Raw genomic sequence first — 180,473 nt, forward strand, 5'->3', positions numbered from 1 at the left:
CACACCAGCCTTGTGCTGCCGGGACCGGGAAACTTTGCGGGTTTTAGAGGACTGTTTCTGAGGGGATGAGTTTGCAGGATCACGGTATCCTGGCCATGGGGGAATGAAGCATGCGGGGCATCACAGGCAACCAGGCAGCGGTCAATGCAAAGCCGCGCTGCAGGACGGCCAGCCGGCATGAAACGCCGGGAGTGAAATCCGGGAAATACCAGGACACCATGCGCGCCTGGCCACGTCTCGCCCCCCTGCATTTTGTCAAGTATCTTGCCCTGCTCGTCAGCCTTGTGGTCACGGCCACATTCTTGACTGCCCCCCAGGCAGAGGCAGCTGCATCTCAAGCCTGTCAGGATCTCAATGCTGATTGGTCCGGAGGGCAGACCTACTCAGTCTCCGATATGGCCGGGGGCACGCTCAACGACTTTCTCTTCCAAGATTATCCGGTTCTAACTGGCGAGACAATTTCGTGGCACGCAACGGCAACAGCCGATGGCTCAGGAAATACATCTGCCAAGTTTGAAGTTGGCGCGCTCAGCGGATTATTCTCTGAAACAGCAATAACTTCCACCGATGGTTCCTTTTCAAGGGTCGGGTCACATACATTTCCTGACGATGACGGAGCATACATCCAGCTGGACGCATTCCGGAGTAACACAGGCATAACCACCGGTGCTTCAGTCACCTTGCGTGTGTCTTGCACGGCAAATCCGCCAATTACCCTCTCCCCCGCTGCAGGCGCACTTCCGGCCGGACAAGAAGGCGCGATCTACAACCAGACCATCACCGCGTCCGGCGGTGCGGGTGCCTATACTTATGCCGTCACCGGCGGCAGTCTCCCTGCAGGTGTCAACCTCAACGCCAGCAACGGCGAACTGACCGGCACTCCCACAACCGCAGGCACCGCGAACTTCACAATCACAGCAACGGATACCGATGGCGCCTTCGGCAGCGCCGCTTACTCCCTGCAGATCAATGCACCAGCCTCGACCGTCGCCACCCTGTCGAACCTCGTCCTGTCGCAGGGTACGCTGACGCCCGGCTTTGCCAGCGGCACCACCAGCTACACCGCTTCCGTCGGTAATGCCGTCACATCGCTGACCGTCACGCCGACCGTTACCGACGCAAATGCGACCGTCACCGTGAACACTGTTCCGGTCACCTCCGGCAACGCCTCGGGTGCAATCAATCTCAACGTCGGCAGCAACATCATCACCGTGGTGGTCACCGCCGAAGACGGCACCACGACAGAGACCTATACGGTGGACGTCACCCGCGCCGCTGCAACCGTCGCCACCCTGTCGGGCCTCGTCCTGTCGCAGGGCACGCTCGACCCGGTCTTTGCCAGCGGCACCACCAGCTACACCGCCTCCGTCGGCAATGCCGTCACATCGCTCACCGTCACGCCCACCGTCACCGACGCAAATGCCACCGTCACCGTGAACACTGTTCCGGTTCTCTCCGGCAACGCTTCGGGCGCCATCAACCTCACGGTCGGCAGCAACATCATCACCGTGGTGGTCACCGCCGAAGACGGCACGACGACGGAGACCTATACGGTGGACGTCACCCGCGCCGCTGCAACCGTCGCCACCCTGTCGGGCCTCGTCCTGTCGCAGGGCACGCTCGACCCGGTCTTTGCCAGCGGCACCACCAGCTACACCGCTTCCGTCGGCAATGCCGTCACATCGCTCACCGTCACGCCGACCGTTACCGACGCAAATGCGACCGTCACCGTGAACACTGTTCCGGTCACCTCCGGCAACGCTTCAGGCGCCATCAACCTCACGGTCGGCAGCAACATCATCACCGTGGTGGTCACCGCCGAAGACGGCACCACGACAGAGACCTATACGGTGGACGTCACCCGCGCCGGCGCAACCGACGCCACCCTGTCGAACCTCGTCCTGTCGCAGGGCACGCTCGATCCGGTCTTTGCCAGCGGCACCACCAGCTACACCGCCTCCGTCGGCAATGCCGTTACGTCGCTCACCGTCACGCCCACAGTCACGGACGCAAATGCCACCGTCACCGTGAACACTGTTCCGGTCACCTCAGGCAATGCTTCGGGCGCCATCAACCTCAACGTCGGCAGCAACATCATCACCGTGGTGGTCACCGCCGAAGACGGCACCACGACGGAGACCTATACGGTGGACGTCACCCGGGCCACCCCGGCCTCCACCGATGCCACCCTGGCGAACCTTGTCCTGTCACAGGGCACGCTTGATCCGGTCTTCGCCAGCGGCACCACCAGCTACACCGCCTCCGTCGGCAATGCCGTCACCTCGCTGACCGTCACGCCCACTGTCACGGACGCAAATGCCACCATCACCGTGAACACTGTTCCGGTCACCTCCGGCAACGCTTCGGGTGCCATCAACCTCACGGTCGGAAGCAACGTCATCACCGTGGTGGTCACCGCCGAAGACGGCACCACGACGGAGACCTATACGGTGGACGTCACCCGGGCCGCTGCAACCGACGCCACCCTGTCGAACCTTGTCCTGTCGCAGGGTACGCTCGACCCGGTCTTCGCCAGCGGCACCACCAGTTACACCGCCTCCGTCGGTAATGCCGTCACGTCGCTGACCGTCACGCCCACCGTTACCGAGGCAAACGCCACCGTTACCGTGAACGGCAACACTGTCACCTCCGGCAACGCCTCGGGTGCCATCAACCTCACGGTCGGTGACAACACACTCACCATCATTGTCACCGCCCAGAACGGCACGACGACCGAGACCTATACGGTCACCGTTAACCGTGCCGCCCCGGCCGCAACCGACGCCTCCCTGGCGAACCTTGTCCTGTCGCAAGGCACGCTCGACCCGGTCTTTGCCAGCGGCACCACCAGCTACACCGCCTCCGTCGGCAATGCCGTCACATCGCTGACCGTCACGCCGACCGTTACCGACGCAAATGCCACCGTCACCGTGAACACTGTTCCGGTCACCTCCGGCAACGCTTCGGGCGCCATCAACCTCAACGTCGGCAGCAACGTCATCACCGTGGTGGTCACCGCCGAAGACGGCACCACGACGGAGACCTATACGGTGGACGTCACCCGTGCCGCCCCGGCCTCCACCGATGCCACCCTGTCGAACCTTGTCCTGTCACAGGGCACGCTGACGCCCGGCTTTGCCAGCGGCACCACCAGCTACACCGCATCGGTCGGCAATGCCGTCACGTCGCTGACCGTCACGCCCACCGTTACTGACGCAAATGCCACCCTCACCGTGAACGGCACATCCGTCACGTCCGGCAGCGCCTCGGGCGCCATCAATCTCAACGTCGGCAGCAACATCATCACCGTTGTGGTCACCGCCGAAGACGGCACCACGACGGAGACCTATACGGTGGACGTCACCCGGGCCGCCCCGGCCTCGGCCGATGCAACCCTGTCGAACCTCGTCTTGTCGCAGGGCACGCTGACGCCCGGCTTTGCCAGCGGCACCACCAGCTACACCGCCTCCGTCGGTAATGCCGTCACGTCGCTCACAGTCACGCCCACAGTCACGGACGCAAACGCGACCATCACCGTGAACGGCACATCCGTGACGTCCGGCAGCGCCTCGGGTGCCATCAACCTCACGGTCGGTGACAACACCCTTACCATCATTGTCACCGCCCAGAACGGCACCACGACCGAGACCTATACGGTCACCGTCAACCGTGCCGCGCCGCCGGCAACCATCACCCTGTCGCCCGCAGGCGGTGCCCTCACCGCCGGTCAGGTGGGCACCGCCTACAGCCAGACCTTCACCGCATCCGGCGGCACGGGCCCCTATTCCTATGCCGTCACCAGCGGCGCCCTGCCCGGTGGCCTCAGCCTCAACACCAGCACCGGCGAGGTGACCGGCACGCCAACGGCGGCAGGCACTGCGAACTTCACCATCACCGCAACGGATGCCAACACCGATACGGGCAGCGCCGTCTATTCCCTGCAGATCAACGCCGCCCCCGCATCAATCAGCTTCTCGCCCGCAGGCGGCGCCCTGCCCGAGGCCATGGCCGGGGAGGATTACACCACCGCCATCACGGTGAGTGGTGGCACAAGCCCCTATCTCTTCAGCGTCAGCGCCGGGGCACTGCCTCCCGGCATGGTTCTGAACGTTTCGACCGGTGTGCTGAGCGGTCCACTCGATCCGGACACGGAAGGCAGCTACAGTTTCACCATTCAGGTGAGCGATGCCAACAACGCGACCGCTTCGGCCGCCTATACGCTGGAAGTCCAGACGCGCGCCGTGACCGTGACGGACAAGGTGGTGACCGTTCCCGCCGGAGAAACGCCCGGCAACGTCAATCTCGCCACAGGTGCCACCGGCGGTCCCTTCATTGAAGCAAACATTGTGTCCGTTGAGCCCTCCAATGCGGGCACCGCACGCATTGTGAACAGCCAGTTCGCCCAGGCTGGCGGCGGTGGTTCGGCAGGCTTTTATCTGAAGTTCACGCCGGACCCGGCCTATTCCGGCCAGGTCACCGTGCGCTTCTCGCTGACCAGTTCTCTCGGCATTTCAAACACCGGCAGCGTGATCTACAACCTCGGATACAATCCGCAAAAGGTCGCTGCGGAAATCGACAGCCTTGTGCGGGGCTTTGTCCGCACCCGGCAAGGCCTCATTGCGAACGCAGTGAAGGTGCCGGGCCTGCGCGACAGGCGGCGGATGCAGACGGCAAACGAGATCGTCAGCATGCGGTTCACGCCCTCGGAGCGCGGCATGTCCCTTGGATTTGCCACGAGCCTGGAGCAGATGAATGCGGCCAGCAATGCCCTGACACCGGGCCTCAAGGCAGAGGCGCTGGCGTTCAACGTCTGGATCCAGGGCACTGCTTCTGCCCATACACGCAAGCAGAATGACGGCCGCTGGGGCAACTTTGCCATGCTCTCCGCCGGTGCGGATTATCTGCTGGCCGATTGGGCACTTGTTGGTGTGTCGTTCCACTATGACCATATGAGCGATCCCACCCCGGGCGGCGCAAGACTGAGCGGCAACGGCTGGCTGGCGGGCCCTTACGCGTCGATCGAGGTCTACCGGAATGTCTTCTGGGATACGCGCCTCTTCCTTGGCGGATCGACCAACGACATCGACACCCAGTTCTGGGACGGCGGTTTCGACACCACCCGCTGGATGGCCGATACGGCCCTGTCCGGCGAATGGCAGCTGGATTCGGCCACCACCCTTTCCCCCACCCTGCGGGCGGTCTATCTGTCGGAGAAGATCAAGGACTATGGCGTCCGCAATGGAGCCGGGGACGAAATCCTCATGGATGGCTTCATCGAGGAGCAGTTCCGGGTCAGCGGTGCCCTTGAACTGGCACGGCTGTTCATTCTGGACAATGGCATGCTGCTGACGCCCGCCCTTGAACTCACGGGCGGCTATGCCGGGCTTGGCGGCCGGGGTGCCTTTGGCGCCGCCGAGGGCAGCCTGACCCTGACCGATGGCTCCAGGTGGCGGCTCAATGCCGGTGTGAAAGTCAATGTGGAAGGAGACGGCAGCACGTCCCTCACCGCAAAGGCCGGTGCGGGCATCCGCTTCTGATACCAAGGCGCTGAGATCCTCAGGCGCGAAACGGACCTAACCCTTTCCCGGTGCGTCAAGACCACCGGGAAAGGATATTACAGGAAGCGGAGGGGGGACAGCGGCGCAGGGTCGATGACCGGTGGCACGCCGGTGATGAGATCGGCCAGAATATGCCCGGTGACCGGTCCCAGCGTAAAACCGCAATGGCCATGGCCGAAGTTGAGCCACAGGCCGCTCTCGCCGGGGGCAGCGCCCAGCACCGGCAGACTGTCCGGGAAACAGGGGCGTGAGCCCATCCAGGCACCCGGTTCGGCAGGAACCGTCAGCGGAAAGATCTCGCGGGCCTTGCGGAAGGCCCGCTCCACCTGCACAGGCGTCGGCGCCGCATCCCGTTCGGCCAGTTCAATGCCCGTCGTCAGGCGGATGCCCTTTTCCATCGGCGCCAGAACATATCCCATTTCCGCATCCACCACGGGCCGCGACAGCCCCGCCCCTGCCCTCGCCTTGTAGTGCTGGTGGTAACCGCGCTTGACGGCGAGCGGGAAGCGGTAACCGAAGCCTTTCAGGATATCCATGGACCATGGCCCCAGACACAAGGCAACGGCGCGCCCGCGCACCGGCCCCTTGTCCGTGGCAATGGCCCAGCCCCCGTGCGAGCGCGTCAGGCGCCTTGCATCCCCGGTCAGGATCTCGCCGCCCTTCTCCGCCAGCGACCGGGCAAAGGCCTTGGTGACGGCGCCGGGATTGGACACCGATTCGCTCTCGGGCCAGAAGATGCCGCGGCACCCTTCGGCTGTGAGATAGGGCTCCAGTTCGTTGAGGTCGAGCTCGTCCATCTCGTGATAATCGACGCCGAAGATCCGGGCATAATGGCGCTCGGCCGCCGTCGCCTCGAACCCTGCCTCCGTGCGGTAGACGTAAATGGTGCCCGTCTGCCGGTAATATTTCAGCGCCTCCGCGGCTTCCGCCAGCACCCTGTGCTCGCCGATGGCATAGGCCTCCAGCGCATTCATCGCATGGGCAAGGCGCTGCACGCCCGTGCGGCTGCCATGGCGGCGGAACGCCATCAGCCAGGGCAGCAGACGCAGCACCGTGGCAAGGCTGTAATTGGCGCCGGGCCAGCGCCCCAGCGCGATGTTGAGCAGGAATTTCGCATCTCCGGGAAAACCGGGCGGCAGGAATCCGTTGCGCTCTATGATCCCGGCATTACCATGGGACGTCTCTTCGCCGGGCTGGCGGCGGTCGACAAGGGCAACGTCAAGCCCCCGTCGCTGCAACTGCAGGGCGGTCGAGGTTCCGACCATGCCGGCGCCAAGCACGATGACGTCAACTGTGCGCACCTGCCACCCTTCCAGCCCTGCCTTCACCCGCCCGAGTTGCTTAACATTCTGACGCTTATAGCCTCTTTCGCCAACACCTAAAGGAGAGAATTACCGTATGGCCCTTTCCCTCACAGGCGCGCTCGGCTGGCTGGGCCGCCGGGGCACGGGGGCGGTGGCCCTGAGCGCCTTCGCCGGCATGGTGCTGCCGGGCCTCTCCTCCCTGGCGCGGCCCTTTGTGTCCGAAGCCATTTTCGCGCTGCTGGTGCTGGCCTTCCTGAAAGTGGACCAGACCGCCGTTCTGGCCCGGCTGCGCCGCCCCGGGCTGGTGCTGGCGGCCAGCTTCTGGATGATGCTTCTGCTGCCCACGGGCGCCGCCCTCCTCGCCGCGGCGGCGGGCTTGCGGGAGGCCGCGCCCGATCTTGCCATGGCGCTGTTCATCGTCACGGCAGCCCCGGCCATCATGTCCTCGCCTGCCTTCATGTATTTCCTGAAGCTGGACGGCGCGCTCAGCCTCACGGTTCTGGCCCTGTCGATGCTGCTGGTGCCGCTCACCGCCCCTTTCACCGCCTATCTCATTCTGGGCGAGACGCTGCCGCTCGACAGCCTGACACTGGGCCTCAAGCTCTTCGGCCTCTTGGCCGGGTCCATGGCCGTGGCCGCGCTGCTGCGGCGGCTGGCAGGCGAGGCAAGGATCGCCGCCGCGCAGGATGTGATCAGCGGCGGCAACGTGCTGCTGCTGTTCTTCTTCGCCGTCGCCGTCATGGATGGTGTGGCGGCAAGCTTTGCCAGCCGTCCGATGGTGTCGCTCGGCATCGTGGCCCTCACCTATGCGGTGTCGCTGACACAGGCCGGCCTGACGCTGCTGGTCTTTGCCCCGGCCCTGCGCAGCGATGCCTTCGTCATCGCCTATTCGGCCGGAAACCGGAACATGGGGCTGATGGTGGCCGCCCTCGGCGGCACCCTGCCGGACCTTGCCTGGCTCTATTTCGGCCTGGGCCAGTTGCCGATCTACACCCTGCCCTACCTGCTGCGCCCGCTGGCCCGCAGGCTGACGGCATCAGCCCCTGCAAAACAAGCCTAGCAACGCTGTTGCTTGCAGGGGAATGACGGCTCACCCGGCGGAGGACATATCCAGGTCAGGTGTTACCCCTCAGGAACTGCTTGCCCTTGCCGGAACGAGGGAGGCCATGCGCAGGGCAGTCTCATGGTCGGCGGGCAGGAAGGCTTCAATCGCAAGCTCAGACAGGGTCACATCGAGCGCTGTCCCGAAGATCGTGGTCGTGCTGATAAAGGAGAGCAGGCCTTCTTCAGTCTGCAGCCGCAGGGGAACGGCGATACCCTCAGCACCGGATCGGCCGCTTACCCCCGCCATCTCGCGGCTTGTCGCGGCCGGATAGCCCCGCAGCTCTGCTTCAAGGGCCTTTAGAGAAACATCAGCAGAGGCTTCGATCTGCGCGGCAAGCCGGGCCAGAACATGGCGGCGCCATTCGCCAAAGTTCACAATCCGCGGCGCCAGCCCTTGCGGATGCAGGCTGACACGGAGGGCGTTCACCGGCGGCTCCAGCAGCCTTGGATCCACACCGGCGAGCAGGATGGCAAGCGCACAGTTGGCGTCGACCATGTTCCAGTGGCGGTCAACGGCCAAGGCGGGGTGCGGCTCAAACCCCTTGAGGATGGTTCCGACGGCCTCACGGGCCGCCGCCATTCCCGGATCTTCCAAGGCGCGTCCAGCAAACATGGGGGCATAACCGGCAGCCATCAGCAAGGGGTTCCGGTCTCTGAGCGGCACATTCAGCTGCTCCGCAAGGCGTAAAACCACGTCCTTGCCCGGCACCGACCGGCCCGATTCGATAAAGGAGAGATGCCGTTGCGAGATACCGGCCTCCAGCGCCAGTTCAAGCTGGCTGAGCCTCCGGCGCTGCCGCCAGACGCGCAGCATCGCGCCGATTGAACCGGGATCTGTGACATTGGCGGAGGCTGTCATGGTTGTCATGCACGCAAAATAGCGGGAGCCGGAGCTTCGAGGCTATTACCTTGGAGGTAATCGCCTTCAGAAGCAATCCGGTGAAGTCTGGGCATGGCAGAAGCGGGATGGTCCTGCTTCCAGCACTCGACAGGACAGTCCAATGCCTTTTCTTTCCCTGAAAACCATCCTTCTCGCAGATGCTGCAGCCTGCCTTGCCATGGGCGCGCTGCTGATTGCCGGGGCCTCGCCCCTGGCAGCCGTCACGGAGATACCTGCGGCACTCTCCACCTGGGCTGGCGTGCTTCTTCTGCCCGTCGCCGCCTTCATTGCCGCCGCCGCGTTCCGCTTCAGCCACATGACCGCAATGGCAGGGATCATCATCCTGGGAAACATCGCGTGGATCGTGGCCAGCATGGCACTGCTCGTCATGGACCTGATTGCGCCCAACGCTTTTGGAACGGCGTTTATCATCGCCCAGGCTCTGGCCGTTGCCGTCCTCACCTGGCTTGAAACCACAGCAGTGACCCGGCGTTCCCATGCTCACTCCGCTTGAGCCGGAATGTCTGCATCAGGAAGGACTGAGACATGACAGCCTATGCCATCGCCCGGATCTGCAAGGTCGAAATGGGTCCCGAAATCGTGACCTAACTGGAAAAGATCGACGAAACCCTCGCGCCCTTTGGCGGCCGGTTCATCATCCACGGCGGCGGAAAAACCGTGCTGGAAGGTGACTGGACTGAAGACCTCGTCATCATCGCCTTTCCGTCGATGCCAGATGCGCAAGCATGGTATGCATCTGCGGCCTATCAGGCGATCCTGCCGCTGCGAACGGAAAACGCCGCTTCGGATGTCATCCTCATGCAAGGGGTGGATGCAGATCACCGGGCAACCGATATTCTTGCCAATTGAGCAAATGCGCTTGCTGCGCGCCTCTGCCGGTCCTGACGGCAGGCGCGCAGCGGCTTCCTGCTGGTGCGGCCTGAAACAGCCAAGCCATGCCGATACGCCGGAGCGGGCTCGGGCTGTAGTTTGGCCAAATCTTCGCTTTCGCTCAGTTTCGTGCCCCTTCACCGCCGCATGGCATTGAGCCTCTGGCCGGTCTCTGATAGACCCCAGCCAGTTTTCCCAGAATGAGGACCCGCGATGATCCCGCGCTATTCCCGCCCTGACATGGTTGCCATCTGGTCTCCCGAGACGAAATTCCGCATCTGGTTTGAGATCGAGGCCCATGCCTGCGACGCGCTGGCGGATCTTGGCGTGATCCCGAAGGAGGCGGCGCAGACCATCTGGGAAAAGGGCGGCGCGGCCACCTTCGATATCGAGCGCATCGATGAGATCGAGCGCGAGACGAAGCATGACGTCATCGCCTTCCTCACCCATCTGGCCGAGATCGTCGGCCCGGATGCCCGTTTCGTTCACCAGGGCATGACGTCCTCAGACGTGCTGGACACCTGCTTCAACGTGCAGCTGGTGCGCGCCACCGATCTTCTGCTGAAGGACATGGATGCGCTGCTGGCCGCCATCAAGCGCCGCGCCTTCGAGCACAAGGACACGGTCTGCATCGGCCGCTCGCATGGCATCCATGCCGAGCCCGTCACCTTCGGCCTGAAGATGGCCGAGGCCTATGCCGAGTTCGACCGCTGCCGCAAGCGCCTGATGAATGCGCGCGAGGAAATCGCCACCTGCGCCATTTCCGGCGCCGTCGGCACCTTCGCCAACATCGACCCGCGCGTGGAAGAGCATGTGGCGCAGGCCATGGGCCTGAAGGCGGAGCCTGTGTCCACGCAGGTGATCCCGCGTGACCGTCACGCCATGTACTTCGCCACGCTCGGCGTCATCGCCTCGTCCATCGAGCGCGTGGCCACGGAAATCCGCCACCTGCAGCGCACGGAAGTTCTGGAAGCGGAGGAGTATTTCTCCCCCGGCCAGAAGGGCTCTTCAGCCATGCCGCACAAGCGCAACCCGGTGCTGACCGAAAACCTGACGGGCCTTGCCCGCCTCGTGCGCGGCTTCTCCATCCCGGCGATGGAAAACGTCGCCCTGTGGCACGAGCGGGATATCTCCCACTCCTCCGTCGAGCGCATGATCGGTCCGGACGCCACCGTCACCCTCGACTTTGCGCTGGCCCGCCTCACAGGCGTCATCGACAAGCTGCTGGTCTATCCGGAGCGCATGATGGGCAACATGGACCGTCTCGGCGGCCTCGTGCATTCCCAGCGCATCCTGCTCGCCCTCACCCAGGCCGGTTCCTCGCGTGAGGATGCCTACCGTCTGGTGCAGCGCAATGCCATGAAGGTCTGGGAAAGCTATCAGGTGTCAGGTTCGGCCGGTGTGGACTTCCTGAGCGAACTGCTGAACGATGCAGATGTGCGCCAGTATCTGTCGGAAGACCAGATCCGCGACCGGTTCGACCTCGGCTATCACACCAAGAACGTGGACGTGATCTTCCAGCGCGTCTTCGGGGAAAGCTGACCCATGAAGATCGCCGACGCCGACATCCTGCTCATTCCCGGCTATGCCAACAGTGACCCCGGTCACTGGATGCGCCGCTGGGAAGAGAAGATGGCCAACGCACGGGTGGTGGAACAGGACAACTGGTTCACGCCCTCCAGGAAGGTCTGGATGGAGACGCTGCTGGCCGCCATCAAGGCGGCGGAGCGCCCGGTGGTGCTGGTCGCCCATTCCCTCGGCTGCATTCTGGTTGCCCATGGCGCCCATGTGCTGCCAAAGGACAAGGTGAAGGGCGCCTTCCTCGTCGCCCCGTCCGACTGGGACCGGCCCGGCCTCGTGCCCGCCTTTGACGGCGGCGATTTCGTGCCGGTGCCGCGCATGCCCCTGCCCTTCCGCACCCATCTGGTCGCAAGTCAGAACGACGCTTACTGCGACTTCGAGGTGGCCAAGGGCTTTGCCCACAGCTGGGGCGCCACGTTCCAGGATGCGGGCCATGTCGGCCACATCAACCTTGAAAGCGGCCATGGCCCCTGGCCCGAAGGCATGATGTCCTTCGCCCATTTCATGGCGCGCATGTAATACCACGCACTCGATGAGATTGACTCATCGAGTGCCGGTTAAGCCCTTGCGGCGCTTGAGCATTTTCAAGGCGTGATGCGTCAGCAACTCAGAGCCTTGGTATAAGTGCAGACCTTGCGGCGGCGGGAAGGCCCATCATCAGCCTTCCTGAGCCAGCTTTCAGGACATAGCGCTCACGCAACCCGGTCGCGGGGCTGAATCATGTCGCGGATGTGCTTGCCGACCAGGATGCTGGCCGGAATGGCCAGAACCAGGCCGCAGGCCGCGGCCCCTGCCAGCATCAGCGGATTGAAGTGGTCGAGACCATAGACCGACAGCGGCACAAGAGCGCCGATGCCGGCCATTGTCGGTCCGATGATGATGAAGAGAATCGCGGCAAGCTTCCACATGACACAGGCTCCGGTTACGGATGCCCGGCGCGCAGGAGCACGCCGCAGCATCCCGATCACCGCGCCTGCCGTCCGGGCGCCACTGCCCCATGCCGGTGATCTTCCCCGTCAAGTTGCGCTGGCCGGAGCGGATGGTCCTTGATCCGGATCAAGCAAGCCGTGCCAGAACGTCGCGGAAGGCGCCTTGAATGACCGGCAGATCCATGCCATGGGCGAGCAGACGGTAGCCCATGGCCTCAGCCGCCTTCACATCCTCCGGCGTCATGCAGAAATAGCCAGCAAAGCGCCCGGCGGCGCGGGTCTTGCGGATGATCCGTTCTGCAGCCTCCCGAACGGCCTCGCTGTGGGGGTTGAGCGCGGCGCCATTGGACAGGGTCAGCGACAGGTCGCCCGGCCCGACGAACACCCCGTCAATGCCCGGCACAGCCAGAATTTCATCCAGCGCTGCGACGGCCTCGGGCGTTTCGATCATGGCAAAGGCCAGAACCTCGCTGTTGGCGCCAGCGAGATAGTCCGGCATGGTCTGCCCGGCCAGCATCGAGGCGCGCACAGGGCCCCAGCTGCGGCTGCCCAGCGGCGGATATTTCATCGCGGCGGCAAAGGCTCTGGCGTCTTCCGCAGAATTGATCATCGGCGCGATCACCGCCTCGGCCCCCGCATCGGCGGCACGGCTGGCCATGGCATTGCCGCCCACGGGAATGCGGACGATCCGATGCGCTCCGCCCAGCGCCACGGCGGCCAGACAATCGCGGATGCTGCCCGCATCATGAATGCCGTGCTGCATGTCCAGCGTCACCGCGCCAAAGCCCGCCCGCGCCATGGCCTCGGCCACCACGGGCGCCGGCAGCACGGACCAGGCCGTCACCACCGTTTCATCCGCCTTGAACCGCGCTGCGAGTGTCTTCCTGTGTGCCATCCGGGCCTCCCTTTTTCTGCCCCCATCAGACAGGATGTCAGACAACCCGGCAAGGCAGAATCAGGCTGCATTCGTTCGCCGTCCCCATACCCGGCAAAAAACCTCCGCGCCGGTGGCACGGAGGTTTTTCGTCATGCGCCGTACGGATGAAAGGTCAGATGCCCTTCTGGATCTGGTCGATCGCGGTGTGCATCAGCTCGTCCATGGTGCGGCGAATCTGGTGATCGGACTGTTCCACATGGCCCTTGTCGAAATCGGCGCGGATCTTGCGGAAAACGTCCTCATCGCCAGCTTCCTCGAAGTCGGCGCGCACCACTTCCTTTGCATAGTCATCTGCCGCTGCAGCAGAAAGCCCAAGCTTTTCCGCAGCCCACAGGCCCAGAAGCTTGTTGCGCCGGGCGTTCGCCTTGAAGCGCAGCTCCTCGTCATGAGCGAACTTGTTTTCGAAACTCTCCCCACGACCGTCAAACGTGCTCATGAAATGCCTCCTCTTGTGCAGACAGCAAACCTTCAACCACCTGCGTGGCCCCATACATATGGTATCTGTTCCGCGCTCTGCATATCCCCCGCAATGATGCAAATCAACGCACTAGCGCAGAGATTGCCGCGACGTGAGCCGCATCCGCAAATGATTACCCCGGCTCCATTGTACTTTTGCAAAGGATCGTTTAAGTTCCGCGCCGCTAATGCGGGGCTAATTGTCGATGTTGAAGGAAATGGCCAGCACTTGCGCCACTTCAAAATCGCATGCACAGGAGTTTCCCGCATCGATGGATTTTCTCAAGCAAACACGGTACGTGCCCATGAATCGCCGCCGGCGTATCTATGAAGGCAAGGGCAAGATCCTCTATGAGGGCCCTGAGCCTGGAACCTTGATCCAGCATTTCAAGGACGATGCAACCGCCTTCAACGCCAAAAAGCACGAGATCGTGGACGGCAAGGGCGTGCTTAACAACCGCATCTCCGAATACATCTTCAACCAGCTGAATGGCATGGGCATCCCGACCCATTTCATCCGCCGGATGAACATGCGCGAGCAGCTGATCCGCGAAGTCGAGATCATCCCGCTCGAAGTCGTGGTGCGCAATGTTGCAGCCGGTTCGCTCGCCACGCGCCTCGGCATCGAGGAAGGCGTGCAGCTGCCGCGCTCCATCATCGAGTTCTATTACAAGAACGACGCCCTCAACGACCCGATGGTCGCTGAAGAGCACATCACCGCCTTTGGCTGGGCCACCCCGCAGGAACTCGACGACATCATGGCGCTCGCCATCCGCGTCAACGACTTCCTGTCCGGCCTGTTCCTCGGCGTCGGCATCCGCCTTGTCGATTTCAAGATCGAATGCGGCCGCCTGTTCGAAGGTGACATGATGCGCATTGTCGTTGCGGACGAAATCTCGCCGGACAGCTGCCGTCTGTGGGATATCGCCACCAACGACAAGATGGACAAGGACCGCTTCCGCCGCGACATGGGCGGGATGCTGGAAGCCTATCAGGAAGTCGCGCGCCGTCTCGGCATCCTGAACGACAACGAGCGCCCCAACGGCTCCGGCCCGACGCTCGTCCAGTAAGGCTCAACACCCTCAAGGCCCCGTCCGGCAGCTGCCGGACGGGGCCTTTTGTGTTAGTAAGCCTACGGCAAGACCTCCATACCCTGTTTGCGCCAGGCCCCCTCCTCCACAAACGCATCCCGCGTGGTTGCCGCGAGCATGCGTTCCAGCTCTGCCCTGTTCAGCCACATGCAGTATGCCGGCCGGGCACGCTCAAAACGCCAGCCTTCACTCAACGGCCCGGCATCCGCCACATCGAAACCGAACTCTTCATAAAGACGGGCGACAAGAGCCTTCGCATCCGCATCATCCCCGGCAATCGGAAGCGCGCGCCGGTCAGTTGCGCCGGATGGCCTTCCATCCTTCGAAAGATCAGCCATGACGATGGCATTGAACGCCTTGACCACACGCGATTGCCGCAAATGCGCCGCCAGCAATTCGCTCGTTGTCGTTTGCTGCCGGTCCAGCTCTTCAATCGTGCCATCCCGCTCCGGATAGTAGTTGTTCGTGTCGATCACGATCTTGCCTGCGAGCGGCAGGACAGGGATTGACCTGTAGGCCTTCAGCGGCACGGCAACAACGGCAAGATCACCGAATACGGCCGCTTCTTCCGCCGTTCCGGCAGCGCAGCCGAGCGCACCGCGCACGCTGAACAGCGTGTCTGGTCCGCGGGAGTTGCTGATCATCACCTCATGGCCATTGGCGGCGGCAAGCTTCGCAATGGCCTGACCAACAAAGCCTGCACCGATAATTCCTATTCTCATGACTCACTCCCTTTTCAGGTGTTGCAGCCATGATCTAAATTAACAACCAATCAGGAATAAATTTCACATATTGCTCAACACTAACAACATCAGGTAGGCAATTGATGGACAGGCTCACCAGCATGGCTGTCTTCGTGAAGGCTGCGGATCTTGGCTCCTTCGCCAAGGCGGCGGCTGCGTTGAACCTGTCGCCGCAAATGGTCGCCAAGCATGTGCTCTCCCTCGAAGACCGGCTCGGCATGACCTTGCTCAACCGGACGACACGGCGGCAAAGCCTGACCGATATCGGCCGGGCCTATTACGACCGCTGCAAACTTGTGCTGGCCGAAGCAGAGGCGGCGGACGGTCTTGCCAATGAAATGCGCAAGACCCCGCGCGGCATCCTGCGCATCGGCGCGGGCAAGACATTCGGAGCTTTTGCACTGGCTCCGTTCCTCAAGAACTGGCTGTCAGAACATCCGGGCGTGGAGGCCGACCTGGTACTGGAGGACCGCTACACCGACCCGCTGGACGAAGGACTTGATGTGATCATCCGCATTGGAGAGCTGGCGGACACGAATCTGATTGCTCATCCGCTGGCGCCCTACCGCCTGATCACCTGCGCTTCACCGGCCTATCTTGCCGAACACGGCACGCCCGTTCATCCCTCAGACCTCGAAAGCCATCAATGTCTGGGCTTTGCCAGCTGGTCACGCACCTTCGGCTGCGAGTGGACATTTGCAAAGGATGGCAGAACTCAGACAATCAATGTGCAGGGGCGGCTGCGCAGCAACGACTGGGCGGCACTGCTGAATGCAGCTGTTGCAGGAATGGGGATTACACTCGGCCCGGAACGTGTCCTGTCGGCGGAACTGACGTCAGGACGGCTTGTCCGGGTGCTGCCGGATTATGATGGCCCGGCCAAACCGGTGCATCTTCTTTATCCGGCATCCCGCCGTCCGGCGGCAGCCTTGCGGGCCTTCATCGAGGCTGCCGTGAGAGAATTCGGCGATCCCCGATCAACACGGCAAAAACCATCGCGCACCGGCACCTGATCCACCGGAACAGGGAGGAAACGGTGCTGCCCAAGTGCAGCGCATCAATATGTCCTTAAGTTTGTGCCTATGGGGCGAAGCCCCTTCCGTCACGGGGCTGGTTGGTGTAAGCAGCGCGGCAGAAAAGGGCCGCATTGGCCATGGCGATTAACGGAAAGACGAGAGCGATGAAGGCACGTGTCACCGTCACCCTGAAGAACGGCGTTCTGGACCCCCAGGGCAAGGCCATCGAAGGGGCGCTCGGCGCTCTCGGTTTTGACGGCATCAATGGCGTGCGCCAGGGCAAGGTCTTCGACGTGGAGCTGAGCGACCGCGACGCGGCCAAGGCCCGCGAAGAGCTGACCGCCATGTGCGAGAAGCTGCTCGCCAACACCGTCATCGAGAACTACGCCATCGAAATCCTCTGAGGCAGACTGAGGCTGCGGCCATGGATCCGGATGCACAAAAGGCGATCCGCTTTCTCCTGATCAAGGCCGCCATCTTCATCCTGCTGCCGGCAGCGCTCAGTCTTCTGGCTGTTCTCCTGCTGCTCTAGAGTTTGCAAGGGCCGCCGAGGCCCATCCGATCCGCCGCAGTCCGCCAGGACGACACACGGGAAGCCTGCCATGAAGTCCGCCGTCATCCTCTGCCCCGGCCTCAACCGCGACCGTGACATGCTCTACGCACTGGAGCAGATCACCGGCCAGAAGCCTGCCACGGTCTGGCACACGGATACGGACATTCCGGATGTGGACCTGATCGTCATCCCCGGCGGCTTCTCCTATGGCGACTATCTGCGCGCCGGTGCCATTGCCGCCCGCTCGCCGGTGCTGCAGGAGGTGATCGCCCGTGCCGCCAGGGGCGTGCATGTGCTGGGCGTGTGCAACGGCTTCCAGATCCTCACCGAGGCTGGCCTGCTGCCGGGCGCGCTGATGCGCAATGCCGGGCTGAAGTTCATCTGCAAGGAAATCGAGCTGGAAACGGTCAACGCGAAGTCGGCCTTCTCCAGCGCCTTCCGGCAGGGTGAAGTCTGGCGCTGCCCGATCGCCCATCACGACGGCAACTACTTCGCCGATGCCGAAACGCTGAAGGCCATCGAGGACAACGGCCAGGTGGTGTTCCGCTATGCCAACGGCTGCAACCCGAACGGCTCGATCAACGATATCGCCGGTGTGATGAACAAGGCCGGCAACGTGCTCGGCATGATGCCGCACCCGGAAAATCTGATCGAAGACCTGCAGGGCGGCACCGATGGCCGCAAGATCTTCGAAAGCCTGCTCGGCCAGCTGGTGGCCTGAAACGGGCGCGGCCGGCTGCTCACTTAAGGGTGAATGCGGCAACCGGCACAGTTTCTCAGCCCTCCTCCTCGTGGGGTGGTGCTTAGACTAGACAGCCAGTCAGGCTCCAGCTCCTCTCCCCCCTTGAGGGGGAGATGCCCCCGGCAGGGGGCAGAGGGGGGTAGCTGACTATCCGATTGTGAGAGAGGCCCTGCTTTATTGAAGCGCTGATACCCCCCTCTGTCTGCTCTCGCAGACATCTCCCCCTCAAGGGGGGCTACCAGATTCACACATCAGATCTGGAAACCGCCCGCAATGAGGCGTTTGCTTTTCGGGGGGGCGCCTGCCGCCCCCCTCCCCCTGGTGGGGAGGGGTGAGGGGTGGGGGGCTCTGAGCCGAAAAATATATGAAAGACAAATAGATACCTGAAAATGCCTCACGAGGAGCAGCTGTCTGATATCAATGGACACCCTGCCAGCCGGAAAGCCCCCCACCCCTCACCCCTCCCCACCAGGGGGAGGGGGGCTGAAACACCGCGCCAGAGTAACCAGACTGCTGGCTGTCCCCAAGCCGTCTTTGGCTTCAGACACGATGTGTGCATGCAGTAGCTCAAGGGGGGAGAGGGGCGCTGCGGCTAAAGGAGAGTACCTCCGGCGCGCCCTTCCTGCAGCCTGTCTGAAGAGAAATCCAACCAAAGGGATGATCTCCATGAAAAAGCTGGAACTCCCCCGCGACCTGCAGACCCGGATTGCCAGCCGTCTTTCGGATTTCTGCCGGAACGAGCTGGACGTGGATCTGGGCAACATGGACGCGCTGCGGCTGCTGGACTTTCTGGCACAGGAAGCCGGCAGCGCCTTCTACACCCTCGGCGTCCGTGATGCCGCCGCACAGGCGGCAAAGCGCTTCGAAGATCTTTCCGACGATCTGTCCGGCCTTGAGCGTCAGGACTGGCGCTGAAACCCTCTTGTCCTTCCCTGCCCCCACCGGGCATGCTGGGAAAAACGGGCAAGGGGCACAGCATGGACGACACATTCTTTCAGCCGGTATCCGGGTTCGAGCTGCCGCGTTTTGCCGGCATTCCCACCTTCATGCGCCTGCCGCATGTGAACATTGCCTCACCGGAGGCTGAGCGCGTTGATATCGGCCTGATCGGCGTGCCCTGGGATGGCGGCACCACCAACCGGGCGGGTGCCCGCCACGGGCCGCGCCAGCTGCGCGATCTCTCCACCATGATCCGGCAGGTGCATCCGCACACGCGGATCAATCCCTTCGGTCTCGCCAATTGCGCCGATCTGGGCGATGCACCGGTCAATCCCGCCGATGTGCAGGACGCATTGGCGCGGATTACCGGTTTCTATGACCAGATCGTCGATCTCGGCATCACGCCGCTGACGGCGGGCGGCGATCATCTGGTTTCGCTGCCGGTCCTCAGGGCACTGGCCCGCAGCGGCCCGCTGGGCATGATCCATTTCGATGCCCATACCGATCTCTTCGACAGCTATTTCGGCGGCTTCCGCTACACCCACGGCACGCCCTTCCGCCGCGCCATCGAGGAGGAGCTGCTGGACCCGGAGCGCGTCGTGCAGATTGGCATTCGCGGCACGATGTATGATGGCGAGGATATCGAGTGGGGCGAAGCGCAGGGCGTGCGCATCATCATGATCGAAGAGCTGATGGAGCGCGGGATCGATCACGTGATGGCTGAGGCCCGCGAACGGGTGGGGAGAACACCGGCCTATGTCAGCTTCGATATCGATGTGATCGACCCCGCCTTTGCCCCCGGCACCGGCACACCGGAAATCGGGGGCATAACCTCGTTTCAGGCGCAGCGGCTGATCCGGCGGCTGGCGGGCGTCAATGTGGTGGGCGCCGATCTTGTGGAGGTGTCACCCCCGTTTGATCCTTCGGGCGGCACCGCATGGCTCGGTGCCTCGCTGATGTTCGAACTGCTTTGCATTCTGGCTACGGCAAGAGCGCAGCAGGACTGACCGCCAGCACCGCACGAAACAGGCATCAGTCGCGCGGACGCTCCCGGTAGATCCAGAAAGGCCGCGCGGCTTCCTTCGCTGCCTGCTCCCGGGTGATGCCGATATCGGCCAGCTCATCATCCGTCAGTTCAGACAATTGCGCCCGTGTCCTGCCGACAGTCAGCCACATGGCCAGCGTCGCGATCACGGCCTTGAGCAGACCGGAAAAGCGGCGTGCCGGACGCGCTTCACGCAAGACAATTTCTGGCTCTTCGCACTGATGAACGTGGGACATGTCACTCTCCAAGCGGTACAATTGATACAATTTCGTTTCATTGACCCCGTAACCGCTGTATGAATTGACTCACTTCCCGGCGCAAGCTATAGAATTGTCACCATGACAAATTGGCTCCCTGATCTCCCCTCGGGCAAAGGCCCGCTCTATGTCCGCCTTGCCCAGCGCATTGCCGATGACATCGTCTCCGGCGCCCTGCCTGCTGGAGCAAAGCTGCCGCCGCAGCGGGACCTCGCCTATGACCTGGGCGTCACCGTTGGCACCGTGGGCCGCGCCTATGGCATCGTGCGCGAGCGCGGGCTGGTCAGTGGCGAGGTGGGCCGGGGCACCTATGTGCTCGCAGGCGGCGCAGCACCGGAAGCCGCCAGCCCGGTGAACGGGTCCGCCTCCCCTGCCTTGTCTTATACCCTTGAAGAGAAGCCGGTTGCGGCACCCGCCAGCACGCCCGCCTGGACGCATCTGGCGATGGCCAATCCCGACGCCAGCTTCGGCGGCACCCGTCACGCCGTCGCCCCAGCCGGTGCCTTGCGGCTGGACAGCACCTCCGCGCCGGAAGTCGGGCAGGCACAGGCGATCGAGCAGATCATATCCGGGATAGCCCGGGAAATGCCTTACGAGATTGCCAGCTACACCCGGATGGTGCCGGACAGCTGGCGGCTGGCCGGCCAGCAGTGGCTTGCCCGCTGCGGCTGGACGCCCGCATCAGAAACGATTGTTCCCACCACGGGCGCACGCGGCGGACTGATGGCCATCATCAACGCCACCACAATGCCGGGCGACCGGGTGATCTTCGAGGAACTGACCTACAGTTCCATCGTAAGAGGCATCACGCTGACCGGCCGCCAGGCGGTGGCCGTGGCGCGGGATGACGAAGGTCCAATTCCGGAGGATCTGGCCCGCCTTTGCGCCCAGCAGCATCCGCGCGCCATCTTCCTGATGCCGACCGTACACAATCCGACGCTGGGCCAGATGAGCACGGCACGTCAGGCAGAGATCATCGCCATCGCCCGCGAGCACAATCTCTGGATCATCGAGGATGAGGTCTACGGCTCCCTGCATGCAGGCGGCATCCTGCCCTTCGCAGAGCTTGCCCCGGAGCGGACCTTCCATGTGGGATCGCTGTCCAAATCCGTCTCGGCAGGCATTCGCGGCGGCTGGATCGCCTCTCCGCCCAGTCACGCACAGCGGCTGTTCACGGCTCACAACATGCTGACGGGAGGCCTGTGCTTCCTGATGGCGGAACTCGCCGCCCGGCTCGTGCTTTCCGGCACTGCGGATGACTTGCGGCAGCGTATCTTGCAGGAACTGGCCGCCCGGCACGAGATCACGCAGGGCCTTCTCGCCGGACAGACCTTCAACGCCTCTCCGCAGACGCCCTTCATCTGGCTGAAGCTGCCGGAGCCCTGGATGTCCGGAACCTTCAAGACCGCCGCCGCCGCGCAAGGGGTGCTCGTGGATGACGAGGACGAGTTCAAGACCGGCCGCAGCGCCCGCGTCTATCACCGGGTCCGGCTCGGCACCAGCAACACCCACACGCGGGAAGAACTGATCAAGGGCCTCGGCATCATCCGCGATCTTCTGCGCAATGCCAGCACCGGTTACGACAGTTTCGAGTGAGACAGCGGCAGGCTTCATCAGCATAGGCAGTGGCATATGACGCCGGCGAAAACACTGGCCGCAAAATAGCCGCAGGAAACTGCGCAACAGTCTCCCATTCCCGCCGACGATCTGTTAAACCGGCCCCGAACATCATCCCCGGCACGACCCTGCCAGACGACTGCGGACGCCCATGATCCCCAACGACATCAAAATCACGCCAGATCTCGTCGCGGCCCACGGCCTGAAGCCCGACGAATACCAGCGCATTCTGGATCTGATCGGCCGCGAGCCGACCTTCACCGAACTCGGCATCTTCTCGGCCATGTGGAACGAGCATTGTTCCTACAAGTCCTCGAAGAAGTGGCTGAAGACCCTGCCCGTCACCGGCGAGCGCGTGGTGCAGGGCCCGGGCGAGAATGCCGGCGTCGTGGACATTGGCGATGACGATGTGATCGTCTTCAAGATGGAAAGCCACAACCACCCCTCCTACATCGAGCCCTATCAGGGCGCGGCGACGGGCGTTGGCGGCATCCTGCGTGACGTCTTCACCATGGGCGCGCGCCCGGTGGCGGCCATGAACGCCCTGCGCTTCGGCGCGCCGGACCATCCGCGCACCCGCCACCTCGTCTCCGGCATCGTTGCCGGTGTCGGCGGCTATGGCAATTCCTTCGGCGTGCCGACGGTGGGCGGCGAAGTGGAATTCCACCCGCGCTACAACGGCAACTGCCTCGTCAACGCCTTTGCCGCAGGGCTTGCCAAGAAGGACGGCATTTTCCTGTCCAAGGCCGAAGGCGTCGGCCTGCCGGTCGTCTACCTCGGCGCCAAGACCGGCCGCGATGGCGTCGGTGGTGCGACCATGGCCTCGGCCGAGTTCGACGACACCATCGAGGAAAAGCGCCCGACCGTGCAGGTGGGTGACCCTTTCACCGAAAAGTGCCTGCTGGAAGCTTGCCTTGAGCTGATGGCCACCGGTGCCGTCATCGCCATTCAGGACATGGGCGCGGCTGGCCTCACCTGTTCCGCCGTCGAGATGGGCGCCAAGGGCGACCTCGGCATCGAGCTGGACCTCGACAAGGTGCCGGTGCGCGAAGAGCGCATGACTGCCTACGAGATGATGCTGTCGGAAAGCCAGGAGCGCATGCTCATGGTGCTGCGCCCCGAGAAGGAGCAGGAAGCCGCTGCCATCTTCCGCAAGTGGGGTCTGGACTTTGCCATCGTCGGCATGACCACGGACACGCTGCGCTTCATCGTCAAGCACCAGGGCGAGGTCGTGGCCGACCTGCCGATCAAGGAGCTGGGCGACGAGGCCCCCGAATATGACCGCCCGTGGGTGGAGCCGGTGAAGCGCCCGCTGCTGGATGCAGCCAGCATTCCCGCCCCTGCCGATTACGCCGCTGCCCTGCTGCAGCTGGTGGGCGGCGCCAATGGCTCGTCCCGCCGCTGGGTCTACGAGCAGTATGACACGCTGATCCAGGGCAACAGCGCAGCCCGCCCGGGCGGCGATGCCGGTGTCATCCGCGTCAACGCCGCAGGCAAGGGCCTTGCCTTCTCCGCCGACGTGACGCCGCGCTACTGCGAGGCCGATCCCTTCGAGGGCGGCAAGCAGGCGGTGGCCGAAGTCTGGCGCAACCTGACCGCCACCGGCGCCGAGCCGCTGGCCGTGACCGACAACCTGAATTTCGGCAACCCCGAGAAGCCGGACATCATGGGCCAGTTCGTCTTCTGCATCAAAGGCATCGGCGAGGCCTGCCGCGCGCTGGACTTCCCGATCGTCTCGGGCAACGTCTCGCTCTACAACGAGACTCATGGCCAGGCGATCCTGCCCACCCCGGCCATTGCCGGTGTCGGCCTGCTGCCGGATGTGAATGTGCGCGCCTCTGCCGCCTTTGCGCAGGACGGTGACGTGATCTTCCTCATCGGCGGCACCGGCACGCATCTGGGCGCCTCGCAGTATCTCTACGAGGTGCTGGGCCGTGAGGAAGGCGCACCGCCGCCGGTGGATCTGGCCGCCGAGCGCCGCAATGGCGAGCTGGTGCGCGGCTGGATCCGCGAGACCCGCGCCACCGCCGTGCATGACATCTCATCCGGCGGCCTGGCCGTGGCCCTCGCTGAAATGGCCATGTCCGGCAACCTCGGCGCAACGGTGAAGGTCAATGGCGAGGCTCATGCCGCCCTCTTCGGCGAGGATCAGGCCCGCTATGTGGTCACCGTCAAGGCGGACGAGGCTGATGGCATCGAGGAAGACGCGCTGGACGCTGGCGTTTCCGTGGAGCGCCTCGGTGTGGTGGGTGGCAGTGAATTGACTGTCGAGGGTACCCTCACCATATCCGTTGCAAAGCTCAAGGAAGCACATGAGAATTGGTTCCCCAGCTTCATGGCGGCCAGCTGACGGCTGCCATGACCCGCGATACGCGGATTGAACTTCAGAGGGAAGAGGACTGACCACATGCCGATGGACGCAAACGAGATCATCACCCTGATCAAGGCCGCCCTGCCCGACGCAACCGTCGAGGTGCGCGATCTGGCGGGCGACGGCGACCACTACGCCGCCAACGTGGTCTCGGAATCCTTCCGCGGCAAGAGCCGCGTCCAGCAGCATCAGATGGTCTATCAGGCGCTGAAGGGCAACATGGGCGGCACGCTGCACGCCCTCGCCCTGCAGACCAGCGCCCCCGATTGAGCAATGGACTGAGACTGAACCGGAGCGGGCCAGCCGGAGCCGCAAGGCACAGGCCCGCAGCTGATTTGTAAAACGCACAGGCCGGCCCACGCCCGGCCCCATCAGGGACAAGGCTCCCGGAAGGACATGGCAATGAGCATCCAGGACTGGATCAAGAACGAAGTCGAGACGAACGATGTCGTGCTGTTCATGAAGGGCACGCCGAACTTCCCGCAGTGCGGCTTCTCCGGCCAGGTCGTTCAGATCCTCGACTACATCGGCGTGCCCTACAAGGGCATCAACGTGCTGGAAGATGCTGATCTGCGCCAGGGCATCAAGGACTTCACCAACTGGCCGACGATCCCGCAGCTCTACGTCAAGGGCGAATTCCTCGGCGGCTGCGACATCGTGCGCGAGATGTTCCAGAACCAGGAACTCCAGGCCGTCTTCACCGAAAAAGGCATCCCCACGACAGCTGCCTGATGCCGTTGAAGTGAGCGTTTGAAAAAGGCCGGAGCGGCAACCGCTCCGGCCTTTTTTTGTTTTTGTGGTGCCTCCCTCCGCGCCCCGGTGAGGGGGCGACCGGGTACCTGCATGGCAGTCTGGAACGTGCATCAGGTTTCGATCCGCGCCCCTGTGAGGGGGCGACTCCCGGTACTGCGAGCGGTCGACTGGGAGCCCTTGGTTTCGATCCGCGCCCCTGTGAGGGGGCGACCCGGGCCTGTTTGGTTCGTCGGCGTCTAGCCAGATGTTTCGATCCGCGCCCCTGTGAGGGGGCGACCCGACAACGCCCGGCAGATTATATCACCTGAAACGTTTCGATCCGCGCCCCTGTGAGGGGGCGACGGCCGTCACACGCTGATCATGGTCGATGAGGCGCAGTTTCGATCCGCGCCCCTGTGAGGGGGCGACATCGGGCCAGCCCCTCTCGTCTGCATCTGCCTCAGTTTCGATCCGCGCCCCTGTGAGGGGGCGACCGGGTAACGGGCCTGCTGGTCCCGGTCTGTGTAGAGTGTTTCGATCCGCGCCCCTGTGAGGGGGCGACCCGATCTCGCCACGCGCATCAGGCCGATACCGTGGTTTCGATCCGCGCCCCTGTGAGGGGGCGACCAACGGACGGCGGCAGCTTGACGGAAAGCGTGGTGTTTCGATCCGCGCCCCTGTGAGGGGGCGACCGTCGAGGCTTCTGACAACTACGAAAAGGTACTCGCTGTTTCGATCCGCGCCCCTGTGAGGGGGCGACCTGCCGATGGCCGTGACCACCGTCATATCGGAATGTTTCGATCCGCGCCCCTGTGAGGGGGCGACCGACCGGGACAGCTGGTGCCACCCTGACTGCCGGGTTTCGATCCGCGCCCCTGTGAGGGGGCGACCCAGCCAGCTTTCAATGTTCACGGACGCATCATCCAGGTTTCGATCCGCGCCCCTGTGAGGGGGCGACCTCGGAGAGGCGGACCATTCGTCAACGCCCATGATGTTTCGATCCGCGCCCCTGTGAGGGGGCGACCATGTTCGACAGGCTCACAGTGATGCCGTCCGCCTGTTTCGATCCGCGCCCCTGTGAGGGGGCGACCGGAGGGTGCGAATGTCCGCTTTGCCGGTGGCACGTTTCGATCCGCGCCCCTGTGAGGGGGCGACCTCTGGATCCGCGCGGGCTGGTCCGAATCTCCACTGTTTCGATCCGCGCCCCTGTGAGGGGGCGCCCCCCTGATACGAGCGGTTGAGATCGTCCATGCCCTGTTTCGATCCGCGCCCCTGTGAGGGGGCGACCCATCCGCGTCCACAAATCGCGGATTAGGTTGCAGCGTTTCGATCCGCGCCCCTGTGAGGGGGCGACCTCTGTCTGTCGCGCAAACTGAGATTTGACTGGCCGTTTCGATCCGCGCCCCTGTGAGGGGGCGACCCAGCGAGCGCGGGCGCGCCACCCTCATCCATCACGTTTCGATCCGCGCCCCTGTGAGGGGGCGACCAATTGACACCCATTCGCCCCACTGCTTGAAGAAGTTTCGATCCGCGCCCCTGTGAGGGGGCGACCGCGGTTGCGCGCATCAACTGGATGCGGCATTCCATGTTTCGATCCGCGCCCCTGTGAGGGGGCGACCTCTGCTCGATGGGCACGGCAAGTTGATTGGCTGACGTTTCGATCCGCGCCCCTGTGAGGGGGCGACCTTCCAGCGCAGCGGATCGGCGAGCCACTGTTCATTGTTTCGATCCGCGCCCCTGTGAGGGGGCGACCGAGCCGCCTCCTTTGGCTTTTGCCTGGACTGTCAGTTTCGATCCGCGCCCCTGTGAGGGGGCGACCGCGCGGCGGACTTTTGGGTTGGTTCGGTGCTGGTGTTTCGATCCGCGCCCCTGTGAGGGGGCGACCAGGGCGCTATGGCGCAGCGCAGATCGTCTATCGGGTTTCGATCCGCGCCCCTGTGAGGGGGCGACCGTCTCTCGGCAGCTATCCCGATATGTCTCTGGCGGTTTCGATCCGCGCCCCTGTGAGGGGGCGACCCGCCGCATCCGCTTCGTCCGCTTGGTCAGTACCTGGTTTCGATCCGCGCCCCTGTGAGGGGGCGACCGCATGATCCGCGAATTCTTTGTGCTGGTGCCGAAGTTTCGATCCGCGCCCCTGTGAGGGGGCGACCGGGACAGTGCTGCAACCATCGAACGGTTGTACTGGTTTCGATCCGCGCCCCTGTGAGGGGGCGACCGCCGCCACCGCAGCCAGGCGCCGGTAGCAGTCCGTGTTTCGATCCGCGCCCCTGTGAGGGGGCGACCTGTCCGGCCGTCCGCCAGGCGCGCATCAACGCCTGGTTTCGATCCGCGCCCCTGTGAGGGGGCGACCTGTTTAGTCCTAACAGTTTGGCCGCAAAATGCAATTCCGCCCCGCAGCGCGATCCTGCGGGCAAAGGGTGGACAAGGATCGAAGGCGAAGGCAGCGCGGCACAGAGCGCGGCAGAAAAGACAGCAATGTCAAAGAGCGGGGCGGAGCGCGAACCTGCCGGGGAAACGGGTCACACTTCAGGTTCGCGCCCGGCGCAAAAGCCTGCTGCGCCGCACCGGGCCACGTGCGCAGGTGCAACGAACTACCCTAGATGATCAGCGGGCCGTTGAGGTCAGCGGCGGGCTTGGCGCCCACGTGTTCCACCCGGCGCTGCCAGTTCGCCCCCAGATAGTAATAGCGCAGGCTGTCCGTTTCCAGATCGACGATGCCTTCCAGCCGGGCTTTCAGCATGGTCCATTGTGCCGGGTCCACCTCGATCTCGAAAACCGAATATTGCACCCGCTGGCCATAGTCGCGGCAGGCCTTGGCAACGCGGCGCAGGCGCCCTGCCCCGCCGGGACCGGACGTGTTCACATCATAAGTGACGAGCACGAGCATGAGGCCGCCTCACTTCCAAAACCAGGGGGGATAGGCGTCAAGATCGCCGCGCAGATGGCGGGAGAGAAGCTGCGCCTGAAGATAGGGCACGAGGCCGAGGGGCGCCTTTTCCTCCAGAAACGGGTGCTGGCGCTCCTCGCGCTTGCGCTCCTGCCAGGCGGTGAGCACAAGCTTGCGCGCCTCATCGCCCAGAAAGACGGCGCCGCCATCGCGCAGCTCGAAATCTCTTGCCCGGAGCTGACGGCGGTTGAAGAGAGACAGGGCCAGCCGGTCCGCCAGCACGGGCCGCAGTTCCTCCATGAGATCCAGCGCAAGGCTAGGCCGTCCCGGCCTGTCCCGGTGGAGGAAGCCGACCGCCGGATCAAGGCCGACGCTTTCCGCCGCGCTGCGGCAGTCATGGGTGAGAAGGGTGTAGAGGAAGGACAGCAGCGCGTTGACCGGGTCCAGCGGCGGCCGGCGGGAACGGCCGCGAAAATGGATCTCCGCATCCGGCGAGCGGATCAGATGGTTGAAAACACCGAAGTAAAGCTGTGCCGCCTCCCCTTCTGCGCCGCGCAGCAGGTCCAGCCCCTGCAGCACCTCCAGCTTTTGCAGCAGTCGGGCCATGCGGCCCGTGGCATGGTCCAGCGCCTGCCGTGCCTCCTCCGGCGTGTCAGCGCCATGGTCGCGGAGGTGCCGCAGGAGCACGCTGCGCTGATTGGCGATCTTGCCCATGATGAAGCCGCGCACGATGCTGTCCGGATCTTCCGAGGCGGTGTATTGCGCCCGCCGCAGAAGCACATTGCCGCTGACCGGCCCTTCCACGCGGGCCTGAAACCGGCCGTTCCGCTCCAGCAGAACGATGGTGATGCCACCGGCGGCACAGGCCCCCATCAGGGCCGGAGACAGAAGAATGGGGCCGAAGGCAACAAGGCCGCCCAGCATGTGCAGCGGCACGCGGGCGCGTTCCACGCCTTCCACCTCGACCACGAGGTTTTCGCCGTCCTTGCGCAGGGCAGCCCCCTCGGTGGTGACATAGACCGTATTCAGAAGCTTCTTCATGCGCCTTCCTCAGATTCCAGCAGATCCCGGATCTGCCGCGCACGCCAGGCGAGGACGGGCCGTGCCACCTGCTTCGGGCGGCAAAGCTCTGCCAGCGAGCAGGCCCGGCACCGGTCAGCGCGGTAGACGGGTGGCGGTGTGCGCCGGGTGGCAAAGATGGCCGCAAGCTCTGCAATAGTGGCCAGCGTCAGCGCCCGCAGTTCCGCATCAAATGGCACCTCCAGCCGCCGTTTCGGCTCGGCATAGTAAAGCGCACCTGCGGGCACGGGCTGCCCGGTCATCTCCTCAAGGCACAGAGCCTGCGCACAGAGCTGCACCTCATCGGCCCGGTGCAGCTTGGCCTTGCCGCGCTTGAACTCCACCGGATAGGGCACCTCCCCGCCAGCCCCCTCACCGGACGGAGCCTTGTGGAACTCCACCAGATCGGCCACGCCTGCGATGTTGAGGCTGCGGCTTGCGAGCGGCAGGGCCGAAACCCGCCGCACGCCGCGCCCGTGCCGGGTGCCCGGCTTGTCCGCCACCGCATGCAGCACATGCCCTTCGGCGGTGAAGCGGTTGTCCGCCCACAGCCGCTCCAGATGGATGAGGGCGGCCTGCCGCAGGCAGTAAACGGCGTGCTGAAGGGCGGAGAGAGGTATTGCCTCCCCCTCGTCCAGCCCCGGTTCTGCGCTGCCGGTCAGGTCCGCCCCCTCGCCCATGGCTTACAGCCGCTCGATGATCTCCACCCCGGCCGGCAGGTTGTCCCGGTCGATGGTGACGATGTAGTCGGAGAACTTGCGGGCCGGCGGCAGGTTGCCAAGGCCCCGGTCATCGATGGCGCGGAACTCGCCATCCACATTGCGGCCCACCTGCACCCGGTCGAAAAGGACATGGGCAGGCGCCTTGCCGAGGGCGCAGTCATGCCGGAACACGATCAGTTTGCGGCTGGCCATCTCGCCGCGCGCGGCGGAACGGTCATGCTCGAACATGTTCTCAAGCGCCTCGAACAAGAGGTCCTTGTCCGCTTCCGAAAAGCCGGTTCGCTCCGCCAGCTTCGCCGAGATGAAGCCATGGGCGCGGTAAAGGCCATAAGGCACGATGTGCTTGCGGCCCATGGTGCGGTTTTCGGTGCGCTCGTTGCCATCCGATCCGGCCTGCTGAGCGGATTTCTCCTTCTCGCTGGTGGCCGCCATGCGGGTGATGGAAACTTCCAGCGGCTGGATCGGCTCGATCGAATGGGAGAAGGTCACCTGCACCGGCCCCCGCACCTGACCGCAATTGATGCCCGTGCTCATGACGGCGCCAAAGGTGCGCACATCGAAGAAGTTGCGGCACATGAAATCGCGCAGCTTCAGCGCCTCCTCGTCGTTGGCGGGGTTGAGCGACTTCTCCTTCGCCACCTTTTCCGCATCCGGACGCAGGGCCTTGTAGGCTTCCCGGTGCTTTTCGTTGAGGATGGCGCCTTCCTGCACATAGATGCCGAAGCCAGGCTCGCCGCTTCGGGCAAACTCCATGTAGTTGCGCACCTTGCGCTTCAGGCTCACGTCGGTGACGAGGCCATGGTTCGTCTCCGGGTCCATGCGCGGCAGGTTGCCTGCGTCCGGATCGCCGTTCGGATTGCCGTTGGTCACTTCAAACAGCAGGACGAATTCGTAACGGTTGGCGAGCGTGGTCATTCTGCAGTTTCCTCCTGCGGAGCGGCATCCTTGGCCGGTTTGAAGAATTCATTGCGCTGATGGTAGTAGCCGAGGCCGAAGAGCGCCTGTTCCTGCGGAGCCAGGGCCACGGGGAACGGATCGCCGTCCGGCGACATCTTCTCCATGATGGAGAAGACCAGCTTTTCCAGATTGACCTTCTGGTCCGGCCGCGTCTTGCCCAGCTTGGACAGATGCGGGGCCGAGCCCCTGTCGAGCATGGCAAAAACCTTTTGCGGCTGCGCCGGGGCCGAGCCGTAGAACTTGTCCTTGATGCTGGTGTTGACACCGCCCAGCGCGGCAGACTGGATCTGCTCGTAGACGGCAAACAGCCGCCCCAGCAGATAGCCCTTGTTCTCGTTGTCCGGGTCAAAAGCCACGGGAGCCTCCTTCTCAGGGTGAAGTTTGAAATTGCGGATCAGGACAGCGCGCAGCATCGCCACGCGCAGGGCATTGACATCGCCATCCGCCCGCAGGCGCATCAGCACCGAGGACAGCAGCGTCAGCGGATAGTCCGTGCCGGTCAGGATCGAGCGCAGCCACTCCCCGGCAAGGTTCGGCGGCACGTTCTCGCTCTTGCCCAGAACGGCTGTCTCGCGGAGGTAGCGCCACAAGGGCGGATTGCCCGAGCGGGGCGGCGGCGCAATCGCCATTTCGGCGGAGAAGCGGCGGTAATTGTCCGCCAGCACGCCGAAATCATCCTGCCAGTAGAAGCGGACCGACAGGCGCGCCGCATTGGGGGCAAGGCCCAGCACATGAAAGCGCACGCCTTCCGCCAGTTCCGGCTTCAGGCTTTCCAGCCTTTCGCCCGCCCTTATGCGCAAGAGGATGGCCTGCACCTGCTGCGCCTGCGCTCCCATATCCGCCGGTGGCGGCTCGTCAAAGAAGCCGATGGCAACCGATTCAGCCAGCTCCAGCAGCCCGGCATCAAGCCCATCCTCCTTGGGTTCCGCCCAGAAGATGGTCGAGGCATCTCCGAGTTGCAGAAAATGGCCGCTGCCGCGCTTGAGGCATTCGTTCAGCGCGCCGGTGTAACGCGCTGCCACTGCGGCGGAAACGGGCGCATTGTCGCCCTGTTCATGGCCATAGGAGGTGAAGGCATCCAGATTGAAAGAGACAAGCGAGGCACCGGAGGACTGCGCGCCCCAGACGCCCTTGACCGCCGGATGCAGCCGGGCGACAGGTGCGGCCTCGCCCGTGACAAGACAGACCGCGAGCCCGCCAGCACCTTCGGCATTGAGGCGGTCCCACAGCGCCCGCGCGGCGGGCCGCTCGTGCAGGAAACGTTTGCGGTGATCTGCCGCCAGTTCAAAGACGACATTCTGGTCCCGCATCTCCTCCGGCCAGAGCGGCGGTGTGAAATTCTCCGGGTTCCAGGACTGGAGAAACAGGCGCAGCGCCTTCAGCCCCACATCCTCGCTGCCGTCCAGTTCCTTCAGGTGACGCTCCACGAAAGCGGCATGCTCCTCCGCCAGCCGCTTGCCCTCGCCCGCCGTCACGCCCAGCACATAGGCCGTCTTGTCCCAGAGGAAATTCGGCGCCACGCCGGACGTGCGCTTCACCGGCTGGGGAACAGCCATCTGCTTCGGCGGCAGTTTCTTACTGGTCACATCGCGCAGGTCGATGACCTCGGCGCAGGCGCCATCTTCCCGCAGCGAGATAGCGAAGCTGATCTTTTCGCTCGAGAAGCCCAGCGGGGGAAGCCTGCCTTCGGCCTCCATCCGCTCGCCCAGGCGGTTCAGGGCCTGAAGTATCGTCATTTGCGGATCTCCGGTGAGCCGGGCTGCGGCACGTGGAGGACGCCGTCCACCAGTTCCGCCCGGAAGAACATGGACGGACGGTCCGGCCGCGTGTGGTCGATGTCCCACAGCATGAAGCCGAGATCACGGCTGCCAACTTCGGATGCCGGAATGGGCTCGCCTTCGCCGATCAGGCGGAAATCAGCGGCAAACTCCCGCGTGCCGAGGCAGGGCTGGTGGAAGCACTGGCCGCGCGCGGCCCTGCGGTTGAAGATGTCGAGGTGCTTGCCCTCGTTGTCGGAGGCATCGGCCCGTGTCGTCAGCTCGAAATGCGCCTCGATGACATAGGCCACATCGACAAGCACGGTGGAGGCCCGCTGCTGCCGGTCCTCGTCCACCAGCAGCGCCAGCCCCTCAAGGCTCTCCCGGTTCATCGCCGTGCGGATTTTCCCGGCCGGCGCCTTGTGGCCCACCTCGTTGCGCCGGATGGACTGGAAGCGAATGGGCTTCAGCACGTGGATACGGTCGATTACCCAGCGGATCGCCGGTTTCCAGTGCACCGCCTCCAGAATGCCCCGGGCGGCAGAGGGCGTCATCACGTCATAAGAGACGCGCTCGACCTTCATTTCAGGTCTGGTGAAACAGGCGTAGGGGCCTGAGACATATAGTTTTATGCCATAAGGCATTGCACACTTGCCTCCCTAGAAAATTGAACCTTCGATATTCAGAAACCCGGCATCATCCCAGAGCAGCCCCAGATCCGGCTTGTACAGGCCGCTCGCCTTTCCCAGCACGGCGAACTGGTCAGCGCGCAGGTGCGGGGCACGGAAGGAGACGTGGCGAGCGTTGATGAGCAGATCCCGCGCCGGTTTGGGCACCTGCACCACATGGCGTTGCAGCTTGCGGGCAAGGGTGCCGGAGGAGATGGTTTCGACAGACAGCTTATCGATCCACTCCTGCGCCTCATCGTCATAAGGGATGATCACTGGCACCATGGCGGTCTCGATCATGCGGAACCGCTCCGCGATGCTGCGGTAGGACATCTGCGTGCCCGTCACATCCCAGCGGACGAGATCAAGGATGTTTTCCCGGTCAAGGCCTGCGCCACGCCGCCAATAGAGTTCCTGGAAATAGGCCTTCACCGCCAGCGGCGAAAACAGGTCGCCATGCTCGCCGGAGATGCTGCGGAACACCTCGGCGAGCTGACGCATTTCCCGGGGCGCGGTGTGGTCTGCCGGGATGAAGACCGTCACCAAGCTTTCCTCCGGCCCTTTGCGCCCCTCGCGGTTGCAGCGGCCCGCCGCCTGCAGAACCTGATCCAGCCCGGCCTCCGCCCGCCAGACGCGGGGAAAATCTACATCGACGCCTGCCTCGATCAGCGAGGTGGCAATGACACGGCAGGGAGCCTCCCCTTTCAGGCGCTGGCGTACATCGTCCAGAATGAGCTTGCGGTGCGCGGCGCACTGGCGGGTGGTGAGATGCACCAGCCCCTCCAGCCCTTCGGCCTGCGCCGCCCTGTAGAGATCCAGCGCATGCTTGCGGCTGTTGACAATGACGAGCGCCTGCGGCGTCTCCTCCAGAGCCCGGACAAGATCATCATCGGCCAGAGTACCCCCGTGACGGATGGTGGCACGTCTCAGCTGCCGTGCAAGGCCAGCCGGGTCCGGTGCCAGTTCCCGCCCCTCCAGCGCCAGCCCCAGCAGCGGGTCATCCTCGTAGTCCCTGCGGTCCAGTGCAGGCTGGGTGGCGGTGCACAGCAGGATCGTACAGCCGTAATTGCGCGCCAGTTCGTCCAGCGCCATCACCGCCGGCTTCAGCAGATGCAGCGGCAAGGTCTGCGCCTCGTCCAGTATGATGACGCTGCGGGCAATGTTGTGCAGCTTGCGGCAGCGGCCGGGCCGGTTGGCGAAGAGGCTTTCGAAAAGTTGGACGTTGGTGGTGACGATGACGGGCGCCGCCCAATCCTCCATCGCCAGCTTCAGCTTGTCGCGCTGGCCACGCTCTTCAATCTTATCCTCCTCAATGGCCGAATGATGCTCCAGCACCATTCCGCTGCCCAGCACCTCCTGAAAGATCTGCGCCGTCTGATCGATGATGGAGGTGAAGGGACAGGCATAGATGATGCGCCGGTGCCCGTGGATCGCCGCATGGTCCAGCGCAAAGCCGAGAGAAGCCAGCGTCTTGCCGCCGCCGGTCGGCACGTTGAGTGAGAAAAGGCCCGGAGTATCGCCGGCACGGGCGCGGACATGGGACAGGATCGTGCCCCGCAAACTGTTGAGCGGACCTGCCTTCGCCGTCTGCGCCTTGGCTGCCATATAGGCGTCAAAGCCTGCCCTCAGGCGCTCCACCTCGCTGCGCAGATCCGGCCACTCACGGTCCGGCGTCTCCTGCGCAATACCGCTGTAGAAGATCTCCGTGTCCTTGAAGTCCGCATCCACAAGGCAGGAGAAAACCATGCGTCCCAGAAACGCCAGCTGAAACGCCCTGGCGGTATCCGGCGACCTGCCGCGCGTGCGCCCGTCCACCCGGAACGCCGGCGGGAAAAGCGGCCCCGCCACTCCGGTCAGGATCGCCTCAAGCTCCTGCCCCAGTTCTTCCTGCCAGCCAGTATCGAGCGTTGCTTCGTCAAAGGCTTCCAGCCGCTGTGCAAGACTGCGCCCCGAAGCCTCCGGCAGCAGCAACCTGTCCGGCATGCCGCCGTGGTGACCGGCAATGGCATGGGCCAGCAGTTCCAGCACAGCCTTGAGCCCGGGACCAGCGGTCTCCGCCCTCTGCATGAGAACTGCCGCCCCCGCAGTGGCATGATCCACGGACGAGCCCTTGCCGGCGATGTAGCGCTGAAAGGCCGGATTGTACTTGCCGAGGTCATGCAGAAGACCGGCAAGCCGGGACATTGCAGCCACCCCAAAGGGCTCTGCAAAGTTGGCCGCCAAGCTGCCAACGTCGCCCAGATGTTCCCTCAGCCCCTGCCACACCTCAAACGGCGCGCCTTCGACCGAATGCGCGAAAAACCTCTCCATCCCTGCCCCCAGCCGTTCCGATGGTTAACGGCATCAGCATCAGAGCGGCGCGGAAAGATAAATGCAAGCAGAAGATGCATAAGTACACATGCTTATTCTTGCGTGCTGTTCTCCCCCGCCCTTCCTCCCTGAACCGCAGATGAACCGCGGGTTCCGGTGCGGTACAGGCGGGTTTTGGCAGTCTTCGGGACATGAGGCGGGCGCAGGGCCGGCCGGAGTGGAGCGGGGATGGCACCATGGGGATGAAAGCGCTGAGACTGGCAGCACGGCAGGCACGGAGACAGATCCGCAGGACCGCCCGTACACTCACAGGGGCACTGAAAACAGCACTGGCCAGGACACAGGCCAGAACGCAGGCCCTGCCGCAGGCAGGTAAGGCAGGAAGGCGCGGCAAGGCGGTTCAGGCGCTGCCTGCGGCGGCCGTGGTGCTGCCGTTGGCGCTCGCAGCCACTCTGGCGGCCGTGGTGCTGATGGGCAGCGGTTCCGGGCAGAAGGATGTGGAACTGGCCCGCATTGATTGCGCCCGGCTGGTCATCTTTGCCCCCGCAGGCAGGATCGATGCCCAGCAGGCCTGCAAGGCCCATGGCGGGCTCGCCGTGCAGGCCGGGGAACAGCCGGATGCCGGGCTCACCATCCTCATCCGCAACCAGCCGGCCGGCGGCTTTGAAGGGCGCGATGCTGTGCCCGGCCCGGACAGGAGCGAGTTTTCGGGCGCAGGTCAGGCCCGTGCAGAGCTGTCAGCTTTCCGGGCCTGAGGCAAACTGCCGGGCCGCACGTCTTGCCGGGAACTGCGACTACTCTGCCGCGAAGAGATTGCGCGTCATGGCAAGGCCTGCGCCGCAGGGTTCTTCGGCGTCGCGCGCTTCACCGCCGTTGTTCTCGCCGGGGCGCAGGGAGGCGAAGTCGAAGAGGCTGCGGTCGAGGAGATGCGAAGGCCGCGTGTGGGCCAGCGCCCGCGCCATGACGCCGAGACGGCCCGGAGAGGCACGCTCCCAGTCCATCAGCATGCGCTTCACTTCCTCGCGCTGCAACCCATCCTGCGAGCCGCAGAGATTGCAAGGGATGATCGGGAACTGCATGCCTGCGGCAAACTTCGCCACATCGCTTTCGGCGCAATAGGCGAGCGGGCGCAGCACCATCAGGTCGCCCTCGTCATTGACCAGCTTCGGCGGCATGGAGGCAAGGCGCCCGCCGTGGAAGAGGTTCATGAAGAAGGTTTCCAGAATGTCCTCGCGGTGGTGGCCCAGCACGATGGCCTCGCAGCCCTGCTCCCGCGCGATGCGGTAGAGAATGCCGCGGCGCAGGCGCGAGCACAGCGAGCAATAGGTCTTGTGCGCCGGGATCTTCGCCGTGACGATGGAGAACGTATCCTCGCGCACGATGATGTTCTCGATGCCGTTCTTTTCAAAGAAGGCGGGCAGGATCTCCGGCGGAAAGCCCGGCTGGGCCTGATCGAGATTGCAGGCCAGAAGATCCACCGGCAGCAGCCCGCGCCACTTCAGGTCCATCAGCACCGCCAGCAGCGTGTAGCTGTCCTTGCCGCCGGACAGGCAGACCAGCCACTTCGGCCGTTTCACCGCGGCATCCGCAGGCACCATGCCGTAATCGTCAATGGCCTGACGCACCTCACGCAGGAGGCGCTTGCGCAGCTTCTTGAACTCCACCGTCGAAGGCGCGTTGCGCAGCATCACCGGGCAGCCGCTGTCATCCTCCGGCAGGTCCATCAGGGCTGCGGATGCGGCAGCATCGGCGGAGAGGCCCGCCTCGGGGCCGCTGGTCAGGTCGGTGGCACTCATCGTGATGGTCCGGATTGCGAAAACTGGGCGAAAACTCGCGGGCCCTTGCGCATGCGGACTGCCGCCGCGCGCCCGGCCCTTTCCCTTAGACGTCAGAATGGCTGCTTGTAAAGGCCCGCAAGGCCACGGGGCGGGGAAACCCTGCCGGGGCAGCGTTGGGGGAGGCAGCATTTGGGCATGGGGCGCAAATGGGTTAGACAGGGAAAATGACAATCACTCGCGCGAGTCGGCCCCCGCATGACCTATTGCCTCGGCATCCTGCTTCGCACCGGCCTGATCCTTGCGTCAGACTCCCGCACCAATGCAGGCGTCGACCAGATCGCCACCGTCTCCAAGATGTCCACCTTCGAGACACCGGGTGAGCGCATCATCACCGTGCTGTCGGCAGGCAATCTCGCCACCACGCAGGCCGTGATCTCGCAGCTGAAGCAGAGCTATGGCAGCGGCGACTTCCACCGGGACATGACCCAGTCGCTGACCCTGTTCGATGCGGCCCAGAAGGTGGGTGACACCCTGCGCGAGGTGCTGAACCGGGATGCCTCCTTCGTGAAGCCCTATGGCGATCCGGCCGCCTCCTTCCTTGTCGGCGGCCAGATCCGCGACGAGGAGCCGCGCCTGTTCCAGGTCTATTCCGCCGGCAACTTCATGGAAGCCTCCGAGCGCACGCCCTTCCTGCAGATCGGCGAGACCAAATACGGCAAGCCGATCCTCGACCGGCTGCTGACGCTGGAAACGGACCCGGCAGAGGCCGCGAAGCTGGCCCTGCTCTCCTTCGACGCCACCATCCGCTCCAATCTGTCGGTCGGCCCGCCGATCGACCTGATGGTCTATGGCAAGGACAGCCTGACGGCAGAGCACCTGCACACCTTTGACGAGGATGACGCCTATCTCCTCACCCTGCGCCAGGGCTATTCCCAGGGCCTGCGCGACCTCGTGCGCGGATTGCCCGTACCGGAGGTGTGAGGCAAGAACGCCGCCTCACTCCCGGCGTAATGCACAGCCCGGCATCAGGCACCGGGTCACCCCGGCCAAGCGCAGCGCGAGCCGGGGGGACACGGAATGTGCGGCAGGCCCCGGTGCAGCGCCAGCGCCGTGAACGGCGATAGCCCCAAATGCAAAAGGGACGGCACGCGGGTGAAGGTGACGGTCAGCGCCTCACCACCATCTGCGCCAGCTCCTGGGCGCGCGTGAGGCAGGCGGGCTGCTGGTCGCGGAAGCGCTCAGCGCCGATCTCCATGATCAGCGCCGTATCCGGCAGGAAGCTCAGCTCTGAAAAGATGTCATCCCAGGGAATGTCCCCCCAGCCGATCGGCAGGTGCAGGTCGCCAATGCCAAGGGCTGTGGCTTCGGCAGGGTGGAAGAACTTTTCCATCGTATAGGGCCGCCCAAAACTGTCATGGACGTGCAGGTGGCCGGTGACCGGTGCCATGGCGCGCAGTTCGTCGCGGAAATCGAGGCCCTTGAAGGTGGATTCGATATAGGCATGGCTGAAGTCGATGAGGGCGACGACATTGTCATGACCGATGGCTCTGACCGTCTCAGCCACCTGGCTCGGCGTCTGGCGGTACTGGCCGCTTTCGGTGGTAAAGATGTTTTCAAGCGCGATGCGCACGCCGTAACCTTTGGCCACATCGGCCATTGCGGACAGGGCCTCGCGTTCCATCTGGTCAAGATCGGCGCCATTCTCGCCAGCGCCAAGCTGGGCGGCGCCTGAATGATGAACGAGAATGCCGGCGCCCAGGCGGTTGCACATCTCCAGCATGGCCCGCACCACCTGCTTCTGCAGGACCAGATGCTCGCGGTCCATGAAATTGGAGCTGATCTGACCGTGCAGCGACAGCCTCTTGAACGGGTACTGGCCAGCGATGCTGGCAACGCGCTGCAAGCGATCCTCGATGATGCGGCCGCCCGAGACGATTTCCTCGCCATAGATGCCGATCTCGCAGGCGTCTGCGCCAGTGTCTGCGATCTCCCGCAGCGATGCGTCAAGCGTGGTGAGGTCGCCCTTGCCTGTACGGTTGCAGAAACCGACGGCGGAAATGATCTGGGTCATGCAAGAACTCCGGTATGGTGGGTCATGGTTGCGCTGCTGCGGACAGCGGCGATATCTGTGGCCGGGAGGGAATATTCGATGCGGCGGCCGGTCTCGCTGTCGAAAAAGTGGAGATGTTCGGGAGGAAGCGACAAGGCGATGGTGTCACCGGCGGAAACGTCTGCGTCTTCGCCAACAGCTGCGGCAAAGATCTCACCGGCGATCTCGCAATGCAGGACACGGCCCACACCAAGCTCCTCAATAAAATCGATGCGCGCCGGAAGGCCTTGCCTCCCCTTGACGAGGCGGCAGTGCTCCGGGCGAATGCCGATGGTGACGTCACGGCCGCCAAGCGCGCGGGCGGCCAGCGGGCCGATAGGAACCGGTTCGCCGTCGAGCCGCGCGATTGCAGTATCCGCCTCGATACGCGCCGGGAACAGGTTCATCGCGGGGGATCCGATGAACGATGCAACGAAGGTACTCGCCGGGCGGTGGTAGATGTCGAGCGGCCGGCCGGCCTGCTCGACATGGCCGCGGTTCATCACCACGAGCTGGTCGGCCAGCGTCATCGCCTCCACCTGATCATGGGTAACAAACACCGATGTGGCCGCAAGCCTCTGGTGCAGCTTGCGGATTTCGGCGCGCATGGTGACGCGCAGCTTGGCGTCGAGGTTCGACAGCGGTTCGTCGAACAGAAAAACCTTCGGCTCGCGGATGATGGCGCGGCCCATTGCCACGCGCTGGCGCTGGCCACCGGAAAGCGCGGCCGGCCGGCGGTCGAGAAAATCCTGAAGGCCAACGATTTTTGCCGTCTCGGCGATCCGCCTTTCACGTTCCGCCTTTGGCACGCCTGCCACCTTCAGCGCATAGCCGATGTTCCCGGCGACCGACATGTGCGGATAAAGCGCGTAGTTCTGGAACACCATCGCACACCCCCGCTCACGCGGTTCCAACCGGTTGACGACGCGTCCGCCGATGGCAATCTCGCCGGAGGTAATGTCTTCAAGGCCTGCGATCATGCGCAGAAGCGTGGACTTGCCGCAGCCGGACGGGCCCAGGATGACCACAAATTCACCCGAGGAGAAGAACAGATCGATCCCGTGCAGCGTCGGGGTCTTGCCGTAAGTCTTGCGCACCGCGCGGATCTGGATATCAGCCATGATTGTATCCTCGTATCTTCGGAAAGACGGCTCGCGGCGGTCACTTTTCGGTGGAGACAAGGCCACGCACGAACCAGCGCTGCAGAACGGCGACGACAAGCACCGGAGGCGCCATGATGATCAGCGAGCCTGCAAGCGTGACGTTCCAGTCCGGAATGCCGTTGTCGGAAGGCAGAAGCGCCCGCAGCGACATCATCACCGTCTTGTAGGAGGGATCCGTCGTCATCAGGATGGGCCAGAGATACTGGTTCCAGCCATAGACGAACATGATGGTGGTGAGTGCCAGCATGTTGGTGCGCGACAGCGGCAGCAGCATGTCGAAGAAGAAGCGCACGGGGCCTGAGCCGTCCATGCGGGCGGCTTCGGCCAGCTCGTCCGGCAGGGTCATAAAGAACTGCCGGTAAAGGAAGGTTCCGGTGGCCGTTGCAATCAGCGGCAGTGTCAGGCCGGCATAGGAGTTCAGAAGGTTCCACTCGATTGCGATGTCAATGCCGGAAAGCCCGAGGAAGAACTTCACCGGCTGGAACAGATCGGCCGCCACCGCATAGGTCGGCACCACGCGGACCTCGAGCGGCAGCATCAGCGTGATGAAAACGCTCCAGAAAAAGACATGCTTCAGCGGCGTGCGGAAGAACACGATGGCAAATGCGGTGCAGGCCGAGAGCGCCACCTTACCGGCCGTCACCAATGCGGCCATGATCAGGCTGTTTGTCATTGCCGTGCCAAGGTTTGCCCGCGTCCAGGCTGCACTGACATTGGCGAGGAACTCCCCCTGCGGCACGAAGCTGAACGGGACAGCATTCACCTGCGGCATGGTCTGACTGGCGCCAGCCAGCACCACGATGAAAGGTCCAAGCAGGACGAGGAAGCCGGCAGCCATGATGGTGTAGGTCAAGGCGTCGGCATAGGGGGTGCGCTGGATCATGGCAGCCTCACTTGTAATGCACCCGCTTCTCGATGAAGCGGAACTGGATGAAGGTGAAGACCATGATCAAGCCGATCAGGATGATGCTTTGCGCCGACGCGCCGGAATAATTGAGCCCCTGGAAGGCCTCGTCGACGATACGGTAGACCATCACCTCGGTGCCGCGGTTCGGGCCTCCGCCGGTGACGGAATGCACGATGCCGAAGGTATCTGCCCCGACAAACCCCTCGGTCATCATGGTGACGAGCAGGAAGAACAGTGTGGGCGCCAGAAGCGGCACCTGCACGTCGATGGCGCGGCGAAAGGGACCGGCGCCATCCATGGCGGCGGCTTCGCCGAGCGCCCGCGGCACCGATTGCAGGCCGGCGAGCAGGAAGATGAACGTATAGCCCGACCACTTCCAGATGAAGATGATGATGACCAGTGCCAGTGCATGGCTGCCGTATTTCGCCGGGTTCCAGAGATCGGGCGACAGCGCGTTGATCGACGCAGCAAGTCCCCGCTCGGGCGACAGGATGAAGCGGAAGGCCATGCCGGCAGCTGGTCCTGCAATGGCGAAAGGCAGGATGTAGAAGAACCGGAAGAAGCCGGAGCCGGGCAGTTGCCGGTCTACCGCCAGCGCCAGCGTAAGGCCGATCAGAATGCAGAAGAACGGGCCAACCGTTGCAAAGATCAGGCTGACGATCACCGAATTCCAGTAGAAGGGATCGGCCAGCACCTCTCTGAAATTGGCAAAGCCGACAAATTCGGCCACCCCGCCAAACGGTGGCTCAAGCGTGAAGGCCCAGTTCACGACGGCTGTTACCGGCCAGTAGAAGAACAGAAGGATCAGAATGAGTTGTGGCAGTGCAAACAGCACGGGCAACCACCAGCTCTTGAAAACGGCGCGTTTTTCCATGAGTTGACCAATGGCACGGGGATCAGCAGGAGACTGAGCCTGCCGGCAGTTGCGGCAGGCTCAGTCGATGGTGTCAGTCAACAGATGGGATCAGTTCAGCTTCTGACCGGCATAGGTCTTTTCGAAGCGGCGCAGGACGGCGTTGCTGCGCTCGGCAGCCTGGTCCAGTTCCTTCTGAACATCGGCATCCTGCATGAAAATGGCTTCCAGCGCGGTTGACACTTCCTTGCGGATCTGCGTGAAGCCACCCAGCCGGATGCCACGCGTGTTTTCCGAGGTGGGCGTGTAGGTCAGGCTGGCAATGGCCAGTTCGCGGCCCTTGTAAGGCGCGTTGTCGTAGAAGCCGTTGGCCTTCATGGCATCAAAGCCGGTCTTGGTAACCGGGATGTAACCGGTGACCGTGGACCACCATTGCGCCATTTCCGGCGTAGCGATGAAGTTGAGGAAGGCAGCCGCACCCTTGTATTCCGCGTCCGGACGGCCGGCCATGACCCACAGCGAAGCACCGCCCACGAGCGAGTTCTGGCGCTCGGTGCCGGCCCAGACGGGCAGCATGACCACATCCCATTTGACACCTTCCGGCAGGGTCTTCCCGACGGTGCCATGATCGGCAATCGAGGTCTGGATCATCTGGCAGGTCTGCGAGGTGAAGGACGGCACGATATCCATGCCGAGCTGCTTGGTCTTGACGACGAACAGCTGCTCGTCCTGCATCTTCTTGAAGAACTTCACATGGTCAACGAACTTCGTCTTGTTGAACACGACTTCGGCGTCGAGCCCCTGATAGCCATTGGCCTTGGTGGCGATCGGCTGATTGTGGATGGCGGAAAACTGCTCCAGCATCGGCCATGTGTCGAAGTTGAAGCCGAGCGGGCAGTCAAAGCCTGCGGCCTTCAGCTTGCGGGCAGCTTCTTCCACCTGTTCCCAGGTGTCCGGCTTGAAGGTGATGCCCGCCTTTTCAAAGGCGCTGGCATTGTAATAGAGCATCGCCGTGGATGAGTTGAACGGGAAGGACTGCAATTCGCCGGAAGCGGTTGCATAATAGTTGGCGATGCCGCCGAAATAATTGCCCCAGTCGATCGTGTAGCCATTATCGGCCATCAATTGCTTCGCCGGAAGGAAAGCACCGGACAGCATCAGGTCGAGTGTGCCGGCGTCGTAGATCTGGGTGATGGCGGGCTGTTTCTTGGCGCGGTAAGCGGCAATGGTGTTTTGCAGCGTGGTGTCATAGCCGTTCTGCGAGGTGCAGACGATCTCGTAATCAGCCTGCGTTTCGTTAAACATGCGGCACGCATCCTGCACGCGTTCGCCCAGATCGCCGGAAAGACCGTACCAGAATTCAAACTTGGTCTTTTCTGCAAGAGCCGGTGCAGGGGCCAGTGCCGAAGCAGCCAACAACCCGGTAAAGATGGTCTTCAGAACGGAAATTTTCATAGCACGCACCTCGCTTTCGGAAAGACTTCCAGCCCCACCCCTCCGGAAATCCATGACTTCCTAGCGAGAATTTGTGAACCACCGCGTTCAATTACGTGAATAATCAATGAATTTAAGATTACATAGATGGCGAAAAGAAAGATCCATCGGAAAAATCATGAAATATGTAGAGATGTCTATTCAATTACTCAAAACCAAAAAGATATCGAAACTTTTATCTGATTGACAACCGAACACCCGCATGGAGCGTATTTGAGAAAGCAGACTGCACCGGGACTGCATCCCCTCCCCATCCCTGACGAGACAGCGGCAACGGCCGGGCTATGCGGGGATACGCCCCGGATCGGGTCACCAGATAGTGAGCCGAAGCCTTTGACCAGGCCGGACCGCTTGATGAAGCCCGGCACCCGCCTGAGCGGTCACCATTTTTCGGCTTCGCCTTGAACTCCGGCCCCTGATGGCCGCCACGGCCCAGCATGCTGACAGCAAGAACGGGGCGCAGCCCCTCGGGGATCGCCTGCCTCCGGCAGCGCATACATCCGCCCCAGAATGCAAAAAGGCCGCCCCTGGGGGCGGCCTTTTCTCCAGCGGGGCTGGAAACCTTAGCGCGAATAGAATTCGACGATGAGGTTCGGTTCCATCTGCACCGGGTACGGCACTTCCGAGAAGGACGGCACGCGGGTGAAGGTGACGGTCATCTTGCTGTGGTCAGCGGCCAGGTATTCCGGCACGTCACGCTCGCTCGACTGGGAAGCCTCGAGAACCAGAGCGAGCTGCTTGGAGCGGTCGCGGACCTCGATGACGTCGCCCGGGCGGCAACGGTAGCTGGCGATGGTGACGCGCTTGCCGTTGACCTTGACGTGGCCGTGGTTGACGAACTGACGGGCAGCGAACACGGTCGGGACGAACTTGGCGCGGTAGACGATCGCGTCCAGGCGGCGCTCCAGCAGGCCGATCAGGTTCTCGGAGCTGTCGCCCTTCATGCGCGAAGCTTCGGTGTAAACCTTCTGGAACTGCTTTTCGGAGATGTTGCCGTAGTAGCCCTTGAGCTTCTGCTTGGCGCGCAGCTGCACGCCGAAGTCGGAGAGCTTGCCCTTGCGGCGCTGGCCGTGCTGGCCGGGGCCGTATTCACGCTTGTTGACCGGGCTCTTGGAGCGGCCCCAGATGTTCTCGCCCATGCGGCGATCAATCTTGTACTTTACGCTGTGGCGCTTCGACATCGCTGTTTCCTTGTGTCGGTTGGCTCATTTTATAAGGAAACGCGCCCTCCTTTACCCCGTTCGCAAGGAACAGGATCGACAGGGGTCCAGCTGAACGGCGCCGGCCGGAAAACCCCACGGGTGCGTAGACCGGCGAGGCAAAGCCCCGCACGGATCGCGGGTGCATAGACGAGGCAGGGGCGAATGTCAAATGCAGGCAGGCATCTCAGCCGCTTTTGCGCGCAATCCTGCGGTTTTTCCTAAACCAGCAAGGAGAGGCCAAAGCCCTGCATCAGGCGGCGGGTGGCGAAATCCGGCGAGTCTGACGTGAAAACCACACGGTCAGGCCGGGAATCGGCGCGCAGTACGTCCATCACCGGCACGATGCGCCGCGCCTGCCGGGCGATGGCCTCGGCCGGATCGATCCAGTCCACCGGCCAGGGGGCGAGGCGGCGGAAGACATTGGCAAGGAAGGGGTAATGGGTGCAGGCCAGCACGACGATATCCGTGCGCGCGCCTTCTTTTTCATAGAAGCACTCGCGGATCTCCGCCGTCAGCGCCTCGTCATCAACGCCCTCGCCCCGGATATAGGCCTCGGCCATGCTGGCAAGATTGACCGAGCCGACAAGCCGCACATGGCACTGGCTGGCAAAAGACTGGATGAGATCGCGCGTGTAGGCGCGCTTCACCGTGCCGGGTGTGGCCAGCACGGAAACAAGACCCGAGCGGGTGCGTTCCGCTGCCGGTTTGATGGCCGGCACCGTGCCAACGAATTTCATGTGCGGGAAGGCGGCGCGCAGGTCCGCCCCGGCAAGGGTGAAGGCCGTGTTGCAGGCCACCACCGCCACTTCCGGGTCAAACCGGTGCAGGAGATCGCGGAACAGGGAGATGAGCCGCGCCTTCAGCGCCTCCTCCTCCCAGCCGCCATAGGGAAAGCCTGCATCATCGGCCACATAGACAAAGCTGCGCTCGGGCATCAGCACCCGTGCCTCGCGCAGCACCGTAAGCCCGCCTATGCCTGAGTCAAAGACGAGCACCGGTTTTGTCATTCGTGGTCATCCTCTCGCGCAGCCTCTTCGCCCGCGCCGTCCTCACTGACACGGCGGGCGCCATCCGGCTGATCCTTGCGCGGCCGTGTGGGCCGGCCTTCCAGTGCCGCGATGATGCCGCGAAGCGTCTTCACTTCGTGGTCGGTCAGCGTGGCCTTCTGGAAGATATTGCGGATATTGCGGACAATGTGTGGCCGCCGCTCGACGGGACGGAAAAAGGACACCCGGTCCAGCGCCCCTTCCAGATGCTCGAACAGGCGCAGGATGTCATCCTTGGCCGCAGGCGGGTTGGCATCCACATCAAGCCCGAAGGGCAGCGCACCGGCGGTGGCCGTCTTGCGCCACTCATAGGCGCAGACCAGCACCGCCTGGGCGATGTTGAGCGAGGCGAAGTTTGGATCGACCGGCAGGGTCAGGATTTCGTCCGCCAGCGCCACTTCCTCATTGTTGAGGCCCCAGCGCTCGCGCCCGAAGAGATAGCCCGTGGCCATGCCCTTGGCGCCCAGCGGCACCACGGTGGCGGCTGCCTCGTCCGGCCCGCGCACGGGCTTGGCGACTTCGCGCGAGCGGGCGGTGGTGGCGTAAACAAAGGTGAGATCGGCAATCGCCGCCTCCACACTGTCGAACACCTGCACCTTGTCGATCACGTGGTCGGCACGGGAGGCGGCCGCGCGGGCCTTCTCGCTCGGCCAGCCGTCACGCGGGTTGACGATGCGCAGGTCGGTGAGGCCGAAGTTGGCCATGGCACGGGCCGCCGTGCCGATGTTCTCGCCAAGCTGCGGTTCGCACAGGATGACGGCCGGCGGGCGCACGTCCACGCTCAGGGCTTCATCGCGGATATTTGCGTTTCTGGTCATGGGCCGGGGATTTAGCGGAAAGCGGCGGCAAATTCCAGCGCCAGCAGCAGCGCAGCTGCACCTTGCGGCCAAATTGTCCAACTGATTGCGGCGGATCGTCCATTCATGCCGCAGGCCGGCGCAGCCATCATGGTCCCAAGAGGACGGGCAAGGCCGTTTCCCTCACCGGGGAAGCGCGGGAGATCCCGTCCGCATGAGGAATGAGGAGGAACTCCATGCGCACCCAGGTCGTCATCATTGGCGCGGGCCCATCCGGCCTGCTGCTGTCCCAGCTTCTGCATCTGTCCGGCATCGATTGCCTCGTGCTGGAGCGCAAGAGCCCGGATTACGTGCTCTCGCGCATCCGCGCCGGGGTGCTGGAACAGGGCATGGTTCACATGCTGGAAAAGGCAGGCGTGGCAGCGCGCATGCACAAGGAAGGCCTGCCGCATGACGGCTTCACGCTCTCGGTCGGCGAAACGCGCCTGCGCATGGACCTCAAGGGCCTGACCGGCACACCGGTGATGGTCTATGGCCAGACGGAAGTCACCCGCGACCTGATGGAGGCGCATACGGCACGGGGCGCGCAGGTGATCTATGACGCCGAAGACGTGACGCCGCTGGATTTCGATACGGATCATCCCCGCGTGACCTGGAAGAAGGACGGGGTGGCCCACGAGATCGCCTGCGACTTCATCTGCGGCTGCGATGGCTATCATGGTGTGGCGCGGGCGAGTGTTCCGGAAAAAGCCATCACAACATATGAAAAGATCTATCCCTTTGGCTGGCTTGGCATTCTCTCGCATGTGCCGCCTTGCGACCATGAGCTGATCTATTCAAATCACCCGCGCGGCTTCGCCCTCGCCTCCATGCGCTCGCACACGCTCAGCCGCTACTACGTGCAGGTGCCGCTGGACACGCCGCTGGAGGAATGGCCGGACGAGCGCATCTGGGACGAGCTGAAGCTGCGCCTTGGCGAGGAAGCCGCCGCCAACATGAAGACCGGCCCCTCCATCGAGAAGAGCATCGCACCGCTGCGCAGCTTCGTCGCCGAGCCGCTGCGCTTCGGCCGGCTGTTCCTGGCCGGTGACGCCGGACACATCGTGCCGCCGACCGGCGCCAAGGGGTTGAACCTTGCCGCTTCGGACATCCACTACCTGTCGTCCGGCCTTATCGAATATTACGGCGAGAAGTCCAGCGCAGGGATCGACGCCTATTCGGCCAAGGCGCTGGCACGCATCTGGAAGGCGGAACGCTTCTCCTGGTGGATGACCACCCTGCTGCACCAGTTCCCGGAACTGGGCACCTTCAACGCCCGCATCCAGCAGGCCGACATGGACTATCTGGCCAGCTCCAAAGCCGCCCAGACCAGCCTTGCCGAAAACTACGTGGGGCTGCCTTACTGAGGCGGATCCTGCCGGGCAGTATCGGAAAGGGTGCTGTCCGGCGCGCCGCCGCCCGTGTGGCGGGCGCGGAAGTCGGCGGGGGCTTCGCCGGTTTCCTTGCGGAAAACGCGGGAGAAATAGGCCGGATCCTCGAAACCGAGGTCATAGGCCACCTGCGAGACGGAAAGCCCCGAGAAGGCCAGCAGGCGCTTGGCTTCCAGAATGAGCCGGTCACGCACGTTCTGTGCCACGGTGCGGCCGGTAAACAGGCGGCAATAGCGGTTGAGCCGCTGCACCGTCAGGCCCATTTCAGCCGCATAGGCCTCCGCCCCCTGCCCGCCGCGGAACATGTCTTCCACCAGCTGGCGGAAGCGGAACAGCGAGAACCCGGGCGTCCTGTCGGCAGAGCCTGCCACCTCTCCGGGAAAGACGATCAGCAGGCTGAGCGCCACCAGCGGCCGGAAGAAGGCCCGCCGCCGCGCGCCCTCGTCAAACTCCCGCGCCATCTCGCCGAAATAGAACGATAGCTGTGCCTCATGCCCTTGCGGATGCAGGAGCGTGTTTCCAGCCGAGGTCAGCGCCGCCCGCTCCGCGTCGCTGCGGCTCTCCCCGCCCGCCACCAGATAGTCGGGCGTGAAGGAAACCACATAGCCTTCCGTTTCCGGTGAAAAGCTCCAGCCATGCAGCACGCCGGGCGGGGTGAAGGCAATGCCGCCCGCCCGGATCTCCCGCTCGCCATCCGCCTCGATCAGCCGCCCGCCGCCTTTCGAGATATGGAGGATCTGCGCCAGATGCTGATGGGCATGCAGCTCCAGCTGCCAGCCCAGCGCCAGCGACCGCGCCCGGATCGTTTCAATGTGAAAGAAATCAAATTCGGATGCCCCTTCCGTCTCACCATAGAGGTGATAACGCGGCAGGGATGCGGCGGCGCTCATGGGGTGAGTCCTGACTGGAAACACAGCAACAGCCGCTTTTCACGGCAGGCCTCTCCGCCCCCCTCCCCCTGGTGGGGAGGGGTGAGGGGTGGGGGGCACAGCTCCGGCATCCTTTGAAAGCTCTCCTGGAGGGGCACAGCGAGATGGGACGAGGGCCACTTTGAAGCTTGAACCGCTTCAACGTTCGGCTGGCTCAGAGCCCCCCACCCCTTACTCCTCCCCACGAGGGGGAGGGGAGCTGAAACGCCGCACCATGCGAACGAGCCGGCATTCTCCCAACCGCTCAATCCGCCGCTCATCCTGTCCTGCCCGTTCCCCATCACATCCCCCTCCCCCGCTGCCATTCAACCTGCCGCGTGGTGGGCGTGCCAGTGCCAGGCGATGTCGATGCGCCGGGCGAGCCAAACCTTTTCATGTGATGCGACATAATCGAGGAAGCGCGCCAGAGCCGCAGCCCGGCCAGGGCGGCCCACGAGACGGCAGTGCAGGCCGATGTTCATCATCTTCGGGCTGCCCGCCTCGCCTTCGGCGTAGAGAGTATCGAAACTGTCCTTCAGATAGGCAAAGAACTGATCGCCGGAGTTGAAGCCCTGAGGCGTGGCAAAACGCATGTCGTTGGCGTCCAGCGTGTAGGGGATCACCAGATGCGGGCCGGAGGGGCCTTCCACCCAATAGGGCAGATCATCGGCGTAACTGTCGCTGTCATAGAGGAAGCCGCCCTCCTCCATCACCAGCTTGCGGGTGTTCATGGAGCAGCGGCCGGTGTACCAGCCGAGCGGACGGGAGCCGGTGACCTCTTCATGCAGGCGGATGGCCTCCTGCATGTGCGCCCGCTCTTCCTCTTCGGCCATGTTGGCATATTCGATCCACTTGAGCCCGTGGGAGGCGATTTCCCAGTCGGCCTCCTTCATGGCCGCAACCACATCCGGATTGCGGGCGAGCGCGGTGGCAACACCATAAACGGTGACGGGGATGTTGCGGCTGGTGAACAGGCGCCACAGGCGCCAGAAGCCGGCACGCGAGCCATATTCGTAGATGGATTCCATGTTCCAGTGGCGCTGGCCGGGCCAGGCCTGCGCCCCGACGATTTCCGACAGGAAGGCTTCGGAGGCGGCATCCCCGTGCAGGATGTTGTTCTCCCCGCCTTCCTCATAATTGATCACGAACTGAACAGCCACATTGGCCTCGCCGGGCCATTGCGGATCGGGGATCTGGCGGCCATAGCCAACGAGATCACGCGGGTAGGATGCGTCCATGCGCCTTCAAATCCTTTTGCAAATCAACTCGCAAACAGGATCCATGGAAGCCGGAACGGACCGCTTTGGCAAGCCGTGTTCTGACAGCAGGCGCTGCAAAGAAATTAATCAGCCGCGCCGCGCCGTCCTCTGCGGGCTGGCGCGGACCGGGACAGGGATCAGCACCGGCTCGCCCGGCATGGCGTGGAAAGCCTGCTCGCGGCGGCCACGGCCGCGGTCATTCCCGCCATCGCGCGGCAGCATCATGACGGCCGTTCCCATTGCGGCTGAGCCCAGCGTGATGATGAAGCCGAAGGCGAGCAGGATAACCGGCACCGCCGGATCACTGGCATTGGCGACCAGATCATAGAGCCCGCCCGCATTGGAGGCAAAAAGACCGCCCACCACCACCAGCGCCACGGCAGAACCGGACAGGGCATTGACCGCCAGAAGCCGCAGCAGCGGATTTTCAGGCAGAAGCTTGCCCGGACGAAGTCTCAGACGCAGACGGGACAAAACGGGCATGAACGGAGCCTCCTCATGCGGCGAAGCAATTTCGCCATATTGAAACAATGCCCCTCCCAGCCCTGGCAATCAATCCTCCAAAAGGCGGCAAAACGTCTCTTTGAATTTTATGTTTCCGCCCCCTTAAAGATCGTTCCGTAAACACTATATACCCAACCGATATATATCGATATGATACGTCGAAAGCTCCGTGTGCGGGCTTTTTGCGAAGGAACCATCCATATGAGTGTACGCCGCCTCTGCCTTGCCATGCTCTCGGAGGGAGATGCCACAGGATACGAGATCCGCAAGGAGGCGACTTCAGGCTGTTTCAGCTACTTCGAGGATGCGAGCTATGGGTCGATTTATCCGGCACTGGCAAAGCTGGAGAAGGAAGGTCTCGTCACCATGCGGGAAGAGAAGCAGCCCGGCAAGCCGGCCCGCAAGGTCTACAGCATCACCCAGACCGGGCGCGACGCCCTGCTGGACATGCTGAGGGAGGACTTGCCGCCGGACATCTACCGCTCGCCCTTCCTTCTGGTGGCCATGAGCGCGGAGCAGGTGGGCGGTAAGGCCATCCGCAGGGCGATTGACCTGCAGATCGAACAAACCCGCCACAAACTGCAGCAGTTGAGCGAGCTGAAGTCCAGGATCACGGACAAGCCGCTCAACAGGGGCATACTTTGGGGCATCAACTACGGCATCGACTGCATGATCCAGAAAATCGGCTACCTGGAAGCCAATCGCGCCGAGCTGGAGGCGATTGCCGACGGTGACGGCAATGGATCACAGCCTCAGGCGGCTGCACCTGTCCAGACACCGCAAGCCGCCGAATAAGCAGATCCTGACCAACGGAGCGAATTTCATGCGTGTTAATTTCTCTGTGCTGCTGGCCGCAGGCATTGCCGGTGGCGTTGGCCTGTGGATGTGGAGCGGCACCCTGGTGGTCGGTGGACTGGGGGACGAGGCCCATGCCGCCCCGCCCATTGCCGAACGGCAGAATGCTGCGGATGTGAAGCCCTTCCGTGTCCAGGTGGCCCGGCTTGTGGCCGAACCGCGCTCGGCCATGCTGGAGGTGCGCGGCAGCACCGAAGCCTTCGCCAAGGTTTCCGTGCGCGCCGAAACGGCGGGGCGGATTGTTGAACGCCCGGCCCGCGAAGGCGGCACGGTGAGCGCTGGCGATGTGCTTTGCGTGATCGACAAGGGCACCCGCGAGGCCCGCGTGCTGGAGGCAAAGGCCGTCCTTGCACAGGCCCGCGCCGATTATGACGCCGCAACGCAGCTCAGCTCGAAAGGCTTTGCCACGGAAAACCGCGTGGCTGCGCTGAAGGCATCGCTAGATGCCGCCGATGCGCGCCTGCAGGAAGCCGAGCTGGAGCTGGACCGCACCGTCATCCGCTCGCCCATTGCCGGCGTGGTGGAAAGCCCGATGGCGCGTGTCGGCGATCATCTTTCCGTGGGCGCGGCCTGTGGCACGGTGGTGAATTCCGATCCGATGATCGCCGTCGGTCAGGTGTCCGAGTTGAATATTTCAGGCCTCAGCCTCAACATGCCGGCCACCGTCGAGCTGGTCGGCGGCACGAGGATGGAAGGCCATGTGCGCTACATCGCACCGGCCGCCAATCCCGACACCCGCACCTTCCGCGTGGAAGTGGAACTGCCCAACCCGGACGGCCTTGCCCGCGACGGTGTGACCGCCGTTACCCGGCTGGAGCTGTCGCAAGGCCTGGCCCACCGCGTCAGCCCGGCGATCCTGACGCTGGATGATGATGGACGCGTCGGGGTGCGCAGCGTCGATGCGGACAACCGGGTGCGCTTCCTGCCGGCCGCCATAGCCGGCGGTGAGGCCGATGGCATCTGGATCACCGGTCTTCCGGACACGGTTGACGTCATCATCGTCGGACAGGACTTCGTCGGGGAAGGACAGCTGATCGAGCCGGTGATGAACACGGGAGCAAACGGATGACCAGTGCGCTTGAAGCCATTCTGCGCCGTCCCAAAACGGTGCTCATGCTCCTGCTGGCGCTCGTCTTTGGCGGGACGCTCAGCTACATAACCATCCCCAAGGAAGAGAACCCGGATATCGACGTTCCGGTCTTCTACGTCTCCATATCCCAGCAGGGCATCTCGCCGGAAGACGCAGAGCGCCTGCTGGTGCGTCCCATGGAAACGGAGCTGCGCGGCCTTGACGGCCTGAAGGAACTGACGGCCATCGCCTCGGAAGGCCATGCCGGCATCGTGCTGGAATTCGACATCTCCTTTGACAAGGACAAGGCGATGTCGGATGTGCGCGACAAGGTGGATCAGGCCAAGTCCAAGCTGCCCGCCGATGCCGACGAGCCCACCATTTCCGAAACCAACTTCGCGCTCGCCCCGACCCTGACCGTTGCCCTGTCGGGCAGTGTCCCCGAGCGCACCCTCTACACCTATGCCCGGCGCCTGAAGGACCAGATCGAGGCCGTGGACACCGTCCGCTCCGCTGATCTGGCAGGTCACCGGGAAGAGCTGCTGGAAGTGCTGATCAACAGCCGCAAGCTGGAATCCTACGCGATCACCCAGCAGGAGCTGATCACCTCCCTGACGCAGAACAACCAGCTGGTGCCCGCCGGCTTCCTCGACAGCGGATCGGGACGCTTCAACGTCAAGGTTCCAGGGCTTCTGGAAACGGCGGAAGATGTCTATGCCCTGCCGCTGAAACAGGCGGGCGAAGGCGTCGTCACACTGGGCAACGTGGCTGAAATCCGCCGCACCTTCAAGGATGCCACCTCCTTCATCCGCGTCAATGGCGAACCGGCGATTGCGCTCAATGTCACCAAGCGCATCGGCACCAATGTGATCGAGAACAATGCCGCTGTCCGTGCCGTCATTGCCGAGGCAACGAAGGACTGGCCGCAGACAATCCGCGTCAGCGTCATGCTGGACATGTCGGAGAACATTTTCGAGGTTCTCGGCTCGCTGCAGTCCTCGATCCTGACAGCCATCTTCCTCGTCATGGTGCTGATCGTCGGCTCGCTGGGCCTGCGCTCCGCGCTTCTGGTTGGCCTTGCAATTCCAACATCCTTCATGGTCGGCTTCCTGATCCTGGCCGGGCTTGGCTATACCGTGAACATCATGGTCATGTTCGGCCTCGTGCTGACCGTGGGCATGCTGGTGGATGGTGCCATCGTCATGGTGGAATATGCCGACCGCAAGATCGCCGAGGGCATGGAGGACCGGGAGGCCTATATCCGCGCGGCCAAGCTGATGTTCTGGCCGATCTTCTCCTCCACGGCGACGACCCTTGCCGCCTTCCTGCCCATGCTGATGTGGCCGGGTGTGGCCGGCGAGTTCATGAGCTATCTGCCCATCATGGTGATCATCGTGCTGGCCGCCTCGCTGCTGACGGCAACGGTCTTCATCCCGGTCACCGGCGGCCTCTTCGCCACCGTGTTCCACTGGATGGCACGCCATGCGGCGGTGGTTCTGGCCCTGGTCTTTGCGGCCCTGGCCGCCACGACGGTTCTCACGGCTCCGGCCCTTGCCGCGCTGCCCGCACTTGCCGTGAATGGCCTTGCCATCGCAGCCTTCATTCTGGCCGGTTTTGTTAGCCACCGGCTGCTCGTCCCCGCCGTCGCCATCCTGAAACGGCGCGCGGCCCTGCGCGCCGAAGAGGCACGGCAGGAGGCGGAGGTCCTCTCCGGCAACCATGCTTTCGACGTGCGCGAGGTTACCGGCCTCACCGGCCTCTATGTGCGCGGGCTGAAACTGCTGGCGGGGAATCCCATCGGCAATCTCGTAGCCCTTGCCGCCATGGCCGGGCTCTGCGTCTTCATCACCATCGGCTTCATGACCCACAGCACGGGCGTCGAATTCTTCGTCGATGAAGAGCCGAAGCAGGCGGTGGTGCTGGTCTCGGCCCGCGGCAACCTGTCTGCAGCCGAGGCCCGCGACATCGTCATGGGCGTTGAACGGGAAGTGCTGCAGACCGCCGGCGTGATGAATGTGGTCACCTCCGCCTTCCCCCCCGGCGGCAGCGGCGGCGGCCCGTCACTCGATGGCCCGCGTGACAAGCCTGCCGACGTGATCGGCGAACTGCAGCTTGAGTTCGAGGATTATTGCTGCCGCCGCAAGGCCGTGGAAATCTTCCGGGAAATCCGTGAGCGCACGGCCCCTCTGCCCGGCATCAAGGTGGAAACCCGCAAGATCGAGGGCGGCCCGCCGACCGGCAAGGACATCCAGCTTGAAGTAAAGTCCACCGACTACAAGACGCTGACTGAAACCATTGCCCGCATCCGCGAGCATGTAAACACCATGCCCGACCTGATCGATCAGGAGGATGACCGCCCCCTGCCCGGCATCGAATGGCAGATCACCATCGACCGGGCTCATGCCGGGCGCTATCAGGCCAGCATCGTGCCGGTGGGCAGCATGGTGCAGCTTGTCACCAACGGCGTGCTGATCGGCAAGTACCGCCCGGCAGACAGCGAGGACGAGGTGGACATCCGCGTGCGCCTGCCGCGCGATGAACGCACGCTCGACCGGTTTGACGAGCTGCGCCTGCAGACGCCGCTTGGTCTGGTGCCGCTTGCCAACTTCATCAAGCGCGAGGCGGCACCGAAGGTCTCCTCCATCACCCGGCGTGACGGCCTTTATTCGATGATGGTGAAGGCCACCGTCGATCCGGCCTCCGGTTTCACACCGGACGACAAGGTGAAGGAGCTGGACAGCTGGCTGAAGACGCAGGACTGGCCCTCGAATGTCCTCCTGGCCTTCCGCGGCGCCGACAAGGACCAGAAGGAGTCCGGCGAGTTCCTGATGAAGGCGATGATTGCATCGCTCTTTCTGATGTTCCTGATCCTGCTGACCCAGTACAACTCGTTCTACCAGACCTTCCTGACCCTCACGACCGTGGTCCTGTCGGTCTTTGGCGTGCTGCTGGGCATGTGGGTGACGGGGCAGAAGTTCTCGATCATCATGACCGGCACCGGCATTGTCGCGCTGGCGGGTATCGTGGTGAACAACGCCATCATCCTGCTGGACACGTTCAACCGCTTCCGGGAAGACGGCCTGCCCACGCTGGACGCCATCCTGAAGACCTCGGCCCAGCGCCTCAGACCGATCATGCTGACCACGATCACCACGATTGCAGGGCTCATTCCGATGGCCGCCCAGATCAATCTGGACTTCCTCAACCGGGAAATCGCCCTCGGCGGCGTCACCTCCGGCTGGTGGGTGCAATTGTCGACGGCGGTGATCTTTGGCCTCGGCTTCTCCACCCTGCTGACCCTGCTGCTGATCCCGGTGATGATCGCCATGCCCGGTGTCTGGGCAGGCCTTGCCGTGAGGCTCTGGCAACGGATGACCGGCAAAAGGCCGGGCTCCGGCTCGGGATCAGACGAGGGCGCAGGCCAGCAGGCCGCCAACAGCCCCGGAACCCCGATGACCAGCGCTGCGGAATAGACCCAAGGCCCAAAAAGCAAAAGCCCCCGTCCGATGGATGGGGGCTTTGTTCATTGAGAAGATCTTACCAGGCCGTCAGGGCGTATCACTGCCCGCCTTTTCGCCGGGATGATCAAGGTCCGGCCCGCTCTCATCCCCGCCGCTTTCGTCCCCCCCACTTTCATCCCCCTTGTCACCGGCCTTTGCCTGCGTCTTGTCCACGCGCACATGCGCCCGGTAGCTGCGCAGGGCAAAGGGGATCGACGCGAGATAGGCCAGCGTGCCCACGGTCAGCATCTGGAACGGATAGCTGACGGTCAGCGCTACCACCAGCACAGCCAGCACGAAGAGTGGTAGCACCAGATCGCGCCGGACGCGCATGCCCACCTTCTTGCCGGAATAGGTCGGCAGGCGGCTGATCATCAGGAAGCCGATTGAGACCGTGTAAAGCGCAACGACCGGAGCAAATGCGGGCCAGTGCGGCAGCACACCCAGAAACTCCAGATAGATGGGCAAAAGCACCGTCAGCGCACCGGCCGGAGCCGGAACGCCTGTGAAGAAATTCACCGCCCAGGCAGGCTTGTCCGGATCATCCAGCGCCGCATTGAACCGCGCCAGGCGCAGGGCCGCACAGATGGCAAAGGCGAGCGCGGCAATCCAGCCCAGAGATTTCACTTCCTGGAGCAGCCAGATGTAGAGCATCAGCGCCGGAGTGACGCCGAAATTGACGAAATCGGCCAGCGAATCCAGCTCTGCCCCGAACCGCGACGTGCCCTTGAGCATCCGCGCCACACGCCCGTCCACCGCATCCAGCACAGCCGCTATCAGCACCGCACCCACCGCAAAATCCCACCGGCCCTCGAAGGCCATGCGGATGCCGGTCAGGCCGGAGCAGAGCGCCAGAAGCGTAACGAGATTCGGCAGGATGAGACGCAAGGGCACCTGGCGGAAACGCCCTGACCGGCGCGGCTTGCCGTCTTCGTGGCCGGGTTCATAGCTGGCGAAAGGCGTCTCCAAAGGGCTTCTCCTCAGCTGACGCGGGTGATGTGCTGGACCGCCTGCGGGCCTTCGCGCAGATCCGCCAGCACGGTTTCACCGGCAATCATGATCTGGCCCATGGCAACTTTCGGCACGGTGCCCGCCGGCATGTAGATGTCGAGGCGCGAGCCGAAGCGGATCAGGCCGAAACGCTCGCCTGCGCCGATGCTCTCCCCTTCGCGCACGAAGCAGACGATGCGGCGGGCCACAAGACCTGCGATCTGAACGACGCCGATCTTCGTGCCGCCATTCTCGATGACGAGGCCATTGCGCTCGTTGAACTCGCTTGCCTTGTCCAGTTCCGCGTTGAGGAACTTGCCCGGCTTGTAGGCCACCCGGGCAATGCGGCCGCCGACAGGGGCGCGGTTCACGTGGCAGTTGAACACGTTCATGAACACGGAAATCCGCATCATCGGCTCGGTACCAAGGTCTGCCGCCAGTTCGGCTGGCGGCACGCAGAGGCCGAGCTGGTTGACGACGCCGTCAGCGGGCGAGATCACCAGCCCATCGGTCACCGGCGTGACGCGGGCAGGATCGCGGAAGAAGTAGCAGACCCAGCCCGTGAGAAAGAGCCCGATATAAAACAGCGGGGTCAGGAACCAGCCAAGGATCAGCGTCGCCACCAAAGCGATGGCAATGAAAGGCCAGCCCTCCCGGTGAATGGGAACGAAGGTCTTGGTGATGGTATCGGCAAGCGACATGGGTTTTCCCGTTGATCTTGGGTCCGGAGCCGGAGATTGAAGTGGTCTGCCTCTCTCTTAGTGCCTTTGCCGCCGCAACTGAACCCCGAAAGTGCCTCAGCCCACCAATGCTCCGGCCTGCCGGTAGTCCGTTTCCCAGTAGGCAGGACTGCCATATTTTCCGGTCAGGAAGTCAGCCAGCACGCGGGCCTTTGGCATCATTGCGCGCCCCGGCGGCGCGACGGCCCAGATGGCTCCGGTTCTCGTCACCGGAAAATCCGTCATGACCGCCACCAGCCGGCCATCGCGCAGATCCTCCCACACATGGGCAAGCGATTTCACCGCAAGCCCCAGCCCCAGCAGGGCGGCATCATAGGCAAAGTCCCCATTGTCGCCGCTGATCGCGGCATCGATGGGACAGGCTATCTCCCCCTGAGGCCCCTCGAAATACCAGACCGGCATGGACCGGAAGCTCAGGCAGTCATGCCGGGCAAGGTCTGAGGGCGTCTCCGGCATGCCCTTGCGCGCGAGATAAGCAGGCGAGGCACAGAGCGCGCGGGGATTTCCGGCAAGGCGGCGCGCCCGCAGCGTGGAATCGGCGAGCGGCGCCCCCCGGATGGCAAGATCATAGCCCTCCGCCAGCAGATCGACGATACGGTCCGAGAAATCGAGCTGCAGCCGCAGCTCCGGATAGAGGTCGCGGAACTCGGCCAGATACGGCAGCACATGCTTGCGGCCAAAGAACATGTTGAGAGAGACACGCAGCGTGCCGCGCGGCCGGGCCGCCTCATCCTCCAGTTCGCGCAAGGTGCCGTCGAGCAGATCCAGCGCCTCGCCCGCCCGGCGCAGGAGCAGCTCCCCCGCATCGGTCAGCTGAAGACGGCGCGTTGTGCGGCTGACCAGCTGCACCCCGGCATCACGCTCCAGTGACGCCAGGCGGGAGCTGGCGGCCGAAGGCGACAGACCGGTCTCGCGCCCTGCGGCGGAGAGATTTCCGAGCGCTGCAGCCCGGACAAAAAAACGGAGATCCTCCAGCCGCATTATCCGAATCCTTGGGAAGGTTTATGCGATACTGGCCAGATTATCAGAAATCGACGGAGATGCGAAGGTGGCTGCAGATCCACTCCAACGGAGAAACAGCCATGATGCACACAGGCGGCTATTACGAATACCGGGCCAGACAGGAACGTGCCCTGGCCTTGCGGCAGGCCTGGCACGGGTTACGGCACTTGCTCCGCAAGCTCGTCCATCGCCCGCGCCCGGCAAACCACCGGCATGCGGAAACCGGGCGCCAGTTCAGCGCTGGATGCGCGTCGACAGGATGATGGACGAAAGCGTGCGGTCCACGCCGTCAAGTTCGCCGATCCGGTCGATCAGATGGTCGAGTTCGGCAACGGAGGCAGCCTCGACGATGGCGATGAGATCGTGGCTGCCGCTGACCGAATGCAGCTGGCGCACCTCGCGGATGCCGGACAGTTCCGCGCTCACCCGCGCCAGCGCCTTGGGCACCAGCGTGATCAGAACATGCGCCTTCACCTGCGCCGCCTCATAGGCTTGCGACAGGCGCAGGCCATAGCCGGTGATCACCCCCGCCTGCTCCAGCCGCTCGATGCGGGCCTGAACCGTGGTGCGCGACAGGCCAAGGCGGCGTGCCAGCTCGGCAACCGGCATGCGGGCGTCCTCAGACAGAAGGCCGATCAGGGCCCGGTCAGCTTCAGTGATGGTCAGAGTGTTCATCAGTTTCGTCAGTTTGATCAAATCAGCACTTCATTATGCCATATCTGCAGCTGTGAATCGACATGTCCTTCAGTCATTCTGAACCTCATAATGCCCGGAAAGGGCCAGAGGGGTTCGACACATGAAGACGATTGCCATCATTGGTGCCGGCAAGATCGGCGCCACCATCGCCCGCCTCCTCACCGGCTCCGGCGACTACCGTGTCACCGTCATTGACCGCTCGCCCGCAGAACTGGCAGCCCTTGCAGGTGAACCTGCCGTCGAAACGCTGGCGCTGGACATCAGCGACAACGCGGCCTTGACGGCAGCCCTCACCGGCAAATACGCCGTGCTGAGCGCCGCGCCCTTCCACCTGACGATCGCCATCGCGGAAGCCGCTGCCAAGGCCGGCGTGCATTATCTTGATCTGACGGAAGATGTGGCCGCCACCCGCCGGGTGAAGGAAATCGCTGCGACGGCGCGCACCGCCTTCATTCCCCAATGCGGCCTTGCACCGGGCTTCATCTCCATCGTCGCCAATGATCTCGCCCGCCGCTTCGACAGCCTCGACACCTTGCGCATGCGCGTCGGCGCGCTGCCGCAATATCCCTCCAACGCGCTCAACTACAATCTAACCTGGAGCACGGACGGGGTGATCAACGAATATATCGAGCCCTGCGAGGCCATTGTGGACGGCCACATGGCCGAGGTGCCTGCACTGGAAGAGCGCGAAGAGTTCGCCCTTGACGGCGTCACCTACGAGGCCTTCAACACCTCCGGCGGGCTCGGCACCCTGTGCGAGACGCTGAAGGGCAAGGTGCGGACGCTCAACTACAAGACCATCCGCTATCCCGGCCATGCCGCCATCATGAAGGCGCTGCTGAACGACCTTGGCCTGCGTCACCGGCGCGAGGTGCTGAAGGACATTCTGGAAAACGCCCTGCCCGCCACCCTGCAGGATGTGGTGATCATCTTCGTCACCGCCAGCGGACGCCAGAACGGCCGCCTCGTGCAGGAGACCTATGCCAGCAAGGTCTACAGCGGGCTCATCGGCGGGCGGCTCTACAGCGCCATCCAGATCACCACCGCCAGCGCCATCGCCGCCGTGCTGGACATGCTCGCGGCCGGCCAGCTGCCGCAGCAGGGCTTCCTCCGCCAGGAAGACATCCCCCTCCCCGCCTTCCTCGCCAACCGCTTCGGCCACGCCTATGCCCAGGACGCAGGGCACCGCATGGCGGGGTGAGGCGCCGGCTGGAGCTTGCTTCCCGTTGTCACTCTACCACTGCCTTGCATCGGTAAGAGCCCGGCACGTGCTTCATTCATTCTGGCATGTTGAGGTTCGTTGGAAGTGCTGCGAGAAACGTGATAGACTAAAACGTGAAGTAGAGTGCGGTGGGTTTCAGCTTGCTCAGGCGGTCACCCCGGCCTTCGAGCCGGGGTCTACTCGTTTCCAGAGACGATATGACTGATTTCCAATGGCAAGGTTCACTCAGATTACTTGGCGCACGGCCTGAGAGAACGGTATCTCTCTGCAAACGAGTGGGCCCCGGCTCGCGCTGCGCTTGGCCGGGGTGACTCGGAGCAGATTAAATAGCGCCGGGCCATGTGAAAACGCCAGCATTGCCGCCCTCTGTCAGAAGTGGAGTGAAGTCCATGGATCTTACTGAGAAGGTGCTTGAAGAGGCCAACAGCCGGGGCGGAGAGGCACGCAGCGGCGGGTATGCAGTGAGTGCCAGCTATGATGCGGCACAAAGCCGTCTTGTGGTTGAACTCGACAGCGGTGTGATCTTACTGGTCCCGGTACACTTGGTGGAAGGGATCGCCGGGGCAAATCCGGAAACTCTGCGGGATATTGAGCTCAGCCCCTCCGGGCTTGGCCTGCACTGGCCGAAGCTGGACGCCGATGTCTATGTGCCCGCACTTCTGCAAGGCATCTTCGGCACAAGGCGCTGGATGGCCGCACAGCTTGGCGCCTCGGGAGGCAAGGCCTCCAGCCCTGCAAAAGCCTCCGCTGCCCGCAGCAACGGCGCCAAAGGCGGCCGGCCTCGCAAGCAGGCGTGAGCGGGACATTGGATGATGCAGATACGTCCCTGACGGATCCCGGCACGGAGGCCGGGACGGCGTAGCGGGGAGGCTTTGGGCGGCATGGAGCGAAACCATATCTTCCAGCCGTCAGGCTGCCCCTAGCTCATCACTCCAACGGCGGTCACCCCGGGCCGAACGCAGTGAGGACCCGGGGACTACTCGCTTGCAGAGCGGTGAGAGGGACTGCGCAAGGCACCGCCAGCATACAGCCCGCCGACAAATACGCGCATCAATTCAACATGTTGCGGCATCGCTCTGCAAGCGAGTAGGCCCCGGATCTCCGCTTCGCTGCGTCCGGGGTGACTCTGAAGCTATGTGACAGGCCTTCCGAGCCTTCACACCCCTTGCAACTCCCCTGCCTTATGGCCACGCACGACGACGCCGAGTTCGTCCGCTTCCCTTGCAGCGCGCAGGCGTTCTTCGGCTTCGTCGGCCTCGCGCTGGCGGCTCCACATGGAGGCGTAGAGGCCGCCCTTGGCGAGCAGCTCCGCATGGGTGCCGCGCTCGGCGATGACACCGGCCTGCAGCACGAGGATCTGGTCCGCATTGACCACGGTGGACAGGCGGTGGGCGATGACCACCGTGGTGCGGTTGCGGGAAACCTGATCCAGCGCCGACTGGATTTCCCGTTCCGTATGGGTGTCGAGGGCCGAGGTTGCCTCGTCCAGAATGAGAATGGGCGGCGCCTTCAGGATGGTGCGGGCAATGGCGACGCGCTGCTTCTCGCCGCCGGAGAGCTTCAGTCCGCGCTCGCCCACCTCGCTGGCATAGCCCTTGGGCAGCGTCTCGATGAAACTGTCGATCTGTGCCATCCGGGCGGCAGCGCGCACATCTTCATCCGCGGCATCCGGACGGCCATAGCGGATGTTGTAGGCGATGGTGTCGTTGAACAGCACCGTATCCTGCGGCACCATGCCGATGGCCTGGCGCAGGCTTTCCTGCGTCACGTCGCGCACATCCTGCCCGTCGATGGTCACCCGCCCGCCGGTCACGTCATAGAAGCGGAACAGCAGCCGGGAAATGGTGGACTTGCCCGCCCCCGAAGGCCCGACGATGGCAACCGTGTTTCCGGCCGGGACCTCGAAGCTGATGCCCTTGAGGATCGGACGGTCCGGATCATAGTGGAACACCACATCCTCGAAGCGGATGGCGCCGGAGCCGATGGCCAGCGCCGGGGCGCCCGGCTTGTCCTCGATCTCCGCCGGAACGGCGAGGACGGCGAACATCGCCTCGATATCGGCAAGCCCCTGCCGGATCTCGCGGTAGATGAAGCCGACAAAATTGAGCGGAATGGCGATCTGCAGCAGCAGCGCATTGATCAGCACGAAATCGCCGATGGTCTGCTCCCCCGCCATCACCGAGCGGGCGGAGAGGACCATGCAGGCTGCCGTGCCGATGCCCAGAATGAAGGACTGGCCGAAGTTGAGCCAGGCAAGCGAGGTCCAGGTGCGGGTCGCGGCGCGCTCATAGACCGCCATGGAGGCATCAAAGCGGGCGGCCTCCATCTTCTCGTTGCCGAAATATTTCACCGTCTCGAAGTTGAGCAGGCTGTCGATGGCCTTGGAATTGGCTTCCGTATCGCTCTCGTTCATCTCGCGGCGGATGGAAATGCGCCAGTTGGACGTCTGCACCGTGAACCAGACATAGGCAGCAATCATCAACGCAACGATGATCACATAGGCAAAGCCGAACTGGTACCAGATGATGCCCGCCATGATGGCGAATTCCAGCAGGGTCGGAATGCCGTTGAGGATGGTGAAGCGGACGATCGCCTCGATGCCCTTGACCCCGCGTTCGATCACCCGGCTGAGCCCGCCCGTGCGGCGGGACAGGTGAAAGCGCAGCGACAGGCGGTGCAGATGCGAGAAGGTGATGAAGGCAAGCTGGCGCACCGCGTGCTGGCCGACACGGGCAAACAGCGCATCGCGGAATTGGTTGAAAGCCACCGCCAGGACGCGGGCGGCATTATAGGCGATGACCAGCATCATCGGCGCCACCAGAAAGCCCGGCAGGCCCATGGTTTCGCCGGTCAGCGCGTCGGAGGCCCAGGCAAAGAAATAGGGAGAGACGACCGTGACGAGCTTGGCCACCACCAGCGCCAGTACCGCCCAAATGACCCTGAGCTTCAGATCTGCCCGTCCTTCCGGCCAGATATAGGGCCACAGGTTGGCCAGCGTGGTCATGGTCGAACCATCGTCGGCACTCACCTTTGCCGAAGCGGGGCCAGAATTGGGGCCAGAATTGGGGCTAGAACTGGGGCTATGGGGATTTGCACGTCTTGTCATTCTTGTCTCTCCCGCGCCCTTGAAGAGGTTTGAGCGGCAGCTGTGATGTCATTGAAAAAGCTGGCAGCATTCGCCAGAAGCCGCAGACCGGCAGCGTCCCCGCCAGCCAGAAAGGCCTCGTTGATCCGGTAGGAACAGGTGCGCCCGCGGATGTCGCAGGTCAGAAGCCCGGCTTCCTTCAGCACCTGCAGGTGCTGGGAAACGGTGGACTGGGCCAGCGGCAGGCAGCCGACGATCTCGCCGCAGCAGGCCTCCTGACGCTGGATGATTTCCTTGAGAATGCCGATACGGACCGGATGGCCCAGCGCCCGGAACAGGTCAGCCAGTGCCGCAGTATCCGCGTTCCGGCAGACTTTCTCCTTCGGGGCACAACAAGCCCCTCCGCCGCTGCCGTGATCCGGCCGCTCAGCGCCATGACTGGACATGATCTCTCCCTCTGCCTGCCAGCCTCACCGCTGCCCGCAGGTCAATTCATCGCCTAAATACGATGAATATACCGCCCCGCCAAGCCCGGGACGGAATTTTGTGCGGGAGAAGCCTCCATTTCCGGCGCCCGCCTGCCCGGCATCCCGGATGAGGGCGCCGCCAGGCCGCCCTCAGGGTTTTCGCTTGATTGCCTTTTCCCCCGCGTTTGTTAGAACTCCTTGCGGATTTCCGGGCGGGGCAGGCGTCCGGAAATTGCGCACAACTGTATACGTGTCTATGGTGGCGCTCTCCGGAGCTGCCCCGGCACCTCCGCCTGACCGTTTCAAACTGTGGGAATGATTGAACATGGCCGACACCGGACGTCCCGACATCATCTACACCAAGGTCGACGAAGCGCCTGAACTGGCGAGCGCGTCCTTCCTGCCGATCATCAAGGCTTTTGCCAAACCGGCCGGGATCTCCATCGGCACCAGGGACATTTCGCTGGCAGGCCGCATCCTCGCCGCCTTCCCGCAGTATCTGACGGACGCACAGAAGCAGTCCGACGATCTGGCCGAGCTTGGCCGTCTGGTGATCGAGCCGGATGCAAACGTCATCAAGCTGCCGAACATCTCCGCCTCGCAGCCGCAGCTCAATGCCGCGATCAAGGAACTGCAGGCACAGGGCTATGCCATCCCCTCCTACCCGGACAATCCGGCAACGGACGAGGACAAGGCCGTAAAGGCCGCCTATGACGCGATCAAGGGTTCGGCCGTGAACCCGGTTCTGCGCGAAGGCAACTCCGACCGCCGCGCTCCGAATGCGGTGAAGGAATACGCCAAGAAGAACCCGCATTCGATGGGCGCCTGGCTGCCGACCTCCAAGACCCATGTCGCCACCATGGGCAAGGACGACTTTGCCGCCAACGAAAAGTCCGTGACGGTTGCCGCAGCTTCCGCCGGCACCGCACGCATCGAGTTCGTGGCCAAGGATGGTGCCGTCACCGTTCTGAAGAACAACCTGAAGCTCACCGAAGGCGATGTGCTGGACGCCACCTTCATGAGCGCTAAGGCCCTGACCGCCTTCCTTGAGAAGGAAATACAGGACGCCAAGGACAAGGGCGTGCTCTTCTCCGTGCACCTCAAGGCCACGATGATGAAGGTCTCCGACCCGATCATCTTCGGCCATGTGGTCAAGACCTTCCTGAAGGACCTCTTCGCCAAGCACGCCGCCACCTTCGCTGAGATCGGCGTCAACCCTGACCTCGGCATCGGCGATCTGGAAGCCAAGATTGCCACCCTGCCCGCTGACAAGGCCGCTGAGATCAAGGCTGACCTCAAGGCTGCGCTCGACAATGGCCCGGCCATGTACATGGTGAACTCCGACAAGGGCATCACCAACCTGCATGTCTCGTCCGACGTCATCATCGACGCCTCCATGCCTGCCCTCATCCGCGCCGGCGGCAAGGGCTGGGGCCCGGATGGCAAGGAAAACGACGCCAAGTGCGTGATCCCGGACTCGTCCTATGCCGGCGTCTATGATGCGGTGATCGAGTTCTGCAAGAAGAACGGCGCGCTTGACCCGTCCAAGATGGGCACCGTGCCGAACGTCGGCCTGATGGCCCAGAAGGCCGAGGAATACGGCTCGCATCCCCAGACCTTCAAGGCGCAGGCCGATGGCGCTATCCGTATCGTTGATGCCGCTGGCACCACGCTGCTGGAGCATGCGGTTGAAGGCGGCGACATCTGGCGCGCCTGCCTCACCAAGGACGCCCCGATCCGTGACTGGGTAAAGCTCGGCGTCAGCCGCGCCCGCCTCTCCGGCATGCCGGGCGTGTTCTGGCTGGACAAGAACCGCGCCCATGATGCCGAGCTGATCAAGAAGGTGGAAGCCTATCTGCCGGAGCATGACACTTCGGGCCTCGACCTGCAGATCATGTCGCCGAGCGATGCCGCCCGCTACTCGACGGAGCGGATTGCCAAGGGCCTCGACACCATCTCCATCACCGGCAACGTGCTGCGCGACTACCTGACGGACCTCTATCCGATCCTGGAAGTCGGCACCTCGGCCAAGATGCTGTCCATCGTGCCGCTGATGAACGGCGGCGGCCTGTTTGAAACGGGCGCTGGCGGCTCTGCCCCCAAGCACGTGCAGCAGCTGGTGGAAGAAAACTACCTGCGCTGGGATTCTCTGGGTGAATTCTGCGCCCTCGGAGCCTCGCTGGAGCATCTGGCGCAGGTCAAGTCCAACGCCAAGGCTCAGGTTCTGGCGGACGCACTGGACAAGGCCATCGAGAAGCTGCTGGACAACGACAAGTCCCCGCAGCGCAAGGTCGGCCAGCTCGACAACCGCGGCAGCCACTTCTACATCGCCCTCTACTGGGCACAGGGCCTTGCCGCACAGGACAAGGACGCGGAGCTGAAGGCGTATTTCGCCCCGGTCGCCGAAGCCCTGACGGCCAATGAAGCGAAGATCGTGGCGGAACTCAACAGTGTGCAGGGCAAGGCTGCCGACCTCGGCGGCTACTACCACGCCCCGGCCGACAAGGTTGCCGCCGTCATGCGCCCGAGCGCCACGCTGAACGCCATCATCGGCTAAGGCTGATCAGCGCTTTGAATGCAGAAGGGGCGGTCCACCGGGCCGCCCTTTTTTTCGTTTGTTGGACAGTTCCTTCCTGGGACATCCTTGGTGTAATTCATGGAGACTTGGGCCTGCTCATTTGCAGAAAGGTGCCGCAACCCACTGCAGATGAGACACGTAGGGTCTCATACGCCAGTCTCTCGGCTTCCCACTCCCCATAAACGCTCTGCAAGCGAGTGGTCCCCGGGTCTACGCTTCGCTCCGCCCGGGGTGACGCTGAGGAGGCCCGCAAGAGCTTATCCCTCCACCTCAGGAAAGTTTCAGCCGCGCAGGCACAGCCCTGCACAAATGGCACGGTGTCACCCCGGCCAAGCGGAGCGCGAGCCGGGGCCTACTCGCTCGCAGAGGGATGCCGTTGTCTCAAGCCTCGCCGTGGCAGGAATTTACGAAAACCTCTGCCACCTGCGCCACTCTGACCGCTCTGAAAACGAATTCCCCCAGGATCTCCGCTTTGCTTCATCCCGGGCGCCGCCGTCCACCTTCACCGGCTCAAAGCCGCTTCTCGAAGAAGAAATCCGGATAGGGGTCGTCATTGAAGCGGTCGATTTCGGTCCAGCCTTCCTTGCGGTAGAAATTGACCGCTTCGGGAAGCGCCTTGTTGGTGTCGAGGCGCAGCAGGCCGATGCCGAGTTCGCGTGCTGCCTCTTCGGTCTTTGCCATCAGCTTGCTGGCAAGGCCAAGACCACGGGCGGCGGGCGACACCCACAGGCGCTTGATTTCCGCATAGCCCTTGTCCGTGCCCTTGAGCCCGGCACAGCCCAAAGGCATGCCGTCCGAGAGCGTGACGAAGAACGCCCCCTTCGGCCGCATCATGCTTTGCGCGTCCGGATCGGCAGACAGGGACACCTGAAAGCCGCCCTCGAACCGCCGGTCCAGCTCGGCGTAATAGTGTTCAAGGCAGTAGCGCGCGGTTTCAGAGCGCGGGTCCACTTCCTCGAAGCTCCAGCGCTCACGTCCCAGCGCCGAGGCAATCAGATCCATCGCCTCCAGCAGCGCCTGAGGGTGAGCATGGCTTTGCAGCAGCCGTTCGGCGCGCTCATCGGACAGGTTCTCGTAGATCTCGAATTCCCCCTGCCCTGCGGCAGTCAGGTGAGCGCGGCGCTTGCGGGCATCCACCGGATCGGGGACCACCTCGATCATGCCCTCCTCCTCTAGGGAGCGGAGAAGACGGCTCATCAGCCCAGAGTCGAGCCCGAGATAGGAGCGGATGGCCGCCACATCCGTGCGGCCATGCCCGATGGCGTTGAGAACACGGGCAGCCCCCAGCGGGCGGCCACGGCCAAGAAACGACGTATCCAGCGCGCCCACCTCGGTGGTGACGGCACGGCTGAAACGGCGGAAACGGGAGATATCGTTCAACATGATTTATCTGACTTAAGTCAGATAAAATACTTTGTCAAACAGCAAGCAAGAGCGCCCCCCTGCGGCGGGAGGCGCTTGACCGCATGCCCATGGATCATCATTATAGGCTTGCCGAAAAAGGAATGGCTGGTCCGGTTATCCCAGCCCTCGTTTGCACGAGAATTAGTCGGTGCCTGTGCACCGAACCCGCGGCATCCCCATGGAACAAAGGGGGTGCTGTGCGCATGTGAAAGCCAGCTCCCTCTCTTGAAAGACGAGCAGGCATGCAAACACAATTCCGGCTGATCATCATTGCCCAGATTTTCATTTCCGGCATCATGGCTTTCCTGATGAGCGGCATTTTCACGCATCTGGAATTCGGCCCTACGGTGCAATGGCTCCAGATATGGGCGAAAGGCTTTGCGATGGCCTGGCCGGTCGCCTTCGTGCTGTCGATGGCCGTGGGCCCGGCGGGTTTCCGGATCGCCCGCTTCCTTCTGCGCCAGTTCGAGAGGGAGTAAGAGCGCAGGCGCAGGCCTCAATAGTGATAGCGCAACTGCGCGATTTCGAGGCTCTGCGCCCCGGCTTTGCCGGACACACGATAGACGAAGCGATGGTCATCGGCGATCCGGCGGGACCACCATCCTGTCAGGTCGCCCTTGAGTGGCTCAGGCTTGCCTATTCCGCCAAAGGGCTGCCGCCTGGCTTCCTTGATCAGTGAATTGACGCGCTCAAGCCCCTTTTCCCGGCCCGGCTGCTGCCACCAGAGATAATCCTCCCAGGCGTGATCCGAGAATACGAGCTTCACAGATCGACCTCACGCTCCTCGCCTTCGCCCGCCGTCAGCTGCGCAATCGAGGCCTGCAGCCGCCGGGCATTTTCCGGGCTCTTCTGCAGATGCAGCGTCTCCTGAATGGAATTGAACTCCTCCAAAGACATGATCACGACGGCTTCCCGCTTCTTGCGGGTCACGATCACCTCCACCCGGTCATGGATCACCCGGTCCATCACGTCTTTGAGGGACGAACGCGCATCGGTATAGGTCATCACGTCCATGGAAATGCTCCTTGCTTACGCCGTACATACGCACAGAATCCTGTACAATACAATGAGCATCACTCCCAGACCGCCACCTGCTCCCGCACCCATTCCATATAGGCCGCGCTGCCCTTCACCACCTCGAAGGCATAGACCGCAGGCAGATCGTAAGTGTGGAGGCGCTGGATGAGGGCTTTGAGAGCGGGATAGGCCTCCGCTGCCGTCTTCATCGTCAGGCGCACCTCCCCGCCCTCATGGACCTTGCCGTCCCACATGTAGAGGCTGGTGATCTCCTCCATGTGCACACAGGCTGCCAGCCCCGCCTCCACGGCGGTACGGGCGATTGTCTGCGCTTCCTCTTTCGTCTCCGTTGTCGTGCAAACAGCAAGAAGCATGGCTATGGTTCCTTCAGATATCCGCTGGCAAGTGGCAGGATCAGCGGGAAATCGCCGCTTGCCTGACCGGCGCCAAAATCGTATACACGCGAACACAATCCAGTTTCCGCAACCCAGACGAGGCCCAGAACCCATGGCAAAGATCAAGGTAGCGAACCCGGTCGTCGATATCGACGGCGACGAGATGACCCGCATCATCTGGCAGTTCATCAAGGACAAGCTCATCTTCCCCTATCTGGATATCGATCTCGACTATTACGACCTGTCGATCCAGAAGCGCGATGAAACCGGTGACCAGATCACCATCGATGCGGCCAATGCCATCAAGAAGCACGGCGTTGGCGTCAAATGCGCGACGATCACCCCCGATGAAGCCCGCGTCGAGGAATTCAGCCTGAAGAAGATGTGGAAGTCGCCGAACGGCACCATCCGCAACATTCTGGGCGGCGTCATCTTCCGCGAGCCGATTATCATCCGCAACGTGCCGCGTCTGGTGCCGGGCTGGACCCAGCCGATCATCGTCGGCCGTCACGCCTTCGGCGACCAGTACCGCGCCACCGACTTCCGCTTCCCCGGCAAGGGCAAGCTGACAATCACCTTCAAGGGCGAGGACGGCAGCGTCATCGAGCACGAGGTCTATGACGCCCCCTCCGCCGGTGTCGCCATGGCCATGTACAATCTCGATGAAAGCATCATCGATTTTGCCCGCGCCTCCTTCAACTACGCCCTGCAGCGCGGCGTGCCCTGCTATCTCTCCACCAAGAACACGATCCTGAAGGCCTATGACGGCCGCTTCAAGGACCTGTTCCAGGAGGTCTTCGACAAGGAGTTCAAGGACGCCTATGCCGAAAAGAAAATCTGGTACGAGCACCGCCTGATCGATGACATGGTGGCTTCGGCGCTGAAGTGGTCGGGCGGCTATGTCTGGGCCTGCAAGAACTATGATGGCGACGTGCAGTCGGACATCGTGGCACAGGGCTTCGGCTCGCTGGGCCTGATGACCTCCGTGCTGATGACGCCGGATGGCAAGACGGTGGAAGCGGAAGCCGCCCACGGCACCGTTACCCGCCACTTCCGCCAGCACCAGCGCGGCGAGCAGACCTCGACCAATCCGATCGCCTCGATCTTCGCCTGGACCCGCGGCCTCGCCCACCGGGCCAAGCTGGACGGCAATGCGGATCTGGCCAGGTTTGCGCAGACGCTGGAGAAGGTCTGCATCGAGACGGTGGAAGCCGGCTTCATGACCAAGGACCTCGCCCTGCTGGTCGGTCCGGACCAGAACTGGCTGACCACCACCGGCTTCCTCGACAAGATCGAGAGCAACCTGCAGAAGGCCATGGCGGCCTGAACGCCTCCCTGTCAGGACAAGATGAGGAACGGCCCGGAGCGTGATCCGGGCCGTTTGCGTTTGAGCAGAAGCAACAGCAACACAGCTCTGCACCGGGCACTGGAAATTTCCGTGCCGATCGGGCACGGATACTGTCGGCCCTGCCAGAGTGGTGGGGTCATGCACTCCGTTTGCAGAGAGTTTTTTCGATGCGATCCTTTCAGAGCCCCGGCGCGAAGCTGCGGCACCTTCTGGCAGCCACCCTGTTTCAGGCGGTCCTGCCCCTTTGCCTCGCCACCGGCGCCATGCTTCCCGCCATGATGACGGCCCCCGCCATGGCGGAAAAGGCCTATGAACCCGGGCGCGGCAGCGAGGAGCGCACGGCCATTCTGGACTCGGCCCGCCCGATCATGGAGGTGCGCGTTGGCGCGCCGGTCGAGTTTTCCGTCCGCCACATGCGCGTTGCCGATGGCTGGGCCTTCGCCATCCTCGACCCGCAGCGCCCCGGCGGCAAGCCGATTGATCTCAGCAAGACGCTGATTGCCGAGGAGATGGAATACCGCGACGGCCCCGGGCTTTTCGTCCTGCAGCGCGAGGTCGACGGCTACTGGTACGTGGTCGACTTTGCCATCGGGCCGACGGATGTCTTCTGGCTGGGTCAGCCGCTCTACGATCAACTGCCGAAGGGTCTTCTGCCTGTCATCAATTGAGAGGCCGCGCGAAACGCCAAGACCTCTCTCAGCCGGAGCCAATCAGAATCCGGCTGAGAGAGCAAGATCAGCTGCATGCCTGATCTGAGAAGATATTCCGGACCTCTGTAATTTTTCCCAATTGCGGCTTCAGATGGCCCTATCATCCAGACAGGAGGAAACAGACACCAGTCAACACCCCTGAAATCGGCATATATGAAGGGAATATAGATCATAAATGAGCATAGTAGATCCGGATTTATTCCGGAAAATTTCAGATAACAAAGGAAAATTACTCAATTTTTCTGGCACTTCATGAAATAGCTATTCATCGGTTTAACGAAACGTTTCCAAAGCGGACGCATGCTGTTTCCGGCACCTCACCAAGGCGGCGCGAGAGCAAGACATGCATGTCATGGATTTCGATACGGCTGGTATAGACCTGTGTGAGCTTCTCGAAGCTTTGCCGTATGGTGCCTGGATCCTGAATACTCAGGGCGTCTATGTCTTTCAGAACAGCGTAGATATTGCGGCCTTCGGCGATCTGGCCGGCAAAAGGGCCGTGGAAACATGGGTGCCCGAAGACCAGGCTGCCGACTGGCATCAGCATCACGAGCGCGCGCTCAAGGGAGAGCGTGTCCGCTACAGCCGCCACGTCACGACGCGTGATGGAAGCCAGTACATAGAGACTGTTCTCGTCCCGCTGATGAAAGAGGGACAGGTGACCGGGGCCGTTGGACTGGCGGTCAACAACACCCCCTGGATGACGGCTCAGAACGAGGCCGATCAGGCCCGGGCGCTGCTGGATGATGTGCTCGAATCCATTCCCGATGCGCTTGCGGCCTATAACAGCGAAGACCGGCTCATCCTCTTCAACGCCGCCTACAAGGATCTCTACAGCTATTCGGCTCCGGCCATCCGGCTTGGCGAGAAATTCGAGACCATCCTGCGCTACGGGCTGGAGGCCGGACAGTATCTGGATGCCGGTACGGCGCCGGAGGAGAAGGAAAAGTGGCTGCGCACACGCCTTGCCAACCACCGCAACCCGCCGGGCAAGGCCCTGATCCAGAAGCTGCCGAACGGGCGCTGGCTGCACGTGCGCGAGCGCAAATCCGCCTCCGGCAACATTGTCGGCGTCAGGACCGATGTGACCGCCCTGAAAGCCGCAGAGGTGGCCGTGCGCCAGACCGCAGAGACGGATTCCCTCACCGGCATTGCCAACCGCAGCGTCCTCATCACCGCCCTGCTGCGTACGCTCAAGGGCTCCCGGTCCTCGGACCGCATGGGCGCTCTCATTCTGCTGGATGTCGACCACTTCAAGTCCATCAACGACACCCTTGGCCATGATGCCGGAGATCTGGTGCTCAAGACGGTGGCCAAGCGCCTGCGCCAGACCCTGCGCGGCGAAGATACCCTTGCCCGGCTTGGCGGGGATGAATTCGCGGTGCTTGTCACCGGTTTCGAGCGCGAAGAGGCCTGTGAGGTGGTCGCCAACACGCTGCACAAGGCCCTGACGAAGGAAATGCCGGCTGGAAACCGGATGCTCCGGCCGGGCATCTCGATGGGCATTGCCCTCTTCCCCCGCGATGGCACCACGGTGGACGAGCTGTTCAAGAACGCCGACAGTGCCCTCTACAAGACCAAGGAAAACGGCCGCAACGGCTGGACCCTGTTCGATGAGCAGCTCGGCCGCAGGCTGCACCGGGTGGCCGAGGTCAAGACCGCCCTTTCCGAAGCCCTTCTGGCCGGCAGCATCACCGTGGCCCTGCAGCCCATCGTCAACATCGCGACCGGCCGCCACCATGGTTTTGAAAGCCTTGCCCGCTGGAACCGGCAAGGCGAAGACATGCCGCCCTTCGAATTTGTCGCCATAGCGGAAGATGCCGGAATGGGGCTGGCACTCGGGCAGGAGCTTTTCGAAAAAAGCTGCCAGAGCTTTGCAGCTCTCGAACGCGCCGGTCTTGGCGCCGGCACGCTGTCGGTCAATCTGGGTCTTGCCCAACTGAAATGCGACAACCTGCCTGCCATGCTGCGCGAGAGCCTTGTCCGGCATGGCCTGACGCCGGACCGGCTGGTGCTCGAAATCACGGAAACCGTGCTGATCGATCGCTCTGCCTGTCAGATCGGCAGGACCCTTGAGCGCCTGCATGACCTGGGCTTCCAGCTGTCGCTTGACGATTTCGGCACCGGCTTTGCCTCACTGACGCATCTGCGTCAGTTTCCGGTCACCGGCGTGAAGATCGACCGGTCTTTCACCACACGTGTCACCACCTCGCATCAGGATGCTGTGATTGTGGACACCATGATCCATCTGGCGAAGGGCCTCGGGATCAGCATCGTGGCCGAGGGGGTTGAGGATGAGAGGCAGCTGGCCTTCCTGAAAGACGCAGGCTGTACCTATGCGCAGGGTTACTTTCTGGCCCCGCCCTTGCGCGATGCCGCCAGCCAGCGCGTCTGGCTCGGAGCCAGACCGGCAAAAGTGAAAGCTGCACGGAATTGACCTGCGTCCCGGCCTGAACGTCCCGCCTCGAATTCAGGCGAGCTGGCGCTTTCCATCGCCCTTCTCTCCGCTCTCCCCCGCACCGGTCTCATGCACCAGGCGGATCTGCGGCAGGCGGCGGAAGCAGTTCCGGCCCGAGCGTTTGGCGAGATAGAGCGCCCGGTCCGCCTCGGCAAACAGCTGTTCATAGGACGCGTTGGAGCCAGAGGTATCGGCCACACCCGTGCTGATCGTGACCGGAATAACCTTGCCACCATGCTCCATCTGCAACACGGCGGCTGCGCGGCAAAGCTGGGCAGCCAGCAAATCCAGATGCGGGCCGGTCAGACCGGGCAGAAAAATGCCGAACTCCTCACCGCCGATGCGGGCCGCAAACAGCCGCTCTCCGGCAAGCTGTTCCAGCATGGCCGCAAAATTCTTCAGCACCGCATCACCGCACTGGTGGCCATGGCGGTCATTGATCTGCTTGAAATGATCGACGTCGGCGATCAGCAGCGTGCCGCCGCTCCCCGTTGCCAGCGACTGCTCGACCTGGCGCAGGAAGGCGCGCCGGTTCGGCAGGCCTGTCAGTTCATCCGTGTCCGCCAGATGACGCATGGCCTTGGCCATACGCTCGTTCGACAGGACAATTCCCAGAAACACCGCCGCAACCGTGTGCATCAACGACAGGAAGATCAGCCCGAACAGCCAGTCGGAGCTGGGGATGAGGCCGTCAAACCGGACGGGGAAGAGGAACGGCAGCGGCAGGGCCGCAAGGTGAACGAAGGAAAGGCTGGTATAGACCCCAGCGGCCGCCCGCGCCGAGGGCAGGCCCTCTTCACGGATGCTGCGCCGCAGCTCAGACGCCGTCAAAAGGTAGAAGAGACCTGCGATTGCAAGGGCATAGACTATGCGCCAGAGCGCTGCCAGATCCTGACTTTCATCAAGGGCATGGCTGAGCGGGACAACACCAAGGGCAGCCATGACGGGCAGAAGATAAGGCACATGCCGGCCGAAGAAGGACCGCATGCCGAGCCAGACAAAGCCCAGAGCGATGATGAAGAGGCCAAAGCCAACGTCATCGCTCACGGCAAGCGGCACAGTGCCCCGCAACGCGATGCAGGTACTGCCAGCCGATGCCAGCAGGAAAACAGCAAACCAGAGGCGCAGATATGTGGAGCCGGGATAGCGCACGACAGCTGCCGCCAGCGTCAGCGTAAACACCGCATAGACGCCGGAAAGACCAAGCAGTATCGCAGGCACAGAAAAAAGCAGCTCCAACGGCACCTCCAGAAACGCAACCCGGCACATCCAACACGCAATGAACACGGCCCAATGCGCGTTGATCAAGCCCGCGTGGCGCCTGAGCAATTTCAAGGCATGATGCGCCGGCACCGAAAGCCTTGGGACAGAAGCCCGGCAAAGCTACAGGCAAAAAATCAATTATTTCAAAACAAACAGGCACCGGCAGTGCGGCGGGGGCCTCTGAGGAGGCACTTTGCCGCACTGCCGGGTTCCAACTCATCCCGGCGGGCTGAAACGCCCGTCAGCCTGCGATGGCAGCCTCGATGGCCGCCAGGGCTTCCGCAGCCTTGCTCCCGTCCGGGCCACCGGCCTGCGCCATGTCCGGACGGCCGCCGCCGCCCTTGCCGCCAAGGGCTTCGGAGGCGACGCGCACCAGATCCACCGCGCTGAACCGGGAGGTCAGGTCTTCGCTGACGCCAACCACGGCACTGCCCTTGCCGTCTTCGGAAACCGAGATCAGCACAACGATGCCGGAGCCGAGCGCGGTGCGGCTTTCGTCCACCATGCCCTTCAGGTCCTTGGCCGGAATGCCATCCAGCGCGCGGCCGAGGAACTTGACACCGTTGATCTCACGCGGCTGGTCTGCACCACCGGAGGCGCCCCCGCCCATGGCGAGCTTCTTTCGCGCTTCGGAGAGTTCCTTTTCCATGCGCTTGCGCTCGTCCAGCAGCTGGGCAACGCGGGCCGTGATTTCGCCTGCCCCAACCTTCAGGATGGACGCGATCTCGCGGACGCGGGTGTCCTGCTCGTCGAGATAGGCACGGGCTGCTTCGCCGGTCAGCGCTTCCAGACGGCGCACGCCGGCCGCCACTGCACCTTCCGAGACGAGGCGCACGAGGCCGATGTCACCGGTGCGCTTCACATGCGTGCCGCCGCAAAGCTCGACCGAATAGGTCTTGCCTGCCTTCGGCCCATGCAACGCCGTGCCCATGGACACCACACGCACCTCTTCGCCGTATTTCTCGCCGAAGAGCGCCATGGCACCGCTTTCGATCGCCTCGTCCACCGCCATCAGGCGGGTGTCGACCGGGGCGTTCTGCAGGATGATCTCGTTGGCAATCGCCTCGACCTGCTTCAGCTCCGCATCGTCAATCGGCTTGGGATGGGAGAAGTCGAAGCGCAGGCGGTCCGGGGTGACCAGCGAGCCCTTCTGCGCCACATGCGAGCCGAGCACTTCGCGCAGGGCCTCGTGCAGCAGATGCGTGGCCGAGTGGTTGGAGCGGATGTGGCTGCGGCGGGAATGGTCCACCACCAGCTCGACACCAAGGCCAACCGTCACCGTGCCCTCTTCCACCGTCACAGCGTGGATGAAGAGGCCATCGGCCTTCTTCTGGGTTTCGGTGACCTTGAGACGCACGCCGGCAGCCTTCATGACGCCGGTGTCGCCAACCTGACCACCGGATTCGCCATAGAAAGGCGTCTGGTTGAGGATGACGAAGCCCGTCTGTCCGGCCGTCAGCTTGTCCGTTTCCTTGCCATCGGCGACCAGTGCCAGAACGGCGCCTTCCGCCTGCTCGGTCTCGTAGCCGAGGAATTCGGTCGCGCCGCACTTTTCCTTGAGCGCGAACCACACCGTGTCCGTGGCGCTTTCGCCGGACCCCGCCCAGGCCGCCCGGGCCTCGGCCTTCTGCCGCTCCATCGCGGTTGCAAAACCATCGGTGTCCACGGTGATGCCGCGGGCGCGCAGGGCGTCCTGCGTCAGGTCCAGCGGGAAACCATAGGTGTCGTAGAGCTTGAAGGCCGTCTCGCCATCCAGCTCACCGCCCTTGGAGAGATCGGCGGTTGCCGTGTCGAGGAGGCCAAGGCCGCGCTCCAGCGTCTTGCGGAAGCGGGTCTCTTCGAGGCGCAGCGTCTCGGTGATCAGGGCCTCGGCACGCACCAGCTCCGGATAGGCACGGCCCATCTCGCGGATGAGCGCGGGCACCAGCTTCCACATCAGCGGCTCGCGCGCGCCCAGCAGATGCGCATGGCGCATGCCACGGCGCATGATGCGGCGCAGGACATAGCCACGGCCTTCATTCGACGGCAGAACGCCATCGGCAATCAGGAAGCAGGAGGAGCGCAGGTGGTCGGCAATGACGCGGTGGCTCGAACGGGCAGCCCCATCCGCTTCAACGCCGGTCGCATTGACCGAGGCCGAAATCAGGGCGCGGAACAGGTCGATGTCGTAGTTGTCATGGACGCCCTGCAGCACGGCGGCCACGCGCTCCAGTCCCATGCCGGTGTCGATCGACGGACGCGGCAGGTTGAAGCGGCCTTCCGGCGTCTGCTCATACTGCATGAACACGAGATTCCAGATCTCGATGAAGCGGTCGCCATCTTCCTCGGCCGAACCCGGAGGGCCGCCCCAGATGTGGTCGCCGTGATCGTAGAAGATTTCCGAGCACGGGCCGCAGGGGCCGGTGTCGCCCATGGTCCAGAAGTTGTCCGAGGTCGGGATGCGGATGATCTTGCTGTCCGAAAGACCGGCGACCTTCTTCCACAGGGCGTGCGCCTCATCGTCCTCCGAATAGACGGTGACGATCAGGCGCTCCTTCGGCAGGCCGTATTCCTTGGTGATCAGGTTCCAGGCCAGTTCGATGGCCCGCTCCTTGAAATAATCACCGAAGGAGAAGTTGCCCAGCATCTCGAAGAAGGTGTGATGGCGTGCGGTGTAGCCCACATTGTCGAGATCGTTGTGCTTGCCGCCGGCACGCACCACCTTCTGCGCGGTCACGGCGCGGTCGTAGTCGCGCTTCTCCAGGCCGGTGAACACGTTCTTGAACTGGTTCATGCCCGCGTTGGTGAACATGAGCGTCGGGTCGTTGCGCGGCACCAGGGGGCTCGATTCCACGACCTGATGGCCATTCTTGGCAAAGTATTCCAGAAACGCTGATCTGATCTCGTTTACGCCGCTCATCTAGGTCTCGCTCTCGATCCATCGGCAGCGCGGGATATCTCCGGCGGGTGCACTCTCCTGCCCCCTGCCCCGGCCTTTCCCGCGCAAGCAGTTCAAAGCCTTTTATCTTTCACCCTTCGGCCTGTCCAGAAGCGAGGCAGCTGCATTTGGCGCTTGCCTTCAAGGGGCAGAAGACCAGCCCTCGCGGCAATCGTGCTCCAGACAGCAGAAGACCCGCAAAACGCGGGTCTTCAAAACAATCAGACGTAAGGGGTATCCCACCGGCAGCCTGTACCGGCAGGGGATATCAATCGTCAGCGTCTTCGCTGTCGCTGTCACCGGTGGTGATGGCTTCAGCCAGAAGACCGGCGTTCTGGCGGATGGCGAGCTCGATCTCGTCGGCAATGGCCGGATTGTCGCGCAGGAACTGCTTGGCGTTCTCGCGGCCCTGACCGAGGCGCTGGCTGTTGTAGGAGAACCATGCACCGGACTTCTCGACGATATTCGCCTTGACGCCCAGATCGACCAGCTCGCCCGACTTGGATACGCCTTCGCCGTAGATGATGTCGAATTCGACCTGGCGGAACGGAGGCGCCAGCTTGTTCTTCACCACCTTGACGCGCGTCTGGTTGCCGACAACCTCTTCCCTGTCCTTGATGGAGCCGATGCGGCGGATGTCGAGGCGGACGGAGGCATAGAACTTCAGCGCGTTGCCGCCCGTCGTGGTTTCGGGCGAGCCGAACATGACGCCGATCTTCATGCGGATCTGGTTGATGAAGATCACCATGCAGTTCGACTTGGAGATCGAGGCGGTGAGCTTGCGCAGCGCCTGGCTCATCAGGCGGGCCTGCATGCCCGGCAGGCTGTCGCCCATTTCGCCTTCCAGCTCGGCCTTCGGCGTCAGGGCAGCCACCGAGTCCACCACCAGAATGTCGATGGCGCCGGAGCGCACCAGCGTGTCGGCAATTTCAAGCGCCTGTTCACCGGCATCGGGCTGGGAGATCAGCAGGTCGTCCAGATTGACGCCCAGCTTGCGGGCATAGATCGGATCAAGCGCGTGCTCAGCATCCACGAAGGCGCAGATGCCGCCGGACTTCTGAGCCTCGGCAATGGTGTGCAGGGCCAGCGTCGTCTTGCCCGAGGATTCCGGGCCGTAAATCTCGACGATACGGCCCTTCGGCAATCCGCCGATGCCCAGCGCAATATCGAGGCCGAGGGAGCCGGTGGAGACCGTCTGGACCTCAACCACCTGCCCCTGGCCCATGCGCATGATGGAGCCCTTACCGAAGGCCCGTTCGATCTGCGAGAGCGCTGCATCCAGCGCTTTGGTCTTGTCCATCTGGCTGCTCTCTACAAGGCGAAGTGAACTCTGAGACATGTGCGAGGCTCCTTATTCCACGATGGACCCGCCGTTTCAAACTCAGCTTTTGTACTCTCTTTGTTCCAATTTGCCAAGATCTTTTACAAGATTGTTTTTTATCGTTTTTCGTCAATGAGTTCCGTGTATGTTCACGCTTGCGCGCTCTTCCGCAAGCCCGTTCTTTTCACGTAGCTTCGCAAGCAGGCTGGCAGGTTTGCAGAATCGCTGGCATATGGTTTGCGCCCTGCACAGCCGCAGCGGCAGCCCTGCGGGACGGCCGGGCGAACGCCTGCACCGCCTCATTGCACCGGGACGGGCCTTGCAAGGAGACACGGCAATGAACGGAACAGTCCAGACAGCGGCCCCGGCGGCCTGCTTCGGCGCCATTCATCTCGACCTGATCGCCCATGCGAAGGAGCCCATCCACCGCGAAACCTCCACCCCGTCCACCATGCGGGGCATGCCCGGCGGCGTTGCCACCAATGTGGCGCGGGGGCTGGCGAAGCTCGGCGTGCCGGTGGCCCTCAGCGGAGCGCTGGGAGATGACGGCGACGGCGCCGCATTGCGCAGCCTTCTGGGGCGCGAACAGCTGAACCTTTATGGCGTGCGCACCCTGCCGATGCCCACAGGCCGTTACGTGGCCCTGCATGACCCGGATGGCTCGCTTGCCGCCGCTGTGGTCGATACGGATATCACCGAGAGCCTTGATGCGTCGCTCGCACGTGATCTGTCACCGGCGGCACGGGCAGCCGGCCTCTGGTTCATCGAGGCCAACCTGCCCCAGGCCGTGCTCGAAGCGCTGGCACAGGCCTCCGGTAGCAGGCTACTGGCGGCCGATGCGGTGTCGAATGCCAAGGCGGCACGCCTTCGCCCCATCCTGCCGCGGCTTGATATCCTCTTCGTCAACCGGGGCGAGGCCGCACACCTTACCGGGCTCAGCTCCGATACCCTGCAGGAAGAACTCGGCGCCGCCCTGCGGGCCCTTGGCCCGGGAGCCGTGGTGATCAGCGCAGGTGCAAAGCCGCTCTTCTGGTCCAAGGGGGAGGCTCATGGCTTCCTGACCCCGCCTCCCGCCATGGTCCATGACGTGACCGGTGCGGGCGACGCGCTGATGGCCGGAACGCTTGCGGGCATCGCCCGCAACCTGCCCCTCTCCGAGAGCCTCGAGAAAGGCCTTGCTGCAGCCGCCATGACGCTTGCCGTCACCGGCGCAGTGGCGGCAGGCCTGAGCTGGGCGGCGCTTGAGGCACTGCCTTCAGCCTCTGCCCCACGTTGAACCTGCAGCACCCGCAGGTCTATAAGAACACCAACCGGCCGGCACGCCCCTGAGGCGTGGCCAAAGCCATCCCACCCTTTCAGCGCCGTGCCGCCCCGCAATGGTCCGGCACGGGCCGCAAGCCTTGAGGAAAGAACCATGTCCACCTCCCTGCCCGCCAGCCTTGCGGATCTTCTCGTCTATTCCGCCGAGGTTCAGGCCGCCCGCGCTGCCGGCAAGCCCATCGTGGCGCTGGAATCGACCATCATCACCCACGGCATGCCCTTCCCACAGAATGTGGAGACGGCACGCCAGGTCGAAGCGGACATCCGCGCGGCGGATGCCGTGCCGGCCACCATCGCCGTGCTCGACGGGCGCATCCGCATCGGCCTTGATGCCGCAGACCTTGACCGGCTGGGGCAGGAAAAGAACGTGATGAAGTGCTCGCGCGCCGATCTGGCCATTGCGGTGGCGACGGGCCGGCCGGGTTCCACCACGGTGGCGGCAACCATGATGGCCGCTGATGCTGCCGGAATCAGCGTCTTCGCCACGGGCGGCATCGGCGGCGTGCACAAGGGGGCTGAAACCAGCTTCGATATCTCCGCCGATCTGGACGAACTCTCCCGCACGCCGGTCTGCGTTGTCTGCGCCGGGGCCAAGGCCCTGCTCGATATCCCGAAGACGCTGGAAGTGCTGGAAACGCGCGGCGTGCCGGTTATCGCTTATGGCACGGACGAAGTGCCCGCCTTCTGGTCGCGCGAGAGCGGCCTGCCCGCCCCGTACCGTATGGACAGCGCCGGGGAGATCGCCCGCCTGATCGAAGCGCGCAAGCTGTTCGGCGGCCATGGCGGCGTGCTGATCGCCAATCCGGTTCCGGCAGAGAGCGAGATCAGCCGCGGCGAGATGGGCCAGTATATTGACGCGGCCATTGCCGAGGCCGCCCGGCGCGACGTGCGGGGCAAGGCCGTCACGCCCTTCGTGCTGGGCCATATCTTCGAGCTGACGAAGGGCCGCAGCCTCGTCACCAACATCGCGCTGGTGCGCAACAATGCCCGCCTTGCTGCCGCGATTGCCGTGGCTCTGGCGGCGGCAAAGTAACGACGCGTCACATGCCCCTTCCCGCCCTGTCGCCTTCATGTGACAGGGCGGGCGGATTATCATGGCCCCGCAGGTCTTTGCGTTGACTTGCTGTCATCAGCCTGACCTATTTGGTTGCAACAAGCGGAAGGCCTGCCGGATCCTCCGGCGGGGCGCAGATGCAGGAGGAAGACGATGACCGAGGCACAGAGCAAGAGCCCGCTGCAGTATCTCGACCGGGCCGTCGGCGCTCTCAGGGATCTGGGCCTCATGCCCGAAACGCAAGCCGATGCGCCGATCAACGCGCTTCTTGAGCAGATCTCGGACCTGTCGCCGGACAAGATTGCCGTGATCACCCGCACGCTCGGCCAGGCCTCCACCTTCAACGAGATCGTCCGCACCCAGATCGCCGCCATGACCATCGGCGAGCGCTACGAGGCGATCACGGATGCCTTCAACTCGATCCGCGACGACGCCAAGGCCATGGTCGACCAACTGGCCGATGGCAAGATTTCCTTCATGGAAGGCCTGTCCAACCGCTGGCGCGACATGCGCCGCGGCACCATTTCCGACCGCTTCGACACCATCCGCAAGACCTATCTGGAGGTCGCAAAGGACACGAAGGAGCAGATCCAGCGTGAGCAGACCATCCTCAACGCCTACCGTGACTATCGCGGCGCGCTGAAACAGGCCGAGGTTCTGGCGCTGGAAGTGCTGAACACCGCCACCGCCAAGCTGAACGCCGCCAAGGCGTCGCTGGAAGCAGCGTCTGCCGAAGTCACGGCCTTCAGCGGCGAGGATCTTGCGGCCAAGGCAAGGCTGGAACTCACCCGCGACGAGCGCATGCGCGAGATGCAGGACGAGGAAAAGCGCTATCAGGTCGCCAAGGATCTCTCCGACAACCTGACCATCGGCTACAACACGTCTGAAGTGATCATGGCGCGCCTGATGCAGACGACCAACGCCAAGGAGCGGGTCTATGCCCAGTCGGTCAGCTTCTTCTCCACCAATGAATCGGTGCTGACGGCGCTCAACGCCTCCTTCACCGGCCTGCAGGGCCTGCATGAATCGACCGCGACCCTGAATGCCATGAAGGACGGCGTCAACAAGAGCCTCGAGACGCTGGCCGAAATCGGCGATGCCGTGCAGGAGGCCGCGCTGAAAGCCGGTTACGGCCCCACCGTGCAGGCGGCGTCGGTCAAGAAGCTGGTGGACAGCGTGGTCAACTTCCAGGTTAATTCGCGCAATATCATCAACGAGATGCGCGAGATGTCGACGAAAAACTCCGAAGAAATCCGCCTTGCCGTCGAAGATGGCAAGCGCCGTCTGGCAAAGCTTGCAGCCGGTGAGGCTCTGATCAAGGGCTGAGCCCATCCGGCCGGCTTGACAGGCCGGCCGGCGCACACGACTTGATGAACCAGCCCCAGCGGGCCGGAGGATTGGAATGGCCGCAACACAGAAGGCCGCAGGACAGCCGCTCGACGAGCTGATGATGGCGATGGATGTGGTCGACACATTGCGCCATGACGAGGCCCTTGTTCAGCGCGAGCTGAGTGGAACTGACCGTGATGCGCAACTGATCGCCCGCCTGCGGGACATCTATGCCTCACAGGGCATTGACGTGCCCGATCACATCCTGCTGCAGGGTGTTGCCAGCCTCAAGGAAGACCGTTTCGTCTATGCCCCGCCAAAGGCCGGGCTGCAACGGTTTCTGGCCCTGCTTTACATCCGGCGCATGAGCTATGCCCGCGTGGCGGCGATCGCGCTGGCGGCACTCGTGATTTCCTTGTCCGCCTGGCATTTCCTCGTCACGGCCCCGCGTGAAAGGGCTGCGGAGGCTCTCCAGGCCGAGCTCAGCCAGACTTTGCCTCAGGACATTGCGCGGCTGACCGCAGCCATCAATGCGGCCGCTCTGGACGATGCGGTCAAGGTGCAGGCCGCAGGGCTTGCAGCTGACGGTGAACGGGCTCTGGCGCGCGGTGATGCGGCCGATGCACGGCGGGTGCGCGACCAGCTGGCCGCACTCGACAGCGAGCTGGCCACCACCTTCACCGTTCGCATTGTCTCCCGCCCGGATGTGCCCACGGGAGTGACACGCATTCCCGATGTGAATCAGTCGGCCGAGAACTTTTATCTGGTGGTGGAGGCGATCGGTGCCGATGGCAAGCCTCTGCCACGGCGGATCGTCTCGGAGGAAGACGGCAGGGAAAAGACCGTGACCATCTGGGCGCAGCGGGTACCGGTCAGCGTTTTCAATGCGGTACGCGACGACAAGGCGAAGGATGGCATCGTCCAGGATGCCGAACTGGGCGTGAAGCTGCGCGGCAAGCTCGGCATCGAGTGGAGCAAGCCGGTGGAACAGGGGGCCATTACCGAATGGTGACACCGGAACGGGGGCTTGAGCCATGCTGAGCGGACGTCAGACACTCTCGGCCATCGAACAGGCCCTTGCGGATCTGCGCCGCGAGGAGACTGAGCTTGCCCACCGTATCGAACGGGCAACGCGGGCCATTTCGGCGCTATCGGAGAAGATGAGCGAGGGTTTCCGGGACCTTGCAAAATTCCGCATGGAGACAGAGGAAGCCGAGCATCTTGGCGCCGATCTGGAAGGCGCGGCGCGGACAGCGCGGCAGCTGCTGGAGCGGCGCAACGCCGATCTGGCACGCCTTGCCGAAGAGGTCCGCCTCAAGGAAAGCCAGCGGGCAGAGCATATGCGCGAGCGGGACAGGCTTTCCGCCGCCCGATCCGCCATTCTTGAGCAGATCGAGGCACTGGAAGGGCCTCTTGTCCAGGCCCTTGCCGCAGATGAGACCCACAAGGGGCTGAAAGCTGCGGCAGAACAGGCCGCCCGCACCGCCACCGCCGCTTCGGAAAAGGCCCTCCAGGCAGAAGCGGACCGGGAGGAAAAGGGCAAGGCCTACGAAAACGACCCGCTGTTCAAGTATCTGTGGCAGCGCGGCTTCGGCACCACGGGCTACAGCCACTCAGGCCTGGTGCGTTCGCTCGACCGCTGGGTCGCCGGTCTGATCCGGTTTGATGCGGCCCGGCCGAACTATGCCATGCTGACCGAAATCCCTCCGCGCCTCACAGCCCATGCGGCCCGCTGCAATGAGCTGGCCAGTGAGGCGGCGGATGCGGTTGCCGCGTCCGAACGCCAGACGCTGACACGGCTTGCCGGGCAGGACCTTGAGGGAGAGGCCATCGGGCTGCAGGACGCCCTCCTGCAATTGGACAGCCAGCTTGAGGCGCAGGAGGCGGAGCTTTCCGCCCTGCAGGCCCGGCTCCAGACCTTCACCGATGGTGAGGACGAAGGCTATCAGGCCGCAGCCGCGGAACTCGCCAAGGCCCTGCAGCGGGAGGATCTGCACACGCTTCTGCGCAAGGCCATCGACACCCCCTCGCGCGAGGATGATGCCATCGTGCGTGAACTGCAGAATGTCGAGGCGCAGATCGAGGATCTGACCCGCGAGATCCGCCAGGACAAGGAATTGCAGCGCGACATTTCCCGCCGCCGCGAGGAACTGACCAAGGTGACCCAGCAGTTCCGGCAGAACGGCTATGACGATTACGGTTCCTCGTTCAAGGACGACAACCTGACCACCATCCTGCTGGGCGAGCTCGTCAAGGGCGCCATCAGCGGTGCGGACTACTGGGCCCGCGCCCGCAAGGCACATGTGCGCCAGAACACCAGCAGCCGCGGCACCAGCCGCAGCTCGTTTGGCGGCGGCTTTTCGGGTCAGGGGCTTGGCGGCGGCAGCTCACGCGGAAGCGGTGGCTTCAGAACCGGCTCTTCCGGAAGCACCATGGGCAAGGGCGGCGGCTTCCGCACGGGAAAGACATTCTGATGCCAGCGCATCCGGGATGCGGAAGGCATCACGCCAAGAAAGGCGCAAGTGCCACGCGAGCCTGACCTGCACCCGACGGGCCGGACTCATCGCGAACTGGCATGACAAAAAAGACAGGGAAGCGGTAAATTTCCGCGTGGATTGTGACGTAGCCAGCTTTCAAAGCCTCCTTTCCGATCTATGAGTGACGGAACCAGATGTGTTCTAACTTTGTTAACCGGACTGGTGGCCTGTTTAGGCTTGCCGGAGCCTGAACATGATTACCTTGAGGATCGCAGCCATGCGCCAGATGATCATCGTCCCTGCCCTCGCCGCGGCACTTGCGGCCTGCCAGTCGAGCGGCCCCCAGCGGCCGGTGCAGACCACACTTGCCCCACAGCCGCAGCTGACGGTGCCGCAGGGTGCGCAGTCCCTGTCGATCGCCGGCAGCCCGGAGCAGGTGCGCATGGCCCTGATCGCCAGCGCCACCGAGCGCGGCACGCCCGTTGTGCAGGATGAAGCCAACATGGTGGTGATCGAGCGCAAGATGACGGAAGCCAACCCGGCGCTTGACGCCGAATTCGGCCCCTCCGACAACGGCGATCGCCTGATCCGCGTGCGTGTGCGCTTCACCGGCGAAGCCTGCCGCACGCTGGCGGTTCAGGACGTCGCCATCGTCAACAATGCCCGCACCGCCCTTGCCCAGAGTTTCGTGCTGCCGGGCAACCCGAACACCATGCAGAGCCTGCAGGGGCTGAAGACCCGCGTTGAGCGGACCTCCGGCTGCCCGGCCCTGCCTGTCAGCTGACGGCACGCCAGAAGGGCTGAAGGCTTCAGGTACCGCCGTCAGCGGGGAACGGATTGCGGTGCATATTGACCCAGAAATTCAGCCGCCGGTGGAATGGGCGTGATCACGTCGATCAATACGCCCTGCGGGCCGGCGGCAATGAAATGACGCTGGCCGAAGGGTTCATCGCGCAGCGGCAGCAGGATCGTCAGCCCTTCATCACGCAGCCTTGCATATTCCCCGGCCGCATCCTCAACTTCGAAATTGAGAAGCAATCCTGCCGCGTGTCCCCGGCCGGAGGGCGGGATCGTTGCGTGATCCGCAGCGACAATGGCGAGATTGACCTCCGGGTTATCCTGCTGCTGCAGGTGCACATACCAGTCCGCAGTGAACAGCGGCACGAAGCCGAAGTGCCTCTGAAAGAAGGCAGATGCCCCGGCAGGATCCTCGCACATCAGAACCGGATAGTACTGGGTGATTTTCATGCGACAGCCCTCCTGAAAAAACATACACTATGCATGTCGCTTCAATTAACATACAGGCTGCATGTATGCAATCACTTCCAACCCGCCGGACCAATGCCGAGCGCCGCCAGGAAACCCGCGCAGCTCTGATCGCCGCCGCCCGCGCGCTCTTCATCACCCGCGGTTACGCGGAGACCGGAACGCCCGACATCGTGGCTGCGGCCAATGTGACGCGCGGCGCGCTGTATCATCACTTTGCCGACAAGGCCGCCTTGATGCGGGCCGTTGTGGAAGGAGAACTTGCGGCCGTTGCGGAGGCCATACGGCAGGCTTCACCGGAAGATCTGTCCTTGCAACTGGCCTTCCGCGGCGGTGCCCAGGCCTATCTGGATGCCATGGCAGAGCCGGGCCGCGCCCGCCTGCTGCTGCTGGAGGGGCCGGCCGTTCTGGGCATGCAGGAGATGGCGTGTCTGGACAAGGAGCAGGGAGAGGCAACGCTTCGGGAGGCCATCGCAGCGATTCCTGGGATCACCGGGCTGCCGGAAGACGAGAGGCATGCCCTTGCCGCCATGCTCGGCGCCGCCTTCGAGCGCGCAGCGCTGGCAATTGCCGGCGGGGCTGAGCGGGATGCTTACCTTGATGCGCTCGAAAGGCTCTATTGCGGTCTTTGCAAACCGTGATCAGGCAGGAAGGAGGCCCCTCAGGGCCAGCTGTGCCAGCACGGCCGGCACAGCATCCCTCATCTTCGCCTCAGCTCGACAGCACGTCCTTCACGGTTGTCGCCAGCTGCTTGAGGGTGAAGGGCTTGGGCAGGAAGAAGAAGGTCTCGCCTTCCGGCAGGTTCTCCTCGAAAGCGTCTTCCGCATAGCCCGAAACGAAGATGATCTTGAGATCGGGCCGTGTCTTGCGCAACTCGCGCAAGAGCGAGGGGCCGTCCATTTCCGGCATGACCACATCCGACACCACCAGATCGATGCTGCCGCCGGTTTCCTCCATCACCTCCAGCGCTTCCGTGCCGGACCCTGCCTCGTGGACGGTGTAGCCGCGTGAGGCAAGCGCACGGGCAGCAAAGGCGCGCACGGCCTCCTCGTCTTCCACCAGCAGGATCGAGGCCGAGCCGGTGAGATCCTTCACCTTGTCGCTGTCCTCGATGATCTTCTTCTCGATGACCGGCTGCTCCTTGGGGATGTGCCGCGGGAAGAAGATGCGGAAGACCGTGCCCACGCCCACCTCGGACGAGCAGAAGATGTAGCCGCCGGTCTGCTTGACGATGCCATAGACGGTGGAGAGGCCAAGACCGGTGCCTTTGCCCACTTCCTTGGTGGAGAAGAAAGGCTCGAAGATCTTTTCCATGATCTCCGGTGTCATGCCGTGCCCGGTGTCTTCCACCTCGATCAGCGTATATTCGCCGGGGGGCATACCGCGCGTGTTGTCGAAGCGGATCGAGTCCTCTTCCGTCACGTTTGAGGTGCGGATGGTCAGGCGGCCACCGTCGGACATGGCGTCGCCCGCATTGACCGCGAGGTTGACGATCACCTGCTCCAGCTGGTTCACGTCCGCCATCACCGGCCACAGGTCGCGGCCATGCACCACCTTCAGCTCCACCTTTTCGCCCAGCAGGCGGTCCAGCAGGTTGGCGAGATCGGCCAGCACATCATTGAGCGCCAGCTGCTGCGGGCGCAGGGTCTGGCGGCGCGAGAAGGCCAGCAGCTGGCGGACAAGGCCCGCCGCGCGGTTGGCATTCTGCTTGATGTTCATGATGTCCTGGAAGGACGGATCGGTCGGCCGGTGGCTCGCCAGCAGAAGATCGGAGAAGCCGATGATGGCGGTAAGCACGTTGTTGAAGTCATGCGCCACGCCGCCCGCCAGCTGGCCGATGGCCTGCATCTTCTGGCTCTGGGCGAACTGGGCCTCCAGCGCCCGCTGTTGCGTTGTCTCCAGCGCGTAGACGATGGCCATCTCCCCATCCCCTTCCCCGTCCTGCACGGCAGAGACATAGAAGGTGGCAGAGCGCCCGTCAGAGGCATTGGCCAGCGGCAGGTCAACCGGCGCGATCTCGCCGATGCCCTTGGCGGCGGCAGAGAGCGCCCGCGACAGTTCCTCCCGGCCATGCTCAGCGACGAAATCCTGCATGCGGGTGCCGGAGCCGGAAATATCGACCGGTCCAAACAGGCGCAGGAACGGCGCATTGGTGCGCAGGACCCGGCCCTCCGCGTCCAGCGAGGCGATGGCAATCGGCGTGTTGTTGAAGAAGCGCGCAAAGCGCACTTCGGCCGCCCGCAGCGCCTCGGCCACCTCTTCCCCGCGCGAACGGTTGAGCACCAGCGTGCGGCTGTCGCCGGGAACGCCTTCGGCGCCAAAGGGAACCCGGTGCAGCAGACGCACCGGCAGGCCCCGGCCATTGCGGGTGACGAGATCAAGATCGAAGGTTTCGCTCTTCACCTCGCCGGCAGAGCCGCGCACCGACCGCACCAATTCGGCACCATCCCCCCGGATGATGTCGGCCAGAAGCACTTCACCAGCCTGGAACTGGGCCAGATCATAGCCCAGCCAGTCGGCCAGCGTGGCGTTGAGATAGACGATCCGTCCGCGCGCATCACTGGAGAAGAAGCCAGCCGGGGCATGATCGAGGAAATTGATCACGCGCTGCAGCTCCTGGAAGGAGCTTTCCTGGTCACTGCGGTCGCGGGTGATGTCGGCGAGTTGCCAGACCATCAGCGGCCGGCCGGAGCCGCCTTCCTTGCGCGGGATCTGCAAGGGCCGCACGGACACCCTGTACCAGCGGGCGCCGCTGTCATCGCCGTCCAGTGCGGTGGGAAGCCGCACTTCCTCCTGCGCCTTGCGCCCGTCGCGCATGGCCTGGGACAGGCGGAACATCACATCGGCCGCATCCGGATCGCTGGAGAACACCCGCTCGATGGTGCGCACCTCAGCGGGGGTTTCAGCGCCCGTCAGCACGGCATAGGCCTGGTTCGCGTAGATCAGACGGCCTTCAACGTCGGTGACAACCGCCCCCTCCTCCAATGTGTCGAGAAAGGCTCCGCCCAGCGGACTGGCACGGCCGCGCGTGGAAAAGCGCAACAGGCCGATGGCTGCCGCGAACAGTGAAAAAACCCCGACCACAGCCAGAATGCCAAGCAGGGCAAGGACATAGGGCTCTGCAGCCTCGCGGCCCATGACCGCAAAGGCCGTGGCCGCGCCCAGAAGGGCCAAGGCCAGAAGCAGCAGCGCGGCAATGCTTCCCGACCGCTCCGCACGGTCGACAACCGGCTCTGCCATGTGTGAGTCCCTGTCGCTCATTACCACTCTTCTCCCTCCCGCCCGGCGGGATTCGGTCTTTCATGCAGCATTCTGCCCCGCGCAGCTAAATTCAACCGATCTGGTGTCAATTATCGCGCCAGCTCCGGGTTTTCCGCATTCTGTAGACAAAGCCGATGACCTCGGCCGCTGCCTTGAAGTGTTCTTCGGGGATGAACTGATCGATTTCCGTCGCCGCGTAGAGCGCACGGGCCAGCGGCGGGTTCTCGACGATGGGCACCTTGTTCTCTTTCGCAATTTCCCGAATGCGCAAGGCGACTGCGTCGACACCCTTGGCCACCACCTGAGGCGCCCCCATCCCGTCCTCATATTTGAGTGCAACAGAGTAGTGCGTCGGGTTGGTGACAACCACCGTCGCCTGGGGCACGGCGCTCATCATGCGGCGGCGGCTGCGCTCCATGCGCAGCTGTCGGATCTTGCCCTTGACCGCCGGATCACCTTCCGTCTGCTTGTATTCTTCCTTGATTTCCCGGAGGCTCATCTTCTGCTTCTTGAACCATTTCGTCTTCTGCCAAAGGAAATCCAGGGCAGCAACGATGGTCATGACGGCGAGAATGGCACCGATAAGCTTCAGGGCAAGAATACGGGTCTCCTCCATCACCATCAGCTCGTCCATGAACATGACAGCTTCCGCCATGTCCCGCTCCGGCCAGAGCACGGCGACCATCAGCGTGGAAACGATGACGATCTTGACGAGGCCCTTGAGAAAATTCATCAGGCTGTCGGCCGAGAACAGCCGCTTGAAGCCCGACATTGGCGAGACCTTGGAGAGTTTCGGCTTCAGCGATTCCGCCGAGAAGACCAGTTCATGCTGCACCATGTTGCCGATGACAGCCATGATCATCATGGTCAGCATGGGCAGAGCGACCGCGGCAGCCACCACCAGCCCGGTGTTGCTCCATAGCGCAACAAGCCCGCCGCCATCTGCGGGAATAGCATCGGCGTGCTCCACGTACCATTTCAGCTTGCCGCCGAGGCTGGAAAACACTCCGGGCGCCAGAAATGCAATGATCATCGCGGTTCCGGCGAGCGTGAACCACGTGCTGACTTCCTGAGATTTTGCGACATCCCCTCGCTCCAACGCTTCTTTCAAGCGTTTTTGCGTGGGGTCCTCGGTTTTCTCCGAATCGTCGGTCTGGTCAGACATTGTTTCCCCTGAAGCCACCACCCGCCGAAGCGCGAACGGAATGCCCGGACGTGTTGAATGGGATCAGCCGCCGCCGCCCCCACCCGCAGGCGGGATCCGGCAGGCCGGCCTATCCCCCTGTGAACTTGCCGATCGCCTCGGTGAAATGCGCCAGGTACTTGTTCATGATGGCGATCAGAAGCGCGTAAAGAAGCAGGATGCCGATGGCAATGCCAACAGGTGCCGAGATGAAGAAGATCTGCATCTGTGGCATCAGCTTGTTGAGAAGGCCAAGGCCGAAATAGAAGACAAGCCCCACCACGATGAAGGGGGCGCTGATACGCATGGCGATGGAAAACACCCCGGAGACCGTCTCCTGCGCCATCCGGGCAAAGTCTCCCACCGGCAGCACGACGCCCGGCGGAAACAGGCTGAAGCTGTCATGCAGCGCCGCAATCATCAGATAATGGGTATCCGTGGTGAAGATCAGCGTGACGGCAAGAATGGACAGGTAGTTGCCGATCAATGCGCCTTGCTGGCCGGCATTGGTCACGTCCGACCCAAGCGCGAAGGACAGGCCCGTCTGGTTGGCGATGATGACGCCTGCGGTCGTCAGGGCCGCGGTGATCATGCGTCCGCACAGGCCAACGGCAAATCCAATGATGAACTCCCCCGCCAGCATCACCCCGAAACGGTTGATGTTTTCGGTCAGGCCCACCGGGTACAGCCGGGACGCCATGGGGTAAAGCAGCAAGGTGAGCGCCAGGGCCAGAGTCAGGCGCAGCCGCATGGGGATAGACTGCTCGCTGAAGGACGGCAGCAGCATCATCAGCGTGCCCAGCCGGGCAAACATCAGCATGAAGACAGCCGCCATTTCAGGCAGGAAAGAGAGCTGGATGGTCACATCCCCCTCCCGTCTAGCCCGGACCGGTCGTCAGGATCATCTCGGAAATACGCATCATGAAGGCGTTCAGCATGCTGCCCATGAAGGGAAAGGCGATGATCATGGTCACGAAGATCGCCAGGATCTTCGGAACGAACACCAGCGTCATTTCCTGGATCTGGGTCAACGCCTGAAACAGCGCGACAAGAACGCCGACGACGAGGCCAACGATCATCACCGGAGCCGCGACCAGCACCAGGGTCCAGATGCCCTCGCGGGCGATATCCATGACCTCAGGTCCGGTCATCTGGCTGTCAGCCCCTTGTCCCGCCGCGATCTGGCATCAGATCGACATGCGCATGATTTCCTCGTAAGCCGCAATCACGCGGTCCCGCACGGAGACCATGGTCTCCAGCGCGACTTCCGTTTCTGCGATGGCCGTCACCACATCAACCACATCTGCCTTGCCCTGGACAAGGCCAAGGGCCATGCCCTCGGACTTCTGCCCCGCGTCGGAGCTGGCTGTCAGCCCCTTGTCCCGCCGCGATCTGGCATCAGATCGACATGCGCATGATTTCCTCGTAAGCCGCAACCACGCGGTCCCGCACGGAGACCATGGTCTCCAGCGCGACTTCCGTTTCTGCGATGGCCGTCACCACATCAACCACATCTGCCTTGCCCTGGACAAGGCCAAGGGCCATGCCCTCGGACTTCTGCCCCGCGTCGGAGACGGAACTGACAGCGTCGCGCACCATGCCGCCGAAATCCGGGGTCTGGGTAAAGGCACCGGCAGCCCCTTCGCCGCCGCCAAGCCCCTGCCCCTGTTGTCCGAGGCGGGCCATCGTCTGATAGGCATTCGCGGCAACGGATGGAATAGCCATGATGGATTATCCTCTGGGTTCAGATGCGTCAGCCGAAGGCTCAGCCGCGCAGGATGTCGATGGTCCGCTGCAGCATGCTGCGGGTTGTCTCGATGACGTTCAGGTTCGCTTCGTAAGAGCGCTGCGCCTCGCGCATGTCGACGCTTTCCACCAGCGAATTCACGTTGGGCATGCGCACATTGCCTTCCGCATCGGCGGCCGGATGGCCGGGCTCGTAGCGGGTGGGAAACTGCGACTGGTCTTCCTGGATCCGGCCCAGAGCGACGACTTCCGCATTCAGCGCCTTCTCGAACCGGTTCGTGAAGGTCGGAATCTTGCGGCGGTAAGGATCTTCCTGCGGCGTGCGGCCCGTGGAATCCGCATTGGCAATGTTCTCCGCGATCACGCGGATGCGGCCCGTCTGCGCCTTAAGCCCGGAAGCCGAAACGAACAGCGTCTTGGTCAGATCCATGGCACTCTCCTTTGCAAGTGTTCAAAGCCCGCCTCAGGCAGACTTGCCGATGGCAGTCTTGAGAAGCTTCATGCTGCGGCTGTAGAGCGTCGCTGCCGCCTGAAACTCCATCTGGTTCTGCGTGACTTTCATCATCTGCTCTTCGAGAACCACATTGTTGCCATCCGGCGTCGTCTCGAAGGTGCTGGGAGAAATCTGCCCGCCGCCGGAGGAGGCACGCATCACACCCGAAAGATGCCCCGCCTGGGTGCGCACCGTCTCAAGCCCCGGCTTGGCGAGTTTCAGATCCTCGTCCACCTTGAAGGCCTTGAGCTCTCTCGCCCGGTATCCCGGCGTATCCGCATTGGCGACATTCTCGGCAAGCACACCCTGCCGGGCCTGATGCCACTGCATTTTGGACTTGATCGCCCGGAACATCGGCAGGTCGGTCAGAGACATGCGAGTCACCATTTGTTAACACTTCGGCAAACACTGCCGCTCAAAGGGTTAACGGAAAGTTAATGGCACGTTAATGATTTTCGCAACAAGGCCGCGGTTTTCCGTGGAAACTCGTAAACAACCCGCTCAAGCACGGCCGCAAACAACAAAACCACCCGGCATTTTTTGCCTGCCCCTGTTAATATTTAGAGGGTTCAGCCGATTCGATGGACCGGCAAGACAAGCTCATGGCATTTGTCCAGTCAGAATCATGCAGGGAGCAACTGGGCGGCGCAAGCTTCCGCCGCTACATTCCCCCACCATGGATGAGGGAATGGAGTGCCAGCACGGCGCAGGAGCACCGGCCCAAGAAGTTGGCCAGCAACCTGGCTAGCAACTGGGCCAGCAACTGGGCAGAGCCGGAGGCAGACGCGGCGATGGTTGCGCATTGCGCCGGCTTGCAAGTCTGGGAAGGCGCAAGTGAAGCGCTGCAACAGGCTGACGGGTAACTGGGAGGTATACCTCGGCGCCCGCAGATGCTATTTGCAGCTCTGATCTATCACGCAGGCGGGGCAGAAGTCTGCTCCGCGGCTGAATGCAAGGGAGATCTGGCGCCTGACCCGGCAAGGAGGCGGCCGCCAGTCCGGCGCAGAGTAATGAGGTTGGTATGTACGAGTGGATCGCGGATACTTTCGGCGTCGGAGACGGCATCGCACGGGCGATGTCTTTCATCATTGCGCTGGCCATCGTCTTCGCATTGATCGGCCTGATGGTCTATTTTCTGCGGCAATTCACCGGCAACCGCATCAACGCAGGCCGCAACCGCCAGCCGCGCATCGCGGTGATGGATGCCATGAACATTGATGCCCGCCGCCGCCTGCTGCTGGTGCGCCGCGACAATGTGGAGCATCTCATTCTCGTCGGCGGACCGACCGATGTGGTGGTTGAACAGACGATCATTCGCGGCACTCCGGTCGCCGCAAATTACCAGCGCCAGCTGGCAGGCTATGGTGCGCCGGACTATGACACCGGCGACAGCCCCGTCCCCGCCCCTGCTGCGGCTCCCGTAGCGGTCATGACGGCTCCGTCTGCCCCCTCGCTCGCTGCGGCCGCCCCGTCCTCTGCTCCTGCGCCTTCTGCCCCCCCGCCGTTGCGTGCCCAGCCCTCCGCGGCTGAAAAGCCGCAGACCGCCGCCTCCGGCCCGCAGCGCCTTGCCACAAATCTTGCCGCCCGCGCAGCAGCGGCAGCCGGCAGCCTCGCCGCCAGCGCCCGTGCACGCGGACAAAACGAGCCGCAGTTCGATGCCGCACCGGCACCGCAGGCAACAGCTCCTTCCGCCCCGCGCCCGCATGCTCCGGCAGCTGAAGCGCCTGCAGCCAAGGCCCAGGCAGCCCAGGCGCCCTCCGTCCAGGTGGCTGGCAGCGCAGGTTCAGAGCTCAAGCCGGTGACATCGCCGCTCGACACGATCAAGACCCTGCGCGCCCGCGCAGCGGAAGCCATGTCGGCCGGCACATCCGCAGCCCCGGCAACGGCGGCCCCGTCAGTACCGGCACCTGCTGCTCCGGTCAGCCCTGCCCTGCGGGCGTCCGAACCGGCCATGCGCGCGCCGGAAGTTTCCGCTCCGGCCATCAGAAGCGCTGTCCAGTCTGCTTCCCAGCCCGCACCGAGGGATCCCGCCGCTGGCGGCACAGTCCAGTCGGCAACCTCTGCTCTCACCCAGAAGGCGGGTGCCTCGGTCGCCGCGGCAGGTGCTGCCGTTGCGGGGCTTGCGCGCACCTTCTCCCGGCCAGCCTCATCCGACGTTCAGGCTCCGGCCCCCGAGCCCGAGCCGCGCCGTCAGGTCACGCCTCCCTCTTCGGGTCCCGCGGCCCGCGCACGCACCGTTTTCCAGAATCCGCTTGCTGCCGGCCAGAGCCCGGCGCCGGGCGAGGCCGTGGCGGCAGACACCGTCCGGGCGCAGCCTGCTGCCGCTCAGAGTGCCACGGCATCTGCAGGCGCCTCACCTTCCGCCACAGCAGCAGCAGCAGAAGTTCGCAGCCCCGCAGAACGCAGCGGCGAAGGCCTGGGTTCGCTGGCCACCAACCCGTATCTGCGGCTGGACCCAGCCCGCGCGGCGAGCTATCGCGGCGGCTCCGGCGCTCCCGGCGGCACACAGGCGGGCACACAGGCGGGCACCCCGGCGAACACGGCAGGCGCGGCAGTGGCCGCAGCCCCCACCGACACCGCAGCCGCTGGTGAAGCACGCAGCGAAGCTGCAGCAGAGGTTCCGCCGGCTCCGGTGAAGACTGAAAGCGCCGCGGCTCCGCAGGAAGACGCCACACCGGCGGCCCAGCAGGCCGAAAGCCCGGCAAGCTCAGCCCAGCCCGAAGAAAAAAGCACCGCCACCCCGGATGCTGCCGCAGACGAAGAAGACCTGTTCGCGCCTCTCGCCCCGGCACGCCCCTCCGCAGAACCGGCAGGCGCAGCGCAGGGCGATATGGCAGACGATCTGCTGGCCGATGCCCTGGCTGATGTTCTCGATGGTCATCTGCAGAGCAAGTCCTCGGCATCCGCACCGGCTGTAGCCCAGGCAGCAGAGGCCGAAGCCCCCAAAGCCGCTGCACCGGAGCCTGACGCATCACAGGACAGCGAGGCAGAGCAGCCGGGTGCGGCTCCGGAGATCAAGGTTCAGACCGCCCGTGACAATCCCGGCGTGACCGCCATTGAAGAAGAGATGGCACGCCTCCTGTCCGAAATCGGCACGCAAGAGCGCAAATGAACGGTCGTAAGGGCGCAACCAGATCCGCCAGATATGTGCGCCTGACGGCATTTGCTCTGGCCGGGGCAGCAGCGGTGCTGCTCGCCGCCCCGGCACTGGCGCAGGACATTTCCATCGGCTTTGGCGAAGGCACGGGCGTGACGCAGCGCGCCCTGCAGCTCGTGGCCCTGCTGACAATTCTCAGCCTGGCCCCGTCGATCCTCGTGATGGTGACGAGCTTCACTCGCATTGTCGTGGTTCTGTCGCTGCTGCGTTCGGCCATTGGCCTGCAGACGGCCCCGCCCAATACGGTGATGGTGTCGCTGGCCCTCTTCCTGACGGCCTTCATCATGGCCCCCACCCTGCAGACGGCCTATAACGAGGGCATCCAGCCGCTGGTGGAAGGAACCATCGAATTCGATCAGGCCTTTGAACGGGCTTCCGAGCCTTTTCATGCCTTCATGCTGACCCAGGTGCGGGAGAAGGATCTTGCCCTGTTTCAGGAGCTCTCCGGTCAGGCCCCGCCGGAAACACCACAGGACCTGAGCTTTCAGGTCCTGATCCCGGCCTTCATGATCAGCGAGCTGCGCCGCGCCTTCGAGATCGGCTTCCTGCTCTATTTGCCGTTCCTGATCATCGATCTGGTGATTGCCTCCATCCTCATGTCCATGGGCATGATGATGCTGCCGCCAGTGGTCATCTCCCTGCCCTTCAAGCTGATCTTCTTCGTGCTTGTCGATGGCTGGTATCTCGTGGCCGGGAGTCTGGTGAGAAGCTTCGGCGCCGCCGGGTAGCGCTTATAAATCAAATGATTAAAGCGAATTCCGGAATCAATTCCGGCAGTTCTTGAATCAATCTCTTCAAGAGCTGAATCAGTTTCTCCGGAAGCTTCAGCAGAGGTTCAAGCCGCTGCGGTCCGTATGCGGCAGGAGCCCCGGGCGCCGGATATGGTGTCAGCCATTGGCCGGCATGGCATTGGCCAACGAGCTGCTGCCACTGTCCGCAGAAGGCGACATGTACTGGCGCCGGTATTCCTGCAGGAAGGTGTCGAGCGTATCCGTTGCGGCAATACCTCTGACCACATCCAGGAACTCGACCCCCTGTGCCGCGATGGGCCGGGTGACCACTTCGAACGACGCAGCATGGGGACTGTCCGACATCTTCTTCGCATATTTGGTGCGCAGGCGGTCCAGGCTGAGCTGGTCACCGGCCAGCGAATAGCCGATCGCGGCCTTCAGGATGTCGTCCCGCTCGATCTGTTCCAGCGGAATATTGTCTGACCAGCGCGAGCCATACATGGCCTCCAGCTGCTCCCCCGCCTCACGCCAGCTCTGCGCCTTCCAGAACGTATCGGCGCGCAACCGGTCCACGTCGGCCCCGCGCATGTTGCGGACCAGTTCCAGCGCCAGATCCGGACGCCCGCTCTCCGTCATGGCGCGCGCCTCGACGATGTTGCGCTGCCGCTCCAGGGACGAAGGCAGGTTTGCCTGACGGGTGCGGTTGAGCACCGCCAGGGCCCGCTCCGGCTTGCGGTCCATCAGATAGATGGCTCCAAGGTCGGCCGCGATCTGCGCCCGGGCGGCCCCCTTCAGGCGGTTGTCCACCTGATGCTGCAACAGGCCGGCAGCCTGATCGAGAAGGTCCACCTCAACCAGCCGCTTGGCGAGCTTGCGCACCATCTCGTCCCCCTGACGCCCCACCGGCATCAGTTCGCGGAAATCATAGAACAGCGCAAGAGACTTCACCGCCGGCATTTCGTCCGCCTTGCCATGCAGGAAGAGGCTGGAGAAAAGTGCGGACATCTCCTCCTGCAGCAGGCGGGTGGTCTCCGCGTCCGGCTGAGCCTGAAGCGCAGACTTCATCGCCTCGAACGCCTCGCGGTAATTGCCCTTTTCCGCCTGCAGCTGGGCGAGCAGCCGCAGCGTCTTCAGTTCCGTCTCGTCACCGCGCCAGGAGGCGGCAAGGCCGCCAAGCTCGTTGATCGCATTGTCGATGTTGACCTCTCCGTCCCGGTAACGGATACGCAGCGCCCGGTACTGGGCTTCGGCCGCACGCGGACGGTCAAAACTGCGGGCGACAAGATCAAAGGCGGTGAGCGCCTCCAGCGACCGGCCCGACGCATCGGCCACGCGGCCGCGCAGAAGGTCATAGCGGGTGGCCTGCTGCGGGGTGATGAGCGCCGGCTCGATCTCCGCGAGAATGGCATTGGCCATGCCGAAATCATTCAGTTCCACCATGGCCTGTGCAGCAGCCAGATTGAACTCGGCCTGAATGTTGACGGGGTAATTGCCAATGACGGAACGGCCGCGCGCCAGTGCTGCGCGGGCCGGAGCCCACTGGCCAAGCGCGACTTCAACGATGGTCTGCCAGACGGCCGCGTCCGGATTGTTCTTGAGATCATGACGGCTCAGATGCGGCAGAGCCTCACGCGGCCGTCCGGCAAGCGTCTGGGCCGCGCCCATCATGAGATTGAACATCGGATCCTGCGCCAGGGCCGGCTCCTCCTCCAGCGCCAGTTCCATCAGGCCGAGCGATTCATGAGGGAACACATGCGCCAGATAGAACCGGGCCAGATCAAGCCTGGGGCCCTGCCGGCGCCCTTCAGGTGCCGCCGCCATGGCCGCTTCCAGCTCACTGCGGCGGCGGATGAAATCCTCAGGCGCCGAGGTCGTCAGGTTCGAGAATTCGATGGAGGCAACACTGTCCGCAGCAACGAGGGAGGTGAAGGAACCCGATCCCTGCCGCAGGTGGCTGCTGGACAGGATCAGGCCATCGGTCTTCTCCAGGATGACGTCATCCCCCACCAGTTGCACGCGCACTCCGTCCGACTTTGGCACGACCGCAACACCATGTGCGGAAGACAGCGCATCCAGGTCGACAAAGCCCTGCGGCTTGAGCAGGCCCCGCGCAGGGCCAAAGCCGGTCACCGCATGAATTTCGTCGCCCACATCCGGATCGGTGAACCTGCGGACATAACGCGGGTTCTGGAATGACACCCGCAGCACCGATCCCCCGTCGATCCGCACCGTGCGCTCCAGCAGCAGCGGGCGCGAGGGTTCGACGATCATGTCGCCGATGACGAGATTCCAGGCGTTGCCATCGGCGCCGAGGGTCGCCAGCGTGGCAGAACTGACGTTCACCCGGAGCACCGAGAAATCTCCGTAGCTCTGGATATCGACCGCGCTGGCGATATCTCCGAGAGCAGAACGCATGCCGCGCACGTCGATCGCCGAGCTGGTATCGAACACCATCCAGACACTGTTGTTGCGCCGGAACAGCGCCGTGGAGACCTGTTCCCGGAAAGGAAACACGACACGCACCGAGTTGCCGATGCGCCGGGCTTCGGCCGCAACGAAATTAAGGGTTGCTTCCGCCGCATCGGGCGGCAGGCTTTCTGGCGAGCGGGCCGGTCCGCCAAAGATACTCGGCGGCATGCTTTGCGCCTGCGTGCCCGCAGCATCATTGCCGCCAGTTGCCCGCCAGGCTTCATTGCTTTGCGGCTGCGTCGCCCCCGTCACATCAATGACAGGCGGCAAATCCGCCGGCACAGGCTCCTGAACAGCAGGCGCGGCAGAGCGGCGTGCAGGCACGGGCACCGGATCAAGAGGCACCACATCAATCAGCCGGTCACCAGCCTGCAGAGCAGGACCCTCCGCAACAGGAGTGGCTTGCGGAGCCTCCCCTTCAGGCTGTGCAGTCTCCGGCGCCGGTTCCTGGATAGGCGGGACGAAGGCAACTGAAGCCACCGTCTCCGGCTCGCCGGCCAGAGGCGGAATGACCACAGGCGGGTTCATCTGCGCCACATCCGTCACGGGGCCTTGCAAAGCCAGTTCCGTTGCGGAGACCGGCTTGGCCCTGGGCAGCGGAAAAGACGCTTCTCCGCTGCCGGGCTCAGCCAGAGCCACATCAACGGGAGCCTCTGCGGCTTCAAGGTCAGGTTCCGGACTGCTCTGCGCAACCGGCGTTTCAGGCACCACCCGCGGACCGATGGCCCCTGGTCTCGGACGGCTCACGCCACCGCCCTCAACCCCGTCGAACACCGGGTCCCGGCCCGGCTGCGGCATGCCGGAGGCAGGGGCACCTTCAGGCGTGCGGGGGGTATAGTCGCGGTTCCCCGGCGCAATGATCATCCCGGACGCCCCGGAAGGCGCTCCGGCCCCCATGGCGTCATTTATGGCAGCATTGGCCGGATCCGCAGGAACCCTTGCTTCCGGCGGACTGATGTCGACCACATAGGTCTGCTCTTCGCGGAAAGCCCGGATGTCGACACCCGGCTCAAGACGCATCAGAAACTTGAGCTTGCCCTCATCAATGAAGGCCGTCGCATCAACGACACCGCGCGGCAGGCGGGCGCGCAGGTCGCCCACATCCAGCTGAGCGGGATGATTGAAGGTGATGCGGACGATGTCGTCTTCCCGCACAAAGGCCGTATCAAACTGGATGGACCAGTCGAAGACCAGACGCGTGAAGGTCGGGTGATCCCCGACATGGAGCGTGACCTTCGGCCCCTCCTGCGCCTTCAGACGCGCCTGTTCGAGGGCCCGGACCTGCCGCATGGCCTCCTCGGCGCGCCGCGCCAGTTCACGCACCACCTCATCCGGCAGGCCGGGCGGCAGGCCTTGCCAGTTGGAAGGCAGAATGTCGATGAACAGCTTCTCGCCCGCTTCAAGCGTGTTGATGCGGAATCTGTCTTTCAGGGCAAAGCGGATGGCGCTGCCATCAGGATCGCGGCGGGCGATGGCCACGTAGTTCCCCAGTTGCAGCGGGACATCATCCACGTTGATCTGGATCGGCGCCTCAAAGGCAACGCGGAGCACATTGTTTGTGACGGCGGCATCATAGTGCGGCAGCAGTGTCCTGTCCTTGAAGGTCAGGATCATCCGGCCGTAGCCCTCTTCGGCCCGCGCTTCCATGTCCACGGGCTCAGCCGTCTGGGCATGGGCCGGGGTCAAAGGCATCAGCGGCAAGGACACGGCAAGCAGAACGGCAAGGCTGCGGCACGAAACAGCCGCTCCCGGAATATACCGGAACGCTGCGTGGACCCTGGCCGAGGCCCACTGGCGTGCATGCCTCACAACATTCAACAAGGTCAGGGTTATCCTCTGGAACAAGCTCCGAAATGACTCTAGGGGACCGGCCTTAACACCCTGTTACGCCGCACCGCGAAACTCGGCGCTTTCCGTCAGTTTGAGCCGATTTTCGGAAGTGCAGCCGGGGCCTGGATGGAAGCCCCCTGAGGCTGGTTCGCATCGCCGCTGGCGATCGCCACGGTCAGCTTTTCAGCCGCCTCGGGCGACATGCGCGCCAGAATGTCAGCCATCTTGCGCGGCTTCATCTGGCGCACGACCTTCAGCAGGATATCAAGTTCAAGCCGGTCGAAGATGCGGGCTGCGTCCTTGGGCTTCATGTTTTCATACATGATCACCAGCGCTGCGATCTCGCCCTCTTCCTGCCGCTTCTTCTCTTCGACACCCTGCTGGATCTGCTGCTCGAGCGACTTGAGCTCGTCAACCCGCTGCTGCAGCCGCTCTTCGGTCGCCTGCAGCAGTTTCTCCCGCAGATCAAGCTGCCCTTCCTGATCCTGCAAGGCCCTGCGCCGCTCGCCAAGGCTCTCCAGAACGGCACGCTCCGCGCTTGACCCTCCAAGCTCCAGGGTGTCAGGCACGGCAGGAACCTCCGGAAGCGTCTCACCAGTTGCAGGTGTTCCGGCAGACGGCGCTTCCTGCGGCTGGGCAGCCTGCTGCGGCGCGGGCTGGGCCTGCGCTCTTGCTTCCATGACCGGACCCACGGCCGTGTGCTCACCGAGCACAAGGCCGAGCAGCTTCAGCGCCAGAAGGGCGCTGGCAGCTATGCCGACAACTGGAAGCAGGCGAAGGTTCAAGCAGCGGCCTCCCCTGACTTCTTGCGGAAGCGTTCAAGACGGGCGGTTGCTTCGGCCGCCGCAGCACGGATATCCCGCGCGCTCACTGAAGGAGACGGTGCCGGTGCAGCAGGCGCGGGAGCGGACGGACGGTAGGCGCCGGCATAGGGCGCTGCCGGAGGTGCCGGGCGCGGTGCTGGCTGCGGCGCGACATAGCCCTGAGGCGACTGCTGGTAGGCAGGGGCAGCTGCCTGCTGGGCAGCTGCAAGGCGGCGGGCATCGGCTTCAGCCTGGGCCTGGGCCTGAGCTTGCGCGCGCTGGCGGGCCTCTTCCTCGGCAGCGCGGCGGGCATCCTCCGCCGTATGCGCGGTGCGGGCGGCTTCGGCAATCTGGCTGATGCGCGTCAGGACGGCTTCGCCCTCCCCCAGCTGTCCGGCCAGAAGCTTGGACAGATGCTCGGCCTGCGTCAGCCGGGTTCCAAGTGTCTTGTCCGCGTCATTTGCCGTGGCTTTCAGGCCGAGAATGGCACGCTCGGCAATCTCGGTGGCGGTGATCAGCTCCGAGATCGTCGCACGCAGGGTCTCTTCATCGGCACGCAGACGCTGCAGCCGGCGGTTCAGGATCCAGCAATAGCCGATGGTGACCAGCAGAAGGACAGCCACCAGAGCCTCGATCAACATTCCAAGCGGCAGGGACGTCATGACGTTTCCATTTCCTTCTGCATGGCCCGTTCAAATGCGGCCAGAGTCATCTTCGGCTTGCGCAATCCGCGGGTGACACGAATCGCGATCGAATCCTCGACCTTGCCGAGTGTACCCTCACTGAGCTCCACGTTGCCGCACTTGATTGTCACCGGATCATCAGGTTCCACGTCAAAAATCAGTGTCTGACCCACATCGAGGCTCAGGACGCGGCTGAGCGGCAGGAAGGTCTCGTAAAGGACCGCATCCACCTCCACCATGGCAGCGTGAATCTCGCTCGCAAGATGCCCTTCCCAGATCGGGTCACGGCCGAATTTTTCACCCATGAACATCTGCAGCAGCAGGTCACGGATGGGCTCCAGCGTGGCATAGGGCATCATGATCTCGATGGTGCCGCCACGGTCCTCCATGTCGATGCGCAGCTCGACAAGGATGGCCGCATTGGCCGGGCGCGAGATCGCCGCAAAACGCGGGTTGGTTTCCATGCGCTCCAGGCTGAAATGCACCGGGGAAAGCGGCGCAAAAGCCTGCTCCGCATCCGCCAGGATGATTTCCAGCATGCGCCGGACAAGGTTGGTCTCGATGGTGGTATAGGGCCGGCCTTCGACGCGGATACCCGTCGTGCCGCGCCCGCCGCCCAAAAGCACATCGATGATCGAGTAGATCAGGCTCGATTCCACCGTGACAAGTCCGAAACCGTCCCATTCCTCAGCCTTGAACACGCCCAGAATGGCAGGCAGGGGAATGGAGTTCAGGTAATCACCGAAACGGACGGAGCTGATCGAATCCAGAGACACTTCCACATTGTCGGACGTGAAATTGCGCAAGGATGTCGTGGTCAGGCGGACAAGCCGGTCGAACACGATTTCCAGCATCGGCAGGCGTTCATAGGACACCATGGCCGAGTTGATCAGCGCACGGATGCCGCTCTGATCGCGCGAGATCGTGTCCTCGATATTGAAACCGAGGAGGTTGTCGATTTCTTCCTGGTTCAGGACGCGGTCAGCGCCGCGCGAGGCATTCTCAAGCTCCGGCTCGCTGTCATCGATCATCGCCGCCCATTGGGCCGCCATGTCGTCCGCGTTGCCGACGCCCTGCTCTTCCAGCGCCGCACCCCAGGCAGCGGCCAGATCATCGTCGTCGTCGCCAGCCCCCTGCTCGGCGAGCGCGGCACCCCAGGCATCAGCCAGGTCGGCATCACTCAGATCGTCGTCGTCAGCCATGTATCACCGTCACTGAATCAGGATTTCCTTGAACAGCACTCCATCAACCCTTGCCGGATGAACCGCCAGATTGATGCGCCGGAGCAGCTCTTCCTTGAGCCTGAACAAACCGGCCGACCCTTCGAGGTCAGCGGGACGCAACTCACGCAGGTAAATCTGGAACGCATCCAGAATACGCGGCAGATACGGACTGATCCGGTCCACCATGGCCTGATCGGACACCTCGAGCGCAATGCGCACCCTGAGGTAGGTCGCCCGCCCTTCGGTGGACAGATTCACGGTCATTTCCGGCAGGTCGTAAAAGACAACCGGCCTCTGCTGCACGACGGGCGGAGCCGTTGGGTCTACCGGCTCTCCGCCCCCTGACAGGAACAGGAACCAGACCGCCCCGCCAATGACGAGCAGTGCAACAAGCCCGGCTGCTCCGAAGATGATCAGCTTCTTCTTGCCGCCCTTCTTCGCACCGCCTTCTTCGCCGTTTTCGGCGTCGGTATCCGTATCGGCCATTGCCGCCCCGCCAGCTTGCCGCACATGCCTGCGCGTGAATAGTTTCTAAAGGGTTAATCGTTAACGAGTGGTTACCAACTCCTTAACCCATCACCCGGCAACTGTTGCCCACTGGTTCATTTTTTCCTCACCTATTTGCACCCCGCACCGTGACGGAAAGAAAAATTCCCAATGATTTCAACAAAATAAAAACTGGCACGCTCCCTGCTAGAAGGGTGGCGGCACGCTGACCTGGGGAGGCTGGCGTGCCCTCGGGGAGCAAAAAGGAATCGTTAACATGGAGAATGCGCAGCTCATTAACCTGTCCCGGCAGGTTGCCTTGCGCAGGCAGCTGGATGTGACCGCCAACAATCTGGCGAACATGACCACGTCTGGCTACAAGGCCAAGCACATGAAATTCGAGGAATATCTGATGCCGGTGGCGCAGGCGACGGCCTTCAACCGCGGCGACAGAACCCTCTCCTACGTGCAGGACGCCAGGACCTTCACGGACTTTCAGGCCGGTGGAATCATCATGACCGGCAATCCGCTCGATCTGGCTGTCGATGGCGACGGCTGGTTTGCGGTACAGATGGAAAACGGCAGCGAAGCCTATACGCGCAACGGATCGTTCCATCTCGACAGCACCGGCCAGCTGGTCACGCCGGACGGCCGCCCGGTCCTGACAGAAGGCGGCCCGATCACCTTCACCACGCAGGACGGGCAGATCGACATTGCCGCTGACGGGACGATCTCTTCGGAGCTCGGCGTGCGCGGGCGCATCCGTCTTGTCGCCTTCCAGGAGCCGCGTGACGCCGTTTCCATCGGCAACAACCTGATGACCTACACGGATCCGCAGCCCGTCGCCCGCACACGGGTGATCCAGGGCGCCGTCGAGCAGTCGAACGTCCATGGCATCACGGCAGTGACAGAGCTGATCGAAATCACCCGCAAGTACGAGAGCGTGACCAAGCTGATGAAGGACACCTACGACCTGTCCCGCTCAGCGGTTGAGCGCCTCGGCAAGTCGCAGGCCTGAGACGGACAGGAGAGACCACCATGAAAGCACTCCATATCGCCGCCACAGGCATGAAGGCGCAGGAACTCAACGTTGAAGTCATTTCGAACAACGTTGCCAACATGCGCACCACCGGCTTCAAGCGCCAGCGGGCCGATTTTCAGGATCTGCTCTACCAGAACCTGCGCCGCATGGGCACGGACACATCGAACGCGGGCACCATCGTGCCGACGGGCGTGCAGATCGGTTCGGGTGTGAAGACCGCGTCCACCACACGCATCATGAGCCAGGGCAACCTGGAACAGACCAACAAGGAAACCGACGTCGCCATCCGCGGTGAAGGTTTCTTCCAGATCCAGATGCCCGATGGCACCACCGCCTATTCGCGGGATGGCTCCTTTGAGCGCGATGCCAACGGCACGCTGGTCACCGTCGACGGCTTCACCATCGAGCCCGGCATCGTCATTCCCGACAATGGCCGCGACCTGACGATCTCGTCCGACGGCACGGTGCAGGTGACCGTCGATGGCGCCAGCGTCAACCTCGGCCAGATCCAGCTCGCCCGCTTCGTCAACAAGGCGGGGCTCGAAGCCATTGGCGACAACCTCTTCCTCCAGACCGACGCCAGCGGCGCCGCACAGGTCGGCAATCCCGGCGAGAACAGCTTCGGCAACTTGCAGCAGAACTTCCTCGAGATGGCGAATGTCGATGCCGTGACGGAGATTGCGGATCTCATTTCCGCCCAGCGTGCCTACGAGATGAATTCCCGCATCATCAAGGCCGCTGACGACATGTACTCGACCACGACCAACCTGCGGTAAAAGGAGGCTGGTGATGAGACCCCTGTTCCTTGCGCTTCTTGGAGCCGCCCTCGCAGGCCTGACGCCCGGCACCGCAAGTCTTGCGGCAGGCAGCAGCCAGCCGGTCTGGCAGCGCGGCAGCGAAGCTCCCGTTCTGCGGCCGGAGGTCGTGACCTCTTCGGACATCGTCACCATCGGCGATTTCTACCTCAACGCAGGCGCTGCCGGCTTTGAACCGTTGTTCCGCTCGCCGGATCTGGGCACTTCGGGCAATGTGAGCGCGGCACTTGTTGCCGAGCGCGCCCGTGCGGCAGGCCTCAAGTCTGCAGGCACCGATGGACTTGCAGAAGTCATTGTCCGCCGTGACTCGATTTCCTTCGATGCACAGCGCCTCTCCGGCATCATCGCCGAGCGGCTGGCACGGCAGGAGGGCCAGATTTCCGCAGACGATCTCGAAATCGTCTTCGCCCGCACACCGCAGATCATTCACGCCGATCCGCGCTCTGCCGATCCTCTGCGGATCGAACAGGCCCTCTGGTCACGCGCGGATGGCCGGTTCGATATCGTCATGTCCTACGCAGGTGAAAACGGCTACCGCCGTGTCAGCCTCACCGGCATTGCGCGGGAAATGACGGCCATCGTCGCACTGGCAAGCCCGCTGGACAGGGGGGCGATTGTCCGGGACCAGGACCTGATAACCATGCGTCTGCCGCGTGAGCGGGTGCAGGGACGGGCCGTGACAGATCCGCAGGAGATCCTCGGACTGGCCGCACGCATCCAGCAGCGCCCGGGCCGTCAACTCAGCAAGGCGGACTTCGAACGCCCGATGCTGATCCAGCGCGGCGACAAGGTCACGCTGATCTATGAAATCTCGGGAATGAAACTGACCACGCAAGGCCAGGCTGCAACCGCAGGCGCAGATGGAGACATGATCGACGTGATCAATCTGCAGTCCCGCCGCACCGTCAGGGGCACCGTGAGCGCCCGCGGAGAAGTCCGCCTCGGCGGCACTCCCCGCACACTTGCCGCCAACACCAGCCTGCCTGCCCAGGAGAGCGCACAATGATCCGTCCGATTCACAAGGCTGTTGCCCTGACCCTTCTGGCCCTGCCCCTGGCTGCCTGCGGCTCTGCTGACCGCCTTGCCCAGGTCGGCAAGGCCCCGGCCCTCAATGCCATTCAGGACCCGACCACCATGCCCGGTTACCGTCCGGTGCAGATGCCCATGCCGACGCCCCAGCCCGCGCATTACAATGCCAACTCGCTGTGGAAGTCCGGCAACCGCGCCTTCTTCGAGGACCAGCGCGCCAAGCAGGTCGGCGATCTGATGACCGTTCTGGTGACGATTTCCGACAAGGCTCAGTTCGACAATGAAACCGAGCGCTCCCGCACCGGATCGGATTCGTCCGGTGTGAGCGGGGCTCTGGGCACGGCTATCGAAAAGTTCGTGCTGCCGGGCAATGCCAGCGCCGACGCTCTTGCAACCGTCAACGCCAAGTCCTCTTTCAAGGGATCTGGATCGGTTGACCGCAAGGAAACACTGAAGACATCCGTAGCGGCGGTGGTGACCCAGGTTCTGCCTAACGGCAATCTGGTGATCGAAGGCAGGCAGGAAGTCCGCGTCAACTTCGAAGTGCGCGAGTTGATCGTCGCCGGTGTCGTCCGCCCTCAGGATATCAAGTCTGACAATACGATCGTCAGCGAAAAGATCGCAGAGGCCCGTATCGGCTATGGCGGACGCGGCCAGATCACCGACGTCCAGCAGCCGCGCTATGGCCAGCAGGTGCTGGATATCGTTCTGCCCTTCTGATCCGGCCTGACAGACGGCTGACCGGCTGAACTCCCCAACCGCCGGTCAGCCCGCTCCCCCTGCGCCCTTCCCGGCTCTTCCCTGCTGCCACCCGAATTGATCCCCCTGCCAGTCCGGTGTTCCGGACGCCGGACTGGCTAAATGACGGGCACGGCGTCTCGCTCCCCGAGCGCCGTGCCCGTTTCTCCTCAGCCCCTGCCTCCCCATAAAGACAGGGCTGATTGCGAGCTGGTCGAAAACAGGCGGCCCGGACAAACAAAAGCCCCCGGCAGCGCGGCTGACGGGGGCTGAAAATTTTACCGAGGAACCGGGATCTCAGTCGTCCCTGTACACCTTTTCGCGGCGCTCATGCGCTTCCTGGGCCTCGATGGACAGGGTCGCAATCGGGCGGGCCTCCAGGCGCTTGACGGAGATCGGTTCGCCGGTCTCTTCGCAATAGCCGTAACTGCCGTCTTCAATCCGCTCCAGCGCCGCATCGATCTTTGAGATCAGCTTGCGCTGCCGGTCACGTGCACGCAGTTCAATGGAACGGTCCGTTTCCGACGAAGCTCTGTCAGCGAAGTCAGGGTGATTGGTGCTTTCTTCCTGCAGGTTCGCCAGCGTCTCGCGGCTTTCACGCAGGATGTCCTCTTTCCAGGCGAGCAGCTTGTTGCGGAAGTACTCGCGCTGCCGTTCATTCATGAACGGCTCGTCCTCGGAAGGTCGATAGTCAGACTCAAGTTCAACCGTCATCGGAAACTCCGGTTACCGTTAGGACGGGGGGAATATATAGTCACTGGAGGTCAGCGACAACGGGCAAACCCGAAAAAAATGTTGAACTTTATTCCTTCCATTTCAATGGGTTATCCATTGCGCCCGAAGTTTGCGCAGCCGCGCAGCCAGCCAGCATGCATCAACTTGTAAACCGGCCCTGCTTAGCCAGCTCAACCTTCACGCGCAATTCGATCTCGTCGATGACCGATTCCAGTCCCGGATCACTGCTGACGGGGCGGTCCGCCAGAGCGCTCATCATCTCCTCCAGCCGGGCGGGTTCAATCACCCCGGCCAGAAGGTCTGCCTTCAGCGCATCCAGCAAATCCAGCATGGAATGCCCGCGCGCAGTGGCAGCATCGCGGTCATCCGGCTGGACCTGCATCTCCTGCAGCGAAAGCAGGGCGTCGATGCCCGAGAGTGACGACGAGGAGGACGTCGACACGGCGGCATGTGCCTCGCCATCGCCCCCGATCAGGAAACCACCGCCGCCACCGGCTTTCTTCTTGCTGCCCTTGCCCTGAACAGAGGAAACGGGCGTGTTGTTGGTGATGCGCATTGTGGCCTCGCTTCCCGTTTCTCATGAGCCAGCCCTGCACCGGCCAGTCGTACCCGGATGGCCGGTCTGACCCTGCCGGGCTCCCGGTCAGATTCTTCCGTCCCCGAAGGTAGGGAAATCCGGCCCTCCCGGCAAGAATTGCCCGGCACAGTCCCGGCAGAACATGATCAAAACACTGGGAACACGGCAAGATCCGGGATTTATATATTTATTTTCAATATCTTATATCAAAACCGGGAAGCGTGGATAATCTGGCATGGACTTCGCATAGGCAGGTGCAAACCACTCATGCGCCGGGTCTCTCCCATGCCATTTGCACGTCTGCTCCGTTCCAGTCTCCTCTTCGCGGCCATAGCTGTCCTCCTGACGGCTCTTGCGCCTGCGGCGGTGGCCGCCTCGCGGATCAAGGATATCTCAGACTTCGAGGGCATCCGTGAGAACCAGCTGATCGGATATGGCCTTGTCGTCGGCCTGAAAGGCACAGGCGACGGCCTGCGCAATTCACCCTTCACCCGGCAAAGTCTGCAGGCCATGCTGGAGCGCCTGGGCGTCAACACGACAGCCGCGGACCTCAATACAAACAATGTGGCGGCAGTCATGGTGACGGCCAACCTGCCCCCCTTCGCCACACAGGGCACGCGCATCGATGTCTCCGTCAGCGCTCTCGGCAATGCGGAAAGCCTGCAGGGCGGGACGCTGCTGGTCACGCCGCTGATGGGTGCCGATGGCGAGACCTATGCCATTGCACAGGGCGCCGTAGCCATCTCCGGATTTGCAGCACAAGGCGATGCAGCCTCGGTGATACGCGGCGTGCCGACCTCCGGCCGCATCGCAAATGGTGCTCTGGTCGAGCGGGAAGTCGGCTTCAAGCTGGCCAGCATGACCACCGTGCGCATCGCCTTGCGCAACCCGGACCTGACCACCTCGCGCCGCGTTGCCCTCGCCATCAACGAACTGATCGGCTTTCCCACCGCCGAGCCTCTGGATCCCGGCACAGTGCAGCTCACCGTGCCGCGTGATTACAACGGCAACGTGGTGGACCTGCTCACCGACATCGAGCAGCTGATCATCGAGCCGGATCAGCCGGCCCGCGTCGTGATCGATGAAAGTGCCGGCATCATCGTGATGGGCCAGAACGTGAGGGTCTCGACCGTGGCGGTCGCCCAGGGGAACCTCACCGTCACCATCGCGGAAAACCCGCAGGTCTCCCAGCCCCTGCCCTTCGCCAATGGCCAGACCGCGGTCACGCCCCAGTCTGACGTTTCCGTCAGTGAAAGCGGCAGCAAGCTGGCGATCGTCAGCGAGAGCGTGACCCTGCAGCAGCTGGTTGACGGGCTGAACACGCTCGGCATCGGCCCGCGCGACATGATTTCCATCCTTCAGGCCATCAAGGCAGCCGGTGCGCTGCAGGCCGAAATCGAGGCCCTGTAAGCCATGACGCCATCAGATCTCACCCTCACCAGCGCCGCTGCCCTGCCCCGTCTGGGAGGCGGCCGCATCATCGCTCCCGACTCTATCCGCAAGCAGGCCGAGAACTTCGAGGCCGTTTTCCTCAACACCATGATGCAGTCGATGTTCACCGGCCTCGAGGAAGGCGGAGCCTGGGGCGGCGGACAGGGCTCCGACACCTGGCAGAAAATGCTGATCGACGAAATGTCCAAAACCATCGCTTCGGCCGGAGGAATCGGCCTGGCCAACACGATCGAGCGCGAATTGCTCGCCCTTCAGGAGGCAAACCAGTGAACGCCCACACCCCGGAAACAGCGGCCCTGCCCTTTTCCACCGCAAGGCCAACCAGCAGATCCGAGGCAGAGAGCTTTTGCCTTGCCGTCTGCCACACCATGGAAAAGCTTCTCGAACTGATCGAGAAGGAAACGGATATGGTTCGGGAAGGCCAGTTACGCGCTGCAGGCGAGCTGCAGCCGGAAAAGGCCGTGCTGGTACACCACTACACACAGGGCGTTCTCTTCGCCAAGGAGCACTCCGTGGCTCTAGGCAATCTGGCTCCGGCTGCGGTACAATCCCTGCGGCGGCAGCATGCGGAATTCCAGCCTGTCCTGCGCATCAATCTGGCGGTTCTGTCCACGGCGCGGGAAGTGGCATCGACCGTGGTGACGACGGTCGCACAGGCAGTTGGCGCCCGGCAGAGGACCACGACCTACGGCCCGGGCGGCGCTTCACCGCAGGCGCCCCGGATCGCGGAAGGGATCGCTATCAACAGATCGCTTTGACGCAGCGGCGCGAATCACTTGCCAGCACCCGCGAAAAGTCTAACCTTTTCGTTAACGGAGGATTCATATCCCCGTTGTATTTTGTGGGTGATACCATCGGGTCAAGGAGTGTTACCCGAAGGAGGCAGGCATGGATACAGGAGCAATCCGGCCGTCACTGACCGCCTATGCGGCAGTAACCCCGGCTACGCGGGCTCCGGAACAGAACGAGCCCGCAGCTAAAACTGAATTGCCGGGTTCCCAGACGGTGAGACCGTCGGGGAACTCTGAAGGACAGCGCCAGCTTGCCGAGAACGGCAATCAGCAGAGCGCATCGGCGTCGCTTGTCTCGAGGGACATCGTGCGCAAGAACACGCTCGATCCGGAAAGCCAGTCATTCATCTATGTCGCCATGGACCGGGAAACCGGCGAGGTGGTGCAGCAGGTCCCGAGCGAGACATTGCGCAAACTGCGGGCCTACGCCAAGGCAGGCGATGAGCCGGTAGTTCCCCAGTCCTCCGCCACGGTTCAGCGCACCGCCTGAAAAAATCAAGATCCGGCACACCAGCGCAGCCCCATGACCCAGGTCATGGGGCTTTTTCCGTTTGTCCGCCAGCAAGAATGTGCAGCCGAGCCATCCCCCGCCCCTCACCCGCAATATCCTGCCCGAGCCCCGCGCCGGGCACATTGCAAGCCTTTGATCTGAAATTAAAATCAAATTAACCATAAAGTACAATTCATCATACGTTAAGGTTAAAATCCGATAACCATATAACTTAACTTGTCATTACGCTTTAGAGCTGACTTAGTTGCTTGCGGGATCCAGAACGGATCCATGTATTGTGTTTTCCCAGGAAGGAAAAACCGTAATGTCTAACAACGTTAGTCTGTCCAGCGCCGTTCGCGCTAACCTCAACGCCCTTCAGTCGACCGCTCAGATGATGAGCTCGGTTCAGGAGAAGCTCTCCACCGGCAAGAAGGTCAACTCGGCTCTCGACAATCCGAACTCCTTCTTCACCGCCAAGGGCCTTGAGAACCGCGCAAGCGATCTGAGCTCCCTGCTCGATGACATGGGCCAGTCGGTCCAGACCCTGAAGGCAGCGGACAAGGGCATCACCTCGATCTCCGGCCTCGTTGACGCCGCCAAGGCCAAGGTGAACCAGGCTGCGCAGACCACCAATCAGGTCGAGCGCACCAAATACGTCAAGGAGTACAATGAACTCCTGACGCAGATCCAGGACATCGCCAAGGACTCCGGCTACAAGGGCAAGAACCTGCTCGGCGGCCAGGGTAACGACCTGAAGGTGACCTTCAACGAGAACGGCAAGTCTTCCCTGTCGATCTCGTCCGTTGACTACACGAATGTTTCCAGCTCAACCGGCCTCAACCTGTCGCGCCTGGCCACCGGCACCAGCGGCACGTCAACGATTACCCTGACCAACGGCACGGCTACAGCCGCCCTGACCGCAGGCAGCCTGCTTTCCGCAGACGACGAGTTCAATGTCGGCGACGTCATCACCCTGACCGACACCAATGGCTCCGAACTCGGCAAGCTGGAAATCAAGGCCGGCACCACGGTCGGAGATCTGCAGAAGTTCCTCGGGGATGTCGACGGCGTGTCAACGGATCTCACCGGCGGCACACTGACGGTCACGTCCGACTTCAAGCTGAACCTGTCGTCTAGCAGTGAGGCTGCAGGCTCCTTCGCCGACCGCTCGACAAACAACTCGGCAGAGTCAGGCTTTGCCTTGGACAGCGGCATTGACGACGTTCTGAACTCTCTGAAGAAGGCTCAGGACACGCTGCGGTCGCAGGCATCGACCTTCGGTACCAACCTGTCGATCGTGCAGAACCGTCAGGACTTCACCAAGTCCATGGTCAACACGCTGCAGGAAGGCGCAGGCCGCCTGACCCTGGCCGACACCAACCAGGAAGGCGCCAACCTTCTGGCACTGCAGACCCAGCAGTCCCTCGCCTCCACTGCCCTCTCGCTGGCAGCACAGGCGGACCAGAACGTGCTGCGTCTGTTCTAAGTCAAGAATACCCCCGCGAAACAAGGCGGCAGGCTCAGGCCTGCCGCCTTTTTTTGCGCTTTCAACTGTGAAGCCTGCGCCCTGCCGGAGCATTCGCACAGGCAAGAAATCATTAACCTTAAAATGCCGCGGAGTTAACCAAGCATTAGGGTTACCAAATCATGATCAGGCCATCCCGCTCAGGAAGAGCGGTAAAAATGCTGGACCCAGGAAAGGGACACATAGATGGCTGATATTACCCTGTCCGCCGCCGTACGGCAGAACCTGCTCACCCTGCAGCAGACTGCCGATTTCATGTCGGGCGTGCAGAACAAGCTCGCGACCGGCAAGAAGGTCAACTCGGCGCTCGACAATCCGAACTCCTTCTTCACCGCTTCCGGCCTCAACAACCGCGCCAAGGATCTGAGCACCCTGCTCGACGACATGGGCCAGGTTGTGCAGACGATGAAGGCTGCCGATCAGGGCATCACCAACATCACCAAGCTGACGGAGACGGCAAAGGCCAAGGCCAACCAGGCCCTGCAGACCCAGAGCCAGTACGAGCGCGCCCAATACGCCAAGCAGTACAACGATCTGCTCAAGCAGATCGAGGACATGGCCAAGGACAGCTCCTACAAGGGCAAGAACCTGCTGGCCGGCGAAGGCAACAACCTGACCGCCATCTTCAACGAGGACAACACCTCGAAGCTGACTGTCACGGCTGTCAACTACACCGACACCACCCTGTCCACGGGCCTCAACCTGCAGGATCTTACCCTTGCCAAGGGCGGCGCCGCCTCGCTGCAGCTTGAGGGCGGCAAGGCCTCTGCAACCTTCCTGAATGCGACGGGCGACGCCCTGTCTTCCGGTTCGCTCCTGCAGGATGCCACGGGCCTTGCCGTCGGCGACGTGCTGCAGCTGCGCACCGCCTCGAGCGGCGGCGGCGCGGGCGTGACCGGTTTCACCAACATCACCATCGGCGCCAACACCACGGTGCAGAACCTGGTGGACCAGATCAATGGTGTCGCCGGCGTTCGGGCCGAGTTCGATGAAAAGACCGGCTCCCTGTCGATCATCTCGAACGATGACGTCTACCTCCACAACACCAACGCCAGCGCTGCCACACCGGCTCCGTCCGATCTGATCAGCGTTTCTGCCGCAAACTTCACGTCAGGGTCGCAGCTGCTGAAGAACTCCGGCTCGTTCAACGTCGAGGACATCCTGACGCTGACCGATGGCAACGGCTATGAACTGGGCTCGCTTGAAGTCACCGACAAGACCTCCGTCAAGGATCTGACCGACTTCATCAAGCGCTTCAACGGCGTCAACGCTTCGTTCAACACCTCGACGGGCAAGCTGACCATCGAAAGTGACGTGTCTCTCAATCTGAAGAGCACAAACGCAGACTTTGCCGCCACGGGCTTTACCGAAGACACCGATGGGGTCAACGTGGTCGCCGCGGTCGAATCCGGCTTCGCGACGGATGAAGCGATCAACCAGACCATCGACAAGCTGAACAACGCCCTGTCGGTGCTGCGCTCGCAGGCCTCGGAGTTCGGCACCAACCTGTCGACCGTGCAGATCCGTCAGGACTACACCAAGTCCATGATCAACACTCTGCAGGAAGGCGCCGGCAAGCTGACCCTCGCCGACACCAACGAGGAAGGCGCAAACCTTCTTGCCCTGCAGACCCGCCAGCAGCTTGCGTCGACCTCGCTGTCCTTCGCATCCCAGGCGGACCAGACCGTGCTGTCCTTGTTCTAAGAATCAGTTCACGCACGACTCACAACCTGACAATCAGAAAAAGGCCGGGCCAATCGCCCGGCCTTTTGCTTTTCGTCCGGGACGGCCAAACTGACGCAGCGGCTTTCAGGGATTCATGACTGCTTCGTAAACATTAACGGGCATTCTGCAAATTTTAACCATCTGTTAAGGTTAAAAAATCATGATCAGGCCATCCCGCTCAGGAAGAGCGGTAAAAATGCTGGACCCAGGAAAGGGACACATAGATGGCTGATATTACTCTGTCCGCCGCCGTACGGCAGAACCTGCTCACCCTGCAGCAGACTGCCGATTTCATGTCAGGCGTGCAGAACAAGCTCGCGACCGGCAAGAAGGTCAACTCGGCGCTCGACAATCCGAACTCCTTCTTCACCGCTTCCGGCCTCAACAACCGCGCCAAGGATCTGAGCAATCTGCTCGATGACATGGGCCAGGTTGTGCAGACGATGAAGGCTGCCGATCAGGGCATCACCAACATCACCAAGCTGACGGAAACGGCAAAGGCCAAGGCCAACCAGGCCCTGCAGACCCAGAGCCAGTACGAGCGCGCCCAATACGCCAAGCAATACAACGATCTGCTCAAGCAGATCGAGGACATGGCCAAGGACAGCTCCTACAAGGGCAAGAACCTGCTGGCCGGCGAAGGCAACAACCTGACCGCCATCTTCAACGAGGACAACACCTCGAAGCTGACCGTCACGGCCGTTGACTACACCGACACGACCCTGTCGACCGGCCTCAACCTGCAGGATCTGGCACAGGCCAAGGGCGGCGCCACCTCCATGCAACTTGAAGGCGGCAAGGCCTCTGCAACCTTCCTGAATGCGACGGGCGACGCCCTGTCTTCCGGTTCGCTCCTGCAGGATGCCACGGGCCTTGCCGTCGGCGACGTGCTGCAGCTGCGCACCGCCTCGAGCGGCGGCGGCGCGGGCGTGACCGGTTTCACCAACATCACCATCGGCGCCAACACCACGGTGCAGAACCTGGTGGACCAGATCAATGGTGTCGCCGGCGTTCGGGCCGAGTTCGATGAAAAGACCGGCTCCCTGTCAATCACGTCGAATGATGACGTCTTCCTCCACAACACCAATGCCAGCGCTGCCACACCGGCTCCGTCCGATCTGATCAGCGTTTCTGCCGCAAACTTCACGTCAGGGTCGCAGCTGCTGAAGAACTCCGGCTCGTTCAACGTCGAAGACATCCTGACGCTGACCGATGGCAACGGCTATGAACTGGGCTCGCTTGAAGTCACCGACAAGACCTCCGTCAAGGATCTGACCGACTTCATCAAGCGCTTCAACGGCGTCAACGCTTCGTTCAACACCGGCACCGGCAAGCTGACCATCGAAAGCGATGTGTCTCTCAACCTGAAGAGCACCAACGTCAACTTCGCGGCATCGAACTTCACCGCAGACACCGACGGGGTCAACGTGGTCGCCGCCGTTGAATCCGGCTTCGCGACGGATGAAGCGATCAACCAGACCATCGACAAGCTGAACAACACCCTGTCGCTGCTGCGCTCGCAGGCCTCGGAGTTCGGCACCAACCTGTCGACCGTGCAGATCCGTCAGGACTACACCAAGTCCATGATCAACACTCTGCAGGAAGGCGCCGGCAAGCTGACCCTCGCCGACACCAACGAGGAAGGCGCAAACCTTCTCGCCCTGCAGACCCGCCAGCAGCTTGCGTCAACCTCGCTGTCCTTCGCATCCCAGGCGGACCAGACTGTGCTGTCCCTGTTCTAAGAATCAGTTCACGCACGACTCACAACCTGACAATCAGAGAAAGGCCGGGCCAATCGCCCGGCCTTTTGCCCTTTCATAATCCTCAGGCGCTCGGACACATCAGTTTTCCCGTTTCGATTCAATTGGTTAAAAGAAACCACTTGGTAACTTCCGTAACCAAAATCTTAACAGGTGCAAATCGTATTTACTTTTCGTTAATGATTAGGATCAGATCATGTGAGCGGGGTGTTAAGTCGCATCCCATGTAGAGACCGGTGAGCAAGCCATGAGCGACATTGTCCTTTCCAGCCCCGTCAGGGATAACCTGCTCTCGCTCAAGAACACTGCGGACCTCATGTCCAGGACGCAGAACCGTCTGGCGACAGGCCTGAAGGTTAACTCGGCCCTGGACAATCCCAACTCATATTTTACGGCCGCCGGCCTGAATGACCGGGCAAAAGATCTGAACAATCTGCTCGACAACATGGGGCAGGCCGTTCAGACGCTGAAGTCGGCAGACACCGGCATCACGTCGATCACCAAGCTGGTCGAGTCGGCAAAGGCCATCGCCAATCAGGCCCTGCAGACCCAGAGCGAATACGAGCGCAAGGTCTACGCAGAGCGCTACAACGGTGTCCTGCGTCAGATCGAGGATATGGCGCGTGACGCCAGCTACAAGGGCAAGAACCTGCTCGCCGGCGAGGGCAACGATCTCTCGATCCTCTTCAACGAGGACAGCACGTCCAAGATGAAGATCCTGCCGGTTGACTTCACGAATGCCTCTCTCGAGGAGGGGCTGGCGTTGAGTGATCTGGCAACAGGCTCGGGTGCGACCGCTTCCTTTGCCTTGTCCGGCGGCGCCACAACCCTGACTTTGACCGGACTCCAGGCCTCGTCAGACCTGACGGATCTGGCCCAGTGGTCAGCGGGTGATGTGGTCTCCGTGTCGGATGGCGTCACCACCAGAACCTTCACCGTCGGCAGCGGGCCCGGACAGATCCGGACCGTCCAGGATTATGTCAACGCCCTCAACGACCTCGGGGGCATCAAGGCCAGCTTCGATGAAGTGACCGACCAGATCACCGTCACCTCCGGCCTCGGAGTGGGGCTCAACCTGACGATCTCCAAGGACGCCGCCGGTGGCGGCACCGCCACGAACGGTGGCATCGGAACGGGCACGACCACTTTGACTGCCGCTTCAATGACGGCCGATTCAAAGCTTGTGTCGTCGGGCAGCTACAAGGTGGGCGATGTTCTCAAGGTCGTGGACGGCAATGGCTATGAAGCCGCCTCACTCGAAGTCACCGTCAATACGACTGCTGACGATCTCGTCAAGCTGCTCAACAGCGTCAAGGGCCTGAAGGCGGGCTTCTCGGCCGGTCAGATCAGCCTGGTTGGCGATATTTCCTTCGACATCAAGAGCTCCAACAACGACTTCAACGTCACGGCGCTTGCGACGACAGATGGCACCGTGAAACTGCAGGCCACAGATTCCGATTTCAAGGATGATACGGATATCGAGCGCACGCTGCAGGCCATCAACGGCGCTCTGGCGACCCTGCGCTCAACCGCTTCGTCCTTCGGCACCAGCCTCTCGACCGTGGAAGTGCGGCAGAAGTTCACGACACAGCTCGTCAACACCCTCGAAGTGGGTGCAGGCGCGCTGACCATCGCCAACATGAACGAAGAAGGCGCGAACATGCTGGCTCTGCAGACCCGGCAGCAGCTCTCTTCCACGGCGCTGTCACTGGCAAACCAGGCCGACCAGAGCGTCCTCAGCCTTTTTGGCTAAGGCTGAGGCGAATTAAGGTTTTGTCAGCAATCGTTAACTCTTTGGTGAGTGTTTCTGAACGATGCTGTGTTTCGGAGGAAGCGCATGGCTCTCAAGGTTGAGCTGAAGCCGGGTGAACGGATTATTGTTGGCGACAGCATCATCACCAACGACAATCAGCGCACACGCCTCTTCATCGAGGGCCAGGCGCCTATCCTCCGCGAAAAGGACATTTTAACGCCAGCCACGGCAGATTCCCCGGCCAAGCGAATTTATCTGGCTGTGCAGCTCATGTACCTTTCCAAGGACATCGAAAAGATCGAGGATAACTATTTCAGCTTGGTGAATGACATAATACTGGCGGCACCAAGTACGATACCTTATATTACCAAGATCAGTAACTCGATATTGGCTGGTGCCTTCTATAAGGCTCTGAAAGAAGCAAAGAAGCTCATCGAGTACGAGAGGACGCTCATCGGTCATGTACAAGCAGGCAGCTCAAGCGTACCAGAAGACGAGCCAGGTAGCCGTCTCCCCTAGGGAGCTCGAGGCGACCTTGCTGATGAAAGCTGCGGCCCGTCTGCAACTCATCAAGGATGAGTGGGAGAGCTCATCGCTCGCTGAAATCGATGATGCCCTCACCTACAATCGCAAGCTCTGGACCATTCTGGTTACATCTGTGACCAATCCGGAGAACCCTCTGCCCGATCAGATCAAGAACAACATCGCCTCGCTCGGTGTGTTCATTTTCAAGCACACGATGGCGCTTCTTGCGGATCCGCATCCGGACAAGCTGAACACGCTGATTTCAATCAACAGAAGCATCGCGGAAGGCCTGCGCGCCCGGCCGGAGTGAAGGCCCGGAGCAAGAGCCCTGCCCTTGTCACCTCGTCATGTGACCGCGCATGTTCAAGCCGCCGCCAAGGCGGCTTTTTCGTATCTTGCACGAAGACAACGCCTCTCACGCGGCGCGCGCAAAGAAAAGCCGCCGCCGGTTAACCCGGTCAGCGGCCTTGTTCGATCACAACGATGCGCCGTCATATCAAGTCTTCCGATGCAGACGCATCGCGCCTTGAAATTGCTCAGACGCCACACGGGCTTGCCCTCTCAATGAGTCAGGCTCATTGCGAGAGTTATCAGATATAATCAGCCAGTGACAACTTCAGAACAATGGACGAGGCGCGGTAGGACGCCTCGATATTGGTTTGCAGTTGCAGAATCTCCACGGCCAGAAGCTCCTTGTCGACCCCCTCAATCTGGTCCACCGCCGACAGATAGCCAGACTTCTGGATCTGATGGCGCTCGGCCGTAAACTCGATCGACTTGAAAGCCACGGCGATTTCGGTCGTGATATCAACGATACCGGACCGGTCCGTCCTCTCAGGCTGAAGAATGTTCTTCATGCTGGTGGCCAGTTCGGAATAGTATTTTTCATCCGACGGCGTACCACCTGAAAAATCTGCTGCAATGAACGTAGCAAGCGTCTTGACCACATCCGTCAGGCCCTGCTCGTTTGCCCGCACCCCGTAGCCCAGGCGCAGATTGTCATCAACGGCTGCAATCTTGTCCTGACGCGGATCGTCCGTCGGCAGGTTCTCTCCGACATACCAGATCGTCGTGGTCCCGGCCCCGGAAACCAGTCCTGTCGCGGTGTCGAAGGGAGGTCCGTCGACACGGTTCGGTATCTTACCGCCAAAGGTGTCGAAAAACTCGCTGGACGCCCAGGTGTCCGAGGCAGCACGCAGGGAGGTTGCTGTCTGTTCCTTGATGGCCGCCTGAATCGCCGTACGGAGGTTGTCTGCTGTTTCGGCAAGATCAGCGCCGATGGTGAACTCACCCGTCTTGGCGTTTGAAACAGCCGCCTTGAGTTCGATCGTGACCGACTTGGCACCGTCAGGCGGAAGCGCCAGCTCGATCGAGATCGTCTCCCCCGGTTGCGGCTGTCCGGTGAACTCGACCGCGAAGCTGTCCGGGTCAGCGCCCGTGGGAGCCGTCAGGGTCATGTTCGAGAGATTCGAGGTGACGGCAGAAATGTCGAAACCGAAGTCATGGGCTCCGTCTTCCGAAATCGAAAAGTCAGCGCTGACCGGAACGCCGGCCGACAGAACCGTGTTCAGCGGAGACACCGTCAGGCGCCCCTCGCTGCCAGCGGGCCCCTGGTTGGCCAGCCAATACTCGTTCATCACCTGTTTCAGGCCAGCCTTGCCGTCGGCGCCGTTGAGGATCTGCGACATTTCGAGAACGGGATTGTTGTTCGCATCGCTGCCGCCAAAGAGATAATGGCCGGCGACCTCGGCATTCAGCAGGCCGATCGTTTCGGCCAGCAGGATTTCCGCCGTTGCCTGCGTGCTTGTCTGGCCATCCGCCTGAAGCTGAAAGTTGTTCAGATCCATCGTCGCCTTGCTCTCGATCCGCAGCGCTTCCAGCCGCTGAAGATTGAGATTGAGCGTCTTGATGTGAAGCCGGCTCATGGTGATCGTTTCCTCATAGGCTTCGATCCGTTGTGCCTTCTGCTTCAACTCCATGCTCAAGAGGCGTTGACTGCCGACGCCGCCATAGGTGGTGGACACCTTGCCGGACGCAAGCTGGGATGTCTTTTCCGTCAGCGCTGAACTCAGGCTGTTAAGCTGCTGCGTCAGGTAGCCTCTGGATGTGGTGATCGTACTGATACCCATTGCCTGCCCCTTAGACCGAGTTCAACAGCGTTTCAAACATCTCCCGGGCCGCCTTGAGCACCCGGGCATTCGACGTGTAGGCATTCTGCAGCTGGATCAGGAACCCAAGCTCTGCATCGACATCGACCGAATATTCTTCCTCATGCCGGATCGCCAGGTTCTGGGTCAGAGCCGTGTGGGATGCGGCGGCCTGCTTGCTGGTCTGGGCCTGCTCGCCCTGATAGGCGACAACCTGATTGACGAAATCGGAGACCGACCCGCGGAACGGCGAGCCCTCGGTGCCCAGTCCGGTCGACGAGGAGAAGAAGAAGTTCGTCTTGCTGATCGCATCGGCCAGAAACTGCGGACGGCTGCTGTCCTTTTCGGAGTTGCTGACCGGCGTGGTCTCATAGATCACCAGCTTGGAAGCGTCCTTGGGCAGCTCCGAATTGAGCATGATCGATCGGGCATAGCCGGTCTTTTGCCCGCCGGACTCCAGGGCACCGGTGTAAAGCGCCTCGCCTGCCCTGCCATCTGTAAAGAGCGCAAGGCCCAGTCCCTGATTGGAACTGCCGGTGACAGTCACATTCGCCTTCAGCGACGTTACGGAGGTGTTGGTCCCCGTGTCGCCCAGAATGCGCAGCTGGTCCGAGCCATTGTTGGCGACATCCAGATCCGTCGCGCCGAGCGCTGCAATCATCTGGGTGATGTAGTTGGCAGGATCACCGCTCGAAATGTCGATGCCGAAAACCGTGTCGGAAGGATCGGCCGTGACGTTGGGATCCAGCGGCAGCAGCGCCGGATCCTGGACAGCAACGAAGGTCACATTGCGCTGAACACCGCCAGAGTCCCGGTAGCTGAGAGACACCGTGTTGCCGGGCTGAAGGGCCGAAACGTCAAGCGTGAACCCGCTTTCGGGGGCGACAGTGGTCGCAGTGCCGGCCACATCCACGTTGGAAAATGCAAGTGACAGCTGCGAGGCAATCTCATCCAGCTGCGCCTGTGCCTCGACAAGCGTGTTGTCGCGCAAATCGACGAGCGCCATCAGCGAGCCGGAGCTGGACGTTCTGGACAGGTCCTGCGTAAGGCCACCGGGAGCTCTCAAGGTGATCTGGTTGCCGGACTGTCCAGGCAGAAGAGTGCTGGCCGGCGTGAAGCTCAGCGTCGAGGCCTTGCCATCCACAAACAGCGACTCGCCGTTGTTCGTGGTGATGTTGACCGTGTTGTTGTCGCCCTTGCTGATCCGGATATCCAGGTAGCCGCTCAGCTGCTCCAGATACCGGTCGCGTTCATCCAGCAGGGAAACCTCGGAAACACCCGCGGTCTGGGACCTGGAGATCTTGGCTTCAATGTCCTGCAGCTGCTTCAGCAGCTGATTGACCTCGCCCACCTGAGAGGCAATGGTCCGGTCTGCCTCCTTGCGCATGTCCTCGAAGACGCGATAGGTCGAGTTCAGCTCCTTGGCCATAAGGTTGGCGGTGCTGAGAACCTCCTGCCGGGCGGCATAGCTGTCGGGAGACGTAACAAGAGCAGCCAGAGACGTGTTGAGCCTGGACATCAGCGAAGGCAGAGACCCTGCATCCGCAAGTGTGCCGAGCGTGGCATCCATCCGGTCTGTGTAACTGGCCTTGGTGGTGGAATAGGCCGTATCTGCACGGCTGTTCCAATAGGCCATCTGGATGGATTCATTGACTTGGCGCGTGATGTCACTCGACAGGATGCCGGAGACATTGCCATTCTTGTCAAAGTAGACATTGGCCGTGATCCGCTTGGCCGTGTAGCCTTCGGTCTTGGCATTGGCCACATTGGCCGCAGTCAGGTCGATCTGCTTCTGATTGTAGTTCAGACCGAACAATGCCGTATTCAGCGCCGAAGTCAGACCCATTTCACGCCTCCGAAGTCCTTTGGAAGCGGCGGCGCACCTTCCTGGGCGCCGCCTGCACGATCAGTCAGCCTGATCAGCGGATCATGTTGAGAGCATCCGTCAGCATCTTGTCCGAGGAGGTGATGACCTTGGAGTTGGCCGAATAGGCCTGCTGGGTGATGATCAGCTTGGAAAACTCGGTCGCGATGTCCGAGTTCGAAGATTCGAGGTTATTGGCGAGAACTGCACCGCCTTCGCCGAATTTCGGCTCGCCGGACGTCGGCGTGGCCGCGAAGGCTGCACCGTCGACGCGGCGCAGATTCTGCTCGGCCTGGAAGGTCGCAATCGGAATCTCGTAGACCGCGCGCTGCTGATTGTTCGAGTAGGACGCGGTGATCCGGCCGGCCTCATCGATCGACAGGCTGACAACCTGACCGGCCGGATAGCCGTTCTGCTGGATATCAAGGCTGCTGACGATACCGGCGTCATCGTTGAACTGGGTCAGCGAGCCATTGTCGAAGGACAGTTCCACGTTCCCCGCATTCACGCCGCCAACGGTAAGGTTGTCGATGGTGAAGCTGGTCGCCGATGCCGTGTTCGGGGCAGAAGGTGTCAAGGTGTTCATGACGCCCGAAGCGGTGAAGTCAACCTCACCGACGAGGCTCCAGGCGGTCGCCGTCGCAGGGGCGGTTTCGCCGGTGTTGTAGTAAAGGTTCCAGGTGTTCGCCGAAGTCTGCGCCCAGCGGAGCGACACGCTCACCGGGGCACCGTTTGCATCATAGACGGTCTTGGAGCCGCCGGAGATGGAGGAGTCCACGAAGGCCTGCTGATCCGCCACGGTGATGTCGGACGTGGTCGTGATCGACGTGGAGCCGCCCGTCTGGAGGTACTGGCTGCCCGGGGTGTTACCGGCAGCGACCGCACGGTTTGTCTTGGGGAAGGTCGGCAGGTTGGCCTGATAGGTCATCTCCGTCGTTGCCTTCGACGGCATCGGCTTGTCATCAATCTGGATCACCGAAGGCGCATCACCGATGGCGTTGCCCGTCAGCGGATCCAGCGGGAAGCCCTTCAGGTAGTAGCCCGAGCTGTTGACGAGGTAGCCAGACTGATCCCGCTCGAAGTCACCGGCGCGGGTGTAGTACTGGGTGTCGGCAAAAGTGGTCTTGCCATCCACCACATCGGAAGCCTGGGTCACCACGAAATAGCCGGGGCCGTTGATCGCCATATAGGTATCGACCTGAGCCTGCACGATCGGGCCAGCCACCGTGTTGGTGGCACGCGAGGTGGCTGCGGTGGTGCCGCTCTGCTGCTTGGCCTGGGTACCGCCACCACCGCCGGCAACCATCTCCGAGAAGGTGGTGTCGAGGCGCTTGAAGCCCACGGTCTGAGAGTTGGCAACGTTGCCGGAGATGTTCTCAAGCGCCCTTGACTGCGCCGCCAGCCCGGAGATTGCTGCGTTGATAGCCCCGTAAATACCCATGATGAATCCTCGTCAGCACTGGAACCCGAAGGTTTTTCCTGCCCTGACTTGGCAAAGGCCGTGCCATTTCCAGTCAGAAACATAAGTCACTGTTTTTATTTCATATTTTTTCTGACCGCTGTTTCCAGAATAGAAAGTTGCCGGAACTTTCCTGCCGGTGAGGGAAGAAACTGCCGGGCGCAACCGGCAATTCCGTCCCTGCCCGGCAAGGCTTGCATGGGGACGGGCGCCCCCCTACTCTGCCCGCAACAGTCAGTTTGCGAGGCACGCATGCGCTTTGAGGGAACACGGGATTACATCGCCACGGACGACCTGCGGGTTGCGGTCAATGCGGCGGTGGCGCTGGAGCGGCCGCTGCTGGTGAAGGGGGAACCGGGCACGGGCAAGACCGTGCTCGCCCATGAAGTCGCCAGAGCTCTTGGTGCGCCGCTGCTGGAATGGCACGTCAAGTCCACCACCAAGGCGCAGCAGGGCCTTTACGAATATGACGCCGTCTCCCGCCTGCGCGACAGCCAGCTGGGCGATGAGCGGGTGCGCGACATCCGCAATTACATCCGCAAGGGCAAGCTCTGGGAGGCCTTTGAAAGCCCGGTGAAGCCGGTGCTGCTCATCGACGAGATCGACAAGGCCGACATCGAGTTCCCCAATGACCTCCTGCAGGAACTCGACCGGATGGAGTTCTTCGTCTACGAGACCGGCGAAATGGTGAAGGCCCGCCAGCGGCCCGTGGTGATCATCACCTCCAACAACGAGAAGGATCTGCCGGACGCCTTCCTGCGACGCTGCTTCTTCCACTACATCCGCTTCCCGGACCGGGAGACCATGGCGGAAATCGTTGCCGTGCATTTCCCTGGCCTCAAGGACAAGCTGCTGCGCGAGGCGCTGAACCTCTTCTATGACATCCGCGACGTGGCGGGCCTGAAGAAGAAGCCCTCAACCTCCGAGCTGATCGACTGGATCAAGCTGCTGCTCAATGAGGATATCGATGCTGACGCGCTGCGCGAACGCGATCCGCGCAAGCTTGTCCCGCCGCTGCATGGCGCCCTGCTCAAGAACGAGCAGGACGTGCATCTGTTCGAGCGGCTGGCCTTCATGGCCCGGCGGGAGCAGCGCTGAGATGACCTTCAGGACGGCTCTGACGAGATGGCACCGCGTGGCGGCAATTTCTGCCGCGCTGGCTTTTGCCCCGGCCGTCCTGCCTGCCTCTGCCCAGATCGCGGCGCCGTCCGTGCAGAACGAATACGAGGCCGGCTGGATCAACGACGCGCAGGGCATGCGCCATTTCACCGGTTTCCGGTGCCCCAACGAGGTCGGCGGGCTGACGCGCTCCAAGGTGATGCCCACCCTCGACACCCGTGTTGCCAGCTGCATCTATGTAGACGAAACAGGCGGCATTCAGGTGGTGATCAGCGCCTTTCAGCAAGGCACGGCACGGCGCGAGGCAGGCAAGTTCAAAACCGGGTATCAGGCGGCGGGCTACAAGGAGCTTGATCTCTCCGGCATCGCCGCCAGCGGCATCACTTTCACCACGGGCGGCGACCAGAGCCGCATGCTGTGCGAGACCTTGTGGCCCATGTCCGGTAAGCATGCGGACTACACCGTCTGGATCCATTACTCCCTGCCCTTCCACGAGCAAGCCGTCGAGCCCGCCTTCAATGCGGTGGTGGAGATGCTGAAGGCACAGAACTGATTTCCTACGTGGAACCACAGGGCTGCCTTGCCAGAGGACGCCGCACCCCTCAGGATGGCTGCGACAAATGCCAACCGGAGACACGCCCTTGCCGCGACTGCTGCTTCTGCGCCACGCCAAATCCGACTGGAGCACATCGGGGCTTCATGACCATGACCGCCCGCTCAATGCGCGGGGCGAGGATGCCGCACGGCGGATGGCACGCTGGATTGCAGAAGAAGGCCTCAAGCCGGATCTCATTCTCTGCTCCACCGCCCTGCGCACCCGCATGACGCTGGCGGCCCTGCTGCCTGTATTGGGTCATGAGACGGAAATCCGTCTGACCCGGCGCATCTATGAGGCCAGCGAGAGCGACTACATCAGCTTCCTGCGTGATGAGGGCGGCGAGGCGGAAACCCTGATGCTGATCGCCCACAATCCGGCCACCCATGACACGGCCTGCGAGCTGGCCATTCCCGGCTCCGGCGTGGGCTGGGCGGCACTGGAAACCAAGTTCCCGACCGGCGCCCTGGCGGTGCTGGAAAGCCCTTCCCCCTCCTGGTCCGGCCTGCTGCCGCTGAGCTGCACGCTGCAGCATTTCATCCAGCCTCGCCTTCTGCCGGAGTGATCCGCTCTCCGGCGCATTTGCGCAAGGGATCCGGCCTTCCCATATGAAGGCCGGAGACACAGGACAGACATGAAACTCTCTTCCCTTGCCGATGAGGCGCTGCTGGCGCTTGAGAACCTGGCCGAAAGCGCATCCGGTCTTGGCGTGCCCACCTTGCGGCTGGGCGTCACCGGCCTTGCAAGGGCCGGCAAGACCGTGTTCATCACCGCCCTCGTCCATAATCTGCTGCATGGCGGGCGCCTGCCGCTGTTCGATGCCGCAGCCGGGCGGCGCATCACCCGCGTGTCGCTGCAGCCGCAGCCGGACGATGCCGTGCCGCGCTTCGACTATGAGGCGCATGTGGACGCGCTGGTGAAGGAGCGGATCTGGCCCCAGTCCACCCGGCAGGTGTCGGAACTGCGGCTGACCATCGAATATGAATCGGCCTCCTTCCTCACCCGCAAGCTCGGGCGCGGCAAGCTGCATCTCGACATCATCGACTATCCCGGCGAATGGCTGCTGGACCTGCCGCTGCTGACGAAGGACTACCGTCAGTTCAGTGCCGAAGCGATGACGCTGGCCCGCTCGCCTGCCCGTGCGTCCGTGGCCTTGCCTTATCTCTCGGAGCTGGCACGGCACCACCCTGCTGCCCCTGAAAGCGAAACGGATGCGCGGGCGCTGGCCAAGGCCTTTACCGCCTATCTCGCCGGCTGCCGGGCAGAAGAACATGCCCTCTCCATGCTGCCTCCGGGCCGCTTCCTGATGCCGGGCGATCTTGACGGCTCCCCCGCCCTCACCTTCGCCCCGCTGGCCCTGCCGGAGAGCGGACAGGCACCGGCAGGCTCGCTCTGGGCCATGATGGAACGGCGCTACGAGGCCTACCGCAAGCATGTGGTGCGGCCCTTCTTCCGCGAGCACTTCGCCCGGCTCGACCGGCAGATCGTGCTGGTGGATGCGCTGCAGGCGCTGAACGCCGGACCTGATGCCCTGCGCGATCTGGAGACGGCGCTGGGGCAGGTCCTCACCTCTTTCCGTCCCGGCAAGGCAAGCTGGCTGGCCTCGATCCTGACCCGCCGGATCGACCGCATCCTCTTTGCCGCCACCAAGGCCGACCACCTGCACCGGGACGATCATGACCGGCTGGAAGCCATCCTGAAACGGCTGGTGACGCGGGGCATCGAGCATGCCGAATTCAGCGGCGCAGAGGTGGATGTCCTGGCACTCGCCGCCGTCCGTGCCACCCGCGAGGCCACCGTCCGACACGCCGGCGAAGAGCTTCCGGCCATCCTCGGCACCCCGCTTCCGGGCGAGCGCGTCAACGGTGACAGCTTCGACGGGAAAACCGAAATCGCCATGTTTCCCGGGGACTTACCATCAGATCCGGAATCACTTTTCCAATCGCTTGAATCAAATTCTGCGAGAGTTCAGAGCCTTGAATCTGAATCAGAACGTGAAGCACATGCACGCCTTGATTCTTCACATGAAGACGGCCTGCGCTTCGTGCGCTTCCGCCCGCCGCATCTGGAGCGGACCGCCGAAGGGCTGACGCTGTCCCTGCCCCACATCCGGCTGGACCGGGCGCTCAACTTCCTGATCGGAGACCGCATCGCATGAGCGAGGAGACCCGCAAGCCCCGCCGCCCCACGGCCTTCCGCCTCGATGACGAGCGGGTGCGCTTCGACGATGGCTCGCTCGGCGCGCCCTTGCGCAACGAGGCCCGCATCGTGCCCAGCGGTGAGCCGGAGGAAGATGCCCTTCTGCCCGCCGAACCGCGCTCCGCTCCCTTGCGCTTTGGCCGCTGGCTGGCAGGTGGCCTTTTCGGCCTTGCCATGCTGGCCCTCGGCCTCTCGGTGGATGCGCTGATCCGTGACCTCTTCGCGCGCACCGACTGGCTGGGCTGGATGGGCCTTGCCCTCACCGTGCTGGCTGTTCTCGGTTTCCTCGGACTGGCGGTGCGGGAGGTCTTCGGCCTGATGCGCCTGTCCCGCATCACCCACCTGCGGCAGGCGCTGGCCGATGCAGCAGAGGCGGATGACGCCAAAGCTGCCCGCGCCGCGCTGACGGATCTGATCGAACTCTACAAGGATAGGCCGGAGACAGCCCGTGGCCGCGCCGCGCTCAAGGCGCATATGGCCGAAGTCATCGACGGGCGCGACCTGGTGGTGCTGGCCGAACGCGAGATCCTGGCGCCGCTGGATGCCGCCGCCCGGCGCATCGTCAGTGACAGCGCCAAGCGCGTCTCCGTCATCACCGCCGTCAGCCCGCGGGCCGCGCTTGATCTCGTCGTGGTGCTGTCGGAAAACATCCGCATCATCCGCCGCCTCTCGGCGCTTTATGGCGGGCGGCCCGGCACCGCCGGCTTCCTGCGCCTCGCCCGGCAGGTGGGCACGCATCTGGCCGTCACCGGCGGCATGGCGGCAGGCGACAGCCTCGTCTCGCAGGTGCTGGGCCATGGCCTCGCCGCCAAGCTCTCGGCTCGGCTGGGGGAAGGTGTCATCAACGGCCTGCTGACCGCCCGCATCGGCGTTGCGGCAACGGATGTTTGCCGCCCCGCCCCCTTCATCGGCCAGCGCGGCCCGCGCATTTCGGATTTCCTGTCCGAACTGACCCGCAGCAGCGCGGACGTGAAAGACGGCAAGGCGGAATGAGCGGTTTGGCAACCCGCCCTTGAACGGACTTGCACTTTTCCCTTGATCCCGGTCAAGGCAGCACTTGATGTTTCTGTTAGCCTGCATCGGTTGAAATGGCTGAGGAGGCAAGCCCATGGACGATCGCACTGTAACCCGCAAGCCGCGCGGCACCCGCCCGGCACCTGCCGCGGATGCAGTTCTCCCGGTGACTGCAGACAGTGCTGAGGCCGAGGCAACGCCTTCCGGCGTTGCAGAGACACCGGCGGAAGCGGTGACGGCACCGCAGCCGGGCACCGAGCCTGTGGCAGCACCCGAAGCAGCCCCTGAACCGGCCATCGCTCCCGTTGCCGCCGCACCGCGCAAGACGCTCGCCGAAATGCGCCATGATCCGGCAGCCATTCATGAGCTGTTTGAAAGCGGCAAATACCCCTATGCCACGCCGATGCGCCGCGCCCCTTACGAGCAGCGCAAGGCAAAGCTTCAGGCCGAACTGCTGAAGGCGCAGCGCTGGATCAAGGAAACCGGCCAGCGTGTCGTCATCCTGTTCGAGGGCCGCGATGCTGCCGGCAAGGGCGGCACGATCAAGCGCTTCATGGAACACCTGAACCCGCGCGGCGCCACCGTCGTTGCCCTGCAGAAGCCGACCGAGCAGGAGGCCTCGCAATGGTATTTCCAGCGCTACATCAATCACCTGCCCTCCGGCGGCGAAATGGTGTTGTTCGACCGCTCCTGGTACAACCGGGCGGGCGTTGAACGCGTCATGGGCTTTTGCAGCGCCAGCCAGTATCTGGAATTCATGCGCCAGTGCCCGGAGATCGAGCGCATGATGGTGCGCGACGGCATCCGCCTGTTCAAATACTGGTTCTCCGTCAGCCGCGAAGAACAGCGCCGCCGCTTCATGGAGCGCCAGACCGATCCGCTGAAACAGTGGAAGCTCTCCCCCATCGACATTGCCTCGCTTGACAAGTGGGACGACTACACCGAGGCCAAGGAGGCGATGTTCTTCTACACCGACACCGCCGACGCCCCCTGGACCATCGTCAAGTCCGACGACAAGAAACGCGCCCGGCTGAACTGCATGGAGCATTTCCTCCACTCCCTGCCCTATCCGGACAAGGACACCCACCTCGTTGGCGTGCCGGACCCTCTGATCGTCGGCGCCGCCCATCACGTCATCAGCCACGACACCCACATTCTCGGCAAGACATTGCACCCGGAGATGAAGCCGGGCGGGTAATGCCAAGGCTTTCGATGCTGATGCATCGCGCCTTGAAATTGCCCAAGCGCCGCACGGGCTATGCCAAAAGCAATCTCGACAGGCGTGATGGACAGGCCTAACCTCCGGCCATGTTCATCACGTTCTTCTCAGAGCTGAAAAGCGCCGGGGTGCCGGTCTCCTTGCGGGAATATCTCGACCTGATGCGTGCGCTGGAGCTGGATCTGGCCGGGCGGCGGGTGGAGGATTTCTATTATCTCGCCCGTACTGCGCTGGTGAAGGACGAGAGCAATCTCGACCGCTTCGACCGGATCTTCTCGCAGGTCTTCAAGGGCCTCGACCTCCTCTCCGACGCTCCGCAGGCGGAGATCCCCGAGGAGTGGCTGCGCAAGCTCGCCGAAAAGCACCTCACCGAAGAGGAAAAGGCGCTGATCGAAAGTCTCGGCGGCTTCGACAAGCTGATGGAGACGCTGAAGCAGCGGCTGGAAGAGCAGAAGGAGCGCCATCAGGGCGGCAACAAGTGGATCGGCACGGCCGGCACCTCCCCCTTCGGCGCCTATGGCTACAATCCGGAAGGCATCCGCATCGGCCAGGCAGAAAGCCGCCACCGGCGGGCCGTCAAGGTCTGGGACAAGCGCGAGTTCAAGGACCTCGACGATACGGTTGAACTGGGCACCCGCAACATCAAGGTGGCGCTGAAACGCCTGCGCCGCTTCGCCCGCACGGGCGCAGCCGACGAGCTGGATCTCGACGGCACCATCCGCGCCACCGCCCACAAGGGCCTGCTCGACGTGAAGATGCGGCCCGAACGGCGCAACGCGGTGAAGGTGCTGCTGTTCTTCGACATCGGCGGCTCGATGGACGACCACATCCGCGTCTGCGAGGAGCTGTTTTCCGCTGCCCGGTCAGAATTCAAGGTGATGGAGCATTTCTACTTCCACAATTGCCTCTATGAGCATGTGTGGAAGGAAAACCGCCGCCGCCATTCCGAGCGCATGCCCACCATGGACGTGCTGCACAAGTACCCGGCGGATTACAAGGTGATCTTCGTCGGCGATGCCTCGATGAGCCCCTATGAAATCGCCTATCCGGGCGGGTCGGTGGAGCACTGGAACGAAGAGGCCGGCGCCGTCTGGATGCAGCGGATCACCAGCCTCTATGGCCGCGCCGCCTGGCTCAACCCGGTGCCGGAAGCCCACTGGGACTACACCCATTCCATCCGCATGATGCGCGAACTGATGGGCGGGCGCATGTATCCCATGACCCTCGAAGGCCTGACGGATGCCATGCGCGATCTGGCGCGGTAGGGGCGCCTTCCGGCAAACCCGGAAAACGCCCCATCACGGCTGAAACCTCACTTCTCCGGACGCAGCACCAGCACCGAGCAGGGGGCGTGCCGGACAACGTGGGCGGCGTTGGAGCCGATGAGATAGGTGGCAAGGCCCGGGCGGTGGGATTCCATCACGATGAGGCCCGCCTTGATGAAGCGCGCTTCCTCGATGATCTCGTGATAGACGCTGCCGCTGCGCACCACGCCCGAGACACGCCCGTCCGCCAGTCCCATGCCCTTGGCCAGGTCTTCCAGCATGGCACGGGTTTCGCCCATGGCCTTGCTCTCGAAATCTTCCGGCAGGTAGCTGGCAATGAAACCTTGCGTCTGCGCCAGAACCGCGACGAGACGGACCTTGCTGCCATAGTCATTGGCAAAGCGTGCTGCAGCCTCCAGGGCCGGGGCGGAAAACTTCGGTTCAGCCGGATCCACCGGGACCAGAATGGTGTCGAACATGGCACGTCTCCTCTTTGCATATCATTGAGCCAAGAGAAGCTTGCCTCCCGGCTCGACTTCCTGCGTTGAGAAAGATCAAGAATTTTTGCGGCTTTTCGATGAAATGCTGCCCGCAGACGGCAAAACCGGGCAAGCCGGCTCATTTTGCCGAATACATGGTTCCAGCCTTTGCTGACCTTGCGCAAGAGCGCCGGATCTGTGCCTTGTAAGAACCACTGCCCCGCCGCTGAAGACGGGCGCAAGATATCCTTCCCATTCTGGCATGGCCGATCATGAGCTTCTTCACGAAAACCGCAGACCCGATGACCGCAACAGGCTGGCGCTCGCCGCTGATGCTGCTGATGCTCATGGCCGGGGCGATGCAGCTGTCCTTTGCCGGATGGTGGAACCTCGTCAACAATTTCGCCGTGCACGAGCTGGAATTCACCGGCCGCGAGATCGGCATCCAGCAGTCGATCCGCGAGATTCCCGGCTTTCTCGCCTTCACTGCCGTCTATCTGCTCCTGGTCATGCGCGAGCAGACGCTGGCCTATGTCTCCCTCGCGTTGCTCGGGCTCGGCGTCGCGGCGACGGGTTACTTCCCCTCAGCCATGGGCTTCTACCTGACAACCTTCATCATGTCGGTGGGCTTTCATTATTATGAGACCATGGCCCAGTCCCTGTCGCTGCAATGGCTGCCCAAGGCAACGGCGGCAGCGGGCATGGGCAAGATCCTGGCCGTGGGTGCCTTCGCCCAGCTGATCGCCTATTCGCTGATCCTCGTCGGCTGGAAGGCGTTTGATCTCAGCTTCACCACCGTCTTTCTCATCTCAGGCCTCACCACCTTCGTGGCTCTGGCCGCGCTGCTCATCATCTTCCCGCGTTTCCGCGAAGGCGTGCCCCAGCACAAGAAGCTGGTGCTGCGCAAGCGCTACTGGCTTTATTACGCCCTCACCTTCATGGCCGGTGCGCGGCGGCAGATCTTCACGGTATTTGCCGGTTTCCTGATGGTCGAGCGCTTCGGCTATGACGTGCATGAGGTGGCCGGTCTTTTCCTGATCAACGGCCTCATCAACATGCTGATTGCCCCGAAGATCGGATCGATGATCGTGCGCATCGGCGAGCGCCGGTCTCTGGCCATCGAATATTCCGGCCTCTTCTGCGTCTTCGTGGGCTATGCCTTCGTCACCAACGCCCATGCGGCTGCGGCGCTTTATGTGATCGATCACATGTTCTTCGCCATCGCCATTGCCATGCGCACCTATTTCCAGAAGATCGCCGACCCGGCCGACATCGCCCCCACCGCAGGCGTTGCCTTTACCATCAACCACATCGCTGCGGTTTTCATTCCGGTGGTCTTCGGCCTGCTGTGGCTGGTGTCTCCGGCGGCGGTGTTTCTGGCGGGCGCCGCCATGGCGCTGACCAGCCTTGCCCTCTCCCGCCTCATTCCGCTCAACCCGGACACCGGCAACGAGGTCGACCTCCCCTGGCGGCGCACGCTCCGCCCGGCGGAGTGAGGGCTACTTGGGGCCGGGAGCTGGTCAGGCCGCCAAACCGTTCCCCCTCCATCGTCATCCCGGACGCAGCGAAGCGGAGATCCGGGACCGGTGAGCCGGGGCGACTGTTGATTGGAAGCGATGGCAGAGCCGAAAGGCCTTGGCTCACCGGTCCCGGATCGCGCGGAGCGCGTCCGGGATGACGATGGAAAGGCTGAAGGACATAAACAAAACGGCAGGCTTCAGGCCTGCCGCAGCATCCCTGTTTCCGGGCAGGCCTCAGGCCTGCCGCTCCGGCACATGCACCACGATGCCGTCCAGCTCATCGCTCATCTTGATCTGGCAGGACAGGCGCGAGTTGGGCTTCACGTCATAGGCGAAATCCAGCATGTCCTCTTCCATCGGGTCCGGGGAACCGGCGCGGGCGGACCACTCCTCGTCCACATAGACATGGCAGGTGGCGCAGGCGCAGGCGCCGCCGCATTCGGCCTCGATGCCGGGGACCATGTGCTTGATGGCGCTTTCCATGACGGTGGCGCCGCTGGCGGCCTCCACATCGTGACGGGCACCGTCAGCGGTGATGAATGTGATTTTCGGCATGATGATCGCGTCCATCCTGCGGGGGGAAGATTGATCCACACGACATAAAGGTTCGGACGCAAAGGTCAAGAACCGCACACGCGGCAAAAGGGCAGGATCAGCCCTCGATCAGTTCGCGGATGAAATCGTTCGTCTCGCCCACGAGGCTGACGAGCGTCAGGAAGGCAGGGGAACTCCCCTCCCGCAGTTCCTCTTCCACCGTGTCGCAGACATCGGCCAGGCGCAGCGCCCCGATGCCGCGCGCCGAACCCTTGAGACTGTGCACCAGATCGGCCTGGTGCTGGCGGTCATCGGCGGCGGAGAGTTCGCTGATCAGCGTCTTCGAGCGGGCAAGGAAAAGCTTGAGAACCTCCTGCTGGAGTTCCCGGTTGCCAAGGGTGTTCGTTGCAAGCTGCGCAAGATCGATCGGGGCATGCCCCCCGTGACGGACAAAGCGGTCCGTGCTGCCCTTGCTGGCCATATTCGCCATCCCAGCCACCCCGTTACTCATGAACACAGGCCGGGGCTCGGCCCGGCTTCCTCAGGTTTTGTTACCCGAATGAATGCCCGCCTGTCCGCAAAGGTGAGGTTAAGATCCCCAGCTCAAACCGTTGCCAATCCGCCTCTCTGCGCAACAAAGTGAATCTTTGGTTAACACGAATAAAGGAATTTTAGATATTCGCGCAGGCAAGCCTCCCCCACCCTGCGCTTCGCACACGCAGCTGACGTGAAATGGCAGGCGCTGCTGCCCTGCAGGGGCTATTTCCCGGAAGCGGCGAGGACGGCCTTGCGTCCTGCCTCCGTCAGGCGGCAGACGAGCCAGTCCGGCTTGATTGGGTTGGAAAACCAAGGCTCTGCCCAGCCTGCGGCCATGCAGGCGCGGATCGTAGCAGGGGGAATGGTGCGCCCCTCATCGTCAAAAAGTGGAAGTTTTCCACCGGCCTGCGCCAAGCCTCTGGCAAGCCACTTGAGCTGTGCCGCAGAGGGCTTTTTCGCACCAGCTGCCTCAGGTCCGGCGCTGTCTGCGGGGCCGCCGGAGGACGATCTTACGTTGCGTTGACTCATGGCTTCACCACCTCCGGCAGGCTGACTCACAATGGCGTTTCTTGTTCCTTAACGCAGATTGTGCCATTACGTTGTCTGATGCGGCAAGATGGGGAAAAGGCCGCCTGACTCAGCGTCAGGCAGCCGATGCGGCGGCACCCCGCCCTGCCATGTCCAAGCGGCGGACGGTTTCTGCGTCAGAATCGAGGCGGAGGCAGACCCGGAACGGCGCGGGAAAAAGTGCTCGGTGGCTCAGGCCTCCGATTTGTAATGAGTTCGGATGTGAGGCGATCCAGATGGCAAATCCCCCGAAGGTGAAAGACCCGGCGGAAGCGGCACTGTCGGCAGTTGAAGAGGCGCTGAAGCTCGACTTCGGCGGCCCCGCAACGGCAGCGGGCAGCGAAGACGGGGCCCGTGCGGCCCTTGGCGAAGCGGCACGCGCGGAAAGACCGGGCAGCGGATCTGCCGATGCAGCAGACAGCACGGCGTCCACCGAAGGGCGCCGGGGCCGGGGACGCGGCGGACGCCCGCCTGCGGCCAACGACGACCGCCGCACCATCGGCAACCTGATCTTCGCCCTGCAGCGCCGGCCCTCGGCTGCCCCCTTCTGGGTGGCGCTGGTGCTGAGCGTGGTCTGGGGCGCCATCGGGTCGATCCTCACCATCTCCAGCTTCGGCACGCAGATCGAAGCCCTGTCCAGCGGCGCGGGCCTTTCCGCAGCCCCCGGCCTGGTGCTTGCCGGCGTTGCCATCGCCGTACCGGTCCTGTTCTTCTGGGTCATGGCCATGATGATCTGGCGTGCGCAGGAAATGCGCATCGTCGCCCGTGGCATGACGGAAGTGGCCCTGCGCCTCGCAGAGCCGGAAGACATGGCCAAGGAATCGGTTCTGTCCGTCGGTCAGGCCATCCGCCGCGAAGTCGCTGCGATGGGCGACGGCATCGAGCGGGCCATTGCCCGCGCCAGCGAGCTGGAAGTCCTCGTCCATAACGAAGTCTCCTCGCTCGAGCGCTCCTATAACGACAATGAGCTGAAGATCCGCGCCCTCATCGAGGAACTGGTCAGCCAGCGCGAGGCCATCCTCGCCAATGCCGACCGGGTGCGCGATTCCATTTCCGGCGCTCACGAAAGCTTTGCCGGCCAGCTGTCCGCCACCTCCGAGGAAATCGCCCGCACCGTCGAGACGGCCACCTCCCGTCTGGTGGGCGCCGTGGAAGACCGCATCAACGAGCTGACCAGCTCCGTCGACAGCCGCATCGACGCGCTCAGCTCCTCGCTCAATGCCTCCGGTTCCGAACTGGTCGACGCCCTCACCGACCGCGCCGGCGACTATGTGGCCCGCCTCACCTCTTCGGGCAGCGAACTGGTCGACAACCTGTCGCGCACCGGCAATGACATGTGGGAGACGCTGACCACCCGCGGCAAGGAGGTCAACGACCGCTTTGCCGAAACGGCCAGCAACTTCGTCGAGACGCTGGATGTGCGCGGCGGCGAAATCACCACCACCCTCACCCTGCGCACGCAGGAATTCACCGAGGCGCTGGAGCGTACCGGCAATTCCGTCGGCGAGACCATTGCCCTGCGCGGTGACGAGATCAACGCAACCCTGTCCCTCACCTCGGGCCGCCTGATCGACACCATCTCCGCCCGGACCGATGAGCTGATCACCACCGTCGACACCCGCGTGTCGCAGCTGGATGCTTCGCTCAGCGACACCGGCGAGCGCGTGGTCAGCAGCATCACCGAGCGTGGCCAGGCCGTTACCGACGCCATCTCCTTCAAGGGCGCCGAGATCGTCGAAACCCTCGCAGAGCGCAGCTCCGAGGTCGCAGAGATCCTGCGCGGCACCGGCGAATCCATCGTTGTGGACCTGTCCCTGCGCGGCGGCGAAATCGCCTCCAAGCTCGATGCAACCTCCTCCAGCCTCGCCGAGACCATCACCGGCCGCGGCGGCGACCTGGCGGACCGCCTTGGCTCCATCAGCGAGCGCATCGAGACGGCCATCACCGTGCATGGCGCCGAACTCGACACCCGCCTTGGCGCCCGCGGCACCGAAATGGCCCTGCTCATCGAGAGCCAGACCATCGGCTTCCGCGAGACGCTGCAGGCAGCTTCCTCGGAAATCTCCAGCTCGCTCGGCCAGCGCACCACCGAACTTGCCCAGAAGCTGGCCGAAACCGGCACCGAACTCGCCCGCCTCATCGGCACCCGCGGCGAGCGCGTCAGCGCCGACATCGGCTCCGTGGGCGACCGCATCGCCGAGACCATGGAACTGCGCGGCCAGGCCCTGCAGGAAGGTCTTGCGACCCACCTCACCGAGCTGGAAAAGATCGTCACCGAGCGCGGCTCGCAGCTGGTCGAAAGCTTCGACAGCCGCTCCACCGTGCTGGCGCAGACGCTCGACAGCCGTCTGGAAACCCTCGACCAGACCTTCGAGCACCGCGTTGGCGGGCTTGACCTGGCACTCGACAGCCGCATCAGCCGCATCGACCAGACCTTCGATGCACGCATCGGCGGGCTGGAGACGACCCTCAGCGACAACATCAACCGCTTTGACCAGACCTTCGAAGCCCGGGCCAGCAGCCTTGACGCTGCCCTCGACAGCCGCCTTGGCCGTCTGGACCAGACCTTCGACAGCCGCATCACCACGCTGGACACGGCGCTGGGTGACAGCATCCACCGTCTGGACCAGACCTTCGAAATCCGCGCCAGCGGCCTTGATGCCTCGCTCGACAGCCGCATCAACAGCTTGGATCTGACGCTGGAGCAGCGCACGGCTGCCTTCGAGGCGGCGCTGGAAACCCGCACGGTCATGCTGTCCGACGCGATCAGCACCCGCACGGAACTGCTCAGCGAGACGCTGGAACAGAAGTCGCGCACCATTGCCGACGTTCTGGCCGACCGCTCCGACGCAATCACCTTCGAGCTGGCACGGCGCGTGGAAACGGCCGGCGAATCCCTCGCCGACAAGGCCGACACCGTGGGCCGCCTCATCGGCGAGCGCGTGGATCAGGCTGCCGAAGCCATCTCCGAGAAGGCCGATCATCTCGCCCAGAGCATGATTGCCGGCACCGAGCGGATCGACCAGACCCTCGACAGCCGCGCCCGCCAGATCAGCGAAACCCTGATTGCCCGCACCCGCGAGATCGCCAAGGCCTTCGTCGACGGCCAGACCGAGATGGCGCAGGCACTCGACAGCCGTCTGGACGAGGCAGGCTCCGTTCTGGCCCGCCAGAGCGCGGAACTGACCGAATCCCTCTCCGAGCGGATTGCGGAAATCAACGTGTCGCTGGGCGCCAAGGTCTTCGAAGTGGCCGAAACCCTCGACAGCCGCGCCAGCCAGCTGGAAACGGTGCTGACCGACCGCCTGTCCTCCATCACCGGCACCCTGTCGTCGGAGACCGAGCGCGCCCGTCTGGTTCTGACCGAAGCCATGCAGGATGCCACCTCGACGCTGAGCGGCGAGAGCACCCGTGTCCGCGAGATGGTGCTCGACGCCGTCACGCAGGCCGCTTCCGCCCTCTCCGAAGAGCGCAGCCGCACCGTCGAGACGGTCAGCACGACCTTCTCCGACGTCACCGGCAAGCTGTCCGGCGAAGGCGACCGCCTGCGCCAGCTGGTGCTGGGCGCCGTGGGCGAAGCACGCGGCGTGCTGGTGGGCGAAAGCCAGCGGGCGGCAGAAACCGTTACCAGCGCCATGGCGCTGGCCACCGGTTCGCTGTCGGGCGAAGGCGAGCGCATCCGCGACATGGTTCTGACCGCAGTTGGTGAAGTGCGCGGCGTGCTGGAAGGCGAAAGCCAGAAGGCGGCCGAGAGCGTCACCGGCGCCATGACCGTTGCCACTGGCTCCCTCTCCGGCGAAGGCGAGCGCATCCGCAACATGGTGCTCAGCGCCGTTGCAGAAGCGGCCCGTTCCATGGCCGTGGAGAGCGAAAAGGCCCGCACGCTCTACGTCAGCACGCTGGCCGAATTCTCCGGCTCGCTCACCGGCGAAAGCGACAAGGTGCGCGGCGACCTCGCCCGCACGATTGCGGAAATCTCCGGCAACCTCAACGCCGAGAGCGAGCACGCCCGCGTCACCCTCACCCGCACCGTGGAAGAGATGCGCAATCTCATCTCCGGCGAGGCGGATTCGGTGCGCAGCCGCGTCAGCGGTGCCGTGCAGCAGGCCGCCGAGCTGCTGTCGCAGCGCGGCCATGCCGTTGCACAGGAAATGCTCGAAAAGGCTGCGGCCCTCAACGAGGCCTTCTCCTCGCAGAGCGCCGAGTTCAGCAAGCTCGTGGGTGAGGACGGCAACCATCTGGTCGCCGCCATCGAAACCCGCGCCAATGAACTCACCGGCCGTGTGTCCGAGATCCACCGTGCCATCCTTGACGCCATCTCCGTCAAGGGCCGCGACGTCACCGAGAGCTTCGCGCAGCGCGGCCTCGAGGCGACCCGTTCGCTGGTGGAAGCGGGCGACCGCATCATCAACGGCCTCGACGAGCGTAGCAACCGTGCCGTCAACGTGCTGGAAGAGACCAAGCTGCGCCTGGAAGCCGACGTTTCGGCCATCCTGGACCGCCTCGACCAGTCGAACAGCACGCTGCATCAGGTGATGGCCGATGCCGGGCAGAACCTGTCGGACGTGGAAACGAACCTGGCCCGCCGGGCCAGCGAGTTCCGCTCCGCCGTGGACCGTGCCGTCGCAGAAACCAGCTCCTCCACCGGCCTCATCGATGGTCAGGTCGGCGCGCTGCGGGATATCTCGACCACGGTTCTGGCCGACATCAAGGCCCTGTCGACCCGCTTCGACCAGCAGAGCCAGGATCTCATCAGCGCGGCCCGTCACCTCGAGGAGACGAACCGTCTGGTCGAGGGCCGCGTGGCCGAGCGCAAGACCGCCATTGAACAGGTGGCCGACACGCTGCTGGCCAAGACCGAAACGGTCGACACGCTGATGCGCACCTTCACCAGCACGCTGACGGAAACGCTGGACACGGCCGATGACCGGGCCCGCGAAGCCGCCACCATGCTCTCGGCCTCTGCCGAAGCCGCCTCGCGTCAGGTGGCCGAGCAGTTCGAATCCATGCGCCTCACCGCAGGCATGGAAGGCCAGCGCGCCCGCGATGCCATCCGCGCCGTGCAGGACGAGATCATGAAGGAAATGAGCCGCACCGTGACGGAAGCACAGGAGCGGTTCGGCGAAGCGGCAACCCGCATGCGGGACGTCGCCCGCGAAGTGCACCGCGAGTTGGAAGCAACCCGTCAGGAGTTGAAGCAGGGCGTTCTCAACCTGCCGGAAGAGGCGGAAGAGTCGTCTGCCGCCCTGCGCAAGGTCGTCAACGAGCAGATCCGCGCACTCAGCGAGCTGTCGGACATCGTTGCCCGCCAGTCCAACGCGCTGGATATCTCCCGCCCGCAGGAGCGTGCCGTTGCAGCCAGCGCAGCCCCGGCTGCCAGCTACAGCGCCCCGAGCCGTCCGGCCGCCCCTGCCCCGCGCAGCGAGCCGGAACCGCGGCCTGCCGCAACCCGCCGCCCGGCCGCAGCCCCTGCTCCCGAGCAGGCGCCGGAAGCTGGCAGCGGCAAGGGCTGGGTGAGCGATCTGCTGCGCCGCGCCTCGCGTGACGAGGATGGCGGCAAGGCAACCCGCACGCCGCTGCACATGGTCGAAAGCCTGAACTCGCTGTCCATGGACATCGCCCGGGCCATCGACCATGAGACCTTCATCGACCTGTGGGACCGCTACAAGCGCGGTGAGCGGCATGTCTTCACCCGCCGTCTCTACACCCTGCAGGGTCAGCAGACCTTTGATGAGATCCGCCAGAAATACGGCCGCGATCCGGAATTCCGCACGGCGGTTGACCGGTACATCGCCGATTTCGAGCAACTCCTCACCCAGGTCTCGCGCAATGACCGTGACAACATGCTGGGTCAGACCTACCTGACCTCGGACACGGGCAAGGTCTACACCATGCTGGCCCACGCAAGCGGCCGTCTGGACTGAACCAGTCTGACCTGAAACAACAAAGCCCGCCGGAGCGATCCGGCGGGCTTTTTGTTTAGGGCCGATGAGCACCCAGACGCAGCAGAGCGGGATCCGGCCGAAGGTTGCAGAACCAACAGGCAGGAAATCCCTGACAGGTCCCGGCACAAGGCCGGGACGGCGCGGTGGGGATGTTCAGGCAGTGCCCGGTCACTTCGGGTAGAGTGGCCGGAATTTCCTGCGATAGGAGATAAGCTCTCTCCGCCGTCCCGGCCTTGTGCCGGGACCTGTGAGGTGGGCACTGCTTCCTGCTCTTGCCACAACCTTTGAGCCAAGGTCCGCTCGTTCGCAGAGCGGTGAGGTTGAGGTCCGGCGCAGAGGCTTGCTGCCGAGGGGAGCTTGCCGCCCGGCAACAGACAATTTCATTTTCTCTTCAAACGAGCGGGCCCCGGCTCGCGCTGCGCTTGGCCGGGGTGAATTCACACCAAGGCTCAGAGCTGCTTACGCATCACGCCTTGCAAAGGCTCAAACGCCGCACGGGCTTGACCAACTCCCGATGAGGCAAGCTCAGCTGGAGTTGGTATCAGTGCCGGTTACCAGTCCCCTGCCCTGCCTCGAGCCCTGCCTCAGGTCAGACCTTGGAAATGACCCAGGCCGCAAGTTCGGCGAAGACCTGCCCTGCGGCGGTGTTCATGGCGCGCACGGCCTGATCGACAGACTGGCCGCCGGAGGCCACCTCGGCGCGGAAGACCATGCTGTCCACCGTCCGGCCGTTGCGGTCGTTCACGAGCCGGGCTGCAATCTCGACGACGCCGCGCGCACTGCCGGCGATATTCAGTTCAAAGGAGCGGATCTCGGTCTGGAGCTGATAGTCGATCAGCAAGCCATCCCCCGGCATGCCGACCCCGCGCAGGCGGCGGGTGTTCTCCAGCGTCCGGACGATTCCGGTCTGCACCACATTGCCAAGCTGATCGGCCCAGGCGGCCTGCGGGAAATAGGTGTAGACCGGCCCCTGCTGCACCACCGCAATGTTGCTGCTGTCGAGCGCCTGCAGCGCCTTCGGCACGGCGACCAGCACCTGCACGGGCTTGCGTGCCCCTTCTGCAGCGGCAGCCGCCGGAGCCTCAATGCCATAAAGCGCATTGGGAGCTGTGGAGGCACAGGCAGACAGGCCGGCCGCCAGGGTTCCGAGCCCCAGAAGCGTCAATGCGCGGCGGCGGTTGATCAGCGTTACAGCGTCGGTCATGCCCTTCGTCTTCCCGGCCTGTGCCGTTCCTTGCCAAGCCGCAGCGCCTCAACGCCATGGCCCTGTTTCGTCAGTGCTTCATCCGCCGGACTGCCCGGCAGGGCAGCCCCCGGTCTCAGCGCCGCTGCCCGCCGTTGAAGCGCGGCACATCGTCCCCACCAAAGATCACCCGGTTCGGCGCGCGGTCAAAGTTCTCGATCGCCCGCTGCAGCGTGATGAAGGTGCGGTTGACCTGCCCCAGCGTCGCCGCCAGATCAGCCGAGCCCTGTGAAGCGAACTTCGACAGGCCGTCGGCGATACCGCCCGCACGGCTTTCAAAGGCCTCCGCCACCTTGCGGATGGCCGTCATCGCCTTCGTTGCCTCGGTGATCAGGCCTTCGCCGTCGCCATCGACCATGGTGTTCACCTTGTCCATCAACCCGTCCAGCTTCTGAGACGAGGTGTTGAGGTTGGCAGCAACCGTCTTTGCGTCCGTGATGATCTGGTTCACATCGTCTGTGCGAGCGGAAAGGTCAGCCGACATGCGCTCCACATTGGTGGCTGCATTGCGCGCCGAGGCGATCGTCTCGGCAATGGCGTTGCCCTGCCCGGCAATGGCGCTGACCGTACGGTCCACCGCATCGACAATCGAGGATATGCGCGCCGGATCGATCGCGGCGACCACCTCACCGGTGTCATCCACGGTCTTGATCAGGCCGGCGAGCAGCTTTTGCGCATCCCCGATCAGCGTGACAATATCGTCCTCACGGCTGCGGATCGTCTGCGCCACTTGGTCCACATGGGCCATCGTGCTGGTCGTGCTGCGGATCAGGTCGTCAATGTCGGACGAGCGGTTGGACAGCACATCGCCAAGGCTCGCGGCACCTGCCACCACACGCTGCACCTCTTCCGGCTTCACCGCATTGACCACCGCCTCGACCTGCGTCAGGGAGGAGTTCATGCGCTCGGTGAACTGCTGCACATTGGCCACGGCGGAGCTGGCATCGCCCATGATCTGGCGGATTTCGGGCCCTGCGGCCTTCAGTGAATCCGAGAACTCGGTGATATTGACCACCAGTTCCTCAACCTTGTCATCCGGCACTGCAGCCAGGATACGTTCCCCCTGCATCACCAGCCCTTCCAGCTTGCCGGACAGCGAGCTGAAGGCGACCGTGGCCTCGCCGATGGAGGCCATGAAGTCCTTCACGCCATCGGAGTTCTGGGCCAGCGCAGCAGAGAATGTCTCGACATTGCGCATGGTGGAGGCGATGACCGGCTGGTTTTCGCGCAGCACATCGTTGATGGCTTCCAGCGTGGTATCCGCCTTGCGCAACACATCGCGGCCATTCTCCAGCACATCATCGAAGAAGGAGCGGTCGGCATAGATCACCGGCTCCTTGCCTTCGTTCAGCGCATCCAGAAGCAGCCCGGTGTCCGTCGTGCCGCCCTTCAGGTCCACATAGGCAACGCCGGTCAGCCCCTGGAAGCCGAGAGTGGCCCGCACATCCTTGCGCAAGGGCGCATTGGGCGAAACGCGAATGGTTGCAATGACGATACGCGGATCCTGCGGGTCAAAGTCCAGGCCCGACACATCGCCCACCTTGATGCCGTTGAACAGCACCTGCCCGCCGACGGGCAAGCCGGTCACGGCGCCCGGAAAGACGACCTTCACATTGATGCTCTTGCCGGAATCGGCCGCAGCCGCCAGCCAGTAAATGAACAGGAATGCCGCGACGAGAATGCCGAGAACGAAGCCGCCGATCATCACGTAATTTGCACGGGTTTCCATCAGCTGCCTTTCAAACCCTGCGCAGGGCGCGTTCGCCCCGGAAGTAGGATTTCACCCAAGGGTGCTCGCTCTTCATCATGTCATCCACTGTGCCGGCCAGCAGAACCCGCTTCTCGCCCAGAACCGCAATACGGTCGCAGATCGAATGCAGGCTATCAAGGTCATGTGTCACCATATAAACGGTCAGACCCAGGGTTTCACGCAACTTGGCGATCAAACCGTCGAAGGCCGCAGCGCCAATCGGATCAAGGCCCGAGGTCGGCTCGTCGAGAAACACCAGATCCGGATCCAGCGACAGCGCACGGGCAAGGCTGGCACGCTTGACCATGCCGCCGGACAGCTCGGATGGATATTTATCCGCCGCATCGCGCGGCAGGCCCACCAGCTCCAGCTTCAGAAAGGCGAATTCATCCATCAGCCGCTGCGAAAGCCCGAGATATTCGCGCATCGGCACCTGGATGTTCTGCTTGACCGTCAGCGAGGAGAACAGCGCGCCCTGCTGGAACAGCACCCCCCAGCGCCGCTCGATCCAGTTGCGCTCGTCCGGAGTGGCGCTGTCGAGGTCCTGGCCGAACACGGAAATGCGGCCAGCACGCCGCGGGGTAAGGCCGAGGATGGCCCGCATCAGCACCGACTTGCCGGTTCCCGACCCGCCGACGAACCCCAGCACCTCACCCCGGTAGACATCAAGATCCAGCTTGTCGAGGATGATCTTCTTGCCGAAGCCGACCGTGACGCCGCGCGCAGACAAGAGAACCTCCCGCTCCCGCGCAGGCTGAACCGTCTCATCCAGGGCGTCAGCAGTGCTCATCATGGCCCTTATACGTTGATGGCTGCAAAGAAGATGGCAAAAAGACCATCAACGACGATGACAAGGAAGATCGCCTTCACAACAGACATGGTGGTGTGACGGCCAAGGGAGTCAGCCGAACCGCCGACCTTCAGGCCTTCCACACAGGCAATGAGGCCGATGATCAGCGCCATGAACGGTGCCTTGACCATGCCAACGATGAAGGTCTGGACGGTGATGGCTTCTTCCAGACGGTTCAGATAGGCCGCTGGCGGGATCTCCAGATACCACCAGGTTACAAGCCCGGAGCCAGTCAGCGCCGCAAGATCAGATACGAAGGTCAGCACGGGCATGGCCGCCATCAGCGCCAGAAGGCGCGGCAGAATCAGCACCTCCGTCACATTGAGGCCAATGACCTGCAGGGCGTCGATTTCCTCCTGCATCTTCATGGAGCCAAGCTCTGCCGTAAAGGCCGAGCCGGACCGGCCGGCCACCATGATGGCGGTCAAAAGAACGCCGATCTCGCGCAGAACCAGCACGCCCGCCAGATCGACGACAAAGAGGTCTGCGCCAAATTGCCGCAAATAGAACCCGCCCTGCTGGGCGATGATGGCACCGATCAGGAAGCTCATCAGCGCAACAATCGGCACGGCCCCGATGCAGGACTTGTCGAATTGCACCGCAATGGCAATGCCGCGCAGGCGCTTGGGCTGAAACAGAACCGTGGCGACAACCGTGCTGAGCGAGCCCAGGATGTGCAGCATGGCGATGAAATCCTGCCATGCCTCAACCACCGACTTGCCGGTCGCTTCCATCAGATTGATCAGCATGCCCTGCCGCGGCTCATGGCTGGGCGGTGGCGGATGGTGGGCATCCACCTCGTTCAAGAGGATCTGCTGCTCCGGCCGGAGCCCTTCGACGCGCACACGCGTGCCTGAAAACTCGATACGCCCGCGCAGCCTGTGAATCAGCCAGGCGCCCGCCGTATCCAGCGCGCGCAGATCCGTAAGATCCAGCACAAGCTCAAGCTGCCCCTGCTCGCTGACAAGACCTTCCACGATCGCTTCGGCTTCCATGGCCGTGCGGATCACCCAGTCACCGGACAGGGCAACGGTCACGGCCTGTCCGTCATGGGTGGCCGTGCATCTGGGAGCGAGCAGTTGAACCTGTAATGTCATGCGTGCTGACGCAACCCCTTGCCGCTTCGAAGGACTACCCCCTATACCTGAGAGAAAGGCAGGCCGTCCAGACGCGCGGCCGGTGACAATCAATAGAGGCGGATCACATAATGGATATTGCGAACCCTTACCTGATGTTCCTTGGCGACGTGCCGGATGCGCTGGCGGCAAAGACGGCGCTCGGCGTGGTCGACTGGCGCCGGGACTGGTGCATCGGGCAGAATCGCCTGCCGGGGTGCCAGGCGGATGCCGGCCTGCCCGATATGACGATCCCGGCCGCGGCCAAGGCCGGCGCCAGGACCATGATCGTCGGCGCCGTGAATGCAGGCGGGCGCCTGCCGGATCACTGGGTTGCCTCCATCGTGGAAGCGCTTGACGCGGGGCTGGATGTGGCCAGCGGGCTGCATGTGCGCCTCGGCTCCATTCCCGCGATCAAGGAAGCAGCAGAGCGCAATGGCCGCCAGCTGTTCGACGTGCGCCACTCCGACATGACCTTCGCCACCGGCAAGGGCTCCAAGCGCAGCGGCAAGCGCATCCTCACCGTCGGCACCGATTGCTCGGTCGGCAAGAAGTACACCGCCCTCGCCATGGAGCGCGACATGCGCGCCCGCGGCTATGACTGCGACTTCCGCGCCACCGGCCAGACCGGCGTGTTCATTTCGGGCCGCGGCGTTGCCATCGACGCCGTGGTGGCCGATTTCATCTCCGGCGCCGTGGAATGGATTTCCCCGGCAGCGGACGAAAGCCACTGGGATGTGATCGAGGGTCAGGGCTCCCTGTTCCATCCGTCCTTCTCGGGCGTGACGCTTGGCCTGCTGCATGGCGCGCAGCCCGATGCCTTCATCGTCTGCCACGAGCCAACCCGCCGCACCATGCGCGGTGTGCAGACGCCCCTGCCCTCCATTCAGGAGGTCATCGACCTGACGATCCAGTGCGGCAAGCTGACAAATCCGGACATCCGTTGCATCGGCATTGCGGTGAATACGGCTGCCCTTGGCGATGCGGAAGCACAGGCCTATCTGGTGGAGCTTTCCGCAAAGTACAGCCTGCCCGCGACCGACCCCGTGCGCTACGGCATGGCCAAGGTGGTGGACAAGGTGGTTGAAATCTACGGCGAAGCCTGAGCCATGACATCGCCCCTCACCATCACGGCTGCGCATGAGCGCTTTGCCATCGAAGGCGGCTTCGCGATCTCGCGGGGCAGCCGCACCCATGCGGATGTGGTCACCGTCAGCATCAGCCGCGGCGGCCTCACCGGCCGCGGCGAATGCGTGCCCTACGCCCGCTATGGCGAAAGCATCGCCAGCGTGATGCAGCAGATCGAGGAGGCGGCAGCGCGCTTCGGTCAGGACATCAGCCGCACGCAATTGCAGGCGGAAATGGAGGCAGGCGCGGCGCGCAACGCGCTCGACTGCGCCCTGTGGGACCTTGAGGCCAAGACGGCCGGCACCAGTGCCGCGGCGCTCGCCGGCCTTGCCGGCCTGAAGCCGCTGGTGACCGCCTATACGCTCAGCGTCGGCACGCCGGAGAGCATGGGGGCAGCAGCAGCCAAAGCGGCCTCCCGCCCGCTGCTGAAGGTGAAGCTGGCCGGACCGGGAGACGATGAGCGCATCGCCGCCGTCCGCGCCGCAGCACCGGAGGCAAGGCTGATCGTCGATGCCAACGAGGCCTGGGACGAAAGCTGCTTCGCGGTCAATATGGCGGCCTGTGTGGCCGCAGGCGTTGAACTGATCGAACAGCCCTTGCCGGCCGGCGATGATGGGCTGCTGGCCAGCGCAGAGCGGCCGATTGCGGTCTGTGCCGATGAAAGCCTGCACACCCGGCATGAACTGGCGAGCCTGCGCCAGCTCTATGATGCGGTCAACATCAAGCTCGACAAGGCCGGTGGCCTGACCGAAGCCCTGGCGCTGGCTGCAGACGCCAGAGCCCTGGGCTACAAGATCATGACCGGCTGCATGCTGGGCACGTCCCTCGGCATGGCCCCTGCCCTGCTCCTGGCCCAGACGGCCGATTTTGTCGATCTGGACGGCCCGCTGCTGCTGACCGCGGACCGGGAAGGCGGCCTCACCTATGAAGGCAGCCTCGTCTATCCGCCTCAGGCCAGCCTCTGGGGCTGAGATCCTGGGAGCCGAAGCGTCTCATGCCAAGGCTTTCGATGCTGACGCATCACGCCTTGAAAATGCTCAAGCGCCGCAAGGGTTTAACCAATGCTCGATGAGAAAAGCTCATCGAGCATTGATATCAGTCCGCCGCCCGTGTCTGACAGCCGGGGTGGCGGGCAAGGAAGAGAAGCCCGATCAGGGCCGCCGCCGCCATCACCGACATGGCGTAAAAGGCAAAAGCAGGCGCTGCCGCATAAAGCGGCCCGCTGAACCATGTGGCCGTCGCCGTCAGAAACCCGGTGGACGTTGCCATCAGGCTCTGCCCTGTCGCAGACCAGCGCATGGGCACGGCCTGCGCAATCAACGCAACGCCCCCCAGATGCACGGCCCCAAAGGAGAGACCGTGCAGGGTCTGCATCAGCACGATGAAGGCAGGGTCCTGCACATGGGTAAACAGCGCCCAGCGAAGCACCGAGCCTGCGGTCCCGATGATGATCAGGCGCATGGGCGTCAGCCAGGCCGGCAGCCTTGCCGCAAACAGGAAGAGCAGGATCTCCGCCGTCACGCCGACGGACCAGAGCGGCCCCATCAGATGCTCTGGTACGCCCGTCTTGGTCCAGTAAATCGTTGAAAACGCATAATAAGCCGAATGCGCCGCCTGCGAGAGGCCGATGAGCGTGACCAGCGCCAGAAACCAGGGCTCACGGAAAACGGCAGGCTTCTTGTCTGCCGCCTGCGCCGCTGCGGAGGCCTCCCGGGCTTCACGTTCAGGATTGCGCATCGGGGGCAGCGTCCCGGCCACGAGCACTGTCGCCGCCATCGAGCCAAGGATACCGGCAAGATAGGGCATTTCCGTGTGCGGCATCATCAGCCATCCGGCAAGAACAGTGCCTGCCACGAAAGCCGCAGAACCCCAGAGGCGCATGCGCCCATAGGGGGCGCCGGTCTGGCGCACGACATCCAGCGCATAACCATCGGCCAGCGGCACAATCGGTGCCCAGCAGACCATCAGCCCCATCACCGCAACCACCGCCAGAACATAACTTGACGTAAAGGCAAATAGCGCAAGAAAAGCCATACCCATCAAAGAGTAAAAGCAGATCGAAAGACGGCGCAGGCCAGTCTTGTCGGAGAGTCCCGTCAGAAATGGAGAGGCTGCAATCTTTGCATAGGTGCCAATTGCGAGAGCAAATGAGACTTCCGTAACTGAGTATGATCTATTTGCAAGAATGATCGGAAAAAATGGGAGGAATAGTCCCGTACCGACAAAATTGACACCATAGAGAGCACTCACCCGGGGGGCGAGCCCAACTTGGAACATCTTCATGAAGGATCGAACCTTGACGGCCTAAAGGGATGTTAACTTCTTGGGCCTACTATACCGCATGAGTTGGAGGAACATTCGAATCGAATGTCCGCTGCAGCGAATAGGACGCCGAGACGATACGATGGCAGAAACCGAACCGCCAGTCCTGATACCGGAGCACGAGTATCTCACACTGGAGCAGACCCTTTCGGAATCGGATCGCGGCCGCCGCTTTCTGACCGAATATCTGCGCCGCCACCGCAGCTCCGAAACAAATTCCATTCTTGATGCCATCGCCCGGCTTGAGAAGATGATGCGCCGGGAACGCAGCGTTCCCGATCTCAACCGCATCCGCCTCGACATTGCCGACATGCATGAGGCGATCGAACGCACCAAGCGTGAGATTTCCAACATCAAGAAGGAAGATGAGGAGAGCAACCGTTTCACGGATGCCTCGCACGAGCTGGATGCGATCATCACGCAGACGGAAGGCGCGACGCAGGACATCCTGAACGCTGCGGAAAAGATCCAGGAATATGCCTGGACCCTGCGCGAGAACGGTGCCGACGAATCGGTCTGCGACGATATCGATGCCAAGGCCACCGAAATCTTCATGGCCTGTTCCTTCCAGGATCTCACCGGCCAGCGCACCCAGAAGGTGGTGCATGTTCTGCGCTACCTCGAAAGCCGCATCAACCTGATGATCGGCATCTGGGGCATCGAGGACGTGAATGCCGACGATACCGCCGGCCCGGTCGATTCCCGCCCGGATGCGCATCTCCTCAACGGCCCGCAGCTTGCCGGCAAGGGCGTCAGCCAGTCCTTCGTTGACGACGTGATGGGCGGAGAAGCAGAAGACCAGAGCAGCGGTTTCTTCAGCGTCGAATTCGGCAATGAGCCAGCCGCTCCGGCTCCTGCCCCGGCGGCCAAGGCTGCAGCGGCCCCGGCTGCAAAGCCCGCAGCCAAGGCAACTCCTGCCCCCGCGAAGATCGAAGAAGACCAGCATGTCGATCAGCTGGATGCAGCCACGATTGACGCCATTTTCGAGCAGACAGACGAAGCCTTTGCTGGCGAAGCCGGTTTCGATGACCCGGAACAGGAAATGGGCGAGGACGACATCGCCAAGCTGTTCGACATGGGCGGCGGTGATGAGACCCCGGCGGAAGAGACCCAGGCAGATGCCGAGTGGGAAGCGGCCGAGGAATTTTCCGAGGACGAAGACCCGCTGGCCATGCTGACCGAGAGCGAGCGTCAGGCCCTGTTCAGCTGACCGCTCCAGAAACAGCACAATCCAAGGAAAACCCCGGCCACACCGGGGTTTTCGCATGTTTGAGACCTAATGAACCTGCTCAGACAGCCAGCGCCCTTGCGAGCGTTTCCGGATCGATGTTGCCGCCGGACAGGATCGCAACCACAGGGCCGTTTCCGGCGGGCATCTTGCGGAAGAGAACCGAGGCAAGCGCCACCGCTCCGCCCGGCTCCACCACCAGCTTCAGTTCGCGGAAGGCAAAGGCAACAGCGGCCAGCGCTTCGTCATCGCTCACCACCAGCCCGCGCGCCTTGCGGCGGGTCAGGACCTCGAAGGAGAGTTCGCCCGGGCTTTCGGTGAGGATCGCATCGCAGACCGAGCCGGAGCCATTGGCATTCACCTCGCGCCGCCCGCTGGCGAGCGAGCGGGCATAGTCGTCAAAGCCTGCCGGTTCGCAGGTGTAGACCACGGCACCGGCCAGCCCCTCTTCCAGCCCCAGCGCCACACCGCTGGTGAGCCCGCCGCCGCCCGTGCAGGCTGCGACGGCTTCGATATCAAGACCGAGAGCTGCGGACTGGCGGACAATCTCAAGGCCAATCGTGCCCTGCCCGGCAATGACGCCCCGGTCATCATAGGGATGCACGAAAGTGGCGCCGTTTTCCTCACAGATGGCTTTGGCGATAGCGATGCGGTCTTCGACGCCGCGCTTGTAGGTAACGACCCGGGCACCCATCTCCGCCGTGCGCTTCAGCTTGATGGCAGGCGCATCCTCCGGCATGACGATGACGGCAGGCATGCCGAGGATGCGCGCTGCCTCCGCCACGCCTTGCGCATGATTGCCCGAAGAGCAGGCCACAACGCCGGCCGCGCGCTCCCCCTCCGGGATCTGCGACAGACGGTTGAAGGCACCGCGAAACTTGAAGGAGCCCGTCCGCTGGAGATTTTCAGGCTTCAGCCAGACCTTCCGCCCCGCCGCTTCATCCAGCACCTTGAAGGACAGGAGCGGCGTTTCAAAAGCATGGCCTTGCAGCCGTGCGGCCGCGGCCTTCACATCATCAAGCGAGAGGGTACCTGTCATGGCCGGTCTCCGGAAATATGCGATTTCCGAGACCTAGCAACAGCTTGGTCATGCGGCAACGAAAGGCTTGTCACCGTGGCAATTCAGGCCGGGACAGGTTCAGGCGGGGACAGGCTCTGGCAGCTTGCCATCGTGGCGCGAACTATAGGCGTCGATGGCATTGTCCAGGAACTGGCGGGAGCTTGCCTCCCAGCTGAAGCCAAGCGCCACCTGGCGGCAATAGCTGCGGGGAATATCAAGAGCGGCAAGGGCTGCCGCCTGCAGGTCCGTATCGAGAACCCCTGCGCCGCTGTCGCCGATGACATCCAGCGGCCCCATCACAGGATAGGCCGCAACCGGCACGCCGCAGGCCAGCGCCTCCAGCAGCACATTGCCGAACGTATCCGTCAGCGAGGGGAAGACGAAGACATCGGCCGAAGCATAGGCACGGGCCAGATCTTCGCCCGTCTTGGGACCTGTGAAAAGCACGTCCGGATAGGCCTTGCGCAATGTCTCCAGCTGCGGGCCACTGCCGACGACCACCTTGCTGCCGGGCAGATCCAGATTGAGGAAAGCCTCGATGTTCTTTTCCACCGCCACCCGGCCCACATTCATGAAGATGGGGCGCGGCAGATCCGGCGGCAGGACAGAGCCCTCATAGGGGCGGAACAGCTCCGCATCCACCCCGCGCGACCAGCGCATCAGATGGGTGAAACCACGCTCGGCCAGATCCTTCTCCAGGCTGCCGGTCGCCACCATGCAGCCCTGCCCGGCATTGTGGAAGCGCCGCAGCCACCTGTAGGTGACAGACACCGGCACCGGCAGGCGCGCCGCCAGATATTCCGGAAAGCGCGTGTGATAGCTCGTCGTGAAGACCTTGCCCTGCTTCAGCGCGACAGAGCGGGCCATCAGACCCAGCGGGCCTTCGGTGGCAATGTGCAGATGGTCACAGGCGAACCGGTCCATGATCGCTGCCACGCGTGCGCGGGTGGTCAGCGACAGACGGATTTCCGGATAGGTGGGGCACGGCAGGGTGCGGAAGAGCTGCGGCGTCAGAAACTCAACGCGCAGACCCATGCGCAGCAACTGGTTCGCGGTCAATTCCAGAGAACGGACCACACCATTGATCTGCGGATGCCAGGCGTCTGTGACGATGAGAATAGATGTCATGCCGCGACGGAGCGCTCCCCCATCCCCTGTTCCGCCTGCTGTTCGGCCGGACGCTGCACCCATCTTATAACCTCGAACGTTCCGTCGTGATGCTCGGCAACCGCCGTGCAGCTTTCGACCCAGTCACCGGTGTTGATGTAGTGGATGCCGTCGATATCATGACTGGCGGCATGGTGAATGTGGCCGCAGATGACCCCGTGAACGCCCTTGCGGCGGGCTTCATCGGACAGGGCGTCCTCGAAGCGGCCGATGAAGTTCACGGCATTTTTCACCTTCAGCTTTGCCCAGGCCGAGAGTGACCAGTAGGTGAGGCCGAGACGGCGGCGCACAAGATTGAAGCCGGTATTGAGCGCCAGCGCCGTCACATAGGCCTTGTCGCCGAAGAAGGCGAGCCACTTGGCATGACGGATGACCACGTCGAACTGGTCACCGTGGATGACCAGATACTCGCGCCCGTCGGCTGCCGTATGCACGACACTGTCCGCCACCTCGACGCCGCCGAAATGGGTCCCGAGGAAGTCCCGCAGGAATTCGTCATGATTGCCGGGAATATAGAAGATGCGCGCACCCTTGCGGGCCTTGCGCAGGATCTTCTGGATCACGTCATTATGCGCCTGCGGCCAGTACCAGCTGCGCTTCAGCCGCCAGCCGTCGACAATATCGCCGACCAGATACACGGTCTCGGCGTCATTGTACTTCAGGAAGTCGAGCAGAAGATCTGCCTGGCATCCGCGCGTCCCAAGATGAACATCCGAAATGAACAGGGCCCGGTAATGCTGGCCCTCCTGCAGAGCTGTCATGTCTGGCGCTCCCGATTACCTTTTGCCCCCTTAGACGCGATTCAGGTATCAGGATTATGACAGCAAAGTTTTTCACAAGCAGACGCCCAGTTTTCTGGCGAAATTTATTATTGAACAAAAGACATTTACGGAAAAATGCGACAGTTCAATGAATGACCGGAACGGACGTTTGTCCCGGAAATGCAAACGGCCGGCACCCGCGGGTACCGGCCGTCTTTGATACCGCTGGATAGGCGGTCAGAAGCGGTAGCGCATGGCAGCGCTGACGATGTTGACCGAGGCATCCGCCTTGCCGGCGAACACGATGGGCGCAGCCGCGCTGTAGTCCTGGTGCCCCGGCGCGATACGAATATTCGCATCGCGGCCGATGATGTGGGTGTAGCCCAGGTCGAAGGCCAGATTGTCCAGCACCTTGTAGCTGGCACCCGCGCTCAACCAGATCCGGTCACTGTCCGGCAGGCGGGCGGAGCGGATCTTGTCGTCAATGGGCGACCATTCATAGGCCGCACCTGCCCGAACAGTCAGGTGCTCGTTGACATCATATTCCGCACCCAGAGCCGCAAACCAGCCGTCGTTGTAGTTGAACTTCAGCGTGGTCAGCGTGGCGCCATTGGCCTGAAGCGTGACCTTGGGCGACTTCAACCGGCTCCAGTTGGCCCACTCCACGGTGCCAGCACGCGAAAGCTGTCGGTGATGCGCTGCTTGGCAGACAAGGTGACGGTTTCGGGCGTGATCAGCGAGGCATAGATCGGAACTGCAGCGGCCGACGTGATCGTCCCGTCAAGATCGTGAGCCACACCCGAACGGTAGCCGAGACCGAACTCGGTACCGGCAAAGGGCTTGTAGATCACGCCTGCGGTAACACCCACGCCGATGTTGTCGCCTTCAAGCGTCGTGACGGGCGGCGTGGTGGAAGCATTCGTACCTGTTCTCAGCCGCACGCTGAAATACTGCACCTGCACACCCGCGCCAAAAGCCAGCTGGTCATTCACCTTATAGCCGACCATCGGGTTGGCGTTGATCGAGAACGCCTTCGAGCCCGCATTGTAGGTCTGGCCTGCCCAAGGCACGCCGCCATCCGGTTTGGTCGAAAGACCGAACGGCGCATTCACGGCAAGACCAAAGAATACCTGATCGTTGACGTTGTATGCCGTGTAGCTGGAGCCGATCCAGGCATCGGACGCAATGTCGCCGCCGTTGCCATAGGCGCGCAACGTGGAGGTCGAATCAAGATTGATATTGGCCTTGGGCGCAATCAGCGCGTGATGGGACTCGGTGGTGATGCCCAAGCCTGCACCTGTGATCGCCGCCGGGTTCCAGAACATCGACGAGATCGACGGACCGGTCGTTGCATTACCGGCGAAGGACATACCTTGATAATAAGCGCTCTGCTCACGCAGCGCAAAACCGCCTGCATAAGCCTGCCCCGCAACAGAGATCATCCCGATGGCGGTGGTGCACAGAGCCAGCGTCTTGCTGATACGAACCATGTTGCTCAAACCCTCCCAAGCATTCTCAAAGCCCTGCCAAGCTTTGTTCCTCAGGATCAACGGTCAGGCAAAATTCAGGATAGATCAATTGCAAAAGAATGCATGGCCGAGAACTTAGGATTTATGCTGCATTGCATCAATCCGGAAAACCAGCCTGCATTCCCTTTGGGAAGCTCAGCCCTGAATGACGGAAATATGTCATATTCAGCAGGATTGAGCGCTTCAAACCCCGCCTGCATTTCAGTTGCACATTTTTTAGTCAGATTTTCAATGATTTCACGCCGTTTCGTTTTCCAATGCCATGTTGCAGGATAGCAACAATTTGAGCTGCTAGACGGCAGGTTGCAGATGCCGCATGGCTCACACCAGATCCCAGAGAGGCTGGCGCACTCCCTGAAAATGCTCAAGACGCGCAAAACCCGGGCCTAAACCGGTAGTCACTGGTGAGTCACTTCCAGTGAGTCGGGGCCTGCCTGGAGTCTGTCAGGCCTTGCCGGCATCGCGCGCGGCAAGGAACCGCTGTACGGAGACCCGGCTCCAGGGCGCCAGCCGCGCCAGCGCCTTGCTGTAGCTGGCGTGGATGCGGGCTGTAAGCTCGTCCTTGGCCGCAAGCTCTCCCAGCACCAGCTCTGTTTCGCGGCGCAGCGCATCCAGCACGTCTTCGGGATAGAAGCGCAGCAGCACCCCGTCGTCCTTCTGCAGGCTCTCAAGGCTGCCCGCATTCATCCATTCGCTTTCGGCCAGCGAGCGCCCGTTCTCGGCCTTGCAGGCCTCCAGAACGATGGTTCTGAGATCTTCCGGCAGCCCTTCCAGTGCATTCCTGTTGAACAGCGCCTCGCCAGTGCCGTTCGGCTCATGGAAGCCGGGGGCGTAGTAGAACTTGGCCACCTTCTGGAAGCCCATGGCCTGATCGCTCCACGGCCCCAGAAACTCGGTTGCGTCGATGAGGCCGGATTGCAGCGCCGGGAAGATTTCCCCCGGCGGCAGAGCGACCGGCGTTGCCCCCAGACGGCGCATGACCTCGCCGCCCAATCCGGGCATGCGGATCTTCAGGCCGGCAAGATCATCGAGCGTATTGATTTCCTTGCGGAACCAGCCGCCCATCTGCACGCCGGTGTTGCCCGCCATCACCGGCTTGATGCCAAAGGGGGCGTAAAGCTCGTCCCACAGCGCCTGCCCGCCGCCCTGCTCGATCCAGGTGATGTGCTCGAGCGGCAGAAGGCCGAAGGGAATCGCCGTAAACCAGACGGCGGCCGACATCTTGCCCTGCCAGAAGAAGGAGGCCGTGTGCGCCACCTGTGCCGTACCGGCTGACACGGCATCGAACACGCCGAGCGGCGGTACCAGTTCGCCGGCCGCAAAGAGCCGCACGCGCATGCGCCCGCCCGACATTTTCTCGATCCGGTCGCAGATCGTCTGGGCGGTTGTTCCCGGCCCCGGCAGGTTCTTCTGCCAGGAGGTCACCATCTTCCACTCGATCACCGCAGAGTTTGTGCTGGCGAGTGCGGGCGCTGCCAGCAGCGAAGCGGCGCTGGCCGCGCCCAGCTTGAGGGCCTGACGGCGCGAGGCGGACGGCTTGATCTCAGTCGGCATGACTTGTCTCCCAGAGCGCGTGGAAATGATGCACGGGCCCATGGCCTTCACCGATCTTGAGATCATCGGCCGCGCGGATGGCATGGGTCACATAGAGCTTCGCTCCGGCAACCGCATCCGGCAGCGAAAGGCCTTTGGCAAGGCCCGCAGCAATGGCGGACGACAGGGTGCAGCCGGTTCCGTGGCTGTTGCGCGTGGCATGGCGGGGGGCGGTGAACCACTGTTCGCGTCCATCGCGGGTCAGCAGCAGATCCTCGCTCTCCGGCCCCTCCCCGTGGCCGCCCTTCAGCAGCACGGCCCTGGCGCCCAAATCCAGCAGCGCCTGCGCCTGAGCGCGCATGGCCTCCCGGCCCTGTGCGATTTCCGTATTCAGCATGCGGGCAGCTTCCGGCAGGTTCGGCGTGATCAGCTGCGCGCGCGGCAGCAGTTCCGCAATCAGCACGGAGACCGCTTCCGGCACCAGCAGCGGGTCGCCGGAGGCTGCGACCATCACCGGATCGAGCACCACATTGGACGCTTCATGCGCATCCAGACCTTCGGCCACGGCACGGATCACGTCCGGACGCGACAGCATGCCGATCTTGATGGCATTGACCTTGAGATCGGACAGCACCGCATCCATCTGCGCCCGCACGAAGGCAGGGGGAATGTCATGAATGGCGCTGACGCCGCGCGTGTTCTGCGCCGTCAGTGCGCTCAGCACGCTGGCGCCATAGACACCGAGCGCCGAGAAGGTCTTGAGATCGGCCTGGATACCGGCTCCGCCGCCGGAATCCGAGCCTGCGATGGTCAGGGCAATGGCAGTCATGGTTCCTCCTGAAATCAGGCTGGCAGCAGCTCAGGCGAGCCGCAGGTGCGCGCCAATCTGCGGCGCATCAAGCCCGTAAAGGGCATCAAGAAATGCCGGGACGAAACTGCCCGGGCCGGCGGCCACGACGGCAGCCCTTTCTCCGGCAATCGCCATGATGGACAGCGCCGCAGCCGCAGCCATCACCGGATCCGGCTCCACGGCAAGCGCAGCAGCCGCCACCGCCCCGGCAGCACATCCGGTCGCCGTCACCTTGCCCATCAGCGGATGGCCATTGGCAAGGCGAAGGCTCTGCGCGCCGCTGCTGATGTCATCCACAGCACCGGTCATTGCAACGGGAAGCCCCAGCTGGCGGGAAAGTTCCAGAACGGACGCCCCGCCGCCAAGAGCTGCAAGCTCCCCGGCGTTGATCTTCAGCAAGGACGGCTTCAGCGCCAGCAGGCGCCCGGCCTCGGTCAGGCGCGGCGGCGAACGGTCGGCAAAGACGGGATCCAGCACCCAGGGCTTGCCTTCACCGGCGGCAATGCTGATGGCGCGGTTTGCGGCTTCCTTGCGCGCTTCGTCCAGCGTGCCGAGGTTGACGAGCAGCGCCTGCGCAGAAGCCGTGAAGAAGGGCACTTCTTCCGGCGAAATCGTCATGGACGGAATGGCGCCCAGCGCCAGCAGCACATTGGCGGTGAAGGCCTGCGCGACGGCATTGGTGAGGCAATGCACACGGGGCGCGGACGCGCGGATCTTCTCCAGCACCTCCGCCGTGCGCAAAGCCAGCTGATCTGCAGTGATGTGAGACCTGGCAGCAGCATCCGCTGCGCCGCGTGCCGTTTGACCGCTCATCATCCCAAATCCCTCCGCCGGTACAAGCCGGATCAGGTTCAAGGAGTTGGCACCATCGCCTCTCAGCCCGGCGCATCCGGCGGGCACCCCCATGAGACGGCAAAGAGCTACCAAGCCCGGTCCGGCTTGGCAAGCATGCTCTGCCGGCGGCAAGCGAGCGCAGCGATTGACTGGCGGCGGCGGATCGGCCATGTCCTTTGACAGGACAGCCCTCAGGAGCACGCCATGAAGCCCTTCTTCATCATGATCAAATGCCACCTCGGCGAGACCTACAAGGTCGCCAATGCCATTGCGGATGCCGAGATCGCTTCGGAAATCTACTCCACGAGCGGCGACTATGACCTGCTGGTGAAGGTCTATATCGAGGATGGCGAGGACATCGGCCACTTCGTCAACGAGAAGCTGCATTGCCTCGAAGGCATCCGCGACACCCGCACCATCATCACCTTCAAGGCATTCTGAGACACTATTCAGCCTGCACCGGGCGATGAAAGCCGGGGCGCAGGCTGAGGGTCAGGGCCGCAGCGGCGAGGAGGCCTTGCGTGCCCGGCTGTCGTCCTTGCCCAGCGCCCTCTCGCGGTAGATGACGAAGAGGCCTGCCGCGACCACGATCAGCGCACCGGCCACCACCTGCCACACCGGAATGTCGCCAAAGATCGCCCAGCTGAGCAGCACCGCCCACAGCAGGTTGGCATAGTCGAAGGGCGCGATGGTGGAGGCATCCGCATAGCGGTAGCTCTCGGTCATGACGATCTGGCCGACACCGCCCGCAAGCCCGACGAAGACGAGCAAGGCTGCCGTTTTCGCATCCGGGATGACCCAGGCGAAATCGGGGAAGATCCAGCCAAACGGGATGGTCAGCAGCGAGATCAGCGAGGCACAGCCAGAAAACCAGATGACAATGGTGCTGGTGCGCTCGGTCTCGCAGAGCTTGCGCACGAAGATCATCGCCATGGCCGTGCAGAAGGCGCCAGCGGCCGCAGCTGCCGCGCCGAACCAGGCATCACCGCTCATTTCCGTGCCGCCCATATGCGGGGACAGGATGACGACAATGCCGAGGAACCCGATGATGACCGCCGTCCAGCGGTAGATGCGCACCGTCTCGCCAAGGAAGAAGAAGGCCAGAACCACCGTGAACAGCGGCGCGGCAAAGCCGATGGCGGTCGAGTCGGCGATGGGCAGATATTTCAGCGAGGTGAAGGCAAACAGCATGGCCGCAATGCCCGCCATGGCACGCCCCACATGGCCAAGCGGCTGACGGGTATGAAGAGAGCCGGTCAGTTCACCGCGCAGCGCCACCAGAAGCAGCACCGGAAACAAACCGAAGAAGTTGCGGGCAAAGACGATCTCGCCGATCGGCACGCTTTCTGTGGTGATCTTCAGGGCAACCGCCATGCTGGCGAAGGTGAAGGTGGAGCACAGCTTCAGCGCAATGCCCAGGACGGGCCTTTGTGACGTCAGCACTGCGGCTTGCGGCGGAACGGAAGCACCCTCACCGGAAGCCAATACGCGGCTTTCCGCCTCGCCCTCGTCAGGAGCGTTCGAATCCCTCATGGCCATGTGATCGTCCAAAGGTCCGGCGCCGGGGCGGGCATGAAGAGACGGGGCGCCGGTCCCAAGCCTCATCTCAAATCTGCGGGTGCCGTGGCAACTTCGCCGTGCGCACCATGCATGCTACTGTATACAAGGGTAGCAAACCGGTCTCGAAATTCCAGACCATATTGCCGCAGCTTACAGAATTTTACGCTGCCGGGCGGAAGAGGCAACCGGCGATGGTCCAAATGAGGGGACAGCGCAGTCACCTGCGCTGCCCGGTTTCGCATTGCGTTGTCAGGCGCGGGCGGCCTGAATGGCCTGCCAGACCCGGTGCGGGGTGGCGGGCATGTCGATATGCTCCACCCCTGCCCCATCGCGCAGCGCCATCTGCAGGGCATTCATCACGGCCGCGCAGCCGCCGATGGTCCCGGCCTCGCCAGCGCCCTTGATGCCCAGCGCGTTGGTGGTGGACGGCACGTTCTTCGTCTCGAAATGGATATCCGGCAGGTCCGATGCCCGGATCAGGCGGTAGTCGAGCAGCGAGGCCGTCAGCAGCTGACCGTCCGCATCGAACACCGTTTCCTCGCACAGGGCCTGACTGATCGCCTGCACCGTGCCGCCGATGACCTGTCCGGCGAGCAGAACCGGGTTCACCGTGACGCCGAAGTCATCAACGATGGTGTAGTTCAGCAGCTCGACATCGCCCGTCTCCGGGTCCACTTCCAGCTCGCACACATGCGTGCCGTTGGGATAGGTGGCTTCGGCCTGCTTCACCTCTTCCTGACCGGCGAGCTTTTCACCCGCTGCAGCGGCAACCGCAGCCAGCGAAACGGAACGGTCGGTGCCGACGACACGGACCTCTCCATCCACCAGTTCCAGATCATCAATGCCGGTTTCCAGCTGATCGGCGGCCTTTTCCTTGATCTTGCGGACAAGGCTCTTCGAGGCTTCCAGCACCGACGGCAGGCCGAGCGGAATGGAGCGGGAGCCGCCCGTGCCGCCGCCCTGACGCACACGGTCGGTATCGCCCTGGATCACCTCGATCTGGCCGATATCAAGCCCCAGCTGTTCGGCGATCACCTGCGAATAGGCGGTGGCATGGCCCTGACCGTTGGTCTGGGTGCCGATCAGCAGCGTCACCGTGCCAGTGCCGTTCAGTTCCACCGTCGCCTCTTCCCCGCCGGGGAAGGCGCAGGCCTCGATGTAGCTGCAAAGGCCGATGCCGCGGTATTTGCCCTGCGCCGCGCTCTCTGCCTGGCGGGCGGCAAAGCCGTTCCAGTCCGCCACCTCAAGCGCCTTGTCCATGTGTCCGGCGAAGTCGCCGGTGTCATACATGCGGCCCGTCGCTGTGGTATAGGGCAGCGCGCTGGAAGGCACGAAATTACGGCGGCGGATTTCCGCCGTGCCAAGGCCGGTCTCAAGTCCTGCCTTCTCGATCAGCCGTTCGATCAGATAGGCCGCTTCCGGACGGCCCGCACCGCGATAGGCATCGGTCGGCACCGTGTGGGTGTAGACGCCGGTCGCCGTGACGAAAAGCGCCGGAATATCATAGAGCCCCGTGGACATGGACGTGCCGACGAAGGGGATGAACGGGCCATACTGGTGCAGATAGGCACCCATGGCCGCCAGCACCTGGATGCGCAGGCCAAGGATGCGGCCATCGGCATCCAGCGCCAGGTCGGCGGTGGTGATGTTGTCGCGGCCATGCGCGTCGGTGACGAAGTGGTCCATGCGGTCGCCGGTCCACTTCACCGGACGGCGCAGCTTCTCCGCCGCAAACAGGCAGAGCGGATATTCCCGGTAGACGAACATCTTGGTGCCGAAGCCGCCGCCCACTTCCGGGGTGATGATGCGCAGCCGTGCCGGATCGATGCCGAGGATATCCTTGGCGATGATGTCCCGCTGGCCATGGCCACCCTGCGTGCCCGCCGTCAGCGTGTAGCGGCCGCTGTCCGCATCATATTCGGCAAGGCAGGCGCGCGGCTCCATGTAGTTGGCCACGAGCCGGTTGTTGACGAGACGGATAGAGGTGACATGCGAGGCCTTGCGGAAGGCTTCTTCCGTCTTTGCCTCATCACCATGCCCGAGGCGGAACGCCTTGTTGGTGCCATGCTCCGGCCAGACAAGCGTTGCCCCGTCCTGAGCCGCCTCCTCGATATCGACGATCACATCGAGCGGCTCATAATCCACCTCGATCAGTTCCGCCGCCGACTTGGCCGCATTGACGCTGTCAGCGACGACGAAGGCAATGGCATCGCCCACGTGGCGGACGGTATCGGTGCAGAGCACGGGCCGCACGGGGCACCAGTGCATGGTGCCGTCCAGCTGCTTCATCACCGCCTTCACCGGCATCGGCTTCATGCCGTCAAGGTCAGCCCCGGTCAGCACCATCGCCACGCCCGGATGGGCGCGGGCCTCATCGAGACCGGAGACGGAAATCCGGGCATGCGCCATGGCGGAGCGCAGCACATAGGCATGCAGCGTGCCCTCGGGGGCAAAGTCATCCGTGTAGCGGCCTGTGCCGGTGATCAGGGCAGGATCTTCCTTGCGGCGGACCGGGGCACCGATCCCGAATTTCTTCGGCGTCATCTGGTTCATCTGGAAACGGCCTCGATTGTTATGGGCTGATGCAGCCATGCGGCGCGTGGGGATTGGCCTGAAGGGGCTGCGAAGCTTGTCTTGTCAGACAAGAATGTTGTGCCGGACCGTGAAACGTCAACCCCGAATTAGAAGCAAGACGCCCGATCCTCATATCCGCAGGAATGACAAGGAGCCCGCCGGTGGTATCCGGCGGGCCCCTCATCGGGATCAGGGTCAGGCGTCAGGCGGCCGGCTGATTGGCAGCAGCCGCAGCCCGCTTGGCAGCTTCTTCCTCGACCAGCTCCTTCTTGGACAGCTTGCCCACCATGGTCTTGGGCAGCGCATCGCGGAACTCGATCTCGCGCGGCAACTCAATGGCAGAGAGGTGATCCTTGAGGAAGGCGCGCATTTCCTCCTGCGTGACCGTGGCACCGGCCCGCAGCTTGACGAAGGCCTTCGGCGCCTGTCCCCGGTACTCGTCCGGAACCGCGATCACGATGGCCTCTTCGACGCCTGCATGCTGATACAGGGCTTCCTCGATCACGCGCGGATAGACGTTGTAGCCCGAGCAGAGGATGAGGTCCTTGATCCGGTCCACCAGATAGATGAAGCCGTCCTTGTCGGCATAGCCCACGTCGCCGGTGTGCAGGAAGCCGTTCTCGATGGTGCGGGCGGTTTCCTCGGGCCGCTTCCAGTAGCCCTTCATCACCTGCGGCCCCTTGACCACCAGTTCCCCCTTCTCGCCCTGCGGCACAGTGCTGGAGAGATCGTCCAGCGCCCGGAATTCCGCCAGCGTGCCGGGGGCCAACTGGCCGATGGAACCGGCGCGTCGGCGCTCGTCCAGGGGATTGCATGAGACAACTGGCGAGGTTTCCGTCAGTCCGTAGCCTTCCACGAGGATACAGCCGGTAATCGTCTCGAACTTCTCCTTCACCTCCACCGGCAGCGGCGCGCCGCCGGAGATGCACAGCTTCACGCTGGTCAGGTCATAGGAGACGGTGAGCGGTGAGTTGTTGATTGCCGTGTAGATCGTCGGGACGCCCGGGAACAGCGTCGGACGGGTGCGCTTGATGGTATCCAGCAGCAGCTTCATGTCGAAGCGCGGCATCAGAACCATCTGCGCGGCAAGCACGACAGCAAGGTTCTGCGCCACGGTCATGGCAAAGACGTGGAAGAAGGGAATGACGCAGAGCATCCGCTCCTTGCCCTTCTCCGCCGCATGGAAAATGTCCTTCATCTGCTCGATGTTGGCGGACAGATTCGCATGCGTCAGCATCGCGCCCTTGGGCACGCCGGTGGTGCCGCCGGTATATTGCAGCACCGCCACGTCCTCGGCCGGATCGATGGCGACCGGTACCGGATTGGCGCCCCGGTTCAGCAGGGCCGCATAGGGCACGTGGCCGCTGTCCGCCTTCCAGGCGGCCCGGTCCTTGCCCTTGAACAGGGCGAACAGCGCCCGCTTCACCGCAGGCAGGATATCGGCCATCGGGCAAACGATGAGCCTGTCCAGGATGCCATCCTTGCGCACCGCCTCGACCTTGTCATAGATGACCTTGAGGTCGAGCGTGACCATGATGCGCACTTCCGCATCCCGCGCCTGAAAGGCGATCTCGCGCTCCACATAAAGCGGGTTGAAATTGACGACCGTTGCCCCGGCCTTCATCAGCGCGAAGTAGAAGACTGTGTAGTAAGGCGTGTTGGGCAGGCACAGGCCAACCTTCGTGCCTTTGGTGACCCCCAGTGCCTGCAGGCCTGCGGCAACGCGGTTCACCAGGGCACCGAGCTCACCATAGGTCCAGGTCTTGCCGAGAAAGTCGACAGCCGGGCTCCTGCCATAGGCTGCGACGGTTTCCTCCAGATATTCATGCAGCGGGCGGGGCCTGAAAGCCGCGACCCATTCCTCCACTTTCGCCATGGCGGTCTCCAATCGAGATTCTGCGCCACCTGGAAAACCCCGGCCCGGGAGCCCAACTCCCGGCTTGCGCTCACCAGCGCAACCTCCCTGCCTGCGGCATTCCAGGTTGATACCCCTGCCTGGGGCGTCCTCCTACAGATTTGACGTTCCTTCCGTTTACGTCAACCTGCGACGTAACGGCACCTGCGACTTTTTTTCTGAAATGTCTGGAGAGGCGGCCTTCAACCTTACCTGAACGCGATTTCGGATTTCACATTTCGGATGGCATTTCCGGCACCCGGGGAAGATTGCTTCAGCACATTACCCCTAGTTGAAATTGCCATCTCCTCAAAACGTGTAAGGGAATCTAATATCCCAGAAGCTGCAGTTTGACGCAGTGCAGCAACGAAAATGGTTGACTGCACGCCTTAAGCATCAAATAATTAAATCAACAAAAATTATTCGGTGCTGGCGCGGCTTCATATCGGCCACCAGGGAGGACGCTGAATGGCAGGAAACGTCACAAGCGGGAGAGGCAGCAATTCGGCGCAACTGCGCCGTTACAACGAACGTATCGTGCTGCAGATCCTGCGCCGCGCCGGGGAAGCCTCCAAAGCAGAGCTCGCCCGCGCTGCCAACCTGACCAATGCGGCGATTGGCGCCATCATCCAGGAACTGGCCCAGGACGGCCTGATCGAGGAAGTCGGCAAGCGGCACGATGGCGGCCGCGGCCAGCCGGCCACGATCCTGCGCCTTGCCACACGCGGTGCCTTCGGCTTCGGCGTCCGCCTCGGCCGCGCCGGGATCGAGACCGTGCTGGTTGATTTCGCCGGCCGCATCATCGGGCGCAGCTACCACGACATGATCCTGCCGCTTCCCTCCGTTGCGGTTGACATGATCCGGCAGGACATCGAGAGGCTGCAGGACCTTCTGTCCCCGGCCGAGCGCCGCCGCCTGACCGGTATCGGCCTTGCCCAGCCGTTCAATCTGGGCGCGTGGTTGCAGCAGCTTGGTCTTCCTGCAGAGAACTTCAAGCCGTGGGACGAGGTGGACTTCGCTGCAAGCCTTGAGGCGGCCACCGGTCTTCCGGTTTTCGCCGAGAATGACGGCACGGCAGCGGCAGTCGCCGAGCTGTTCTACGGGCTTGGCCGCCAGGAAGACAATTTCCTCTACCTGTTCATCGGCCCGGCCATCGGCGGCGGGTTGATCATGAATGGCGATGTGGTGCGCGGCGTCACGGGCAATGCGGCCGACGTGGCTGTTATGCCGGTGACGCCAAGCAAGCTGGCCGGCGCCCCGCGCCCGAAAGGCAGCTGGGACATCCTTCTGACCCGCGCCTCGCTCGGCGCGCTGGCACGGCACCTGACGCAAGGCTCCGGCCTGCGCCCGTCACGCGCCGAACTGGAACAGGCGGTCATCGCCGGGCGGCCCGAAGTGGGGGAATGGCTGGAGGATTGCGTGGATGCGCTGCTGCCTTCGGTCCGCGCCAGCCACGCCCTGCTCGACATGCCGCTGATCGTGATCGACTGCGACATCGACAGCGGCATGCTGAGCCGTCTGATCGGGAAACTGCACCGGGCGCTTGTTGAAGAAGCGCCGGAAGCGCGCGATGCGCCGCGTGTGGAACACGGCAGCTTCGGGCAGGACGCAGGCGCGCTCGGCGCTGCCAGCCTGCCCATGTTCTTCAATTTCTCGCCGCGGGCAGAAATCCTGACCGGCGGCCTGAAGGGATCGGCGGGGGTGGGAGCCCTCCGTCTGGAAGCCCCCTCGACAGCTTGAGGGGCAGCCGTTCTGGCCTGAACCGGCCGGGGCCAGAACGGGAGGAGACAAACGGCCAGGGAGGATGACGACAATGATCCGCAAGATGCTTCTCGCAGGTTCCGTACTCGCAGCCATGGGCGCCGTTGCCCCGGCACAGGCCGACACGGTCAACGCCTGCCTCATCACCAAGACGGACACCAACCCCTTCTTCGTGAAGATGCGCGAGGGTGCTGCCGCAAAAGCCAAGGAATTGGGCATCCAGCTGAATGCCTATGCCGGCAAGGTGGACGGCGACAACGACACCCAGGTCGCAGCCATCGAAACCTGCATCGCCAACGGCGCCAAGGGCATCCTGCTGACGGCCTCCGACACCTCCGCCATCGTTCCGGCCGTGAAGCAGGCCCGCGATGCCGGCATTCTCGTCATCGCACTGGACACCCCGCTCAACCCGATCGATTCCGCCGACATGACCTTCGCCACCGACAACTTCCTGGCCGGTGAGCTGATCGGCCAGTGGGCCGTCAAGACCCTGGGCGACAAGGCGGCAGACGCGAAGATCGCCATGCTCGACCTCGATGTGTCCCAGCCGACCGTGGACGTGCTGCGCAACCAGGGCTTCCTCAAGGGCTTCGGCATTGATCTGGGCGACCCGAACAAGTGGGGCGATGAAACCGATCCGCGCATCGTCGGCAATGACGTGACCCAGGGCAACGAGGAAGGCGGCCGCAAGGCCATGGAAAGCCTGCTCGCCAAGGATCCCTCGGTCAATGTGGTCTACACCATCAACGAGCCGGCAGCCGCTGGCGCCTATGAGGCCCTGAAGTCCATCGGCCGCGAGAAGGACGTGCTGATCGTTTCCGTCGATGGCGGCTGCCCGGGCGTTGCCAATGTGGAAGCCGGTGTCATCGGCGCCACCTCCCAGCAGTATCCGCTGCTGATGGCCGCCAAGGGCATCGAGGCGATTGCCGCCTGGGCCAAGGACGGCACCAAGCCGCAGGCCTCCGATGGCAAGGACTTCTTCGACACGGGCGTGTCGCTCGTCACCGGCCAGCCGGTGGATGGCGTCGAGTCCATCTCCGTCGAGGAAGGCAAGAAGCTCTGCTGGGGCTGAGACCCCGCGCATGCGGATCGGGCGGCAGACCCGCCTGATCCCTGACGTCACAAGAACCAGAAAACATGCCGGAGAAGATCCGGGCGCCCCGCGGCGCCCGGTGTCTCTCTCACAGCGGGAGGAGGCTTGGCCGTGAGCAAGACCGACAACTTCGAGGATGCGGTAAAAACGCGCCGGGAAGAGAATTTCGCCGAGTTTCAGGATCCGAAGAAAGGCGTCCTGCAGCAGTTTCACCATGCGCTGCACACGAACACGGCGCTTGTTCCGCTGCTCGTTCTCCTCGCAGCCATCCTGTTGTTCGGTGCCTATCTCGGAGAGAGGTTCTTTTCGCCCTTCGCCATGACGCTGATCCTGCAGCAGGTGCAGATCGTCGGCGTGCTGGCGGCGGCCCAGAGCCTGATCATTCTCACCGCCGGCATCGACCTCAGCGTCGGCGCCATCGCGGTGCTGACGTCCGTCATCATGGGCCAGTTCACCTTCCGCTATGGCATTCCGCCCGCCATTTCGGTGATGATCGGCCTTGCCTGCGGCACGATGATCGGCGCCGTCAACGGCTGGCTGGTCTCGCGCGTCAAGCTGCCGCCCTTCATCGTCACGCTCGGCATGTGGCAGATCGTTCTGGCTGCCAATTATCTTTACTCTGCCAATGAAACCATCCGTGCGCAGGACATCGAAACCCAGGCGCCCTTCCTGCAGTTCCTTGGCACAACGGTGAAATTCGGCGGCGCCAGTTTCACTTACGGCGTCTTCCTGATGATCCTCGTCGTGGCAGTGCTTGCCTATGCGCTGCGAAGCACCGCCTGGGGACGGCATGTCTATGCGGTTGGCGATGACCCGGAGGCGGCGAAGCTTGCGGGCGTCAACGTGCACCGCACGCTCATGTCGGTCTATATGCTCGTCGGCTTCATCTGCGGCCTGGCCGCCTGGGTCATGATCGGCCGCTTCGGCTCCGTCTCGCCCTCGGCCACCACCGGCGTCATCGGCAACATCCAGGCAATTACGGCAGTGGTGATCGGCGGCATCTCGCTCTTCGGCGGGCGCGGCTCCATCGTCGGCGCCTTCTTCGGCGCGCTGATCGTCGGCGTGTTCGAACTGGGCCTGCGCATGTCCGGTGCCGATCCGCAGTGGACCTATCTTCTCATCGGCGTGCTGATCATCGCCGCCGTCACCATCGACCAGTGGATCAGAAAGGTAACGGCATGACCGAAGCAATTCTGAAGGCCCGTGGCCTCGTCAAACGCTATGGCCGCGTCACCGCCATGGATCATTGTGACTTCGACCTGATGCCGGGCGAGATCCTCGCCGTCATCGGCGACAATGGCGCGGGCAAGTCCACCCTCATCAAGGCACTGTCCGGCGCCGTGACGCCGGATAGCGGCAGCATCTATCTGGATGGGGAGGAAATCCGCTTCACCTCCCCCAATGATGCGCGCATGGCCGGGATCGAGACCGTCTACCAGACGCTCGCCATGTCCCCTGCCCTGTCCATCACCGACAACATGTTCATGGGCCGGGAGATCCGCAAACCCGGCCTCATGGGCAAGCTGTTCCGCACCCTCGACCGCAAGGCCATGGAAGACTTCGCCCGCAAGAAGCTGGCGGAACTCGGCCTGATGACCATCCAGAACATCAACCAGGCGGTGGAGACGCTTTCGGGCGGCCAGCGCCAGGGTGTCGCGGTGGCCCGCGCCGCGGCCTTCGGCTCCAAGGTGATCATCATGGATGAGCCGACAGCCGCCCTCGGCGTGAAGGAAAGCCGCCGCGTGCTGGATCTCATCAAGGACGTGAACTCGCGCGGACTGCCGATCATTCTGATCAGCCACAACATGCCGCATGTGTTTGAAGTGGCGGACCGGATCCATATCCACCGGCTCGGAAAACGCGCTGCGATCATCAAGCCCGCCGATTTTTCCATGTCGGATGCGGTGGCGATCATGACCGGTGCCATGGAACCTCCGGTCGGCCTAGCCGCCTGATTTGAAAAGGCTTTCGTCTCCGCCCCACAAAAAGACCGAAACGGGCGGAGACGTTCCGGAGAATGCGTGTTAGCATTGCGGCCCAACCAATTTTCCTTTATTTAACTCATCGAAATAAATCAGACGGCCGTTGCGGCCGCACTCCAAAAGGGAGACGAGGAGCATGGCCGTTCGCGTGATCGCAGTGGATGATTTCGATCTGGTCGTATTCGGCGGCACCGGTGACCTCGCGCACCGCAAGCTGCTCCCGGCCCTCTATTTCCGCGATCTCGACGGCCAGATTCCAGATGCGGCCCGCATTCTGGTCACATCGCGGCGCGAATTTTCCTCCGGTGAATACCGCACCTGGGCGGAAGCAGCCCTGCGCGAGCACATCAAGGATCTCGACGATGCCGCGCTCACCCGCTTCCTTGGCCGCCTGACGTATGTCGCCATCGATGTGGCCGCCGACGCCGGCTGGGCGGAACTGGGCAAGATCCTGAACCAGCGCCCGGATGTGGTCCGCGCCTTCTATCTCGCGGTGTCGCCGGATATCTTCGGCACCATCTGCGCCGGGATCGGCAAGGCAGGCCTCGTCAATGCCAACACGCGCGTCGTCATCGAAAAGCCGATCGGCAAGGACGGGCAGTCGGCCAAGGCGCTGAACGAGACCATCGGCAAGGTGTTCCAGGAACACCAGATCTTCCGTATCGACCATTATCTCGGCAAGGAGACGGTGCAGAACCTGATGGCGCTGCGCTTTGCCAACGCCCTGTTCGAGCCGCTGTGGAATGCCGCCCACATCGACCATGTGCAGATCACCGTGGCCGAGTCGCTCGGCGTCGGCGGGCGCGCCGGTTACTACGACACGGCCGGTGCCCTGCGCGACATGGTGCAGAACCACATTCTCCAGCTGCTGTGCCTCGTCGCCATGGAGCCGCCCGCCTCGATGGATGCGGACAGCGTGCGCGACGAGAAGCTGAAAGTGCTGAAGGCGCTGGCGCCCTTTACGCCCGAACTGGTGGAAAAGCACATCGTGCGCGGCCAGTACAAGGCCGGCGCCTCCTCCGGCGGTGCCGTGCCGGGCTATCTGGAAGAGCTGGGCCGGGACGACAGCCTCACGGAAACCTTCGTCGCCATCAAGGCAGAGATTGCCAACTGGCGCTGGTCCGGCGTGCCGTTCTACCTGCGCACCGGCAAGCGCCTTGCCACCCGCGTGTCGGAAATCGTCGTGCAGTTCCGCCCGATTCCCCACTCCATCTTCGGCTCGGAAGCCGGTGTCATCACCGACAACCGCCTCGTCATCCGCCTGCAGCCGGATGAGGGCGTGAAGATGGAAATCATGATCAAGGACCCGGGCCCCGGCGGCATGCGCCTGCGCCGGGTGCCGCTGGACATGAGCTTTGCCAACGCCTTCAAGGTGCGCAATCCGGATGCCTATGAGCGGCTGATCATGGACGTGATCCGCGGCAACCAGACCCTGTTCATGCGCCGCGATGAAGTGGACGCGGCCTGGCAGTGGATCGATCCGATCCTCGAATCCTGGTCGGCCACCAAGGACCAGCCCAAGGGCTACACCGCCGGCACATGGGGCCCTTCTGCGTCGATCGCTCTGATCGAGCGCGACGGACGGACCTGGTCGGAAGAAAACGCCTGATCCACGGCGAGCTTGGGCAACCGTGCCGCCCGCCCCTGCTGGCGGCACGCTGACCGGGATCGAAAATGAGATGCCGGAAGCAGTTGCCGCTTCGGCTTAAATCGATTAAATCCGCAGGGCGGCGGGATTGTGATCTGCTCTGGACGCCTGATGCGCCCCTCCCGCCCCGGAACTGAGGGAGAGAAAGTTCCATGACCGTGCATGCCCGCATCGCAGAGGTGACCGAGCGCATCGTCAAGCGCAGCCACGACAACCGCTCCCGCTATCTGGACCGCATCCGGGCCGATGGCGAGAAGGGGCCGCGCCGCTCCACTCTGGCCTGCGGCAACCTCGCCCACGGCTTTGCCGCCTGCACCGTTTCCGACAAGGCCGCCCTCGCAGGCGACGTGGTGCCGAACCTCGGCATCATCACCGCCTATAACGACATGCTGTCGGCCCATCAGCCCTACGAGACCTATCCGGAGTTGATCCGGCAGGCCGCCCGTGATGCCGGTGCCGTTGCCCAGGTGGCAGGCGGCGTTCCGGCGATGTGCGATGGCGTGACGCAAGGCCAGTCGGGCATGGAACTGTCGCTCTTCTCCCGCGACATCATCGCCATGTCCACGGCCATCGGCCTCTCCCATGCCATGTTCGATGCCGCCGTCTATCTCGGCATCTGCGACAAGATCGTTCCGGGCCTCGTCATCGGCGCCCTCTCCTTCGGCCATCTGCCTGCGGTCTTCATCCCGGCAGGCCCGATGACCTCGGGCATCACCAATGACGAGAAGGCCAAGACGCGCCAGCTCTATGCCGAAGGCAAGGTGGGCCGGGCCGAACTGCTGGAGTCGGAATCAAAGTCCTATCACGGCCCCGGCACCTGCACCTTCTACGGTACAGCCAACTCCAACCAGATGCTGATGGAGATCATGGGCCTGCATATGCCGGGCGCCTCCTTCATCAATCCGGGCACGCCGCTGCGTGAGGCTCTGACCCGCGAAGCGGCCAAGCGGGCGCTGGCGATCAGCGCCCTCGGTAACGAATACACCCCCGTCGGTGAGGTGATCGACGAGCGCGCCATCGTCAACGGCGTCGTCGGCCTGCATGCCACCGGCGGCTCCACCAACCACACCATGCACCTTGTCGCCATGGCCAATGCGGCCGGCATCAAGCTGACCTGGGATGACATTTCCGAGCTGTCCGACGTGGTGCCGCTGCTCGCCCGCGTCTATCCGAACGGCAAGGCGGATGTGAACCACTTCCAGGCCGCAGGCGGCATGGGCTTCCTCATCCGTGAGCTTCTGTCCGCCGGACTGCTGCACAAGGATGTGCGCACCGTCAACGGCACCGGCCTTGATGGCTACACCGTCGAAGCCAAGCTGAACGATGATGGCACCGTCCGCCGTGATGCCGCGCCTGCCGTGTCGGGCGATGAGAAGGTGCTGGCGCCGATGCCTAAGGCCTTCCAGGCCAATGGCGGGCTGAAAGTGCTGGACGGCAACATGGGCCGCGCCGTCATCAAGATTTCCGCCGTGGCCGCGGAGCGCCACATCATCGAGGCCCCTGCCCGCGTCTTCAATTCGCAGGACGACCTTCAGGCGGCCTTCAAGCGCGGCGAGCTGACCGGCGACGTGGTGGCCGTGGTGCGCTTCCAGGGCCCCAAAGCCTGCGGCATGCCGGAACTGCACAAGCTGACGCCCGCGCTTGGCATTCTTCAGGACAAGGGCCTGAAGGTGGCGCTGGTCACCGATGGCCGCATGTCCGGCGCCTCCGGCAAGGTGCCGGCCGCCATTCACGTCACGCCAGAGGCTTGCGACGGCGGCCCCATCGCCCGTATTCAGGATGGCGATGTGATCCGCGTCGATGCCGTCAAGGGAACACTGGAAGTGCTGGTGGATGCGGTGGAGTTCAACGCCCGCCCGCTCGCCACCTATGACCTCTCGGCCAACCAGACCGGCACGGGCCGTGATCTCTTTGCCCCCTTCCGCGCCCTCGTCGGCACGGCAGACACGGGCGCTCATGTTTTCGGCAGCTGATGCTGCCACGACCGGAAGGACCAAGGAATGCCGCAGGATACCGCCCGCATTGAAGCTGTCATGACCGCTGCGCCGGTCATCCCCGTTCTCATCGTCGAGGACCCTGCGGCAGCCGTTCCCATGGCTCAGGCCCTGGTGCGCGGCGGCCTCCCGGCCATCGAGATCACCCTGCGCACCCCGCGCGCGCTGGAGGCCATCAAGGCCGTTGCCGACAACGTGGAAGGCGCCATTCCGGGTGCAGGCACCGTGCTGGATGCCGCCCAGTACGAAGCCGCCGTCAAGGCAGGCGCCAAGTTCATCGTCTCCCCCGGCGCCACGCCGAAGCTGCTGGATGCGGCGGAAAACTTCGACGTGCCGCTGCTGCCGGGCGCTGCCACCTCTTCGGAAGTGATGGCCCTGATCGAGCGCGGCTATCTGCGCCTCAAGTTCTTTCCCGCAGAGCAGGCGGGCGGTGCTTCCTATCTGAAGTCCCTGTCCTCGCCTCTGGCACAGGTGAAGTTCTGCCCGACCGGCGGCATCACCCTGGAGAAGGCCCCAGGCTACCTTTCCCTGCCGAACGTGCTGTGCGTCGGCGGCTCCTGGATTGCCGATGCCAAGGCCATTGCCTCGGGCGACTGGGCCGGGATCGAGGCCCGCGCCCGCGAGGCGGCCGCCATCAAAGGCTGATACACACAAATATTCTGTATTTTCGGGACCTAATGAACCGGCGGGCTTGAAAAACCCGCCGGTTCTTCTTAAGTGCGCCGGGATTTTCCGGACTGTTTTCCAGACAGTTGTGATTTTTGGTTCCGCTCGTCTCTCACGGCAGAGCGAACACGGCCGGCCGATCCGGCATCTGACAGAAGGAAGTGGTTTTATGGCATTGGATCTGACGTATCTTGCAGCCGGTCTCATCCTTCTGTTTTTGGGCGGTGAAGCGCTCGTGAGAGGCGCGGTCTCCATCGCAGCGCGATTTGGCATGCCGCCACTGATCATCGGTCTGACGATTGTCGGCTTCGGCACCTCCATGCCGGAACTGCTTGTGTCGCTGAAGGCGGCCTTTGACGGCGCGCCCGACATTGCCGTCGGCAATGTGGTCGGCTCCAACACAGCCAATATCCTGCTCATCCTCGGCGTTGCTGCCGTGATCTGCCCGATCCCGACCGCCATTCCCGGCATCCGCCGGGACCTCGCCATGGTTACCCTTGTCGCCGCCTTCACGCTGGTGCTGGGCTATCTCGGCCATGTCTCCCGCCTGATGGGCGCGGCGATGTTCGTCACCCTCTGCGCCTATCTTTTCTATGCCGCCGTCTACGGCAAGAAGGAGGAAGCAGAGGAGGACGACGAGCACGCGCCTGTGCCGATGCCGCTCTGGATGCAGCTTGCCTATATCGCCGGCGGCCTTGCGGGCCTTGTCATCGGAGCGGATCTGCTGGTGCGCGGCGCCACATCCATCGCCCGCGGCTATGGCATCTCCGAAGCGGTGATCGGCCTCACCATTGTTGCAGTCGGCACCAGCCTGCCGGAACTTGCCACCTCCGCCATCGCCGCCTTCCGCCGCCATTCGGAAATCGCCATCGGCAACGTGCTGGGCTCCAACCTCTTTAACATCATCGGCATTCTGGGCGCGACCGCCGTCTTTCATCCGGTCGCAATCGCCCCCAGCATCGCCAGCTTCGACATTCCGCTGATGCTGGGCGTCACCGTGCTGCTGGCGCTGATGCTGCTGGGGCTGAAGTCGATCAACCGGCTGGCTGGCGCCGTCTTCCTGGTGTTTTACACGGGCTACTGCGGCTATCTCTTCAGCCAGATGCCGGGCGTCTGAGGTTCGGCCACATCGCAGCAAGACGCGCCGGGTTCAGGCGCGTCTTGCCATTTGCTCGACGGCACCGCCTGCCGTGGCCCAGGCCGCAAACCCGCCCTCAAGGTGAACGACCGTTTCCAGACCCATCTCGATGGCCGTCCGCGCCGCAAGCGCAGAGCGCCAGCCTGCCGCGCAGAAGAACACAAAGGTCGCATCGCTGGCGAAAACCGGCTTGTGATAGGGGCTCGCCGGATCGATCCAGAATTCCAGCATGCCGCGCGGGCAGGAAAAGGCGCCGGGAATGGCCCCTTCCCTCTGGATCTCGCGCACATCGCGCAAGTCAACGAAGACATAGCCATCACGGCCAAGCAGCAGCTTCGCCTCTTCGGCGGAAATCACGCTGACCAGCTCTGCCGCCTCTGCCAGAAGCACATCGATACCGCGCGATATTCTGTGAGCCATGCCAAAGCCTCCCGAGAAACCGGACGGGCCAATCATGCCACTGTCCGCCGCAGAAGGCGACCCATCAATGGCACAAGAAGATTTCACGCCGTCATTCCGCTGCCAGGAAACTGGGGCATGGCACTGTCATGCCCGCGTGCTATACCATTGCCATGATTTGCAGTATGCCTGCGCAGTCAGGATTTTAAATCGATTAAGGAGCTTTCATGTTCACTCCGGACCACTGGCAGTCGCTGAAGTCTCACGCCAATGACCTGAAGGCCACCAGCCTGCGCAATCTGTTCGCGGCAGACCCCAAGCGGTTCGACAAGCTGAGCGTGCGCGACGGTGACCTGCTGATCGATTTCTCCAAGTCGCTGCTGACGGCCGAGACTGTTTTCCTGCTGTGCCGCTTTGCCCGCGAAGCCGGGCTTGAGACGCAGCGTGCCGCCATGTTTGCGGGCGAAAAGATCAACGGCACGGAAAAGCGCGCCGTGCTGCACACCGCCCTGCGCAACCAGTCGGACGAGCCGGTGCTGGTGGATGGCGTCGATGTGATGCCGGATGTGCGCGAAGTTCTCGCAGACATGGGCGAATTTGCCGAGGGCATCCGCTCGGGCGACATCGCCAGCGCCTCCGGCGCGCCTTTCACCGATGTGATCAACATCGGCATCGGCGGCTCGGACCTTGGCCCGGTGATGACGACGCTGGCGCTTGCTCCCTATCACGACGGCCCGCGCCTGCACTACGTGTCCAACGTGGATGGCGCCCATATTGCCGACACGCTGAAGGACCTGGACCCGGCCACGACGCTGGTGATCGTCGCCTCCAAGACCTTCACCACCATCGAAACCATGACCAACGCCCGCACGGCCCGCGCCTGGATCGCCGAAGCGCTGGGTGAGGCTGCCGTTGGCGCGCATTTCTGCGCCGTCTCCACCGCGCTGGACAAGGTGGCTGCCTTCGGCATCGGGGAAGACCGCGTGTTCGGCTTCTGGGACTGGGTTGGCGGGCGCTATTCCGTCTGGTCGGCCATCGGCCTGCCGCTGATGATCGCCATCGGTCCGGATGCCTTTGCCGAATTCCTCGAAGGCGCCCATGCCATGGACGAGCATTTCCGCACCGCCCCGCTGGAGCAGAACCTGCCGGTGCTGCTGGGCCTCACCGGCGTGTGGAACCGCAATGCCATGGGCTACGCCGCCCGCGCCGTGCTGCCTTACGACCAGCGTCTGTCGCGCCTGCCCGCCTATCTGCAGCAGCTCGACATGGAATCAAACGGCAAGCGCGTGACACTGGATGGCACCACGGTGGAAACCGAGACCGGCCCGCTGGTCTGGGGTGAGCCCGGCACCAATGGCCAGCACGCCTTCTATCAGCTGCTGCATCAGGGCACGACGGTGATCCCTTGCGAGTTCATCGTCGCTGCAAAAGGCCATGAACCGGAGCTGGCGCATCATCACGAGATGCTGGTGGCCAACTGCCTCGCCCAGTCCGAAGCCCTGATGCTGGGTAAAACGCTGGATGAAGCCAAGGCGCAACTGAAAGCCACTGGCATGGCGGCAGACGAAGTGGAGCGGCTGGCTCCGCACAAGGTGTTCCCCGGCAACCGGCCGTCCATCACCATTGTCCATGACCAGCTGACGCCCTTTGCGCTCGGCCGCCTGATCGCGCTCTACGAGCACAGGGTGTTTGTCGAAGGCGTCATCTGGGGCATCAACTCCTTCGACCAGTGGGGCGTGGAGCTTGGCAAGGAGCTGGCGACGGCCCTGCTGCCGATGGTCAAGGGCGAGGCTCCGGCCGATGGCAAGGACGCGTCCACACGCGGTTTGCTGGCCGCATTACGTAGCGCTTGACGGAACTTGGCTGCGAAGTCACCTTGTCAGGCGGACGGTGCGATTTATTGGAACCAAATCAGCGCTGATGGGTTACAAAAGTGACATGGATCACCGCAATCTCGTCACTTTGGACTAATATCGGTGGCGGTCTTGGTTGCGGAATCATATCCGCAATTTCGGGAGAAATCAGATGAAGAGATTCGTTGTTCTTGCTGCGGCCGGTCTGCTGCTCGCAGCCTGCCAGTCCGACAGCCAGCGTGACCGCGCCCTGGTCGGCGGTGGTCTTGGTGCTGCAACCGGCGCCGTGATTGGTGCTGCGGCGACGGGCGACGTCGGCGGTGCCCTCGTGGGCGGCGTCATCGGCGGTGCCGGTGGTGCGATCGTCGGTTCGGCAACCACGCCGAAAAACTGCGTGGCCTATGACCGTTACGGCCGTCCGTACCGGGTTGTCTGCCCGTAAGCTTCAGGCTTGACTTGACAGGCAAGGCCTTCCCCATCCATCGGTGGGGGAGGCCTTCTTGTTTTGTGAGAGATCCGTGCCACAGTTCCCCTTCCCCGCCGCAGCGCTGCTGCTTGCATCCGGGCTTGCACTTGCCGCCTGCAATTCGGCAAGCCAGACCGAGCGGGCCGTCGCGGGGGCAGCTGTTGGCGGAGCGGCAGGCACCGGCGCAGGCTGGCTGCTGGGCGGCAATCCGGGCGCAGCCGTGGCCGGCGGCGTGGTGGGCGCGGCGGGCGGCGGCCTGATTGGCGCCCTCACTCCCGGCAAATGCGTCAAGCGCGGCCCGGACGGCATCTATTACCGCATCCCCTGCCCCGAATGAAAAAACAAAACCCCGGCGCCTTGCGGCACCGGGGTTCATGTCATTCAGTCAGTGAAAGCCTTAGGCCGTCAGCGCGGCTTCCGGCGCGACATAGTCATAGCCCAGAGCCTCGGCAACGGCCTGGCAGGTCACCTTGCCCTTGTAGACATTGAGGCCCGGCAGGAAGGCCGGATTGGCCAGCAGCGCAGCCTTGGCGCCCTGATCGGCCAGCGCCAGCGTGTAGGGCAGCGTCACGTTGTTGAGGGCGAAGGTCGAGGTGCGCGGCACGGCGCCCGGCATGTTGGCAACGCAGTAATGCACCACGCCGTCGACGATATAGGTCGGCTCGGCATGGGTGGTGGCGCGGGAGGTTTCGAAGCAGCCGCCCTGGTCGATGGCAACGTCCACGACGACAGAGCCATTCTTCATGCGGCGGATCATGTCAGCCGTCACCAGCTTCGGCGCGGCAGCACCGGCCACCAGAACGGCACCCACGACGATGTCCGCATCCAGCACATACTGCTCAAGCGCAGCCTTGGTGGAATAGACGGTCCGCAGGCCCGAACCGAAGGTGCGCGACAGCCCGGCCAGCACATCGACGTTGCGGTCCAGCACGGTCACATCAGCGCCGAGGCCCAGCGCCATGGTGATGGCATGGGCACCGACGACACCGCCGCCGATGACAACGACCTTGGCAGGCGCCACGCCCGGCACGCCGCCGACGAGGATGCCCGAGCCGCCAGCGGCCTTCTGCAGCGCATTGGCACCAGCGGTGATCGACAGACGGCCGGCAACCTGGGACATCGGCGCCAGCAGCGGCAGGCCGCCACGGCCATCGGTCACGGTTTCATAGGCAATGCAGGTCGCGCCGGACTTGACGAGGTCTGCGGTCTGCTCCGGATCCGGAGCCAGGTGCAGGTAGGTGAAAAGCGTGTGATCGGGGCGCAGCATGGCGCGCTCAACGGCCTGCGGCTCCTTCACCTTGACGATCATTTCGGCAATGTCGAAGACTTCCTTCGCCGTTGCACAGATCTTGGCACCGGCCACCACGTAGGCTGCATCTTCAGCGCCAATGCCGGCGCCTGCATTCGTCTCGACATAAACTTCATGGCCATGAGCCACAACTTCCATGACGCTATCCGGCGTCAGACCAACACGGTATTCATGGTTCTTTATTTCTTGGGGCTGACATAGATAGCTAGGAAAGGCTATTTTTGTCAGATGGTTAAGTTCAGGCGCCGGAGCAGGCTTC

153 protein-coding genes, 2 pseudogenes, 1 CRISPR repeat array and 1 riboswitch are annotated in these 180,473 nt (G+C 63.2%); of the genes and pseudogenes, 77 read left to right on the forward strand and 78 right to left on the reverse strand.

Features of this window, described 5'->3' with window-relative positions; genetic code table 11:
• The first annotated feature begins 686 nt into the window (after nt 1-686).
• The gene (locus tag ACVNHC_RS14145) at nt 687-5,537 is read left to right on the forward strand and encodes a cadherin-like beta sandwich domain-containing protein (RefSeq protein ID WP_457167721.1); all 4,851 of its coding nucleotides are present in this window, start codon (nt 687-689) and stop codon (nt 5,535-5,537) included.
• Nucleotides 5,538-5,614: 77 nt separating this feature from the next.
• Here the strand turns inward: ACVNHC_RS14145 and ACVNHC_RS14150 are convergent, their stop codons facing one another.
• Nucleotides 5,615-6,859: an NAD(P)/FAD-dependent oxidoreductase gene (locus ACVNHC_RS14150; protein WP_208977174.1), complete on the reverse strand. Its 1,245-nt coding sequence runs from the start codon at nt 6,857-6,859 to the stop codon at nt 5,615-5,617.
• Nucleotides 6,860-6,956: 97 nt separating this feature from the next.
• Between ACVNHC_RS14150 and ACVNHC_RS14155 the strand changes: the two genes are divergently transcribed.
• Nucleotides 6,957-7,922, forward strand: coding sequence for a sodium:proton symporter (locus ACVNHC_RS14155; RefSeq protein ID WP_050472668.1), 966 nt, complete (start codon nt 6,957-6,959; stop codon nt 7,920-7,922).
• Nucleotides 7,923-7,991: 69 nt separating this feature from the next.
• On the opposite strand, the gene ACVNHC_RS14160 is transcribed toward ACVNHC_RS14155, so the two are convergent.
• Complete coding sequence (locus ACVNHC_RS14160; protein WP_457167627.1) at nt 7,992-8,834, reverse strand: helix-turn-helix domain-containing protein; 843 nt, start codon at nt 8,832-8,834, stop codon at nt 7,992-7,994.
• Between the two features lie 133 nt (nt 8,835-8,967).
• Here ACVNHC_RS14160 and ACVNHC_RS14165 point away from each other — a divergent pair, with 133 nt between their 5' ends.
• From ACVNHC_RS14165 to ACVNHC_RS14180, 4 genes are all read left to right on the forward strand, one after another.
• Nucleotides 8,968-9,360, forward strand: a complete 393-nt coding sequence (locus ACVNHC_RS14165) for a hypothetical protein (protein ID WP_457167628.1) — start codon at nt 8,968-8,970, stop codon at nt 9,358-9,360.
• 104 nt (nt 9,361-9,464) lie between these two features.
• On the forward strand, nt 9,465-9,716 hold the full coding sequence (locus ACVNHC_RS14170) for a DUF1330 domain-containing protein (RefSeq protein ID WP_457167722.1): 252 nt from the start codon (nt 9,465-9,467) through the stop codon (nt 9,714-9,716).
• Between the two features lie 234 nt (nt 9,717-9,950).
• Entirely contained in the window at nt 9,951-11,279 is a 1,329-nt protein-coding gene (purB, locus tag ACVNHC_RS14175) for an adenylosuccinate lyase (protein ID WP_055453814.1), read from the forward strand.
• Between the two features lie 3 nt (nt 11,280-11,282).
• Nucleotides 11,283-11,837: an RBBP9/YdeN family alpha/beta hydrolase gene (locus ACVNHC_RS14180; protein WP_123194625.1), complete on the forward strand. Its 555-nt coding sequence runs from the start codon at nt 11,283-11,285 to the stop codon at nt 11,835-11,837.
• A 173-nt stretch (nt 11,838-12,010) separates the two neighbouring features.
• On the opposite strand, the gene ACVNHC_RS14185 is transcribed toward ACVNHC_RS14180, so the two are convergent.
• The 3 genes from ACVNHC_RS14185 to ACVNHC_RS14195 form a co-directional block, all read right to left on the reverse strand.
• Nucleotides 12,011-12,226 (reverse strand): hypothetical protein, encoded by a 216-nt coding sequence (locus ACVNHC_RS14185; RefSeq protein ID WP_457167629.1) that lies wholly within the window; start codon nt 12,224-12,226, stop codon nt 12,011-12,013.
• A 148-nt stretch (nt 12,227-12,374) separates the two neighbouring features.
• Nucleotides 12,375-13,142: an HpcH/HpaI aldolase family protein gene (locus tag ACVNHC_RS14190; RefSeq protein ID WP_457167630.1), complete on the reverse strand. Its 768-nt coding sequence runs from the start codon at nt 13,140-13,142 to the stop codon at nt 12,375-12,377.
• A gap of 154 nt (nt 13,143-13,296) precedes the next feature.
• On the reverse strand, nt 13,297-13,620 hold the full coding sequence (locus tag ACVNHC_RS14195) for a DUF1476 domain-containing protein (protein ID WP_050472660.1): 324 nt from the start codon (nt 13,618-13,620) through the stop codon (nt 13,297-13,299).
• Between the two features lie 292 nt (nt 13,621-13,912).
• On the opposite strand from ACVNHC_RS14195, the gene purC reads away from it, so the two are divergent.
• Nucleotides 13,913-14,710, forward strand: a complete 798-nt coding sequence (gene purC, locus ACVNHC_RS14200; RefSeq protein WP_019964626.1) for a phosphoribosylaminoimidazolesuccinocarboxamide synthase — start codon at nt 13,913-13,915, stop codon at nt 14,708-14,710.
• Between the two features lie 62 nt (nt 14,711-14,772).
• Here the strand turns inward: purC and ACVNHC_RS14205 are convergent, their stop codons facing one another.
• Nucleotides 14,773-15,453 (reverse strand): NADPH-dependent F420 reductase, encoded by a 681-nt coding sequence (locus tag ACVNHC_RS14205; RefSeq protein WP_122520380.1) that lies wholly within the window; start codon nt 15,451-15,453, stop codon nt 14,773-14,775.
• A 104-nt stretch (nt 15,454-15,557) separates the two neighbouring features.
• Between ACVNHC_RS14205 and ACVNHC_RS14210 the strand changes: the two genes are divergently transcribed.
• The 6 genes from ACVNHC_RS14210 (at nt 15,558) to speB (ending at nt 19,731) form a co-directional block, all read left to right on the forward strand.
• Entirely contained in the window at nt 15,558-16,487 is a 930-nt protein-coding gene (locus ACVNHC_RS14210; protein WP_186391956.1) for a LysR family transcriptional regulator, read from the forward strand.
• Nucleotides 16,488-16,654: 167 nt separating this feature from the next.
• A complete protein-coding gene (gene purS, locus ACVNHC_RS14215; protein ID WP_019964623.1) occupies nt 16,655-16,894 on the forward strand; it encodes a phosphoribosylformylglycinamidine synthase subunit PurS in 240 nt (79 codons plus the stop codon).
• Nucleotides 16,895-16,914: 20 nt separating this feature from the next.
• On the forward strand, nt 16,915-17,022 hold the full coding sequence (locus ACVNHC_RS14220; protein WP_457167631.1) for a phosphoribosylformylglycinamidine synthase-associated small membrane protein: 108 nt from the start codon (nt 16,915-16,917) through the stop codon (nt 17,020-17,022).
• 70 nt (nt 17,023-17,092) lie between these two features.
• Entirely contained in the window at nt 17,093-17,764 is a 672-nt protein-coding gene (gene purQ / locus ACVNHC_RS14225) for a phosphoribosylformylglycinamidine synthase subunit PurQ (protein WP_457167632.1), read from the forward strand.
• A gap of 687 nt (nt 17,765-18,451) precedes the next feature.
• The gene (locus ACVNHC_RS14230) at nt 18,452-18,700 is read left to right on the forward strand and encodes a DUF2164 domain-containing protein (RefSeq protein WP_457167633.1); all 249 of its coding nucleotides are present in this window, start codon (nt 18,452-18,454) and stop codon (nt 18,698-18,700) included.
• Between the two features lie 62 nt (nt 18,701-18,762).
• Nucleotides 18,763-19,731 carry an agmatinase gene (gene speB, locus ACVNHC_RS14235; RefSeq protein WP_457167634.1) on the forward strand — a complete coding sequence of 323 codons (969 nt, stop codon included), beginning with the start codon at nt 18,763-18,765 and terminating at the stop codon, nt 19,729-19,731.
• 25 nt (nt 19,732-19,756) lie between these two features.
• Here the strand turns inward: speB and ACVNHC_RS14240 are convergent, their stop codons facing one another.
• Nucleotides 19,757-20,005, reverse strand: a complete 249-nt coding sequence (locus ACVNHC_RS14240) for a DUF1127 domain-containing protein (protein WP_122520384.1) — start codon at nt 20,003-20,005, stop codon at nt 19,757-19,759.
• A gap of 102 nt (nt 20,006-20,107) precedes the next feature.
• On the opposite strand from ACVNHC_RS14240, the gene ACVNHC_RS14245 reads away from it, so the two are divergent.
• The 4 genes from ACVNHC_RS14245 (at nt 20,108) to grxD (ending at nt 24,746) form a co-directional block, all read left to right on the forward strand.
• Nucleotides 20,108-21,622, forward strand: a complete 1,515-nt coding sequence (locus tag ACVNHC_RS14245) for an aminotransferase-like domain-containing protein (RefSeq protein WP_457167635.1) — start codon at nt 20,108-20,110, stop codon at nt 21,620-21,622.
• Between the two features lie 172 nt (nt 21,623-21,794).
• Nucleotides 21,795-23,993 carry a phosphoribosylformylglycinamidine synthase subunit PurL gene (purL, locus tag ACVNHC_RS14250; RefSeq protein WP_457167636.1) on the forward strand — a complete coding sequence of 733 codons (2,199 nt, stop codon included), beginning with the start codon at nt 21,795-21,797 and terminating at the stop codon, nt 23,991-23,993.
• A gap of 57 nt (nt 23,994-24,050) precedes the next feature.
• Complete coding sequence (locus ACVNHC_RS14255; RefSeq protein WP_050472653.1) at nt 24,051-24,284, forward strand: BolA family protein; 234 nt, start codon at nt 24,051-24,053, stop codon at nt 24,282-24,284.
• Between the two features lie 132 nt (nt 24,285-24,416).
• Nucleotides 24,417-24,746 carry a Grx4 family monothiol glutaredoxin gene (gene grxD / locus ACVNHC_RS14260; protein WP_019964614.1) on the forward strand — a complete coding sequence of 110 codons (330 nt, stop codon included), beginning with the start codon at nt 24,417-24,419 and terminating at the stop codon, nt 24,744-24,746.
• A gap of 69 nt (nt 24,747-24,815) precedes the next feature.
• Nucleotides 24,816-27,096: a CRISPR direct-repeat array (repeat unit 32 nt; unit sequence GTTTCGATCCGCGCCCCTGTGAGGGGGCGACC).
• A gap of 246 nt (nt 27,097-27,342) precedes the next feature.
• Here grxD and cas2 read toward each other — a convergent pair.
• The 7 genes from cas2 to ACVNHC_RS14295 form a co-directional block, all read right to left on the reverse strand.
• Nucleotides 27,343-27,633 carry a CRISPR-associated endonuclease Cas2 gene (gene cas2, locus ACVNHC_RS14265; RefSeq protein ID WP_050472652.1) on the reverse strand — a complete coding sequence of 97 codons (291 nt, stop codon included), beginning with the start codon at nt 27,631-27,633 and terminating at the stop codon, nt 27,343-27,345.
• 9 nt (nt 27,634-27,642) lie between these two features.
• On the reverse strand, nt 27,643-28,674 hold the full coding sequence (cas1c, locus tag ACVNHC_RS14270; protein ID WP_457167637.1) for a type I-C CRISPR-associated endonuclease Cas1c: 1,032 nt from the start codon (nt 28,672-28,674) through the stop codon (nt 27,643-27,645).
• The gene (cas4, locus tag ACVNHC_RS14275; RefSeq protein WP_457167638.1) at nt 28,671-29,372 is read right to left on the reverse strand and encodes a CRISPR-associated protein Cas4; all 702 of its coding nucleotides are present in this window, start codon (nt 29,370-29,372) and stop codon (nt 28,671-28,673) included. Before cas4 ends, cas1c begins: the two co-directional genes overlap by 4 nt.
• Nucleotides 29,373-29,375: 3 nt before the next feature.
• On the reverse strand, nt 29,376-30,329 hold the full coding sequence (gene cas7c, locus ACVNHC_RS14280) for a type I-C CRISPR-associated protein Cas7/Csd2 (RefSeq protein WP_058899465.1): 954 nt from the start codon (nt 30,327-30,329) through the stop codon (nt 29,376-29,378).
• Complete coding sequence (cas8c, locus tag ACVNHC_RS14285) at nt 30,326-32,107, reverse strand: type I-C CRISPR-associated protein Cas8c/Csd1 (RefSeq protein ID WP_457167639.1); 1,782 nt, start codon at nt 32,105-32,107, stop codon at nt 30,326-30,328. Before cas8c ends, cas7c begins: the two co-directional genes overlap by 4 nt.
• Entirely contained in the window at nt 32,104-32,712 is a 609-nt protein-coding gene (gene cas5c / locus ACVNHC_RS14290) for a type I-C CRISPR-associated protein Cas5c (RefSeq protein WP_457167640.1), read from the reverse strand. The genes cas8c and cas5c overlap by 4 nt, the downstream gene beginning before the upstream one ends.
• Nucleotides 32,713-32,787: 75 nt before the next feature.
• On the reverse strand, nt 32,788-35,106 hold the full coding sequence (locus ACVNHC_RS14295; RefSeq protein WP_457167641.1) for a CRISPR-associated endonuclease Cas3'': 2,319 nt from the start codon (nt 35,104-35,106) through the stop codon (nt 32,788-32,790).
• A 236-nt stretch (nt 35,107-35,342) separates the two neighbouring features.
• Here ACVNHC_RS14295 and ACVNHC_RS14300 point away from each other — a divergent pair, with 236 nt between their 5' ends.
• Nucleotides 35,343-35,861 carry a hypothetical protein gene (locus ACVNHC_RS14300; RefSeq protein ID WP_457167642.1) on the forward strand — a complete coding sequence of 173 codons (519 nt, stop codon included), beginning with the start codon at nt 35,343-35,345 and terminating at the stop codon, nt 35,859-35,861.
• A 39-nt stretch (nt 35,862-35,900) separates the two neighbouring features.
• On the opposite strand, the gene ttcA is transcribed toward ACVNHC_RS14300, so the two are convergent.
• Entirely contained in the window at nt 35,901-36,830 is a 930-nt protein-coding gene (gene ttcA / locus ACVNHC_RS14305) for a tRNA 2-thiocytidine(32) synthetase TtcA (RefSeq protein ID WP_094462072.1), read from the reverse strand.
• A gap of 309 nt (nt 36,831-37,139) precedes the next feature.
• On the opposite strand from ttcA, the gene ACVNHC_RS14310 reads away from it, so the two are divergent.
• Complete coding sequence (locus ACVNHC_RS14310; protein ID WP_050472643.1) at nt 37,140-37,865, forward strand: peptidase; 726 nt, start codon at nt 37,140-37,142, stop codon at nt 37,863-37,865.
• Nucleotides 37,866-38,049: 184 nt separating this feature from the next.
• Here ACVNHC_RS14310 and ACVNHC_RS14315 read toward each other — a convergent pair whose 3' ends face one another.
• From ACVNHC_RS14315 to ACVNHC_RS14350, 8 genes are all read right to left on the reverse strand, one after another.
• Nucleotides 38,050-38,955 carry a TIM barrel protein gene (locus tag ACVNHC_RS14315; protein WP_457167643.1) on the reverse strand — a complete coding sequence of 302 codons (906 nt, stop codon included), beginning with the start codon at nt 38,953-38,955 and terminating at the stop codon, nt 38,050-38,052.
• The gene (locus ACVNHC_RS14320) at nt 38,952-40,094 is read right to left on the reverse strand and encodes a sn-glycerol-3-phosphate import ATP-binding protein UgpC (protein WP_457167644.1); all 1,143 of its coding nucleotides are present in this window, start codon (nt 40,092-40,094) and stop codon (nt 38,952-38,954) included. Before ACVNHC_RS14320 ends, ACVNHC_RS14315 begins: the two co-directional genes overlap by 4 nt.
• A 40-nt stretch (nt 40,095-40,134) precedes the next feature.
• On the reverse strand, nt 40,135-41,019 hold the full coding sequence (locus ACVNHC_RS14325; RefSeq protein ID WP_123194641.1) for an ABC transporter permease subunit: 885 nt from the start codon (nt 41,017-41,019) through the stop codon (nt 40,135-40,137).
• Nucleotides 41,020-41,026: 7 nt separating this feature from the next.
• Nucleotides 41,027-41,917: a carbohydrate ABC transporter permease gene (locus ACVNHC_RS14330; protein ID WP_050472639.1), complete on the reverse strand. Its 891-nt coding sequence runs from the start codon at nt 41,915-41,917 to the stop codon at nt 41,027-41,029.
• Nucleotides 41,918-42,007: 90 nt separating this feature from the next.
• Nucleotides 42,008-43,351 (reverse strand): extracellular solute-binding protein, encoded by a 1,344-nt coding sequence (locus tag ACVNHC_RS14335; RefSeq protein WP_457167645.1) that lies wholly within the window; start codon nt 43,349-43,351, stop codon nt 42,008-42,010.
• Between the two features lie 602 nt (nt 43,352-43,953).
• The gene (gene rpsD / locus ACVNHC_RS14340; RefSeq protein WP_019964611.1) at nt 43,954-44,571 is read right to left on the reverse strand and encodes a 30S ribosomal protein S4; all 618 of its coding nucleotides are present in this window, start codon (nt 44,569-44,571) and stop codon (nt 43,954-43,956) included.
• Nucleotides 44,572-44,810: 239 nt separating this feature from the next.
• Nucleotides 44,811-45,599, reverse strand: coding sequence for a glutamate racemase (murI, locus tag ACVNHC_RS14345; protein ID WP_457167646.1), 789 nt, complete (start codon nt 45,597-45,599; stop codon nt 44,811-44,813).
• A complete protein-coding gene (locus ACVNHC_RS14350) occupies nt 45,596-46,456 on the reverse strand; it encodes an RNA methyltransferase (RefSeq protein WP_050472636.1) in 861 nt (286 codons plus the stop codon). The genes murI and ACVNHC_RS14350 overlap by 4 nt, the downstream gene beginning before the upstream one ends.
• A 215-nt stretch (nt 46,457-46,671) precedes the next feature.
• Here ACVNHC_RS14350 and pobA point away from each other — a divergent pair, with 215 nt between their 5' ends.
• Nucleotides 46,672-47,841, forward strand: coding sequence for a 4-hydroxybenzoate 3-monooxygenase (pobA, locus tag ACVNHC_RS14355; RefSeq protein WP_457167647.1), 1,170 nt, complete (start codon nt 46,672-46,674; stop codon nt 47,839-47,841).
• Here pobA and ACVNHC_RS14360 read toward each other — a convergent pair.
• From ACVNHC_RS14360 to ACVNHC_RS14370, 3 genes are all read right to left on the reverse strand, one after another.
• A complete protein-coding gene (locus ACVNHC_RS14360; RefSeq protein WP_457167648.1) occupies nt 47,835-48,755 on the reverse strand; it encodes a helix-turn-helix domain-containing protein in 921 nt (306 codons plus the stop codon). The genes pobA and ACVNHC_RS14360 overlap by 7 nt on opposite strands.
• A gap of 344 nt (nt 48,756-49,099) precedes the next feature.
• Entirely contained in the window at nt 49,100-50,011 is a 912-nt protein-coding gene (puuE, locus tag ACVNHC_RS14365) for an allantoinase PuuE (RefSeq protein WP_457167649.1), read from the reverse strand.
• Between the two features lie 108 nt (nt 50,012-50,119).
• Nucleotides 50,120-50,515 (reverse strand): hypothetical protein, encoded by a 396-nt coding sequence (locus tag ACVNHC_RS14370; RefSeq protein WP_209004863.1) that lies wholly within the window; start codon nt 50,513-50,515, stop codon nt 50,120-50,122.
• Nucleotides 50,516-50,737: 222 nt separating this feature from the next.
• Here ACVNHC_RS14370 and ACVNHC_RS14375 point away from each other — a divergent pair, with 222 nt between their 5' ends.
• The 3 genes from ACVNHC_RS14375 to ACVNHC_RS14385 are packed head-to-tail and all read left to right on the forward strand — an operon-like array spanning nt 50,738 to nt 55,933.
• A complete protein-coding gene (locus ACVNHC_RS14375; RefSeq protein ID WP_050472632.1) occupies nt 50,738-51,331 on the forward strand; it encodes a PadR family transcriptional regulator in 594 nt (197 codons plus the stop codon).
• Between the two features lie 28 nt (nt 51,332-51,359).
• Complete coding sequence (locus ACVNHC_RS14380) at nt 51,360-52,460, forward strand: efflux RND transporter periplasmic adaptor subunit (RefSeq protein ID WP_094462074.1); 1,101 nt, start codon at nt 51,360-51,362, stop codon at nt 52,458-52,460.
• Nucleotides 52,457-55,933 carry an efflux RND transporter permease subunit gene (locus ACVNHC_RS14385; protein ID WP_457167650.1) on the forward strand — a complete coding sequence of 1,159 codons (3,477 nt, stop codon included), beginning with the start codon at nt 52,457-52,459 and terminating at the stop codon, nt 55,931-55,933. Before ACVNHC_RS14380 ends, ACVNHC_RS14385 begins: the two co-directional genes overlap by 4 nt.
• A gap of 75 nt (nt 55,934-56,008) precedes the next feature.
• Here the strand turns inward: ACVNHC_RS14385 and ACVNHC_RS14390 are convergent, their stop codons facing one another.
• From ACVNHC_RS14390 to ACVNHC_RS14405, 4 genes and pseudogenes are all read right to left on the reverse strand, one after another.
• Complete coding sequence (locus ACVNHC_RS14390; protein ID WP_058899451.1) at nt 56,009-56,929, reverse strand: CDP-alcohol phosphatidyltransferase family protein; 921 nt, start codon at nt 56,927-56,929, stop codon at nt 56,009-56,011.
• 11 nt (nt 56,930-56,940) lie between these two features.
• Nucleotides 56,941-57,654, reverse strand: a pseudogene (locus tag ACVNHC_RS14395) (phosphatidylserine decarboxylase); the annotation flags it as partial.
• 93 nt (nt 57,655-57,747) lie between these two features.
• Complete coding sequence (locus ACVNHC_RS14400; RefSeq protein ID WP_457167651.1) at nt 57,748-58,671, reverse strand: LysR family transcriptional regulator; 924 nt, start codon at nt 58,669-58,671, stop codon at nt 57,748-57,750.
• 255 nt (nt 58,672-58,926) lie between these two features.
• Nucleotides 58,927-59,367 carry an Lrp/AsnC family transcriptional regulator gene (locus ACVNHC_RS14405; RefSeq protein WP_457167652.1) on the reverse strand — a complete coding sequence of 147 codons (441 nt, stop codon included), beginning with the start codon at nt 59,365-59,367 and terminating at the stop codon, nt 58,927-58,929.
• 121 nt (nt 59,368-59,488) lie between these two features.
• Between ACVNHC_RS14405 and ACVNHC_RS14410 the strand changes: the two genes are divergently transcribed.
• Entirely contained in the window at nt 59,489-60,589 is a 1,101-nt protein-coding gene (locus ACVNHC_RS14410; protein ID WP_050472627.1) for a saccharopine dehydrogenase family protein, read from the forward strand.
• Nucleotides 60,590-60,999: 410 nt separating this feature from the next.
• Complete coding sequence (locus ACVNHC_RS14415; RefSeq protein ID WP_457167653.1) at nt 61,000-61,407, forward strand: DUF2442 domain-containing protein; 408 nt, start codon at nt 61,000-61,002, stop codon at nt 61,405-61,407.
• A 359-nt stretch (nt 61,408-61,766) separates the two neighbouring features.
• Here the strand turns inward: ACVNHC_RS14415 and ACVNHC_RS14420 are convergent, their stop codons facing one another.
• Nucleotides 61,767-63,614 carry an ABCB family ABC transporter ATP-binding protein/permease gene (locus tag ACVNHC_RS14420; RefSeq protein WP_457167723.1) on the reverse strand — a complete coding sequence of 616 codons (1,848 nt, stop codon included), beginning with the start codon at nt 63,612-63,614 and terminating at the stop codon, nt 61,767-61,769.
• A gap of 98 nt (nt 63,615-63,712) precedes the next feature.
• Nucleotides 63,713-64,141 (reverse strand): ArsR/SmtB family transcription factor, encoded by a 429-nt coding sequence (locus tag ACVNHC_RS14425; protein ID WP_058899448.1) that lies wholly within the window; start codon nt 64,139-64,141, stop codon nt 63,713-63,715.
• 346 nt (nt 64,142-64,487) lie between these two features.
• Here ACVNHC_RS14425 and ACVNHC_RS14430 point away from each other — a divergent pair, with 346 nt between their 5' ends.
• On the forward strand, nt 64,488-66,719 hold the full coding sequence (locus ACVNHC_RS14430; RefSeq protein ID WP_457167654.1) for an NADP-dependent isocitrate dehydrogenase: 2,232 nt from the start codon (nt 64,488-64,490) through the stop codon (nt 66,717-66,719).
• A gap of 531 nt (nt 66,720-67,250) precedes the next feature.
• On the opposite strand, the gene ACVNHC_RS14435 is transcribed toward ACVNHC_RS14430, so the two are convergent.
• Entirely contained in the window at nt 67,251-68,123 is an 873-nt protein-coding gene (locus tag ACVNHC_RS14435; RefSeq protein ID WP_457167655.1) for a bifunctional helix-turn-helix transcriptional regulator/GNAT family N-acetyltransferase, read from the reverse strand.
• Between the two features lie 263 nt (nt 68,124-68,386).
• Between ACVNHC_RS14435 and ACVNHC_RS14440 the strand changes: the two genes are divergently transcribed.
• Nucleotides 68,387-68,623: a DUF2798 domain-containing protein gene (locus ACVNHC_RS14440; protein ID WP_094461986.1), complete on the forward strand. Its 237-nt coding sequence runs from the start codon at nt 68,387-68,389 to the stop codon at nt 68,621-68,623.
• A 17-nt stretch (nt 68,624-68,640) separates the two neighbouring features.
• Here ACVNHC_RS14440 and ACVNHC_RS14445 read toward each other — a convergent pair whose 3' ends face one another.
• From ACVNHC_RS14445 to cutA, 3 genes are read right to left on the reverse strand one after another with little or no spacing between them, the layout of a single operon-like run.
• Nucleotides 68,641-68,910 (reverse strand): Txe/YoeB family addiction module toxin, encoded by a 270-nt coding sequence (locus tag ACVNHC_RS14445; protein WP_019964589.1) that lies wholly within the window; start codon nt 68,908-68,910, stop codon nt 68,641-68,643.
• Nucleotides 68,907-69,158 carry a type II toxin-antitoxin system Phd/YefM family antitoxin gene (locus ACVNHC_RS14450; RefSeq protein ID WP_050472621.1) on the reverse strand — a complete coding sequence of 84 codons (252 nt, stop codon included), beginning with the start codon at nt 69,156-69,158 and terminating at the stop codon, nt 68,907-68,909. Before ACVNHC_RS14450 ends, ACVNHC_RS14445 begins: the two co-directional genes overlap by 4 nt.
• Before the next feature lie 59 nt (nt 69,159-69,217).
• On the reverse strand, nt 69,218-69,535 hold the full coding sequence (gene cutA, locus ACVNHC_RS14455) for a divalent-cation tolerance protein CutA (RefSeq protein WP_457167656.1): 318 nt from the start codon (nt 69,533-69,535) through the stop codon (nt 69,218-69,220).
• A gap of 133 nt (nt 69,536-69,668) precedes the next feature.
• Between cutA and ACVNHC_RS14460 the strand changes: the two genes are divergently transcribed.
• The 3 genes from ACVNHC_RS14460 (at nt 69,669) to ACVNHC_RS14470 (ending at nt 74,051) form a co-directional block, all read left to right on the forward strand.
• On the forward strand, nt 69,669-70,883 hold the full coding sequence (locus ACVNHC_RS14460) for an NADP-dependent isocitrate dehydrogenase (RefSeq protein WP_457167657.1): 1,215 nt from the start codon (nt 69,669-69,671) through the stop codon (nt 70,881-70,883).
• Nucleotides 70,884-71,071: 188 nt separating this feature from the next.
• A complete protein-coding gene (locus tag ACVNHC_RS14465) occupies nt 71,072-71,572 on the forward strand; it encodes a hypothetical protein (RefSeq protein ID WP_457167658.1) in 501 nt (166 codons plus the stop codon).
• A 385-nt stretch (nt 71,573-71,957) separates the two neighbouring features.
• Complete coding sequence (locus ACVNHC_RS14470) at nt 71,958-74,051, forward strand: putative bifunctional diguanylate cyclase/phosphodiesterase (RefSeq protein WP_457167659.1); 2,094 nt, start codon at nt 71,958-71,960, stop codon at nt 74,049-74,051.
• 33 nt (nt 74,052-74,084) lie between these two features.
• Here the strand turns inward: ACVNHC_RS14470 and ACVNHC_RS14475 are convergent, their stop codons facing one another.
• The 3 genes from ACVNHC_RS14475 to recA form a co-directional block, all read right to left on the reverse strand.
• Nucleotides 74,085-75,293, reverse strand: coding sequence for a GGDEF domain-containing protein (locus ACVNHC_RS14475; protein ID WP_457167660.1), 1,209 nt, complete (start codon nt 75,291-75,293; stop codon nt 74,085-74,087).
• Between the two features lie 283 nt (nt 75,294-75,576).
• Nucleotides 75,577-78,234: an alanine--tRNA ligase gene (gene alaS / locus ACVNHC_RS14480; protein WP_058899439.1), complete on the reverse strand. Its 2,658-nt coding sequence runs from the start codon at nt 78,232-78,234 to the stop codon at nt 75,577-75,579.
• A gap of 286 nt (nt 78,235-78,520) precedes the next feature.
• Entirely contained in the window at nt 78,521-79,591 is a 1,071-nt protein-coding gene (gene recA / locus ACVNHC_RS14485) for a recombinase RecA (protein ID WP_094461991.1), read from the reverse strand.
• Between the two features lie 319 nt (nt 79,592-79,910).
• On the opposite strand from recA, the gene ACVNHC_RS14490 reads away from it, so the two are divergent.
• From ACVNHC_RS14490 to ACVNHC_RS14515, 6 genes are all read left to right on the forward strand, one after another.
• On the forward strand, nt 79,911-80,849 hold the full coding sequence (locus ACVNHC_RS14490) for a PfkB family carbohydrate kinase (protein ID WP_082676159.1): 939 nt from the start codon (nt 79,911-79,913) through the stop codon (nt 80,847-80,849).
• 138 nt (nt 80,850-80,987) lie between these two features.
• Entirely contained in the window at nt 80,988-81,926 is a 939-nt protein-coding gene (locus tag ACVNHC_RS14495) for a pseudouridine-5'-phosphate glycosidase (RefSeq protein WP_457167661.1), read from the forward strand.
• A gap of 174 nt (nt 81,927-82,100) precedes the next feature.
• Nucleotides 82,101-83,273, forward strand: coding sequence for a hypothetical protein (locus ACVNHC_RS14500; protein WP_050472612.1), 1,173 nt, complete (start codon nt 82,101-82,103; stop codon nt 83,271-83,273).
• A 76-nt stretch (nt 83,274-83,349) separates the two neighbouring features.
• Complete coding sequence (locus ACVNHC_RS14505) at nt 83,350-84,288, forward strand: DUF6384 family protein (RefSeq protein ID WP_457167662.1); 939 nt, start codon at nt 83,350-83,352, stop codon at nt 84,286-84,288.
• Between the two features lie 22 nt (nt 84,289-84,310).
• Entirely contained in the window at nt 84,311-85,750 is a 1,440-nt protein-coding gene (locus ACVNHC_RS14510; protein ID WP_457167663.1) for a hypothetical protein, read from the forward strand.
• 256 nt (nt 85,751-86,006) lie between these two features.
• Nucleotides 86,007-86,537 (forward strand): hypothetical protein, encoded by a 531-nt coding sequence (locus ACVNHC_RS14515; protein WP_208977180.1) that lies wholly within the window; start codon nt 86,007-86,009, stop codon nt 86,535-86,537.
• A gap of 38 nt (nt 86,538-86,575) precedes the next feature.
• On the opposite strand, the gene ACVNHC_RS14520 is transcribed toward ACVNHC_RS14515, so the two are convergent.
• Entirely contained in the window at nt 86,576-87,001 is a 426-nt protein-coding gene (locus ACVNHC_RS14520; protein WP_457167664.1) for a VOC family protein, read from the reverse strand.
• 65 nt (nt 87,002-87,066) lie between these two features.
• On the opposite strand from ACVNHC_RS14520, the gene ACVNHC_RS14525 reads away from it, so the two are divergent.
• Nucleotides 87,067-87,660 (forward strand): TetR/AcrR family transcriptional regulator, encoded by a 594-nt coding sequence (locus ACVNHC_RS14525; RefSeq protein WP_050472607.1) that lies wholly within the window; start codon nt 87,067-87,069, stop codon nt 87,658-87,660.
• 70 nt (nt 87,661-87,730) lie between these two features.
• Here the strand turns inward: ACVNHC_RS14525 and cckA are convergent, their stop codons facing one another.
• The 8 genes from cckA to flgB form a co-directional block, all read right to left on the reverse strand.
• Nucleotides 87,731-90,280: a cell cycle histidine kinase CckA gene (gene cckA / locus ACVNHC_RS14530; RefSeq protein ID WP_457167665.1), complete on the reverse strand. Its 2,550-nt coding sequence runs from the start codon at nt 90,278-90,280 to the stop codon at nt 87,731-87,733.
• A gap of 85 nt (nt 90,281-90,365) precedes the next feature.
• Nucleotides 90,366-91,445 (reverse strand): flagellar biosynthesis protein FlhB, encoded by a 1,080-nt coding sequence (gene flhB, locus ACVNHC_RS14535; RefSeq protein ID WP_050472605.1) that lies wholly within the window; start codon nt 91,443-91,445, stop codon nt 90,366-90,368.
• A 109-nt stretch (nt 91,446-91,554) separates the two neighbouring features.
• Nucleotides 91,555-92,328: a flagellar biosynthetic protein FliR gene (fliR, locus tag ACVNHC_RS14540; protein WP_050472604.1), complete on the reverse strand. Its 774-nt coding sequence runs from the start codon at nt 92,326-92,328 to the stop codon at nt 91,555-91,557.
• 13 nt (nt 92,329-92,341) lie between these two features.
• Nucleotides 92,342-92,614 (reverse strand): flagellar biosynthesis protein FliQ, encoded by a 273-nt coding sequence (gene fliQ, locus ACVNHC_RS14545; protein WP_050472603.1) that lies wholly within the window; start codon nt 92,612-92,614, stop codon nt 92,342-92,344.
• A 36-nt stretch (nt 92,615-92,650) separates the two neighbouring features.
• The gene (locus ACVNHC_RS14550; protein ID WP_457167666.1) at nt 92,651-92,899 is read right to left on the reverse strand and encodes a flagellar hook-basal body complex protein FliE; all 249 of its coding nucleotides are present in this window, start codon (nt 92,897-92,899) and stop codon (nt 92,651-92,653) included.
• Nucleotides 92,862-93,188 (reverse strand): flagellar hook-basal body complex protein FliE, encoded by a 327-nt coding sequence (locus ACVNHC_RS14555; protein WP_457167667.1) that lies wholly within the window; start codon nt 93,186-93,188, stop codon nt 92,862-92,864. The genes ACVNHC_RS14550 and ACVNHC_RS14555 overlap by 38 nt, the downstream gene beginning before the upstream one ends.
• Nucleotides 93,189-93,228: 40 nt before the next feature.
• Nucleotides 93,229-93,639, reverse strand: coding sequence for a flagellar basal body rod protein FlgC (gene flgC, locus ACVNHC_RS14560; protein ID WP_050472601.1), 411 nt, complete (start codon nt 93,637-93,639; stop codon nt 93,229-93,231).
• 33 nt (nt 93,640-93,672) lie between these two features.
• Nucleotides 93,673-94,077 carry a flagellar basal body rod protein FlgB gene (flgB, locus tag ACVNHC_RS14565; protein ID WP_019964568.1) on the reverse strand — a complete coding sequence of 135 codons (405 nt, stop codon included), beginning with the start codon at nt 94,075-94,077 and terminating at the stop codon, nt 93,673-93,675.
• A gap of 646 nt (nt 94,078-94,723) precedes the next feature.
• Here flgB and ACVNHC_RS14570 point away from each other — a divergent pair.
• Together ACVNHC_RS14570 and fliP are read left to right on the forward strand one after the other, a co-directional pair.
• The gene (locus ACVNHC_RS14570) at nt 94,724-96,814 is read left to right on the forward strand and encodes a hypothetical protein (protein WP_457167668.1); all 2,091 of its coding nucleotides are present in this window, start codon (nt 94,724-94,726) and stop codon (nt 96,812-96,814) included.
• Complete coding sequence (gene fliP, locus ACVNHC_RS14575) at nt 96,811-97,587, forward strand: flagellar type III secretion system pore protein FliP (RefSeq protein WP_050472598.1); 777 nt, start codon at nt 96,811-96,813, stop codon at nt 97,585-97,587. Before ACVNHC_RS14570 ends, fliP begins: the two co-directional genes overlap by 4 nt.
• Before the next feature lie 159 nt (nt 97,588-97,746).
• On the opposite strand, the gene ACVNHC_RS14580 is transcribed toward fliP, so the two are convergent.
• The 5 genes from ACVNHC_RS14580 to ACVNHC_RS14600 all read right to left on the reverse strand — a co-directional run bounded on the left by ACVNHC_RS14580 (nt 97,747) and on the right by ACVNHC_RS14600 (nt 105,084).
• Nucleotides 97,747-101,751, reverse strand: coding sequence for a hypothetical protein (locus tag ACVNHC_RS14580; RefSeq protein WP_457167669.1), 4,005 nt, complete (start codon nt 101,749-101,751; stop codon nt 97,747-97,749).
• A 224-nt stretch (nt 101,752-101,975) separates the two neighbouring features.
• The gene (locus tag ACVNHC_RS14585; protein ID WP_058899430.1) at nt 101,976-102,674 is read right to left on the reverse strand and encodes a MotE family protein; all 699 of its coding nucleotides are present in this window, start codon (nt 102,672-102,674) and stop codon (nt 101,976-101,978) included.
• The gene (locus ACVNHC_RS14590; RefSeq protein WP_457167670.1) at nt 102,671-103,354 is read right to left on the reverse strand and encodes a DUF6468 domain-containing protein; all 684 of its coding nucleotides are present in this window, start codon (nt 103,352-103,354) and stop codon (nt 102,671-102,673) included. The genes ACVNHC_RS14585 and ACVNHC_RS14590 overlap by 4 nt, the downstream gene beginning before the upstream one ends.
• Entirely contained in the window at nt 103,351-104,577 is a 1,227-nt protein-coding gene (fliM, locus tag ACVNHC_RS14595) for a flagellar motor switch protein FliM (protein ID WP_019964562.1), read from the reverse strand. The genes ACVNHC_RS14590 and fliM overlap by 4 nt, the downstream gene beginning before the upstream one ends.
• Nucleotides 104,578-104,586: 9 nt before the next feature.
• Complete coding sequence (locus tag ACVNHC_RS14600) at nt 104,587-105,084, reverse strand: flagellar basal body-associated FliL family protein (RefSeq protein WP_186391997.1); 498 nt, start codon at nt 105,082-105,084, stop codon at nt 104,587-104,589.
• A gap of 277 nt (nt 105,085-105,361) precedes the next feature.
• Here ACVNHC_RS14600 and flgF point away from each other — a divergent pair, with 277 nt between their 5' ends.
• Genes flgF through flgH form a run of 4 tightly spaced genes read left to right on the forward strand, consistent with a single transcriptional unit; the run spans nt 105,362 to nt 108,690 of the window.
• Nucleotides 105,362-106,102, forward strand: coding sequence for a flagellar basal-body rod protein FlgF (gene flgF, locus ACVNHC_RS14605; RefSeq protein ID WP_094462002.1), 741 nt, complete (start codon nt 105,362-105,364; stop codon nt 106,100-106,102).
• Nucleotides 106,103-106,122: 20 nt separating this feature from the next.
• Nucleotides 106,123-106,902 (forward strand): flagellar basal-body rod protein FlgG, encoded by a 780-nt coding sequence (gene flgG, locus ACVNHC_RS14610; protein WP_050472593.1) that lies wholly within the window; start codon nt 106,123-106,125, stop codon nt 106,900-106,902.
• A gap of 13 nt (nt 106,903-106,915) precedes the next feature.
• A complete protein-coding gene (gene flgA, locus ACVNHC_RS14615) occupies nt 106,916-107,947 on the forward strand; it encodes a flagellar basal body P-ring formation chaperone FlgA (protein WP_457167671.1) in 1,032 nt (343 codons plus the stop codon).
• Nucleotides 107,944-108,690 carry a flagellar basal body L-ring protein FlgH gene (gene flgH, locus ACVNHC_RS14620; RefSeq protein WP_050472591.1) on the forward strand — a complete coding sequence of 249 codons (747 nt, stop codon included), beginning with the start codon at nt 107,944-107,946 and terminating at the stop codon, nt 108,688-108,690. Before flgA ends, flgH begins: the two co-directional genes overlap by 4 nt.
• A gap of 315 nt (nt 108,691-109,005) precedes the next feature.
• Here the strand turns inward: flgH and dksA are convergent, their stop codons facing one another.
• Nucleotides 109,006-109,422: an RNA polymerase-binding protein DksA gene (gene dksA / locus ACVNHC_RS14625; RefSeq protein WP_026355707.1), complete on the reverse strand. Its 417-nt coding sequence runs from the start codon at nt 109,420-109,422 to the stop codon at nt 109,006-109,008.
• Between the two features lie 160 nt (nt 109,423-109,582).
• Nucleotides 109,583-109,999: a flagellar assembly protein FliX gene (locus ACVNHC_RS14630; protein ID WP_123194668.1), complete on the reverse strand. Its 417-nt coding sequence runs from the start codon at nt 109,997-109,999 to the stop codon at nt 109,583-109,585.
• A 306-nt stretch (nt 110,000-110,305) separates the two neighbouring features.
• On the opposite strand from ACVNHC_RS14630, the gene ACVNHC_RS14635 reads away from it, so the two are divergent.
• The 10 genes from ACVNHC_RS14635 to flaF all read left to right on the forward strand — a co-directional run bounded on the left by ACVNHC_RS14635 (nt 110,306) and on the right by flaF (nt 120,354).
• The gene (locus tag ACVNHC_RS14635) at nt 110,306-111,430 is read left to right on the forward strand and encodes a flagellar basal body P-ring protein FlgI (protein ID WP_205630888.1); all 1,125 of its coding nucleotides are present in this window, start codon (nt 110,306-110,308) and stop codon (nt 111,428-111,430) included.
• A 3-nt stretch (nt 111,431-111,433) separates the two neighbouring features.
• Complete coding sequence (locus ACVNHC_RS14640) at nt 111,434-111,742, forward strand: rod-binding protein (RefSeq protein WP_050472589.1); 309 nt, start codon at nt 111,434-111,436, stop codon at nt 111,740-111,742.
• A complete protein-coding gene (locus ACVNHC_RS14645; protein WP_208975477.1) occupies nt 111,739-112,230 on the forward strand; it encodes a hypothetical protein in 492 nt (163 codons plus the stop codon). The genes ACVNHC_RS14640 and ACVNHC_RS14645 overlap by 4 nt, the downstream gene beginning before the upstream one ends.
• Nucleotides 112,231-112,360: 130 nt before the next feature.
• On the forward strand, nt 112,361-112,753 hold the full coding sequence (locus ACVNHC_RS14650) for a hypothetical protein (protein WP_152967510.1): 393 nt from the start codon (nt 112,361-112,363) through the stop codon (nt 112,751-112,753).
• 325 nt (nt 112,754-113,078) lie between these two features.
• Complete coding sequence (locus tag ACVNHC_RS14655) at nt 113,079-114,242, forward strand: flagellin N-terminal helical domain-containing protein (protein ID WP_058899425.1); 1,164 nt, start codon at nt 113,079-113,081, stop codon at nt 114,240-114,242.
• A 225-nt stretch (nt 114,243-114,467) separates the two neighbouring features.
• Nucleotides 114,468-115,985 (forward strand): flagellin N-terminal helical domain-containing protein, encoded by a 1,518-nt coding sequence (locus tag ACVNHC_RS14660; protein ID WP_050472586.1) that lies wholly within the window; start codon nt 114,468-114,470, stop codon nt 115,983-115,985.
• 245 nt (nt 115,986-116,230) lie between these two features.
• Nucleotides 116,231-117,748, forward strand: a complete 1,518-nt coding sequence (locus ACVNHC_RS14665; protein WP_457167672.1) for a flagellin N-terminal helical domain-containing protein — start codon at nt 116,231-116,233, stop codon at nt 117,746-117,748.
• A gap of 265 nt (nt 117,749-118,013) precedes the next feature.
• Entirely contained in the window at nt 118,014-119,519 is a 1,506-nt protein-coding gene (locus ACVNHC_RS14670) for a flagellin N-terminal helical domain-containing protein (protein WP_457167673.1), read from the forward strand.
• A gap of 84 nt (nt 119,520-119,603) precedes the next feature.
• Entirely contained in the window at nt 119,604-120,038 is a 435-nt protein-coding gene (gene flbT / locus ACVNHC_RS14675; protein WP_055453877.1) for a flagellar biosynthesis repressor FlbT, read from the forward strand.
• A complete protein-coding gene (flaF, locus tag ACVNHC_RS14680; protein WP_050472582.1) occupies nt 119,980-120,354 on the forward strand; it encodes a flagellar biosynthesis regulator FlaF in 375 nt (124 codons plus the stop codon). The genes flbT and flaF overlap by 59 nt, the downstream gene beginning before the upstream one ends.
• A 280-nt stretch (nt 120,355-120,634) precedes the next feature.
• Here the strand turns inward: flaF and ACVNHC_RS14685 are convergent, their stop codons facing one another.
• From ACVNHC_RS14685 to ACVNHC_RS14695, 3 genes are all read right to left on the reverse strand, one after another.
• Entirely contained in the window at nt 120,635-122,173 is a 1,539-nt protein-coding gene (locus ACVNHC_RS14685; RefSeq protein WP_457167674.1) for a flagellar protein, read from the reverse strand.
• Nucleotides 122,174-122,183: 10 nt separating this feature from the next.
• Nucleotides 122,184-124,037 carry a flagellar hook-associated protein FlgK gene (gene flgK / locus ACVNHC_RS14690; RefSeq protein ID WP_123194670.1) on the reverse strand — a complete coding sequence of 618 codons (1,854 nt, stop codon included), beginning with the start codon at nt 124,035-124,037 and terminating at the stop codon, nt 122,184-122,186.
• Between the two features lie 73 nt (nt 124,038-124,110).
• The gene (locus ACVNHC_RS14695) at nt 124,111-125,496 is read right to left on the reverse strand and encodes a flagellar hook protein FlgE (protein WP_050472579.1); all 1,386 of its coding nucleotides are present in this window, start codon (nt 125,494-125,496) and stop codon (nt 124,111-124,113) included.
• Nucleotides 125,497-125,766: 270 nt separating this feature from the next.
• On the opposite strand from ACVNHC_RS14695, the gene ACVNHC_RS14700 reads away from it, so the two are divergent.
• From ACVNHC_RS14700 to ACVNHC_RS14730, 7 genes are all read left to right on the forward strand, one after another.
• Nucleotides 125,767-126,612 (forward strand): AAA family ATPase, encoded by an 846-nt coding sequence (locus ACVNHC_RS14700; RefSeq protein ID WP_058899420.1) that lies wholly within the window; start codon nt 125,767-125,769, stop codon nt 126,610-126,612.
• A gap of 1 nt (nt 126,613) precedes the next feature.
• On the forward strand, nt 126,614-127,186 hold the full coding sequence (locus tag ACVNHC_RS14705) for a hypothetical protein (protein WP_457167675.1): 573 nt from the start codon (nt 126,614-126,616) through the stop codon (nt 127,184-127,186).
• A gap of 88 nt (nt 127,187-127,274) precedes the next feature.
• The gene (locus ACVNHC_RS14710; protein ID WP_457167676.1) at nt 127,275-127,793 is read left to right on the forward strand and encodes a SixA phosphatase family protein; all 519 of its coding nucleotides are present in this window, start codon (nt 127,275-127,277) and stop codon (nt 127,791-127,793) included.
• A 69-nt stretch (nt 127,794-127,862) separates the two neighbouring features.
• Nucleotides 127,863-129,386, forward strand: a complete 1,524-nt coding sequence (locus ACVNHC_RS14715; protein ID WP_457167677.1) for a YcjX family protein — start codon at nt 127,863-127,865, stop codon at nt 129,384-129,386.
• Nucleotides 129,383-130,420: a YcjF family protein gene (locus tag ACVNHC_RS14720; protein ID WP_457167678.1), complete on the forward strand. Its 1,038-nt coding sequence runs from the start codon at nt 129,383-129,385 to the stop codon at nt 130,418-130,420. The genes ACVNHC_RS14715 and ACVNHC_RS14720 overlap by 4 nt, the downstream gene beginning before the upstream one ends.
• 115 nt (nt 130,421-130,535) lie before the next feature.
• On the forward strand, nt 130,536-131,639 hold the full coding sequence (gene ppk2 / locus ACVNHC_RS14725) for a polyphosphate kinase 2 (RefSeq protein ID WP_186392013.1): 1,104 nt from the start codon (nt 130,536-130,538) through the stop codon (nt 131,637-131,639).
• Nucleotides 131,640-131,749: 110 nt separating this feature from the next.
• Complete coding sequence (locus ACVNHC_RS14730; protein WP_457167679.1) at nt 131,750-132,925, forward strand: vWA domain-containing protein; 1,176 nt, start codon at nt 131,750-131,752, stop codon at nt 132,923-132,925.
• Nucleotides 132,926-132,972: 47 nt separating this feature from the next.
• On the opposite strand, the gene ACVNHC_RS14735 is transcribed toward ACVNHC_RS14730, so the two are convergent.
• Complete coding sequence (locus tag ACVNHC_RS14735; RefSeq protein ID WP_019964534.1) at nt 132,973-133,404, reverse strand: universal stress protein; 432 nt, start codon at nt 133,402-133,404, stop codon at nt 132,973-132,975.
• Nucleotides 133,405-133,676: 272 nt separating this feature from the next.
• On the opposite strand from ACVNHC_RS14735, the gene ACVNHC_RS14740 reads away from it, so the two are divergent.
• Nucleotides 133,677-134,900 carry an MFS transporter gene (locus ACVNHC_RS14740; protein ID WP_058899413.1) on the forward strand — a complete coding sequence of 408 codons (1,224 nt, stop codon included), beginning with the start codon at nt 133,677-133,679 and terminating at the stop codon, nt 134,898-134,900.
• Between the two features lie 258 nt (nt 134,901-135,158).
• Here ACVNHC_RS14740 and ACVNHC_RS14745 read toward each other — a convergent pair whose 3' ends face one another.
• Both ACVNHC_RS14745 and ACVNHC_RS14750 read right to left on the reverse strand, forming a co-directional pair.
• Nucleotides 135,159-135,479, reverse strand: coding sequence for a 2Fe-2S iron-sulfur cluster-binding protein (locus ACVNHC_RS14745; RefSeq protein ID WP_058899412.1), 321 nt, complete (start codon nt 135,477-135,479; stop codon nt 135,159-135,161).
• Between the two features lie 97 nt (nt 135,480-135,576).
• Nucleotides 135,577-135,939: an Hpt domain-containing protein gene (locus ACVNHC_RS14750; protein ID WP_197717685.1), complete on the reverse strand. Its 363-nt coding sequence runs from the start codon at nt 135,937-135,939 to the stop codon at nt 135,577-135,579.
• 859 nt (nt 135,940-136,798) lie between these two features.
• Between ACVNHC_RS14750 and ACVNHC_RS14755 the strand changes: the two genes are divergently transcribed.
• Entirely contained in the window at nt 136,799-142,486 is a 5,688-nt protein-coding gene (locus tag ACVNHC_RS14755; protein WP_457167680.1) for an apolipoprotein A-IV repeat region-like domain-containing protein, read from the forward strand.
• Nucleotides 142,487-143,096: 610 nt separating this feature from the next.
• Here ACVNHC_RS14755 and ACVNHC_RS14760 read toward each other — a convergent pair.
• The 4 genes from ACVNHC_RS14760 to ACVNHC_RS14775 all read right to left on the reverse strand — a co-directional run bounded on the left by ACVNHC_RS14760 (nt 143,097) and on the right by ACVNHC_RS14775 (nt 147,447).
• Nucleotides 143,097-143,711 (reverse strand): ABC-type transport auxiliary lipoprotein family protein, encoded by a 615-nt coding sequence (locus ACVNHC_RS14760; protein WP_123194677.1) that lies wholly within the window; start codon nt 143,709-143,711, stop codon nt 143,097-143,099.
• Nucleotides 143,712-143,826: 115 nt separating this feature from the next.
• The gene (locus ACVNHC_RS14765; RefSeq protein WP_050474158.1) at nt 143,827-145,479 is read right to left on the reverse strand and encodes an MCE family protein; all 1,653 of its coding nucleotides are present in this window, start codon (nt 145,477-145,479) and stop codon (nt 143,827-143,829) included.
• 10 nt (nt 145,480-145,489) lie between these two features.
• Nucleotides 145,490-146,290 (reverse strand): ABC transporter ATP-binding protein, encoded by an 801-nt coding sequence (locus tag ACVNHC_RS14770; protein ID WP_208977185.1) that lies wholly within the window; start codon nt 146,288-146,290, stop codon nt 145,490-145,492.
• A gap of 8 nt (nt 146,291-146,298) precedes the next feature.
• Nucleotides 146,299-147,447, reverse strand: a complete 1,149-nt coding sequence (locus tag ACVNHC_RS14775) for an ABC transporter permease (protein ID WP_058899409.1) — start codon at nt 147,445-147,447, stop codon at nt 146,299-146,301.
• Nucleotides 147,448-147,557: 110 nt separating this feature from the next.
• On the opposite strand from ACVNHC_RS14775, the gene dgcN reads away from it, so the two are divergent.
• Together dgcN and dgcA are read left to right on the forward strand one after the other, a co-directional pair.
• On the forward strand, nt 147,558-148,571 hold the full coding sequence (dgcN, locus tag ACVNHC_RS14780; RefSeq protein WP_457167681.1) for an N-acetyltransferase DgcN: 1,014 nt from the start codon (nt 147,558-147,560) through the stop codon (nt 148,569-148,571).
• Between the two features lie 3 nt (nt 148,572-148,574).
• Entirely contained in the window at nt 148,575-149,564 is a 990-nt protein-coding gene (dgcA, locus tag ACVNHC_RS14785; RefSeq protein ID WP_457167682.1) for an N-acetyl-D-Glu racemase DgcA, read from the forward strand.
• A gap of 124 nt (nt 149,565-149,688) precedes the next feature.
• Here the strand turns inward: dgcA and ACVNHC_RS14790 are convergent, their stop codons facing one another.
• Nucleotides 149,689-150,876, reverse strand: a complete 1,188-nt coding sequence (locus ACVNHC_RS14790) for an MFS transporter (RefSeq protein ID WP_208991329.1) — start codon at nt 150,874-150,876, stop codon at nt 149,689-149,691.
• Nucleotides 150,877-150,997: 121 nt separating this feature from the next.
• Here ACVNHC_RS14790 and ACVNHC_RS14795 point away from each other — a divergent pair, with 121 nt between their 5' ends.
• Nucleotides 150,998-152,125, forward strand: a complete 1,128-nt coding sequence (locus ACVNHC_RS14795; protein ID WP_457167683.1) for a protein phosphatase CheZ — start codon at nt 150,998-151,000, stop codon at nt 152,123-152,125.
• 79 nt (nt 152,126-152,204) lie between these two features.
• Here ACVNHC_RS14795 and ACVNHC_RS14800 read toward each other — a convergent pair whose 3' ends face one another.
• From ACVNHC_RS14800 to ACVNHC_RS14830, 7 genes and pseudogenes are all read right to left on the reverse strand, one after another.
• A complete protein-coding gene (locus ACVNHC_RS14800) occupies nt 152,205-153,182 on the reverse strand; it encodes a threonine ammonia-lyase (protein WP_457167684.1) in 978 nt (325 codons plus the stop codon).
• 99 nt (nt 153,183-153,281) lie between these two features.
• Entirely contained in the window at nt 153,282-154,331 is a 1,050-nt protein-coding gene (locus ACVNHC_RS14805) for a glycosyltransferase family 4 protein (RefSeq protein ID WP_050474166.1), read from the reverse strand.
• Complete coding sequence (locus tag ACVNHC_RS14810; protein ID WP_058899404.1) at nt 154,328-155,131, reverse strand: UDP-2,3-diacylglucosamine diphosphatase; 804 nt, start codon at nt 155,129-155,131, stop codon at nt 154,328-154,330. The genes ACVNHC_RS14805 and ACVNHC_RS14810 overlap by 4 nt, the downstream gene beginning before the upstream one ends.
• 237 nt (nt 155,132-155,368) lie before the next feature.
• Nucleotides 155,369-156,621 (reverse strand): annotated as a pseudogene (locus ACVNHC_RS14815) (OmpP1/FadL family transporter).
• Nucleotides 156,622-157,104: 483 nt separating this feature from the next.
• On the reverse strand, nt 157,105-158,214 hold the full coding sequence (locus ACVNHC_RS14820; RefSeq protein WP_457167685.1) for a TRAP transporter substrate-binding protein: 1,110 nt from the start codon (nt 158,212-158,214) through the stop codon (nt 157,105-157,107).
• Nucleotides 158,204-159,022, reverse strand: coding sequence for a bifunctional hydroxymethylpyrimidine kinase/phosphomethylpyrimidine kinase (gene thiD, locus ACVNHC_RS14825; RefSeq protein WP_457167686.1), 819 nt, complete (start codon nt 159,020-159,022; stop codon nt 158,204-158,206). Before thiD ends, ACVNHC_RS14820 begins: the two co-directional genes overlap by 11 nt.
• Nucleotides 159,023-159,052: 30 nt before the next feature.
• Nucleotides 159,053-159,859 carry a hydroxyethylthiazole kinase gene (locus ACVNHC_RS14830; protein WP_208999453.1) on the reverse strand — a complete coding sequence of 269 codons (807 nt, stop codon included), beginning with the start codon at nt 159,857-159,859 and terminating at the stop codon, nt 159,053-159,055.
• A riboswitch (TPP riboswitch) is annotated at nt 159,848-159,957 on the reverse strand. (Overlaps the previous gene by 12 nt.)
• Before the next feature lie 124 nt (nt 159,958-160,081).
• Between ACVNHC_RS14830 and ACVNHC_RS14835 the strand changes: the two genes are divergently transcribed.
• Nucleotides 160,082-160,318 carry an Lrp/AsnC ligand binding domain-containing protein gene (locus tag ACVNHC_RS14835; protein ID WP_019964510.1) on the forward strand — a complete coding sequence of 79 codons (237 nt, stop codon included), beginning with the start codon at nt 160,082-160,084 and terminating at the stop codon, nt 160,316-160,318.
• A 51-nt stretch (nt 160,319-160,369) separates the two neighbouring features.
• On the opposite strand, the gene ACVNHC_RS14840 is transcribed toward ACVNHC_RS14835, so the two are convergent.
• The 3 genes from ACVNHC_RS14840 to ACVNHC_RS14850 form a co-directional block, all read right to left on the reverse strand.
• Entirely contained in the window at nt 160,370-161,416 is a 1,047-nt protein-coding gene (locus tag ACVNHC_RS14840; RefSeq protein ID WP_058899399.1) for a DMT family transporter, read from the reverse strand.
• Nucleotides 161,417-161,686: 270 nt separating this feature from the next.
• Nucleotides 161,687-163,990 (reverse strand): xanthine dehydrogenase family protein molybdopterin-binding subunit, encoded by a 2,304-nt coding sequence (locus ACVNHC_RS14845; RefSeq protein ID WP_457167687.1) that lies wholly within the window; start codon nt 163,988-163,990, stop codon nt 161,687-161,689.
• Between the two features lie 223 nt (nt 163,991-164,213).
• The gene (locus ACVNHC_RS14850) at nt 164,214-165,887 is read right to left on the reverse strand and encodes a long-chain-fatty-acid--CoA ligase (protein WP_457167688.1); all 1,674 of its coding nucleotides are present in this window, start codon (nt 165,885-165,887) and stop codon (nt 164,214-164,216) included.
• A 486-nt stretch (nt 165,888-166,373) separates the two neighbouring features.
• Here ACVNHC_RS14850 and ACVNHC_RS14855 point away from each other — a divergent pair, with 486 nt between their 5' ends.
• From ACVNHC_RS14855 to ACVNHC_RS14890, 8 genes are all read left to right on the forward strand, one after another.
• Nucleotides 166,374-167,645, forward strand: a complete 1,272-nt coding sequence (locus ACVNHC_RS14855) for an ROK family protein (protein ID WP_457167689.1) — start codon at nt 166,374-166,376, stop codon at nt 167,643-167,645.
• A 73-nt stretch (nt 167,646-167,718) separates the two neighbouring features.
• Nucleotides 167,719-168,738 (forward strand): sugar ABC transporter substrate-binding protein, encoded by a 1,020-nt coding sequence (locus ACVNHC_RS14860; protein ID WP_050474175.1) that lies wholly within the window; start codon nt 167,719-167,721, stop codon nt 168,736-168,738.
• Between the two features lie 132 nt (nt 168,739-168,870).
• On the forward strand, nt 168,871-169,941 hold the full coding sequence (locus ACVNHC_RS14865) for an ABC transporter permease (RefSeq protein ID WP_050474277.1): 1,071 nt from the start codon (nt 168,871-168,873) through the stop codon (nt 169,939-169,941).
• Entirely contained in the window at nt 169,938-170,714 is a 777-nt protein-coding gene (locus ACVNHC_RS14870) for an ATP-binding cassette domain-containing protein (protein ID WP_050474176.1), read from the forward strand. Before ACVNHC_RS14865 ends, ACVNHC_RS14870 begins: the two co-directional genes overlap by 4 nt.
• A gap of 163 nt (nt 170,715-170,877) precedes the next feature.
• Entirely contained in the window at nt 170,878-172,350 is a 1,473-nt protein-coding gene (zwf, locus tag ACVNHC_RS14875) for a glucose-6-phosphate dehydrogenase (protein ID WP_457167690.1), read from the forward strand.
• A 191-nt stretch (nt 172,351-172,541) separates the two neighbouring features.
• Complete coding sequence (gene edd, locus ACVNHC_RS14880) at nt 172,542-174,362, forward strand: phosphogluconate dehydratase (protein WP_457167691.1); 1,821 nt, start codon at nt 172,542-172,544, stop codon at nt 174,360-174,362.
• 27 nt (nt 174,363-174,389) lie between these two features.
• Entirely contained in the window at nt 174,390-175,028 is a 639-nt protein-coding gene (locus tag ACVNHC_RS14885) for a 2-dehydro-3-deoxy-phosphogluconate aldolase (RefSeq protein WP_019964500.1), read from the forward strand.
• Nucleotides 175,029-175,218: 190 nt separating this feature from the next.
• Entirely contained in the window at nt 175,219-176,166 is a 948-nt protein-coding gene (locus ACVNHC_RS14890) for a calcium/sodium antiporter (RefSeq protein WP_457167693.1), read from the forward strand.
• 33 nt (nt 176,167-176,199) lie between these two features.
• On the opposite strand, the gene ACVNHC_RS14895 is transcribed toward ACVNHC_RS14890, so the two are convergent.
• A complete protein-coding gene (locus ACVNHC_RS14895; protein ID WP_050474278.1) occupies nt 176,200-176,607 on the reverse strand; it encodes a rhodanese-like domain-containing protein in 408 nt (135 codons plus the stop codon).
• A gap of 206 nt (nt 176,608-176,813) precedes the next feature.
• Between ACVNHC_RS14895 and pgi the strand changes: the two genes are divergently transcribed.
• The 3 genes from pgi to ACVNHC_RS14910 all read left to right on the forward strand — a co-directional run bounded on the left by pgi (nt 176,814) and on the right by ACVNHC_RS14910 (nt 179,242).
• Nucleotides 176,814-178,439, forward strand: a complete 1,626-nt coding sequence (gene pgi, locus ACVNHC_RS14900) for a glucose-6-phosphate isomerase (protein WP_094463272.1) — start codon at nt 176,814-176,816, stop codon at nt 178,437-178,439.
• Between the two features lie 172 nt (nt 178,440-178,611).
• Nucleotides 178,612-178,881 carry a glycine zipper domain-containing protein gene (locus tag ACVNHC_RS14905; protein ID WP_019964496.1) on the forward strand — a complete coding sequence of 90 codons (270 nt, stop codon included), beginning with the start codon at nt 178,612-178,614 and terminating at the stop codon, nt 178,879-178,881.
• A gap of 76 nt (nt 178,882-178,957) precedes the next feature.
• Nucleotides 178,958-179,242: a hypothetical protein gene (locus ACVNHC_RS14910; protein ID WP_050474181.1), complete on the forward strand. Its 285-nt coding sequence runs from the start codon at nt 178,958-178,960 to the stop codon at nt 179,240-179,242.
• A 60-nt stretch (nt 179,243-179,302) separates the two neighbouring features.
• Here the strand turns inward: ACVNHC_RS14910 and ald are convergent, their stop codons facing one another.
• Nucleotides 179,303-180,433: an alanine dehydrogenase gene (gene ald / locus ACVNHC_RS14915; protein ID WP_457167724.1), complete on the reverse strand. Its 1,131-nt coding sequence runs from the start codon at nt 180,431-180,433 to the stop codon at nt 179,303-179,305.
• Nucleotides 180,434-180,473 lie beyond the last annotated feature (40 nt).

The sequence above is a fragment of the Pannonibacter sp. Q-1 genome, assembly GCF_054073275.1.

Coding starts and splice junctions, on each gene's coding strand:
- ACVNHC_RS14460 (WP_457167657.1), top strand. CDS start 69,669: ATGGCAAAGATCAAGGTAGCGAACCCGGTCGTCGATATCGACGGCGAC.
- ttcA (WP_094462072.1), bottom strand. CDS start 36,830: ATGGACCTGCCGGAGGATGACAGCGGCTGCCCGGTGATGCTGCGCAAC.
- ACVNHC_RS14320 (WP_457167644.1), bottom strand. CDS start 40,094: ATGGCTGATATCCAGATCCGCGCGGTGCGCAAGACTTACGGCAAGACC.
- ACVNHC_RS14195 (WP_050472660.1), bottom strand. CDS start 13,620: ATGAGCACGTTTGACGGTCGTGGGGAGAGTTTCGAAAACAAGTTCGCT.
- fliM (WP_019964562.1), bottom strand. CDS start 104,577: ATGGCTGACGACGACGATCTGAGTGATGCCGACCTGGCTGATGCCTGG.
- ACVNHC_RS14570 (WP_457167668.1), top strand. CDS start 94,724: ATGTACGAGTGGATCGCGGATACTTTCGGCGTCGGAGACGGCATCGCA.
- speB (WP_457167634.1), top strand. CDS start 18,763: ATGGACGACACATTCTTTCAGCCGGTATCCGGGTTCGAGCTGCCGCGT.
- puuE (WP_457167649.1), bottom strand. CDS start 50,011: ATGGACGCATCCTACCCGCGTGATCTCGTTGGCTATGGCCGCCAGATC.
- ppk2 (WP_186392013.1), top strand. CDS start 130,536: ATGGACGATCGCACTGTAACCCGCAAGCCGCGCGGCACCCGCCCGGCA.
- ACVNHC_RS14655 (WP_058899425.1), top strand. CDS start 113,079: ATGTCTAACAACGTTAGTCTGTCCAGCGCCGTTCGCGCTAACCTCAAC.
- ACVNHC_RS14515 (WP_208977180.1), top strand. CDS start 86,007: ATGATTACCTTGAGGATCGCAGCCATGCGCCAGATGATCATCGTCCCT.
- murI (WP_457167646.1), bottom strand. CDS start 45,599: ATGACAAAACCGGTGCTCGTCTTTGACTCAGGCATAGGCGGGCTTACG.
- ACVNHC_RS14805 (WP_050474166.1), bottom strand. CDS start 154,331: ATGACATCTATTCTCATCGTCACAGACGCCTGGCATCCGCAGATCAAT.
- ACVNHC_RS14720 (WP_457167678.1), top strand. CDS start 129,383: ATGAGCGAGGAGACCCGCAAGCCCCGCCGCCCCACGGCCTTCCGCCTC.
- ACVNHC_RS14750 (WP_197717685.1), bottom strand. CDS start 135,939: ATGGCCAGCAAGGGCAGCACGGACCGCTTTGTCCGTCACGGGGGGCAT.
- purC (WP_019964626.1), top strand. CDS start 13,913: ATGGATTTTCTCAAGCAAACACGGTACGTGCCCATGAATCGCCGCCGG.
- ACVNHC_RS14325 (WP_123194641.1), bottom strand. CDS start 41,019: ATGATCCAGCGCACCCCCTATGCCGACGCCTTGACCTACACCATCATG.
- ACVNHC_RS14820 (WP_457167685.1), bottom strand. CDS start 158,214: ATGCCGACTGAGATCAAGCCGTCCGCCTCGCGCCGTCAGGCCCTCAAG.
- ACVNHC_RS14470 (WP_457167659.1), top strand. CDS start 71,958: ATGCATGTCATGGATTTCGATACGGCTGGTATAGACCTGTGTGAGCTT.
- cas2 (WP_050472652.1), bottom strand. CDS start 27,633: ATGCTCGTGCTCGTCACTTATGATGTGAACACGTCCGGTCCCGGCGGG.
- ACVNHC_RS14705 (WP_457167675.1), top strand. CDS start 126,614: ATGACCTTCAGGACGGCTCTGACGAGATGGCACCGCGTGGCGGCAATT.
- ACVNHC_RS14740 (WP_058899413.1), top strand. CDS start 133,677: ATGAGCTTCTTCACGAAAACCGCAGACCCGATGACCGCAACAGGCTGG.
- purB (WP_055453814.1), top strand. CDS start 9,951: ATGATCCCGCGCTATTCCCGCCCTGACATGGTTGCCATCTGGTCTCCC.
- fliQ (WP_050472603.1), bottom strand. CDS start 92,614: ATGACCGGACCTGAGGTCATGGATATCGCCCGCGAGGGCATCTGGACC.
- purL (WP_457167636.1), top strand. CDS start 21,795: ATGATCCCCAACGACATCAAAATCACGCCAGATCTCGTCGCGGCCCAC.
- ACVNHC_RS14870 (WP_050474176.1), top strand. CDS start 169,938: ATGACCGAAGCAATTCTGAAGGCCCGTGGCCTCGTCAAACGCTATGGC.
- ACVNHC_RS14905 (WP_019964496.1), top strand. CDS start 178,612: ATGAAGAGATTCGTTGTTCTTGCTGCGGCCGGTCTGCTGCTCGCAGCC.
- ACVNHC_RS14650 (WP_152967510.1), top strand. CDS start 112,361: ATGGATACAGGAGCAATCCGGCCGTCACTGACCGCCTATGCGGCAGTA.
- grxD (WP_019964614.1), top strand. CDS start 24,417: ATGAGCATCCAGGACTGGATCAAGAACGAAGTCGAGACGAACGATGTC.
- ACVNHC_RS14795 (WP_457167683.1), top strand. CDS start 150,998: ATGGCAGAAACCGAACCGCCAGTCCTGATACCGGAGCACGAGTATCTC.
- ACVNHC_RS14440 (WP_094461986.1), top strand. CDS start 68,387: ATGCAAACACAATTCCGGCTGATCATCATTGCCCAGATTTTCATTTCC.
- ACVNHC_RS14180 (WP_123194625.1), top strand. CDS start 11,283: ATGAAGATCGCCGACGCCGACATCCTGCTCATTCCCGGCTATGCCAAC.
- ACVNHC_RS14835 (WP_019964510.1), top strand. CDS start 160,082: ATGAAGCCCTTCTTCATCATGATCAAATGCCACCTCGGCGAGACCTAC.
- ACVNHC_RS14450 (WP_050472621.1), bottom strand. CDS start 69,158: ATGGACGTGATGACCTATACCGATGCGCGTTCGTCCCTCAAAGACGTG.
- flbT (WP_055453877.1), top strand. CDS start 119,604: ATGGCTCTCAAGGTTGAGCTGAAGCCGGGTGAACGGATTATTGTTGGC.
- ACVNHC_RS14830 (WP_208999453.1), bottom strand. CDS start 159,859: ATGATGAGCGGTCAAACGGCACGCGGCGCAGCGGATGCTGCTGCCAGG.
- ACVNHC_RS14375 (WP_050472632.1), top strand. CDS start 50,738: ATGAGTGTACGCCGCCTCTGCCTTGCCATGCTCTCGGAGGGAGATGCC.
- ACVNHC_RS14660 (WP_050472586.1), top strand. CDS start 114,468: ATGGCTGATATTACCCTGTCCGCCGCCGTACGGCAGAACCTGCTCACC.
- ACVNHC_RS14670 (WP_457167673.1), top strand. CDS start 118,014: ATGAGCGACATTGTCCTTTCCAGCCCCGTCAGGGATAACCTGCTCTCG.
- ACVNHC_RS14160 (WP_457167627.1), bottom strand. CDS start 8,834: ATGACAACCATGACAGCCTCCGCCAATGTCACAGATCCCGGTTCAATC.
- ACVNHC_RS14245 (WP_457167635.1), top strand. CDS start 20,108: ATGACAAATTGGCTCCCTGATCTCCCCTCGGGCAAAGGCCCGCTCTAT.
- flgA (WP_457167671.1), top strand. CDS start 106,916: ATGAGACCCCTGTTCCTTGCGCTTCTTGGAGCCGCCCTCGCAGGCCTG.
- ACVNHC_RS14800 (WP_457167684.1), bottom strand. CDS start 153,182: ATGACAGGTACCCTCTCGCTTGATGATGTGAAGGCCGCGGCCGCACGG.
- flgC (WP_050472601.1), bottom strand. CDS start 93,639: ATGGATCTGACCAAGACGCTGTTCGTTTCGGCTTCCGGGCTTAAGGCG.
- ACVNHC_RS14695 (WP_050472579.1), bottom strand. CDS start 125,496: ATGGGTATTTACGGGGCTATCAACGCAGCAATCTCCGGGCTGGCGGCG.
- ACVNHC_RS14155 (WP_050472668.1), top strand. CDS start 6,957: ATGGCCCTTTCCCTCACAGGCGCGCTCGGCTGGCTGGGCCGCCGGGGC.
- ACVNHC_RS14315 (WP_457167643.1), bottom strand. CDS start 38,955: ATGACCCAGATCATTTCCGCCGTCGGTTTCTGCAACCGTACAGGCAAG.
- ACVNHC_RS14190 (WP_457167630.1), bottom strand. CDS start 13,142: ATGGCACACAGGAAGACACTCGCAGCGCGGTTCAAGGCGGATGAAACG.
- ACVNHC_RS14465 (WP_457167658.1), top strand. CDS start 71,072: ATGCGATCCTTTCAGAGCCCCGGCGCGAAGCTGCGGCACCTTCTGGCA.
- ACVNHC_RS14410 (WP_050472627.1), top strand. CDS start 59,489: ATGAAGACGATTGCCATCATTGGTGCCGGCAAGATCGGCGCCACCATC.
- ACVNHC_RS14240 (WP_122520384.1), bottom strand. CDS start 20,005: ATGTCCCACGTTCATCAGTGCGAAGAGCCAGAAATTGTCTTGCGTGAA.
- ACVNHC_RS14715 (WP_457167677.1), top strand. CDS start 127,863: ATGAAACTCTCTTCCCTTGCCGATGAGGCGCTGCTGGCGCTTGAGAAC.
- ACVNHC_RS14350 (WP_050472636.1), bottom strand. CDS start 46,456: ATGACCAGAAACGCAAATATCCGCGATGAAGCCCTGAGCGTGGACGTG.
- ACVNHC_RS14840 (WP_058899399.1), bottom strand. CDS start 161,416: ATGGCCATGAGGGATTCGAACGCTCCTGACGAGGGCGAGGCGGAAAGC.
- ACVNHC_RS14755 (WP_457167680.1), top strand. CDS start 136,799: ATGGCAAATCCCCCGAAGGTGAAAGACCCGGCGGAAGCGGCACTGTCG.
- fliP (WP_050472598.1), top strand. CDS start 96,811: ATGAACGGTCGTAAGGGCGCAACCAGATCCGCCAGATATGTGCGCCTG.
- ACVNHC_RS14735 (WP_019964534.1), bottom strand. CDS start 133,404: ATGTTCGACACCATTCTGGTCCCGGTGGATCCGGCTGAACCGAAGTTT.
- ACVNHC_RS14405 (WP_457167652.1), bottom strand. CDS start 59,367: ATGAACACTCTGACCATCACTGAAGCTGACCGGGCCCTGATCGGCCTT.
- recA (WP_094461991.1), bottom strand. CDS start 79,591: ATGTCTCAGAGTTCACTTCGCCTTGTAGAGAGCAGCCAGATGGACAAG.
- cas1c (WP_457167637.1), bottom strand. CDS start 28,674: ATGAAGAAGCTTCTGAATACGGTCTATGTCACCACCGAGGGGGCTGCC.
- ACVNHC_RS14790 (WP_208991329.1), bottom strand. CDS start 150,876: ATGAAGATGTTCCAAGTTGGGCTCGCCCCCCGGGTGAGTGCTCTCTAT.
- pgi (WP_094463272.1), top strand. CDS start 176,814: ATGTTCACTCCGGACCACTGGCAGTCGCTGAAGTCTCACGCCAATGAC.
- ACVNHC_RS14665 (WP_457167672.1), top strand. CDS start 116,231: ATGGCTGATATTACTCTGTCCGCCGCCGTACGGCAGAACCTGCTCACC.
- ACVNHC_RS14330 (WP_050472639.1), bottom strand. CDS start 41,917: ATGGAAAAACGCGCCGTTTTCAAGAGCTGGTGGTTGCCCGTGCTGTTT.
- ACVNHC_RS14380 (WP_094462074.1), top strand. CDS start 51,360: ATGCGTGTTAATTTCTCTGTGCTGCTGGCCGCAGGCATTGCCGGTGGC.
- ACVNHC_RS14525 (WP_050472607.1), top strand. CDS start 87,067: ATGCAATCACTTCCAACCCGCCGGACCAATGCCGAGCGCCGCCAGGAA.
- cas5c (WP_457167640.1), bottom strand. CDS start 32,712: ATGAAGGTCGAGCGCGTCTCTTATGACGTGATGACGCCCTCTGCCGCC.
- ACVNHC_RS14205 (WP_122520380.1), bottom strand. CDS start 15,453: ATGAGAATAGGAATTATCGGTGCAGGCTTTGTTGGTCAGGCCATTGCG.
- zwf (WP_457167690.1), top strand. CDS start 170,878: ATGGCCGTTCGCGTGATCGCAGTGGATGATTTCGATCTGGTCGTATTC.
- ACVNHC_RS14745 (WP_058899412.1), bottom strand. CDS start 135,479: ATGCCGAAAATCACATTCATCACCGCTGACGGTGCCCGTCACGATGTG.
- ACVNHC_RS14490 (WP_082676159.1), top strand. CDS start 79,911: ATGAACGGAACAGTCCAGACAGCGGCCCCGGCGGCCTGCTTCGGCGCC.
- ACVNHC_RS14810 (WP_058899404.1), bottom strand. CDS start 155,131: ATGACAGCTCTGCAGGAGGGCCAGCATTACCGGGCCCTGTTCATTTCG.
- ACVNHC_RS14845 (WP_457167687.1), bottom strand. CDS start 163,990: ATGAACCAGATGACGCCGAAGAAATTCGGGATCGGTGCCCCGGTCCGC.
- edd (WP_457167691.1), top strand. CDS start 172,542: ATGACCGTGCATGCCCGCATCGCAGAGGTGACCGAGCGCATCGTCAAG.
- purS (WP_019964623.1), top strand. CDS start 16,655: ATGAAGGCACGTGTCACCGTCACCCTGAAGAACGGCGTTCTGGACCCC.
- ACVNHC_RS14255 (WP_050472653.1), top strand. CDS start 24,051: ATGCCGATGGACGCAAACGAGATCATCACCCTGATCAAGGCCGCCCTG.
- ACVNHC_RS14310 (WP_050472643.1), top strand. CDS start 37,140: ATGACCTATTGCCTCGGCATCCTGCTTCGCACCGGCCTGATCCTTGCG.
- ACVNHC_RS14700 (WP_058899420.1), top strand. CDS start 125,767: ATGCGCTTTGAGGGAACACGGGATTACATCGCCACGGACGACCTGCGG.
- ACVNHC_RS14685 (WP_457167674.1), bottom strand. CDS start 122,173: ATGGGTATCAGTACGATCACCACATCCAGAGGCTACCTGACGCAGCAG.
- ACVNHC_RS14185 (WP_457167629.1), bottom strand. CDS start 12,226: ATGTGGAAGCTTGCCGCGATTCTCTTCATCATCATCGGACCGACAATG.
- flgB (WP_019964568.1), bottom strand. CDS start 94,077: ATGTCTCTGACCGACCTGCCGATGTTCCGGGCGATCAAGTCCAAAATG.
- flaF (WP_050472582.1), top strand. CDS start 119,980: ATGTACAAGCAGGCAGCTCAAGCGTACCAGAAGACGAGCCAGGTAGCC.
- ACVNHC_RS14590 (WP_457167670.1), bottom strand. CDS start 103,354: ATGACGTCCCTGCCGCTTGGAATGTTGATCGAGGCTCTGGTGGCTGTC.
- cas7c (WP_058899465.1), bottom strand. CDS start 30,329: ATGACCACGCTCGCCAACCGTTACGAATTCGTCCTGCTGTTTGAAGTG.
- ACVNHC_RS14400 (WP_457167651.1), bottom strand. CDS start 58,671: ATGCGGCTGGAGGATCTCCGTTTTTTTGTCCGGGCTGCAGCGCTCGGA.
- ACVNHC_RS14505 (WP_457167662.1), top strand. CDS start 83,350: ATGGCCGCAACACAGAAGGCCGCAGGACAGCCGCTCGACGAGCTGATG.
- ACVNHC_RS14165 (WP_457167628.1), top strand. CDS start 8,968: ATGCCTTTTCTTTCCCTGAAAACCATCCTTCTCGCAGATGCTGCAGCC.
- ACVNHC_RS14635 (WP_205630888.1), top strand. CDS start 110,306: ATGCCATTTGCACGTCTGCTCCGTTCCAGTCTCCTCTTCGCGGCCATA.
- ACVNHC_RS14850 (WP_457167688.1), bottom strand. CDS start 165,887: ATGGCGAAAGTGGAGGAATGGGTCGCGGCTTTCAGGCCCCGCCCGCTG.
- ACVNHC_RS14415 (WP_457167653.1), top strand. CDS start 61,000: ATGGATCTTACTGAGAAGGTGCTTGAAGAGGCCAACAGCCGGGGCGGA.
- ACVNHC_RS14335 (WP_457167645.1), bottom strand. CDS start 43,351: ATGAAAATTTCCGTTCTGAAGACCATCTTTACCGGGTTGTTGGCTGCT.
- ACVNHC_RS14360 (WP_457167648.1), bottom strand. CDS start 48,755: ATGAGCGCCGCCGCATCCCTGCCGCGTTATCACCTCTATGGTGAGACG.
- ACVNHC_RS14420 (WP_457167723.1), bottom strand. CDS start 63,614: ATGACCACGCTGGCCAACCTGTGGCCCTATATCTGGCCGGAAGGACGG.
- ACVNHC_RS14430 (WP_457167654.1), top strand. CDS start 64,488: ATGGCCGACACCGGACGTCCCGACATCATCTACACCAAGGTCGACGAA.
- flgG (WP_050472593.1), top strand. CDS start 106,123: ATGAAAGCACTCCATATCGCCGCCACAGGCATGAAGGCGCAGGAACTC.
- flgH (WP_050472591.1), top strand. CDS start 107,944: ATGATCCGTCCGATTCACAAGGCTGTTGCCCTGACCCTTCTGGCCCTG.
- ACVNHC_RS14730 (WP_457167679.1), top strand. CDS start 131,750: ATGTTCATCACGTTCTTCTCAGAGCTGAAAAGCGCCGGGGTGCCGGTC.
- cutA (WP_457167656.1), bottom strand. CDS start 69,535: ATGCTTCTTGCTGTTTGCACGACAACGGAGACGAAAGAGGAAGCGCAG.
- pobA (WP_457167647.1), top strand. CDS start 46,672: ATGCGCACCCAGGTCGTCATCATTGGCGCGGGCCCATCCGGCCTGCTG.
- ACVNHC_RS14895 (WP_050474278.1), bottom strand. CDS start 176,607: ATGGCTCACAGAATATCGCGCGGTATCGATGTGCTTCTGGCAGAGGCG.
- dgcA (WP_457167682.1), top strand. CDS start 148,575: ATGACATCGCCCCTCACCATCACGGCTGCGCATGAGCGCTTTGCCATC.
- dksA (WP_026355707.1), bottom strand. CDS start 109,422: ATGACGGTTGAACTTGAGTCTGACTATCGACCTTCCGAGGACGAGCCG.
- rpsD (WP_019964611.1), bottom strand. CDS start 44,571: ATGTCGAAGCGCCACAGCGTAAAGTACAAGATTGATCGCCGCATGGGC.
- purQ (WP_457167632.1), top strand. CDS start 17,093: ATGAAGTCCGCCGTCATCCTCTGCCCCGGCCTCAACCGCGACCGTGAC.
- ACVNHC_RS14435 (WP_457167655.1), bottom strand. CDS start 68,123: ATGTTGAACGATATCTCCCGTTTCCGCCGTTTCAGCCGTGCCGTCACC.
- ACVNHC_RS14630 (WP_123194668.1), bottom strand. CDS start 109,999: ATGCGCATCACCAACAACACGCCCGTTTCCTCTGTTCAGGGCAAGGGC.
- ACVNHC_RS14600 (WP_186391997.1), bottom strand. CDS start 105,084: ATGGCCGATACGGATACCGACGCCGAAAACGGCGAAGAAGGCGGTGCG.
- ACVNHC_RS14295 (WP_457167641.1), bottom strand. CDS start 35,106: ATGGAGAGGTTTTTCGCGCATTCGGTCGAAGGCGCGCCGTTTGAGGTG.
- ACVNHC_RS14370 (WP_209004863.1), bottom strand. CDS start 50,515: ATGCCCGTTTTGTCCCGTCTGCGTCTGAGACTTCGTCCGGGCAAGCTT.
- cas4 (WP_457167638.1), bottom strand. CDS start 29,372: ATGGGCGAGGGGGCGGACCTGACCGGCAGCGCAGAACCGGGGCTGGAC.
- ACVNHC_RS14770 (WP_208977185.1), bottom strand. CDS start 146,290: ATGAGCACTGCTGACGCCCTGGATGAGACGGTTCAGCCTGCGCGGGAG.
- ACVNHC_RS14425 (WP_058899448.1), bottom strand. CDS start 64,141: ATGTCCAGTCATGGCGCTGAGCGGCCGGATCACGGCAGCGGCGGAGGG.
- ACVNHC_RS14760 (WP_123194677.1), bottom strand. CDS start 143,711: ATGACCGACGCTGTAACGCTGATCAACCGCCGCCGCGCATTGACGCTT.
- ACVNHC_RS14765 (WP_050474158.1), bottom strand. CDS start 145,479: ATGGAAACCCGTGCAAATTACGTGATGATCGGCGGCTTCGTTCTCGGC.
- ACVNHC_RS14500 (WP_050472612.1), top strand. CDS start 82,101: ATGACCGAGGCACAGAGCAAGAGCCCGCTGCAGTATCTCGACCGGGCC.
- thiD (WP_457167686.1), bottom strand. CDS start 159,022: ATGACTGCCATTGCCCTGACCATCGCAGGCTCGGATTCCGGCGGCGGA.
- ACVNHC_RS14640 (WP_050472589.1), top strand. CDS start 111,434: ATGACGCCATCAGATCTCACCCTCACCAGCGCCGCTGCCCTGCCCCGT.
- ACVNHC_RS14775 (WP_058899409.1), bottom strand. CDS start 147,447: ATGACATTACAGGTTCAACTGCTCGCTCCCAGATGCACGGCCACCCAT.
- ACVNHC_RS14580 (WP_457167669.1), bottom strand. CDS start 101,751: ATGCCTTTGACCCCGGCCCATGCCCAGACGGCTGAGCCCGTGGACATG.
- ACVNHC_RS14885 (WP_019964500.1), top strand. CDS start 174,390: ATGCCGCAGGATACCGCCCGCATTGAAGCTGTCATGACCGCTGCGCCG.
- ACVNHC_RS14210 (WP_186391956.1), top strand. CDS start 15,558: ATGGACAGGCTCACCAGCATGGCTGTCTTCGTGAAGGCTGCGGATCTT.
- cas8c (WP_457167639.1), bottom strand. CDS start 32,107: ATGACGATACTTCAGGCCCTGAACCGCCTGGGCGAGCGGATGGAGGCC.
- ACVNHC_RS14510 (WP_457167663.1), top strand. CDS start 84,311: ATGCTGAGCGGACGTCAGACACTCTCGGCCATCGAACAGGCCCTTGCG.
- ACVNHC_RS14230 (WP_457167633.1), top strand. CDS start 18,452: ATGAAAAAGCTGGAACTCCCCCGCGACCTGCAGACCCGGATTGCCAGC.
- ACVNHC_RS14860 (WP_050474175.1), top strand. CDS start 167,719: ATGATCCGCAAGATGCTTCTCGCAGGTTCCGTACTCGCAGCCATGGGC.
- ACVNHC_RS14495 (WP_457167661.1), top strand. CDS start 80,988: ATGTCCACCTCCCTGCCCGCCAGCCTTGCGGATCTTCTCGTCTATTCC.
- ACVNHC_RS14890 (WP_457167693.1), top strand. CDS start 175,219: ATGGCATTGGATCTGACGTATCTTGCAGCCGGTCTCATCCTTCTGTTT.
- ACVNHC_RS14220 (WP_457167631.1), top strand. CDS start 16,915: ATGGATCCGGATGCACAAAAGGCGATCCGCTTTCTCCTGATCAAGGCC.
- flgK (WP_123194670.1), bottom strand. CDS start 124,037: ATGGGTCTGACTTCGGCGCTGAATACGGCATTGTTCGGTCTGAACTAC.
- ACVNHC_RS14855 (WP_457167689.1), top strand. CDS start 166,374: ATGGCAGGAAACGTCACAAGCGGGAGAGGCAGCAATTCGGCGCAACTG.
- alaS (WP_058899439.1), bottom strand. CDS start 78,234: ATGAGCGGCGTAAACGAGATCAGATCAGCGTTTCTGGAATACTTTGCC.
- flhB (WP_050472605.1), bottom strand. CDS start 91,445: ATGTCTGACCAGACCGACGATTCGGAGAAAACCGAGGACCCCACGCAA.
- ACVNHC_RS14300 (WP_457167642.1), top strand. CDS start 35,343: ATGGGGATGAAAGCGCTGAGACTGGCAGCACGGCAGGCACGGAGACAG.
- ACVNHC_RS14555 (WP_457167667.1), bottom strand. CDS start 93,188: ATGGCTATTCCATCCGTTGCCGCGAATGCCTATCAGACGATGGCCCGC.
- ACVNHC_RS14520 (WP_457167664.1), bottom strand. CDS start 87,001: ATGAAAATCACCCAGTACTATCCGGTTCTGATGTGCGAGGATCCTGCC.
- ACVNHC_RS14385 (WP_457167650.1), top strand. CDS start 52,457: ATGACCAGTGCGCTTGAAGCCATTCTGCGCCGTCCCAAAACGGTGCTC.
- cckA (WP_457167665.1), bottom strand. CDS start 90,280: ATGAGCGACAGGGACTCACACATGGCAGAGCCGGTTGTCGACCGTGCG.
- flgF (WP_094462002.1), top strand. CDS start 105,362: ATGGAGAATGCGCAGCTCATTAACCTGTCCCGGCAGGTTGCCTTGCGC.
- dgcN (WP_457167681.1), top strand. CDS start 147,558: ATGGATATTGCGAACCCTTACCTGATGTTCCTTGGCGACGTGCCGGAT.